The 230686-nt window shown below is 70.6% G+C and carries 204 protein-coding genes and 2 tRNA genes (1 of these 206 running past the window's edge); 116 read left to right on the plus strand and 90 right to left on the minus strand.

Features of this window, described 5'->3' with window-relative positions; genetic code table 11:
• Window positions 1–122: 122 nt before the first annotated feature.
• Complete coding sequence (locus MTES_RS13755) at window positions 123–785, minus strand: HAD family hydrolase (RefSeq protein ID WP_013585876.1); 663 nt, start codon at window positions 783–785, stop codon at window positions 123–125.
• Between the two features lie 103 nt (window positions 786–888).
• On the opposite strand from MTES_RS13755, the gene paaA reads away from it, so the two are divergent.
• The 7 genes from paaA (at window position 889) to MTES_RS13790 (ending at window position 6348) form a co-directional block, all read left to right on the plus strand.
• Entirely contained in the window at window positions 889–1848 is a 960-nt protein-coding gene (paaA, locus tag MTES_RS13760) for a 1,2-phenylacetyl-CoA epoxidase subunit PaaA (RefSeq protein WP_013585877.1), read from the plus strand.
• Entirely contained in the window at window positions 1848–2153 is a 306-nt protein-coding gene (gene paaB / locus MTES_RS13765; RefSeq protein WP_013585878.1) for a 1,2-phenylacetyl-CoA epoxidase subunit PaaB, read from the plus strand. The genes paaA and paaB overlap by 1 nt, the downstream gene beginning before the upstream one ends.
• Before the next feature lie 200 nt (window positions 2154–2353).
• The gene (gene paaC, locus MTES_RS13770) at window positions 2354–3190 is read left to right on the plus strand and encodes a 1,2-phenylacetyl-CoA epoxidase subunit PaaC (RefSeq protein WP_013585879.1); all 837 of its coding nucleotides are present in this window, start codon (window positions 2354–2356) and stop codon (window positions 3188–3190) included.
• Complete coding sequence (gene paaD / locus MTES_RS13775) at window positions 3184–3663, plus strand: 1,2-phenylacetyl-CoA epoxidase subunit PaaD (RefSeq protein ID WP_013585880.1); 480 nt, start codon at window positions 3184–3186, stop codon at window positions 3661–3663. The genes paaC and paaD overlap by 7 nt, the downstream gene beginning before the upstream one ends.
• Complete coding sequence (paaE, locus tag MTES_RS13780) at window positions 3663–4802, plus strand: 1,2-phenylacetyl-CoA epoxidase subunit PaaE (protein ID WP_013585881.1); 1140 nt, start codon at window positions 3663–3665, stop codon at window positions 4800–4802. Before paaD ends, paaE begins: the two co-directional genes overlap by 1 nt.
• 7 nt (window positions 4803–4809) lie before the next feature.
• Window positions 4810–5580: an enoyl-CoA hydratase/isomerase family protein gene (locus MTES_RS13785; protein ID WP_013585882.1), complete on the plus strand. Its 771-nt coding sequence runs from the start codon at window positions 4810–4812 to the stop codon at window positions 5578–5580.
• 33 nt (window positions 5581–5613) lie between these two features.
• Complete coding sequence (locus tag MTES_RS13790; protein WP_013585883.1) at window positions 5614–6348, plus strand: hypothetical protein; 735 nt, start codon at window positions 5614–5616, stop codon at window positions 6346–6348.
• A 56-nt stretch (window positions 6349–6404) separates the two neighbouring features.
• On the opposite strand, the gene MTES_RS13795 is transcribed toward MTES_RS13790, so the two are convergent.
• Window positions 6405–6689 carry a hypothetical protein gene (locus MTES_RS13795; protein ID WP_013585884.1) on the minus strand — a complete coding sequence of 95 codons (285 nt, stop codon included), beginning with the start codon at window positions 6687–6689 and terminating at the stop codon, window positions 6405–6407.
• 125 nt (window positions 6690–6814) lie between these two features.
• Window positions 6815–7666, minus strand: a complete 852-nt coding sequence (locus tag MTES_RS13800; protein ID WP_013585885.1) for a response regulator transcription factor — start codon at window positions 7664–7666, stop codon at window positions 6815–6817.
• 145 nt (window positions 7667–7811) lie between these two features.
• Here MTES_RS13800 and MTES_RS13805 point away from each other — a divergent pair, with 145 nt between their 5' ends.
• Both MTES_RS13805 and MTES_RS13810 read left to right on the plus strand, forming a co-directional pair.
• On the plus strand, window positions 7812–8165 hold the full coding sequence (locus MTES_RS13805) for a DUF485 domain-containing protein (RefSeq protein WP_013585886.1): 354 nt from the start codon (window positions 7812–7814) through the stop codon (window positions 8163–8165).
• A complete protein-coding gene (locus MTES_RS13810; protein ID WP_013585887.1) occupies window positions 8162–9778 on the plus strand; it encodes a cation acetate symporter in 1617 nt (538 codons plus the stop codon). The genes MTES_RS13805 and MTES_RS13810 overlap by 4 nt, the downstream gene beginning before the upstream one ends.
• 160 nt (window positions 9779–9938) lie before the next feature.
• On the opposite strand, the gene MTES_RS13815 is transcribed toward MTES_RS13810, so the two are convergent.
• A complete protein-coding gene (locus MTES_RS13815; protein ID WP_013585888.1) occupies window positions 9939–10472 on the minus strand; it encodes a methylated-DNA--[protein]-cysteine S-methyltransferase in 534 nt (177 codons plus the stop codon).
• Window positions 10473–10671: 199 nt separating this feature from the next.
• Between MTES_RS13815 and MTES_RS13820 the strand changes: the two genes are divergently transcribed.
• Both MTES_RS13820 and MTES_RS13825 read left to right on the plus strand, forming a co-directional pair.
• Window positions 10672–14379, plus strand: coding sequence for an ATP-binding protein (locus MTES_RS13820; protein WP_013585889.1), 3708 nt, complete (start codon window positions 10672–10674; stop codon window positions 14377–14379).
• 5 nt (window positions 14380–14384) lie between these two features.
• Complete coding sequence (locus MTES_RS13825) at window positions 14385–14630, plus strand: hypothetical protein (RefSeq protein ID WP_013585890.1); 246 nt, start codon at window positions 14385–14387, stop codon at window positions 14628–14630.
• Window positions 14631–14677: 47 nt separating this feature from the next.
• Here MTES_RS13825 and mscL read toward each other — a convergent pair whose 3' ends face one another.
• Genes mscL through MTES_RS13840 form a run of 3 tightly spaced genes read right to left on the minus strand, consistent with a single transcriptional unit; the run spans window position 14678 to window position 16033 of the window.
• A complete protein-coding gene (mscL, locus tag MTES_RS13830) occupies window positions 14678–15097 on the minus strand; it encodes a large conductance mechanosensitive channel protein MscL (protein WP_013585891.1) in 420 nt (139 codons plus the stop codon).
• A 31-nt stretch (window positions 15098–15128) separates the two neighbouring features.
• The gene (locus tag MTES_RS13835) at window positions 15129–15419 is read right to left on the minus strand and encodes an FmdB family zinc ribbon protein (protein WP_013585892.1); all 291 of its coding nucleotides are present in this window, start codon (window positions 15417–15419) and stop codon (window positions 15129–15131) included.
• Between the two features lie 17 nt (window positions 15420–15436).
• Window positions 15437–16033 (minus strand): 5-formyltetrahydrofolate cyclo-ligase, encoded by a 597-nt coding sequence (locus tag MTES_RS13840; RefSeq protein WP_013585893.1) that lies wholly within the window; start codon window positions 16031–16033, stop codon window positions 15437–15439.
• A 62-nt stretch (window positions 16034–16095) separates the two neighbouring features.
• Between MTES_RS13840 and galU the strand changes: the two genes are divergently transcribed.
• From galU to MTES_RS13870, 6 genes are all read left to right on the plus strand, one after another.
• Window positions 16096–16986: a UTP--glucose-1-phosphate uridylyltransferase GalU gene (gene galU, locus MTES_RS13845; RefSeq protein WP_043362987.1), complete on the plus strand. Its 891-nt coding sequence runs from the start codon at window positions 16096–16098 to the stop codon at window positions 16984–16986.
• 5 nt (window positions 16987–16991) lie between these two features.
• Entirely contained in the window at window positions 16992–17615 is a 624-nt protein-coding gene (locus MTES_RS13850; protein WP_013585895.1) for a GNAT family N-acetyltransferase, read from the plus strand.
• 66 nt (window positions 17616–17681) lie between these two features.
• Complete coding sequence (locus tag MTES_RS13855) at window positions 17682–18731, plus strand: hypothetical protein (protein WP_043361467.1); 1050 nt, start codon at window positions 17682–17684, stop codon at window positions 18729–18731.
• Window positions 18732–18823: 92 nt separating this feature from the next.
• Window positions 18824–18896, plus strand: a tRNA-Ala gene (locus MTES_RS13860).
• 128 nt (window positions 18897–19024) lie between these two features.
• On the plus strand, window positions 19025–19507 hold the full coding sequence (locus MTES_RS13865) for a hypothetical protein (RefSeq protein ID WP_013585897.1): 483 nt from the start codon (window positions 19025–19027) through the stop codon (window positions 19505–19507).
• A 43-nt stretch (window positions 19508–19550) separates the two neighbouring features.
• Window positions 19551–19865 carry a DUF4190 domain-containing protein gene (locus MTES_RS13870; protein ID WP_013585898.1) on the plus strand — a complete coding sequence of 105 codons (315 nt, stop codon included), beginning with the start codon at window positions 19551–19553 and terminating at the stop codon, window positions 19863–19865.
• On the opposite strand, the gene MTES_RS13875 is transcribed toward MTES_RS13870, so the two are convergent.
• A complete protein-coding gene (locus MTES_RS13875; RefSeq protein WP_013585899.1) occupies window positions 19850–20296 on the minus strand; it encodes a VOC family protein in 447 nt (148 codons plus the stop codon). The two genes, MTES_RS13870 and MTES_RS13875, sit on opposite strands and share 16 nt — an antisense overlap.
• Window positions 20297–20406: 110 nt before the next feature.
• Here MTES_RS13875 and aiiM point away from each other — a divergent pair, with 110 nt between their 5' ends.
• Together aiiM and MTES_RS13885 are read left to right on the plus strand one after the other, a co-directional pair.
• On the plus strand, window positions 20407–21162 hold the full coding sequence (gene aiiM, locus MTES_RS13880) for a quorum-quenching N-acyl homoserine lactonase AiiM (protein WP_013585900.1): 756 nt from the start codon (window positions 20407–20409) through the stop codon (window positions 21160–21162).
• A gap of 52 nt (window positions 21163–21214) precedes the next feature.
• Window positions 21215–23824: a hypothetical protein gene (locus MTES_RS13885; RefSeq protein WP_013585901.1), complete on the plus strand. Its 2610-nt coding sequence runs from the start codon at window positions 21215–21217 to the stop codon at window positions 23822–23824.
• Between the two features lie 89 nt (window positions 23825–23913).
• On the opposite strand, the gene MTES_RS13890 is transcribed toward MTES_RS13885, so the two are convergent.
• The 8 genes from MTES_RS13890 to MTES_RS13925 form a co-directional block, all read right to left on the minus strand.
• The gene (locus MTES_RS13890; RefSeq protein ID WP_013585902.1) at window positions 23914–25500 is read right to left on the minus strand and encodes a hypothetical protein; all 1587 of its coding nucleotides are present in this window, start codon (window positions 25498–25500) and stop codon (window positions 23914–23916) included.
• On the minus strand, window positions 25482–26225 hold the full coding sequence (locus MTES_RS13895; protein WP_043362991.1) for an ABC transporter ATP-binding protein: 744 nt from the start codon (window positions 26223–26225) through the stop codon (window positions 25482–25484). The genes MTES_RS13890 and MTES_RS13895 overlap by 19 nt, the downstream gene beginning before the upstream one ends.
• A gap of 171 nt (window positions 26226–26396) precedes the next feature.
• Entirely contained in the window at window positions 26397–27689 is a 1293-nt protein-coding gene (locus tag MTES_RS13900) for an ABC transporter permease (RefSeq protein ID WP_013585904.1), read from the minus strand.
• Window positions 27689–28486, minus strand: a complete 798-nt coding sequence (locus MTES_RS13905; RefSeq protein ID WP_013585905.1) for an ABC transporter ATP-binding protein — start codon at window positions 28484–28486, stop codon at window positions 27689–27691. The genes MTES_RS13900 and MTES_RS13905 overlap by 1 nt, the downstream gene beginning before the upstream one ends.
• Window positions 28483–29532: an efflux RND transporter periplasmic adaptor subunit gene (locus MTES_RS13910; RefSeq protein WP_013585906.1), complete on the minus strand. Its 1050-nt coding sequence runs from the start codon at window positions 29530–29532 to the stop codon at window positions 28483–28485. The genes MTES_RS13905 and MTES_RS13910 overlap by 4 nt, the downstream gene beginning before the upstream one ends.
• Before the next feature lie 83 nt (window positions 29533–29615).
• The gene (locus tag MTES_RS13915) at window positions 29616–30050 is read right to left on the minus strand and encodes a hypothetical protein (RefSeq protein WP_013585907.1); all 435 of its coding nucleotides are present in this window, start codon (window positions 30048–30050) and stop codon (window positions 29616–29618) included.
• A 98-nt stretch (window positions 30051–30148) separates the two neighbouring features.
• The gene (locus MTES_RS13920; protein WP_013585908.1) at window positions 30149–31972 is read right to left on the minus strand and encodes a hypothetical protein; all 1824 of its coding nucleotides are present in this window, start codon (window positions 31970–31972) and stop codon (window positions 30149–30151) included.
• Window positions 31973–32109: 137 nt separating this feature from the next.
• The gene (locus MTES_RS13925) at window positions 32110–33597 is read right to left on the minus strand and encodes an amino acid permease (RefSeq protein ID WP_013585909.1); all 1488 of its coding nucleotides are present in this window, start codon (window positions 33595–33597) and stop codon (window positions 32110–32112) included.
• A 159-nt stretch (window positions 33598–33756) separates the two neighbouring features.
• Between MTES_RS13925 and MTES_RS13930 the strand changes: the two genes are divergently transcribed.
• The 3 genes from MTES_RS13930 to MTES_RS13940 all read left to right on the plus strand — a co-directional run bounded on the left by MTES_RS13930 (window position 33757) and on the right by MTES_RS13940 (window position 35290).
• On the plus strand, window positions 33757–34104 hold the full coding sequence (locus MTES_RS13930; protein ID WP_013585910.1) for a histone-like nucleoid-structuring protein Lsr2: 348 nt from the start codon (window positions 33757–33759) through the stop codon (window positions 34102–34104).
• A 47-nt stretch (window positions 34105–34151) separates the two neighbouring features.
• On the plus strand, window positions 34152–34874 hold the full coding sequence (locus MTES_RS13935) for an acetolactate decarboxylase (protein WP_231848090.1): 723 nt from the start codon (window positions 34152–34154) through the stop codon (window positions 34872–34874).
• A gap of 77 nt (window positions 34875–34951) precedes the next feature.
• Window positions 34952–35290, plus strand: a complete 339-nt coding sequence (locus tag MTES_RS13940) for a histone-like nucleoid-structuring protein Lsr2 (RefSeq protein WP_013585912.1) — start codon at window positions 34952–34954, stop codon at window positions 35288–35290.
• Window positions 35291–35341: 51 nt separating this feature from the next.
• Here MTES_RS13940 and MTES_RS13945 read toward each other — a convergent pair whose 3' ends face one another.
• Window positions 35342–36415, minus strand: a complete 1074-nt coding sequence (locus MTES_RS13945; protein ID WP_043362994.1) for a Glu/Leu/Phe/Val dehydrogenase family protein — start codon at window positions 36413–36415, stop codon at window positions 35342–35344.
• A gap of 352 nt (window positions 36416–36767) precedes the next feature.
• On the opposite strand from MTES_RS13945, the gene MTES_RS13950 reads away from it, so the two are divergent.
• Window positions 36768–37244: a YbaK/EbsC family protein gene (locus tag MTES_RS13950; RefSeq protein WP_013585914.1), complete on the plus strand. Its 477-nt coding sequence runs from the start codon at window positions 36768–36770 to the stop codon at window positions 37242–37244.
• 226 nt (window positions 37245–37470) lie between these two features.
• Here the strand turns inward: MTES_RS13950 and MTES_RS13955 are convergent, their stop codons facing one another.
• From MTES_RS13955 to MTES_RS13970, 4 genes are read right to left on the minus strand one after another with little or no spacing between them, the layout of a single operon-like run.
• Complete coding sequence (locus MTES_RS13955) at window positions 37471–39417, minus strand: glycogen debranching N-terminal domain-containing protein (RefSeq protein ID WP_013585915.1); 1947 nt, start codon at window positions 39415–39417, stop codon at window positions 37471–37473.
• Window positions 39414–40328: a carbohydrate ABC transporter permease gene (locus MTES_RS13960; RefSeq protein WP_013585916.1), complete on the minus strand. Its 915-nt coding sequence runs from the start codon at window positions 40326–40328 to the stop codon at window positions 39414–39416. The genes MTES_RS13955 and MTES_RS13960 overlap by 4 nt, the downstream gene beginning before the upstream one ends.
• The gene (locus MTES_RS13965; RefSeq protein ID WP_013585917.1) at window positions 40325–41470 is read right to left on the minus strand and encodes a carbohydrate ABC transporter permease; all 1146 of its coding nucleotides are present in this window, start codon (window positions 41468–41470) and stop codon (window positions 40325–40327) included. The genes MTES_RS13960 and MTES_RS13965 overlap by 4 nt, the downstream gene beginning before the upstream one ends.
• Window positions 41471–41472: 2 nt before the next feature.
• Window positions 41473–42723, minus strand: coding sequence for a sugar ABC transporter substrate-binding protein (locus MTES_RS13970; protein WP_013585918.1), 1251 nt, complete (start codon window positions 42721–42723; stop codon window positions 41473–41475).
• A 186-nt stretch (window positions 42724–42909) separates the two neighbouring features.
• Here MTES_RS13970 and MTES_RS13975 point away from each other — a divergent pair, with 186 nt between their 5' ends.
• Window positions 42910–43908, plus strand: a complete 999-nt coding sequence (locus tag MTES_RS13975) for a LacI family DNA-binding transcriptional regulator (RefSeq protein ID WP_013585919.1) — start codon at window positions 42910–42912, stop codon at window positions 43906–43908.
• 175 nt (window positions 43909–44083) lie between these two features.
• Here MTES_RS13975 and MTES_RS13980 read toward each other — a convergent pair whose 3' ends face one another.
• Complete coding sequence (locus MTES_RS13980; protein ID WP_013585920.1) at window positions 44084–44857, minus strand: IclR family transcriptional regulator; 774 nt, start codon at window positions 44855–44857, stop codon at window positions 44084–44086.
• 61 nt (window positions 44858–44918) lie between these two features.
• Between MTES_RS13980 and hutH the strand changes: the two genes are divergently transcribed.
• Window positions 44919–46448: a histidine ammonia-lyase gene (gene hutH, locus MTES_RS13985; protein WP_013585921.1), complete on the plus strand. Its 1530-nt coding sequence runs from the start codon at window positions 44919–44921 to the stop codon at window positions 46446–46448.
• A 109-nt stretch (window positions 46449–46557) separates the two neighbouring features.
• On the opposite strand, the gene MTES_RS13990 is transcribed toward hutH, so the two are convergent.
• The 4 genes from MTES_RS13990 to MTES_RS14005 form a co-directional block, all read right to left on the minus strand.
• On the minus strand, window positions 46558–47022 hold the full coding sequence (locus tag MTES_RS13990) for a SixA phosphatase family protein (RefSeq protein ID WP_013585922.1): 465 nt from the start codon (window positions 47020–47022) through the stop codon (window positions 46558–46560).
• Between the two features lie 128 nt (window positions 47023–47150).
• The gene (locus MTES_RS13995; RefSeq protein ID WP_013585923.1) at window positions 47151–47501 is read right to left on the minus strand and encodes a gamma-glutamylcyclotransferase family protein; all 351 of its coding nucleotides are present in this window, start codon (window positions 47499–47501) and stop codon (window positions 47151–47153) included.
• 38 nt (window positions 47502–47539) lie between these two features.
• Entirely contained in the window at window positions 47540–48811 is a 1272-nt protein-coding gene (locus MTES_RS14000; protein ID WP_013585924.1) for a DUF445 domain-containing protein, read from the minus strand.
• Entirely contained in the window at window positions 48811–49974 is a 1164-nt protein-coding gene (locus MTES_RS14005; protein ID WP_013585925.1) for an acyl-CoA dehydrogenase family protein, read from the minus strand. Before MTES_RS14005 ends, MTES_RS14000 begins: the two co-directional genes overlap by 1 nt.
• A gap of 78 nt (window positions 49975–50052) precedes the next feature.
• On the opposite strand from MTES_RS14005, the gene MTES_RS14010 reads away from it, so the two are divergent.
• Complete coding sequence (locus tag MTES_RS14010) at window positions 50053–50457, plus strand: hypothetical protein (RefSeq protein ID WP_013585926.1); 405 nt, start codon at window positions 50053–50055, stop codon at window positions 50455–50457.
• A gap of 79 nt (window positions 50458–50536) precedes the next feature.
• Here the strand turns inward: MTES_RS14010 and MTES_RS14015 are convergent, their stop codons facing one another.
• The gene (locus MTES_RS14015; RefSeq protein WP_013585927.1) at window positions 50537–51742 is read right to left on the minus strand and encodes an MFS transporter; all 1206 of its coding nucleotides are present in this window, start codon (window positions 51740–51742) and stop codon (window positions 50537–50539) included.
• A 386-nt stretch (window positions 51743–52128) separates the two neighbouring features.
• On the opposite strand from MTES_RS14015, the gene nrdH reads away from it, so the two are divergent.
• Genes nrdH through nrdF form a run of 4 tightly spaced genes read left to right on the plus strand, consistent with a single transcriptional unit; the run spans window position 52129 to window position 55991 of the window.
• Window positions 52129–52362, plus strand: coding sequence for a glutaredoxin-like protein NrdH (gene nrdH, locus MTES_RS14020; RefSeq protein ID WP_013585928.1), 234 nt, complete (start codon window positions 52129–52131; stop codon window positions 52360–52362).
• Between the two features lie 28 nt (window positions 52363–52390).
• Complete coding sequence (gene nrdI, locus MTES_RS14025; protein WP_013585929.1) at window positions 52391–52831, plus strand: class Ib ribonucleoside-diphosphate reductase assembly flavoprotein NrdI; 441 nt, start codon at window positions 52391–52393, stop codon at window positions 52829–52831.
• Window positions 52813–54969 carry a class 1b ribonucleoside-diphosphate reductase subunit alpha gene (nrdE, locus tag MTES_RS14030; RefSeq protein WP_013585930.1) on the plus strand — a complete coding sequence of 719 codons (2157 nt, stop codon included), beginning with the start codon at window positions 52813–52815 and terminating at the stop codon, window positions 54967–54969. Before nrdI ends, nrdE begins: the two co-directional genes overlap by 19 nt.
• A 47-nt stretch (window positions 54970–55016) precedes the next feature.
• Window positions 55017–55991 (plus strand): class 1b ribonucleoside-diphosphate reductase subunit beta, encoded by a 975-nt coding sequence (nrdF, locus tag MTES_RS14035; RefSeq protein WP_013585931.1) that lies wholly within the window; start codon window positions 55017–55019, stop codon window positions 55989–55991.
• Between the two features lie 73 nt (window positions 55992–56064).
• Here the strand turns inward: nrdF and MTES_RS14040 are convergent, their stop codons facing one another.
• A complete protein-coding gene (locus MTES_RS14040; RefSeq protein ID WP_013585932.1) occupies window positions 56065–56604 on the minus strand; it encodes an SRPBCC family protein in 540 nt (179 codons plus the stop codon).
• A gap of 86 nt (window positions 56605–56690) precedes the next feature.
• On the opposite strand from MTES_RS14040, the gene MTES_RS14045 reads away from it, so the two are divergent.
• The 6 genes from MTES_RS14045 (at window position 56691) to MTES_RS14070 (ending at window position 65478) form a co-directional block, all read left to right on the plus strand.
• Window positions 56691–57743, plus strand: coding sequence for a LacI family DNA-binding transcriptional regulator (locus MTES_RS14045; RefSeq protein WP_013585933.1), 1053 nt, complete (start codon window positions 56691–56693; stop codon window positions 57741–57743).
• The gene (locus MTES_RS14050) at window positions 57740–59338 is read left to right on the plus strand and encodes an FAD-dependent oxidoreductase (protein ID WP_013585934.1); all 1599 of its coding nucleotides are present in this window, start codon (window positions 57740–57742) and stop codon (window positions 59336–59338) included. The genes MTES_RS14045 and MTES_RS14050 overlap by 4 nt, the downstream gene beginning before the upstream one ends.
• An 11-nt stretch (window positions 59339–59349) precedes the next feature.
• A complete protein-coding gene (locus MTES_RS14055) occupies window positions 59350–60636 on the plus strand; it encodes an ABC transporter substrate-binding protein (RefSeq protein WP_013585935.1) in 1287 nt (428 codons plus the stop codon).
• Window positions 60633–61604: a carbohydrate ABC transporter permease gene (locus tag MTES_RS14060; protein ID WP_013585936.1), complete on the plus strand. Its 972-nt coding sequence runs from the start codon at window positions 60633–60635 to the stop codon at window positions 61602–61604. The genes MTES_RS14055 and MTES_RS14060 overlap by 4 nt, the downstream gene beginning before the upstream one ends.
• On the plus strand, window positions 61594–62436 hold the full coding sequence (locus MTES_RS14065) for a carbohydrate ABC transporter permease (RefSeq protein WP_043361478.1): 843 nt from the start codon (window positions 61594–61596) through the stop codon (window positions 62434–62436). Before MTES_RS14060 ends, MTES_RS14065 begins: the two co-directional genes overlap by 11 nt.
• A gap of 186 nt (window positions 62437–62622) precedes the next feature.
• The gene (locus tag MTES_RS14070) at window positions 62623–65478 is read left to right on the plus strand and encodes a polysaccharide lyase family 8 super-sandwich domain-containing protein (RefSeq protein ID WP_013585938.1); all 2856 of its coding nucleotides are present in this window, start codon (window positions 62623–62625) and stop codon (window positions 65476–65478) included.
• 124 nt (window positions 65479–65602) lie between these two features.
• Here the strand turns inward: MTES_RS14070 and MTES_RS14075 are convergent, their stop codons facing one another.
• The 9 genes from MTES_RS14075 to MTES_RS14115 are packed head-to-tail and all read right to left on the minus strand — an operon-like array spanning window position 65603 to window position 78032.
• The gene (locus MTES_RS14075) at window positions 65603–66709 is read right to left on the minus strand and encodes a glycerate kinase (protein WP_013585939.1); all 1107 of its coding nucleotides are present in this window, start codon (window positions 66707–66709) and stop codon (window positions 65603–65605) included.
• Window positions 66706–67590: a sugar phosphate isomerase/epimerase family protein gene (locus MTES_RS14080; protein WP_013585940.1), complete on the minus strand. Its 885-nt coding sequence runs from the start codon at window positions 67588–67590 to the stop codon at window positions 66706–66708. The genes MTES_RS14075 and MTES_RS14080 overlap by 4 nt, the downstream gene beginning before the upstream one ends.
• Window positions 67587–68765, minus strand: coding sequence for a DUF993 family protein (locus tag MTES_RS14085; protein ID WP_013585941.1), 1179 nt, complete (start codon window positions 68763–68765; stop codon window positions 67587–67589). The genes MTES_RS14080 and MTES_RS14085 overlap by 4 nt, the downstream gene beginning before the upstream one ends.
• Complete coding sequence (locus MTES_RS14090) at window positions 68762–69958, minus strand: Gfo/Idh/MocA family protein (RefSeq protein ID WP_013585942.1); 1197 nt, start codon at window positions 69956–69958, stop codon at window positions 68762–68764. The genes MTES_RS14085 and MTES_RS14090 overlap by 4 nt, the downstream gene beginning before the upstream one ends.
• Complete coding sequence (locus tag MTES_RS14095) at window positions 69955–73002, minus strand: alpha-mannosidase (protein WP_013585943.1); 3048 nt, start codon at window positions 73000–73002, stop codon at window positions 69955–69957. The genes MTES_RS14090 and MTES_RS14095 overlap by 4 nt, the downstream gene beginning before the upstream one ends.
• Window positions 72999–74774 (minus strand): glycoside hydrolase family 3 protein, encoded by a 1776-nt coding sequence (locus tag MTES_RS14100; protein WP_013585944.1) that lies wholly within the window; start codon window positions 74772–74774, stop codon window positions 72999–73001. Before MTES_RS14100 ends, MTES_RS14095 begins: the two co-directional genes overlap by 4 nt.
• Before the next feature lie 2 nt (window positions 74775–74776).
• Window positions 74777–75697, minus strand: coding sequence for a carbohydrate ABC transporter permease (locus MTES_RS14105; RefSeq protein ID WP_013585945.1), 921 nt, complete (start codon window positions 75695–75697; stop codon window positions 74777–74779).
• A complete protein-coding gene (locus MTES_RS14110; protein WP_013585946.1) occupies window positions 75694–76653 on the minus strand; it encodes a carbohydrate ABC transporter permease in 960 nt (319 codons plus the stop codon). The genes MTES_RS14105 and MTES_RS14110 overlap by 4 nt, the downstream gene beginning before the upstream one ends.
• Entirely contained in the window at window positions 76653–78032 is a 1380-nt protein-coding gene (locus MTES_RS14115; RefSeq protein ID WP_013585947.1) for an ABC transporter substrate-binding protein, read from the minus strand. The genes MTES_RS14110 and MTES_RS14115 overlap by 1 nt, the downstream gene beginning before the upstream one ends.
• A gap of 193 nt (window positions 78033–78225) precedes the next feature.
• Here MTES_RS14115 and MTES_RS14120 point away from each other — a divergent pair, with 193 nt between their 5' ends.
• The gene (locus MTES_RS14120; protein WP_050901877.1) at window positions 78226–79263 is read left to right on the plus strand and encodes a hydroxyacid dehydrogenase; all 1038 of its coding nucleotides are present in this window, start codon (window positions 78226–78228) and stop codon (window positions 79261–79263) included.
• A gap of 46 nt (window positions 79264–79309) precedes the next feature.
• Here the strand turns inward: MTES_RS14120 and MTES_RS14125 are convergent, their stop codons facing one another.
• Window positions 79310–82153: a glycoside hydrolase family 9 protein gene (locus MTES_RS14125; RefSeq protein ID WP_013585949.1), complete on the minus strand. Its 2844-nt coding sequence runs from the start codon at window positions 82151–82153 to the stop codon at window positions 79310–79312.
• Window positions 82154–82331: 178 nt separating this feature from the next.
• Between MTES_RS14125 and MTES_RS14130 the strand changes: the two genes are divergently transcribed.
• Both MTES_RS14130 and MTES_RS14135 read left to right on the plus strand, forming a co-directional pair.
• Window positions 82332–83393, plus strand: coding sequence for a substrate-binding domain-containing protein (locus MTES_RS14130; protein ID WP_013585950.1), 1062 nt, complete (start codon window positions 82332–82334; stop codon window positions 83391–83393).
• Complete coding sequence (locus tag MTES_RS14135; protein ID WP_013585951.1) at window positions 83390–84049, plus strand: ThuA domain-containing protein; 660 nt, start codon at window positions 83390–83392, stop codon at window positions 84047–84049. The genes MTES_RS14130 and MTES_RS14135 overlap by 4 nt, the downstream gene beginning before the upstream one ends.
• A 25-nt stretch (window positions 84050–84074) precedes the next feature.
• Here the strand turns inward: MTES_RS14135 and MTES_RS14140 are convergent, their stop codons facing one another.
• Window positions 84075–85226 carry an ROK family transcriptional regulator gene (locus tag MTES_RS14140; protein ID WP_013585952.1) on the minus strand — a complete coding sequence of 384 codons (1152 nt, stop codon included), beginning with the start codon at window positions 85224–85226 and terminating at the stop codon, window positions 84075–84077.
• A 245-nt stretch (window positions 85227–85471) separates the two neighbouring features.
• Between MTES_RS14140 and MTES_RS14145 the strand changes: the two genes are divergently transcribed.
• The 8 genes from MTES_RS14145 to MTES_RS14180 are packed head-to-tail and all read left to right on the plus strand — an operon-like array spanning window position 85472 to window position 97752.
• The gene (locus tag MTES_RS14145) at window positions 85472–87163 is read left to right on the plus strand and encodes an ABC transporter substrate-binding protein (protein WP_013585954.1); all 1692 of its coding nucleotides are present in this window, start codon (window positions 85472–85474) and stop codon (window positions 87161–87163) included.
• 52 nt (window positions 87164–87215) lie between these two features.
• A complete protein-coding gene (locus MTES_RS14150) occupies window positions 87216–88205 on the plus strand; it encodes an ABC transporter permease (protein WP_013585955.1) in 990 nt (329 codons plus the stop codon).
• A 24-nt stretch (window positions 88206–88229) separates the two neighbouring features.
• A complete protein-coding gene (locus tag MTES_RS14155; protein WP_013585956.1) occupies window positions 88230–89261 on the plus strand; it encodes an ABC transporter permease in 1032 nt (343 codons plus the stop codon).
• On the plus strand, window positions 89258–90139 hold the full coding sequence (locus tag MTES_RS14160; RefSeq protein WP_013585957.1) for an ABC transporter ATP-binding protein: 882 nt from the start codon (window positions 89258–89260) through the stop codon (window positions 90137–90139). Before MTES_RS14155 ends, MTES_RS14160 begins: the two co-directional genes overlap by 4 nt.
• On the plus strand, window positions 90136–91047 hold the full coding sequence (locus MTES_RS14165; protein ID WP_013585958.1) for an ABC transporter ATP-binding protein: 912 nt from the start codon (window positions 90136–90138) through the stop codon (window positions 91045–91047). Before MTES_RS14160 ends, MTES_RS14165 begins: the two co-directional genes overlap by 4 nt.
• On the plus strand, window positions 91044–93068 hold the full coding sequence (locus MTES_RS14170) for a beta-galactosidase (protein WP_013585959.1): 2025 nt from the start codon (window positions 91044–91046) through the stop codon (window positions 93066–93068). The genes MTES_RS14165 and MTES_RS14170 overlap by 4 nt, the downstream gene beginning before the upstream one ends.
• 44 nt (window positions 93069–93112) lie before the next feature.
• Window positions 93113–95578: a glycoside hydrolase family 2 protein gene (locus MTES_RS14175; RefSeq protein ID WP_013585960.1), complete on the plus strand. Its 2466-nt coding sequence runs from the start codon at window positions 93113–93115 to the stop codon at window positions 95576–95578.
• Window positions 95575–97752 carry an alpha-galactosidase gene (locus tag MTES_RS14180; protein WP_013585961.1) on the plus strand — a complete coding sequence of 726 codons (2178 nt, stop codon included), beginning with the start codon at window positions 95575–95577 and terminating at the stop codon, window positions 97750–97752. The genes MTES_RS14175 and MTES_RS14180 overlap by 4 nt, the downstream gene beginning before the upstream one ends.
• Window positions 97753–97821: 69 nt before the next feature.
• Here the strand turns inward: MTES_RS14180 and MTES_RS14185 are convergent, their stop codons facing one another.
• Both MTES_RS14185 and MTES_RS14190 read right to left on the minus strand, forming a co-directional pair.
• A complete protein-coding gene (locus tag MTES_RS14185; RefSeq protein ID WP_013585962.1) occupies window positions 97822–98748 on the minus strand; it encodes a nucleoside hydrolase in 927 nt (308 codons plus the stop codon).
• Entirely contained in the window at window positions 98745–99599 is an 855-nt protein-coding gene (locus MTES_RS14190) for a ribokinase (RefSeq protein WP_013585963.1), read from the minus strand. The genes MTES_RS14185 and MTES_RS14190 overlap by 4 nt, the downstream gene beginning before the upstream one ends.
• A gap of 47 nt (window positions 99600–99646) precedes the next feature.
• Here MTES_RS14190 and MTES_RS14195 point away from each other — a divergent pair, with 47 nt between their 5' ends.
• A complete protein-coding gene (locus tag MTES_RS14195; protein ID WP_013585964.1) occupies window positions 99647–100039 on the plus strand; it encodes a YybH family protein in 393 nt (130 codons plus the stop codon).
• 20 nt (window positions 100040–100059) lie between these two features.
• Here the strand turns inward: MTES_RS14195 and MTES_RS14200 are convergent, their stop codons facing one another.
• Together MTES_RS14200 and MTES_RS14205 are read right to left on the minus strand one after the other, a co-directional pair.
• Window positions 100060–100545: a hypothetical protein gene (locus MTES_RS14200; RefSeq protein ID WP_013585965.1), complete on the minus strand. Its 486-nt coding sequence runs from the start codon at window positions 100543–100545 to the stop codon at window positions 100060–100062.
• A gap of 4 nt (window positions 100546–100549) precedes the next feature.
• Window positions 100550–101575 carry an FUSC family protein gene (locus tag MTES_RS14205; protein ID WP_013585966.1) on the minus strand — a complete coding sequence of 342 codons (1026 nt, stop codon included), beginning with the start codon at window positions 101573–101575 and terminating at the stop codon, window positions 100550–100552.
• A 490-nt stretch (window positions 101576–102065) separates the two neighbouring features.
• On the opposite strand from MTES_RS14205, the gene MTES_RS14210 reads away from it, so the two are divergent.
• A complete protein-coding gene (locus MTES_RS14210; protein ID WP_013585968.1) occupies window positions 102066–102530 on the plus strand; it encodes a DUF3817 domain-containing protein in 465 nt (154 codons plus the stop codon).
• A gap of 334 nt (window positions 102531–102864) precedes the next feature.
• Here MTES_RS14210 and MTES_RS14215 read toward each other — a convergent pair whose 3' ends face one another.
• The 7 genes from MTES_RS14215 to MTES_RS14240 form a co-directional block, all read right to left on the minus strand.
• Window positions 102865–103968 carry a class I SAM-dependent methyltransferase gene (locus MTES_RS14215; RefSeq protein WP_013585969.1) on the minus strand — a complete coding sequence of 368 codons (1104 nt, stop codon included), beginning with the start codon at window positions 103966–103968 and terminating at the stop codon, window positions 102865–102867.
• A 127-nt stretch (window positions 103969–104095) separates the two neighbouring features.
• Window positions 104096–105760, minus strand: a complete 1665-nt coding sequence (locus MTES_RS14220) for an alpha-keto acid decarboxylase family protein (RefSeq protein WP_013585970.1) — start codon at window positions 105758–105760, stop codon at window positions 104096–104098.
• Between the two features lie 16 nt (window positions 105761–105776).
• On the minus strand, window positions 105777–105926 hold the full coding sequence (locus MTES_RS19585) for a hypothetical protein (RefSeq protein ID WP_013585971.1): 150 nt from the start codon (window positions 105924–105926) through the stop codon (window positions 105777–105779).
• 24 nt (window positions 105927–105950) lie between these two features.
• Window positions 105951–106730 (minus strand): EI24 domain-containing protein, encoded by a 780-nt coding sequence (locus MTES_RS14225; protein WP_013585972.1) that lies wholly within the window; start codon window positions 106728–106730, stop codon window positions 105951–105953.
• Between the two features lie 40 nt (window positions 106731–106770).
• Window positions 106771–108117: an ABC transporter substrate-binding protein gene (locus MTES_RS14230; protein WP_013585973.1), complete on the minus strand. Its 1347-nt coding sequence runs from the start codon at window positions 108115–108117 to the stop codon at window positions 106771–106773.
• 26 nt (window positions 108118–108143) lie between these two features.
• Window positions 108144–109016, minus strand: a complete 873-nt coding sequence (locus tag MTES_RS14235) for a carbohydrate ABC transporter permease (protein WP_013585974.1) — start codon at window positions 109014–109016, stop codon at window positions 108144–108146.
• Window positions 109016–109960, minus strand: a complete 945-nt coding sequence (locus tag MTES_RS14240; protein ID WP_013585975.1) for a carbohydrate ABC transporter permease — start codon at window positions 109958–109960, stop codon at window positions 109016–109018. Before MTES_RS14240 ends, MTES_RS14235 begins: the two co-directional genes overlap by 1 nt.
• Window positions 109961–110122: 162 nt before the next feature.
• Between MTES_RS14240 and MTES_RS14245 the strand changes: the two genes are divergently transcribed.
• Entirely contained in the window at window positions 110123–110959 is an 837-nt protein-coding gene (locus MTES_RS14245) for an inositol monophosphatase family protein (protein WP_013585976.1), read from the plus strand.
• Window positions 110960–111007: 48 nt separating this feature from the next.
• On the opposite strand, the gene MTES_RS14250 is transcribed toward MTES_RS14245, so the two are convergent.
• Window positions 111008–111664: a 2'-5' RNA ligase family protein gene (locus MTES_RS14250; protein ID WP_013585977.1), complete on the minus strand. Its 657-nt coding sequence runs from the start codon at window positions 111662–111664 to the stop codon at window positions 111008–111010.
• Between the two features lie 108 nt (window positions 111665–111772).
• A complete protein-coding gene (locus tag MTES_RS14255; protein WP_013585978.1) occupies window positions 111773–112840 on the minus strand; it encodes a LacI family DNA-binding transcriptional regulator in 1068 nt (355 codons plus the stop codon).
• A gap of 82 nt (window positions 112841–112922) precedes the next feature.
• On the opposite strand from MTES_RS14255, the gene MTES_RS14260 reads away from it, so the two are divergent.
• The 6 genes from MTES_RS14260 to MTES_RS14285 all read left to right on the plus strand — a co-directional run bounded on the left by MTES_RS14260 (window position 112923) and on the right by MTES_RS14285 (window position 119654).
• Window positions 112923–113756 (plus strand): hypothetical protein, encoded by an 834-nt coding sequence (locus MTES_RS14260; protein WP_013585979.1) that lies wholly within the window; start codon window positions 112923–112925, stop codon window positions 113754–113756.
• Between the two features lie 66 nt (window positions 113757–113822).
• A complete protein-coding gene (locus MTES_RS14265) occupies window positions 113823–114371 on the plus strand; it encodes a haloacid dehalogenase (RefSeq protein ID WP_013585980.1) in 549 nt (182 codons plus the stop codon).
• 102 nt (window positions 114372–114473) lie between these two features.
• The gene (locus MTES_RS14270; protein WP_013585981.1) at window positions 114474–116993 is read left to right on the plus strand and encodes an ATP-dependent Clp protease ATP-binding subunit; all 2520 of its coding nucleotides are present in this window, start codon (window positions 114474–114476) and stop codon (window positions 116991–116993) included.
• A 224-nt stretch (window positions 116994–117217) separates the two neighbouring features.
• Window positions 117218–118099: an LLM class flavin-dependent oxidoreductase gene (locus MTES_RS14275; protein ID WP_013585982.1), complete on the plus strand. Its 882-nt coding sequence runs from the start codon at window positions 117218–117220 to the stop codon at window positions 118097–118099.
• Complete coding sequence (locus MTES_RS14280; protein WP_013585983.1) at window positions 118096–118872, plus strand: LLM class flavin-dependent oxidoreductase; 777 nt, start codon at window positions 118096–118098, stop codon at window positions 118870–118872. The genes MTES_RS14275 and MTES_RS14280 overlap by 4 nt, the downstream gene beginning before the upstream one ends.
• A 161-nt stretch (window positions 118873–119033) precedes the next feature.
• Window positions 119034–119654 carry a hypothetical protein gene (locus MTES_RS14285; protein ID WP_013585984.1) on the plus strand — a complete coding sequence of 207 codons (621 nt, stop codon included), beginning with the start codon at window positions 119034–119036 and terminating at the stop codon, window positions 119652–119654.
• Between the two features lie 87 nt (window positions 119655–119741).
• On the opposite strand, the gene MTES_RS18595 is transcribed toward MTES_RS14285, so the two are convergent.
• The gene (locus MTES_RS18595) at window positions 119742–120332 is read right to left on the minus strand and encodes a TetR/AcrR family transcriptional regulator (RefSeq protein WP_013585985.1); all 591 of its coding nucleotides are present in this window, start codon (window positions 120330–120332) and stop codon (window positions 119742–119744) included.
• Window positions 120333–120390: 58 nt separating this feature from the next.
• Between MTES_RS18595 and MTES_RS14295 the strand changes: the two genes are divergently transcribed.
• The 3 genes from MTES_RS14295 (at window position 120391) to MTES_RS14305 (ending at window position 122618) form a co-directional block, all read left to right on the plus strand.
• Window positions 120391–121539, plus strand: coding sequence for a DUF418 domain-containing protein (locus MTES_RS14295; protein WP_231848095.1), 1149 nt, complete (start codon window positions 120391–120393; stop codon window positions 121537–121539).
• Complete coding sequence (locus MTES_RS14300) at window positions 121536–122144, plus strand: DUF1349 domain-containing protein (RefSeq protein WP_013585987.1); 609 nt, start codon at window positions 121536–121538, stop codon at window positions 122142–122144. The genes MTES_RS14295 and MTES_RS14300 overlap by 4 nt, the downstream gene beginning before the upstream one ends.
• Window positions 122145–122210: 66 nt before the next feature.
• Window positions 122211–122618, plus strand: a complete 408-nt coding sequence (locus MTES_RS14305; RefSeq protein WP_013585988.1) for a membrane protein — start codon at window positions 122211–122213, stop codon at window positions 122616–122618.
• A 71-nt stretch (window positions 122619–122689) separates the two neighbouring features.
• Here the strand turns inward: MTES_RS14305 and MTES_RS14310 are convergent, their stop codons facing one another.
• Window positions 122690–124336: a RecQ family ATP-dependent DNA helicase gene (locus tag MTES_RS14310; RefSeq protein ID WP_013585989.1), complete on the minus strand. Its 1647-nt coding sequence runs from the start codon at window positions 124334–124336 to the stop codon at window positions 122690–122692.
• A gap of 193 nt (window positions 124337–124529) precedes the next feature.
• Here MTES_RS14310 and MTES_RS14315 point away from each other — a divergent pair, with 193 nt between their 5' ends.
• The gene (locus tag MTES_RS14315; RefSeq protein ID WP_013585990.1) at window positions 124530–126113 is read left to right on the plus strand and encodes an ATP-dependent DNA ligase; all 1584 of its coding nucleotides are present in this window, start codon (window positions 124530–124532) and stop codon (window positions 126111–126113) included.
• Complete coding sequence (locus MTES_RS14320; protein ID WP_013585991.1) at window positions 126110–126736, plus strand: hypothetical protein; 627 nt, start codon at window positions 126110–126112, stop codon at window positions 126734–126736. Before MTES_RS14315 ends, MTES_RS14320 begins: the two co-directional genes overlap by 4 nt.
• Window positions 126737–126867: 131 nt before the next feature.
• Here the strand turns inward: MTES_RS14320 and MTES_RS14325 are convergent, their stop codons facing one another.
• Together MTES_RS14325 and MTES_RS14330 are read right to left on the minus strand one after the other, a co-directional pair.
• On the minus strand, window positions 126868–127728 hold the full coding sequence (locus tag MTES_RS14325) for an NYN domain-containing protein (RefSeq protein ID WP_013585992.1): 861 nt from the start codon (window positions 127726–127728) through the stop codon (window positions 126868–126870).
• A gap of 237 nt (window positions 127729–127965) precedes the next feature.
• Entirely contained in the window at window positions 127966–128949 is a 984-nt protein-coding gene (locus MTES_RS14330; protein WP_043361482.1) for a Gfo/Idh/MocA family protein, read from the minus strand.
• Window positions 128950–129033: 84 nt separating this feature from the next.
• Here MTES_RS14330 and MTES_RS14335 point away from each other — a divergent pair, with 84 nt between their 5' ends.
• From MTES_RS14335 to MTES_RS14375, 9 genes are all read left to right on the plus strand, one after another.
• Window positions 129034–130356 (plus strand): M20/M25/M40 family metallo-hydrolase, encoded by a 1323-nt coding sequence (locus tag MTES_RS14335; protein WP_013585994.1) that lies wholly within the window; start codon window positions 129034–129036, stop codon window positions 130354–130356.
• Between the two features lie 93 nt (window positions 130357–130449).
• Window positions 130450–131475, plus strand: coding sequence for a LacI family DNA-binding transcriptional regulator (locus MTES_RS14340; protein WP_013585995.1), 1026 nt, complete (start codon window positions 130450–130452; stop codon window positions 131473–131475).
• Between the two features lie 292 nt (window positions 131476–131767).
• Complete coding sequence (gene chvE, locus MTES_RS14345) at window positions 131768–132871, plus strand: multiple monosaccharide ABC transporter substrate-binding protein (RefSeq protein WP_013585996.1); 1104 nt, start codon at window positions 131768–131770, stop codon at window positions 132869–132871.
• Between the two features lie 143 nt (window positions 132872–133014).
• Entirely contained in the window at window positions 133015–134541 is a 1527-nt protein-coding gene (gene mmsA, locus MTES_RS14350; protein WP_043363051.1) for a multiple monosaccharide ABC transporter ATP-binding protein, read from the plus strand.
• Window positions 134528–135793 carry a multiple monosaccharide ABC transporter permease gene (mmsB, locus tag MTES_RS14355; RefSeq protein ID WP_013585998.1) on the plus strand — a complete coding sequence of 422 codons (1266 nt, stop codon included), beginning with the start codon at window positions 134528–134530 and terminating at the stop codon, window positions 135791–135793. Before mmsA ends, mmsB begins: the two co-directional genes overlap by 14 nt.
• 74 nt (window positions 135794–135867) lie before the next feature.
• Complete coding sequence (locus tag MTES_RS14360) at window positions 135868–137130, plus strand: substrate-binding domain-containing protein (RefSeq protein WP_043361487.1); 1263 nt, start codon at window positions 135868–135870, stop codon at window positions 137128–137130.
• A 64-nt stretch (window positions 137131–137194) separates the two neighbouring features.
• Complete coding sequence (locus tag MTES_RS14365; protein ID WP_013586000.1) at window positions 137195–138553, plus strand: sensor histidine kinase; 1359 nt, start codon at window positions 137195–137197, stop codon at window positions 138551–138553.
• Complete coding sequence (locus tag MTES_RS14370) at window positions 138541–139206, plus strand: LuxR C-terminal-related transcriptional regulator (protein ID WP_013586001.1); 666 nt, start codon at window positions 138541–138543, stop codon at window positions 139204–139206. Before MTES_RS14365 ends, MTES_RS14370 begins: the two co-directional genes overlap by 13 nt.
• Window positions 139203–140051 carry a hypothetical protein gene (locus MTES_RS14375; RefSeq protein ID WP_013586002.1) on the plus strand — a complete coding sequence of 283 codons (849 nt, stop codon included), beginning with the start codon at window positions 139203–139205 and terminating at the stop codon, window positions 140049–140051. Before MTES_RS14370 ends, MTES_RS14375 begins: the two co-directional genes overlap by 4 nt.
• Here the strand turns inward: MTES_RS14375 and MTES_RS14380 are convergent.
• Window positions 140030–140956 (minus strand): DMT family transporter, encoded by a 927-nt coding sequence (locus tag MTES_RS14380; protein ID WP_148272890.1) that lies wholly within the window; start codon window positions 140954–140956, stop codon window positions 140030–140032. The two genes, MTES_RS14375 and MTES_RS14380, sit on opposite strands and share 22 nt — an antisense overlap.
• Window positions 140957–140996: 40 nt before the next feature.
• Between MTES_RS14380 and MTES_RS14385 the strand changes: the two genes are divergently transcribed.
• A complete protein-coding gene (locus tag MTES_RS14385; protein WP_013586004.1) occupies window positions 140997–141491 on the plus strand; it encodes a MarR family winged helix-turn-helix transcriptional regulator in 495 nt (164 codons plus the stop codon).
• Window positions 141492–141542: 51 nt separating this feature from the next.
• On the opposite strand, the gene MTES_RS19920 is transcribed toward MTES_RS14385, so the two are convergent.
• From MTES_RS19920 to MTES_RS14435, 10 genes are all read right to left on the minus strand, one after another.
• Window positions 141543–145904, minus strand: coding sequence for a DUF3418 domain-containing protein (locus MTES_RS19920; RefSeq protein WP_013586005.1), 4362 nt, complete (start codon window positions 145902–145904; stop codon window positions 141543–141545).
• A gap of 158 nt (window positions 145905–146062) precedes the next feature.
• On the minus strand, window positions 146063–147220 hold the full coding sequence (locus tag MTES_RS14395; RefSeq protein ID WP_013586006.1) for a glycoside hydrolase family 3 N-terminal domain-containing protein: 1158 nt from the start codon (window positions 147218–147220) through the stop codon (window positions 146063–146065).
• Window positions 147221–147273: 53 nt separating this feature from the next.
• Window positions 147274–148515, minus strand: coding sequence for an LCP family protein (locus MTES_RS14400; RefSeq protein ID WP_013586007.1), 1242 nt, complete (start codon window positions 148513–148515; stop codon window positions 147274–147276).
• A 90-nt stretch (window positions 148516–148605) separates the two neighbouring features.
• On the minus strand, window positions 148606–149778 hold the full coding sequence (locus MTES_RS14405) for an ABC transporter substrate-binding protein (RefSeq protein ID WP_013586008.1): 1173 nt from the start codon (window positions 149776–149778) through the stop codon (window positions 148606–148608).
• 72 nt (window positions 149779–149850) lie between these two features.
• The gene (locus tag MTES_RS14410; protein WP_013586009.1) at window positions 149851–150633 is read right to left on the minus strand and encodes an ABC transporter permease; all 783 of its coding nucleotides are present in this window, start codon (window positions 150631–150633) and stop codon (window positions 149851–149853) included.
• Complete coding sequence (locus MTES_RS14415; RefSeq protein ID WP_013586010.1) at window positions 150630–151433, minus strand: ABC transporter ATP-binding protein; 804 nt, start codon at window positions 151431–151433, stop codon at window positions 150630–150632. Before MTES_RS14415 ends, MTES_RS14410 begins: the two co-directional genes overlap by 4 nt.
• Window positions 151430–152383 (minus strand): ABC transporter permease, encoded by a 954-nt coding sequence (locus MTES_RS14420; RefSeq protein ID WP_013586011.1) that lies wholly within the window; start codon window positions 152381–152383, stop codon window positions 151430–151432. The genes MTES_RS14415 and MTES_RS14420 overlap by 4 nt, the downstream gene beginning before the upstream one ends.
• A gap of 7 nt (window positions 152384–152390) precedes the next feature.
• Window positions 152391–153458 carry a TIGR03842 family LLM class F420-dependent oxidoreductase gene (locus MTES_RS14425; protein WP_013586012.1) on the minus strand — a complete coding sequence of 356 codons (1068 nt, stop codon included), beginning with the start codon at window positions 153456–153458 and terminating at the stop codon, window positions 152391–152393.
• 11 nt (window positions 153459–153469) lie between these two features.
• The gene (hydA, locus tag MTES_RS14430) at window positions 153470–154912 is read right to left on the minus strand and encodes a dihydropyrimidinase (protein ID WP_013586013.1); all 1443 of its coding nucleotides are present in this window, start codon (window positions 154910–154912) and stop codon (window positions 153470–153472) included.
• Between the two features lie 2 nt (window positions 154913–154914).
• On the minus strand, window positions 154915–155763 hold the full coding sequence (locus MTES_RS14435) for a nitrilase-related carbon-nitrogen hydrolase (RefSeq protein ID WP_013586014.1): 849 nt from the start codon (window positions 155761–155763) through the stop codon (window positions 154915–154917).
• Window positions 155764–155880: 117 nt separating this feature from the next.
• On the opposite strand from MTES_RS14435, the gene MTES_RS14440 reads away from it, so the two are divergent.
• Genes MTES_RS14440 through MTES_RS14450 form a run of 3 tightly spaced genes read left to right on the plus strand, consistent with a single transcriptional unit; the run spans window position 155881 to window position 160072 of the window.
• Complete coding sequence (locus MTES_RS14440; protein WP_013586015.1) at window positions 155881–157350, plus strand: aminotransferase class I/II-fold pyridoxal phosphate-dependent enzyme; 1470 nt, start codon at window positions 155881–155883, stop codon at window positions 157348–157350.
• Between the two features lie 54 nt (window positions 157351–157404).
• A complete protein-coding gene (locus tag MTES_RS14445; RefSeq protein ID WP_013586016.1) occupies window positions 157405–158241 on the plus strand; it encodes an aldo/keto reductase in 837 nt (278 codons plus the stop codon).
• 13 nt (window positions 158242–158254) lie between these two features.
• The gene (locus MTES_RS14450; protein ID WP_013586017.1) at window positions 158255–160072 is read left to right on the plus strand and encodes a thioredoxin domain-containing protein; all 1818 of its coding nucleotides are present in this window, start codon (window positions 158255–158257) and stop codon (window positions 160070–160072) included.
• A gap of 205 nt (window positions 160073–160277) precedes the next feature.
• Here the strand turns inward: MTES_RS14450 and MTES_RS14455 are convergent, their stop codons facing one another.
• Both MTES_RS14455 and MTES_RS14460 read right to left on the minus strand, forming a co-directional pair.
• A complete protein-coding gene (locus MTES_RS14455) occupies window positions 160278–161039 on the minus strand; it encodes an AAA family ATPase (protein ID WP_013586018.1) in 762 nt (253 codons plus the stop codon).
• A gap of 4 nt (window positions 161040–161043) precedes the next feature.
• On the minus strand, window positions 161044–162615 hold the full coding sequence (locus tag MTES_RS14460) for a dolichyl-phosphate-mannose--protein mannosyltransferase (RefSeq protein WP_013586019.1): 1572 nt from the start codon (window positions 162613–162615) through the stop codon (window positions 161044–161046).
• A gap of 23 nt (window positions 162616–162638) precedes the next feature.
• On the opposite strand from MTES_RS14460, the gene rsmI reads away from it, so the two are divergent.
• Entirely contained in the window at window positions 162639–163457 is an 819-nt protein-coding gene (gene rsmI / locus MTES_RS14465; protein WP_013586020.1) for a 16S rRNA (cytidine(1402)-2'-O)-methyltransferase, read from the plus strand.
• A gap of 92 nt (window positions 163458–163549) precedes the next feature.
• Here the strand turns inward: rsmI and MTES_RS14470 are convergent, their stop codons facing one another.
• The 5 genes from MTES_RS14470 to MTES_RS14490 form a co-directional block, all read right to left on the minus strand.
• Window positions 163550–165724, minus strand: a complete 2175-nt coding sequence (locus MTES_RS14470; RefSeq protein ID WP_013586021.1) for a glycosyl hydrolase 53 family protein — start codon at window positions 165722–165724, stop codon at window positions 163550–163552.
• Window positions 165725–165761: 37 nt separating this feature from the next.
• Window positions 165762–166661, minus strand: a complete 900-nt coding sequence (locus tag MTES_RS14475; RefSeq protein ID WP_013586022.1) for a sugar ABC transporter permease — start codon at window positions 166659–166661, stop codon at window positions 165762–165764.
• The gene (locus MTES_RS14480) at window positions 166658–168280 is read right to left on the minus strand and encodes an ABC transporter permease subunit (protein ID WP_013586023.1); all 1623 of its coding nucleotides are present in this window, start codon (window positions 168278–168280) and stop codon (window positions 166658–166660) included. The genes MTES_RS14475 and MTES_RS14480 overlap by 4 nt, the downstream gene beginning before the upstream one ends.
• Before the next feature lie 68 nt (window positions 168281–168348).
• Window positions 168349–169584 carry a sugar ABC transporter substrate-binding protein gene (locus MTES_RS14485; RefSeq protein ID WP_013586024.1) on the minus strand — a complete coding sequence of 412 codons (1236 nt, stop codon included), beginning with the start codon at window positions 169582–169584 and terminating at the stop codon, window positions 168349–168351.
• Between the two features lie 153 nt (window positions 169585–169737).
• Window positions 169738–171762 (minus strand): beta-galactosidase, encoded by a 2025-nt coding sequence (locus MTES_RS14490; protein WP_013586025.1) that lies wholly within the window; start codon window positions 171760–171762, stop codon window positions 169738–169740.
• A 169-nt stretch (window positions 171763–171931) separates the two neighbouring features.
• Here MTES_RS14490 and MTES_RS14495 point away from each other — a divergent pair, with 169 nt between their 5' ends.
• The 3 genes from MTES_RS14495 (at window position 171932) to MTES_RS14505 (ending at window position 175561) form a co-directional block, all read left to right on the plus strand.
• Window positions 171932–172948 (plus strand): LacI family DNA-binding transcriptional regulator, encoded by a 1017-nt coding sequence (locus MTES_RS14495; protein WP_013586026.1) that lies wholly within the window; start codon window positions 171932–171934, stop codon window positions 172946–172948.
• A gap of 55 nt (window positions 172949–173003) precedes the next feature.
• A complete protein-coding gene (gene metG / locus MTES_RS14500; protein WP_013586027.1) occupies window positions 173004–174578 on the plus strand; it encodes a methionine--tRNA ligase in 1575 nt (524 codons plus the stop codon).
• 77 nt (window positions 174579–174655) lie between these two features.
• Window positions 174656–175561 carry a TatD family hydrolase gene (locus MTES_RS14505; RefSeq protein WP_043363062.1) on the plus strand — a complete coding sequence of 302 codons (906 nt, stop codon included), beginning with the start codon at window positions 174656–174658 and terminating at the stop codon, window positions 175559–175561.
• A gap of 292 nt (window positions 175562–175853) precedes the next feature.
• Here MTES_RS14505 and MTES_RS14510 read toward each other — a convergent pair whose 3' ends face one another.
• Entirely contained in the window at window positions 175854–177314 is a 1461-nt protein-coding gene (locus MTES_RS14510; protein WP_013586029.1) for a sugar porter family MFS transporter, read from the minus strand.
• 57 nt (window positions 177315–177371) lie between these two features.
• Here MTES_RS14510 and rsmA point away from each other — a divergent pair, with 57 nt between their 5' ends.
• A complete protein-coding gene (gene rsmA, locus MTES_RS14515; RefSeq protein ID WP_013586030.1) occupies window positions 177372–178211 on the plus strand; it encodes a 16S rRNA (adenine(1518)-N(6)/adenine(1519)-N(6))-dimethyltransferase RsmA in 840 nt (279 codons plus the stop codon).
• A gap of 184 nt (window positions 178212–178395) precedes the next feature.
• A complete protein-coding gene (locus MTES_RS14520; protein WP_013586031.1) occupies window positions 178396–179331 on the plus strand; it encodes a phosphodiesterase in 936 nt (311 codons plus the stop codon).
• Here MTES_RS14520 and MTES_RS14525 read toward each other — a convergent pair.
• Window positions 179282–180862 (minus strand): stealth family protein, encoded by a 1581-nt coding sequence (locus tag MTES_RS14525; protein WP_013586032.1) that lies wholly within the window; start codon window positions 180860–180862, stop codon window positions 179282–179284. The two genes, MTES_RS14520 and MTES_RS14525, sit on opposite strands and share 50 nt — an antisense overlap.
• A gap of 113 nt (window positions 180863–180975) precedes the next feature.
• On the opposite strand from MTES_RS14525, the gene mgrA reads away from it, so the two are divergent.
• The 8 genes from mgrA (at window position 180976) to MTES_RS14565 (ending at window position 188572) form a co-directional block, all read left to right on the plus strand.
• Window positions 180976–182043: an L-glyceraldehyde 3-phosphate reductase gene (mgrA, locus tag MTES_RS14530; protein WP_043361491.1), complete on the plus strand. Its 1068-nt coding sequence runs from the start codon at window positions 180976–180978 to the stop codon at window positions 182041–182043.
• On the plus strand, window positions 182040–182966 hold the full coding sequence (locus MTES_RS14535) for a 4-(cytidine 5'-diphospho)-2-C-methyl-D-erythritol kinase (protein ID WP_013586034.1): 927 nt from the start codon (window positions 182040–182042) through the stop codon (window positions 182964–182966). The genes mgrA and MTES_RS14535 overlap by 4 nt, the downstream gene beginning before the upstream one ends.
• A gap of 133 nt (window positions 182967–183099) precedes the next feature.
• On the plus strand, window positions 183100–183402 hold the full coding sequence (locus MTES_RS14540) for a DUF427 domain-containing protein (protein ID WP_013586035.1): 303 nt from the start codon (window positions 183100–183102) through the stop codon (window positions 183400–183402).
• 13 nt (window positions 183403–183415) lie between these two features.
• Window positions 183416–184240, plus strand: coding sequence for an ABC transporter ATP-binding protein (locus tag MTES_RS14545; protein WP_013586036.1), 825 nt, complete (start codon window positions 183416–183418; stop codon window positions 184238–184240).
• Window positions 184237–184917: an ABC transporter permease gene (locus MTES_RS14550; protein WP_013586037.1), complete on the plus strand. Its 681-nt coding sequence runs from the start codon at window positions 184237–184239 to the stop codon at window positions 184915–184917. The genes MTES_RS14545 and MTES_RS14550 overlap by 4 nt, the downstream gene beginning before the upstream one ends.
• On the plus strand, window positions 184914–185672 hold the full coding sequence (locus MTES_RS14555) for an ABC transporter permease (RefSeq protein WP_013586038.1): 759 nt from the start codon (window positions 184914–184916) through the stop codon (window positions 185670–185672). Before MTES_RS14550 ends, MTES_RS14555 begins: the two co-directional genes overlap by 4 nt.
• 38 nt (window positions 185673–185710) lie before the next feature.
• On the plus strand, window positions 185711–186628 hold the full coding sequence (locus MTES_RS14560) for an ABC transporter substrate-binding protein (RefSeq protein WP_013586039.1): 918 nt from the start codon (window positions 185711–185713) through the stop codon (window positions 186626–186628).
• Between the two features lie 114 nt (window positions 186629–186742).
• Window positions 186743–188572 (plus strand): ABC-F family ATP-binding cassette domain-containing protein, encoded by a 1830-nt coding sequence (locus MTES_RS14565; RefSeq protein WP_013586040.1) that lies wholly within the window; start codon window positions 186743–186745, stop codon window positions 188570–188572.
• A 22-nt stretch (window positions 188573–188594) separates the two neighbouring features.
• On the opposite strand, the gene MTES_RS14570 is transcribed toward MTES_RS14565, so the two are convergent.
• Both MTES_RS14570 and MTES_RS14575 read right to left on the minus strand, forming a co-directional pair.
• The gene (locus MTES_RS14570) at window positions 188595–189107 is read right to left on the minus strand and encodes a hypothetical protein (RefSeq protein ID WP_013586041.1); all 513 of its coding nucleotides are present in this window, start codon (window positions 189105–189107) and stop codon (window positions 188595–188597) included.
• Window positions 189104–189556 carry a MarR family winged helix-turn-helix transcriptional regulator gene (locus MTES_RS14575; protein WP_050901880.1) on the minus strand — a complete coding sequence of 151 codons (453 nt, stop codon included), beginning with the start codon at window positions 189554–189556 and terminating at the stop codon, window positions 189104–189106. Before MTES_RS14575 ends, MTES_RS14570 begins: the two co-directional genes overlap by 4 nt.
• A gap of 133 nt (window positions 189557–189689) precedes the next feature.
• Here MTES_RS14575 and MTES_RS14580 point away from each other — a divergent pair.
• The 7 genes from MTES_RS14580 (at window position 189690) to MTES_RS14610 (ending at window position 196638) form a co-directional block, all read left to right on the plus strand.
• Window positions 189690–189761 (plus strand) — tRNA-Gln (locus MTES_RS14580).
• Between the two features lies 1 nt (window position 189762).
• A complete protein-coding gene (glmU, locus tag MTES_RS14585) occupies window positions 189763–191211 on the plus strand; it encodes a bifunctional UDP-N-acetylglucosamine diphosphorylase/glucosamine-1-phosphate N-acetyltransferase GlmU (protein ID WP_013586043.1) in 1449 nt (482 codons plus the stop codon).
• Window positions 191201–192235: a ribose-phosphate diphosphokinase gene (locus tag MTES_RS14590; protein ID WP_013586044.1), complete on the plus strand. Its 1035-nt coding sequence runs from the start codon at window positions 191201–191203 to the stop codon at window positions 192233–192235. Before glmU ends, MTES_RS14590 begins: the two co-directional genes overlap by 11 nt.
• A gap of 346 nt (window positions 192236–192581) precedes the next feature.
• On the plus strand, window positions 192582–193079 hold the full coding sequence (locus MTES_RS14595) for an FMN-binding protein (RefSeq protein ID WP_013586046.1): 498 nt from the start codon (window positions 192582–192584) through the stop codon (window positions 193077–193079).
• A 4-nt stretch (window positions 193080–193083) separates the two neighbouring features.
• Window positions 193084–193962, plus strand: a complete 879-nt coding sequence (locus MTES_RS14600) for an FAD:protein FMN transferase (protein WP_013586047.1) — start codon at window positions 193084–193086, stop codon at window positions 193960–193962.
• A 31-nt stretch (window positions 193963–193993) separates the two neighbouring features.
• Window positions 193994–195547: an FAD-dependent oxidoreductase gene (locus MTES_RS14605; protein WP_013586048.1), complete on the plus strand. Its 1554-nt coding sequence runs from the start codon at window positions 193994–193996 to the stop codon at window positions 195545–195547.
• A gap of 77 nt (window positions 195548–195624) precedes the next feature.
• Window positions 195625–196638, plus strand: coding sequence for a YdcF family protein (locus MTES_RS14610; protein ID WP_013586049.1), 1014 nt, complete (start codon window positions 195625–195627; stop codon window positions 196636–196638).
• A 14-nt stretch (window positions 196639–196652) separates the two neighbouring features.
• On the opposite strand, the gene MTES_RS14615 is transcribed toward MTES_RS14610, so the two are convergent.
• From MTES_RS14615 to MTES_RS14640, 6 genes are all read right to left on the minus strand, one after another.
• Window positions 196653–198110, minus strand: coding sequence for a sensor histidine kinase (locus tag MTES_RS14615; RefSeq protein ID WP_080575433.1), 1458 nt, complete (start codon window positions 198108–198110; stop codon window positions 196653–196655).
• A 71-nt stretch (window positions 198111–198181) separates the two neighbouring features.
• On the minus strand, window positions 198182–198916 hold the full coding sequence (locus MTES_RS14620) for a response regulator transcription factor (protein ID WP_013586051.1): 735 nt from the start codon (window positions 198914–198916) through the stop codon (window positions 198182–198184).
• A 5-nt stretch (window positions 198917–198921) separates the two neighbouring features.
• Entirely contained in the window at window positions 198922–199389 is a 468-nt protein-coding gene (locus tag MTES_RS14625; protein ID WP_148272892.1) for a VanZ family protein, read from the minus strand.
• A 34-nt stretch (window positions 199390–199423) separates the two neighbouring features.
• On the minus strand, window positions 199424–201019 hold the full coding sequence (gndA, locus tag MTES_RS14630) for an NADP-dependent phosphogluconate dehydrogenase (protein ID WP_013586053.1): 1596 nt from the start codon (window positions 201017–201019) through the stop codon (window positions 199424–199426).
• Between the two features lie 86 nt (window positions 201020–201105).
• Window positions 201106–201624, minus strand: coding sequence for a gluconokinase (locus tag MTES_RS14635; protein ID WP_013586054.1), 519 nt, complete (start codon window positions 201622–201624; stop codon window positions 201106–201108).
• A gap of 26 nt (window positions 201625–201650) precedes the next feature.
• Complete coding sequence (locus tag MTES_RS14640; protein WP_013586055.1) at window positions 201651–202346, minus strand: FadR/GntR family transcriptional regulator; 696 nt, start codon at window positions 202344–202346, stop codon at window positions 201651–201653.
• A 133-nt stretch (window positions 202347–202479) separates the two neighbouring features.
• On the opposite strand from MTES_RS14640, the gene MTES_RS14645 reads away from it, so the two are divergent.
• The 3 genes from MTES_RS14645 to MTES_RS14655 are packed head-to-tail and all read left to right on the plus strand — an operon-like array spanning window position 202480 to window position 205664.
• A complete protein-coding gene (locus tag MTES_RS14645; protein WP_013586056.1) occupies window positions 202480–203868 on the plus strand; it encodes a GntP family permease in 1389 nt (462 codons plus the stop codon).
• On the plus strand, window positions 203865–204644 hold the full coding sequence (locus tag MTES_RS14650) for an SDR family oxidoreductase (RefSeq protein ID WP_013586057.1): 780 nt from the start codon (window positions 203865–203867) through the stop codon (window positions 204642–204644). The genes MTES_RS14645 and MTES_RS14650 overlap by 4 nt, the downstream gene beginning before the upstream one ends.
• 18 nt (window positions 204645–204662) lie before the next feature.
• Complete coding sequence (locus MTES_RS14655) at window positions 204663–205664, plus strand: zinc-binding dehydrogenase (protein ID WP_013586058.1); 1002 nt, start codon at window positions 204663–204665, stop codon at window positions 205662–205664.
• 52 nt (window positions 205665–205716) lie between these two features.
• Here MTES_RS14655 and MTES_RS14660 read toward each other — a convergent pair whose 3' ends face one another.
• The gene (locus MTES_RS14660) at window positions 205717–206628 is read right to left on the minus strand and encodes an NAD(P)-dependent oxidoreductase (protein ID WP_013586059.1); all 912 of its coding nucleotides are present in this window, start codon (window positions 206626–206628) and stop codon (window positions 205717–205719) included.
• A 111-nt stretch (window positions 206629–206739) separates the two neighbouring features.
• On the opposite strand from MTES_RS14660, the gene MTES_RS14665 reads away from it, so the two are divergent.
• The 4 genes from MTES_RS14665 to MTES_RS14680 all read left to right on the plus strand — a co-directional run bounded on the left by MTES_RS14665 (window position 206740) and on the right by MTES_RS14680 (window position 210914).
• Entirely contained in the window at window positions 206740–207795 is a 1056-nt protein-coding gene (locus MTES_RS14665; protein WP_013586060.1) for a D-2-hydroxyacid dehydrogenase, read from the plus strand.
• A gap of 42 nt (window positions 207796–207837) precedes the next feature.
• Window positions 207838–208629 carry an IclR family transcriptional regulator gene (locus MTES_RS14670; RefSeq protein ID WP_013586061.1) on the plus strand — a complete coding sequence of 264 codons (792 nt, stop codon included), beginning with the start codon at window positions 207838–207840 and terminating at the stop codon, window positions 208627–208629.
• A 135-nt stretch (window positions 208630–208764) separates the two neighbouring features.
• Window positions 208765–210180, plus strand: a complete 1416-nt coding sequence (locus MTES_RS14675) for an MFS transporter (RefSeq protein ID WP_043361495.1) — start codon at window positions 208765–208767, stop codon at window positions 210178–210180.
• Window positions 210177–210914, plus strand: coding sequence for a fumarylacetoacetate hydrolase family protein (locus MTES_RS14680; protein ID WP_013586063.1), 738 nt, complete (start codon window positions 210177–210179; stop codon window positions 210912–210914). Before MTES_RS14675 ends, MTES_RS14680 begins: the two co-directional genes overlap by 4 nt.
• Before the next feature lie 6 nt (window positions 210915–210920).
• On the opposite strand, the gene MTES_RS20005 is transcribed toward MTES_RS14680, so the two are convergent.
• Window positions 210921–211046 (minus strand): hypothetical protein, encoded by a 126-nt coding sequence (locus tag MTES_RS20005; protein WP_013586064.1) that lies wholly within the window; start codon window positions 211044–211046, stop codon window positions 210921–210923.
• Between the two features lie 277 nt (window positions 211047–211323).
• Here MTES_RS20005 and MTES_RS14685 point away from each other — a divergent pair, with 277 nt between their 5' ends.
• Both MTES_RS14685 and pth read left to right on the plus strand, forming a co-directional pair.
• A complete protein-coding gene (locus tag MTES_RS14685) occupies window positions 211324–211953 on the plus strand; it encodes a 50S ribosomal protein L25/general stress protein Ctc (RefSeq protein WP_013586065.1) in 630 nt (209 codons plus the stop codon).
• 94 nt (window positions 211954–212047) lie between these two features.
• A complete protein-coding gene (pth, locus tag MTES_RS14690) occupies window positions 212048–212632 on the plus strand; it encodes an aminoacyl-tRNA hydrolase (protein ID WP_013586066.1) in 585 nt (194 codons plus the stop codon).
• Between the two features lie 64 nt (window positions 212633–212696).
• On the opposite strand, the gene MTES_RS14695 is transcribed toward pth, so the two are convergent.
• Together MTES_RS14695 and MTES_RS14700 are read right to left on the minus strand one after the other, a co-directional pair.
• The gene (locus MTES_RS14695; protein ID WP_013586067.1) at window positions 212697–213221 is read right to left on the minus strand and encodes a hypothetical protein; all 525 of its coding nucleotides are present in this window, start codon (window positions 213219–213221) and stop codon (window positions 212697–212699) included.
• Between the two features lie 116 nt (window positions 213222–213337).
• Window positions 213338–213805: a hypothetical protein gene (locus MTES_RS14700; RefSeq protein WP_013586068.1), complete on the minus strand. Its 468-nt coding sequence runs from the start codon at window positions 213803–213805 to the stop codon at window positions 213338–213340.
• Between the two features lie 63 nt (window positions 213806–213868).
• On the opposite strand from MTES_RS14700, the gene mfd reads away from it, so the two are divergent.
• The 5 genes from mfd to MTES_RS14725 all read left to right on the plus strand — a co-directional run bounded on the left by mfd (window position 213869) and on the right by MTES_RS14725 (window position 219888).
• Window positions 213869–217456 carry a transcription-repair coupling factor gene (gene mfd / locus MTES_RS14705; RefSeq protein WP_013586069.1) on the plus strand — a complete coding sequence of 1196 codons (3588 nt, stop codon included), beginning with the start codon at window positions 213869–213871 and terminating at the stop codon, window positions 217454–217456.
• 13 nt (window positions 217457–217469) lie between these two features.
• A complete protein-coding gene (locus tag MTES_RS14710) occupies window positions 217470–217844 on the plus strand; it encodes an SdpI family protein (protein WP_013586070.1) in 375 nt (124 codons plus the stop codon).
• 109 nt (window positions 217845–217953) lie between these two features.
• Window positions 217954–218610 carry a trimeric intracellular cation channel family protein gene (locus tag MTES_RS14715; RefSeq protein WP_013586071.1) on the plus strand — a complete coding sequence of 219 codons (657 nt, stop codon included), beginning with the start codon at window positions 217954–217956 and terminating at the stop codon, window positions 218608–218610.
• Window positions 218607–219257 carry a trimeric intracellular cation channel family protein gene (locus MTES_RS14720; protein WP_013586072.1) on the plus strand — a complete coding sequence of 217 codons (651 nt, stop codon included), beginning with the start codon at window positions 218607–218609 and terminating at the stop codon, window positions 219255–219257. Before MTES_RS14715 ends, MTES_RS14720 begins: the two co-directional genes overlap by 4 nt.
• 31 nt (window positions 219258–219288) lie before the next feature.
• A complete protein-coding gene (locus MTES_RS14725) occupies window positions 219289–219888 on the plus strand; it encodes a gamma carbonic anhydrase family protein (protein WP_013586073.1) in 600 nt (199 codons plus the stop codon).
• A gap of 166 nt (window positions 219889–220054) precedes the next feature.
• Here MTES_RS14725 and MTES_RS14730 read toward each other — a convergent pair whose 3' ends face one another.
• A complete protein-coding gene (locus MTES_RS14730; protein WP_013586074.1) occupies window positions 220055–222727 on the minus strand; it encodes a phosphoenolpyruvate carboxylase in 2673 nt (890 codons plus the stop codon).
• A gap of 285 nt (window positions 222728–223012) precedes the next feature.
• On the opposite strand from MTES_RS14730, the gene MTES_RS14735 reads away from it, so the two are divergent.
• From MTES_RS14735 to MTES_RS18960, 4 genes are all read left to right on the plus strand, one after another.
• A complete protein-coding gene (locus MTES_RS14735; RefSeq protein ID WP_080575519.1) occupies window positions 223013–223630 on the plus strand; it encodes a MazG nucleotide pyrophosphohydrolase domain-containing protein in 618 nt (205 codons plus the stop codon).
• A gap of 142 nt (window positions 223631–223772) precedes the next feature.
• Window positions 223773–225020, plus strand: coding sequence for a histidine--tRNA ligase (gene hisS, locus MTES_RS14740; protein WP_043361498.1), 1248 nt, complete (start codon window positions 223773–223775; stop codon window positions 225018–225020).
• Between the two features lie 376 nt (window positions 225021–225396).
• Window positions 225397–225678, plus strand: a complete 282-nt coding sequence (locus MTES_RS14745) for a hypothetical protein (protein ID WP_043361501.1) — start codon at window positions 225397–225399, stop codon at window positions 225676–225678.
• A gap of 133 nt (window positions 225679–225811) precedes the next feature.
• A protein-coding gene (locus MTES_RS18960) for an IS5 family transposase (RefSeq protein WP_099046917.1) occupies window positions 225812–226706 on the plus strand; the annotation gives its coding sequence in 2 pieces (ribosomal slippage) (window positions 225812–226162 and window positions 226164–226706; 894 coding nt in all).
• Here MTES_RS18960 and MTES_RS14760 read toward each other — a convergent pair.
• Entirely contained in the window at window positions 226703–227560 is an 858-nt protein-coding gene (locus tag MTES_RS14760) for a helix-turn-helix transcriptional regulator (RefSeq protein WP_013586078.1), read from the minus strand. The two genes, MTES_RS18960 and MTES_RS14760, sit on opposite strands and share 4 nt — an antisense overlap.
• Window positions 227561–227687: 127 nt before the next feature.
• On the opposite strand from MTES_RS14760, the gene MTES_RS14765 reads away from it, so the two are divergent.
• The 3 genes from MTES_RS14765 to MTES_RS14775 form a co-directional block, all read left to right on the plus strand.
• Window positions 227688–229148, plus strand: coding sequence for an MFS transporter (locus MTES_RS14765; protein WP_013586079.1), 1461 nt, complete (start codon window positions 227688–227690; stop codon window positions 229146–229148).
• A 155-nt stretch (window positions 229149–229303) separates the two neighbouring features.
• Window positions 229304–230113: an SGNH/GDSL hydrolase family protein gene (locus tag MTES_RS14770; RefSeq protein ID WP_043361505.1), complete on the plus strand. Its 810-nt coding sequence runs from the start codon at window positions 229304–229306 to the stop codon at window positions 230111–230113.
• A gap of 88 nt (window positions 230114–230201) precedes the next feature.
• On the plus strand, window positions 230202–230686 hold the 5' portion of the coding sequence (locus MTES_RS14775; RefSeq protein ID WP_167539369.1) for a cytochrome c oxidase assembly protein. 307 nt of this gene lie beyond the right edge of the window; the window shows 485 of its 792 coding nt (coding positions 1–485); its start codon is at window positions 230202–230204; its stop codon lies beyond the right edge, outside the window.

Raw genomic sequence — 230686 nt, forward strand, 5'->3', positions numbered from 1 at the left:
CGCCGGCCCGCGCCGAGGACGCACTGCTTCGTCGAGACCGCACCCGTTCGATGCCGATCGGATGCGGTCTCGACGAACGCACACGGTCTCGGCGACGCGGCGGCCGCGGCGGCGGCGCGTCGTCAGGACCCCGCGCGCGCCAGCGGGGTGTCGTCGAGGCCGGCGATCAGGTCGCGGAGGCTGTCGAAGACCTCGACCGCCCCGGCATCCCGAAGCTCCTCCGGCGCGAAGCCGCCGGTGCGCACCGCGACCGTGGGGATGTGCGCCTTCGCCGCGGCGATGGCATCCCAGGGGGAGTCGCCGATCATGATCCCGCCGGAGCCGGGAACCCGGTCGAGCGCGGTCTGCACGAGATCGGGCGCGGGCTTGCTGGCCTCGACGTCGTCGGAGGTGGTCCACGCGTCGGCGAGATCGCGCGCGTCGACGAGGTCGAGGAAGTGCTCGACGTGGTCACTCTTGCCGGAGCTCGCGAGCACCACCTGGAAACCGCGCTCCTTCACCGCGACGAGCAGGTCGTGGGCGCCGTTGAAGGGGCGGACCTCGTCGATGAAGGGCTCGAACTCCTCGGTCCACGCGGCGCGCAGCGCCTCGCCGTGCGCGTTCTCGACGTCGTCGCTCGTGAGGGAGGGGACGAGCTGGTCGCCGCCCATGCCGATCGCCCGGTGGATACGCCAGATCGGCAGCACGATGTCGAACCGGAGGAACGAGCGGTACCACGCGAGGGCGTGCTGGTAGTTGGTGTCGACGAGGGTGCCGTCGACGTCGAAGATCGCGGTGTCGGCCATGACCCCACTTCATCCGCTTGCGCGAGAAGCCGCAGCACCGTTGCGGTGCCCTCCGCCCTCCGCTACAGTTTTACTGAACGATCGGTCTGTAAAGGAGTCGACGATGACGATGACCGCCCCCCTTCCCGACGCCGCTGAGGGCGAGGCGATGTTCGACGCCCTCATCGAGGCGGACGGTCGCATCGAGCCTCGGGACTGGATGCCGGAGGGCTACCGCCGCACGCTGATCCGTCAGATCTCCCAGCACGCGCACTCCGAGATCATCGGCATGCAGCCGGAGGGAGCCTGGATCACCCGGGCGCCCAGCCTCAAGCGCAAGTCGATCCTGCTGGCGAAGGTGCAGGATGAAGCGGGCCACGGCCTCTACCTCTACTCGGCCGCGCAGACGCTCGGCATCACGCGCGACGAGATGACGCAGCAGCTCGTCGACGGCAAGGCACGCTACTCGTCGATCTTCAACTACCCGACCCCGACGTGGGCCGACATGGGCGCGATCGGCTGGCTCGTCGACGGAGCCGCGATCTGCAACCAGGTGCCGCTGTGCCGCGCCTCCTACGGACCCTACGGGCGCGCGATGGTGCGCATCTGTAAAGAGGAGTCGTTCCACCAGCGCCAGGGGTTCGAGATCCTTCTCACCCTCATGCAGGGCACCGACGAGCAGCGTGAGATGGCTCAGGATGCCGTGAACCGCTGGTACTGGCCGAGTCTGATGATGTTCGGTCCTCCCGACGACGATTCGCCCAATTCGGCGCAGTCGACGGCGTGGAACATCAAGCGCTTCAGCAACGACGTGCTCCGTCAGCGTTTCGTCTCGATGCTCGTGCCGCAGGCGGCGGTGCTCGGGGTGACGCTGCCCGACCCCGACCTGCGCTTCAACGAGGAGACGGGCGAGTACGACATGGGCGAGATCGACTGGAGCGAGTTCCACGAGGTGCTCGCCGGCCGCGGACCGCTGAACACGATGCGCCGCCAGCACCGCCGCGACGCGCACGAAGAAGGTGCGTGGGTGCGCGAGGCCGCCGCGGCGTACGCCGCGAAGAAGAGCGCCAAGGTGGCCGCCTGATGGCGACCCCGGGCGGTAGCCCCGCCGAGACCTGGCCCCTGTGGGAGGTGTTCGTCCGTGCGAACCGCGGCCTCAGCCACGTGCACGTCGGTTCGCTCCACGCCCCCGACGCCGAGCTCGCCGTGCGCAATGCGCGCGACCTCTACACCCGTCGGGGCGAGGGCGTGTCGGTGTGGGTCGTGCCTTCGGACGCCGTGACCACGAGCGATCCGGGACAGAAGGGTGCCTTCTTCGAGTCGCCGGCGGGCAAGAACTACCGGCACGCGGTCTACTACACCGCGTCCGAGGGGGTGCCGCACCTGTGAGCACCTCGACCGAAAGCGGGTCCCGGTCCCTTCGACAGGCTCAGGGACCTGACGCGGCTGCGGTGGCTGAGCCTGTCGACGCCCCCCAGAGCGGGTCCCGGTCCCTTCGACAGGCTCAGGGACCTGACGGGCCTGCGGTGGCTGAGCCCGTCGAAGCCCCCGACGCGGGGGATCGGTCCCTTCGACCTGAAGCGGCTGCGGTGGCTGAGCCTGTCGACGCCCCCGACCCGCACGGTGACGTCTCGCTCGACGCCCGCGAACTCGGCGCCGAGCTCGCCGGGGGAGAGGATCGCACCACCGACCCCGACGTCGCCGCCTACGCGCTGCGCCTCGGCGACGACGCGCTGATCCTCGCGCAGAACCTCTGCGGCTGGATCGCCCGCGCCCCTGAGATCGAGGAAGACGTCGCCCTCGGCAACATCGCCCTCGACCTCCTCGGCCACGCCCGCTCGCTCCTGCGTTACGCCGGCAGCTACGACGGGCGCAGCGAAGACGACCTCGCCTACTGGCGCGACGAGCCGGACTTCCGCAGCGCCTGGCTCTTCGAGCTTCCCAACGGCGACTTCGCCCACACGATCGCGCGCCAGCTCCTGGCATCCACGTATCTTCTCGAGCTGTACCGCGACCTCACGGCATCCACCGATCCCGTGCTCGCCGCCGTCGCCGCGAAGGCCGAGAAAGAGGTCGACTACCACCGCGATCACGCCGTGCAGTGGACGCTGCGTCTCGCGGGCGGAACCGACGAATCGCGCCGCCGCTTCCTCGTCGCCCTCGACGACACCTGGCCGTACCTCGACGAGCTCTTCCGCGACGAGCCGCTGCACGAACGTCTGGACGGCATCGCGGTCCGGCCGTCGTCCCTGCGCACGCGGGCCGACGAGGTACTCGCCGCGGTTCTGGCGGAAGAAGACGTCCCCGTGCCGGCGATCCCCGCGTCGTCCGCCGGCGGACGCCGAGGCATCCATCACCCGTCGTTCGGCCCCCTGATCGCTGAGATGCAGGTGCTGGCCCGCCGGCACCCGGGGGCGACATGGTGAGCGTCGAACACGCCCGGGAGGTGGCCGCGGCCGTCGTCGATCCCGAGGTGCCGGTGCTCACGATCGACGACCTCGGTGTGCTCCGCGACGTGCGGGTCGACGGCGACACGGTGACCGTCACGATCACCCCCACCTACTCGGGATGCCCCGCGGTCGAGGCGATCCGCGACGACATCGTCCTCGCGCTCACCTCGGCGGGCTTCGACAACGCCGTGGTGAGAACCACCCTCACCCCCGCGTGGACCACCGACTGGATGAGCGACGAGGGCCGCCGCAAGCTCAGCGAGTACGGCATCGCCCCGCCGACGGGTCGCGCTCCGGCCGGTCCCATCCGTCTGACGCTCAGCGTCGTGTGTCCTCGCTGCGGGTCGCTCGACACCCGCGAGCTCTCGCGCTTTGGCTCCACCTCGTGCAAGTCGCTGTGGGAATGCCGCGCCTGCCTCGAACCCTTCGATCACTTCAAGGCCCTCTGATGACGATGACGGATGCCACGGCCGCCGGCCCCGCTGCGACGCCCGCCCCGCGCGCCCGCGCGCGCTTCCACACCCTGCGTGTCGCCGACGTGCGGCCCCTCACGCCGACCGCGATCGAGGTGACGTTCGCCGTCCCGGACGACATCGCGGATGCCTTCGACTACGCGCCTGGCCAGTACGTCGCCCTGCGCGCCACGGTCGACGGAGAGGAGCTCCGCCGCTCCTATTCCCTGTGCCGCCCGCCCGCTCGGGGAACGATCAGCGTCGGCATCAAGCGCGACCCCGACGGCCGATTCTCGAGCTGGGCACACGAGGGCCTGCGCCCCGGCGACGAGATCGACGTCATGAGCCCGCAGGGCACCTTCGTCTCGAGGGCGTCGACGTCGACCGGGCACGTGGTCGCGATCGCGGCGGGTTCGGGGATCACCCCGATCATGGCGCTCGCCGCCGATGTGCTCGAGCGCTCCGCCGACGCCCGCATGACGATCGTCTACGCCAATCGCTCCTCGACCGACGTCATGTTCGTCGACGAGCTCGCCGACCTCAAGGACCGTTACCCCTCGCGCTTGACGCTGCACCACGTGCTCTCGCGCGAGCAGCGCGCCGCTCCCGTGTTCTCGGGCCGGCTCGACGAGGAGCGCCTGCGCCTGATCCTGTCGCGGCTCATCGATCCGGCATCCGTCGACGAGTGGTTCCTCTGCGGTCCCTTCGCGCTCGTCGAGGTGTGCCGCGAGGCGCTCGCCGAGGCGGGTGTTCCCCGTGAGCGTGTGCGCTTCGAGCTCTTCACCGCCGGCGACGGCAACGCACCGGCGCAGACCGGGGGAGCGCGCCCCGTGCGCGTGCGCGCCGATGAGCCCGTCCGCTCGATCGAAATCACCCTCGACGGGCAGTCTGCCCACGTCGACAGCCCGGTGTCGGCGAACGAGACGATCCTCGCCGCGGCCCTCCGCGTGCGCCCCGACGTGCCGTTCGCGTGCGCCGGGGGAGTGTGCGGCACGTGCCGCGCCCGCGTGATCGAGGGGTCGGTGTCGATGACCGAGAACTACGCCCTCGAACCGGACGAGATCGAGCGCGGATACGTGCTCACCTGCCAATCGCACCCGACCTCCGACACCGTGCGCGTCGACTACGACGGATAGGGATGCCGTGATCGACTACTCCCACGCCGACGACCTCGCGATCATCACGCTGAACGCCCCCGCCCGTCGAAACGCGCTCGGCCTCGACGCCCTCGGGGCGCTCGCCGAGGCGTACGACCGAGCCGAGGCCGACGGCGCGCGCGCCGTGCTCCTCCGCGGGGAGGGGCCGTCGTTCTGCGCCGGCCGCGACATCGCGGGCGTGGACCCGGCCACCGACGACGTCGCCGGATACCTCGAGGCCACTCTCGCGCCGCTCCTCCGGCGCATGGCATCCTTCCCCGCTCCCACCTTCGCCGCCGCCCACGGGGCGTGCCTCGGCGTCGGCCTCGGGCTCCTCATCGCGACCGACGTCGTCTTCGTCGCCGATACCGCGAAGGTGGGCTCGCCGTTCGCCGCGCTCGGTGCGACCCTCGACTCGGGCGGCCACGCCCTGTTCGCCGAGCGTCTCGGCACCCACGCCACGCTCGACCTCATCTACACCGGTCGGATGCTGACGGGGGAGGAGGCCGTGCGCGCCGGACTGTTCTCGAGGGTGGTCCCGGCATCCGAGATTCAGGATGCCACCGAGCTCGCCGCCCGTCGGGCCGCGGCCGGTCCCACCGAGGCTTTCCGCGCGAGCAAGCGCATCGTGACGGCGATCCGCGACGAGCGGCTGGGCCTGTGGGAGGCGATGGCGCTCGAGAACCGGGCGCAGGCCGCTCTCGCGCGGACCGATGACTACCGCGAGGGCTTCGCCGCCTTCCAGGCCAAACGCACGCCGGAGTTCCGGGGGCGCTGACGCGTGAGCACCCGCTGCTGATTGAATCGGCTCATGTCGATCGACGAAGAAGACGAACTCGCTCAGCTGCGCCGCCGGGCGTACTCGCCTTCTGCCGACATCGCCTCGGATCCCGATGCCCTCCGGCGTCTGATCGAACTCGAGGCCCGCGCGAACGCGACCGAGCAGGCGCCCGCGTCGGCCCCCGCCGTGCCCGAGGAGCCGGTCGCCCCCGCCGAGAGCGAGATCCCGGATGCCACCCCCGCCCGGCCGCGGATCACACGGCCGCGCCTGCGCCGCTCGACGGTGATTCTGCTGGCCGCCGCCGCGCTCGTCGTCGCGACCCTGGCCACCGTGCTCGTGGTCGTGCAGCGGGTGCAGACCGATCCGCTCCAGGCCGGGGCGACGCAGATCGCCCGGCTGGCACCCGACCCGGACTTCGAGGTACCGAGCTCGCTCACGGTGGGGATCACGGGCAACGTCACGGCGTTCGAGGAGTTCGAAGGTTTCCGCGTGATCTCGCAGCCGTCGTACTACGACGCCGAGGGAGCAGCCCGCTGCATGACGGTGTGGCAGCCGGAATTGCTCGACACGGCGGGCGGGGGCGGGTTCTCGTACGACGGCGAGTTCTTCCTGAGCACGTGCGGCGCCGGATCATTTCCCGCGAACATGACGATGCTCCTGCGGGACGGCACCCCCGAGCGCGCGCAGACGGACTTCCCCGCGGGGACCGCCTTGCAGTTCGTCTACGACGCGGTGAACAACGAGATCGTCATCTTCCGCGGCTGACCCGCGAAACGACGATGCCCCGGCACACGGCCGGGGCATCGTCGACACAGTGCGCGTCAGGCGGCGGAGGTCACCGCGAACTGGACGGAGCCCTGCGGGTCGATCTGCGCGTCGAGGACGCGGTCATCGAGGACGGCGGCGGCGTCGGTGTCGAGGAACACCCGCGCGCCCGCGTGCTCGACGACGGCGTCCTGCGGCTGCGGGCCGTCGACGACCGACAGCGAGAACTGGGACTCGGGCGAACCCGCGCCCTCGATGCGCACCCCGCCCTGGGCGGCGTCGGGGTACTGCGCGGTGATGGTCTTGACGGCGGTCGTGGCCTCTTCGGTGAGCGTCAGCATTCGTGGCTCTCCTTCTTTGTCGACGACAGGAGCCAGCCACGATGCCGAGAATCCGCGCGGCCCTCAAGCTCTGGCATCCATTTCCAGGGGATTCTCACCGAGCGCACAGAGGGCGCGCACGCGGGTCAGGGAAGCAGACCCGCCCGACGGGCGCGTGCGACCGCGGCGTGCCGCGTCGAGGCGTCGAGCTTGGCCATCGCCGATGCCAGATACGACTTGACGGTGGTTTCACGGAGGTGGAGGGATGCCGCGATCTCACCGTTCGTCGACCCGACCGCGGCGCACGCCAGCACGTCGATCTCGCGGCGCGAAAGGTGGATGTCGGCGTCCTCGCCGGAGCGCGGGGCGTCCCCGGTGAGAGCGGCCAGACGGGCCTCGAGCTCTTCGAGACGCCGGCGCACGTCATCGTCGCCGACCGTGGCGGCGATGCTGCGCAACTGCGCGTAGCTCTCGCGGATCTCTTCGCGCACGCCCACGCTCAGTCCGTTGTCGCCCGACGGCATCGTGGAGAGGCGGCGATCCACCTCCTCGCGCACACGGAGCTCGGTGCCCAGCTCTCCCGCGACGTCGAACGCGGGGCGCGCCTCGATATCCCCGACCGGTGCCTGCGCCCAGGATCCGCAGTACAGGACGCCCCGCGCGTGGCCGCGCACGAGCACCGGAACGGCGAACAGCGTCGCGATGCCCTCGCCGAGGATGGCGCGGTCGTAGTCGTGCGTGATGGACCGCGCGGTGCGGTAGTCCAATGTCATCCGCGGGCGTCGCTCGACGAGGGCGCGTCCGCCGAGGCCGCGCTCGGCGCGGACGACGAGTCCCTCGATGCTGCGCGTGCGCGCTCCGACGATGGTCGTGACGTGGACGGCTCCGTTGTGCTCCAGGCCGCCGAACGCGAGGGGGAAATGGGTGCGGCGCGCGAGTTCGGCGACGGCGTGAGACACGAGTGTCGCGTCGTCGCGAAGAACGGTCGGTGCTCCCAAGAGAACTACCTACTTCCGGGGGTGACGGCTGCGTCGCCGCCTTTCGTAGCGTCGACCCTACCACCGGGAGCGCTTCCACCATCCCGGGTCATCATCCCCCCAATCGGTGCGATGTTGCACCGGTCCCATGAGGCAAGGAGGCCACATGACGGACAGAAGAATCGACCCCGCCCCGGGAGGCGGCGTCGACTACATCGCGGTCGAGGAGTCCGCACCGTTCCGCGATCTGAAGAAGCGGCAGCGCAGCTTCATCTTCCCGCTCGCGGTCGCATTCCTCGTCTGGTACTTCGTCTACGTGCTGCTGTCGTCGTTCGCGCCGGAGTTCATGGCGCAGCCGGTGTTCGGCGCCGTGACGGTCGGGCTCCTGTTCGGTCTGGGGCAGTTCGTCACGACGTTCGCGATCACGATGGGCTACGTCGCATATGCGAACCGTCGGCTCGACCCCCTCGCGGAGCAACTGCGCGATGAGCTCGAGCGCACCGAGCGGGGGACCGCATGAACGAGGTCTTCGGCACCGTCCACGCCGCCGTCCAGACGGTGGAGAACAACCCGGTCTTGAACATCTCGATCTTCGGCGCCTTCGTCGCCGTGACGCTGTTCATCGTCATCCGGGCCAGCCGTAACAGCAAGACCGCGGCCGACTACTACGCCGCGGGGCGCTCGTTCACGGGACCCCAGAACGGCTTCGCCATCGCGGGCGACTACCTTTCGGCGGCGTCGTTCCTCGGGATCGTCGGCGCGATCGCGATCAACGGATACGACGGCTTCCTCTACTCGATCGGCTTCCTCGTCGCCTGGCTGGTGGCGCTGCTGCTGGTGGCGGAGCTCATGCGCAACACCGGCAAGTTCACGATGGCCGATGTGCTCTCGTTCCGCCTCCGGGAACGCCCCGTCCGTATGGCGGCGGCGATCACGACGCTCGCGGTGTGCTTCTTCTACCTGCTCGCGCAGATGGCGGGTGCCGGTGGACTCGTCTCCCTCCTGCTCGGGATCACGGAGCGACTGGGGCAGTCGATCGTCGTCGCGGTGGTCGGCCTTCTCATGATCGTCTACGTGCTCATCGGCGGTATGAAGGGCACGACGTGGGTGCAGATCGTCAAGGCGTTCCTTCTCATCGGCGGCGCCGTCGTCATGACGATCTGGGTGCTCGCGATCAACGGCTTCAACCTCAACACCCTTCTCGAAGCGGCCGTCGCCGCCTCGCCGAAGGGGGAGGCGGTGCTCGCACCCGGTCTCCAGTACGGCAAGAACCCGTGGGACTTCATCTCCCTGGCGCTCGCCCTGGTGCTGGGCACGGCGGGCCTGCCCCACGTGCTCATGCGCTTCTACACGGTGCCCACGGCCAAAGAGGCCCGGCGGTCGGTGGTCTGGGCCATCTGGCTCATCGGCCTGTTCTACATCCTCACTCTCGTGCTCGGTTACGGTGCGGGCGCCCTCGTCGGACCGGATGCCATCCTGGCGGCGCCGGGAGGCGTCAACGCGGCGGCTCCTCTGCTGGCCCTCGCGCTCGGCGGCCCGATCCTGCTCGGGTTCATTTCGGCGGTGGCCTTCGCGACGATCCTCGCGGTCGTTGCCGGTCTGACCATCACCGCGGCCGCGTCGTTCGCGCACGACATCTACGCGAGCGTCGTGAAGAAGGGCAACGTCCCGCCGGACGGAGAGGTCAAGGTCGCCCGACGCACCGTCATCGTCATCGGTGTGCTCGCGATCATCGGCGGCATCGGGGTCCAGGGGCAGAACGTGGCGTTCCTCGTCGCGCTGGCCTTCGCCGTCGCGGCGTCGGCGAACCTCCCGACCATCCTGTACTCGCTCTTCTGGCGCCGTTTCACCACGCGCGGTGCCGTATGGAGCATGTACGGCGGTCTCGGCTCCGCCCTGGTGCTGATCTTCCTCTCGCCGGTCTTCTGGGGCACGCCCACCAGCGTGTTCGTCGACGCCGGCGTGGCGATCTGGCCGCTCAACAACCCGGGCATCGTGTCGATCCCCCTGGGCTTCCTGCTCGGCTGGCTCGGCTCGATCACCTCGCGCCGCGCCGAGGATGCCGGAAAGGCGGCGGAGATGGACGTGCGCTCGCTCACCGGCTTCGGTGCGGAGAAGGCGTCCACCCACTGAGAACCGCTCTGTGGAGCGGGGGCGCCCGGTCTCGTCGGCGACAGCCACGGGGCCGGGCGCTTCGCGTCGTGGGGGCCATCGCCGGCGCCCCCCGAGCCGGGGCATGCTCCGCGCTCGCACGCCCCTACGCCCCCACCGCCCCTCACCCGGCGCGGCGACCTCACCCCGTCCCGCGCAGCCCCTCCCCGAGCACCACGTCGTTCTCGAGCGACAGCAGGTACTCCTTCACCTCGGGGTGCCCGCCGTACTCGCCGATCGACCCGTCGGCACGCACGACGCGGTGCACGGGCACGACGATCGAGAACGGGCTCTTCGCGCACGCCGTCCCCACCGCGCGCGCGGCCCCCGGGGCTCCCGCGAGGATCGCCACCTCGCCGTATGACGCCATCTCGCCGTACGGGATGTCGATCGTGGCCTGCAGGGCGGTCCGCGTGAAGCCCTGCACGAGTCGCCAGTCGAGCGGCACCTCGAAGTGCCGCCGCGCGCCGTCGAAGTACTCGTCGAGCTGCTCGCGCAGGTCGACGGCACCGTCGGGGTCGGGCTCGGGCAGGACCCCGAGCCGCTGCGCGATCTCGGCCCGGGCGAGGTCGATGCCGTCGTGTGCGACGTCGAGCCGCACGAGGGCATCGTTCACGAACGTGAGGAGGATCGGGCCGATCGGGCTGTCGTATTCGGTGCTGGTGACGGTGTTCATACGCTCATCCTCGTGACCGGCGAGACCGCCCATCGGGCTTCTGCCCGGAACCGGGGACGACCTCGCGATTCGGCATCCTGGGGAGGAACAGCCGATCCGACGGCGTGTCGCGGATTCCCGCAAAACCCGCCCCGGCTACGCGCGATCCACAGATGCCCGGCTTAGTCTGGCAGGTGTGTGGCGAGCTGAGGATGACACCGTGAGCGGTGGCGACGGAGACGGGTCCTCGTCGACCGTCGATCCGGCCGAGCTGCGACTGTCGGAGCCCGGCATCGTGGTCCGCCACGTCGCCGACCCGGAGCGCGACCGCATCCGCGCGGAGGCCGCGGCCCTCGGCGGGCGCTCCACGCTCCTGCGGTTCGATGACGCGCTCGATGCCGGCATCGACATCACCAAGGCGCATCCCGGCTCCCTCCCGCAGTTCATCACCGGTCGCGCGACGCTCCTCTCGAACCTCTTCCGCGACGAGGTGGCGCTGCGCACGGCGCGACTCGCCGCCGAACGCATCACCGCGAAGAACGTCGAACTCCGCACCGCGCGCGGTCTCGAGCCCGTGCACCTCGCCGTGGGCCTCGCCGCGTGGAAGATCGGGGGAGTGGAGTGGTCGTCGCCCGTCCTCCTCCGGCCCCTCGCGATCCGTCGGCACAACGGCGACTTCGAGCTCAAGCTGCACGGCGCCTTCGTGATGAACCCCGAGCTGGCTCGCGCATTCCGCACCCATCTCGGCATCCACATCGACAGTGCCGCCCTCGCGGGCCTCGCGTACGACCAGGGCGTGTTCAAGCCGCAGCCGGTGATCGACCACATCCGTCGCCTGACCACGCACGTCCCCACCTTCGTGGTGCACCCGCGCCTGGTGATCTCGTCGTTCGCCGACGTGGGTTCCGGCATGGCGCGCGACACCCAGCACCTCGACGACACGCTGCTGAACGCCCTCGCCGGGCACCCCGACGACCGCGCTCGCATCACCGTGCGCCGCGAGGACCCCGTGATCGTCAGCCCCGACGAGCGCACGCCCGCGTCCGACACCCTCCTCCTCGACGCCGACGCCGAGCAGGAGCGCGTCCTCGCCCGCATCGTCGCGGGACACTCGCTCGCCGTCCACACCCTGCCCGGAACCGGCGGCACCCAGACCGTCATCAACGCGGTGGGGCAGCTCGTCCACGACGGTAAGCGCGTGCTCGTGGTCAGTGCACGGCGCTCGACCCTCGACGGCATCCGTCATCGCCTGGCCGGAGTCGGACTCACGGGACTGGCCGTCTCCCCGAACCACGTGCGACGCGATCTCATCCGGGCCATCGGCCGCAACGAGAAGGCCGAACAGCCCAAGGTCGCCGAGATCGACGATGCACTGCTGCGCCTCCGTACGGTCCTGCGCGATTACCGCTCGGCCGTCACCGAGCCGCATCTGGCGCTCGGGGTCTCCGCCCTCGACGTGCTCCGCGCGCTCACCGCTTTGGCATCCACCTCACCGCCGCCCTCCACCGCGGCGCGGTTCGACCTCGCGACGATGGAGCGGCTCGCCGGACGACGGGATGCCGCAGCGCGAGCGCTGGCGATGGCCGCGCGCCTGGGTGAGTTCCGCTTCGGGCCCGACGACTCACCGTGGTACGGCGTCAGCTTCACTCGCACCGAAGACGCGCGGGCCGCGCACGACCTGGCCGGCAAGCTGCACACGCACGACGTTCCGCGACTGCTCGAGCGCGGGTACGAGCTCATCGCGCAGACGCGCATGCGTCCGTTCCAGACGGTGTCCGAACTCGGCGCGTACCTCAAGCTGCTGCAGGGCATCCGCGAGTCGCTCGACCGGTTCAGCCCCAGCGTCTTCGAGCGTCCCCTCGGCGAGCTGATCGACGCGCACTCGCCGCGCCGCGACGCCTCGCCCATGAGTGGTCCCAACCGCCGTCGCCTGAAGCGCCTCTCGAAGGAGTACGTGCGCCCGGGCGTGCACGTCACCGACATGTACGAGGCGCTCGTGCGGATCCAGCAGCAGCGCACCGAATGGCAGCGCGTGGTCGACGTCGGAGTGACGCCGGAGGTGCCCCTGGGCCTCGCCGACGTGCACGTCGCCTGGCAGCGCGTCGACGCACTGCTCGGCGAGCTCGACCAGATCCTCGGTCGTCAGGGGTCGGAGCGCCTGGCGACGTTGCCGGTGCACGAGCTCGTGCGGACACTCGCGGGTCTCGCCGCCGAATCCACCTTCTTCGACAACCTCGTCGAGCGCGCGCAGCTGCGCTCCGAGCTCGCCCGTCTGGGGCTGGAGCCGCTCCTCGTCGAGCTGTCCGTCCGCCACGTTCCCGAAGAGCGCGTGGGCAACGAGCTCGAGTTCGCGTGGTGGCAGTCGGCCCTGGAGCATCTGCTCCGCACCGACCGCGCCCTCCTCGGAGCCAACACGGCCGTCGTCGACCGCCTCGAGCGCGACTTCCGGCTCGTCGACGAGGCGCATGCCGCGGCGGCGGGTCCGCTGCTCGCCGCGGAGCTCGCGAAGCAGTGGCGCATCGGCATCGTCGATCACCCTGACGAGGCCGCCGCGCTCAAGCGTTCGCTCAAGGACGGCCTCCACACGGCCACCGAGATCTCGGATGCCGCGCCCACCCTCCTGCGCACGCTCGCGCCCGTGTGGCTCGCGTCGCCCTACGAGGTCCCGGACGTGCCGACCGACCTCGCCTTCGACGTCGTCATCATCGCGGACGCCGCCGCCCTCTGCCTCGCGGAGGCGGCCCCGGCCCTGCGCCGTGCCCGCCAGGTCGTGCTGTTCGGCGACCCCGTGGTCCAGAAGCCCACCCCGTTCCGCGTCAGCGCCTCGATCGCGCCCGCGCCCGACGAGGCCGACGACGTGCCCTTCGACGAGGTCTCGGTCTTCGAGCGCATCGCCGAACTCCTCCCCGTCGAGACGCTGACCCGCAGCTACCGCGCCGGGGGCGAAGACCTCGCGCAGCTCGTCAACGACGCGTTCTACGGCGGCGAGATCGTCTCCCTCCCGTGGGCCGGTTCGTACCTCGGCCGCGGCAGCCTCAGTGTCGACTACGTCGAGAACGGCGTGGGCGCACCCCACCCCGTCAGCGGAGCCGTCGAGAGCCCGGATGCCGAGGTCGCCCGCGTCGTCAGCATCGTCATCGAGCACGCGGTCAACCGTGCGTCCGAGTCGCTCATGGTCGTCACCGCGAGCCGCACCCACGCGGAGCGCGTGCGTGCGTCCGTCGAGGCGGCGCTCGCGGGCCGTTCCGACGTCGCGGCCTTCGTGTCTCGGGATGCCGCCGAGCCCTTCGCCGTGCTCACCCTCGAAGAGTCGGTGGCCGAGAGCCGCGACCGCGTGGTGTTCTCGCTCGGCTTCGGTCTCACGCGCCACGGACGCGTCCTCAGCGACTTCGGCGACCTGTCGACCCCCGACGGAGAGCGTCTGCTCACGGTCGGCATGACCCGGGCCCGACGCTCGATGGTGATCGTCTCGTCGATCCGCCCCTCCGCGTTCGACGACGGCCGTCTCGAACACGGTGCCGCAACGCTCATGGGCATCCTCGGGTCGGTCGCGTCTCGCGGCCGCGAGAGCCGTCTCGAAGACCTCGCCGACCCCCTCACGCGGGCCCTCGCCCGCGAGTTGCGCGCCCTCGGTGTCGAGGTCGACCTCGACTACCGCGGCCTCCTCCCGCTCGTGGCCCGACACGGGGGCAAGGCCGTCGTGGCCGAGAGCGACCCCGAGACGATCGGGGAGTCGCTGCGCGAGACGCTGCGCCTTCGCCCGCAGATCCTGCGTCGCCTCGGCTGGCACTACGTGCGCGTGCACGCGTTCGACCTCTACAGCGACCCCGCGGGAGTGGCATCCCGGATCGCGGAACTGCTCGGCATCGCGCCCGACGACCCCACCGACTCGGGCACGACCACCGAGCCCCTCGACCTGCCCGGCTGATCCCGATGAGCACGATCCCGGATGCCACGGATGCCGCACGCGATCCGGACCCGGAGCTCGGGCGGGACGGTGCCGCACGGCAGCCCATCGTGCGCGTCCGCGGTGCGCGCCGCGCGCGCCTGATGCCGGCACCCGGCACGACGGCGGAGCCGGCACCCGCCGACGACCCGAACCGGGGAGCGGCGCCGGGGCCGGTGGCATCCGGACCCAACGACGACCGTATGCTGCGCGACGTTCCTCCGCACTATTGACGAACGGGCCCGCGCCGACAGCAGCGCGGGCCCGTTCGTCGAGGCGGTCAGGCCTTGTTCTGACGCTCCAACAGGTCGCGGATCTGCACGAGCAGCTCCTGCTCGGTGGGGAGCTTCGGCTCCTCGGATGCCGCATCGTTCACGCCGGCGCGGGCGGCGGCGCGTTCCTTCCAGCGGTTCATCGGGAAGACGAACACGAAGTACACGATCGCCGCGACGGCGAGGAAGTTGATCACGGCGACGAGGATCGAACCGAACTCGAACGTCGCGACGCCGCCGAAGAGCGTCGGGACCGAGACGTTCAGGTTCGTCAGGTCGCCGACCTGGAACACGAACCCGATCAGCGGGTTGATGAGGCCCTGGACGATCGCGTTCACGATCGCGGTGAAGGCCGCGCCGATGACGACGGCGACCGCGAGATCGATCACGTTGCCGCGGAGGATGAACTCTTTGAATCCCTTGATCACGGTGGTCTCCCGGGGGTGAAGGTGCGAGGTGTCAGGACGACGAGGAAGCCGTCGAAGTCGATGATGACGAGGTCGACGACGATCCGCCACCGCTTGCGCTGGTCGAGCCGGACGTGGAACCGCTCGACGACGACCCGCTCGACGAACCGCGGGAGTCGGTGCGGTAGAAGCCCGACCCGTTGAAGGTCACCCCGATCGAGCCGTACTGCTTGCGGAGGTCTCCGCCGCACTCGGGGCATTCGGTGAGGGCCGCGTCCGAGAAGGACTGCACGGCGTCGAAACGGTGTCCGCACTGCTTGCAGGCATACGAGTAGGTGGGCATGGTGCTTCTTTCGGGTGTCAGGCGGGGGAGTCGTCGATGAGCACCGTGCGCGTGGGGGTCACGACGCCCGAGACGGGCTGGTCGTGCACGTCGCGCGGGACGTCGTCGAGGAACTCGGAGTCGAAGATGACGGCGTAGACGGGAGGACACTTCTCCATCGAGCCGAGGGTCTTGTCGAAGTAGCCACGGCCCCAGCCGAGGCGCATGCCGTGCCGGTCGACGGCCGCGGCCGGGATCACGAGCAGGTCGACGTCGTTCACCGCGATCGGTCCGAGCACGTCGCCCACGGGTTCGGGCAGGCCGAACAGCCCCTCGGCGATGTCGGCGTCGGGAGTGGCGACCGCCCAGTCGAGCAGTCCGTCCTCGCGCGTGATCGGCAGCAGGACCCGGATGCCGCGGGCCACCGCATCGGCGACGAAGGCGTGGGTGCCGGGTTCGGTGGTGGTGGACAGGAAGCAGGAGATGCTGCGCGCGCCGAGACGCTCGACCAGCGCGTCGAGCTGCTCCTTGACGCCGCCCTCCGCGATTTCCCGCGCGTGCGCGGAGAGGATCTGTCGGCGTTCGCGAAGATCGGCGCGCAGTGCGCGCTTGGCCTGCTCGATGCTGTCGGGCATGGAGTAAGTGTAAGTGCGCGTCCCGGCGCGACGCCGTCACAGGAGACCAGTAGGGTATGCCCATGCCTCATAAGCCCTTCAAGGCCGTCATTCCGGCCGCAGGACTCGGTACGCGCTTCCTCCCGGCCACCAAGGCCATGCCGAAGGAGATGTTGCCGGTCGTCGACAAGCCGGCCATCCAGTACGTCGTCGAAGAGGCCACCGGCGCCGGGATCGACGATGTCCTCATCATCATCGGCCGCAACAAGAACAACATCGCCAACCACTTCGACTCGATGCCCGAGCTCGAGGCGAAGCTCCGCGAGAAGGGCGACAGCGACAAGCTCGCCAAGGTCGAGCACTCCTCCGACCTCGCCGACGTGCACATGGTGCGTCAGGGCGAGCCGAAGGGTCTCGGCCACGCCGTGCTCCGCGCGCGCAGCCACGTGGGCGACCACCCCTTCGCCGTCCTCCTCGGCGACGACCTCATCGACGAGCGCGACCCGCTGCTCACCAAGATGATGGAGGAGTACGACAAGCGCAATGCCACGGTCATCGCGCTGATGGAGGTCGACCCCGAGCACATCCACCTCTACGGGGTCGCGGCCGTCGAGCCCACCGACGAAGACGGCGTGGTCAAGGTCACGCAGCTCGTCGAGAAGCCCAAGGCCGAAGACGCGCCTTCCAACCTGGCCATCATCGGTCGGTACGTCCTCGGGCCCGACGTGTTCGGCATCCTGGAGCACACCGAGCCCGGCAAGGGGGGCGAGATCCAGCTGACCGACGCGCTCGAGGAGCTCGCCAACGGCGGCGGCGACGGTGGGGGAGTGTACGGCGTGGTCTTCCGCGGCCGTCGCTACGACACCGGCGACCGCGTCGACTACATCAAGGCGATCGTTCAGCTCGCCGCCGACCGTGACGACCTGGGCCCGGCGCTTCGTCCGTGGTTCAAGGAGTTCGCGGCGGGTCTCTGACCCCGATGGATCTCTCCGTCCCTCGACGGCACGGCGAGGTGTCGATCCGCCTCATCCGCAACCGCGACGCGCGCGTCCTGCAGCAGCAGCTGATCGACAACCGCTCGTGGTTGCGGCCGTGGGAGGCCACGAGCCCCGACGGACCGGTGTCGTTCGACATGCGTCTCGGCATACGCCGTCTCCTGCAGCAGTACCGCGACGGCCTCGGCGTCCCCTTCGTCATGGAGTGGGACGACGAGGTCGCCGGTCAGTTGAACGTGTGGGGCGTGTCCCGCGGTTCGCTCGCCTCGGCGACGATCGGCTACTGGGTCGCCGAGGAGTTCGCGGGGCGGAACATCACGACGATCAGCGTCGCGATGGCCACCGATGTCTGCTTCACCAGCCTGAACCTGCACCGCGTCGAGATCTGCATCCGTCCCGAGAACCACGCGAGTCTCCGCGTCGTCGAAAAGCTCGGGTTCCGGTACGAGGGGCTGCGGCGTCGCTACATCCACATCGACGGTGACTGGCGCGACCACTACGCGTTCGCGCTGGTGCGCGAAGAAGTGCCACACGGCGTGCTCGACCGCTATGAACGGGGTCAGGTGCCGCCGGACGCCGCGCGCATCCCCTCCTCCGACCAGCTCTGAGCATCTGCGGCGGCGACACGCGCGGGGATGCCGAGCTGTGACCGCCCCGTGACCTACCGTGTTCACATGGGTGGACAGGTTCTCGGTGGCGGGGTGATCGTGTTCGTCGCGGTCGCGCTGTGGCTCGTCTATCTTCTGCCGTCGTGGCAGAGCCGACACCGCTTCACCTCCGCCGAACGCAACGCCGTCCGCCTCAACCAGGCGCTCCGCGTGCTGGCCGAGACCGCCGAGACGCCCCGCGAGGTGCGACTCGAACTCACCGCCCGCACCGCGCACCAGCAGCAGAAGATCGCACGCCAGGTGCAGGCGCACAAGGCCGAGATCGAGCTCGCCGAGGCCAAGGCCCGGCTCGAGGTCGCCCGGCTCGAGAACGCGCGTGATCGCGACCTCGTGAAAGAGCAGCGCGCCGCCGCCCTCGAGCTCGCCCGCGCCGAACGCGCGGCTGCCGTGCACGTCGCGCGCGCCGAGCGTGCCGCCGCCCTGGAGAAGTCCCGCGCCGAACGCGCCGTCGCCGTCGAGCGCGCCCGCCTCGAGCGTGCCTCCGCGGTGGCGCAGCCCGAGGCGCGTCGGGCCCGTGCTCGCCGTCGCTTCCGCCTGGCCACCTCCGTCTTCGCCCTTGCCGGCCTGATCTCCGCTGTCGCCGGGACCGTCATGGTCGCGACCGGCGCCGGGCCGGTGCTGCTCATCGCGGGACTGACCGGGGTCGTGGCATCCGTTCTCCTCCTTCGCCGGCTGGCGCAGGTGGCCTCGCGGACGGCCGTGCGACCCGCGGTCGTGGCCGAAGCTCGTGTCGCGCCGGTGGTGCAGGACTTCGCTCCCGCGGCTCCCGCCCCGCGTCAGACGTGGACCCCTCGCGAGCTCCCGCGTCCGCTCGTCGCGTCGGCAGGCTCCCGTGCCGCCGCGGTGGTGGACGAGCAGCTCGCGCGCGAGGCCCTGCGCGCCGCCGCTCGCGAGGAGGCTGCGCGCGAGATCGCCGCGGCCCAGGCTCCGACGCCGATCGAGACCGCGCGCCCGGCGGCCGCTCCCTCGCCGTACGCGGCGATGGGGTACGTCGACGACACCGAGATCGAAGACCACGTCCGCCGGCTGCTCGAGCGGCGCGCTTCGGGGCAGTGAGCGTCCTCATGCCGTCGGCGGCATGACGCGCCCGGGCTCCCGGCCGGAGACGGGTTTGGCTCCCGCGGCGTGATAGTGTTGTCGAGTTGTCCGGGCCTGTGGCGCAGTTGGTAGCGCGCCTCGTTCGCATCGAGGAGGTCAGGGGTTCGAATCCCCTCAGGTCCACCGAACAGCCCTCGACGCCCCTCCCTCGGGAGGGGCGTCGTTTGTCTTTCCGGCGCGACGCGCTTGCCGATTTCCCGGGAGAATTCCAGGGCTCGCCCGCGCCCGATCGCGTCGATATGATCCTCGCCATGGCTACGTCCGAAACCGAGCTCCTCGCCCGCGTCGGGGAGTTGAACAGCCCCGAATCACCGTTCGTGTTCCGCGCCGAGAACGGCCGGATCGTCGGCTCGTGGGATATCGCCCACATCCGATACGTCGCTCCGCTGGGCGCGGGGCAGATCGACGAGGAGTACTCGATCGAGGTCACGCTCGACCCCGAAACGAGCACCTACGAGGTGCACGAGCAGCAGACCACGAGCGAGCTTAAGGGCGGCTTCACCGCCGGGGGCGGGTTCCACCTCAGCGGGGGCACCTCCACCTTCCGCGGTTCGCAGACCCGCCGCTCCGCCGGGTTCGTCGCCGGCACGCACGTCAGCACGCCGTCGGGCAGCGGCACCAGCGCCGAGTGGTCGTTCGACACCGATCGGATCAAGCAGCCGCTGTACGCCTTCCTCGACCAGAACGGCTGGACGAAGAAGAAGGGCTTCTTCGGGCGCCTCTTCGGCGGTTGAGCCGTTACCCGTTTCCTTCACCCTCGATCTCAGGAGACCACCCGTGACCACCTCGCAGCCCGCCCCCGCCGGAACGACCTACCCGGGCAAGACGCTCGGGATCATCGGCCTGATCGTCGCGTTCCCGTTCAACCTCATCGGGCTCATCCTGTCCATCATCGCGCTGGTGCAGTCCAAGCGCGCCGGCTACAAGAACACGCCCGCGGTCATCGGCATCATCGTCGGAGCCGTGCTCCTGGTCGGGTCCGTCATCGTGCTGATCGTCCTGATCGCCGTCTTCGGCAACCTGATCGCCCAGTGCGCGGATCTCGGTTCGGGCACGCACTACGTCAACGGTGTGACCTACACCTGCTCCTGATCGGCGTTGCCCTCGGCCCACCCACCCGGAGCCGCGATGTTGAACATCCAGGCGACACCCCAGGGATCCACGATCTCGCCGTAGAGGTCGCCCCAGACCTGCTTCTCGAGGGGCTGGGCGACCTGGGCGCCGCGCTCGACGAAGCGGTCGTAGAAGCCGCGGACGCGGTCGAGCTCATCGCTCATGAAGGCGGCGTGCACGCGGCTCTTGCCCCAGCCCTCGGCGGGCTCCTCGAAGCCGTCAGCGCCCATGACGGTGAAGCCGTCGGCGCGAAGCTCCGAGTGCATCACGCCGTCGGCGGGAGCGTCGGGGATGCCGAAGTCGGCGAAGGTGTTGATCGTCAGCTCGCCGCCGAACACCGAATGGTAGAAGGTCATCGCCTCGCGGGCGGCGCCGGCGAACGAGACGTACACAACGAGGGTGGTCGACATCGAGGCATCCTTCTCCGTGGGGGATCTGCCCTCACCCTAGACCGGCCCCATTCTCGGCGGGAAGACCCGGATATGCTCGGGCAAAGCCCGCTCGCCCCCAGGGAGATGTCATGATCCTCGCCCACGACGTGTCGGGCTCCGGCCCGCTGCTGGTCCTCCTGCACGGCATCACCGAAGACCGCCGCAGCTGGGATCCGGTCGATTTCACCGACGGCTTCACGGTCGTGCGGGTCGACCTGCGCGGGCACGGGGCATCAGCCGCCGAAGAACCGTACGACATCCCCACGCTCGCGACCGACGTGCACGACACCCTCGCGCAGCTCGCCGAGAACGACGTGATCCCCGGGGAACTGCCGGTGATCGTCGGCCACTCGATGGGCGGGATCGTCGCGACGGCGTACGGCGCGCTCTTCCCCGCGCGGGCGATCGTCAACGTGGACCAGCCTCTCCAGCTCGCGGGCATGCAGGGCCAGGTGCAGCAGGCGGAGGGGATGCTCCGCGGGGCGGACTTCCCGCTGTTCATCCACGGCATGTTCGCGCAGATGGCGGGCGGCCTGGATGCCGAGGAGCTGGCGCGGGTGAATGGCATCCGGTCTCCGAGGCAGGACGTCGTCCTCGGGATGTGGCGGCCGCTTCTCGAGGACTCACCCGAAGAACTGGCGGCGCTCGTGAGCGGTCTGACGAGGATCCCGGAGGACGTCCCGTACCTCGTGATCACGGGTCTCGATGCCGGGCCAGAGTACGCGGCGTGGCTGCAGCGGGAGATCCCGCAGGCCGTCCAGGAGGTCTGGCAGCCGCCGACCCACTACCCGCACCTCGTCGACCCGGCACGGTTCGTCGAGCGCGTCGAGGCTTTCGTCCGCTGAACGCACCGCGACCCGCTGAGGGTTCGGTGGGTCGGGACACGGGAGGGTCACCATGGACTTCGCCGGCGAGATCGAGAGAGCGCTCACCCTCATCGACGAGGGGGAGCAGGGCTCCGCGCGCGCTCTGCTGATGGGTCTGCTCGCCTCGGCGACACCCGCTCGGGATGCCGCGGAGGCGACCGCGATCGCCGAGGCGACGGCGGTCCTCGTGGAGCTGGATGTCGTCGTCGAACCCGACGCTCGGATCGACGAGCACCTCGAGCGGATGCGCCGGCTCACGGAGGGGTTCGACGACGAGACCACGAGCGAGGCACGCGCGAGAGCGGAACTCGGTCGCGTCGAGTTCGTGCACGGCCTCGACGACGTCGACCCCGTCGTGCACGTGCGGGTGCTCCAGCACGCGCTCGACCTCGACGAAGCCCATCAGCTGTCGCCCTACGCGGGCGTGCGCCGGGTGGGGGCGGAGGCGGCTCTCACCGCGCAGATGATCCGACGGTGGCTCGGACAGGATGCCGACTCGATCGCCTCCGCTCTGGACGCGCTGGCGTTCCGGCTCGGTGGAGAGAGCGACCCGCGATTGTCCGCGATCCGCATCGAGGCGATGGTCACGTCGTCGCGCCTGCGGATCGAGAACGGTCGCGACCTCACCGGCGTGGCCGAGATGCTGAGGATCGCCATCGACGAGTCCCTCCGGAGTCCGGAGGCGGACGGTTGGGGCCTCGACGCCGCGCTTCTCCGGGCGGATCTGGCGATCGCCGATGGAGAGAGCCCGCGTGAGGCCATCGCCGAAGCGCGACGGCTCCTCGCGGAAGACCCCTGGCCGCACACCCCCGCTCGCGCCGCTCGGGCGGCGCGGCACCTTCGCCGCCTTCTCGACCGCCTCGACCCGGACGACCGGGACGCGGTGGCGGCGGAGGAGTGGCCACGGTTGCTCGAGCGGTACAGGGAGGACACGGACGCAGAGACGCGCTCCGTCGCCCTGGCCGAGCTGCTGCGGGACGTCGGCTCCTCCCCGGAGGTCACGGCATCCGGACTCGCCCTCTTGCGGCAGGCGGATGCGACCTTCCGCGCGGACGGCGACCCCGCGTCCGCCCTCGCGCGGTTCGGCGTCGTCGCGAAGATCGCCGCTGCCCTCGGACATCCCGAAGGCTCAGGGTCGGTGCGTGATGCGGCGGAAGCGGTGCGGGTGTCGGTCGCCGCGGAAGAACGATTCGCCGCGCTGTGGGATGACCCCCAAACCGTGCCGGTCATGGCGTCTCTGGTCCTCGATCGGGCCCTGCGCCTCGCCGACCTCGGCCGCTCCGACGAGGCCCTGGACGCACTCGCGCGGGTCGTGGCGACGGCCCGTGCCGCCGGGAATGACACGGCGCGGCTCGAGCGGGCGCAGGCCGCGTACTGGACGGGGCGGTTGCTGCGGGAGACGGGCGACGTCGTGGCATCCCGTCGGTCTCTCGACGAGATCGTGCGCGAGTTCGGCGATGACCGGTCGGGAGATGTCCGCGTCTGGGCGGCGAACGCCCTGTGGTCGGCGTGGCGCTCCGACCGCGTCGATGCGGAGGAAGCGGGGAACCTCCGCCAGGTCTTCGCGGATCGTTTCGCGGACGATCCCGACGTGCGGATCCGACGCCTGCACGCCTCGGGGAAGCTCGGCGAAGCGGTCATCGTTCACGAGAGGGGCGACACCGCCCACGCGATCGCCCTGCTGAACGACATCGTCGCGCGATTCGGGGATGCCGATGACGCCGACATCCAGGACACGGTGCGCCGCGCCCGAGAGAACCTCCACATCCTCTCGCTGTCCTCGGCAGCGGCGGACGCGGACGACGAGGCCGCCGCCCGGTATCGGTCCGTGCGGGATCGGCTGTACGCGGCGGACGAGTTCGCGGAGCGCGGTCGGATCGCCGAGGCCGAGCAGCGGTGGAGGGCCGTCATCGACGAGACGGCGGGGACCGAGGACCTTGATCTTGCGATGCTGCGACTGGCCGCCCTCGACGCCTGGGCCGGGTGGGTCGAGGAAGCGGGCTCGTGGGAGCAGCTCGCCGCGCTCGCGCGCCAGGCGACGATCGTCCGCGCGGGCTCCGACGCGCGCGCCGAACGGGTGCGCGCCCGTGCGTATCTGCGCCTCGGAATCGCCCTCGGCAGGCTCGGCGATCCACGCGGCGCGATCCAGGCCTACGAGGCGCTCGACGCGCTCGCTGCCGGTTCGTCGGACGGGGAGATCGCGACGACGCGCCAGCGAGCGGTCTACAACCGCGCCGTGACGATCGACGACCTCGGTGACGGCCTCGCGGCGCTCGCCGCGTACGAGCACGCGGTCGCGGTCCACGGGCAGGCACTGGCGACGACGAGTGGACGGCTGCGGTGCGCGAAAGCCCTCCGCAACCAGGCGCTGATCTTCGCCGGGCTCGGCCGCGTCGCGGAGGCGGCGGGCGCTCACCGCCGTGTCCTCGACCTGGCGGCGGGCTCGACCGACCCGCAGCTTCTCGAGCGCGTGAGGAAGTCGACCTTCGATCTCGCGGCCGCATTCGCCACCCTTGGCGATCATGCCTCCGCGGCGAGCACGTACGCCTGGATACGGTCCGCACCGCACCTCGGGTTCTCCTCGGACGAGACCCGGACGGCCGCGCGCGCCGAGAAGCAGGCGCGCCGACTCTCGCGCTGAACAGTCCTGCCCAGGGACCGTACGGGCGGTCCGTCCGGGAGCGCTCGCCCCGGGCCGGATCCGGCGCCGGGGGAGCGGCATCCGTCCCTCTAGGCCCCCTGGAACGACCGCAACTGCGCGAGCAGGCTCGGCGCGTTCGCGTCGAAGCGCTTTCCGCCCAGCACCACGCCGACCGCGAGCACGAGGAGACCCAGAACGGGGCCCACCACGAAGGCGATCCATCCCGCCACGCTCGATCCGCCGAACGTCGCGATCGCCGCGGGGATCACCGCCGGGAGGCCGATCACCGCGACGAGAGCCCAGCACGCGAAGAACGTGAGGAACATCGAGAACGACGATCCCGGCACGCGCTTGAACGGCGAGTCACCCGGGGCCGGTGTGGGGACCACGAGGAACGCAGAGCTCACGGCACTGACGCCGAAGCCGATGAGCGTCAGCCCGAGGGACGCCCCGAGCACGGGCGGGAGCAGGTCCCAGCGGCCCGAGAGCCCGAGGGTGACGAGATCCACGATCACGATGAGCGGGATCGTGATGCTCGCGACGCCCAGCGTGCGTCCGAGCCGGTCGGCGCGACCCCGGATACCGGTCTGCATCACGGTCGCGAAAGCCGTGCCGTCGTACGAGATGTCCGAGTAGGGGAGCACTCCCGCGAAGAACCCGACCAGCAGGCCCGACAGAGCGAAGAACGGTCCGCTGACGTCCCACTGCGAATAGATGAGCACGAGGATCGGCGCGAAGGGGATGAGCAGCAACTGCCGGATGTAGCGCAGATCGCGGGTCCACGACGTGAGCGAGCGCGCCCAGGTGGCGCCGACGGGACTCGACGGCATGACGCCGAACCAGCCGAGCGAGCCCGTCTTGCGTTTCGCGGTCGACCGGGCGGGAGGGGCGATGACGGATGCCGAGAGGTTGCGGAACCACAGCACCCACAGCACGGCGAGGGTGGCGACGGCGATCAAGAACTTCAGGATCGCGGTCAACCACGACCCGGTCGCGAGGTCGCCGGGCACCGCCCAGGCGGCACCGACCGGTGTCCACGAGATGGCCCCCACGAGGGACTCGAGCTGCAGGCCCTGTTCGGTGGCGGACTCGACCGCGTTCAGGATGCCGATGAGCAGGGGACTGGCGAAGATGACCAGCGCGAACGCGAGCAGTCCGATGAGCTCCTTCGTGCGGCGGCCCCCACCGATTCCGGATGCCAGCGCGGCGACCGTGCGCGACGCGACGACGCAGATGAGCACCCCGATCGGCACGCACACGATCGCGGCGATCGCCGCCACCGGCTCGTGCGCCCACACGAGGAAGGTGAGCAGGCTCGCCACGACCGTCGCGATGCCGCCGACGCCGGTCAGCCCGCCCGCGGTGATCGCGATCATCATCTGCGTGGTGGTGAGCGGGAAGGGGGCGAGCTTGGCCGGGTCCAGGGTCGTGTCGACGCCGGTCGCGAAGATCGGCCCGAGCACCCAGCCGAGGATGAGTACGGCACCGGCCGCGGTGACCGCCGAACGGGCGACGTCGAAGTCGAGGGTCCCGACGAAGAACAGACCCACCCCGGCGAACAGCAGCATCCAGAGCGCACCGAGCACCCCGAAGATGAACCCGACGAGCTGCATCGGGCTGCGCGCGAGCGTGTTGCCGAGGACGCGGAAACGGATCCTCAGGACTGTCGCAACCACTGCGGCCCCTCCGCGTGGTGGCGTCCGCCGACGAGCTCGACGAAACGGTCCTGCAGGGTCTTTCCGGCGCGCACCTCATCGACGGTCCCGGATGCCAGCAGCCGGCCCTGCGCGATGACGGCGACGTGGTCGCACATGCGCTGCACGAGATCCATCGAGTGGCTCGACACGATGACCGTGCCCCCGGACGCGGTGTAGCCGCGGAGGATGTCCTCGATGTTCGCCGCCGAGACGGGGTCCACCGACTCGAAGGGCTCGTCGAGCACCAGCAGGCGCGGCGCGTGCACGAGGGCGCAGGCGAGCGCGACCTTCTTGGTCATGCCGGCGGAGTAGTCCACGACGGGAGTCCCCGCGGCCTCGGTGAGGTCCATGATCCGCAGCAGGTCGGCCGCGCGGGTGGCGACCTCGTCGCGCGAAAGACCGAACATCATGCCGGTGTAGGTGACGAGCTGCTCACCCGTGAGACGGTCGAACAGCCGGACGCCGTCGGCGAGGTTGCCGATGAGCTTCTTGGCCTCGACCGGCTGCGCCCACACGTCGACGCCGTGGATGCGCACCGTGCCAGCGTCGGGCCGGAGGAGCCCCGTGGCCATCGACAGGGTGGTCGTCTTCCCGGCGCCGTTGGGGCCGACCAGGCCGTAGAACGAGCCCGCGGGAACGCGCAGGTCGAGACCCGCGACGGCGGTCTTCTCGCCGAAGCGCTTCACGAGACCGGTGATGTCCATCGCGGGGAGGGAATCGGTCGGCGTCGGGGGAGCGACCCCGTCGGGCAGGGCGGAGGGCGGCGGCACGGCGCTCGGGGAGTCGGTCACGATCTGAACCTATCGGTCGGTCTGCCTCGGTGCGAGGTTCCTGCGCGGGACGGCCGAGGGTGTCCGGGCCGGCCGTGGAGCCCGTCAGTAGCGGATGGCATCGATGACCTTCACGCGCACCGCGACGAGCGCGGGCAGCAGGCCCGCCAGAGCCCCCACGGCCGTGGCCGCGATGAGGCCGGTGATCGCGGCATCCACCGGGAACGGGGGGAAGTCGCTCACCATGCCCTGCCCCACGAGATCGCGCATCGCGGGCGACTGCACGATGAGGATCGCGGCCACCACGCCCAGGGCGCCCGCGACCACGGTCGCCACCACGCTCTCCATCATCACCGCGAAGAACACGCGGCCCGCGGTCGCGCCGAAGCTGCGACGGATGCCGATCTCCCGCACGCGCTGCTTGACGGTGACGAGGGCGATGTTGACGAGGCCGAGGGCACCGAGCAGCAGCACGAGCACGGCGATGCCGATCACCACGAGCTTCGTCACGAGGAACGGGTCGTCGCCGTACTGCGCCCAGTCCTGGCGCGAGACGTTGACCTCGGTGCCGTCGCCGAGTGCCCCCTGCAGGTCCCGCGTGACGGCCGCCGTGAGCGCATCCGCCAGCTCGGGCGGCACCCACATCTCGTACTGGCTCTGGGGTGCCCCGCCGCCGCCGTAGGGATCCGCGGCCGCGACGGCGGACCCGCGCTCGCCGGCGGCGGCCTTCTGCATCGCCTCCGCGTGACGGGCGAGCATGATCATCGTCGGCTCGGTCTCCCAGGTGCTGGCGGGAGTCACCCCGATGATCACCGCGAGCGTTCCCCCGGCGGGGATTCCGGATGCCGCGCCCGGAACGCCGTCGCCGCCCAGGGCCACCACGGGGTGACTCTCGAGAGGAGGGCGTCCCATGCGGTCCCAGAACACCTCGTTCACGATGAGACGGGGCGCGAGCTGCTGCTCGTCGGTCGGGGAGAACCAGGATCCCTCGACGAGTCGCACGCGGTGCATCTCGCCGAAGGGCTGGTCGACAGCCTGCGTGCCGACCTGCACCGAGCCGGTCGCGAACGGGACGAGCTGGACGGTGTTCTGCACGCGCGACGCGTAGGAGATGTCGTACCGCTCGAGGGTCTTGCTCCACGCGGCATCCATGTCGGCCGGGTCGATCGTGCCGTTCAGCCGGAAGGCCGAGACGTACAGGGTGGCGGGGCGGCCGCCCTGCCGCTCGCTGAGCTCCTGATTGGCCTGCTGCACGATCGCGCCGAGGGCGACCACCGTCGTGAGCGAGCACACCGCGACCGCGACCCCGATGAGCGACAGCAGCACCCGTGTGCGGTGCACGCGCACCTCTTGCCAGGCCTCGAGCAGAGCGCCGACGAAGCCGGTGAGCCCGCGCATCAGGCGTCCTCTCCTTCGGCTTCGGCTTCGGCTTCGGGTTCTGCTTCGGGCTCTGCTTCCGTGGTCGGTGCCATCTCGCGCATCTCGCGCCGCGTGAGCGGTTCGAAGGCCGGGTCGTCGACGGGGGTCAGGATGCCGCGATCCAGGCGGAAGTGCCGCCGCGCGCGACGCGCGATCATCGGGTCGTGCGTGATGACGACCTGCGCGGCTCCGGTGCGCGCGGCGACGTCGTCGATGAGCTCCATGACGCTCTGACCGGTGTCGAGGTCGAGGGCGCCGGTGGGCTCGTCGGCGAGGATCAGGCGCGGGCCGCGCACAAGCGAACGGGCGATCGCGACGCGCTGCTGTTCTCCCCCGGACAGGCGGTCGGGCATGCTGCTCATCCGGTGACCGAGTCCGACGAGTTCGAGCATCTCGGCCGCGATCTTCTTGCGCCGCCAGAACGTGCGCCCCGACGAGTAGAGCAGCGGCATGGTGACGTTCTCGAGAGCGGTACGCCCCGCGAGGAGGTTGAACTGCTGGAAGACGAACCCGATCGAGGCGCCGCGCAGACGATCGCGCCGAGCGCCCGAGTAGCTCTTGATCGGACGGTCGTCGAAGCTGATGACCCCGCTGGTCGGCAGGTCGAGCAGCCCCAGCAGGTTCAGCAGCGTCGACTTGCCCGAGCCCGAACGTCCGACGATCGACACGTGGTCACCGGGCTCGATGGTGAGGTTCACCCCGGAGAGGATCGTGAGGGCGGGCTGGTCCGGAGGGATGACCGTGCGGGTGACGTCTTCGAGGTGCAGGAGGCTCACGACGCCGGTACCGGCTCGCAGAACATCGTGCCGTCGGGGTAGGTGGTGCAGTTGTCGCCCGCACCCGACCCCGCCATCGCACCCGGTGCGAACTCGAGCACCTCGTCGCCCTCGTTCAGCCCCTGCGTGATCTCGACCTGGGTTCCGTCCGTCAGCCCGAGGGCGACGGGGCGTTCCTCGGTCGCGCCGTCGGCCGTCGACACCCAGACGGTGCCGCTCTGCGCGGCCCCGCGGACGGCGGTCGTCGGGACGACGAGCACGTTCTCGGCTTTTCCACCGGCGATCGTCAGCTCCGCGGCGAGCCCGGCGAACACCGTGACGTCTCCGGGAACGGCGCACGTGACGGTCGTGCCGGCCCCGCCGGAGGACGGCGTGCCGCCGGCTCCCGCACCCGTCGAATCGCCGTCGCCGTTGCTCCCCGCGAGAGGCGTAAGTAGGCGCAGGTTCGTGCACGTGAAGGGAGCGGGGCCGCCGGTGATGGCGACGGATGCCTCACCCGGGCGGTTGAGAAGTCGGTACTGCTGCGCGGCCTCGAGCGTTCCCGTCACCGAGAAGCTCGGGGGAGCGACGTTGCCCGCGGCCATACCGACCGTGACGTCCTGGCCCTCGAGCACATCGAGCGCGCTGAGCGTTCCGCCCGCGGGAGCGGTGACGTCCTCGTAGCGGAAGATGGCCGGCTTGGGCTTGCCTTCGGCATCCACGCTGTCGGCGGGATCGCGTTCGATCGGCACCTTGACGTTGAAGATCACGTCGCCCTGATTCACCCCGGCACCCTGGGTGATGAAGATCTTGTTGACGACACCGCCGGCCGTGGACTTCACCGGGACCGCCGGGTCGGCCGCCACGGTCGCCGTGACGACCACGTCGTTGGTGATGGTTCCCCGGGCGGCCGCGATGCGCGGCTCGACGATCGCGCCGGTGGGCTCCGCCGGTGACGCGTCGACCTCCCGATCAGGAAAGAAGGCCAGCTTGATCAGAGCGGCCGCGACGAGCGCGACCAGAAGCAGACGCAGAATCGGAAAAACCCACGTGCGTGCGATCCCCATGAAACCCCCCGGAGCGGTGATCGTCGTTCAGACGATCCCCACCCTAGGGGGAGGGACATATCGCGCACGTATCGCGGACGATGTCAGAAGGTGCCGCCCGGATAGACACCCTCCGGCAGAGTGAAGCAGGGGGATGCCGAGGAGATGTCGATCGTGTCATCCGCCTTGTAACGCGAGATGATGTAGTTCTCACGCTCGTTGGAGGTCGCCAGCAGCTGGACCTCGTAGTCGCCGTCGATGTTGCGCCGGGTGCGAATGTCGAAGCGACCGTCGGTGAATCGCGTTTCGAGAGCGCGGACGACGTCCTCGGCGTGGACACCGGGAACAAGAGTGACCTTCGTGCCGCCGAGCCAGGCGTGCCCACCCTCGTTGCACGACAACAAGCTCCCCTCCGGAAGTTGGTCCACGGCAGCAACCTCCTCTGCGGGGATCAGCGAGACGATCTCCCGTTCTGTGGCCTGCGTCGAAGCTTTGGCCTCCTCCCACGTCAGGGGCGAAGGCGAGGGGGATTGCGTCACGGGCGTCTCCTCATGTCCGTTCGGGTCGCTCGGCGCACAGCCCGCCAGTCCGATGACTGCGGCCACCGCGCACGCGAGCCAGGCTGCTGATCGTGTTCTCACTGCTCCACCAGCCTCTTGAGATCGCCGAGCGCTTCGTCGTTGTCGCGATCTGTGCTCGCGATGAGATTGTGGTTGTCCGTCAAGACGCCCCACTCGTCACCGTCGACGAATCGCCCGTCGAGTTCGGCGTCGTCGGGGCCGACGTAGAGGGGACCGTGCTCGAACGCCCCGTTGCTGCGAGGGTTGTTCCCGTCCCACACCAGACCCTTCGACTGGAAGTGCAGAAGGATGTCGCGGTAGGAGAGATCGGTGTACGTCGTGTCGTCGTTCGGTCGCCAGTCGGGCAGCATCCCCGCGCCGGCGAGCGAGATCACCTTGTCGTACTCGGAGCCCGCCACCTCGGAACCGGTGAGGTTGGCGACCCCCCAGCTGTGGCCGATGCCGATCTGCTCGACGCCGCTGAGAGAGGGATCGGATCGCATCCCCGCCTGGAACTGCGCGAGCTGCTCACCGGCTTCCCGCGCGGTGTCTTGGTCGTTCGCCTCGCCGATGCGCAAGAAGCGCTTGAGGTCGGGCTCTTGCGCGTTGTTCTGCTCGCCCGGGAATTTCCCGTCCTTGTAGACGAACGCGACGGTCCCCGGTACTTGCGTCGTCAGATATTGCGCGATCTGCTGCACCCCGCCGGTGTAGAATGAGTTCATCCCCGTGAAGGTCCCGGGGACGTACGTGATCGCCCGGGTCGTATCCGGTCCCGGAGTGCCGATCATCTCGACGATGCGCGACGCGTCGCGGTCGTACAGATAGAGCTGGACGTCGCCGGTCTGAACGCTCTTCAGATAGGTGATCTCGTTGCGGATCATCTCCGCGCGCGACAGCTCGTCTTCGTCCTGACTGTTCTCGAGGCCCGCGAGCTCCCGCTCGGCAGCGCGCAGGAGTTCCGGTACGCGGTAGCGGTTCGCCTCCACGCGCACGAACGCGGGGAGCCCGTCGAGGCTGCCGAGGACGTTCGCCCATTGCCGCACGAAAGCGCTCGGATCGGCCGAAGGGCTCTGCGCGAGCATCGCCCACGCGACGGCCACCTGCTCGGTGGTGAGCGTCCCGCTCACGAGGAGGTCCTGCGTCGACTGCGGGAAGGTCGCCGACGTGGCGAGAGCGACGTCGAGGTCGCTGAGGGTCCCCGACCCCGCCCGGTCGAACGCGTCGGCGATGCCGCCGATCCACGTGGCATCCGTCGTGTTCTCGTCGAGCAGACGCTGCCACCCGTCGAGCAGGGTCGACCGGTCGATCGGGACCCAGGAACAGGATGCCGTGAACCCGGTCCACGCGGTGCGGACGGCGTTCATCTGCTCGCGGAGCGCGGCGTCCATCGGGCCCGTGGTCGACACGAAGAAGCGCAGTCGCTCCGGGTCCGCCGAGGTCTGGCCCCCGCCGATGCAGTCGGACACCGCGCGCGAGCGTTCACGGGCAGTGAACGCTGTCGAGATGTGGGGAGGCGAGACCGGGTAGTCGGCGGGGCGAGGGTCGTACCAGGTGGCGACCAGCGTGTTCGCCGGTGCGAGAGCGCCCTGCTCCTGACGGACGGCGTCGCGCGCCGTCCACGCCGCCAGCTCCGCGAGTCGCTCGCGTTCTTCAGCCGCCCGCCGCTGAGCCTCGCCGACCTGCACCGAGAGGTCGTCGAGCGCCCGCGCCAACAGGCCGCGGTCCTCCGCCTCCACCACGGAGCCGGCGGCGAAGGCGCGCGCGTATGCGCCCTCGAACTCGTCGAGCGTGTGCGACACGACCCCGTGGCGACCGTAGCCCTGACCACGAACGACGCCCGCGGCGGTGTCGGCGGCCGAGACCAGCGCCTGCGCCACCGCGTCGTCGAAGGGGATCGTCACGAGGAGGAAGCCTATTCACGGGCCGAATTCGCGTCGAGGCCTTGCGGTGAGGCCGCGCCGTGCGGCACCGCCCCCTCACGCACGGATGCCGGGACCCCGTCGTCTGAGAACGGCGGGGCCCCGGCATCCGGGGTCTGTCAGTCCTTCGGGGGCGCGACGATGCGCGGCGTGACGTCGAGCATTCCCACGCGCGCGTGCTGACGCGAATACGCGAAGTAGATCGCGAAGCCGAGGGCGAGCCAGATGAGGAAGCGCAGCCAGGTCTCGACGGAGAGGTTGAGCATCAGGTACGTGCAGATCACCGCCGAGAGGATCGGAAGGACGGGGCTGAACGGCACGCGGAAACCGCGCTTGAGGTCGGGGCGCTTGCGGCGGAGGACGACGACGCCGACCGACACGAGGACGAACGCCGACAGCGTGCCGATGTTCACCATCTCCTCGAGGATTCCGACCGGGGTGAGGCCGGCGACGATCGCCACTATCACCGTGACGATGATCGAAATGACCCACGGGGTGCGGAAGCGCGGGTGCACCTTCGCCAGCGCGCCCGGGAGGAGCCGGTCGCGCGACATCGCGAAGATGATGCGCGTGGCGCCGATGAGCAGCGTCAGCACGACCGTGGTCAGGCCGGCGACGGCACCCGCGGCGATGACGGTGGCCATCCACGTCTGACCGTGGAACGCGAACGCCTCGGCCAGCGCCGCCTTGGGGTTGAGCTGGTCGTAGGGCACCATGCCCGTCACGACGATCGCGACCGCGCAGTAGAGGATCGTGCAGATCACGAGCGAGGCGATGATGCCGATCGGCAGGTCGCGCTGGGGCTTCTTTGTCTCCTCGGCGGTGGTGGCGACGACATCGAAGCCGATGTACGCGAAGAAGACGAGGGCCGCACCCGCGAGGATTCCCCCGACACCGAAGGTCGCGGGCTCCAGGCCCGAGAGGAACTGCAGGAGCGGCTGGGTCAGGCCCGATGTCGACTCGGTCGGAACGGACGGAGGGACGAACGGGCTGTAGTTGGCGGGGGTGATGAACATGATGCCCGCGATGATCACGAAGAGGACGATGAACAGCTTCACCGCGACGAGGACGAGGTTCACGCGCAGCGATTCCTTGATGCCCACCGTCATCAGCCCGCCGAGGACCAGCACGAGAAGGATCGCGGGGATGTCGACGACGCCGCCCGAACTGATCGCCGCAGGGAGGGCGACGCCGAGTTGCTGCAGGAAGGCCGAGAGATAGGCGCTCCACCCCTGCGCCACGACGCTCGCCCCGAGGAACATCTCGAGGATCAGATCCCAGCCGATGATCCAGGCGAACAGTTCGCCCAGGGACGCGTACGAGAAGGTGTAGGCCGACCCCGAGACCGGCACCGTGGACGCGAACTCGGCGTAGCACATGGCCGCCAGACCGCAGGCGATGGCGGCGACGATGAAGCTGATCACGACGGCGGGGCCGGCGACGTCGTGGGCGGCACGCCCGGTCAGCGTGAAGATGCCGGCGCCGATGACGACGCCGACGCCGAAGACGGTGAGGTCGAGGGCGCTGAGGGACTTCTTCAGCCGGAACTCCGGCTCGTCGGTGTCGGCGATGGACTGCTCCACCGACTTCGTACGGAAAAGGCTCACGCGTAACTCCTCTCGCGGCGCTCTCGGAGCGGACGCCACCGAGGGAGGATAGCGCTTCTCGATGCCCGTGCCTATCGCCCCCGGACCGCGACTCGGAGGGTGTATCACATTCCAGAATGTCGATCCGAATTGCGTAAAAGGTGTAATGTTTTACGCATCATGGCAATCAAGCACATCACTCATCTTGTTGACGATCTCGACGGTTCCGTTCTCGAAGAGGGCGAAGGAAAGCAGATCACCTTCTCTGTAGAAGGCCGTGCCTATGAGATCGATTTGTCGAACCGCAATGCCGATAAGTTCTACGACGCGGTCGCCCCCTTCGTCGACGCCGCGCGATCGGTCTCCCGGACGACGACGACCTCGCGCCGCCCTCGTGCCGCGCGTCGCGACAATGACATCGATCTCGGTGCTGTGCGCGAGTGGGCGCGTGCGAATGGACACACCGTGAGCGACCGCGGCCGTGTTCCCGCCACGGTGCTCGAGGCGTATTCGGCCGCTCAGTCCTGATCGTGTCGGGGGACGCCCGCCCTGCCGCCGTCATCCACCCCGGAGTCGTGACGCAATTCGCCGTTCTCGACGCGCTCCTGGGCGGACAGTATTCGAGTTGTATCACCGTGCGCGACGCACGCGCTCTCGGCGATACCGGAATCGGGTGCTGCGAACGGTTCGGTGGGGAGGTCGTCATCCTCGACGGCGAGTTCTTCGCCTGTACCGCGGACGAACCCCCGCGGCTGATGGGCGATGACGAGAAGTTGCCGTTCGTCGACGTGTGCTCGTTCGGTGAGGCGGCGTCCCGCATGGTGAGCGATCTCGACGGGCCGGGGCTGGCCGCCGAGATCGACGGTCTCCTCGCGAGTCGCAACCTGTTCCACGCGATCCGTCTGGACGGCGTGATGGCGCGGGTGCGGACCCGCGTCACGAGGCGCGAGGAGCCGCCGTTCCGGCGCCTGGCCGAGGTCACCGCGGAGCAGATCGAGACGGTCAGTCACGACGTGCGCGGGACGATCGTGGGCTTCTGGATGCCGGGGCTCTACCAAGGTGTCACCGTCGCCGGTCCGCATCTGCATTTCCTCCACGACGACCGGAGCTTCGGAGGACATGTCCTGGAGATCTCGGTGCGAGAAGCGGTTCTGCGGGTGTCGGCATATGCACGATTCGAACTCCGCGTGCCCACGGACGACGAATTCCTCTCGCACGAACTCACGCACGAGGAAGATCGTCGAATCGGTGCGATCGAGGGGGGAGCCGCCGCTTCGGCGAGCAGCGTGATGCGGTGACCTCGGTGGGTTAATCGAGGGGTGAATTTCCTTTCTTTCGCGGCTTTCTCGAACAAGCCCGACCATAAGATCGCGGCATGGCCAAGAAACACATCACGCAGGTGATCGATGATCTCGACGGTTCCGTCCTCGAGAACGGAACGACGATCAATTTCTCCCTCGAGGGTCGCGCCTATGAGATCGACCTCTCCGAGAAGAATGCGAGAAAGCTTCGCGAGGCATTCGAACCGTTCACCGTTGCGGCACGCCCGATCGGCTCATCCGCTCCCGGTGTTCGCCGTTCTTCCGGCAGGCGCGCGGTTTCAAGCCGAGATCTCGCGGACGTTCGAGCCTGGGCGGAAAAGAACGGCCACTCCATCAATGCGCGCGGTCGCATCTCCTCGGCCGTTCTCGCGGCATACGACGCCGCACACTGACCGAAAAGAATCCGGATGCCGCGAGCTCGCGGCATCCGGATTCTTTTCGTCTCAGACCAGGGCGCCCGAGGCGGCTCCTTCGCGGAGGCGCTCCGCGGCCACGCCTTCCGCCGCGGCGAGCGGCGTCACCCCGCGCGACTCGGCCTCGTCGAAGATGCGGCGGAGGGTGTCGCCGATGCCGGCCACGCGGCCCATGATCTCGTCGCGCGTTCCGCGCTGCTTCGACTCGAGGTCGAGGTAGATCACGCCGCCGGCGTTCACGACGAAGTCGGGGGCGTAGAGGATCCCGCGCTGTGCCAGGCGGTCCGCGCCGGAACGATCGGCGAGCGGGTTGTTCGCGGGCCCGCAGACCGCCCGGACGTCGAGCGCGTCGATGACCTCGTCGGTCAGGACGCCGCCGATCCCCGCGGGGACGAAGACGTCCCCCGCCACCAGGTGTGCCTCGTGCGGCTCGACCCAGGCGGCGCCGAGCTCGGTCGCGAGGGCGCGCTTGGCGGGATTCACATCGGTGACGGTGAGCACGGCGCCCTCGGCGGCGAGGCGTTCGGCGAGGCGTCCGCCCACCTGTCCGAGACCGGCGATGGTGATGCGTCGCTGTGCGACGTCGCGCACACCCGCGCTGCGCTCGAGGGTGGCGATGAGCGACGAGTAGACGCCGAGGCTCGTGGGGCCGGCGGGCTCGCCGGATCCGCCGCCGGCTTCGGGCAGGCCCACGACGTGCGCGGTGCGCTCGCTGACCGTGAGCATGTCCTCGGTGGTCGACCCGACGTCTTCAGCGGTGCGGTACAGGCCGCCGAGGCTCTCGACCGCGTCGCCGAGGTCCAGGAAGGCGGCGCGACGACGGTCGGCGTCGAGCATGGTCCCGGGCGGGAGGCCGATCACGGACTTGCCGCCCCCGGCGTCGAGGCCGGCGGACGCGTTCTTCAGCGTCATCGCGGCCGAGAGGCGGAGGGCGTCGCCGAGCGCGTCGCTCCAGGCGGGGTAGGTCCACAGGCGGGCACCGCCGAGGGCGGAGCCGAGCACCGACGAGTGCAGGGCGACGGCGATGAAGAGGCCGCTGCGGCTCCCCGTCACCACCTCCACGCGTTCGTGGGTGAAATCGGGCAGGGGCAGGGCGTGGGTCATCGCGTGGGTCATCGCGTGGGTCATCGCGTTCCTTCTCGTCGGCCACCTTGTGGGCGGCACTTTCCGGAGCCGCGGCTTTGCGGCATCCGTCTTCTATTCTGACGCGGGCGGGCACGCGGCGCGAGCACCCGCCGAGATGACACGATCGGCGCGAGATCGCCTGGTACGCGATGTCTCGACGCCGTGTTCTCGCGCCGATCGTGTGATCTCGCGGTGGTCCCGGGCGGAACCGCCGCTGAGGGGCTCGTGACCGCGCGCATCGCTGCGGTCCGCATGCGGCTGCAGCCGAGCGCGCGCCGACGCATCGTCGGCGAACCGGATGCCGTGAGCGAGCTCGCTCTAGGCTGACGGCATGAACGACGCCCTTCCCACCCGCAGCCGTCTCGTCGCCGCCGCACTGGAGGCCGCGGGCGTCGGCGGACAGATCATCGTGCTTCCGGATGCCGCGTCGACGGCCGCCCTCGCCGCTGCGGCGCTCGACATCGAGGTGGGGGCGATCGCGAACAGCCTCGTGTTCTGGAGTGACGACGAGCCGCTCCTCGTGATGACCAGCGGAGCGCATCGCGTGGACACGAAGGGCCTGGCGGAGCGCCTCGGGCGCGGCGCGATCCGACGGGCGACGCCCGAGCAGGTGCTCGCCGCGACGGGTCAGCCGATCGGGGGCGTCGCGCCGACGGGGCACCCGGCTCCGCTCACGACGATCGTCGACGAGGCGCTGGCGGCGTTCCCCGAGATCTGGGCGGCGGGGGGCACCCCGCACACGGTGTTCCCGCTCACGTTCGACGAGCTCGTGCGGCTGACGGGCGGGACGGTCGCGCGCGTCGACTGACGTGGGTGGTGGCGGGTGCCGGTCCCTTCGACGGGCTCAGGGACCTCGGTGGGGCTCAGGGACCTCGGTTCGGGGGTGGGGGTGCCGGTCCCGTCGACGGGCTCAGGGACCTCGGTCGGGGCTCAGCGAACTCGGCGGGGGCTCAGGGACCCCGGTTCGGGGTCGGGGACCTCGGCGGCGGCGGAGGGGGCTGAGCGCGTCGAAGCCCCCGGACCGCACGACAGCCTCACGCGCCGGGCGCGAGCGCGCTCAGGCACACCACCGCAGCGGCCGCCGACCAGGCCTGCGGGCGGCAGGCCGCGGGGTACGGCGTCGGCACGGACGAATGGCTGCGCGGGTCGCCCGCGTGCAGCTCGGGGACGCGGTAGTCGAAGCCCTCGGCGGCGTCGAGCAGTCCGTCGACCACCGCACGGGCCTCGTCGCGAAGGCCCGCGCGCAGCATCCCGTGCGCGGCGATCGCGGTGTCGTGCACCCACACGCTGCCCCCGTGGTACGACAGCGGCCAGTAACCGGCGGCATCCGTTGACATCGTCCGGATGCCGTACCCGCTCGACATGCTCTCGCCGAGGAGCAGCCGCGCGACGTGCGCCTCTTCCTCGGCGGAGAGCAGACCGGTGCCGATCAGGTGGCCGATGTTGCTCGTGAGCGTGTCGACCGGCCGCTTGTCGCGGTCGAGCGCGACGGCGGGGTAACGGCCCTCAGGCGTCTCGACCCAGTAGGTGTCGGCGAAACGCGCCTTCAGGTCGGCCGCCCAGGCGCGCCAGAACGCCGCGTCGGCGGCATCCGTCCCCTCACCGAACTCTTCGAGAAGCTCGGCTCCGGCGAGAGCGGCCTCATACGCGTAGCCCTGCACCTCGCACAGGGCGATGGGGCCCTCGGCGAGGCGGCCGTCGCGCCACTGGATGGAGTCGCCCGAGTCCTTCCACCCCTGGTTCGACAGGCCCGTGCCGAGGCGGTCGATGTAGTCGAGGAAGCCGTCGCCGTCGCTGTCGCCACTGTCGCGGATCCACCCGAGCGCCGCCCGCAGCGCCGGGAGGAGCTCGCGCACCTCGGCCTCGGGCATGCCGGCGCGCCACGCGTCGGCGAGCAGGCAGATCCACAGCGGGGTGGAGTCGACGCTGCCGTAGTACTTCGGCGGGAGCACGATTCCCTCGCCCGGCATCTCGAGCGCGGACGCCCGCAGCTCGTGCAGGATCTTGCCCGGCTCCTGCGCGGTCTGCGCGTCGTCCTCGGTCGCCTGCAGGCGCGCGAGCACGCGAAGGGTGGATGCCGCGATCTCGCGGTCGAGAGGAAGGGCGAGGCGCGCGGCCCACAGGGAGTCGCGGCCGAAGAGGGTGAAGAACCACGGCGCGCCGGCGGCGAAGAACTCATCGTCGGGATGCTCGGGCAACACCAGGCGCAACGCGTCGAGGTCGTCGAGAGCCGTCCGCACCCACCGGCTGAGGCGCGGGTCGGGGGCGCTCGCGGCGACGGAGGCGGCATCCCATCGCGGGGGCGCCGTGGCCGCGCCCACGACGAGCGTGTCGTCGCGGAGGGTGAGCGTCCACGCGACCTCGGCGCTGCCGAACGCCGGAACCTCGACGTCCCACCGCACGGCGAGTCCGTCGGACCCGGATGCCACCTGCCCGCCCGGGGCGACGAGCTCGAGGCCCTGGGCGCCGGCGTCGACCGTCGCGCGCTCCCCGTCGATGTCGACGGCGGCATCGCGGTCGTGGGCGTGGCCGGATTTCACCTCGTGCAGCTGTGCGAACTCGGGGACGAGGGACAACCGCAGGGTCGTCGAGATCGGACGATCGACGCGGGACCGCAGCGTCCAGGTCTCGCTGACGTGCCCGTCGGCGACCCGCCGGTCGCGCAGCAGCCGCACCTTCGGGTCGGGGGTCGTGTCGTCGAGCCCGCGGAGCAGACCGCCGAGGACCAGGCGCGAGGCACCGTCGGGCGCGGTCGAGATCCACTCGACGGGGGAATCGTCGCACGTCAGGGTGAGAGCGCGGACGTGCCGCACGTCGCCGTGATAGACCCCGTGCACGGGAGCGCCGCCCATGCCGCCCGTGGTGTCGGACCAGACCTGCGTAGGGGCGCGCAGCACGATCACCGCGTCGTCGAGCAGGGGCTGCAGGGGAGGGGTCTCGGTGGTCGTCCCGGCCGGTGAGGTGGTGGGGGCGGTGGTCATTCTTTGACGGCTCCTTCGCTGGCGTTCATGATGCGGCGCTGGAAGATGAAGAACACCACGGCGACGGGGATCGTCATGATGGCCGCGGCCGCGAGCTTGAGGGGGAACTGGCTGCCCTGACTGAGTTGGCCGCTCGCGAGCGAGGCGACGCCCTTGGTCAGGGTGGTGAGTTCGGGGGACTGCGTCGAGATGACGAAGTGGCTGAGCTCGTTCCACGATCCCTGGAACGACAGGATGACGATGGTGATGAGCGCGGGGCGCGCCATCGGCAGCACCACCGACCAGAAGATGCGGAACGTGCCGGCACCGTCGATGCGCGCCTGCTCCTCGACGGACGGCGGGATCGACTCGAAGAAGTTCTTCATGATGAACACGCCCGCGGCATCCACGAGCAGGGGCAGGATCATGCCCGCGTACGAGTCGTAGATGCCGAGCTGGTTGATGACGAGGAACTTCGGGATGAGCAGCACGACCGTGGGGACCGCCATGACCGCGATGAGTCCCGCGAACACGATCCCGCGACCGCGAAACTGCAGGCGGGCGAGCGCGTAGCCGGCGAGGGAGTTGAAGAACACCCGGCCCGCGGTGACGAAGACGGTCACCACGACCGAGTTGCCGAACCACACGGGGAAGTCGGAGTTCAGGAAGAGGCGCTCGTAGGCCGCCCACGTGAAGGGTTGCGGCGCGAGCGAGATCGGATCGGCCGCGGCTGCGGCATCCGTCTTGAACGACGTCGCCACCTGCACGAGGAACGGATAGATGTAGATGAGAGCCAGCACGATGAGCAGGGCGTAGAGCCCGATCTGCCACCCGAGCGCTCTGCGCGACAGGCGGTGCTTCGCAGGACGCGTCGGTCGGTCGAGGCGTTGCTCGGCGAGGACGGTCGTCTGCGGGGATGCCGTGGCGGTCATCGCTGCGCTCCCTTCTTCGCGCGCGGGCGATCGGCGCCGGAGCCGGAGGCGGCCGCGGGCACCTCGTACTGCCGGAGGCGGCGCCGCGAGACCGGGCGGTCGCGCAGCACGAAGCGCTGCAGGATCGTGAGGGCGACGATGATGACGAAGAGCACGAAGGCGATCGCGGCGCCCTGGCCCCACTGCTGCGAGAGGAACGCCGCCGAGTAGCTGAGATACGCCGGCGTCAGTGTCGTCTTGCCGGGACCGCCCTGTGTGCCCGTGTAGATCTGGTCGAAGACCTGCCAGGTGCCGATGAGTCCGAGGGTGAGCACCGTGAAGAGCACGGGCTTGAGCTGGGGGAGGGTCACGCGCCAGAAGCGCTGCCAGCCGTTCGCGCCGTCCATCATCGCGGCCTCCTGTACGTCACCGCCGATGTTCTGCAGGCCCGCGATGAACAGGAGCATGAACGTGCCCGAGGTCGTGAACACCGCCATGAGGATGAACGCCGACATCGCCACCGAGGGGCCGGCGAGCCAGTCCCACCACGAGACGCCGAGCAGGGTGTTGCCGGTGAGGAAGGCCGGTCCGCTCGTGACGCCGACGGCGCCGAGCAGGTTGTGGACGACACCGGACGGGTCGCTGAACCAGTTCGGGCCGTTGACGCCGAGCCACGAGAGCACCTCGTTGATCGCGCCCGAGGACGAGAAGAGGAACAGCCAGAGCACGGTGATCGCGACGGAGCTGGTGACCGAGGGGAAGTAGAACGCGGTGCGGAAGAAGCCGCGCCCGCGCAGGATCGCGCGGTTGACGAGCACCGCGAGGAACAGGGAGAGGGCCGTCTGCAGCGGGACGACGAGCAGCACGTACCAGGCGTTGTTGCGCAGGGCCGTGCCGAAGTCGCGTTCGGCCAGACCGCCGCCCGTGGTGACCGCGGCGTAGTTGTCGAGACCCACGAAGCCGACGTTCGAGGAGAAGGGACTGCCGCGACCGGTCCAGTCCGAGAAGCTCACCCACAGCGCCATCAGCACGGGGACGAGCAGGAAGACGCCCAGGATGATCAGCACGGGGGCGGTGAAGAGCCAACCGGCGGCGGCCTCGCCGCGCCGGATCCCCGAGGAAGAGGATCCGGCGCGGCGACGCGCGGGGGAGAGAGCGCTCATGGCTACTTGGTGATGGCCTCGAGGTTCGACTGCGCCGTCTTCAGCAGCGCCTGCGGGTCGCCGGTCTTGAGCGACTCGAGCTGGGCGTTGAAGTCGGTGATGACGTCGGCGGCTCCGGCCATGTTCGGCGGGAACTGCGCGTACTCGGCGCCCGCGAGGAACGCGGTCTGGTCGGGGTTGGCGCTCGACCACGCATCGGCCGCGGACTGGATCGACGGCATCGGGCCGAAGGCCTTCGAGAAGGCCAGCTGCTGGTCGGTGCTCGTCAGGTACTGGACGAGATCGCGCGCCTGCTCCTGGTTGCCGCTGTCGGCGGCGAGACCCCAGCAGTTGGTGAACTGCAGAGTGCCCTTGCCCCCGGGGCCGGCGGGGAGCTCGGCGACCTTGTACTTCACGTCGGGGTAGTCGGCCTTCATGGCACCGGTGATCCAGTTGCCCTCGATCACCATCGCGGCTTTCTGCGTGCCGAGCGCCTCGCCGCCCCAGCCGGCGCCGACGTCCGAGGCGAAGGCGAAGCTGCCGTCGTTCAGGTGGGTCTTCACGTAGGTCAGCGCCTCGACGTTCGCGGAGCTGTCGGCCGTGGCCTTGCCGTCGGTCACGAGTCCGCCGCCGGCTTGCGCCATGAAGGCGCCGACGCGCTGGTACTCGGCCCCGAACGCCAGGCCCACGCGGCCGTCGGTCGTGAGCTTCTGGGCGACGGATGCCAACTGGTCCCACGTCGTGGGGATGTCGGCATCCGTGAGTCCCGCCGCCGACCACAGGTCGGTGTTGATGATGAGCGCGAGTGTCGAGAAGTCCTTCGGGGCGCAGAAGAATTTCCCGTCGACGGTGAAGTTGTCGACGAGCGAGGGGTAGAAGTCACTCTTGTTCGCGAGGTCGTCGCCGTAGGCGGCGATTGATCCGTTCGCCGCGTAGCCGGCGAGGGCTTCGGGTGCGAGGTAGAAGAGGTCGGGCGGGGAGCCCGCGGCGAAGCCCTGCGAGAGCTGCTGGGGGAGATCGTTGGCGGTCTGCACCTCCGCCGGGACGCCGGACTTCTCGCTCCACGCGGCGACGGCGTCGGTGACGGCCTTCGTCTCGGCGTCGCCGGAGGAGCCGATGAGGATGCTGAGCTTTCCGCTGCCGGAGGCCTGGCCCTCGCCGGGGGAGTCGTTGAAGCCCGAGCCGCAGGCGGTGAGGGCGAGGGCGCCGGTGGTGAGGAGCGCGCCGGCTGCGAGCCAGCCTCGCGCGCGGCGGATGGGAGTGTGCCGTGTCATGTGTCTCTCTCCTTCGATGAGGCATGCGACCCCTCCACATGTGATCGGAGGGCCAAAGTTTGAACGTTCAAACTCGGGTGCCACCACGGTACGAAACGGTGGTCGCGCCTGTCAAGCGGTTGTTCCGCCGCTTAGGCTGACGGTCTGGTGGCGCGTGCCACCGAGCCGACGAGCGAGGGAGGCCGCGTGGCGAAAGCGCCCACCGTCGACGATGTCGCCCGTGTCGCGGGCGTCTCGCGACAGACGGTCTCGAACGTCGTCAACACCCCGGACATCGTCAAGGAAGCGACGCGCCTGCGCGTCGAAGCGGCCATCGCCGAGCTCGGTTACCGCCCGCACGCGGCCGCGCGCCGCCTCCGCACCCGCCGCAGCTCGACCATCGGCATCCATCTCGATCCTTACGCGGGCGGCATTTCGGGGGTGGTCCTCGACCGCTTCGTGCACGCGCTCACCGAGCGCGCCGGCGAGCGCGACATGCGTGTGCTGCTCTACGCGGCCCGCACGCCCGAGGAGGAGATCGCCCGACTCGGCGACCTGCTCGAGGGCGGAGAAGTGGATGCCGTCGTCGTCACCGGGACGTTCCACGGCGACCCCCGCACCGGGTGGCTGACGGCGCGGAACCTGCCGTTCGTCTCGTTCGGGCGGCCCTGGGGCGAGGATGACGTCGAAGCCCCCGCGCACCTGTGGGTCGACGTCGACGGCGCCGCGGGGACCCGGGCGGCGACCGCGCACGCGCTCGCCCGCGGGGATGGGCGCGTGGCTTTCCTCGGGTGGCCCGGTGGATCGGGCACCGGTGACGAGCGCGAGCGCGGGTGGCGCGAGACGGCGCCCGACGGTCCGCGCTGGGTCGTGGAAGAGAACGTCGGGGCGGCCCGCGACGTCGTCGCCGCGGGGCTCGCGGCCGATCCCGGCGTCACGGGGATCGTCTGCGCGAGCGACTCCCTCGCGATCGGCGCGCACCTCGCGGTCACCCTCGCCGGCCGTCACGACGTCACGATCGTCGGTTTCGACAACACGCCCGCGGCCGAAGCGCTCGGACTCTCGAGCGTCGAGCAGTTGCCCGAGCGCGTGGCATCCGGGGCCCTCGACCTTCTGATGGGCGAGAACGGGACGGTGGTCGCCCCGCGTGCCGCGGTCGCCGGGGGAGCCCACGTGCTGGTGGAGCCGCGGCTCGTCGTGCGCTGAGGCGCCGCGGTTCTGCGGCTCGCGGGCGGGCTCGAAACGCCGTTGAGTGTCCAAGACACCCGGACGTTTCCGCGATTCGTCCGGGTGTTTTGGACACTCAAGGGGAGGACGCGGGGTCCGCTTGGCGCGGGGTCCGCTCTGCGCGGCCCCGCACCGCGCGGCCCCGCGCCCCGCGTCAGGCGTGCCGGCCGATACGGCGGGCGAGCTCGGCGGCGGTTCCGGAGGCCGCGGCCGCCAGCGCGACGGCATCGCGCGCGGATCCGTCGGCCGGCCAGGTGAGCGCGACCGCCGCGGCCGGCCAGCCGGCGTGGTCGAGCACGGGAGCGGCCACGGAGCGGAACCCCGGCGTCACCTCGCCGTCCTCGCTCGCGTAGCCCGCGGCGCGCACCTCGCGCAGCAGCTCGCGCAGGGCGCGGGGGGTCGTGGGGCCGAGTCCGGTGCGCTGCGTGAGGGCCGTGGCATCCGGGTACAGCGCCCGCACCTGCGGACGGGGGAGCGCGGACAGCATCGCCCGACCTGTCGCGGCGAGGTGCGCGGGGAGCCGCACGCCGACATCCGTGACGAGGGCGGGCCGCCGTGGTGCGCGCTCCTCGACGATGTACAGCACGTCGCGCCCCGCCAGCACGGCGAGGTGCGCGCTCTCGCCGACGCGGTCCGACAGTGCCGCGAGCAGGGGGCGCCCGAGGCGCGCGAGAGGCTGCTGCCGCGCATAGCCCCCGCCGAGCTCGAAGGCCGCGGTGCCCAGGCCCCACCGCCGGTCGCCGGGGAGGTGCACGACGTAGCCGTGTTGTTCGAGGGTGGCGAGCAGGTGATAGGTGCTCGAGCGGGGGATGCCGAGCGTGGTCGCGATCGTCTGCGCGGCGACCGGGCCGGGTTGCCGCGCGAGCAACGACAGGATGCGCAGCGTCTGATCGGCGGCGGGGACCTGCGGGCGCGGATTGTCTGACATGACAGACACAGGATGCCAGATCCCCGTCGTTCCGCGACGCCCGACGCGATGGAATCGGCGTATGAGCAGCAGCATCACCGTCGGAACACACCCCCTTCGCCCGGACGACGTCGTCGCCGTCGCCCGGCACGATGCCCGGGTCGAGGTGAGCGCCGACGCCCTGCGACGCGTCGCCGACACGCGCGCGCTCATCGAGGGCCTCGCGGACGACCCGCAGCCGCACTACGGCATCTCGACCGGCTTCGGGGCGCTCGCGACGACCTTCATCGCCGAGGACCGCCGCGCCCAACTGCAGGCGAGCCTCATCCGCTCGCACGCCGCCGGCACGGGGGCCGAGGTGGAGCGCGAGGTGGTCCGCGCCCTGATGCTCCTGCGTCTGCAGACCCTCGCGACGGGGCGGACGGGCGTGCGTCCGCTGGTCGTCGAGACATACGCGGCGCTCCTGAACGCCGGCGTCACCCCGATCGTCCGCGAGTACGGCTCGCTCGGCTGCTCGGGCGACCTCGCGCCCCTCTCGCACGTGGCCCTCGCGGTCATGGGCGAGGGCGAGGTCCGCGACGCCGAGGGGCGGGCGATGCCGGCGGGCGAAGCGCTCGCCGCGGCGGGCATCGAGCCGGTGCGCCTCCGCGAGAAGGAAGGGCTGGCCCTCATCAACGGCACCGACGGGATGCTCGGGATGCTGCTGCTCGCCCTGCACGACCTCGAGACGCTCCTGACCACCGCCGACGTCGCCGCCGCACTCTCCGTCGAGTCGCAGCTGGGGACGGATGCCGTGTTCGCCGCCGACCTCATGGCCCTGCGTCCGCAGCGCGGTCAGGCGGCGTCGGCGGCGAACCTGCGCGCGTTCCTCGCCGGCTCGCCGATCGTCGCGAGCCACCGGGGCCCTGCGTGCACGCGCGTCCAGGACGCCTACTCTCTGCGGTGCGCTCCCCAGGTGCACGGCGCGGCGCGCGACACTCTCGCCCACGCCGCGATGGTCGCTGAGCAGGAACTGGCCTCGGCGGTCGACAACCCCGTCGTCACGGTGGACGGCCGCGTCGAGTCGAACGGCAACTTCCACGGTGCGCCGGTGGCGTACGTGCTCGACTTCCTCGCGATCGCGGTGGCGGATGTGGCATCCATGTCGGAGCGGCGCACCGATCGCGCGCTCGACGTCGCCCGCAGCAACGGCCTGCCGCCCTTCCTCGCCGACGAGGTCGGGGTCGACAGCGGGCTGATGATCGCGCAGTACGCCGCCGCCGGCATCGTGTCGGAGCTCAAGCGCCTCGCCGCTCCCGCGTCGGTGGACTCGATCCCGTCCAGCGCGATGCAGGAGGACCACGTCTCGATGGGCTGGGCCGCGGCGCGCAAGCTCCGTCGGGCGCTCGACGGCCTCGCGCGTGTTCTCGCGATCGAGGTGATGACCGGATGCCGCGCCCTCGACCTGCGCGCCCCGCTGCAGCCCGCGGCGGCCACCGGAGCCGTGCGCGCTCTCGTGCGCACGCGCGTGGACGGCCCCGGCCCCGACCGGTTCGTGTCGCCCGAGATCGAGGCGGTGACCGACCTGGTGGCGTCCGGGGACGTGGCGCGGGTGGCGCTCGCGGCGGCGTGAGGGGGCGAGGCGCGGGTGGCGCTCGACGCGGTGCGAGAGGACGGGGCGCGGGTGGGGCTCGCGGCCTTGGGGCGGAGCCGGGCGCGATGTGGTGGAACCCGCCTCGAGGCTACGGCGTCAGCAGCTCGAACGCGTCGGGCGCCGTGGCATCCACGTCGTCCCACGTGCCGTCGTGCCACGTGAAGATCGCCACGGCGCACGTCACCATCCGCACGTCTCGATCGGCCAGGCGGGAGACGAGCTCGCTCATCCCGGGGTCGTGCGCGACGACCATCACCTCGTCGGCTCCGGCCTCGCGGGCGGCGGCCAGGAGCTGCGGAGGATCGGCGAGGTAGAGGTCGGCGCGCTGCGTGACCTCGACCTCGAACTCGGCCGCGAAGGCCTCGGCGGTCGTCGCGGCGCGCAGAGCCGTGCTGGACAGCAGCACCTCCGGGCGGACACCCCGACGACTCACCGCCCGCGCGACCTGCGGAGCATCGCGTCGGCCCCGCTCGTTGAGCGGTCGGTCGTGGTCGGCGAGACCTTCATCGGCCCAGTCGGATTTCGCGTGCCGCGCCAGCACCAGTTGGATCATCGTTCCTCCGCGTCACGCCGGTGCCGCGGGCTCGAGGCTCGCCCGCGTTCCACCGCCGACAACGATATCGTCGGCTCCCGACATCCGACCGGGGCTGGCGTGCGGGGGCTCTGACGTGCTGTGAGCTCTCAGACGCCCACGTAGACCCACGCTTCGCGACCGCTCGCCAGGACCGCCCGGGTCCGCCGATACAGCGAGACCTCGTACTCGTCGGCCGCGTCCAGCTCGTCGGCGGTGAGCTCGAGCACCCGCCCGAACACGCGATCGCGGGGATCGCCGGTGCGGCGCAGGATCGGATGCGCGTCCATCCCCGACAGCTGAGCCACGCGTTCGTCGTCGATGTCGGTCCACTCGAGGCGGTAGCCGGGCAGGACGTCTTCGTCGCTCGGCACGCGACGCCCGAAGGTGTCGAGCTGGACCTCGGGCAGCAGCAGCGTGCCATAGGAGAAGAGGAACTCCCGGCCCGGATCGTCGCTCACGCGCTCAGGCTATCCATCCCCGTGCGCGCCCGGGAAGGTCACCCCCAGAACAGGTGCGCGATCGTGAAGATCGCGAGACCCGCGAGGGCTCCGACGATCGTGCCGTTGAGGCGGATGTACTGCAGATCGCGGCCGACCATGAGCTCGATCTTCTCGGTGGTCTCCTCGGCATCCCATCGCTCGACGGTGTCCGTGATGATCGAGGCGATGTCGTGGCGGTACCGGCCGACGACGAAGACGGCGGCATCGATGACCCACCCGTCCACGCGGCGCTGCAGCGTCTCGTCGTTCTGCAGACGGACGCCCACCTCGGCGAGGGCCGCGGTCGCGCGCCGGCGCAGGGCGCTGTCGGGATCCGCGAGGGCGCTCAGCAGACCGGTCTTCGCGGTGTTCCACGCGTCGGCCGCGAGCTGCCGGACACGCGGGCTGTCGAAGACGGCGGCCTTGGCCTCTTCGAGGCGCACCATCGTGGAGGGATCGTGCTGCAGGTTGTCGGCGAGTCGGGCGAGATAGCCGTCGATCGCGCCGCGCGCCTGGTGGCGGGGGTCGGCGCGGACGGCGTCGACGAAGCTGACGGCCTCGCGGTAGATCGTGTCGTCGACCAGACGCAGGGCGAGGCTCGGCACCCACGCGGGAAGCCGCTGCGACACGAGGCCCTGGAACACCTCGCGATTGTTGCCGAGCCACACGGCGATGTTGTCGAACGCGAGGTCGATGGCCCCGTGGTGCGCCCCGGAACTCACGACGCGCTCGAGCCACCCGCCCACGGAGGGACCCCAATCGGGGGACAGGAGGTGCTCGCGCGCGAGGTCTTCGATGAGACCCTGCACGTCCTCGTCGCTCAGGGCGCGCAGCACGCTCGTCGCCAGCGTCGCCCCTTCGGCGGCCAGGCGCTCGGCGTGCGCGGGCTCGGCGAGCCACGCCCCCGCCCGCGCCGCGAGCGGCGTCGACTCGAGCTTGGTGCGCACCACGTCTGCCTCGAGGAAGTTCGTCTCGACGAACTCCCCGAGCTGCCGACCGATCTCGTCCTTGCGACGCGGGATGATCGCGGTGTGGGGGATGGGCAGACCGAGGGGATGCCGGAACAGAGCCGTCACCGCGAACCAGTCGGCGAGGGCACCGACCATGCCGCCCTCGGCCGCCGCGCGGACGTACTGCAGCCAGGTCACGTCGCGTTGGAAGGCGAACGCGACGGCGAAGATCACGGCCATCCCGATCAGCGCGCCGAGCGCGACCCCCTTCATGCGCGCGAGTGCGCGGCGGCGCTCCTGGTCGGCGGGGCTCAGCTGAGCCGTGGGGGTGCGGGCCATCACGACGACACCGGTCCCAGCCATGCCGTGGCCGCGGCGGAGTGCGCGGACTCGGGGTCGGAGGGGTGGAACATCCCTGCGAGCACGTCGCGGTAGAGCCGACTGAGCTCGCTGTGGGCGGAGTACGCCGACCCGCCTCCGACGAGGATCGCGTCGTCGACGACCGCTTTGGCCGTCGAGACGGCGCGGTGCTTGACCCCGGCGAGGAGCGAGAACCAGCGCCCGCCGTGGTCGGCGAGGGTGTCGACGTCGGTGCTGAGCGCGGCGAGCTGCGGCGGGAGAGCGTCGTAGGCGAGCGCCATGTCGGCGATCCGCCACCGGATGTCGGGGTCGTTCGCGTAGGTCGTGCCGCTCTTCTTCGAGCGCCGGGCGTGCGCCGTCTCGACCGCGAGGTCGAGAGCGCGGCGGGCGATCCCGGTGTAGACCGACGCCAGGAGGATCTCGAACACCGCGAAGATGCCGAACACGAGCGGGTCGGGCTGCGGTCCGGGCGCGAGGCGGCGGACGACCCGCTCGGCGGGGGCGGTGGCGCCGTGCAGTTCGGTCGTGCGGCTCTGCGTGCCCCGCATGCCCAGGGTGTCCCAGTCGTCGCGCGTGACCACGGCATCGCTGCGATCGAGGAACGCGAACACCATTCGTGGAGCGTCGGCGGACGTGGTGTCGAGCCCGTGCACGCCGAGGTGATCCCAGACCGGAGCGAGCGACGTGAAGATCTTCGTGCCGGTGAAGCGGTAGCCGCCGTCGCCCTCGGGGCGGGCGTCGGTGTCGCTGCCGAAGAGCACGAGGTCGTTGCCCGCCTCGCTGATGCCGAACGCGAAGACCTCGCCCGCCGCCGCTCCCCGCTGCACGAAGGCGAGGTCGTCGATCCCGCGGTCCTGCAGCACCTTCGCCACCCCCGTCCACACGAGGTGCATGTTGATGGCCAGGGCCGTCGCCGGCGCGGCGCCCGCGAGGCGCTGCTGCAGCACCGACGCCTCCGTCAGCGTGAGGCCCGCGCCCCCGCGATCGGTGGGGACCAGGATGCCGAGATAGCCCGCCGCCCGCAGCTCGTCGAGATCCTCGCGCGGGAACGTGTTGTCGCGGTCGTGCGTCACGGCCCGCTCGCGGACGCGCGCGAGCAGATCGTCGGGCAGGAACCGAGCGGGATCGAACGGGGTGGTCATGGCATCCATTCTGTCGCCGCCGGTGGGCTGCGGGGCGTTCCGGCCCGAGTGTCCCTGCCGCCCCGCAGAATGGATGCCATGATCTCGACCGAGATGGCCCTCGCCCTCCGCGAAGCCGGGCTGGTGTGGCATCCGCGATCCGGCGACCGCTTCCAACTCGACGAGCCCGAGTTCGACGCGGACGTCTTCACGGTCAGCGAGATGACGGTCGAGCCGCGGGACTATCCGACGGGTCGCATCCTCGCGTTCAACGGCACCACCGAGTGGGCGCTGGATTCCGTGGCCACCGAGGACGCGCTGTGGTTGCCGTCGGAGTCGCAGCTGCGCGAGATGCTGCGCAGCGCGTTCCGCTCCCTCCGGCGCCTGCCGGACACGTACGAGGTCGAGATCGCGGTGGGTGGGGCGAACGTGGTGTTCGAGCACCCCGAGCCCGCGGACGCGTACGCGCTCGCCGTGTTGGAACTGCTGCGTCGGATCCAGTGACGGGTGCGGGCGCCGGAGGCGGTCCCGAACCCGCGTGACTGCGGTGCCGGGGGGACGCCCCGGACCGCACGTGCCCGCCTCAGGTGATCGTCTCGACCGGTTCGGTGTCGGGGATCGGGCTCGAGTCGCGGTGGCGGAGGTCGGGGAAGCCCTTGACGAACACCGCGGCAACGGCGAACCCGACGAGGGCGAAGGCGGCGGCCGCGACGTAGGCGCCCTGCGGGCCGATGCCGTCGACGAGGAAGCCGGCGACGGCGGATCCCGCGGCCGCGCCGATGAGCTGGCCGGTGCTGATCCAGCCGTAGGCTTCGGCCGTCTCGCTGAAGCGGACGCTCGCCGACGTCATCGCGAACATCACGGCGAGGGCCGGGGCGATGCCCGCTCCGGCGATGAGGAGGGTCGCCCCCAGCCACCAGGCGTTCAGCGACACGATGGTGAGCGAGAGGCCGAGCGCGACGATCGCGAGGCGGCGGGCCATGGCCCAGGGACCGATCGGGATGTGGCCGAAGGACAAGCCCCCGGCGAGGCTGCCGACCGCGAAGACCGCGAGGATCAGGCCGGCCTCGAGGCCGCCGTGGTCGAAGGTCGCGACGACGCCGGCTTCGACGGCGGCGCACGCGCCGATCAACAGGAAGCCCGTGGCGGTCGCGAGCAGCACCGGGGCCTTGCCGAGCACGCGGCCCAGTCGCCGGCGGCTGCGGGGGATGCGCACGCGTCCGACCTCGGGGCTCAGGATGAACCACGCGCCGCCGCCGAGCAGGATGACCACGACGAGAAGGAGGCCCGGGACGGTGCCGACCTGCGTGGCGACGAGGGTGATCAGCACGGGCGCGAGCACCCAGATGATCTCTTGCAGCGACGCGTCGAGGGAGAACAGGGGAGTGAGCTGCTTCGAGTTGACCATCTTGGGGTAGATGGTGCGCACGGCCGACTGGATCGGGGGCGTCGACAGCCCGGCGATCAAGCCCAGGACCATGTAGAGGGGGAGCGGCATCTCGATGAGCGCGAGGGTCGCGATGGCGGCCGCGCACACGAGGAGTGTCACGCTGAGCACGCGACGCATGCCCCAGATGCCCATCCACCGACTCGTGATCGGACCCGAGATCGCCTGCCCGACGCTCGTGGCGGCGAGCACGAGACCCGCGGCGCCGTACGAGCCGGTGACGTGCTCGATGTGCAGCAGGACGGCCAGGCTCGTCATGCCGTTGGGGAAGCGTGCGGTCAGCTGGGCGGCGATGATACGCCCAACGCCCGGGGTCTGGAGAAGTTCGCGGTAGCCGGCCACGCCATAACGCTATCTCCCCCCTCCGACATCGATGTCGGAGGTGCGGGCGACGCTCGCCTGCGACACGCCGCGACACGCCGGAGACCCGAATCCACCGCCTGTGCAATGTCGGAACCCCCCTCTAGCGTGCGAGCTGTGGATGGATGCCGGGTCTCCCGGCGAGATCCGCGGAATGGCGGGCCTCGCGCGGCACCGAAGAGGGGCACGACCTGTGGATGAAATCGTGGACAACCTGTGTTGTATATGGGGAGAGCGGTGGAAAATCACACTCGTGTAACTACTACCCCTTGTGGTTCCACCTGATGTCCGTCCCCATATGTAGTATTGAGGTCCCGGCGAGCCCCGCTCGTTCGGAAGATGAGTTTCTAGGGGAGAAAGAGAACAGAATGGCGATCACGGTCTACACCAAGCCGTCGTGCGTTCAGTGCACGGCCACCTACCGCGCGCTCGACTCGAAGGGCATCGAGTACAACGTGCTCGACCTGTCGGAAGACGCTTCCGCGCTCGAGCAGGTCAAGTCGCTCGGCTACCTTCAGGCCCCCGTCGTCGTCACCGACGAGGACCACTGGTCGGGCTTCCGTCCCGACAAGATCGACGAGCTCGCGTCGCGCCTGGCGTGACCCCGCGACAGGCTCACCGACCCCCGTCATGAGCGCTGTCCTGTCGGCGACCACGGCTCCGCTGCTCGTCTACTTCTCGAGCGTGTCGGGAAACACCGCACGTTTCATCGAGAAGCTCGGCATGCGGGCCCAGCGCATCCCCCTTCGGCCGACCGATTCGCCCCTCGTCATCGACGAACCCTTCGTGCTGGTCACCCCCACTTACGGTGGGGGTGCCGGCCGGGGCGTCGAGAAGGGCGCGGTCCCCAAGCAGGTCATCCGCTTCCTCAACGAGGAACGGAACCGACGACACATCCGCGGAGTCATCTCCGCGGGCAACACGAACTTCGGCGACGCGTTCTGCCTCGCCGGCGACATCATCAGCCGCAAGTGCAACGTGCCGCACCTGTACCGGCTGGAAGTATTCGGCACGCCCGACGACGTCGAGCGGGTCACCGAGGGATTGGAACGATGGTGGAAGTTGAGCTGACCGACGTGGACTTCAAGACCGAAGCGCGGTTCGAGGGCCTGGATTACCACGCCCTGAACGCGATGCTGAACCTGTACGACGCCGACGGCAAGATCCAGTTCGACGCCGACAAGCGCGCGGCGCGGGAGTACTTCCTGCAGCACGTGAACCAGAACACGGTGTTCTTCCACTCGCTCAAGGAGCGGCTCGACTACCTCGTCGAGAAGGAGTACTACGAGCCGACCGTGCTCGAGAAGTACTCGATGGAGTTCATCCAGGAGCTGAACGACCGCGCGTACGGTGCCAAGTTCCGCTTCGAGACGTTCCTCGGCGCGTTCAAGTACTACACGAGCTACACGCTCAAGACCTTCGACGGCAAGCGCTACCTCGAGCGCTTCGAGGACCGCGTCGTCATGACCGCCCTCGCGCTCGCCGACGGCGACCAGCGTCTCGCGGTGCAGCTCGTCGATGAGATCATCTCGGGCCGCTTCCAGCCCGCGACCCCGACGTTCCTCAACGCGGGCAAGGCCCAGCGCGGCGAGCTCGTGTCGTGCTTCCTGCTCCGCATCGAAGACAACATGGAGTCGATCGCGCGCGGCATCAACTCCGCTCTGCAGCTGTCGAAGCGCGGCGGCGGCGTGGCCCTGCTGCTGTCGAACATCCGCGAGGCGGGTGCGCCGATCAAGCAGATCGAGAACCAGTCCTCGGGCATCATCCCCGTCATGAAGCTCCTCGAAGACAGCTTCAGCTACGCCAACCAGCTGGGCGCCCGCCAGGGTGCCGGTGCGGTGTACCTCAACGCCCACCACCCCGACATCCTGCGGTTCCTCGACACCAAGCGCGAGAACGCCGACGAGAAGATCCGCATCAAGACCCTGTCGCTGGGTGTCGTCATCCCCGACGTCACGTTCGAGCTCGCCAAGAACGGCGAGGACATGTACCTCTTCTCGCCCTACGACGTCGAGAAGGTCTACGGCAAGCCGTTCGGCGACATCTCGGTCACCGAGAAGTACCGCGAGATGGTCGACGACCCGCGCATCAAGAAGACCAAGATCAATGCGCGCGAGTTCTTCCAGACCCTCGCCGAGATCCAGTTCGAGTCGGGCTACCCGTACATCATGTTCGAGGACACGGTGAACAAGGCCAACCCGATCGCCGGTCGCATCAACATGTCGAACCTCTGCTCGGAGATCCTGCAGGTCAACACGCCGACCACGTACAACGAGGACCTCTCGTACGACACCATCGGCAAGGACATCTCCTGCAACCTCGGCTCGATGAACATCGCGCTCGCGATGGACGGGGGCGACCTCGGCCTCACGGTCGAGACCGCGATCCGCGCCCTCACCGCGGTCAGCGTGCAGAGCCACATCGCCTCGGTGCGTTCGATCGAAGACGGCAACGACCGCTCGCACGCCATCGGCCTCGGCCAGATGAACCTGCACGGGTACCTCGCTCGCGAGCACGTCTACTACGGCTCCGAAGAGGGCATCGACTTCACGAACATCTACTTCTACACGGTGCTCTTCCACGCGCTGCGTGCCTCGAACCGTCTCGCGATTGAGCGCGGCACGGCCTTCGACGGCTTCGAGAACTCCACCTACGCCTCGGGCGAGTTCTTCGACAAGTACACCGACCAGGTGTGGGAGCCGCAGACGGCCAAGGCGAAGGAGCTCTTCGCCGGTGTTCAGATCCCCACGCAGGACGACTGGCGCGAGCTGAAGGCCTCGGTCCAGGCGCACGGCATCTACAACCAGAACCTGCAGGCCGTGCCGCCGACCGGCTCGATCTCGTACATCAACAACTCCACGAGCTCGATCCACCCGATCGCGTCGAAGATCGAGATCCGCAAGGAAGGCAAGCTCGGTCGCGTCTACTACCCGGCGCCGTTCATGACGAACGAGAACCTGGAGTACTACCAGGACGCGTACGAGATCGGCTACGAGAAGGTCATCGACACGTACGCCGCGGCGACGCAGCACGTCGACCAGGGCCTGTCGCTGACGCTGTTCTTCAAGGACACCGTCACCACGCGCGACATCAACAAGGCGCAGATCTACGCGTGGCGCAAGGGCATCAAGACCATCTACTACATCCGTCTGCGTCAGCTGGCGCTCGAGGGCACCGACATGACCGAGTGCGTCTCGTGCATGCTCTGAGCCGCTGACCACCCGACTGACACACCGATAGAGGACGCAGGAACGCCATGGCTGAGAAGCTGCAGCTGCTGAACCACGTGCAGGCCATCAATTGGAACCGCATCCAGGACGACAAGGACCTCGAGGTCTGGAACCGTCTCGTGAACAACTTCTGGCTCCCCGAGAAGGTGCCGCTGTCGAACGACATCCAGTCGTGGAACACGCTCACCCCCGAGGAGCAGACCCTCACGATGCGCGTGTTCACGGGACTCACGCTCCTCGACACGATCCAGGGCACGGTGGGCGCCGTCTCGCTGATCCCCGACGCGATCACCCCGCACGAGGAGGCCGTCTACACGAACATCGCGTTCATGGAGTCGGTGCACGCGAAGAGCTACTCGTCGATCTTCTCGACGCTGTGCTCGACGAAGGAGATCGACGAGGCGTTCCGCTGGTCGACCGAGAACGAGTTCCTTCAGAAGAAGGCGCGCATCGTCATGGACTATTACCGTGGCGACGACCCCCTCAAGCGCAAGGTCGCCTCGACCCTGCTCGAGTCGTTCCTCTTCTACTCGGGCTTCTACCTGCCGATGCACTGGTCGAGCCGCGCCAAGCTCACCAACACGGCAGACCTGATCCGCCTCATCATCCGCGACGAGGCCGTGCACGGGTACTACATCGGGTACAAGTTCCAGCGCGGCCTCGAGACGGTCGACCAGGCCCGTCGCGACGACATCAAGGACTACACGTTCTCGCTGCTGTATGAGCTGTACGACAACGAGGTGGGCTACACCCAGAGCCTGTACGACGCGGTCGGCCTCAGTGAAGACGTGAAGAAGTTCCTGCACTACAACGCCAACAAGGCGCTGATGAACCTCGGCTACGAGGCGATGTTCCCGTCGTCCGTGACGAACGTGAACCCGGCGATCCTGTCGGCCCTCTCGCCGAACGCGGACGAGAACCACGACTTCTTCTCGGGGTCGGGCTCGTCGTACGTCATCGGCAAGGCCGAGGCGACGGAGGACGACGACTGGGACTTCTGAGTTCGAGTGCGTCTCGGCATCTTCCGGCCCGACTCCGACGCCTCCGGGCGTGAGCCGTTTGGTCCGGGGGAGATCATGACACGCAGATGCGCGACCCCCGCTGAGCTGACCGTTGAACGGTCAGGTCAGCGGGGGTCGTTTCTTTTTTCGCGTTCGAGAGGCGCGGCGGCGACGGGGCCGCGGCCCGCCGGCCGGTGCGCTCCGGGATGCTCGGCCGAGTAGCGCCGCGCTGACGGACGATGCGACGCGCGTCACCTGACGCTTCGACGCCGGCCGCCCACCCGCCCGCGGTGACGGACTCCGTCACCGCATCCCACTCTGCGTGGCGTCGAGGATCCGAGATCAGGGCCCAGGTGGCATCCGGAGTCGCCGGCACGAACGCGGTGGGGGACCGGTGGAGCGGGTCGTCGCTCGGTGCCGTCGGAGTGGATGCCGGGAGGGTGACCGCCTGGGTGAGGAGCTCGCCGATGATCTCCGGGGCCGTATCGAGCGAGTGGAGCACCGCGGTGACGAAGCCGCTCGGCTCGTCGTACTTCTTGTGGACGGCTTGGTGCGAGACGCCGAGGGCGTCGGCGACGTTCTGCCGCGTGAGCCCCGCCTCGACCTGACGCAAAAACTTGCGTGAGAGCGATAATGCGTATTACTGTGGCATCCATCACCTGATAATCCGCATAATCAGGGTCGCGTCAAGGAGGACGCATGTCGCGTACCGAGTCACGTCGTGTCACCCAGCGTCAGATCGCCCAGCTCGCCGGGGTGAGTCAGGCGACCGTTTCTCTCGTCCTCAACAACCGGACCGGCGGAGACATCCGCATCCCGGACGAAACACGCGAGCGCGTGCTCCGCGTGATCGAGGAGACCAAGTACGTCGCGGATCCGTCCGCCCGCCGCCTCGCCGGGGTCGACAATCGCATCCTCGGCGTCTTCACGTACGAGCCGGCCTTCCCGACGCGGAGCCTGGACTTCTACACGCCGCTGCTGAACGGTATCGAGGCCGGCGCGGAGGAGCTCGGAAGCGACCTGCTGCTCTTCACCAGCACTCCCGTGGTCGACGGGCGGCGTCGGCTTTTCCACGAGCGCAATCGCCTTCGTCTCGCCGACGGCGTTCTCCTGCTCGGTGTCGAAATGGATCCGAACGAGCTGGCGCGCCTCGTCATCGAGGGCTTCCGAGTGGTCGCCGTGGGTCGTCGCGACACTCCGGCCATCCCGTACGTCGGTATCGACTACACCGCGGCGACAGCCGAGGTGGTCAGGCGGGCGTTGGCGCTCGGGCACCGGCGAGTCCTGTACCTCCGGCTGGACAGCGACGGCGAGTCGGTACGTGATCGCTATCAGGGAGTCCTCGACGCCACGGCGGCGGCCGACGTGGTTCTCGCGGATCGCCTCAGCGACGGGTCCGACCTCGAAGCGGACTGGCGCGAGATCACGACCTTCGCCCCGACGCTCGTGATCGCCGAGTCGCCCGAGGTCGCGCAGAGCCTGCACGATCGTGCGCTGCACGAGGGCTACGGAGTACCGCGCGACCTGAGCATCATCGCACTCGGCTCTTCGCCGCGCGTGAGCCCCGACGATGTCAGCTTCACGCGACTGAACCCGCCGCGCACCGAACTCGGACAGCGCGCGGTCCACCTTCTCGCGCGCCTGCTCTCGGACGACGACTACCCGTCGGCCGACGAGCTGCGGACCCTTCTCCCGTGTCCCATCATCGACGGCGCGACGCTGAGCGCGCCCACCCTGGAGGCTCGCCCATGAGCGCACTGCACACCGAAGTCCTGGTCGTCGGCGGGGGGATGGGCGGCGTCGCGGCCGCACTCGCCGCGGCGCGACAAGGACGCCAGGTCGTCCTCACCGAGGAATACGAGTGGCTCGGCGGCCAGCTGACGAGCCAAGCGGTCCCGCCGGATGAGCACACCTGGATCGAGCAGTTCGGCGCCACCGCCAGCTATCGCGAACTCCGCGACGGCATCCGCGATCACTATCGACTGTGGTATCCGCTCACGTCCGCCGCCCGGAAAGAGGTCGCGCTCAACCCGGGCGCCGGTCTCGTCAGCCGCCTCTGCGCCGAGCCCCGTGCCGGAGTCGCCGTGATCGAGGGGCTGCTCGCCCCCCACCTGTCCGCCGGGCGTCTTCGCATCCTGCGGGGTGTGCGACCGACCGCCGCGTTCCGGGAGGGCGACCGCATCGATGCCGTCGAGGTCACGGCGGAGGACGGGACACGGACCCGCATCACCGCCGACTACGTTCTGGATGCCACCGAGCTCGGCGATCTCCTCCCGCTCGCGGAAGTGGAGCACGTCACCGGCTTCGAATCGCGCGCTCAGACCGGCGAGCCCAGCGCGCCCGAAGAAGCCCAGCCGGAGAACCAGCAGGCGTTCAGCTGGTGCTTCGTCATCGATCATGTCGAGGGCGACCACACCATCGACAAGCCGGACGACTACGACGAGTGGCGGGCGCGCCAGCCCGAGTTCTGGGGCGCGCCGATGATCTCGCTCACCGGCCCGCACCCGCGCACCCTTGAGACCTTCACGCGGACCTTCACCCCCACGATCGACGGGGATCCTCTGGCGATGCTCGCCGATCAGCGGGCCGGGGGAGGCGACGAGGAGCTCTGGACCTTCCGGCGCATCCTGGCCAAAGGTCTCTTCGACCCGGGCGCCTTCGACAGCGACATCGTCCTGGTCAATTGGCCGATGATCGACTACCTCGACGGGACCTTGACCGGTCCCGACCCGGAAGCCCACCGTCAGGCCGCGAAGCGGCAGTCGCTCGCGATGTTCTACTGGCTGCAGACCGAGGCCCCGCGCCCGGACGGCGGCCGGGGGTGGCCCGGCCTCCGCTTGCGCGGCGACGTCACGGGCACGGCGGACGGCTTCGCCCAGGCTCCCTACATCCGGGAGTCGAGGCGCATCGTGGCCGAGTACACCGTCGTCGAACAGGACCTCTCCATCGAGCTGCGCGGCCACGCCCGACCCGCGCAGTACCCCGACACGGTCGGTGTCGGGATGTACCGCATCGACCTTCATCCCACGACAGGCGGCGACAACTATCTCGACGTCGCCTCCGTTCCCTACGAGATCCCGCTCGGGGCCATGATCCCCGTGCGAGTGGACAACCTGCTACCCGCGGGCAAGAACCTCGGCACCACGCACATCACCAACGGCGCTTTCCGCCTTCACCCCGTGGAGTGGAACGTCGGCGAAGTGGCAGGCACGCTCGCCGCGTTCTGCCTCGAGCACTCGGTCTCCCCGCGTGAGGTTCGCGCACAGAGCGATCTTCTCTCCACCTTCCAGAACCGCCTGACCCAGCAGGGCGTCGAGCTGCACTGGCCCGACGTCACGGGCTACTAAGGAGCATTCACATGAAATCAGCAAAGATGCTGAGCGCCGCGGCCGTCATCGCCGCTGCCTCACTCGTTTTCAGCGGCTGCAGCGGCTCCGGCCCCAGCGCCGACGAGCCGGTCGCACTCCGCATGACCGTCTGGACCTCGAATGAGGCGCAGCTCGCCCTCTTCAACGAGATCGCGGACGCCTACATCGCCGATCATCCCGAGGTGTCGAGCATCACGTTCGACCCGCTCGACTTCGACAGCTACACGACGACGCTGACCACCCAGTTGGCGGGCGGGAATCCGCCGGACATGGCGTGGCTCCTCGAGAACTCCGCTCCCGATTTCGTCTCGTCCGGAGCCTTGGTTCCGCTCAACGACACTCTGTCGTCGACGGAGGGCTACGAGCTCGACGACCTGTCCGAACCCGCGACTCAGCTCTGGCGCACGGAGGACGGCGATCTCGCCGCCTACCCGTTCTCCACCTCGCCGTTCGTCGTGTTCGCGAACGACGATCTTCTCGCCGCCGCAGGGCAGCCCACGGCTGCGGAGCTCCAGGCATCGGGCCAGTGGAACTGGAACACGCTGTCGGACATCGGCGCCAAAGTGAATGCCGCGACGGGGAAGGCCGGCTTCGTCGTCCGGGACTTCGAATACACGCAGTGGGACTACCTGTCCACCGTGTGGAACGGCTGGGGGGCGTCGCCGTGGTCCGCTGACGGCAAGACGTGCTCCTTCGATGCACCCGAGATGGTCGATGCCTTCACCTTCCTGCACGACGCGGCCTTCACGAAGAAGTCCATGCCCGGACCGGGGACGACCGCGGACTTCTTCGCCGGAGACGCCGCGTTCACGGTGACGCAGATCTCGCGCGCGTCGCTCCTCAAGGAGTCCGGAATCACGTCGTGGGAGTTGCTTCCCCTTCCGGCAGGACCCGACGGTGAGTACTCGGTGATCGGCCAGGCGGGGCTGGGGGCTCTGGCTCAGGGCAAGCACCCCGAGCAGGCCGCTGACTTCATCGCCTACTTCACGAACCCGGAGAACTCAGAGAAGCTGGCGGCCTACTTCCCGCCGGCGCGCACGTCGCAGCTGACGGCGGCGACCCTCAGCGCGGCCAACCCCGTGTTGACCGAAGCCCAGCTCGCCGACGTCGTCGTCCCGGCGATCACCTCCGGCACCGTGCGGCCCTCGCACACCGGCGCCGCCGAGATCCAGCAGGAAGTGCGGTCGGGGCTCGACGGCCTGTGGGTCGCCGACGCTGACATCGCCGGCACGCTGCGCGGCGTCTGCGACACCATCGGCCCCCTCCTCGAGCAATGAGCGGAGTCCTCGACGAGGCCCCCGTGGTCCTGGCCGCCGGCGCGTCACCGCGCGCCGGGGCCGGGCGCCCGGCGGAGAAGCGGCGTCGTAGCCGCCTCTCCCGCGGTGACACGCTGATCGGCTATCTCTTCGTCGCTCCGCAGGTCATCGGCATCCTGGCTTTCGTGATCCTGCCGCTGGCTCTGATCCTCTACTACAACTTCCACGAGTGGAACGTGCTCGCGAACACGTTCCGGTTCGTCGGCACGGAGAATGTCGAGCGGCTTTTCTCCGACCCGAAGGTCGCACCGGTCCTCGGAGCGACGGCGGTGTTCAGCATCGGTCTCGTGATCGGAAACCTCGGCCTCGCACTGCTTCTCGCGGTGCTGCTCAACCGCAAGGTCCGCGGTATCACGTTCTTCCGGACCCTGTTCTTCTCGCCCGTCGTCGTCTCGCTGGTCGCATGGACGATCGTGTGGGGGTTCCTGCTCCAGGACGACGGTGGTATCAACGGTCTGCTCGCGATGATCGGCGTCGACGGGCCGAACTGGCTCCGCGAGGGCCCCACGGCGATGATCAGCGTGATCGTCGTCCAGGTCTTCAAGAACGTGGGCCTGAACATGATCCTGTTCCTGTCGGCACTCCAGGGTGTCCCCAAAGAGGTGACCGAGGCGGCATCCATCGACGGCGCCGGCAAGGCGGCGATCTTCGGGCGCATCACGCTTCCGCTGATCTCTCCGACGATCCTGCTGACGACCATCATCACGATCGTGGGGTCGCTGCAGGTGTTCGCGCAGATCGCCGTGTTGACGCAGGGCGGACCGGGGATCTCCACGACCGTGCTCGTCTACTACCTCTTCCAGCAGGCGTTCGAGTTCCACCGGTTCGGCTACGGCTCGACTCTCGCGCTCGTCTTGTTCGTCATCGTCCTGCTCCTGACCATCGTGCAGTGGCAGCTCCGCAAGAGATGGGTCTTCTATGAGAACTGAGCGGCGACCCGCCGTGCGGGTCCTCTTCTACATCGGGATGTCGCTGCTCGCGATCCCGTTCGTCTTCCCGACCTGGTGGATGATCACCTCGTCCTTCAAACCGATCGGCGAGATCTTCGCCTTCCCGCCGACCCTGTGGCCACAGAACCCGACGATCCAGCCGTACATCGACGCCCTCACCGAACAGCCGTTCCTGCTGCAGTACTGGAACAGCATGTACATCGCGGTCGTGGTGACGGTGGCGACGATGGTGTTCTCCGCCATGGCGGGATACGCCTTTGCGCGGATCCGATTCCCCGGGGTGAACTTCCTCTTCGTCATCGTCCTCGTGGGACTGCTCGTGCCCTCCGAGGTGACCATCGTTCCGCTGTTCCAGATGTTCAATCAGCTCGGGCTGGTCAACACGCACTGGCCGCTCCTGCTGGTGTCGACCTTCGGGGCTCCGAGCGTGCTGGCGACGTTCATCATGCGTCAGTTCTTCGTGACGTTGCCGGTCGAGCTGGAGGAAGCCGCCCGTCTCGACGGCCTGCACCGCGCGGCGATCTGGTGGAGGATCGCGATGCCGCTCGCGAAGGCGTCGCTGGGAGCGGTGGCCATCTTCACGTTCCTTCACACGTGGAATCTGTACCTGGAGCCGACGGTCTACCTCCAGAGTCCCGACCTCTTCACGCTGCCCCAAGCGCTCACCCGGTACACGGACGCGTACGGCGGCCAGATGTGGAACGTCCAGCTGGCGGCAGCGACCATGACGGCGGTGCCGGTGCTGATCGTGTTCATCTTCGCGCAGCGGCAGTTCGTCGAGGGCCTTGCCCAGACGGGCTTGAAGGGCTGACCGGCGCAGGCGAGCCGGACACCGCGGGGCCCATCCGCCGTGTCCGGCTCGCCTCCCGGCGCGAACTCCGCCCGGAGGCTCCGACAGGCTCGGCCGCCGGGTTCGCGACGACGGTTCGCCGAGCCTGTCCACGTAACAGAAACACGCACGACCCCCAACCGAATACTCGTGATGAAAAGGACAACGATGTTCACCATTTCGATGAAACGAGCGACGACGGCGACCGTCGCGCTCGCGATGATCACAGGAGCGCTTGTGGCCTTCCCCTCCGACGCGCGCGCGAGCGCCACGCCCACGACGACGGTCGTCGGGGCGACGGCCTCCGTCGACACGGCGGCGGAGTTCGCCACCCTGCGCGAGAAGTACGCGACCATGCTGACCGGCGGAGCGATCTTCGACACCACCGCCCCCGACATCTCGGCGCGGATCGCCGCGATCACGGCATCCGGTCAGCAGTCCTGGGACTCGATGAAGAAGAACGCGGACCGCAACCGCCTCTGGGACGACTCGCCGTTGGGCACCGACTCCGCGGGCGTGACCCGGACCTACGAACACCTCCGGTCGATGGCGCTCGCGTACGCGACCCACGGCTCGACGTTGGAGGGGAACGCGCAGCTCGAAGCCGACCTCATCGACGGCCTGGACTGGATGAACACGAACGCCTACTACGCTCACGGCCCGTCGTACCAGAACTGGTGGCACTGGCAGATCGGCGCACCGCTCGCGCTGAACGACATCGTGGCGCTCGTCTACGACGACCTCACCAGCACGCAGATCTCGAACTACATGGCGGCGGTCAGCTTCTACCAACCCTCCGTGACGATGACCGGGGCGAACCGTCTGTGGGAGAGCCAGGTCATCGCCATCTCGGGGATCCTCGCCCAAGACGCCACGCGCGTCGCGGCGGGCCGCGACGGCCTCAGCGCGCTCTTCCCGTACGTCACCTCCGGCGACGGGTTCACGCGGGACGGGTCGTTCGTCCAGCACGACTTCTACGCCTACAACGGCGGCTACGGCACCTCGCTGCTCTCCGGCATCGCCGACCTGCTGTACCTGCTCAACGGGTCCACGTGGGACGTCACCGACCCCCAGCGATCGAACGTGAGCGAGTGGATCTACAACGCCTTCGAGCCGTTCCTGTATCAGGGGAACATGATGGACATGGTCCGCGGACGGGAGATAAGCCGCTACGGCGTGCAGGACGACGATGCCGCGGTGCCGGTCGTGGCATCCATCCTCCGTCTCTCTCAGGTGTCGTCCGCCCCGGATGCCGCCGCCTTCAAGAGCATGATCAAGGCCTGGCTGGCGGTGGATGCGGACAAGACCTTCCTGAGCCAGGTCTCGGTGGACCTCATCGCGAGGGCCAAGGCGATCCAGGACGACTCCTCCGTTCCACTGCGAGACGAGCTCGTCTTCAACCGGCAGTTCACCGGCATGGACCGCACCGTGCACGCGCGACCGGGATACCGCTTCGGGATCAGCATGGCGTCGAGCCGCATCGCCGCGTACGAGGCGATCAATGCGGAGAACGCGAAGGGATGGCACACCGGCGACGGGATGACCTACCTCTACAACGGTGACCTCGGTCAGTACAACGACGATTTCTGGCCGACCGTCGACAGCTACCGGCTGCCCGGAACGACGGTCCTGAAGAATACGCCGCAGAAGGCGCGCACCCGCACGGACAGATCGTGGGTCGGCGGTGCGAGCGTCCTGGGTCAGTACGGCGTCACCGGGATGGACCTGCACACGATCGATCGGACGCTGGAGGCCAAGAAGTCGTGGTTCATGTTCGATGACGAGATCGTGGCCCTGGGGGCGGGAATCACCAGCACCGACGGAATCGGCACCGAGACGATCGTCGAGAACCGCAAGCTCAACGCGGCGGGCGACAACGCCCTGACCGTGGACGGCGCGACCGAGCCCGCCACCCTCGGCTGGTCGGACACCCTGGCGGGGGTCGACCGTGTGCACCTGGCGGGGAGCGTCGCCGGTTCCGACATCGGCTACTACTTCCCCGGGGGTGCGACCGTGAGCGGCCTCCGCGAGCAGCGCACGGGGAACTGGAAGCAGCTCAACTCGTCGTCGCAGTGGGGGAACTCCACCCCCATCACGCGGAACTACCTCTCGCTTTCGCTCGACCACGGTAGCAACCCCACCGATGGCGCCTATTCGTACGTGCTGCTGCCGAACAAGACGAGCGCGCAGGTCGACAGTTACGCCTCGAACCCCGACATCACCATCCTCGAGAACTCCCCCTCCGCCCAGGCCGTGCGCGAGAACGGTCTGAACGTCACGGGCATCAACTTCTGGAAGGACGAGGTCACGACCGCCGGAGGCGTCACCTCCGACCGGAAGGCCTCGGTCATGGTGAGCAAGACCGCGGGGACCCTCGACGTCTCGGTGGCCGATCCGACGCAGAAGAACGTCGGTCAGCTCTACCTCTCGCTCGACACCCCGGCCACCGGCGTGATCTCCCACGATCCGGAGGTGACCGTCCTGCAGTACACGCCGACGGTAAAGCTCAAGGTGAACGTCAACAAGGCGGGTGGCAAGGACTTCCACGTCGCGTTGTCGCTCGACGGCACGCAGCAGCCCAACCCGGCGCCGATCGCGATTCCGAGCACCTACGAGGCCGAGACCCTCCCGGTCAACGCGCTGACGAAGTCCCTCTCCGTCGCCACCGTCGCGAACGCGAGCGGCGGGAAGAGGATCCAGGTCCACAACTCCGTCGTGGGCGACTACATCGAGTTCGACCTCGACGTTCCGCAGGCCGGCACGTACGACGTCGTCGCACGGGCTCTCAAGGTGAGCGACAACGGGATCTACCAGTTATCGGTCGACGGGACGAACGTGGGAGCCCCGCAGGACTTCTTCTGGAGCACGAATGTCGCGCAGCGCGATCAGACGTTCGGCTCCTACACATTCACGAAGCCGGGTAGCTACCTCGTACGGCTGACGACGACGGGAAAGAATGCGAGCGCCTCGGGGATGAAACTGGCGCTCGACTATCTGAAGCTGGTGCCGACCGCGGGCGGCTAGCGAGGGTGGCGACCCGCCCGCGCGCTGTCGGTGCGGGCGGGGCGCCGGGTGGGTCGCCGCTCGGGTCGCCCGGCGGGCGACCGCTCGCTCAGCGGTCACGCGGGCGGGTCGCCGGGAATCGGGGTCAGGGGCGCAGGCGCTCGGCCAGCACCCGTCCGGCCCGGCGCAGCCAGCGCGTCGGGTCGCGTCGGGCGTCGACGCCCGAGCCGGCGAGATCGGTCAGGGACACGACCTGCGCGAAGCCGGACGTATCGGCGTCCATCGACACCTGACCGGCGACGACGGCCACGGGCACTCCGGCCTCGGCGGCGGCGTCTCGGACGAACTGCGCGACCTTGCCGCGTGCGGACTGCCCGTCGAAGCGCCCCTCGCCGGTCACGACGAGGTCCGCGTCGGCGAGCGCCGCCACGAGTCCCACGCGGTCGGCCACCGCGGCCGCTCCCGATTGCATCACGCCGCCCCACGCGGAGAGCGCGAAACCGGCTCCTCCCGCGGCACCGGCCCCCGGCGCGTTCGGCCGGGCGGCGGGAAGCGCGCGCGAGATCAGCGTCGCGACCATACGAAGATCCGCGTCGACGCGCCGACACTCGGCGTCGGTGAAGCCTTTCTGCGGCCCGAACACCCGAGCGGCGCCTGCTTCTCCCACGAGAGGACTCTGCACGTCGCAGAGCACGCTCACTCCTCCTACCGGAAGCTCACGCAGCCTCGAGACGTCGATCGCGGCCACGGAGCGGAGCCCGCGCGCTCCCGGGGCGGCCGGCCGACCTTCCGCGGTGAGGAATCGCGCCCCGAGCGCGGTCAACAGCCCCGTTCCGGCATCCGTGCTCGCCGACGACCCGATGCCCACGAGGAGTCGCTCGACACCCTGGTCGAGGGCGGCGGCGATGGCCTGCCCCACGCCGATCGTGTGGGCGTCCCACGGGCGGAGCGATCCGGCGAGAAGCTCGATGCCGCTGACCGCGGCCAACTCGACGACGCCGGTCCGATCGGGGAGCTCCACCCAGGAGGCCCGAGCGGGGCCGGCGGGTCCGTCGACGACGAGCCGATGCCGGACGGCGCCGGCCGTGGCGGTGAGGAAGGCCGCGAGCGTGCCCTCGCCGCCGTCCGCCATCGGGCGCGCCACCGTCTCGATCGAGCGATCGGCGCGCCGAAGTCCCGCGGCGAGCGCGTGAACCACCTCGTCCGCCGTCGCGGAACCCTTGAAGCTGTCAGGGGCGAGGACGACCCTCACGCGGTGGTCCCGCGGCGGTCGGCCGGAACCGGAGCGCGGAGCAGATGCGGGGCGACGACCTCCTCGAACGCGCGTGCGGTCTCGGCCAGGACGACCCGCGGGTGCCGCGCCCAGATGTCGGCGTGGAAGATCTCGACCTCGATGTCGCGGTCGTACCCCGTCGCCTCGACGGCGCGCGTGAGGGCGGCGAAGTCGATCACGCCGTCGCCGGGGTAGTGGCGGCTCAGGAGCACGTCGGAGGCGAGCGGGGTCTTCCAATCGCACACCTGGTACGTGGCGATGCGCCCCTCGCGTCCCGCCCGCTCGATCGCGGCGATCGCTCCCGGATCCCAGAACACGTGGAAGGTGTCGACCGTCACACCCACCTCGTCCGCCGCGAACGGGCTCGCGAGATCGAGCGCCTGATCGAGGGTCGACACGACGCATCGGTCGGTCGCGTACAGGGGATGCAGCGGTTCGATCGCGAGCGTGACGCCGGCCTCGCGGGCATGCGGGACGAGCTCGCCGATCGCCTCGCGCACGCGCTCGCGAGCCCCGGCGAGGTCGCGAGACCCTGACGGCAGCCCGCCGGCCACGATGACGAGCGTCGGTGTGGAACCCGGAGCTCCGGACGCCGCCAGTGCCGCGGTCTCGTCGATGGCCCGGCGGTTGTCGTCGAATGACCCCGCCCCGGTGAAGAACCCGGCGCGACACGATGTCGTGAAGCGCAGTCCCGAGTCCCTCAGCATCGCGCATGCGGTCGCGAGGCCGACCTCGGCCACCGGTTCGCGCCACAGTCCGATCGCCTCGTAACCCGCGGCGACCGTCAGCTCCAGCGCAGTGCGGAGGTCCGCGTGCTTGATGGTCGCCTGGTTGATCGACAGACGCGGGTGAGTGCTCACGCGTCCGCTCCGTTCACGCGCAGAAGGGCGTGCCAGCGGGATGCCGCCCGCTCGGGGTGCTCGAGGACGTTCGCCGTGTTCGCCAGCTCGACGATCCGCGAAAGGTGGGGAAGGCTCCGCGCGGAGTGCAGGCCACCGACCATCTGGAAAGCCGGCTGGTGCCCGTTGAGCCACGAGAGGAAAGCCACCCCCGTCTTGTAGAAGTGGGTCGGGGCCGCGAACAGGTGCCGGCTCAGCGGCGTGGTGGGATCCAGCACGGCCCGGTATGTCGCGTGGTCGCCGGCGTCGAGAGCTTGGATCGCCGCGGAGGCGGCGGGGGCGATGGCGGCGAACGCTCCGAGGAGGGCATCGGAATGGGTGCGAATGCTCCCTGGCGCCGGCTCGGCGTCGTCGAGCAGGTCGACGTAGTGGAAGTCGTCGCCTGTGAACATGCGGACGCCCTCCGGCAATCGCGCGCGGACCCACCGCTCCGCGTCGGCGTCGAGCAGGCTCATCTTGACCCCGCCCACGCGATCGACGCTCTCCTCGATGATCTCGAGCAGCGTGGAAGCCGCGTCCTCCCAGCGTGCTGAGCCGAAGTACCCCGCCAGCTCCTGATCGAACGCCTCCCCGAGCCAGTGCAGCACGACGGGACGTGACGCACGGCTCAGGACCTCGCGGTACACGCGGCGGTAGTCGTGCGCCGAGGTAGCGGTGCGCGCAAGGTGACGGGATGCCATGAGCACGGCATCCGCTCCCTGTTCCTCCGCGAACTCGAGCTGCTGGACGTAGGCGTCGACGATTCGCGAGAGGGGAGCACTCGTGGCATCGAGATGATCGGTGTTGACCCCCACGACCAGCGAGCCGCCTTCCTCGCGCGCGACCCCCGCGGACCGAGCGATCAGCTCGCGGGTCGCGGCGGAGTCGAGCCCCATGTTGCGTTGCGCGGTGTCCATCGCATCGGCGACCCCGAGACCCCACGAGTAGAGAAAGCGCCGGAAGTCGAGCGTCGCGTCCCAATCGATGCGCGCGGGCGCGCCGGGGGTGTTGTCCGCCCACGCGACGGGCACGACGTGCGCGGCCGCGTACACGACCCTGCTCTCCAGCGGCGAGGTCGGCAGCTGCCAGGGCGGCGCAGGATTCAGCTCGGTCCGGGTGACCCGGCCCTCCGGCTGGAGCAGTCGAAGTCCGGTCATCGGGCGACGCTCCCGGACACCGTCGTCAGGGTCTCCAGCGCGACCTTCCGCCCCTCGCGGCTCGAACGAAGGCCCGCCTCGGCCAGCTGCACGCCGCGCGCGCCGGCGAGGAGGTCGAACGCGTACGGCGTCTCCTGGACGTACGAGACGAGGAAGTCCTGCCACTGCTGGCGGAAACCGTTGAGGAAGACGTCGTTGTCGGGCAGGCGTTGCCAGTCGGCGGCGTAGTCGTGCGTGTCCTCGAGGTCGGGGTTCCACACGGGCTTGGGTGTGGCGTTGCGTGGCTGGATCTCGGCGCCGAACAGGCCGACGACGGCGGAGCCGTGCGTTCCGTCGACGTGGAACTCGACCAGTTCGTCGCGATGGACGCGGACGGTCCACGAGGAGTTGATCTGCGCGATGATCCCGCCCTCGAGCTCAAAGATGCCGTAGGCCGCATCCTCGGCGGTAGCCGTGTAGTGCGCCCCCGACTCGTCCCAGCGGTCCGGGATGTGCGTGGCGGCTTCCGCGTACACGCTCCGCACGGGGCCGAACAGGTTCTCCAGCACGTAGTTCCAGTGCGGGAACATGTCGACGATGATGCCGCCACCGTCCTCGGCACGGTAGTTCCAGCTCGGGCGCTGGGCGCGCTGCCAGTCGCCCTCGAAGACCCAGTAGCCGAACTCGCCGCGGACCGACAGGATGCGTCCGAAGAACCCGGAGTCGATCAGGCGCTTCAGCTTCTGCAGCCCCGGCAGATAGAGCTTGTCGTGCACGACGCCGGTCTTGACCCCGGCGTCCGCCGCGAGACGGGCGAGCTCCAGGGCTTCGTCCAGGCTCTCCGCGGTGGGCTTCTCGGTGTAGATGGTCTTGCCCGCTGCGATCGCCTTGCGCAGCGCCGTCGCGCGCGCTTTCGTCACGAGGAAGTCGGCGTAGATCTCCCAGCGGGGGTCCGCGAGAGCGGCATCCAGATCCGTGGTGAAGTCCTCGATGTCGTGTCGGGCAGCGAGCTCGGCGAGGGTCTCGCGGTTGCGGCCGACGAGCAGCGGCTTCACCGTCGCCCGGGACCCGTCGGGGAGGTCGATTCCGCCGGCGTCGCGAATCGCGAGGATCGAGCGCACGAGGTGCTGGCGGTAGCCCATGCGTCCTGTGGCGCCGTTCAGGATGACGCCGATCTCGCGGGTACGGACGGTCGTGTCGGTGGGAAGGGTCATGTCTGCCTCTCTGCCGGCCGTCGGGGGCCGGGGTCGGTGGTGCGCGCCGGTCGGCAGCGCAGCGTCAGGATCTGGAAGGGGCGGAGGGTCAGGTCCACGGCATCCGTGTCGGCGCGGTGGAGGGCGGCGTCGAGAGGGCGTTCGAGCAGATCGACCTCGTCGATCGTCGCGAGCGGGATGCCGAAGGTCAGCCGTCCGTCCTGCCGGCCGCCCGTCGCCTCGTGCAGGCGGACGACGAGGTCGCCGGAGCCGTCCTCGGCGAGCTTGACCGTCGTGACGCGGATGCCGTCGCTCGAGCAGGAGACCAGGGGACGGACCTCCTCTCCGCCGAGGACCACGCGCTGAGCCCGATCCAGCCGGTGCCCTTCCTCCGCGGCATCCGTCAACGTCGCTTCCGGTCGAATGCGGAAGCGCATCTCATGCCGGCCCTGGTCGGCGTGCGGATCGGGGAAGGTCGGGGCGCGGAGGATCGACAGCCCCACCGTCGTCACGACGGCGCCGCTCTCGGAGAGGCTCCTCTCCACGGAATGGCCGTAGGTGGAGTCGTTGGCAATCGCGACGCCGTACCCGGATTCCGCGACGTGGATCCACCGCTGCGCCACGACCTCGAACCGCGCTTCGTCCCAGGAGGTGTTCGTGTGCGTGGGACGCGTGACGTGTCCGAACTGGATCTCGGCGCGGGTCTGCTCCGCGTGGATCTCCAGGGGCACGATCATCCGGAGGAGGCGGTGCGTCTCGTGCCAGTCGATCTGGACCTCGATGTCGATCCCCGCCGCGTCGGCGGCGAGGCGCAGCGTCTGGGTCAGGGTGCTCGCCCCTACGGAGCGCGTGGCCGAGACCACTCCGGCTCCGTCCTCGCCCACGAACGCCACGATGGTCTCCGCGCCGTCGAGGTCGATCGCTCGAGCGCGGTCGTGGGCGTCGACGTCCCACGCGTCCCATTTGTCGGGATAGTCGGGGTGCAGGCGCAGGAGAGCGGCGCGAGCCCCATCGGGAAGGGCATTGCGCCCCGAGGGACCGGACAGCTCGACGAGCAAGCCGTCGGCGTCCACGACGGCACGGACGACGCCGTTGGACAGCACCCACCCGCGCTCGGCGGTCGCGGTGAGGCGGGTGGCGGCCCGCGGTGGGGGAGAGGGAGCGATCGCACCGGCCGAGACGCCGCCGAGGGGCAGCGGGGCGGAGTTCGCCGTCAACGCGCGACGACCGGGACCGGCCAGGACCGTGAGGCTCGCGCCGATCGCCTCCTCGAGCTCGACGGCGAGGGCGGCGTACGCCTCCTCCGCTTCGCGGTGCACCCACCCGATCGAGCTCCCGGGCAGGATGTCGTGGAACTGCAGGAGGAGTGTCTGGCGCCACGCGCGGCGCAGCAGCTCGTTCGGGTAGGGCGCACCGCGGTAAAGGGCGGCGGTCGCTGCCCACAGCTCGGTCTCGTGCAGCAGCCGCTCGGTGCGGCGGTTGCCCTGCTTGGTCTTCACTTGGCTGGTGAGTGTGCCGCGATGGAGCTCCAGGTACATCTCACCCGTCCACACCGGCAGTGTGGGGTTCTCGTGGCGGGCGCGCTCATAGAAGTCGCGCGGAGCGCCGAGGGCGACCCGGGGTGATCCCTCCAGATCGGCCTGGCGGTACGCCCGTTCCACCATCTCGCGGGTCGGCCCGCCGCCCCCGTCGCCCCAGCCGAACGGCGCCAGCGACACCGTGCCGGTTGCATGATCGGTGTAGGTCCGTTCGGCATGGGCGAGTTCGGCGGGGGAGAGCTCGGCGTTGTAGGTCTCGATGGGCGGGAAGTGGGTGAACACCCTCGTCCCGTCGATGCCCTCCCACCAGAAGGTGTGGTGCGGCATCCGGTTCGTCTGGTTCCACGAGATCTTCTGCGTCATGAACCAGTCGGCGCCGGCGAGACGGATGAGCTGGGGGAGGGATGCCGAGTACCCGAACGTGTCGGGAAGCCAGACCTCCGAGGTGTCGACGCCGAACTTCTCGAGGAACCACCTCTTGCCCACCACGAGCTGGCGCGCCGTCGCCTCGGAACCGGGCAGGTTCGTGTCGGGCTCCACCCACTGCCCGCCCACCGGGACGAACCGCCCGGCGCGCACCTGGTCCGCGATGCGGGCGAAGACGGCGGGGTAGTGCTCTTCCATCCACGCCAGCTGTTGGGCGGAGGAGCAAGCGAAGCGGAGATCCGGATGCCGCTCGAGCAGATCGAGCACATTCGAGAACGTGCGCGCGCACTTGCGGATCGTCTCGCGGATCGGCCAGAGCCACGCGGAGTCGATGTGGGCGTGACCCGTGGCCAGAACGGTGTGCGCGCTGGCTGCGGCCGGAGAGGACAGGACCGGCGCGAGGATCGCGCGCGCACGGTCGACCGAGCCGCGGACGTCGTCGGGGTCGATGGCGTCGAGCATCGTCGACAGGCTCGAGCCGATGCGGGCGGCGCGGGGAGAGCCGGGCGGGAGCTGCTCCGCGAGACCGGCGAGCACCTCGATGTCGAGCAGCAGCTGCTCGATCCTCACGTCGATGCGGACGATCTCGAGCCGTCGCAGCGTGTAGAGCGCAGCGGCCTCCGGTAGCGGACCGTCGCCGAGGTGCGTCGAACGCCAGTGGGATTCGGGCGGGATCGTGGGATTCGCGGCGAGCTCGAGGTACAGGTCCACGCCGCCCTCCACGGGGACCCACGCGTTGCGGGGCGACACGGCCTTGGCGATCGAGCCGTCCGGGCGGAAGGCGAGGGCCTCGGCCTGGAAGCCCGGTGACTGCTCGTTGAAGCCGAGATCGACGAGCAGCTCGGTGCGGTGGTGCTCCGAGTCGCCCCAGTCTTCCGGGACGACGCCGGTGACGTGCAGCCAGAGCGTGCTCCACGGCGTTCCCCATGGCTCGCCGACGCGGAAGGGACGGAACTCGCGGCCTGGGACCTCGGAAAAGGGCACGGGTTCGCCCGGCACGGGCCACGCGGTGAGGTCGACCGGAGCGGACGTCTCTACCCTGAGGGGACGCAGGGTCTCGTGGACGAAGCGGTCGAGACGGCCGGCGACGGGAAGACTCATCGGGCGGACACCGCGAGTCGGTGGCCGGCGGGGAACAGCGGATCCACCGTGCCGTTGGGCACGTCCTCCGGGGAGTCCTCGACGGCGGTCATGGACCGGGGAATCTCGAAGGGGAGGCGACCGCGGGGGGCGACACGGCCGGAGAGCGCCGCGACCAATGCCTCGTCACTCACGCCGCACGTCCCGACAAGGGTGTCGGCGATCTCGACGAGCGGCGTCAGGATCGCCGGGCGTTCGAGGTTCGCATCGACGATGAGGCGCGTCACCCTCGCGAGGGAGGCCAGGCGTGCCAGCAGACCCGGGCGGTAGTTCAGCGAGCCCTGATGGAAGAGGGACTCGAACAGGAGGTCGTCGCGCGGATCGTAGGGTGCGGGCAGTCGGACGACCGCGACGTCGGCGTCTTCGGGACGGGCGACGACGGTTCCCCAGGCGCGGGCGGCCTCGGCCGCGATCCCCTCGACGTACACGCGCCGGTCGGGCGCGGAGGCGAGGGGCAGGAGCCCGTCGTCCGTGAGGACGGTGACCGAAGCCGCCTGGACGCGGAACCCCGCTTCCCGGTGCGCGGCGCACCCGACGAGCTCGGCCGCGGCGTCCTCGTCGACGAAGGGGTCGTCGAACAGGCCGAGCCGGAACTTCAGCTCGAGCAGGCGGAACGCGGATCGGTCGATCCGCTCCTCGCCGACCCGCCCGGTGCGGACGAGGTCGAGCAGCAGATCGGTGCATTCCTCGCCGCCGAACTGATCGCACCCGGCGTCGAGCACCTTGACCATGCGTTCGGCGGGTGACAGATGTTCCACCCCCCACGCCTTGGCCGGGAGGACCTGCCCCTGCGCCACGTTGTCGTGGATCAGCTCCCAGTCGGTCACGACGATTCCGTCGAAGCCGAGGGACTCCCGCAGGAGCCGGGTCACGATGCGGCGGTTGAACGCGAACCCGACCTCTTCGACCTGTTCCCCGTCGAGCTCGAGGCCCACCGGCATGCCGTAGTACGGCATCATTCCGGCCGTCCCGGCAGCGATCGCGGCGGCGAACGGCGCGAGATGCTCGGCGAAGCGTCCTCCCCGGTAGGCCTGTTCGCGGCCGTAGGGGAAGTGCGCATCCTCCCCGCCCTGCTGGGGGCCCGCTCCGGGGAAGTGCTTGGTCACGCACGCCACGGACGTCGGACCGAGCTCGTCCCCCTGGAACCCGCGCAGGTAGGTCAGCATCGCGCGGGTGGTGCGCTCGGCATCCGCTCCGAAGGTCTGGAACTGTCGGCCCCAGCGGGCATCGCTCGCGAGATCGACCTGGGGGTGCAGGGCCATCCGGATGCCGACGGCGAGATACTCCGCCCGGGCGATCCGGGCGTGTTCGAGGATGTCGGCGTCGTCGAGTGCGGCAAGGCCCAGGGGTTCCGGCCACTGCGAGAACCCGCGAGCGGCGAACGATGCGCCGGCGTTCTCGGTGAACGCGTGGCGCGGATCGGTACTGATGGTGACGGGGATGCCGTGTTCGGTGCGCGCGGCCAGAGCCTGCAGTGCGTTGGCCCACCGCGCGGCGTCGCGCGGCGACCCCAGACCGTGCACGTTGAAGTGGTTCATCCGCTTGTCGAGGACGACGGTGCTCGTGGGCGACTTGCTGAGTGCACCGGTCGTCTCGACGAGCGAGCCGTCCGCGCCGGACTCGATGACCGTGTGGAACATCAAGCCGACCTTCTCTTCGAGGGACAGACGCGGCAGCAGGTCGGCCGTGCGTTCTCCCGGGGAGAGGCGGGGGTTGCGATAGTCGGGGGTCACTCTCAGCCTTTCAGACCGGTGAAGCCGATCCCCTTGACGATGGAACGCTGGAAGATCAGGAAGATGAGGATGGGAGGGATGCTGGCGATCAACAGACCCGCGATGAGATACGCCGGGTCGGTCGCTTGCGCGAGGCGGGGGAGGGCGACGGCGAGCGGCTGGGTCTCGGGGTCGGTCAGCACGATGAGCGGCCAGAGGAACTCCTTCCAGGCCGTCATGATCGACAGCAGGGAGACGACCGCGAGGATCGGCCGCGACATCGGCAGGACGATCCGCCAGAAGATGGTGAACCACCCCGCGCCGTCCAGCTGAGCGGCCTCGAAGAGATCGCGCGGGATGTCCTCGAAGAACTGCTTCACCAGCAGGATCGTGAAGGCATTCGCTCCCGCGGGCAGCCACACGGCCCAGGGCGTGTCGGTGAGGCTGAGGTGCAGCAGCGGCAGGTCGAGCACCGTGAGGTACAGCGCGATCAGGGTGACCGTGCCGGGGACGAACAGCGTGAGCAGGATGGCCCCGTAGACGATTCGTCCGTACCAGGGCCGGATCACCGCCAGCGCGAACCCGGCGGTCGCCGAGACGACGAGCTGGACGATCCACGACCCGCCCACGAGCACCACCGTGTTGCCGAGATACTGCCCGATCGACAGCAGATTCCATGCGTCGGGGATGTTCTCCCACTTCGCGGGGCTGGGGATCAGGCTGAGGGGATGCTGCAGAAGATCCGTCGTGGACGAGATCGCCGCGCGCAGCATCCAGAGCAGCGGGACCGCCCCGAGGGCCACGAGCCCGATCAACAGGACGATGTGCATCGCGCGCCACCCGACGAAGATGCGCGGACGGCGCCAGTCGAAGCTGGACAGGATGCCGCGTTCGCGCGGCTGCGCGGCGGCTCGCGGGCGGCGGACGTCGGTCGTCGCGGTCATCGGGTGCTCCAGGAACGGGTGAGCCGCAGGTAGACCGCGGACACGATGATGAGGACGACGGCGAGGAGGAGGCTCAGCGCCGTCGCGACGCCGTAGTTGCCGAAGAGGAACGCGTAGCGGTAGATCATCAGAAGGATCGTCACGGTGGCGTTGGCCGGTCCTCCGTCGGTCATCACGTACGGCTCGGTGAAGACCTGGATCGCCCCGATGATCTGCAGGAGGAGCAGGACGAGGATCACTCCGCGCATCTGCGGGAGAGTGATGTGCACGATGCGTTTCCAGACCGAGGCGCCGTCGAGTTCGGCCGCCTCGTAGAGCTCGGTGCTCACGCCGGTCAACGCGGCCAGGTAGATGAGGATGGCGGTGCCGGCACCCGACCAGGTCGCGACGATGACCAGGCTCGGCATCGCGGTGCCGGGGGACTGGAGCCAGGGCAGGGGGTCGATGCCGACGAGTCCGAGGAGGCTGTTGACGACCCCCGATTCGCCCGGGTTGAAGAACGCCTTCCAGAGCAGGACCGAGACCACGGGAGGGATCACGACGGGCAGGTAGGCGAGGACGCGCGCGAGGGTGCCGCCGCGGCGCAGCTCGGAGATGAGCACCGCGCACACGAGCGGGACGGGGAGTCCGATCGCCAGGGAGAGGACGGTGAACCACAGGGTGTTCGCGGCGGCTCGAGGCAGGAGCGGATCCGAGAAGAGCACCTCGAAGTTGTTCCACCCGACCCACTCCGGGGCGGTGACCAGGTCGGTCTGCTGGAAGGCGAGGGCCGCGCTCTGGATGATCGGCCACCAGGCGAAGTAGCCGAAGACGACGAACGTGGGCAGAAGGAAGACGAGCCCCGCGATCGCCGATCGCCGGCGCATCAGCGAACGCCGACGCGGTGGGGTGGGGAGCGCCGCCTGCGCGGCACGAACGGGTGTCGTGCCGCGCAGGCGCTCGGTGGTGACGGTCATCACTTGTGCTGGGCCAGGATCTGGTTGACCCGCTGCTCCGCGTCGTTCAGCAGCGAATCGATGTCGGCGTTCTCGTCCGTGAGGACGGATTGGACGACCGGATCGAGAGCCGCGTAGATCTCCTGCGAGGCGACGGCCGGTTCGGGGACGTACTCGAGCTTGTCGAGCGAGGCGGTGTAGGGCGCGAAGTTCTCCACCGGGACGTTGACGTAGTCGGCGATCGCGTCGCGGTAGGCGGCGTAGGCCTCAGCGGTGAAGATCGGGGCGACGGGGACGCCGACCGGCAGACCGTCGGCGGCCGACGCCTTCGCGGTCTCGGCGGCGACCTCGAGGTCGTAGTTGGGTCGTAGAGCGCGCCAGTCGATCCACTTGACCGCGGCCTCCTTCTCGGCTTCGGTCGCCGTCGCGTTGACCATGAGGACGGTGGCGCCGGCCAGCGTGGCGTTCGCTCCGCCCTGGGGCATGGGGCCAGCCCCGAAGGCCTCGGGCTTGCCGCCCGCCGCGATGTAGTTGGGGTACACGTCCGGCGGCGCGGTCACCCACATGCCGACGTTCCCCGCCGTGAACTCCGCGACGAGGTCCTCCTGTTTTCCGAGGACATTGTCGCCGAGCGAGTCGTCCTCCCAGCGCATGTCCTTCCACATCTGCAGCACCTCGCGGGAAGCGTCGTCGTTGAACGCCGCCGTCCAGGTGCCGTCCGCGGCCTGGTCGATCATCTTGCCGCCGTAGGTGTAGTCGTAGCCGGTCAGGTGCCACCCGCCGCTGTTGTTCGTCGAGATCTCTCCGAAACCTGTCTTGCCCGTGACGTCGGAGATCTTCTTCGCCGCTGTCCGGACTTCATCCCACGTCTGCGGGGGAGAGTCGGGGTCCAGACCCGCCTGCGTGAAGAGGTCGCGGTTGTACACGAGTCCGAAGGCGTAGCTCTTCTCCGGGATGCCGTAGACGGCATCGCCCTGCTCGAGGAACTGCATGACGCGCGGGTTGAGGTCGGCGAAGCTGTCCAGCTTCGAGGCGACGGAGGCGATGTCGGCGACCTGGCCGCGTTCGATGAGGGCCGGGGGCTCGGTCAGCGGCACGCGCAGGAGCGTGGGGGCGCTGCCGCCTGCGAGGCGGGTGGCGAAGGTCTTGGCATCCCAGGGGACATCGGATGCCTCGATGGTGATGTTCGGGTTCGCGGCTTCGAATTCCGTCACTTGACGTTCGAAGAGCTCAACGGCGGCCGTGTTGGTCGCCGCGGGCTTGCCCATGACGGTGATCGTGACCTTTCCGTCTCCGCTGTCGGCGTCGCCGGCTCCATTGCCTCCGCTGCAACCGGCCATGACCGCCAAGGCGGGCACGACGACGGCGGCTGCGAGGACGCGACGTGTGCGCTGTTGCATGATTCCTCCGTTCGGGGGCGGCCGGGTGACCGCCGCGCGCATGCCCGACGAAGAACAGGTGGTGCGCCACCTCGTCGTGCACGTGGGCCCAGTATGAACACAGCCGTGTTCAGTTCGCAAGAAATATTTTCAACTCATAAACACAAAGGTTTAAGACTTGTGCACTTGTGAGAGGTGTGGTTGCCTCATGCTCATGGCTGACACCGTCGACGGCGACACCCCGGGCGAGCGCCCGCAGGCGCTCCTCGTCATGGCCCCCCGTACTTACGCCGATCTCTTCGACGAGACCCGGTGGGCGCGTCTGCGATCGCTCGTGTCGCTCGGCGACCCGGCGTGCGTCGACGACTTCGACCGCCGCGCGCTCGAACGGCTCGCGCGGGTGGAGTATCTGATCACCGGGTGGGGAGCTCCGCACCTCGGGCCGGAGGTCCTCCGCGCGGCTCCGCGCCTCCGCGGCATCCTGCACACCGGCGGTTCGGTGAAGAACCTCATCTCGGAGGACGTCTGGGAGCGGGGCATCGTCGTGACGAGCGCGGCGGAGGCCAACGCGATCCCCGTCGCGGAGTTCACCCTCGCGATGATCCTGCTGGAGGCCAAGCGCGTGCCCGCCTACATCGCCGGGTACGCCTCGACCCGCGACGTCGCCGGGGGCTGGCGCGACGGGATCCCCCCGTCGGCGACCTTCGGCGGTGTCGTCGGCATCGTCGGCTTCTCCCGCGTCGGACGGCGCGTCGCGGCGCTCCTCGCCCCCTTCGGCTTCGAGGTCCTCGTGGCCGACCCCCACGCCGCGGTGGACGAGGTGCACACGGCGGGCGCAGCTCTGGTGGAACTCGACGCCCTGATGGCCCGGAGCGACATCGTGTCGATCCATGCCCCGGAGCTCCCGTCCACTCGGCGTCTGCTGGACGCGCGCCGGATCGCCTCCATGCGCCCGAACGCGGTGTTGATCAACACCGCCCGCGGATCACTCGTCGACACCGAGGCTCTGCTCGAGCGCTGCCGGAGCGGGCTGTTGCGCGCGGTCCTGGACGTCACGGACCCCGAGCCGCTCCCGCCCGACTCGCCGCTCTTCGGGGCGCCGGGTGTGGTGCTGACGCCGCACATCGCCGGGGCGATGCACGCCGAGACCCTGCGGCTCACCGACTCCGCCCTGGACGCCCTGCAGACCCTCGTCCGGGGCGAAGCGCCGGCGAGCAGGGTCGATCGCTCCCTGCTCGGGCTCTCCGCCTGACGCATGACGAAGCAGGGGTGAGCCGGAGCCCACCCCTGCTTCGTCATCACTGGACGAGGATGCCCGTCGTCGTCGCCGAGGTCACCACGGCCGATGTGGTGTCGGTGGTGCGCACGGAGTAGCTGTGCACGCCCTTCACCCATCGGCTGGTGACCGCGTAGACCGCGCCATCGGTCACGACCGTGTCGGACGGATCCACCGGTGCCATGTCGTGCACCACCCCGTCCAGCACGAGCTCGACCTTGTGCGGCGCCTGCCCGTCGGCATCCGTGTACGTCGCCTGCACGGTCACGTCGTCGTCGGCGGTGAGCGGCCCGCCGGTGTGCGAGATCGCCGTGAGCGTCGGCGCAGTGCCTGTCGCCTGGTTGGTGAAGCTCACGTCGTCGACGAACAACTCCCCGTCGGTGTCAGCCGTCTGCTGCAGCCAGAAGACGATCTTCGCCTGCGACCGATCGAGGCCGGGGAAGGCCGCGAGGTCGAACGAGTACGTGTTCCACGTGTTCGACACGGCGATGGGCGCATTACCCGTGACGCGGTGGTTCGAGTCCGCGTCGGAGACCTCGATGCGCAAGCGCAGGTTGGGCGAGGGCGAGCGCATCGTGACGCTCAGGTAGCGGTAACCGCTGGCGTCCGCGGCGTGGTGCCACGGCTGGAACTTCGCCTGGGATGCCGCGGTCGCGGGGTTCTGGAAGAACCTTCCGACCGTGCGCCCGTCGATCGTCGTGTTGGTCACGGAACCCACACCGGCGTGGTTGTTGTACCAGTTGGCCCATGTGTAGCCCTGGACGCCGAACAGGCCGTCCTTGCCGAACCCGTCGTACAGCAGGGGGCTCTGCGGCGTCGGCAGGGGAGGGGCCACGGTGTAGTGCGTCGACGAGTACACCTGTGCCCCGTCGGTTTGCGTGCCGCGCACGTCCACCCGTGCATTCGTGAACGGGGCGGCGCTGTCGACGTTGAAGACGCCGGTCGCGACGCCGCCCGCCACCGTCATGGGCGACCAATTCGGTCCGAGGGCGGGAGAACCGAGATCGCTCTCGGCGAAGACGGTGACGTCTCCCGTGACCTCGTCGCCGATCCGGGGCGAGGTGACGTTCAGCGCGGCCGGGGCGGTTCCCCCGGACCACGGCGCATCGCCGACGGCGGTGAGGCCGAACAACGCCGAGAACAGCCCCGCCTCGATGCTGACGCTGTACTCGTTGTAGCGCCACTGCTGCCCGCTGTCCTGCCACACCGGGCGGTCGACGTACCACGGGCTGGCGCTGCGGACGTCGAGCGGGTCTCGGGCGTTCGGGCCGCTGACCAGCGCGCCCGGTACGACGACTCCCGTGCCCGCCTGATTCTGGGCATCCTCGTCGAGGCGCGTGTGCAGGAACTTCACGCTCTTCTCGCCCACGCCGGACACCCAACTCGTGCCCCAGGGGTTGTTCCCGAACACCCAGTACAGCCCTCGCTGGACGGCGCGGAGGGCGCGCTCGTCGCCGAACAGCTCGTAGTAGCGCAGGGCGTCGGCCACGTAGGAGACGTGCGGTTCGTTGACCCCGAAGTTCTTGAACTGGTTCATGACGCCGTAGGGCGTGTCGTCGGTGCTCGACAGGAAGTAGTCCAGCTGCTTCTCGAGGTACGCGTGGATCTGCCCCTGGGCCGTGGGTGTCGCCACGGGGTAGAGCTCGGCCATCGAGAGAGGCGCAAGGTCCCAGTAGTTCGTGTTCGACAGGATGGTGAAGTCCGTGGCCGCGATGGTGCTCTCCGCGGCATCCCGATACGAGGTGTCGCCGGTCAGCAGGTGCAGCTCGACCTCGGCGAACAGCAGCGAGTTGTCGATCCCGCCGCGTGTGGTCGAGTACCCGCCGAGCGGGTCCGTCCGGTGCGCATCGGCATAGGTGTAGAAGCCTTCCGCGCCGGTGCGTGCCTGCGCCGAGAACGCCTGCCACTCGGCGACGTCGGCGGACGGGATCGCACCGTCGGCAAGGGCCTTGTCCACCGCGCGGGCCGTTGCGGCGAGGGTGCCCGCGGCCTTCGCGGAGCCGCCGACCCCGTAGCCGGAGATCCGCCTGTCGTCCTTTGTTCCGACGATGCCATCGGTGTGCTTGTCGGGATGCTGGAAGCCGCCGCTGCCCTTGACGTCCCAGAACGCCCCGTCGAAGGCATCCCACATCCGAAGGAGGTACTCGCTGCCGAAACGCGCCTCGTCCACGAGGTCGGGCACGCCGTTGGCGTCGTTGTCGAAGGCGACCGCCGGGGTGTCGCCGTAACGGAGGTAGCTGATGGCGATGTTCCCCCCGACCCACTGGTTGCCGCCGTAGATGCCGTAGTCGCCGGCGTCGTACCACCCGCCCGTGAGGTCGTAGTGGACAGTACCGTCCTCGGACGCGGCGTCGTCGAGATGGCCCGGGCCGTGGAAGATCTTGGCCGACGGCGCGATGCTGCTGTAGCCGTCCGGGTAGACGTCGGCGGTGGCGACGCCCGAGCGCTGCAAGCGATAGAACGCCGTCATCTCGTCGAGGTACCCCGACCAGACGTTGTCACGGATCGCGAAGCGGGGGGATGCGGTGCCGTCGACCTCCAGCACGTAGTCCTCGCCGAGCGTCGCGAGGCCGGAGAAGTCGACCGTGTACACGTGGTCGCCCCACACCGTTCCGGCGTCTGCGAGCGTGCACGCGGGCACCACAGCCGTCGTCCCCTGAAGGATGCGGCAGGACGCGCCGGGGTCGAGGTCGCCGTCCACGACGACGGAACCCACTTTGAGGCCTGATGCGCTGTAGCCGGCCTGGCTCACCGCCACCTGTTTCACGGTCGCCGCGAGAGCGGGTGTCGCGGCGATCACCCCTCCCGCAGCGAGGGCGACGGTCGTCGCACCGCCGATCCAGAGTGTCGTTCGTCGTCGAATCATGACGTCTCCTTCGAGTCATCGCGGCGTCGTTGCCAGCGACCCGTCAGTATGGTCACGGATGGAAAGATATGGCAAGGAAAAGAAACATAAAGAAAATGCAGAAGCCTTAGTTATCATGCTGAAACAAAACGAATCAACTGATTAGGATGAGATTGACGGACAGGCAAAGGAGGCCTCGATGCTCGCTGCGGAACGACGCGCGCGGATTCTGAGTCGCGCGCAACAGGACGGAGCGGTCAGCATCACGTCGCTCGTCAGTGATCTGGGTGTCTCCCACGTGACGGTGCGTCGCGACCTCGACTCTCTGGTCGCCGAGCGGGTTCTGGACAAGGTCCGCGGCGGTGCCGTTCTGCGTTCCGAGTCCACGGTGGGCACCGACGCCGCGTTCACGGGCACGGTCGGTGTGGTCGTGCCGACGTCCTACTACTACCGCTACGTCGTCGAAGGGGTGAACGACGTCCTCGCGTCGGGCGGCGACATGCGGCTCGCGATCTCCGAGTACGACCTCGAAGAGGAGTACCGCCTCATCGACGAGCTCGTGGCGAGCGGGGTCTCGGGGCTGCTGTGGGTCCCCACGGTCTCGGAGCGGCAGGCGCCCCCCGGATTCCTCGAGAAGCTCGAGAGCCTGAGCGTCCCCGTGGTGTTCGTCGAACGGGAGCTTCCGGGTGGGGGCCTCGGAACGGTGTCGTCGGTGCGCACCGCACACGAGCGCGGCGCGCTGTCCGCCGTGCGCCACCTCACCTCCCTCGGTCATCGCCGCGTCCTCATGGTCAGCCGCGGCAGCTCGCAGAGCTCGGAGTTCGTCCGTCTCGGCTGGAGGGATGCGCTCGAGCGGCTGGGGATCGCGGAAGGAAGCGGCATCCTGGGTCCCGCCGAGCTCGGAGCCGGACCCCGCTGGGAGCGCGGGGGTGCGGATGTCGTGATGGATGCCGTGGAGCGCACCGGCGCGACGGCGCTGTTCTGCCACGGCGACGAGAACTCCCTTTTCGGCCTTCTCCAGAACGCCCGGGCGCGGGGCATCAGCGTGCCGCAGCAGCTGTCGATCGTCGCCTACGACGACGACGTCTCCGCTCACGCGGACCCGCCGATCGCCGCGGTGGCACCGGATCGGCGTCGTGTCGGTGCGCTCGCCGCGCGGATGCTCATCGACCTCGTCTCCGACCCGAGCGCGGAGCCGCCGCTACAGCTGCACGTGGAGCCGCGCCTGATCCTGCGCGGGTCCACGGCGGCGCCCGCATGAGTCGCGTCGTCCTGTTCTCCGGCGGTGGGGACTACGTCGACCCGTGGCATCCGTTCCTCGAGACCAGCGCGGTGGTCGCCGACCTTCTTCGGGCCGAGGGGTTCTCGGTGGACACCGTGCTGGGCGTCGACGAGCTCCCGGACCGGTTGAGCGGGGCGGATCTTCTCGTCGTCAACGCCGGCGGTGGGCCGCAGGCGCATCCGCGTGACGCCGATCTTCGCGCGGCGGTCGCCGGGCACACCGGGGGACTGGTCGCGCTGCACGTGGCGGCGACACTCCTGCCTGAGGACGACTTCTGGGAGGGGCGACTCGGCGGCCGGTGGGTGCGTGGCCATTCGATGCACCCGGAGCGCGGGCCGTTGCGGCTCGTCCGTGCGGGGGAGGCCTCGACGGCGGATCTGCCCCCCGTCATCGACACCGTGGACGAGGCCTACTCGTGGCTCCGGGTCGCGGACGAGACGCGGGTGCTGTATCGCCAGAATCACGCGGGTGAGCCGCACCCGGTGGTCTGGCTCTGTGAGCGTGACACGCAGCGGTCCGCGTACTCGGCGCTGGGCCACGACGTCGAGGCATATGACAGCGCCGCTGTGCGGTCCCTGGTCGCGGACCTGGCGCACTGGGCGAGCGCTCCGCTCCTGGCCGCGGGCGCGCGCTGAGCGATCGACGCGGGCCGTCGGCCCGTCAGAACTGCAGCATCCGCCGAATCGCCACGACCGCGCCGCCGCGGGCCCACTCGGTGAACTCGACGGGCTCGACCACGAGGGGGACCGGATCGTCGTCGGGGAGGCGCACCGCCGCGATCGCGTCCATGACGCGCTCCGGGGAGAACTCCATCACCGCGAGGCCGTCGCCGGTGAGCACGATCTTCTCGGGGTCGAGGGCGTTGGCGACGGTGCCGATGATGACGCCGAGGGCCCGGGCGGCGTCGTCGAAGGCACCCTGCGCCCGCGCGTCGCCGGCTCGCGCGGCGGACACCGCCGCCGCGTAGTCGCCGCTCCCGGCCGCGTGGGCGATGCGCTCGCTCGGGAGGTAGACGCTCGCGCATCCCCGGTGTCCCCGGCCGCAGGGCGGTCCCGTCGGGTCGACGGGCAGGTGGCCCAGCTGGCCGGCGCGGCCGCCGTGGCCGGCGACGACCTTGCCGTCGATGACCAGGCCGAACCCGATGCCGGCGCCGACGGTGACGACCGCGAGCGAATCGCATCCTGCCCCGGCGCCGTACCAGTGCTCCGCCGCGGTGAGACCGCGGACGTCGTTGTCGACGAACACGGGGATGTCGAGGCGCCGGGCCAGCAGGTCGGCGAGGGCGACGTCCGTCCAGCCGAGGAAGTAGGACTCGATCACGACCTGCCGGCCGCCGACGGTCGCCAGGTCACCGGCGAGGCATACGCCGACCGCATGGATGTCGGCGTACTCCCGCGTGAAGCGAGCGTGGATGTCGGCGATCTGGGCGATCGTGTCGTCGACGGCCCTCGACCGGAGCTCTTCCTCCACCGACGCGACGATGCGCGCGCGCAGATCGGTCACAACGGCGAACACCGCGTCGCCGGTGAGCTTCACGCCGAGGAAGTGGTGGTGATCCTCGCGGACGGCGAGCATCTCGCTCGGTCGCCCCATGGCTCCCCGGAGCGCGACCTCGCGCTCGGCGATGAAGGCGTGTTCCATGAGCAGTCGCGTCGCGCGGGTCAGGCTCGCTCGCGACACGCTGAGGCGGCGCGCGATCTCGGCGCGGGGAAGGGCCCCGTGGATCAGCAGCTCGCGCAGGGTGCTGCGCTCGACTCCCGCGAGGTAGGGCCAGGCCTGGCTCGACGACTCCTCGACGGCGGTACCGGTCATGGGCGTGCAGCCCGTGGCATCCGGGATGCGGACATGGTCGACATCGGCAACAAAGTATCACTCGGCTTCCTCGTGCGGCTCCTTCGCGCGCTCGATGAGAGTAGCAAGCGGGGGAGCGGGTCGAGCGGACTGCTTGACGTACTTAGTTTACTCAAGTAACAATGAGTCCGGGGACGCGGCTCTCGCTCTCCACACAGCCGGCACCGTCGCCCTCCGCGGCGCGCGTGCCTCGGAAAGGATCAAAGATGCTCCTCAGCACGAAGCGCCGCCGAGCGCGTGCCTGGACCGCCGCGGCATCCCTCATCGCCGCCTCATCCCTGGCACTGGCGGGCTGCACCGCGTCGGGTGCCCCAGGAGGGTCGGATGCCACGACCCTGGTCGCCTACACCGGTCAAGCGGGCGACTACCAGATCAACTTCAACCCCTACTCGCCGTCGCAGATCGGCGGCATCGGCACGATCTTCGAGTCGCTCTTCTTCGTCACCAACGTCAACACGAACGACTACAAGCCGCTGCTCGGCACGGAGTACACCTGGAACGACGCGGGCACCGAGCTCACCGTCGCCCTGCGCGACGACGTGACCTGGTCGGACGGCGAACCGTTCACCGCCGAGGACGTCGTCTTCACCTTCGACATGCTGCTGAAGACCCCCTCGATCAACAACTCCGGCTTCGACGGCACGGTCGAGGCGACCGGCGACCACGAGGTCGTCTTCCGCTTCGACTATCCCGCGTTCGTGAACGACCCCGCGATCCTCGGACGCACGCCCATCGTCCCCGTGCACCTGTGGAAGGACATCGACCCGACGACCAACGTCATCGCCGAGCCGGTCGGCACGGGGCCCTACACGCTCGGCGACTTCAAGGCGCAGGCCTTCACCCTGGCGGCGAACCCGGGCTACTGGGGAGGCGAGCCCGCGGTGAAGACCGTGCGCTACCTGTCCCTGTCGGGCAACACCGCGGGAGCGGACGCGCTCGCCGCGGGCACGATCGACTGGCAGACCGGTCCGGTCCCGAACATCCAGAAGGTGTCGGAGACCTACCCCGGCTACAGCGGGATCACGATCGCCGCGAACCAGATCACCCTCATCACCTGCTCGAACGCGGACCTCGGCTGCGTCGGCCCGCAGACCGACCCCGCCGTCCGCCGCGCGATCTACGCCGCCCTGAACCGCGACCAGCTCAACTCGCTGGCGTTCCAGGGGACGGCGAGCGAGATATCCCCGACGCTGGCCCTGCCGACGACCCAGACCGACTGGATCTCATCGTCGATCGCCGAACCCATCGCGCCGAACGGCCCGGATGTCGCCGCCGCCACGTCCGAGCTCGAGGCGGCCGGCTGGACGCGCGGCGCCGACGGGATCTACGCCAAGAACGGCGAGCCCCTCGCCGTCACGGTCGAGGTCGTCACCGGCTGGACCGACTACATCACCGCCGTCGACACGATGTCGCAGCAGCTGAAGGAGGCCGGGATCGAGCTCCGCGTCGCGCAGTCGTCGTGGAACGAGTGGACCGACAAGCAGACCAAGGGCACCTTCCAGCTCTCGATCAACTCGCTCGGTCAGGGCGCCGTGTCCGACCCGTACTACCTCTACGACAAGTACCTCAACACCGCCTTCACCGGGCCGGTCGGCGAGGTCGCCTCGCAGAACGTCGCGCGGTTCAGCAACTCGGAGGTGGATGCCGCCCTCGCGGCGCTGAAGGTCACCGACCGCAAGGATGCCGCCGCGCGTCAGCCGCAGTTCGACGTCATCCAATCGATCATCGCGGAGGACATGCCCTACATCCCCGTGCTCACGGGCGGCACGTCGAGCCAGATCCACACGGACAAGTTCGAGGGCTGGCCGACGCAGGACGACCTCTACGCGTTCCCCGCGGTGTGGGCCTCGCCGGACAACGCCGAGGTCTTCAAAGCGCTGAAGCCCCGGGGGGAGTGAGCGTGGTCGCCACCGAGAGAGGGTCCGCAGCCGTGACGGAAGGGGGCCGGGCGTGAACTACTTCGTCCGGAAGATCGGGTTCTACATCGTCGCCCTGTGGGCGGCGCTGACCCTCAACTTCCTCATCCCGCGCCTGCTGCCGGGGAACCCCGTCGACATCCTGCTCGCGAAGCTCCAGCAGCGCGGCGGGATCGTCACCCCGGAGACGCGCAGCGCCTACGAACTCCTCCTCGGTGGCGACTCCTCCGAGCCGCTCATCGCGCAGTACTTCAACTACCTCGTCAACGTGTTCCGCGGTGACCTCGGCATCTCGGTCACCTACTTCCCGACGCCGGTGAACGAGGTGATCGGCACCTCGCTGCCGTGGACGATCGTCCTCGTCGGGATCGCGACCGTGCTCGCCACCGTGATCGGGGTGGCCCTCGGGGCGATCGTGGGGTGGAAGCCGGGCACCTGGCTCGACTCCCTCGTTCCGGCGACCACCCTGCTCGCCGCGGTCCCGTACTTCTGGCTCGCGCTGATCCTGGTGTACGTCTTCGCCACGACCCTGCACCTCTTCCCCTCGCAGGGCGGCTACAACGTCGCCCTGGACCCGGGATTCTCGGGGGAGTTCATCGGCTCGGCGATCCAGTACGGATTCCTTCCCGCGCTCACGATCGTGCTCGCCTCGGTCGGCGGGTGGTTGCTCGGGATGCGCAACATGATGGTGTCCACGCTCTCCGAGGACTACATCCTCACCGCGCAGGCCAAGGGACTCACCCCGGGGCGGATCCTCCGCAACTATGCCGCGCGAAACGCCGTCCTGCCCTCGATCGCGGGCTTCGCGATCTCGCTGGGCTTCGTCGTCTCCGGATCGATCGTGACCGAGCAGGTGTTCTCGTACCCCGGCATCGGCTCGAAGCTGCTGTCGGCGGTGACCAACAACGACTACGCCCTCATGCAGGGGCTGTTCCTGTTCATCACCCTGGCCGTGCTCGGGGCGAATCTCATCGTCGATCTGTTCTACGGACTCATCGACCCTCGTACCCGTGCGCACTCCTGACGCTCGCCGACAAGGACTCTCGCGATGACCAATCTCTCCCCGCGGACGGAACAGACCGTCCCGGATGCCACGATGGCGCTGGCGACCGCTGCCGCCGAGCGACACCAGCGCCCCCGTTCCGCCTGGCGCATGATGCTCCCCACCATGACGCCCTGGCTCGCGCTCGGGCTCATCCTCATCGGCGCGATCGCCCTGTTCGGCGGGATCGCCCCGTTCTTCGTGCAGGACCCGAGCGTCATCCGTGACATCGGTCTGCAGCCCCCGAGCGCCGAGCACATCCTCGGGACGACCCAGACCGGGCAGGACGTCTTCGCCCAGCTCGCCTACGCCACGCGCGGATCGCTGCAGATCGGTCTCATCGTGGGGGTGCTCGCGACGGCGCTCTCGGCCTTCTTCGGCATCCTCGGCGCCTACATCGGCGGCTTCGCCGACGAGGCCTTCTCGCTCTTCTCGAACGTCTTCCTCGTGATTCCGGGCCTCCCGCTCGTGATCGTGATCTCGGGCTTCGTGCCGCAGGAGCAGCGCGGTCTCTGGACGATCGCCGTCGTCCTCGCGATCACCGGGTGGGCGGCATCCAGTCGGGTCCTCCGCGCGCAGACCCTCTCGATCCGCAACCGCGACTACGTGGCGGCATCGCGGGTGTCCGGGGAGCGCGCTCCGCGCGTGATCGCGGTCGAGATCCTGCCGAACCTGCTGCCCGTGCTGGCCTCGCAGTTCGTCTTCGCGGTCATCTCGGCGATCCTCGCCGAGGCCGGGCTGTCGTTCCTCGGCCTCGGGGCGTCCAACTCGTCGACGCTCGGCACGATGCTCTTCTACGCGCAGAACGGGTTCGCCCTCCCCCTGGGGGCGTGGTGGTGGTTCGTCCCGCCGGGGTTGATCATCGCCCTCTTCGGGATGGGGCTCTCGCTGGTCAACTTCTCGATCGACGAGATCATCAACCCCAAGCTCAAGAACGTGCGCCTGCACCGCAAGCGGGCCCGCATCGCGGCCCGCCTCGAGAAGGCCGCGACCGCGCGTGCCGTCCGCACCGCCCGCGCGAACGGAGACCCCGCATGAGCCCCACGACCGCGGCCGCCCGCCGCTCCGCCGTCATCACGGTCGACGACCTCTCGGTCGTGTACGAGGTCGATCCGCCGGTCGCGGCGGTGAAGAACGCCACGTTCTCGCTCGCGCCGGGCGAGATCCTCGGTCTCGCCGGCGAGTCGGGGTGCGGCAAGACGACCCTCGCGTACGCCATCAACCGGCTGCACAAGCCGCCGGCGCGCATCGCCTCCGGGAGCATCACGTTCCACGGCCGCGACGGAAAGGACCTCGACCTGCTGGCTCTCGACGAGCACGCCCTGCGGGCGTTCCGATGGAGCGAGCTGTCGATGGTGTTCCAGGGCGCGATGAACGCCCTGAACCCCGTCACCACGGTCCGGGCGCAGTTGTGCGACGTGCTCTCGACGCACACCCCGCACCTGTCGAGAAAGGAGCGCACGGCGCGAGCCGGAGACGTGCTCGAACGCGTCGGCGTCTCGCGGGACCGGCTTCGGTCCTACCCGCACGAGCTGTCGGGCGGGATGCGGCAGCGCGTGATGATCGCGATGGCGATGCTCCTCGAGCCGCAGGTCATGATCATGGACGAACCGACCACCGCCCTCGACGTGGTGGTGCAGCGCGACATCCTGCGGGAGATCGTGCGCCTGCGCGACGAGCTCGACTTCGCGGTCATCTTCATCACGCACGACCTCCCGCTGCTGCTCGAGATCAGCGACCGTATCGCGATCATGCTGCGCGGCGAGATCATCGAGATCGGCCCCGCCGACCGCATCTACCGCGAACCCGAACACGACTACACCCGCCAGCTGCTCTCGTCGTTTCCGAGCCTCAGCGGCTCGCGGGGAGCGTTCATCCGCACCGGCGAGGACGACGAACAGGAGCAGACGCGATGACGAGCATGCGCGTGTCCGGACTGACCAAGGACTTCACGATCCGCGAGGGCATCGGACGCACCGCCTTCCGCGCGGTGGACGACGTGTCGTTCGATCTGCTGCCCGGGCGCACGGTCGCCCTGGTGGGGGAGTCGGGGTCGGGCAAGTCGACGATCGCCCGCATGCTCTCGCGGCTCGAGAAGCCGACGTCGGGCGAGATCTCGGTGCTGACGGATCAGGGCGCCGTGATTCCGCGCGGCAGCTATCGCCGGCACGTGCAGATGGTGTTCCAGGACCCGTTCGCCTCGCTCAACCCGTTCCACACGATCGAGCACCACATCGCGCGCCCTCTTCGCCTGCACCGCCGTGCGTCCGGCACCGCCGAGGTGCACGCGAAGGTGCTCAGCATGCTCGAGCGGGTGAACCTCACGCCCGCCGAGAACATGGCCGCGCGCCGACCGCACGAGCTCTCCGGCGGTCAGCGGCAGCGCGTGGCGATCGCGCGCGCCCTCGCTCCGGGGGCCGAGGTCGTCATCGCCGATGAGCCCGTCTCGATGCTCGACGTGTCGATCCGTCTCGGCGTGCTGAACCTGCTCGGCCGGCTCCAGCGCGAGGACGACCTCGCGCTGCTGTACATCACGCACGACCTCGCCACGGCCCGGCACTTCTCCGACGAGATCCTCGTGCTCTACCGCGGGCGCATCGTCGAACGGGGACCGGCGGATGACGTCATCCTCGACCCGCACCACGACTACACGCGCCTGCTGGCCCTCGCCGCCCCCGACCCCGGGAAGGTCGGCAAGGTCGTGTCGGACGAGGCCGCGCCCGACCGGGCGTCGCTCGACAACACGATCTGCTACAACCACTACACCCGGGCGTGGGAGTCGGCCCAGGACCGCCGCACGCCCGCGAAGGAGCGCACCCGATGACCCGCAGCGAGACCACCGCACCGTGGCCCACCGAGGGGCTGTCGTTCGGGGGCGACTACAGCCCCGAGCAGTGGTCGTGGGACGTCGTGCTCGAGGACATGGAGCTCATGCGGCGGGCGGGGGTGAACCTGGTCACCCTCGGTGTCTTCTCGTGGGTCGTCCACGAGCCGCGGGACGGCGAGTTCGATTTCTCCTGGCTCGACCGGATGCTCGACCTGCTGCACGAGAACGGCATCCGCGTCGACCTCGCCACCCCGACGGCCGCGGTGCCGATGTGGCTGCACGAGGCGCACCCCGAGATCCTCCCGCACGACATCCACGGTCATCCGCTCGCCCCCGGCGGACGTCTGGGCTGGTGCGCGTCGTCGCCGGTGTTCCGCTCGTACGCGCTGCGCATCGTCGAGCGGCTCGCCGAGCACGTCGCCGGCCACCCGGCGGTGCGCCTCTGGCACGTGAGCAACGAGCTCGGCGGCGGCAACGCGCGCTGCCACTGCGCCGTCTCGAACGCACGGTTCCGCGAATGGGTCGCCGCGAAGTACGGCGACGTCCAGACGCTCAATGCCGCGTGGGGGATGGCGTTCTGGGGAAACTCCTATTCCTCCTTCGACGAGGTCACGACCCCCTGGGGCATCACCGCGCACAACCCGGGCCAGCTCCTGGACTACGAGCGCTTCTCGTCCGACGAACTCCTCGCGCACTACCGCGCCGAGAGGGAAGTCCTGCAGCGCGTCACCCCGGACGTGCCGATCACCACGAACTTCATGGTCGGGATCGGCACCGACATCGTCGACTACACGCGGTGGGCCGACGAGATGGACATCGTCGCGAACGACCACTACACGGTGGGTCCCGACCCGCTCAAACACGAGGACATCGCCTTCAGCGGGGATCGCATGCGCGGGATGAGCAAGGGCGCCCCCTGGATGCTGATGGAACATGCCGCGGGCGCGGGGAGCTGGCATCCGGTGAACCAGCCCAAGACGCCCGACGAGATCATCCGGCACGCCCTCGCGCACGTCGCGCGCGGGTCGGACAGCGTCCTGTTCTTCCAGTGGCGGGCGTCGATCTCGGGGACCGAGCAGTTCCACTCCGCGATGGTTCCCCACGCCGGCGCCGACAGCGTCGTCTACCGCACGATCGTCGACCTCGGCGCGAAGCTGACCGCGCTCGCCGAGGTGCAGGGGAGCCGGGTCGAGCCCGCGCGCGTCGCCCTGCTGCACGACAACGAGGCCGGCTGGGCCTTGCGCAGCGGCCTGAAGCCGCAGAATCCGCAGCGCTACGCCGACACGGCCCGTGCGTTGCACAACGCCCTCTTCCAGCGCGCGGTGACGGTCGACGTGATCGGGCCCTGGACCGCGCTCGACGGCTACGCGCTCGTTGTCGTCCCGGGGCTCTTCCTCCTGTCCGACGAGAACGCACGGGCGATCGAGGAGTTCGTCGAGAGCGGGGGCACGACGATCGTGACGTGGTTCTCGGGCATCGTCGACGAGAACAACACCGTCCGCCCCGGCGGGTATCCCGGCATCCTGCGATCGGTCGTCGGCACCTCGAGCGAGGAGTTCTTCCCCCTGGATGCCGAGCAGTCGGTCGCCCTGAGCAACGGATGGACCGGTCGCCGGTGGATGGAGCGCATGCGCCCCGTCGACTCGCCCGAGGGCGCCGAGAGCGTCGCGGACTACGCCGAGGGCGGCTACCGCGGGGGACCGGCGGTCGTCCGTCGCCGCCTCGGCGCGGGCGTCGCCTGGTACCTGTCGACGGACCTCGACACCGCGAGCCTCGACGACCTGATGGGCCGGGTGCTCTCCGAGACGGGGGTGCGTCCGGCCGCGGAGGTCGCTCCCGGTGTGGAGGCCGTGCGGCGCACGGCGCCCGACGCGGACTACCTGTTCCTCCTCAACCACACCGGCGAGACCGGGTGGGCGCGCACCCGCGGCGTCGACCTGCTGACCGGTCGCGAGCACGCGGACCGGGTCGTGCTCGATCCCGGAGCGGTGGCCGTCATCCGCGAAGAACGCCCATGACCGCCGCGACGCCCGACACCCTTCCCCCATCGAAAAGGACCCCCATGCACCGCCTGTCTCTCGACGGACCCTGGACGCTCTCCGCCGTCGCCGGACCTGTTCCCGACGCTCTCGAGGGCGTCGACGTTCCGGCCGTCGTCCCCGGCTGCGTCCACACCGACCTCTTGCGCGCCGGGCTCATCCCCGACCCGTTCGACGGCGACAACGAGAGCGCCCTCGCCTGGATCGGGCGCACCGATTGGGCGTACGAGCGCACCTTCGACGCCGGCGACCTCGACCGCGACGACCGCTGGGACCTCGTCGCCGAGGGCCTCGACACGTTCGCGACCATCTGGCTCAACGGCCACCTCGTCGGACACACGCAGAACCAGTTCCGCTCGTACCGCTTCGACGTCGTGCCGTACCTCCGCGCGACCGGCAATCACCTGCGGATCGCGTTCTCGGCTCCTGTCGTGCGCGCCGAGTCGCTCGCCCGGGTGCACGGCGAGCTGCCGCACGTGAACCACCACCCCTACAACACCGTGCGCAAGTCCGCCGCGAACTTCGGGTGGGACTGGGGCATCGACGTCGCCACGAGCGGGATCTGGAAGAGCATCGGCCTCGAATCGTGGTCCGGCGTCCGCGTGAGCGACGTGCGCCCGCTCGTCGAGCTCGACGGGTCCGCCGGCATCCTCGACGTGCACGTCGGCGTGGAGTGGGACGGCATCCCGGCCACCGCCGAGATCGACGTCGACCTGCGCGATCCCGACGGGGAGGTGTGCGCCCGCGCGACCGTGATCGCGGGGGAGGGCGTGGCATCCGTCCGCCTGCGCGTCGACGACGTGCAGCGGTGGTGGCCGCGCGGCTACGGCGCGCAGCCGCTGTACGCGGTGTCGGTTCGGCCGCGGGGGTCCGAGCAGCGATGGAACGGGCGCGTCGGCTTCCGCACGGTCGAGCTGCAGACGCCGCCGGACAGGGCGGGCACCGCCTTCCGTCTCGTCGTCAACGGCGAGCGCGTCTTCGTGAAGGGCGCGAACTGGATCCCCGACCACGCCTTCGTCACCGAGATGGATGCCGACCGCTACCGCCGCCGCATCGTCGACGCCACGGACGCCCACATGAACCTCCTGCGCGTCTGGGGCGGCGGGATCTACGAGTCGGACGATTTCTACGACCTCTGCGACGAGATGGGGGTGCTCGTGTGGCAGGACTTCCTGTTCGCCTGCGCGGCGTACCCCGAGGACGACGCCTTCGCGGTCGAGGTCGAGGCGGAGGCCCGCGAGGCCGTGACCCGGCTCAGCCCGCACCCCTCGCTCGTGGTGTGGAACGGCAACAACGAGAACATCGTCGCGTTCGCCGAGTGGCCGGCGTGGCGTCCGCTGCTGCGCGGTCGCGCGTGGGGCAACCTCTACTACCGCGAGCTCCTCCCGCGCATCGTCGCGGAGCTCGACGGCACGCGTCCCTACTCTCCGGGGAGCCCCTACTCGTACGACGACTACCTCAGCCCGAACGACGCCGCGCACGGCACGATGCACATCTGGGACGTGTGGAACGTCCTCGACTACCGGGACTACACCCTGCACCGGCCCCGCTTCGTGTCGGAGTTCGGGTTCCAGGGACCGCCCGCGTGGAGCACGCTGACGCGTGTCGTGCACGACGCCCCGCTCGATCCGTTCGGGCAGCAGATGCTCGTGCACCAGAAGGCCGACCAGGGCAACCTGAAGCTCGAGCGCGGCATGGCGGGGCACCTCGCGGCGCCGACGAACATCGACGACTGGCACTGGGCCACCCAGCTCAATCAGGCGATGGCGATCCGCTTCGGCATCGAGTACTTCCGGACGCTGGGCGATCACCTGACCGGCTCGATCGTGTGGCAGCTCAACGACAACTGGCCCGTCGTCTCGTGGGCCGCGGTCGACTTCGACGAGCACCGCAAGCCGGTGTGGCACGCGCTGAAGCACGTCTACCAGCCGCGTCTGCTGATCGCCCGGGGCGGGACGGATGCCGTGACCCTCTCGCTCTCCAACGACGACCCGGACGGCTGGGCCGGAGTCGTGACCGTCACGCGCTCGAGCTTCGCGGGGGAGGAGCGGGCGCGCGCGGAGGTGTCCGCGGAGGTCGGTGCGCGCTCCCACACCGAGGTGGCGGTTCCCGACGAGGTCCTCCGGGACTGGGACGTCGCGCGCGAGGTGCTCGTGATCGATGCCCCCGGGTTCGGGCGCGCGGTCCACCACGGCGCCGAGGTCGTGGATCAGATGCTGGATGCCGACCCCCTCGACGTCGAGGTCCATCGCTCCGCCGAGGGCTGGACCGTCGTCGTCACCGCCCGCTCCCTCGTGCGCGACGTCACCCTCCTCGTCGATCGGGCGCACCCCTCTCTCGCGGTGGACGCCGGGCTGCAGACGCTCCTCGCCGGGGAATCGACGGAGTTCGCCGTCCGCGGGGACGCCGGCGAGGTGGCATCCCTCTCCTCCCCGCTCGTCGTCCGTCACGCGAACTCCTTCGCCGCCGCGAACGCGCCGCGCGCATGACGGAGCGTGCGCTCGTCCACCTCACGGCGGGAGGGGTCTCTCTTCTGCTCGACCTCGGCGCGGGGCGGCTCCCCGCCGTGCTGCACTGGGGCGCCGAACTCGGTGACATCGACGAGACGGATGCCGCGGCCCTCGCCGTCGGAGCGGTGGAGCCCGTGGTCCCCAACGCGATCGACGTGCCGGTGCGGCTGGCGATCCTGCCCGAGCCGTGGACAGGCTGGATGGGCAAGCCCGGCCTGGAGGGGCACCGATCCGGGGCCGGATGGTCGCCGCACTTCGTCGCGGGTGGTGCGACCCTGGACGCCGTACCGCTCTCGTCCGGATTCACCGCGGCGGGCCCGGGGCTCGTCGCGATCGAGGCCCACGACCCGGAGGCGGGACTCGACCTTCACCTCTCGATCGAGCTCACCCCCTCCGGCGTCGTCCGGCTCGGCGGCGAGGTGCGCAACGCCGGCGCGGGGGCGTACGACGTCAGCGGGCTCCAGCTCGCGCTCCCCGTCCCGCCGATCGCGCGCGAGGTCCTCGACTTCTCGGGGCGATGGGGCAAGGAGCGCATCCCGCAGCGGCGACCGCTGGTCGTCGGGATCGAGGAACGCGAGGGCCGGCGCGGACGCACCGGGGCCGACGCCGCGACACTCCTCTCGCTCGGTGTCCCCGGCTTCGGATTCGGCGGCGGCGAGGTCTGGGGCGTGCACGTCGGCTTCAGCGGCAACCACCGGCACTACGCCGAACGGCTCTCCTCCGGCGTGCAGGTGATCGGCGGCGGCGAGCTGCTCCTGCCCGGCGAGATCCGACTCGCCCCGGGGGAGGGATACCGGATGCCACCCCTCTACGCCGTGTACGGTGACGGCCTCGACGACCAGGCGCGTCGGCTGCACACGTTGCTGAGGGCGCGACCGCACCATCCCGCCCGACCGCGACCGGTGACCCTCAACGTGTGGGAGGCCGTGTACTTCGACCACGACATGCCCCGGCTGCTCGATCTCGCCGAACGGGCCGCGGAGCTCGGGGTGGAACGCTTCGTGCTCGACGACGGCTGGTTCCGCGGCCGCCGCGACGACACCGCCGGGCTGGGCGACTGGTTCGTCGACGAGACCGTGTGGAGCGCCGGTCTCCGGCCGCTGGCGGACCGCGTCCGAGCCCTCGGCATGGAGTTCGGACTGTGGTTTGAGCCCGAGATGGTGAACCCCGATTCCGACCTCGCGCGCGAGCACCCCGAGTGGATCCTCTCCACCGGGCCGCGGCTGCCGGTCCTCGCGCGCCATCAGCTGGTGCTCGACCTCGTCCACCCGGACGCCTACGCCTATCTGCTCGAGCGCCTGACCGCGGTCGTGGCCGACGGCGATGTGGCGTACGTGAAGTGGGACCACAACCGCGACCTGGTCGACGCGGGTACGGGGGAGCGCCGCGTGGCGGGCGTCCACCGGCAGACCCTCGCGGCCTACCGGCTCATGGACGAGCTCCGACAGCGATTCCCGGGCCTCGAGATCGAGTCGTGCTCCTCGGGTGGGGCGCGCGTGGATCTCGGCATCCTGGAACACACCGATCGAGTGTGGGTGTCGGACTGCATCGATCCCCTCGAGCGGCAGGACATGAACCGGTGGACGATGCAGCTGCTCCCGCCCGAGCTGCTCGGCTCGCACATCGCGTCGGGCGGGTCCCACACGACGGGGCGCCGGCACACGCTGTCGTTCCGCGCGGCGACCGCGCTGATCGCGCACCTCGGCATCGAGTGGGATCTCGCGCAGGCGTCCACGGAGGAACTCGCGGAACTGGGGGAGTGGGTCGCGTTCCACAAGGCGCACCGCGAGCTGTTCCACACCGGTGACATGGTCCGCGTCGACACCTCCGACCCGACGCTGCGTCTGTCGGGCACGGTATCGGCGGATCGCACGCGGGCGCTGTTCGTCCTCGCCACGGTGGGCCGCTCCGAGGTGTCGCCGCGCGGCAGATTCGTCTTCCGCGGTCTCGACGAGGGGCGTCGCTACACGGTGGTCCCGGTGCACCCCGGTGGACGCCCCCGCGGCTTCACGCCGGCACCGTGGTTCGGCGCCGAAACCGACGACGGGTACGCGGGTGTCGTGCTCTCCGGCCGAGCCCTCATGACGGCGGGCCTGCACACCCCGGCGATGTTCCCGGAGTCGGCGGTGGTGTTCGCGGTGACGGCGGTGTGAGGGGGCCCGCTCGGGATGTCACACGGATCGAACATGGCCGCAATGTTCGATCCGTGTGACATCACGCGCTCAGCCCGGCCACTCCCGCCGCTCGAGCGTGCCCAGCAGCAGCTCGACCGCGGAGCCCTCCATGCCGCGCACCCAACGCTGCGTCTCGGACGCGTGCGACGACACCGTGCGTCCGCGCTCGCCGCGTTCGAGGCGCACGTCGATCCGTCCCCGGGCGACGCTGACTCCGCGCAGCGCTCCCGCGGCGACCATCGCGGCGAGCGGGTCGTGCAGCGCGCAGCGGCGATCGGGGAAGACCCGGCCCTGGTAGAAGTCGAGGTACGCCGGGAGCATCGCGGCCAACGCGCGGGGCAACGCACCGGGGATCGCCTCGAGGCGCACGAGGTCGGCGGCATCCAGGGTTTGGGTCATCGTCACATCGAGCGGAACGGCGGTGATGTCCCAGTCCTGTGCGAACACGATCGCCGCGGCCTCGGGGTCGTTGTGGATGTTGGCCTCGGCCCACGCGGTGACGTTGCCCGAGTGCGCGAAGGCGCCGCCCATGACGATGAGTCGGTCGAACGGGGTCGCCCCGGCGGTCTCGGCGTACGCGGCCAGGTTGGTGAGCGGACCGAGGGCGAGCACGCTGAGATCCGGATGCCGCTGAGCCAGGTGATCGATGAGCTCGACGGCCGCACGGGCGTCGTGGGCGCGCGCGGCCGCCGTCAGTGCGATGCCGCCGACCCCGTCCTCCCCGTGGACGTGCGGCGCGCCACCGGCGTACTCGCGCCCGCGGAAGTCGTGGGCGCCGATCGCGACGGGGATGTCGTCGACCCCGGCGAGCTCGAACAGCGAGAGGGTGTTCGCGGCCGCGCGGGCGGCATCCGTGTTCCCGGACACCGTGGTGACGCCGACGATCTCGACGGTCGGCTCGGCGAGCAGATACGCCAGGGCGAGGGCGTCGTCGATGCCGGTGTCGCAGTCGACGAGGATCGGGCGGCGGGTCATGCGGGGACTCCGTACGCGTCGAGGGGTTCCAGGGCGGGTTGCGAGGCGTCGTCGGCGACGGCCGCGGCTCCCACCGCGCAGGCGCGCGCGAGGGCGTCGGCCTCGTCGTCGCCGCGCAGCAGCCCGCACACGAGAGCGGCGCAGAACGCGTCGCCGGCCCCGACGGTGTTGCGGACGGTCGTCGCGACCCCGGCGGCCGAGGCGACGAGTTGGCCGTGTCGGTAGAGGCGGGCACCTTCGGCGCCGAGCGTCACGCACAGGAGCGGGGCATCGTGCACCTCGGGGAGCTGCGCGTACTCGGTCTCGTTCACGATGACGAGGTCGCAACGCTCGAGGACCCCCGCGGGCAGCGGCCGCGCCGGGGCGGCGTTCAGCGCGAGATAGCCCGCGGCTTCCGCGGCGGCCGCGACGACGGCATCCGAGACCTCCAACTGCATCAGCACCGCGGCCCCGGGCTCGATACCGAGCGCATCCGGGTCGATCGCCGCGTTCGCGCCCGCGCACACGACGATCGAGTTCTCGCCGGTCGCGTCGACGACGATGAGCGCGGTTCCCGTCGCGGCATCCGCCGTCTGCACGCCGGACGCGTCGATGCCCACCGCGGCCAGCTGCTCGCGGATCCCACGCCCGTCGAGGTCGTCTCCCACGGCACCGACCAGTCGTACCTCGGCGCCGAGTCGCGCGGCCGCGACCGCCTGATTCGCGCCCTTCCCCCCGGGCCCGCGCTGCAGGACGCCGTCGGCGACGGTCTCCCCGGCGGCGGGGGCGCGCTCGACGCGCGCGGTCAGGTCGACGTTGATCGCGCCGACGACGGTCAGGCGAGGTGCGGGGGAGTGGGGGCTCACGGTCATCCAGCCTGTCACGCCCCACCGACAGCCGAGTGCGCGACGATGTCCTCATGACGTTCGACGATGCTCTCCTCGACCTCGCGCGGGCCCTGGATGCCATGGGTCACGGCGACCCTCGACCCTTCGCGTCGCTGTGGACCCGCACCGACGACGCCACCCTGATGGGCGGATTCGGCACGCACGCGACGACCGCCGCCGACGTGCAGGCGACGCTCGAGGTCGTGGCCCAGCGCTTCCGCGGCGGAACCCTCGTGCCGGAGTACGACCGCGTGCTCGTCGGCGACGACTGGGCGATGACCGCGGGACGCGAGAGCGGCGTGCTGTCGGTGGACGGCGCCGAGCCCCGCGCGTTCGTCGTCCGCGTCACCCACGTCTGGCGCCGGGAGGACGGCGTCTGGCGCATCGTGCACCGGCACGGAGACCACACGACCGCGCCGGTCTGACGCCGACACCGCCACCGCGGTCAGTGCAGGAGCAGCTTCGCCACGATCAGCAGCCCCGCGATGACCGCGGCGCCGATCGCGGTGAGGATCACGACGATCGGGGAGTACCCGCGCAGCCGCGCGCCGATGGTCGCGACGGCGACGAGGTACGCCATCGCCACGCCGACTCCCCAGAGCAGCGCGGTCGGCAGGTCGACGCCCGTCGCGACGAGCACCACGACGACGAGGAGCGGGAGGAACGTGACCGACACCATCGGCGCGCTCACCGCGAGGTGGTGCCGCACGATCGGCCACGGGTGCTTCGACGACGTATCGCCGAGCGAGTACGCGAAGACGTGGGTCGCGAAGTACACGAGATTCGTCAGCGCGACCACGGCGATCACGTCGGCGAGGTCGGCGTCGCCGAGACCGATGAGAGTGGATGCCGACACCAGCGCGCCGTAGCATCCGGCACTGATCCGCTCGGCGGCGTCGGTTCCGAGACGGCGGGCGTTTTCGGCATCCATGGGGTCAGTTTGTCGGGGAACGGCGTCGAAGTCCCGCCGACACGATCGCCACGACGGTTCCGACCGCGACGCCGATGATCGTCTCGAGCACCCGGTCACGCAGGAGCAGCTCGGGCCCGGCGGGTGACGCCAGCGAGATCATGAGCAGCGCGAGCGGGGTGATGAAGATCATCGCGATGCCGTAGTTGCGCCCGACGAACATCTCGGCCCCGGCCTGCAGGGCGACCGCGATCACGATCACGAGCACCGGCGGCAGGTCGAGGGCGAGGAGCCCCGCCGCGATGAGCACACCCAGCAGCGTCCCGACCAGGCGCTGCACGCCGCGGATGAGACGCGCGTTCACGTGCGCGCCCCCGACCGCGGCGACCGCCCCGACCATGGCCCAGTACCAGTGCGTGCCGATCAGCAGGGCGCCTGCGATGCCGGCGAGCAGCGCCGCGGCGCCGACGGTCGCCGTCATCTCCCACGCGACCGCGCCGATCGGCGGGCGCGTGCGCGGCGGGCGCCGCCACGAGGCGCGCCGGCTGAGCGCGAAGACCGTCGTGACGACGAGGCTCCACACCACGCTCGCACCGCCCACGAGGAGCACGAGGGCGAACGTCGCTCCCGTCGCGGGGAAGCTCGCGGTCGCCCCGGCGGCGAACACCGCGAAAAGCGCACCGGGCGGATGCCAGCGCTTGCGGTAGGCGAAGAGGGTCACCGCCGCGGCGAGCACGGCGATGACGGCGACGCGGAGCAGCGCCGGCGCCGCGAGGAACGACAGCGTCGTGCCCACGAGCATCGACGCGACGAGGACGCCGCCGGCGGTCGCCTGCATCCGGACGCGCGTGCGCGCGACGTCGGCGCGACCGTAGAGGGCGGCGAACGCCCCGAAGCTCGCGTAGACGCTGAGATCCAGACGGTCGATCAGGAGCAGCACCAGCAGGGGAGCGCCGACGCTGATGACGGCCCGCAGGGCGACGCGGTGATCCCCCTGCCGGGGCCCCACCCGGATGACCCCGGTCCACACGCGCCCCCGGGATTCCGCCATCCCTCCAGCCTACGCGCGCTCCGCCCCCGACCCGGTGCGACGTTGGGCTGCGCGCGGCCGGGCCGTCGGGGCGGGTGCGACGTCTGGCTGCGGGCCGCCGGGCGGTCGGTGCCGCGGGCGGAACTCCTGAAGAAGCCGCACGTCTCGCGCCCGTCGAGGCCAGGGAGGGGCGCGCGACGCGACTTCTCAGGAGTTTCGCCCGCCGCCGCAGCCCATCCGCCCGGCCCGACCCGCCGTGCGGCGTCAACCCCTGGCATCCGTCGGCCGATCTGATGGGGTGGAGGAATGGATGCCGAGCGAGAGAAGCGCCCGATAGACCCCGGCCCCGAGCCCGACACGTCGACCGCCGCCCAGGCCGAGAAGTCGGACCCCTCGCTGGACAAGGACGACCAGCCCATCGAGTGAGCGTCGTTCGACGTCGAGGAGACCCCGGATGCCGCGGCGGCGGGTTCCGTAGGGTGGGAAGCCCCGACCCCGGACGAGGAGAGACGTGTTCCGCACGCCCCTGACCCTGTTTCGCACGCTCGCGATCGCCGAAGCGATCTCGTGGACCCTCCTGATCGCCGGGCTCATCCTGCGCGCCACGGCCGATCTCCCGATCGCGGTGTCGATCGGCGGTGGCATCCACGGCTTCGTGTTCCTCGCCTATGGCGCGACGGCGGTGCTCGTCGCGCTGAACCAGCGCTGGGGAGCGGTGCCCGCGGCGGTCGCGATCGTCAGCGCCGTCATCCCATACGCGACGATTCCGACCGAGATCTGGCTGCAGCGCTCGGGCCGCTTGCGCGGGGCGTGGCGCCTCGAGGACAGCGGTGACCCGCGCGACCGTCGCCCGATCGACCGCGCGCTGCGGTTCTTCCTGCGGCGGCCGTGGGCGCTGGGCCTCGTGCTCGTCGCGGTGGTCGCGGTGGTGTTCGTGGTGCTGCTGATCGTCGGCCCGCCCGGCGGCAAGGGCTGACGCGGCGGAGGTGGCCGAGCGTGCCCGAGCTTCCGGTCCCTCTGCGCCGAGGCGGCTGAGCGTGTCGAAGCCTCCGGTCCCTTCGACGGGCTCAGGGACCTGGGTTGCGGCGGAGGTGGCTGAGCGTGTCGAAGCCTCCGGTCCCTTCGACGGGCTCAGGGACCTGGGGTGCGGCGGAGGTGGCTGAGCGTGTCGAAGCCTCCGGTCCCTTCGACGGGCTCAGCGACCTGGGGTGCGGCGGAGGTGGCTGAGCGTGTCGAAGCCCCCGGTCCCTTCGACGGGCTCAGGAACCTCCGCCGGGTTCAGAGGCCCCGACGGGCTCAGGGGCCTCGCGTCAGCGCTTCGTCGACACCGTCACCGTGAACTTGCGGTCGCGCGCGACCTGGCGCGTCGGGCCGACCAGGCGCTCGAGAGCGGGGCGGTACTGCAGCGCCGAGTTCCACACCGTCCACAGCTCGCCGCCCGGGCGCAGCGCGCGCGCCGCGTCGGCGAACATGCGCGGGGCGATGCCGTCGGTGACCGCCGCGCCCGAGTGGAACGGCGGGTTCAACGCGATGAACGCCGCGCTGTCGTCCGCGTGCGACCCCAGCATGTCGTCGCGCACCACGGTGACCCGGTCCGCGACCCCGTTGGCTTCGGCGGTGGCGCGCGCCGAGGCGACGGCGATCGCCGACTGATCGCACGCGAGCACGCGGAGGGACGGATGCCGCGTCGCCAGGGTCGCCGCGACGATCCCGGTTCCGCACGCGAGGTCGATCGCCTCGTCACCGGCCGGCGCCGGCAGGTGCGCGAGGAGCATCCGGGTGCCGATGTCGAGGGACGCCCCCGCGAACGCGCCGCCGAACGAGCGGATCTCGAGCCCGTCGATCCGTGCCCGCTCGGGCTCCGGATCGGCGCCGTCGTGGGGACCACGCGCGATCAGCACGCGGGACTTCTGCCGGGCGTGCGAGACGTCGACGCGGTCGAACCGTTCGCGCAGCACGTCGTTCATCGTCACGGTCATGTGCTTCAGCCGTCCGCCCGCGAAGACCACGACGTCGGGATGCGCGTGCCGCGCGATGAGCCCTGCCACGTCGTGCAGCTCCCGCAACGACCTCGGCAGACGCAGCAGCACCACCCGCGCGCCGGCGAGCAGGGCGGCATCCCGTTCCCGGGAGGTGAAGGTGCCGGTGAGCCCGGTCGTTTCGGCGTTCGCCGCGAGGGCGCGCTCGCCCGTCAGCTCGTCCTGGTGCACTCGGATGCCGCGCGCTCCGGCATCCGCCGAGGCCAACGTGAGCGCGCCGTAGGTGTCGCCGATCACGACGAGCTCTCCGTCGCCGAGACCTGCGCGCGCCCCGGCCGACTCGTCGAGGATCAGCCGGTCGGCCGCATCGACGGCGAACAGCTCGGGTGCCTCCAGGTCGGGCCAGCGGCGGAGGGCATCGAACGAGAACGGCACCCCGCTACGGTACCGGGCGGCGCGGCACCAGCGCGCCGCTCAGGAGCGCCGGCGGTGCGACGGACGTGGACCAGGCGCAGCGCTCAGGAGCGCCGGCGGTGCGACGGACGTGGACCAGGCGCAGCGCTCAGGAGCGCCGGTTCGCGGCGGCGGCCGCGGCCGCGAGGTCGGCGAGCACCGGGGGCACGTCGTCCTGCGGAACCACGGCCTGGATGAGCGTGAGTCCGTCCGCCGCCCGCGCGTCGGACAGGGCCGCGGTCAGCTCGCCGACGCTGTCGACCCGCACACCCACGCTCGACTCGGTGGGGTCCATCGACGCGAGCAGCGCCGTCCAGTCCCACGCGGCGATGTCGTTGTACTCCTCGTGGAGACCGTGGATCACACGCTCTACCGTGTATCCGGCATTGTCGACGACGACGATGACCGCCGGGATGCCGTGGCGCACGAGGGTGCCGAGCTCGGCGCTGGTCAGCTGCGCCGCGCCGTCGCCGATGAGCAGCACCGGACGCCGTTCCGGTCGCGCGAGGGCGGCTCCGAGGATCGCCGGCAGGGTGAAGCCGATCGCGGCCCACAGCGGTTGCCCGCCGAAGACCACGCCGCGCGGGAGGCGCTCCCCGGCCATGCCGTAGAAGGACGTGCCCTGGTCGGCGAGCACCGTGTCGCCGTCGCGGAGGAAGCCCGCGACGGCGTGCCAGAGCGCCTCCTGGGAGAGCGCGGCGCCGGGATCGGCCGGGACGCGGGGCATGACCACGGGCGCCTCGGACGCGACCGCGAAGCGACCGGGGAGAGCCTCGAGCTCCTCCGCCACGGCATCGAGGGCGTCGCGCATCGCGAGCGGGCGGAAGTCATCGTCGCCGATGCGGGCGTGCTCCCCGCGGATCTCGATGGTGCGCGCCGGGTCGATGTGCTGCGAGAAGAATCCGCTCGTCAGGTCGGTGAACTGCACGCCGGCCATCACGAGCACGTCGGCGTCCTCGATCCCCGCGCGGACGGCGGGCGCGCTGGCCGCACCGAGATAGGGACCGAGGTACCCGGATGCCGACTCGTCGACGACGCGACGGCCCCACAGCAGCGAGGCGTGCGGCACCCCGCTGGCGAGCATGCGGTGCAGGTGGTTCTCGGCGTCGAGGCGCGCGACGAGGATGTCGGCGAGCACGGCCGCGGAGTCGGCGACCGCGAGCCGCGCGGCGACGGCGTCGCGGAACCGGGTGAGCACCGCGGGGTCGGTGACGGCGTCGGGCGAGGGGAGGGGCTGCGTGGGCGGTGACGAGGGGGCTTCGCCCACGTCGGCGGGGATGAGGAGGTAGCCCGGCAGACGCCGGTGGCGCACGTCCGTGAGGAGGCGGTCGATCTGGGCCGTGGCATCCGTCGCCGTCAGGATCTCCTGCGCGGCGGTGACCTCGGCGGTCATGCGGGCGAAGTGCCCGAAGTCGCCGTCGCCGAGGGAGTGGTGGCTCGCACGCCCGGCCGCCTGGACGCCGGTGGTGGGAGCGCCGACGACGTGCAGGACGGGGACGTGCTCGGCGTAGCTGCCGGCCACCGCGCTGATCGCGGAGAGTTCGCCGACGCCGAAGGTCGTGCTCAGCGCGCCGAGACCGTGCAGACGCGCGTAGCCGTCGGCCGCGTAGCCCGCGCCCAGCTCGTTCGCGCAGCCCACCCACTCGATGAGCGGGTGCCGCTCGACATGGTCGAGGAACGCGAGCGTGAAGTCACCGGGGACGCCGAAGAAGTGCCGGACTCCCGCTTCGGCGAGCCGATCGAGGAGGTAGTCGGCCACGGTATAGGTCGTCATGGCCGGGGTCTGCGCCTTACCGGGTGCCGAAGTGGAAGGGCAGCGCGAGAGACGCCGAAACCAGGATGATGCCGAGGGCGAAGAACAGCGCGGGAGCCGCGAGCGAGAACGAGAGGCCGGTGAGCAGCATGCCCCCGACGAACAGGATGAGCGAGACGATGAACATGAGGATCCCTTCGGTCGCTCCAGGCTACCGTGCCGGGTCGACGCGTCGCGCCTCGGGCTCGACCCGCCCGCGGGTGGGCGTCTCACCGAGAGCAGCGTGCGCCCAGAGGGTGCTGCCGGCGACGGCCGCCGGCATGATCGCGACCGCACCGAGCGGCACCAGGAAGCAGACCTGGGTCGCCACCCCGAAGCCGAGGGCCCGCGCGCGGTGCTCGCGCAGGAGCGCACGGCGGGCGCGGCGATCGAGGCCCCGCGCGGAGAGGGCGCGCGAGGTCAGCTCGTCCGCGAGGAGCCACCCCGTGAGGAGCAGACCCACCACCCCGCCGAGAACACCGCCGACGAGGGGGATGAGCCCGAGCAGCCAGGCGAGAAGGGCGACCAGGATGCCGCGCAGCACCAGCCGCACGCTGTCGCCGACCCCGCGCCAGAAGCCGTACTCGGTGTCAGGGACCGTCCCGAGGGCCGAGCGCTCGGTCGCGCGCCAGATGCGGTCGTAGATCGGCTCGCCGACCGTGAGGGTGACCGCGGTGAAGGACACGGCGAACAGGAAGAGGACGGCGCCGAACGAGGCGACCCCGATCGCCACGCGGAGTGCTCCGGTCCAGAACGGCTGCCAGCCGTCGGCGAACGGCGTCCAGTCGTCGACGAGGGAGGGGAGCCAGAAGCCCCATCCCACCAGGGCGGCACCGAACACCAGCCCGACGATGGCACCCGGGATGAGCCCGAGTGCCATCGCCCCGGGGGTGCGGCGCCACTGGCCGAGTCCACGGAGAAGGAGGCCGGCGCCGGCGAGGAATTCGCGCATGCCGACGAGTCTGGCAGACGCGTCCGACACCGGCCGGAGCTCAGCCGGCCGCCTGGTTGTACGCGGCGATCTGCTGCGCCGCCTGGTTCTCGGCATCCCTCATCGTGTCGGCGACGTCCGCTCCCTCGACCACCTTCGTGAAGGCGGCGATGACGGTGGGGCGAAGGGCGGGGAGTGCCCCGGTCCGGCATCCCGCGCTCGCCGTGGTGGCGGGCGTGTTCGCGAGCTGATCGGCCATGGCCTTCGAGTTGGGGTCGGCGAGCATCTGCGCTCCGGTCGACGTGGAGCCGGCGTCGGTGTTCGACGCCAGGTACCCGGTCGCGCTCGCCCAGGCGGCCTGCACCTCGGCCGAGTGGAGGAAGGTGACGAACGTGTAGGCCGCCTCCTGCTGCGCGGTCGAGTGACCGTCGCCCGAGATCCACAGGGCGTTGCCGCCGATGACGACGCCGGCGTCCGCGCTGTTCGAGGTGCGCGGGAACGCGGCGACCTTCGACGCGGTCTTCTGCGGGTCGGCGGTCGTGTACGCGCCGCTCGAGGTCAGCATGAGCCCGACCTTGCCGGTCGCGAAGGCCGAGACCATGGCGCTGTTGTCGGTTCCGGGATTCAGCGCCGTGCCGTCGAGGAAGAGCTTCTGCAGGGTCTTCATGAAGCCCACCTGCGTCGGGGAGGTCAGCTGCAGGCCGGTCGCGCGATCCGACCCGCGGCCGTTGTCGGGGGTGCAGAACAGCTCGCCGCCCGAGGCGGACATCTCTTCCAGCATCCAGGAGTCCGCCATGTTCATCGACAGTCCGTATGCGCCCGTCACCGCGTGGATCTTCTCGGCCCACGACGCGACGTCCGCGAGGGTCGTCGGCGGGGTGTCGGGGTTCAGGCCCGCTTGCGTCGCGAGAGCGCGGTCGACGTAGAGGACGGGCTGAGAGACCGAGAACGGCATCGCGGCGAGGCCCCCGGACCCGTCGTTGTAGTAGCTGCGGACGATCGGGGGGAAGCTGTCGGCCGAGAACGACTCGTCGCCGTCGGTGAACGACGACAGCGGGACCGTCTTCTTCGAGTCGACGAGGAACCCCGTCGAGGTGTCGTTCATCATGAGCACGTCGGGCGTGCTGCCCGACTGCACCGCGGCGGTGTACTTCGTCTGGGCGTCGGCGTAGGAGCCCTGGTAGGAGGCCTCGACGGTGATCGCGCCGGCCTCGCGCTCGTTGAACTGCGAGACCAGGGCGTCGAGCTCGGTCGCGGCGGGTCCGGTCATCTCGTGCCAGAAGGTGAGAGTGACGGGTCCGGATGCCGCGGACGGCTGCGTGTCTCCGGGTGCGGCGCACGCGGACAGGGACAGGACGAGGGTCGCGGCGGCCGTGACGGCCAGGCACGCGCGGGTGCGGAGGGACATGGGTCGGGTTCCTTTGTTTCGGGTGACTACTTGAGGGCGCCGGCGGTGAGGCCGCCGGCGAGGAATCGCTGGGCGAGCAGGACGACGAGGAGGACGGGGAGGGTGACGAGGGCGGCGCCGGCCAGGACGACGCCGACATCGGTCGCCTCGACGTTGGAGAGCTGGGCGATACCGACCTGGACGGTTCTGTTCTCGGGGGAGTTGGTGACCAGGAGCGGCCAGAAGAACCCGTTCCAGGCCGCCGTCGCGCTCACGAGCGTCACCGAGATGAGGGTCGGGCGAACGACGGGGAGCAGCATCGACCGGATGAACCGCAGGTGCCCCGCCCCGTCGAGGAGGGCCGCGTCGCGCAGCTCGCCGGGGAAGCTGAGGAACGCCTGCCGGAAGAGGAAGATGCTGAGTGCTGACGCCGCGAAGGGCAGGAAGACGGCGGGCAGGGTGTCGATGAGGTGCCACGACGACACCGTGAGGTAGTTCGCGATCAGGGTCGTCTCGGCGGGGACCATGATGCTCGACAGCAGTACGAGGAAGAGCGCGCGCGTGTGCCTCAGCCCGCAGAACACCAGGGCATAGGCCGAGGCGATGCCGATCGTGACCTGCAGGAACGTCTGGCAGAGGGTGACGACCACGCTGTTCGCGAACTGCTGGCCGAGAGGGATGACCTGGGTCGCGCGGATGATGTTGTCGAGCGTGAGGTGCACGGGCACGAGACCGGCGAGGCCCTGGTTGAGCCACTCGGTCGGTGTCAGGGCTCCCTCGAGGATGTAGTACAGCGGGAAGCAGACGACGACGACCGCGGCGACGAGCCAGGCGGCGAGCAGGGCCGAGCGCACGCGACGGCCGAGGCTCGTCCGGCGGCGGGTCGCGGGGGGTGTGCGGGAGGCGGGAACAGTGGTCATCAGTAGTTCACCCGCTTCTCGAGCAGTCCGAACTGCACCAGCGACAGCCCGAGGACGAGGACGAACAGCACGATCCCCGTGGCCGCGGCCATGCCGAAGTTCGCGCCGCCCGCCCCGAAAGCCGAGGTGTAGATCGTGTAGACGAGGGTGGACGTCGAGTTGGCCGGGCCGCCGCCGGTCAGGATCTGGATCTGCCCGAACGTGGTGAGGGCTTCGACCGCGCCGGTGACGACGATGAAGAACAGGGTCGGAGTGACCAGGGGGAGCGAGATCGACCACAGCGTGCGGGCCGGCCCCGCGCCGTCGAGGTGCGCCGCCTCGATCACGTCGCGGTCGATCGCTCCGAAGGCCCCGAGCAGGAGGAGCACCGTGAAGCCGAGCGAGCCCCAGACGGTGACGGCGATCACGCTCGGGAAGGCCCACTGGGTGCTCGTCAGCCAGGGCACGGCGGTGCCGCCGAATCCGGTGATCACCGAGTTCACGAAGCCGTTGGCCGGAGAGAGCATGGCGGCGAAGGCGACGGATGCCGCGGACACCGACACCACGAGCGGTGAGGTGAGCAGGGCGCGGAAGATCGGCATCCCGCGCAGTGTCATCGTGAGGGGGATGGTGACGGCGAGTCCCACGACGACCCTTCCCGCCACGACGGCGACGCAGAACACCGCGGTGCGCAGCAGCGTTTCGCCGAAGTGCGGGTCGCTGAAGAGCGTGACGAAGTTCTTGGCGCCGACGAAGCCGGCGGCCTGACCGAAGATGTCGGTGCCCTGGGTGCTCAGCCAGATGACCTTGCCGAGCGGGTAGAACACGAACACGGCGAAGACCGCGAACGCCGGGACGAGGAGCGCGACGCCGAGACGGCGGTCGACGCGTCGCCACGACGAGGTGGAACGCGCGGAGCGGGCCGCGCCGACGGGGCGGTGGAGGGGGAGGATCGAAGCCGACATCCGGACCTTTCCGTTCATAGGGAACGTTCCCGTTTCTGAGGACGGCACTACTCTGCGGCACGGGTTCCGGAGGGTCAATCGTTCCCGGCGAGCGGTCCCCGAGCGTTCACGCGGTGTTCAGGGAGACCTGGCTCAATCCCAGGGACCCCGAACGGAGAACCCATGACCACGCCCCTTTCCGACGACCCGAACGCGCTGTGCCTGCTCGCCGCCGGCGCTGCGCGCGCCGCCGCGCCCGCGCTCCTCGAGGCCTTCCGCTCCGATATGAGCGTGTCGTTCAAGCGCGACCCGCACGACGTCGTGACCGTGCACGACAAGAACGCCGAACACGTGATCAGCGCCGAGCTGCAGCGGGGTGCCCCCGGCTCCGAGATCCTCGGCGAGGAGACCGGCAGCTCGGGCGATGCGCGCCTGCGCTGGATCATCGACCCGATCGACGGCACCGCGAATTTCGCCCGCGGACTGGCGTACTGGTGCATCTCGATCGCCGCCGAACTCGACGGCGAGGTGGTCGCGGGCGTGATCCTCGACCCCGTCGCCAACAACCTGTTCGCTGCGGGGGAGGGACCGGCGACCCTCAACGGCGCGCCCATGCGGTCGGCCTCGGCCCGAGATGATCGCTCCACCCTGCTGACGAGCTTCCCCGGGTCGCACGACGTCGACCTGCTGGGCGAGGAGGCGTTCGCGCTTCTCGCCCAGATCACGCGGGACTACCAGCACCACCACAGCACCGGCAGTGGTGCCCTGAATCTCGCGCACGTGGCGGCGGGCTGGTCGGACGCGACCATGGGATTCGACACGAACCCCTGGGACGTGGCGGCCGGGGCGCACATCCTCCGTCGCGCCGGCGGTGCCTTCGCGGGGTTCCGTGCGGGCGAGGAGGAGCCGCGCCCGCAGGCCGCCCTCGACTACGTCGCGTGGGGTGCCGGCGGCGACCACCGCGCCCTGCGCGAGCGGGTGCGGGAGCTGTCGGCCCCGTGGGGGCGCGCGGAGCACTGAAGGAAGGGATGCCACGCGGGGGCGTGGCATCCCTCCCCGTGGTTCGGATCAGTCGAGGGGGAGCTTCCAGGTGCGCAGGTGCTCCCAGGTCAGGGTCTGCCACCACCGGCCCGACCAGTCCGCGCTCGAGGTGCGGTAGAGCACGACCGTGTCACCGGCGAAACCGGTGGGGACGGGCACGTCGAGGCCGCGGATGAAGTCGGCGACCTCGTCGCGGAGGTCGGGGCGGACGTAGAGGTCGTGCGAGGCGAGTGAGAGGTGGGCGCGGAAGGACTCGGGGCGGAAGTCGTTGTTCTCGGGGTTGTGCACGGGGCGTCGGAACGGGGCGATCGCCCGGTCGACATCGCGAGCGAGAGCGACGAACGCGGTGTTGACGCTGCCGTCCGCGTTCTCGCTGACGTCGTACACGAACCCCTGACCTTGGCCGCGCACGCCGGCGTTGTGGACGGGGAACGCGGGGCGGTCGGCGAGCAGCGTCGACAGGGCGTCGATGACGTCCTGCTCGGCGAACCCGAAGGGCTGGCTGCCGACGAGCGTCGCGTGCGGGGGGAAGGCGCCCGCCGAGATGAGACCGTACTGGGCGCGGAGCTGGTCGGTGACGACGGTCACCGCTCGGCAGGTCTGGGGGTCGGGGCGGAGGTAGATGCCGTAGCGGAAGGGGTCGCTGTCGTCGCGCGGCCGGGTGCGGTCGGAATCCTTGGTCATTCGAGCTCGTTTCGCGAAGGGGAAAGGGAACGTTCCCTATCCTCATCCGCGTGGGTCGCGTCGCAAGAGACGAACCGTCGTCCAGCGGGTGAACGACGGGTGACGCGGTCAGGCGCGGGCAGCGGTGCGTCCCACGATGAGCTCGCCGTCGATCGCTCGGTGCTGGGTGCCCGTGGCGTCGCCGTCGATCTGGTCCACGACGTCGTCGACCGAGAGGCGGCCGATCCGGCCCAGTGGCTGGCGCCAGGAGGTGATCGCGAGGAGCGAGGTCGTGAAGGGCGACACCCCGTCGTACCCCGTGACCGAGAGGTCGCCGGGGGCCGAGAGTCCCCGGTCGCGGAGGCATTCGAGAGCGGCGATGGCCCACGCGTCGCTCGGTGTCATGAACGCGCTGACCCCGGCGTCGAGCACGGCGTGAACGATCGGAGCGATGCTGTCGGCCCGCGGCCCGGCGTCGTTGCCCGGGACGGGGACCACGTCGACGCCGAGCTCCCGCAGACGCGCGACCATCGCCTCGGTGCGCCGGGCCTGGGTGATGGAGTCCTTCGGGGACAGCGTCATCACCGCGACCCGGCGATGGCGGAGGTGAGCGACGTGATCGGCCAGCCCGCGCCCGCCCGCGACCTCGTCGCAATACACGCTGCTCACGGACGGGTCCTGCTCGGGTCGGCCCGCGACCACGGTCGGGATCCGTGCGGCGAACGGGATCACGTCCTCGACCGGCAGGGCGCCGCTGCACACGATCAGTCCTTCGACGCGCAGGGCGACGAGGGTCTCCAGGGCGCGTCGTTCGTCGGCGATCGAGAACGATCCCGCCCCGGTGGCGGTCACGGCGCGGTAGCCGCGCTCGGCGGCACGCTCCTGGAAGGCGGTGAGCAGGTGCCCGTAGAACGGCGTCGCGGCATCCCGGACGAAGACGCCGAGCGTGTGCGTCCGGTGCGCGGACATGCCGCGGGCGTGCGCGTTGGGGACGTAGCCCAGGCTCGCGGCGGCATCCCGTACGCGGCTGACCGTCCGTTCGGCGACGCCGGACGCCCCCGAGAGCGCCCGCGAGACGACCGACTTCGATACGCCCGCGGCGGCGGCGACGTCGTGGATCGTCGGGGCGGGACCGCCCCGGCGCGCGTGCGCGGGACGGGCGATCGGGTCGCCGTCGTCGGGCGTCAGGGCTGCCACGCCTTCACGCTAGCGCCCCGGGTCACGTGATGCCCGCGCGACCCGGCGGGGCGGTGTCGGTGGTCGATGCCAGGATGTCGGCATGCGCCTGCGCACGACGTCGACCCAACGCACCTACCGCTACGTGCGCCTGTCGATCGTCGGGGCGACGCTGGTCCTCGCGGTGTCGATCGGGCTCGAGGTCGCCGGCCGGGGCGCGCTGTCCTCCCTGAGCGCGGCGTTCTACACGCCCGCGGGGCACCTGTTCGTCGGGAGCCTCTGCGCCATCGCGCTGGCGCTGCTCGTGCTCTCGGGGCGCAGCGTCGAACAGGGGCTGCTCGATCTCGCGGCCGTGTTCGCGCTCGTCGTCGCGCTGGTCCCCACCCCGATCACCGACGCCTCGTGCGAAGGCGGCGCCGTGTGCGTGCCCGCCGCCGCGATCCCCGGGGTGGTCAACAGCGGCATCTCCGTGGCATCCCTCTCCCTCGTCGTCCTGGTCGCCGCAGCCGTCCTCGCGCGCACGCAGGGCTCCGCCGGGTGGGGGACCGTCGTGACGCTGGTCGCGATCGCGCTGACGGTCGCGGGGTTCGTGACGTGGGCCCTCGTCGACTTCCCGACGTTCCTGCGCGGTGCGCACAACGTCGCGGCGGTCGGCTTCTTCTCGGTGATCGGCGTGGTGGCCGCCGTCTCGGCGTGGCGTCCGCAGCGCGCTCCGCGTCGCTTCCGGGTGCTCTACGCCGTGGTGGCGGTCGGCATCCTGGGGGCGCTGTGCGCGCTCGTCGCGGTGCTGGTCGCCGGGGGTGCGGCGACGGTCACCGTCGCGGGCGTGCCTGCGGTGTTCCTCGGCGAATCGGTCGTGGTGACGCTGTTCGCGGTGTTCTGGCTCGTGCAGACGGTGGAGCTCTGGAACGCCCCCGATCCGACCCTCCGCGCGTGACTTCGCGTCTCGGAGCCCGCCGAAACCCCTATCGACCGTCGGGGGCGGCGGTGCGACGCTGACGCCATGTCCTCGCTCCGCTTCCGTCTCGTTCCCCTCTTCGTGCTCGCGGCCGTCCTGAGCGGGTGCGCGTCGACGTCCGGCACCCCGGCTCCGGATGCCGCGAGCGAGGCGCCCGTGACGGACTCGGGTGTCACCACCGATGACGGTGTCGCCATCACCGTGCGCGCGGGGTTCGGGTGCACCGACGAGATGCTCGCGTACCTGGCGTCCAACGGCTTCGGGGACGTCCCACCCGTGGACCCCGGGGAGTTCGCGTTCCCCGAGGGCGTCGACATCGCCGCGACTCCGACGTGCTTCGTCTCCGAGGACGACGGGCAGGGCGCGTCGCGCGAATCGGCCCTGTTCTTCGACGACCCGGACGGCGCGATCACGCAGGCCGATGCCGCCTTCCACGCGGCGGGATGGCAGGGCGAGGCCAGCGATTCGCTCGCGGGCAAGACGGGCGTCTGGTGGAGCGATGGAACGGATGCGATGACGGCCCGTCACTCGGTCGGCGGCGGCGTGTTGGAGGTGAACGGAAGCACCGCGGCGTGGTTCACCTGGGCGTCGTGAGATTGCCGGGAATAACCTCGGAACGTCGTCGTTGAAGTTGATACCTCGCCGCTCAAGTCTCAAACTTGAGTGAGCTCGACTCATGTATCACAGGAGACGTTCGTGCCCGAAGACTTCACCCCCGGCGCCGGGGAAAACGGCGCCCAGTCGTTCGACGAGTTCCTCGCCCGCTACCTCGCGGGGGAGCGCGCTCGCGCCGAACGGTCCATCGATCTCAGCCGCTTCCTCAGCGCCCGCACGCAGGAGGCTCTCCAGGCCGCGGGCCGGTTCGCGCTCGGCCGCGGTCAGCGCGAGCTCGATGCCCTGCACGTGCTGCACGTCCTCGTGGGGCAGTCGCCCGCCCGCGAGGCCGTCGCGCGCCTCGGCGCCGACCCCGCCGCGATCGCGCGTGCGGCGGAGAGCCGCCTTCCCGCCGCGGGCGAGGCGGCCGATGTGGACGGTGCGGTCGTTGCCGGGTCGGTGCAGCGCGCGCTGTTCCACGCGTTCCAGGTCGCCCGGGCCGCGGGTTCCACCTACGTCGACCCCGACCACCTCTTCTTCGCCCTCGTGCTCGCGCAGGACGCGCCCGCCGGGCAGATCCTCGCGCAGGCCGGCGTCACGGCCGAGGCCCTGACCCAGGGTGTGCGCGAGACCGTCGTCGGCGGGACCGAGACCGCGGCGCCGAGCGAAGCGGCATCCGCCACCCCGAACCTCGACCGGTTCGGCACCGACCTGACCGCCCTCGCGACGGCGGGCCGGCTCGACCCCGTCATCGGTCGGTCCGACGAGATCGAGCAGACGATCGAGATCCTCAGCCGCCGCACGAAGAACAACCCCGTGCTGATCGGTGAGGCCGGCGTCGGCAAGACGGCGATCGTCGAGGGACTCGCGCGGGCGATCGTCGCCGACGAGGTCCCCGAGCAGCTGCGCGGAACGCGCGTGGTGTCGATCGACCTGGCCGCGATGCTCGCGGGCGCCCGGTACCGCGGCGACTTCGAGGAGCGTCTCACTCAGACGATGGAGGAGATCGCGGCATCCCAGAAGCTCGTCGTCTTCATCGACGAGGTGCACACGCTCGTCGGTGCCGGCGGCAGTGGCGACGGGTCGATGGACGCGGGCAACATCCTCAAGCCGCGCCTGGCGCGCGGCGACGTGCGTCTCATCGGCGCGACGACGCTGCGGGAGTACCGCACGATCGAGAAGGACCCCGCTCTCGAACGGCGCCTGCAGCCGGTGCGCGTCGGCGAGCCGTCGCTGGCGGATGCCGTGGAGATCCTCCGCGGTCTCCGTTCGGCGTACGAGGAGCACCACGCCGTGACGTACACCGAGGACGCGCTGCGCGCCGCGGTCGAGCTGAGCGACCGGTACCTGCCCGACCGCGTGCTGCCCGATAAGGCGATCGACCTCGTCGACCAGGCTGGGGCGCGGCTGCGGCTGCGGCTCGGCGTCTCGGTCGACACGTCCTCGCTGCTCGAGCGGCTCGCGACGCTCGAGGCGGAGAAGAACGCCGCCGTCTCCGCGGAGCACTACGAGGAGGCCTCGCGCCTTCGCGACGAGATGGCCGCCGTGCAGGCGCAGCTCGACGAGGCCACCCGCGCCCCGCGCGCCGCGGCCGTCGTCGACGAGCCCGAGATCGCCGCGGTGATCAGCCGTGCCACCGGGATCCCGGTCGCCCGCCTGACCGCGACCGAGCGCGGCCGCCTCTCGCAGCTGGAGGACGAGCTGCACGCCCGGGTCATCGGGCAGGACGACGCGGTGACCGCGGTCGCCAAGGCCGTGCGCCGCAACCGCACGGGCATGGGGGATGAGAACCGACCCGTCGGTTCGTTCCTCTTCCTCGGGCCCACCGGTGTCGGAAAGACCGAGCTCGCGAAGGCTCTCGCCGGATCGCTCTTCGACGACGACGGCGCGGTGATCCGCTTCGACATGAGCGAGTTCGGCGAGCGGCACACCGTGTCGCGTCTCGTCGGTGCTCCTCCCGGATACGTCGGTTACGACGAGGCCGGTCAGCTCACCGAGCGCGTGCGTCGCAACCCGTACGCGGTCGTGCTGTTCGACGAGATCGAGAAGGCGCACCCCGACGTGTTCACCCTGCTGCTGCAGGTACTCGACGACGGGCGCCTGACCGACGGCCAGGGCCGCACGGTCGACTTCCGCAACACGGTCATCGTGATGACCTCCAACCTGGGCGCCGAGATCCTGGCATCCCGTTCCGGGGCGATCGGCTTCACGACGGGCGCGTTCGCGGCCGAGGACGTGCGCGAGCGGGTCCTGGGCAAGCTGCGCGAGGCGATGCGGCCCGAGTTCCTCAACCGCATCGACGACATCGTGCTGTTCCAGAAGCTCGAGAAGGCGCAGCTGCGCGAGATCGTCCGGCTGCTGCTCGGCGCCTCCTCGCGGCGGCTTTCGGCGCGGAACGTCACCCTCGACGTGACGGAGGCCGCGGTGGATCGCCTCGCCGAGGTCGGCTACGAGCCCGAATACGGTGCGCGGCCGTTGCGCCGGGTCATCCAGCGCGAGGTCGACGATCGCATCGCCGACCTGTTCGTCTCGGGCGAGCTGGTCGACGGGGGAGCGGTGACGGTGGATGCCGACGCCTCGGGCTTCGTGGTCCGCGCCGCCGCGGGGGCGCTCGCGGCCTGACACCCTCTCGAAGGCCCTCGGTGCTGCGGCGCCGGGGGCCTTCGGCGTGGGTGGGCGGCGGGTGGCTGTGGCTGCGCTCGTGCCGGTGCTCTCGCTCGTTCAGTGTCCAAAACACCCGGACGGTCTGAAAAAACGTCCGGGTGTTTTGGACACTCAGGCCCGGGGGGCGCGGCGGGGTGCGGGGCGATCGCCCGGATGTCGGAGGTTCGGGGCAGAGTAGAGGCATGAGTCGTATCGGCACGATCTTCAGCCCGTACCCCCACCCGCCCGAAGAGCTGCGCGACGCCGCGCGTGCGGCGGAGGACGCCGGCATCGAGGAGCTGTGGCTCTGGGAGGACTGCTTCCGCTCCTCGGCCTGGGCCGCCGCAGCCGCCGCCCTCGCGGTCACCGACCACCTGCGCATCGGCGTCGGCATCGCGCCGTTCCCGCTCCGCAGCGTCGCCGCCTCGGCGATGGAGGTCGCGACCATCGAGCGCATGTTCCCGGGGCGACTCCTCCCCGGGTTCGGACACGGCGTGCAGGACTGGATGCGGCAGATCGGGGCGAAGGCCGCGTCGCCGCTCACGCTCATGCACGAGCAGCTCCCCGCTCTCCGTTCGTTGCTCGCCGGCGACACCGTGAGCGCCGAGGGACGGTACGTCCGTCTGCGCGACGTGTCGCTCGATTGGCCTCCCGTCGAGGCGCCGCTCGTGTACGCGGCCGCCGAGGGGCCGAAGACCCTGGCTCTCGCCGGCGCCGTCGCCGATGGGGTCATCCTCGACAGCCGGCACACGGTCGACGAGATCGCGGAGTCGGTGCGCACGGTTCAGGCGGGACGCGTGGATGCCGGTCGCGACGGCCGCGCCGACGTCGTCGCCTACGTGCTCACGGCCTTCGGGCCGGACGCGCACGAACGCGCGATCGCCGCGGCGGGGGATCGGCCCGACGCCGCAGAACGCGTTCTCGCCGGCTCGGTGTCCGAGGTGGCCGAGAGTGTCGCGCGCTTCCAGGCGGTCGGCGTCGACGACGTCGTGCTCCTGCCCACCGATGAGGTCGACCTCGCGGCGTTCTTCTCGGCGGTCGGTCAGGTCGCCCTCGAACTGCCGAACGCGGCGGGTGTCTCGTGACCCGCGGTGTGGTGTCGCTGGGGTTGGCCGGCGCGCTCGGCCCCGAGGCGGTCGCGAGAATCGCTCCCGAGGTCGAGAGAGCCGGGTTCCACGCGCTCTGGATCAACGACACCCCCGACGGCGACGCCCTCGCGGCGCTTGCTGCGGCGGCGAGGGTGACCGAACGCCTGCATCTCGCGACGGGGGTCGTACCCGTCGATCGTCGACCCGGTGACGAGATCGCCGCCGAGGTGGCATCCCTCGGTCTTCCGCTCGACCGCCTGACGCTGGGGATCGGCTCGGGCATCGCGAAAGAGGGGGCGCTGGCACGCGTCCGCGACGCGATCGAGGTGCTGCACGGCGCCGGAATGCCGCGTGTGCTCGTCGGTGCGCTCGGTCCGAGAATGCGCCGGACCGGCGTCGAGCGCGCCGAGGGGGTGCTGCTGAACTGGGTGCCACCCGTCGAGGCGCGCGCGCAGACCGAGAGCCTTCACGAGGTCTCACCGGCCGCCCACATCGCCGTCTACGTGCGGACGGCGATCGTGCCGGCCGCTCGCGAGAGGCTCGACGTCGAAACGGCTCGGTACGCGTCCTTCCCGAATTACGCCGCGAATTTCGAACGGATGGGGGTGGATGCCGCCGACACGACGATCCGCGATGTCACCGAGCTCGGCGATGCCCTTGAGGCGTACACCGCGGCGACCGACGAGGTCGTCCTGCGCGCGATCGTGCCGGAAGACACGGTGGAGGCGTACGTCGACTTCGTCCGGCGGACGGCACCCTCCCCGAGCTGACGGGAGGGGCGGGCCACGCCGATCCGTGTTCGCGCGGGCCGGCGGCGATGGTCGTCGCGTGGCTCCCGCACGGGCCGATCCGCCCCCGCCGGGCTGCCACGGCGGTCGCTGTAGAGCCCCCGCGCGGATGTTCGCCACGACGAGAGCCCTAGCATGGGCCCATGCGGCGACTTCCGGTGACCCTCGTGACGATCGCCGCCGCTGCGGCGCTGCTCTCCGGCTGCACCGCGGCCTCGGCCGCCGGCGACGCGCCCTCGGAGAATGCGGCGCGGGCCTCGGTCGGCCCGCCGCCCGCCTCGGAACCGTCCCTCGGTTCGGAGGCGACGCCGACTCCCGCGTCGACTCCGGACGCCGCCTCGATCGCTCAAGCCGATGCGTGGCTCGGCGCGATCGCGCTCCCCGAGGGGGCGGTGCGCACGGACGACAACACCCGGTTGTACACATCGTTCGCCGGGTGGATCTGCGCCCCCATCGCGGGGCGCCACGCGGAGTGGCTCGTCCCGAACGCCGGCGTGGACGACACGATCGACTGGATCCGCGAGAACCCGCCCGCCGGTCTGACGGCCACGACCGGGGGCGGCTCATTCGGCGATGCCCCGCCGCCGACCACCGCGACCGTCGCCTTCACCCCGGAGGACCTCTCCCAGCAGGGCGTCCTTTTCCGGGTGGACCGGAGAGGGTCCAGCGTCACCGTGCGAGCAGACGTCGTGGCGCTCGGCTCGACCTCCGTGTGCCCGACGCCCGACCCCGGCACTCGTTTCGGACTACCCGGCCAAGGCTGATCCGGCCCGTACGATCCCGCCGCGGCGGGCGAGTGTCGCGATGTCTCCGCGAAAGAAACAAGGCGGCGACGATCAGCCGGCGCTCACTCAGCCCCGAGCCGCGAACGTCGACAGAAGCGCCGCAATGAGACGGCGCCCGCGTTCCGGTGGCATCCGTCCCAGCCCTTCCGCCCCGCGCGCGACCGCGATGCCGTCGAGCAGGGCGAGGAGGGCGCCCGCGTCGTCTGCGGTGATGCGGGCGTTCGGATAGGCGTCCGTCAGGAGCGCGTGGATCGCCTCTTCGGTGCGTCGCCATTCGCGCTCGTGGATCGCGCGCACGTCGGCGTCCGTGCCCGCGCGCGAGGCGAAGGCCGTCCACACGATCGCGTCGCGTCGGCCCGCGTCGCCGAGGGCGGCCAGCTCTTCGCAGAACACGCGAAGGCGTTCTCCCGCGGAGTCGGCGTCTGCGAGTGCGACACCGATGCGGTCACGGAAGTGCGCCGTCACGGCATCCATCGCCCCGATGATCAACGCCGCGCGCGTCGGGAAATGGTGCTGGACGGCCCCGACCGACACACCTGCCTCCGCCGCGACCTTGCGCACGCTGAGATCGTCCGGCCCCCGTGTGGAGAGCACGCGCAGCACTGCTTCGGCGATGTTCTCCCGGCTGCCGCGCGGGGAAGAGGCGTGCGAGTCCACCGTCGTAGGCTACGGTGATTCCGTGACCAATACGAACGTATTGCCTGCACGTAAGCGTGTGGACAGCCTCGACATCGTGCGCGGGGTGGCGATCATCGGCACGCTCGCGACCAACATCTGGGTGTTCTCGCACCCGTGGGGTCTGATCGGCATGCTGAGTGCGCCGACCTTGCCGGGCGAGTCGGCATCGGCGGCCCAGCTCGTGCTCATGGCGCTCGCGCAGGGGAAATTCCTCGCCCTGCTCTCGCTGACCTTCGGGGTCGGACTCGCCTTCCAGCATCGGTCCGCGGTGCGCCACCACCGACGCTGGCCGGGGCGATACCTCTGGCGGGCCGCGTTGCTGTTCCTCGACGGTGCCGTGAACTACATCCTCATCGCGGAGTTCGATGTCCTGATGGGCTACGCGGTCACCGCCGCCGTCGTGTCGTTCCTCCTCCTCACCCGGCCGCGGGCGCAACGCGCGATGATCCTCGTCTTCGGTGGCATCCACGTCGCTCTGATCTCTCTCATCGTCCTGGCGTTGACGACGATGCCCGGGGCCAACGCCGACGGAACGCTCCCGGACGGGTCGAGCCCATACGCGGACTCCTCGTTCCTCGGTCTCGTCGGATTCCGCCTCGACAACGCCGTGATCTTCCGCGCCGAGCCGGTCCTGATCGGCTTCCTCTCGCTCGCGATGTTCCTCACCGGCGCCGCCCTGCTCCGCGCCGGCGTCTTCGCGGAGGAGGGCGCCCGTCTGCGGCGTCGACTGATGATCGCCGGTGCGTGTGCGGCACCGGTCGATCTGGTCCTCGGTCTGACGTCCACCCCGGCGGGGTTGCTGCTCGAACGCTACGTCGCCGCGCCCATCGTGGGTCTCGGCTTGCTCGGACTCCTCATCGAGCTCTGCCACCGTCGGGGGACGAACGGGTGGTGGGCACGCCGCGCTCGAGAGATCGGACGGGTCGCCCTGAGCGCCTACCTCCTGCAGAACCTCCTCGGCGGGGCGCTCTTCTACGGCTGGGGTCTCGGGTGGGCGGAGACGTTCGCCGCGTGGCGCGCCCCGGTCACGGTGACGGCGTTCGTGGTGATCACGGTCGTCGTGGCGACGGCTGCGTACCTGTGGCTCCGCCGATTCTCGACCGGACCCATCGAATGGCTGTGGAGGGCCGCCGCCGACCTCGGCTCGCGCCGGACGTCGGCGGCAGTCGATAGTGTGCCGTCATGACTCTCTCGCTGCCCGGACTCCCGCCGCTGCACTGGACGGGCGTCGATGGTGACGCCGCTCTCGACGAGCTCACCGGTGCCCTCACCCTGCGCGCGGCGGGCGGCGTCGACTGGACGAACGATGCCACGGGCGGCCCCGCGCAGCATGCCGCGACCGCCCTGGCGTTCCCCACTCCGGAGGGAGACTTCGTCCTCTCCGCGCGCGTGCGGGTGCTCGGCCCGCGCTCGACCTTCGATGCGGGGGCGCTCGCGCTCTGGTCGAGTCCGGACCGCTGGGCGAAGCTCTGCAACGAATACTCGCCGCAGGGGGAAGCCATGGTCGTCAGCGTCGTGACGAACGACTTCTCGGACGACGCGAACGGACCGCTCATCCCCGGGGACGCGGTGTTCCTCCGTGTGGCCCGTACGGGTCCCGCGTACGCGTTCCATTTCTCGCTCGACGCCGAGTCGTGGCACTTCGTGCGCCTTCTCCGCGTGGACGCCGCTTCCTCGACCGTCTCGGTGGGGTTCCTCGCGCAGGCACCCCTGGGCGACGGCGCGACCGTGGTGTTCGACGAGATCGCCTACGCCCGCCGCTCGCTCGCCGATCTGCGCGACCTGAGCTGACGGGACGGCGCGGGAGACTCGATCGCACCGGCCCCGGCATCCCCACCACGGTGAAAGACTGACCGGATGCCACGCCCTCGACGTATCACCCTCCGTTCCGTCGCACGCGGCGCCCTGGCCCTGCTGCTGGTCGGTGCCGGCGTCAGCCACCTCACCTGGGGGCGTCGCGGATACCGCATCGTCGTGCCGGAGTGGGCGACGCGGATGCTCCACACCGACAAGGACGCCATCGTCGTGGCATCCGGGGCCGTCGAGATGCTGCTCGGCACCGCGCTGATCGCCCTCCCGCGGGAACGCGGGCGCATCGGCGCGGCGATCGCGACGTTCTTCGTCGCGGTGTTCCCGGGCAATGTGCACCAGTGGCGCACGGGACGCTCGGCTCCCGGGCTGAACACCGATCGCGCGCGGTTCGTCCGGCTGTTCCTGCAGGTCCCGCTCGTCGCGTGGGCCTGGTGGGCGACGCGACGGCCCTGACGCCGCGCCGACCGCAGCTCGTGACCCGTACCGAGGCGTGACCGCCGCGTCCGGCCGGGATGCGTGATCGCCTACGCCGCTTCGCCGAGCTCCAGGATGCCGTTCTCGAACGCCGCGCGTGCGAGGACCTTGTAGCCGTGCTCGGGGAAGAAGACCGTGAGTCGGTCGTCTTCGATCCCCATGACCGTGCCCGGTCCGAACTCCGCATGCGCGACGAGCGAGTCGATGCGGATCCCGCCGTCGTCGACCGCTTCCTCGGCTGCGACCGGCGCGACCGCCCCGGCGTCGCATCGATCGCAGGACCCGCAGGATGCCGGGCTCTCGACGCCGAAGTACTCCAGCAGCGCGCGTCGACGGCAGTGGGTGGTCTCGGCGTACCCGCGCATGATCTCGATGCGCGAGGCGCGGATCCGCTCCTCGGCCTCGTCTCGCTCGCGCACGGCGGAGACGGCGTCGCCGGCGGAGACCTTCTTCTGCACCGAGACGCCCTCGGCGCCCGACACAGCGAGACCGCACGCGACGAGCTGGTTGAGCACGCGCCCGATGGCTCGGGCCGGCCGACCGCTCTTCTCGGCGACGTCCTTCGCGCGGAGCGGCTTCTTCGCCCGTCGCAGTTCGTCCCAGACGCCCGCGATGTCGGCGCGCTTCGTGTGGCCGCCGGCGAAGAACGATCGCAGCGAGAAGTCCTCGGCCCGGTAGTGCAGGATCGCCCGGGCCGGCTGTCCGTCGCGCGCCGCGCGGCCGATCTCCTGCGCGTAGGCGTCCAGCGACTCGGTGACATCGGCGTGCACCACCAGGCGCACGTCGCTCTTGTCGACCCCCATGCCGAAGGCCGAGGTCGCCACGACCACGTCGAGCTCTCCCGCGCTCCACGCGGAGTGGACCTCGTCGCGCCGCTTCTGTGCCATCGCACCGTGGTACGCGGCGGCCCGGAGACCGAGGTCCCGCAGCTCGTCGGCGTACAGCTCGGTGGCTTTGCGCGTGGCGACGTACAGCAACGCGGGGCCGTCGGCATCCTGAACATCGGCGAGGACGGCGCGGCGCTTGTCGACGTCGTGCTCGTGGCGGCGGACGGCCATGTGGATCTCGGGGCGATCCATGCCGCGCACCTCGAGGTGCGGATCGCGCATACCGAGGCTCGCGACGATGTCGTCGCGCACGGGAGCGGATGCCGTGGCCGTGAGCGCCAGGACGGGCGGATGCCCGAGGGCCTCGACGGCGTCGCCGATGCGGGCATAGTCGGGGCGGAAGTCGTGGCCCCAGGCCGACACGCAGTGCGCCTCGTCGACGACGACGAGCCGCACGTCGGCGTGCGCGAGGCGGTCGAAGACCTCGGGGTTGGCGAGCTGCTCGGGGGCGAGGAACGCGTAGACGGCGTCGTCGCCCTCGATAGCCGCCCACGCAGCCTGACGTGCCGAGGCGCTCGTCCGGGAGTTGAGGGCGACCGCGGCGGGCGCGTCGGGAGCGGCGTCGATCGAGTCGATCTGGTCGCGCTGCAGCGCCAGCAGCGGCGAGATCACCACCGTCGTTCCGCCCAGCTCGCATCCCGCGATCTGGTACACCGCCGACTTGCCCGCGCCCGTCGGGAACACCACGAGCGTGTCACGCCCGCTCACGACCGCGTCGATCGCCTCGGCCTGGCCGGGCAGCAGGTCGTCCCAGCCGAACACCTCGCGGGCGGTACGGGCGGACTGTTCGAGGGTGGCGGGTGCGTTCACGGTGCCTCATTCCTGGGGGAGGGTCCCAGCACACCCTGAACCTCCGACATCGCGACGGGGGTTGCGGGCACGCGGGGGGTGTGGTCCACGTTCCCGAGCGGGAAATCGCTCGCGGCCCCGGCATCCGTGGCACGCTCGGCCGCGACAGCGCAAGCGTCGGAGCGATGTCGGAGGGGGATGCCAGGATGCCGACATGCTCTTCGGCGACATCGAAACGGCCCTCGCGGCGGTGACGAGCACGCGCTCACGTCTGGCCAAAGTCGATGCGCTCGCGGCGCTCCTCCGCGAACTCGAGCCGGACGAGATCGGACCGGCGGTCGGACTGCTGACCGCGGCGCCCCGTCAGGGCCGTCTGGGTGTGGGGTGGCGCACCCTCGCGTCGCGTGGCGGAGCCCACGTCCCCGCGCCCGCGCTGACCATCGGCGAGATCGACGAGGCCTTCTCCCGCCTGGTCGAGGTCGGGGGAACGGGCTCGGCCGCGGTCCGCACGGCCCTCCTCGACGAGCTGGCCTCGAGGGCGACCGCGAGCGAGTGGCAGCTCCTCATCCGGATCATGACGGGCGAGCTGCGCACCGGTGCCCTCGAGGGAGTCCTCCTGGATGCCATCGCCCGGGCCGCCGACCGCGACGGCGCCGCGGTGCGCCGTGCGGCCATGCTCTCGGGCGACCTGGGCGAGACCGCCGTCCTCGCCCTGACCGGTACGATCGACGACCTCACCGCCGTCGGACTCGTGGTCGGCCGCGGCGTGCAGCCCATGCTGGCCTCCACCGCCGCGACGGTCGCCGAGGCCCTGGATGCCGCGGGCCGCGCCTCCGTCGAGTACAAGCTCGACGGCGCGCGCGTCCAGGTGCACCGACACGGTGACGAGGTCCGCGTGTTCACCCGCACCCTCGCCGACGTCACGCATCGCGTCCCGGAGATCGTCGAGGTGGCGCGCTCGCTCCCGGTCGACGACGTGATCCTCGACGGAGAGACGCTCTCGCTCGACGAGGACGGTGCCCCTCGCCCGTTCCAAGAAACGATGGCGCGGTTCGGAGCCGAGACGGCCCGCGAGATCGCGCTGCGGCCGTGGTTCTTCGACATCCTGCACGTCGACGGTCGCGACCTCATCGACGAGCCTCTCGCGGCACGACTCGACGAGCTCGAGCGCGTCGCGGGGGAGTACCGCATCCCCGCGCTGATGACCGACGACCCCGAGGCCGCGGACGCCTTCGCCCGAGCGGCTCTGCAAGCCGGGCACGAGGGGGTCATGGTGAAGGGACTCGACGCGGCGTACTCCGCCGGCCGGCGCGGGAAGAGCTGGCTCAAGGTCAAGCCCGTGCACACCTTCGACCTGGTGGTGCTCGGCGTCGAGCGGGGATCGGGACGCCGCGCCGACTGGCTCTCGAATCTGCATCTCGGCGCGCGCGATCCCGACGGCGTGTTCGGGGAGCCCGGCGGTTTCGTGATGGTGGGGAAGACGTTCAAGGGACTCACCGACGAACTTCTCCGGTGGCAGACGGCGCACTTCGCGGAGCGGGCGACGGGAGAGGTGCCCGGTGGCATCCGCGTCGTCCCGGACACGGTGGTCGAGATCGCGATCGACGGGGTGCAGCGCTCGGTGCGGTACCCCGGCGGTGTCGCCCTGCGCTTCGCCCGCGTCAAGGCCTACCGCTCCGACAAGCCGGCGAGCGAGGCGGACACGATCGCGACCCTGCGGGCGATGCTGCCGGGCGGTGGCGTCGGCGCCGCGGCCGACGATCCGTCGGGTGGTCTCGACGAAAGGACGATCTCATGAGTCTCGCCCCGTGGCTCGACGGTGAACTCGGGTACCGCAGTTTCGGCGCCCCGGGCGCGCCGCGTGCGGTCTTCGTCCTGCGCACCGGCGATGTGTCGACCACCGATCCCGACGCGCGCGTGACCTCCGCGTACGACGTGCGGATCATCGCCGTCGGGCTGGATGCCCCCGAGCTCGAGGATCCTCCGGTGTTCGGCGGGCAGACCCCGGCGGGCTTGACGGTCGACGCGTTGCGCGAACTCCTCGAACGCGAAGCCCCCGGAACGACGGTCGGGCTGGTCGGAGAGCGGGCGGCGGGCCCGATCGCGATCTACCTCGCCGCAGCGATGGGCCCGGTGGTCGACCGTCTCGCGATCGTGGGCGTCGCGAGTCCGTCCGACCCGCTGAGTCGCGACCTGCGCACCCCGCTGCTCGACCATCTCGACGCCGAGGCGCTGGTGATCGTCGGGGGCGAGGGCCCCGCGGCGATCACCGACGCCGAGTGGTACGTGGGGCGTATGCGGTCCGCCGAGATGCAGGTCGTGCCCGACGACGAGATCGGCTCGGTCAACGGCGAGGTCACCCTCACGTCGGTGTGGGACCGCGTCCTGGCTCACGTCGCCCCGGGCACCGAGCGGCGCTGACTCACCGACCTCGGCGTGTGGCAGGCGCCGCGGCGCGCTGACCTGCCGCGCGGGGGTGCGTGCCTCGCATCGGTGCGGACCTCCCGCTCCGAGCGCTCGGCGGAGGCGCGCCGCTTCCCGCCCCGCGGGCCTCAGCCCCGGGCGACCGCCTTCACCTGCACGACGTTCGACTCCTCGTCGACCTCGACGTGCTCGGTCTGCGCCTTGAGGAAGTCCGAGAAGCTGCGGAAGCCGAGCGCCTTCTCGCTGAACGAGGGGTCAAGGCGCTTCATGAGGTCCTTCACCGCGGAGGCGTGCAGCCACTCGCCGTCGGCGCGCTCGCCCTCGAGCTGCATCGCCCGGTCGAGGAGGTCCACCGCCGGGTCTTTCGAGCGCTTGCGGGCCCGGGGCCGTGACGGCGCGGCATCCTTCTTGGTCTCCGCCAGATTCGGGATGCCGGGGAGGGAGTCGTACGAGTCGAAGCGGTCGCACGCGGCGGCGAGGGACTTCGCGGTCGAGCCGGCCACGCCGACGCCCACCACGTACCGGCCGAGTCGCTTGCAGCGCTGGGCGAGGGGAACGTAGTCGCTGTCGCCCGCCACGATGACGACGTGCGTCAGATCTGGGAGGCGGAACATGTCCTCCACGGCATCCACCGCCAGCCGGATGTCGGCGCCGTTCTTCGCGTACGCCGCCGCGGGGAAGAGCTGCACGAGGTCGACCGCGCGAGCGACGAGTTGCGAGCGATACTCGGCGTTCACCGGTGCCGACCAGTCGGCGTAGGCGCGCGTGAGCACGAGCGTGCCGAACGACGCCGCGTAATCGATCACGGCACCGACGTCGATCGTGGCCTTGGTGAGACGTTCGGCGATCTCGGGGTCCATCGGGTTCTCGGCGATCTTCTGCCGGTCGCGCGAGTAGGCGTTGCGCCCGTGCACCCGGTCGTACCAGGACATGACGATGTTGTCGAAATCGAGATAGACGGCGACGCGGGGGCTCAGCGTATCGGGCATGGCATCCAGTCTCACCCGTCCGGCCGGTCAGGGCCAGTCCGCCGTGCCGTCGCGGCGGCGCGGGGTCTCGCCCGGTGCGCCGTCGCGCGGAGTCGAGGTTCGACCCGCCGGTTCCGGCACGGCGGCGGCGGCGCGGCGGCGCCGAACTCCGCCGGACGGCGCGACGGCGCGCACGCGGTGCCGACGAACTCCGCAAGACGGTGCGCGCCCGCCCGCCCCGCGGCCGTCACCTCCGGGTCAGCGCTCCCCGGGGTAGACCACGCCGATCTGCCGGCGCACCTCGTCGAGCACGCCCATGATGGCGACGGTCTCGTCGATCGGCAGGACGTCGCTCGAGGTCGCACCGGCCGCGACGAAGCGTTCCGCGGCCTCGGCCTGGAACTGCATCCCGCGTCCCTCGATCGAGGTCGTGAACTCCTCGACCACGTCGCCGTCGGGCGTCACCACGCGGAACGACGTCGGGGTGTACCAGACCCGGTCGATCTCGATGCGGGCCTCGGTGCCGACGATCTGCGCGGTGTTCGCGCCAGCGGCACGCGACGACGACACCGTGGTCGAGAGGGCGCCGTCGCGATGGACGAACACCGTGGCGACCTCGGCGTCGCTGCCGGCGTCGGAGAGGCGGGCCACCGCCGAGACGCTCTCGGGCAGGCCGAGCACGTCGACCGCGAACGAGATCGGGTAGATGCCGAGGTCGAGCAGGGCACCGCCCCCGAGTTCCAGCGCGTTGAGGCGGTGCGTGGGGTCGGTCGAGATCTTCTGCGTGTGGTCGGCCGAGACGACGCGGATCTCGCCGAGGGTCCCCGCGGCGATGATTTCGCGGATGCGCACCATGTGCGGCAGGTAGCGCGTCCACATCGCCTCCATGGCGAGCAGGCCCTTCTCGGCGGCGCGGTCGCGGATGATCGCGGCCTCGGTCTCGTTGAGGGTGAACGGCTTCTCGACGAGGACGTGCTTGCCGTGGTCGAGGGCGAGCAGCGCATTGTCGACGTGGCCGGGGTGCGGGGTGGCGATGTAGACGATGTCCACCGTCGGGTCGCTCACCAGCTCTTCGTAAGAGCCGTGCGCGTGCGGGATGTCGTACTGCGCGGCGAACTCGCGCGCGCTCTCGATGCGGCGCGAGCCGACGGCGGCGACGTCGAGGCCCGCCGTGCGGAGGTCGGAGGTGAAGGCGTGGGCGATGCCCCCCGTGGCGAGGATGCCCCAATGCAGTCCGGTCATGCCCCCAACCGTATCGGCGGCATCCGCCATGGCGGGTCCCGTCTGCGCGGGGAGTCCCGGATGCCGCGGGCTTAGGCTCGCTTCATGACGCCCGTCGAGCGCTTCCGCGAGCTGTTGCGCATCCCCACCGTCTCCCGCGTCGACCTCGCCGAGGTCGACACCGCCCGGTTCGACGAGTTCCACGCGGCGCTCGAACGGCTCTACCCCCTCACCCACGCGCGCCTCGAGCGCGAGGTCGTCGCCGGCCATTCCCTCCTGTACCGGTGGGTCGGCGCATCGCCCGAGTCGCCGCTGGTCCTCCTCGCGCACCAGGACGTCGTCCCGGTCGACGGGCAGCCCTGGCGGCATCCGCCCTTCGACGCCGTCGTCGAGGGGGAGGGCGCCGAGACGGCGATATATGCCCGCGGCGCCATAGACGACAAAGGAGCACTGGTGGCGATCCTCGAGGCGGTCGAGGAGGCGCTCCGCGACGGCGTCGAGCCGCGCACCGACGTCTGGCTGGCGTTCGGCCACGACGAGGAGACCCGCGGCACCGGCGCTCAGGCGATGGCCGCGCTGCTCGAGGAGCGCGGCGTCCGCCCCGCGCTCGTGGTCGACGAGGGCGGCGCCGTGGTCGAGGGCGCGCTCCCCGGCGTCGCCGCCCCGACCGCGATGATCGGGGTGGCCGAGCGCGGGGTCGCCAGCTTCGACCTCGTGACCCGCGAAGCCGGCGGCCACGCCTCGACCCCGCCGCGGCTGCCCGCGACGGCCCGGCTCGCTCGGGCGATCGACCGCGTGCACCGCCGCCCGTTCCCGCTCCGGCTCGCGGGCCCCGTCCGCGCGATGCTCGGCACCGCCGCGGCTCACAGCCGAGAACCCTTCCGCACCCTCTTCCGACGGACCGCGGTCTCCGCCCCGCTCGTCACGGCCGCGTTCTCCCGCCTCGGTCCCGAGACGAACGCCCTCGTGCGCACGACCGCCGTCGTCACCCGACTCGAGGGTGCGGCGGGCGAAAACGTCCTCGCCACCACCGCCCGCGCGACCGTGAACGTGCGCCTCCTCACCGGCGACACGCTCTCCGACGTCGCCGTCCACCTGCGTCGCGCGGTCGCGGATCCGCTGGTCGACATCGAACTGCGCAGAGGGGGAGACCCCTCTCCGGTGTCTCCGTGGCAGGGCGAGGCGTGGCGTCGTTTGGCGACCGCCGTCGTCACGACGCTGGGCGATGACGTCGTCCCCCTGCCGTATCTGCAGCTCGGGGCGAGCGACAGCCGCTTCTACACCGGTCTCACCCCGCACGTGTATCGCTTCGCCCCGTTCCACCTCACCCGCCCGGAGCGGGACGCGCTGCACGCGCCGGACGAGCGCATCCGCGTGGACTCCTGGCTCCGCGGCATCCGGTTCTATCGGGCTCTCCTCGAATCCTGACCGCGCGGATGGCCGCGACACGCACCGGGCGAAGCGCCGGGTTATCCTCGTGTGACCGGTCACGCAGGGACCGTTGACGCAAAGAGGCGAACCATGAGCGAGACCGACCTTCCGGATGCCACGGGCCGGGCCCCCAGCATCCGCGACGTCGCGCGTCTCGCCGGGGTGTCGTACCAGACGGTCTCGCGCGTCATCAACAACAGCCCCCAGCTGCGTCCCGAGACGGCCGCGCGGGTGCGTTCCGCGATCGCCGAGCTGAAGTTCGTGCCGAACCAGGCCGCTCGCGCCCTGGCCACGAGTCGCTCGCGATTGATCGGGGTGCTCGGGCCCCGCGCGACGACGTTCGGCGTGGCCACGATGATCCAGGCGGTCGAATCCGCCGCGCGCGCCGCCGGCTACCGCCTCACCGTGACGAGCCTCGTGACGAGTGCGCCGGACGACGTCCGGGCCTCGATCGACCACCTCATGCAGCAGTCCGTCGAGGGGCTCATCGCCGTGGCCCCGCAGACCCGGGTCGTCCCGATCCTGGACGAGCTGCAGCTTCCGGTCCCGGTGCAGATCGTCTCGTCGACCGGCTCGACGGCGTCGTTCAACGATCAGATCGCGGGGGCCCGCGCGGCGGTGCGCCACCTCATCGACCTCGGGCACAATCGCATCCTGCACATCGCGGGTCCGCGCGACTGGATCGAAGCCGACCACCGGATGCGGGGTTATCTCGCCGAGATGGATGCCAACGACCTCTCGCCGCGTCCCCCCGTCCTCGGCGACTGGACGGCGCAGTTCGGCTACGAGGCGGGTCTGGAGCTCTTGCGCACCGAGGATGCGACGGCGGTGTTCGCGGGCAACGACCATATGGCGCTCGGGTTCATGCATGCCGTGCGGGACATCGGTCGGTCCGTGCCGGACGACATCGCGGTGGTGGGCTTCGACGACGTGCCCGAGTCGGCGCACCTCTGGCCGCCGCTCACGACCGTCCGTCAGGACTTCTTCGGGATCGGGCGACGCGCCGTGTGGGATCTGCTGCGTGCGGTGGGGGAGACCGGGGGCGAGGAGGTCGCGCCCGAGCCCGACCACCTGCGCCTCATCGTGCGGTCGTCCACCGCACCGCCGAGTCGCTGATTCGTCACATTTCGGCAACGGCTGGACACCGAGCGAACGAACACTTGACACCGAGGTCCGGCGGAGGGGTAGCATCACACACACAATGTGAACGGTCACATGACCGGTCACACGGCCGACGGGACTCGCTGCGGAGCGGATCCGTCGAGACGAAGATGTTTCGACCGTCTTTCGTTTCGCCCCGTCGAATCGTGCGTCCGGCGTGACCTCGTCCGCAGAGACCGCGGTGGGCTCCGTGTGGAGAGACCGCGACACAAACCCAATGGAGGGAACCAGAGTGAAGAAGCACAGCATGCTCAAGACCATCGCCGGGGTGGGCGTCCTCGCGCTCGGCATCGGCCTGGCCGGTTGCGCGGGAGACCGCACGGGCAACAGCGGCGGCGGCGAGCAGGAGGCCGGCGGCACGATCGGTGTCGCCATGCCGACCCAGCAGTCGGAGCGGTGGATCGCCGACGGCAACAACGTCAAGTCGCAGCTCGAGGAGCTCGGCTACCAGGTCGACCTGCAGTACGCGAACGACGACATCCCCACGCAGGTCTCCCAGATCGAGAACATGATCACCACGGGCGCCAAGGCCCTGATCATCGCCTCGATCGACGGCACCACGCTCACCGACGTCCTGCAGCAGGCCAAGGACGCGAACATCCCCGTCATCGCGTACGACCGCCTCATCAACGGCACCGAGAACGTCGACTACTACACGACCTTCGACAACTACAAGGTCGGCGTGCAGCAGGCGACCTCGCTCCTCACGGGCCTGGGTGTCCTCGACGCCTCGGGCAAGGAGACGGGCGCCACCGGTCCCTTCAACATCGAGCTGTTCGCCGGTAGCCCCGACGACAACAACGCCACGTTCTTCTGGAACGGCGCAATGGACACGCTGAAGCCCTACATGGACAAGGGCGTGCTCGTGGTCCCCTCGGGCCAGACCGAGTTCGGCCAGGCGGCCATCCTCCGCTGGCTGCCGGAGACGGCGCAGAAGCGCATGGAGAACATCCTCACCGTCATCGGCGGCACCAAGCTCAACGGTGTCCTGTCGCCTTACGACGGCCTGTCGATCGGCATCATCTCCGCCCTCACCTCGGGCGGCTACTCGGCCGACGCGCTCCCCGTCATCACGGGCCAGGACGCCGAGGCCGGCTCGATCAAGTCGATCATCGCCGGTGAGCAGTACTCGACGATCTTCAAGGACACGCGCGAGCTCGCCAAGCAGGCCGTGACCATGGTCGACGACATCCGCAAGGGCGAGACCCCCGAGACGAACGACACCACGACGTACGACAACGGCAAGAAGGTCGTCCCCTCGTACCTCCTGCAGTCGACGATCGTCACCAAGGACAACTACAAGGAAGTCCTCGTCGACAGCGGTTACTACACCGAGGCCGACCTCAAGTAATCCCCGCGGGCGGGCTTCGTCCCGTCCCGCACCGCCTCCGCCGCGATCGATCCGTTCGGTCGCGGCGGAGGCGACCCACGTCTCTCATCCCCACCGGCCACGGCCGGCCCTGCAAGGAGGACCTCGTGAGCACCATCCTCGAGATGCGCTCGATCACCAAGGAGTTCCCCGGCGTCATCGCGCTCGCCGACGTGTCGTTGACCGTCGAGCGCGGAACGGTCCACGCCATCTGTGGCGAGAACGGCGCCGGCAAGTCCACTCTCATGAAGGTGCTCAGCGGTGTGTACCCCGCGGGCGACTACCGCGGCGAGATCGTCTTCGACGGCAACACCGTCGAGTTCAAAGACATCCGCGACAGCGAGTCGGCCGGCATCGTCATCATCCACCAGGAGCTCGCGCTGAGCCCCTACCTCTCGATCGCCGAGAACATCTTCCTGGGCAACGAGATCACCCACCGTGGACTCATCGACTGGGATGCCACGAACCGCGAAGCCGCGAAGCTTCTCGCGCGCGTGGGCCTCGGCGACAGCCCCGACGTGCCCGTCAACGAGATCGGCGTCGGCAAGCAGCAGCTCGTCGAGATCGCGAAGGCCCTCTCGAAGGACGTCAAGCTCCTCATCCTCGACGAGCCGACCGCGGCCCTGAACGACGACGACTCGGAGCACCTGCTCGACCTGATCCGCCACCTCAAGGGCCAGGGGATCACCTGCATCATCATCAGCCACAAGCTCAACGAGATCCGCGCCATCGCCGACGAGGTCACGATCATCCGTGACGGTCGCACGATCGAGACGCTCGACGTCGCCACGGGCGGCACGAGCGAGGACCGCATCATCCGCGGGATGGTCGGACGCGAGCTCGAGAACCGCTACCCCGATCGTGATGTCGAGATCGGCGAAGAGGTCCTGCGCATCGAGGACTGGAACGTCAGCCACCCCACGGATGCCAGCCGCACCGTCATCCACAACGCGAACCTCACGGTGCGCGCCGGTGAAGTCGTCGGCATCGCCGGCCTCATGGGCGCCGGTCGTACCGAGCTCGCGATGAGCGTGTTCGGCAAGAGCTTCGGCTCGCGCATCTCCGGCAACGTCTACGTGCGCGGACAGAAGGTCGACACCTCGACCGTTCCCGCCGCCATCCGCAGCGGACTGGCGTACGTGACCGAGGACCGCAAGGGCGCCGGTCTCAACCTCATCGACACGATCAAGCGCAACATCTCGATCGCCGGGATGCGCAAGCTCGTCAAGGGCGGGTTCGTCGACGGTGACGAGGAGTACCTCGTCGCCAACCGCTACCGCAAGTCGATGAACATCAAGGCGCCGAGCGTCGACGTGGTCGTCGGGAAGCTCTCCGGCGGCAACCAGCAGAAGGTCGTGCTGTCGCAGTGGCTCTTCTCCGACCCCGAGGTGCTCATCCTCGACGAGCCCACCCGCGGCATCGACGTCGGCGCGAAGTACGAGATCTACACGATCATCAACTCCCTCGCGGCGCAGGGGAAGGGCGTGCTGGTGATCTCCTCGGAGCTCCCCGAGCTGCTCGGCATCTGCGACCGCATCTACACCCTCAGCGAAGGCCACATCACCGGCCAGCTGCCCATCGAAGAGGCCACTCCCGAGGCACTCATGGTGCTCATGACGAAGGAAAAGGAAGCCGACCATGTCAGCGCTTGACAACACCGTGACCCCGCAGGGTCCCGCGACGCCGAAGGGTCCCGTCGGCGGCGGAGCCGGCGGCGGTGCCGGCAGCATTCTGCAGTTCTTCACGTCGCGACTGCGTGAGATCGGCATCTTCATCGCCCTGATCGTCATCGTCCTGCTCTTCCAGGCGCTGACCGGCGGGCGTCTGCTCACCGCGGGCAACGTGTCGAACATCATCGTCCAGAACAGCTACATCCTGATCCTCGCGATCGGCATGGTGATGATCATCATCGCCGGCCACATCGACCTGTCGGTCGGTTCGGTCGCCGCCTTCGTCGGTGCGGTCTCGGGCGTGCTGATCGTGCAGTGGGGCCTGCCCTGGTGGCTCGGCATCCTGCTCTCGCTCCTCCTCGGTGCGGTGGTCGGCATGTGGCAGGGCTTCTGGGTGGCGTACATCGGCATCCCGGCCTTCATCGTGACCCTCGCGGGCATGCTGCTCTTCCGCGGTCTGACGCAGATGACCCTGGGCAACACCCAGATCACGCCGTTCCCCACCGAGTACCGCGCCCTCGGCGGCGGGTACCTCTTCCCCGACCTGTTCCCGGCCGCGAGCTCGCCGGCCGAGTGGATCACCGTCGGACTCGGCGTGCTGACCCTCGTGCTGTTCGTCGTGTCGCAGGTGCGTCAGCGGGCGAAGCGCGCCGCCCTCGAGCTGCAGAACGAGCCGCAGGTCGCCTTCCTCGTGAAGCTCATCGGTGGCGGTGCCCTCATCGCGTACCTCACCTACCTGCTCGGCGTCGCTCCCGGTTCGCGCGGAACGCCCATCGTGCTCGTCGTGCTCGGCGTGCTGATCATCGGCTACTCCACGGTGATGAGCCGCAGCGTCTTCGGTCGCCACATCTACGCGATCGGTGGAAACCGCACCGCCGCGAAGCTCTCGGGTATCAACACCCGTCGCGTCGACTTCCTGCTGTTCGTCAACATGGGTGTCCTCGCGGCCCTCGCCGGCATCGTGTTCACGGGCCGTCTGAACTCCGCCGGGCCCGGCGCCGGTAACCTCTTCGAGCTGGATGCCATCGCCGCCTCCTTCATCGGTGGAGCGGCCGTCCAGGGCGGTGTCGGCCGCGTGGTCGGCGCGATCGCCGGTGGTCTGGTCATGGGTGTGCTCAACAACGGCATGTCGCTCATGGGCATCTCGACCGACGTGCAGCAGTTCATCAAGGGCCTCGTGCTCCTGCTGGCCGTGGCCTTCGACGTGTGGAACAAGAACCGCACCCGCGGGTGATCCACGCCCCCTTCGAGACGCCCCGACGCCCTGTGCGCCGGGGCGTCTCGCCGTTGCTGGGGCAGGATGGAGCGGTGACCCCCCGCACGCCCTTCCGCCGCGCCGCCGCTCTCCTCGCGGTCCTCGCGCTCGGTCTCGCGGGCTGCACGTCGACGACCGCGCGGGAAACGGGCTCCAGCGACGGGGCGGGGGTGATCGGTGTCGCGCTGCCGGCGACCGAGGACGCCGCGTGGGAGCAGGCGGGTGACGCGGTGGCATCCGAACTCCGCGATCGCGGTTACCGCGTCGACGTCCAGTACGCCGCCGACGACGCGCGCACGCAGGCCTCGCAGGTGCAGAACATGCTCACGAAGGGGATGGATGCCGTGATCGTGGCGCCCCTGTCGGCCGACGAGCTCGAGGGACCCGCCGACGTCGCGCGGGAGGACGGCGTCCCGGTCCTGGTGCTCGGCCGCGGCCTCCCGGTCGCCGGGGCCGGATACGCGGCGGTCGTCGAGCCGGAGGAGCTCGGCCGTGCCGAGGCCCGGGCTCTGCTGGACGCTCTGGACGCGGGGGAGCGGACGGATGCCGCGGACCCGACGATCTCGCCGGACGCCGGCACCCTCGATCCCGGCACCGGCGCCCCCGACACGTCCGAGCCCGAGACCGCGGATCCCGATCCCGGCGGATCTGTGTCGACCACGCCGTCCGGGCCCGCCGAGGTCATCGTCCTCGGCGGTGACGAGAACGATGGCTGGGAGCAACGCCGCTACGACACGGCCATCGACACGCTCGCGCCCGCGGTCGCCGAGGGGCGGATCCTGATCACGTCGGGCGCGACCTGGGCCGATGCCACGGTCGCCGAGGCGCCGCTCGATGTCGCCGCAGCCGCCGAGGAGCGCGTGCGCGACGCCCTGCCTGGCACCGGTGTGGTCGAGGATCCCGCCGTCGCCATCCTCGCCCTCGGCGACGCCGTCACCCGCGGTGTGGTCACGGCGCTCACGACCGACCCGCCGGTGTCCGAGACCGCGTCCCCGACGCCGACCCCCTCGGCGACCGGCGACCGCGCGGTGCCCGTCGTCGTGGGTTCGGGCGCCGACCTCGCCACGGTCCAGGCCCTCGACGGCGGCGTGCTCGCCGCGACGGTCTTCGTCGACACCCGCGAGCTGGCGATCCCGATTGCGGATGCCGTGGAGGCCGTTCTCGATGACAGCGAACCCGCGGGGGACGGGACGGAGATCGCCGGGCTCAGCGGCATCCCGGCCCTCGCGATCGGTGCGCAGACCCTCCGCGCCGACGACATCGCGTCGGCCCTCGTCGAGACGGGATGGCTGACCCCCGAGGAGCTTTCGGGATAACCCGAACGCGGGCGGGGGCTGCCCGGGCGGTGCCGGAGCGGGACCCACCCCTACCGTGGAACACATGACCACGGCATCCGTCCTCCCGCCTCCTCCGCCCAACCCGGCCGGCCGCGACGACTCCGCGACCGACACGGCGGCCACCCTTCCCCTGCCGCCCTCCGCTCCGGTCGCCACCGCGCCGTCGCGCGTGCGGATCGCGACCCCCGGCCGCATCGCCGGGGCGGCGGCGCAGCTGGCCGCCCTCGGCCTCGTCGGGCCGATCGTGTTCAGCGCCCTCTTCGGTATGCTCGGCGGCGGTCTCGGGCTGCTCGTCGCGATGCTCGTCGGGGTCGTCGTCCTCGTGGGCCTCGTCTACGCCCTCTTCGCCGTGGCGTGGTTCGAACGGGCGCGCGTCGACGGTCTGTACGGCTTCGGACTCCCGCCGCTGCGTCCGCGCCGGAGCACCCGCCCCGGCTTCGTCGGCTTCCTGCACACGATCTGGCTGCAGGCGATCGACCCGGGGCAGTGGCGTGCCGTGGCCTCGTTCGCGATCGGCACCCTCCTTGGATTGGTGGTGCTGACCGCGGCCGGCCTCTCGGCGTGGGGTCTCGCTCTCGCCGTCGCCCCGATCTTCGGGTGGCCCGACACGCGTTTCCTCGGGATCTTCCCGCTCGAGGGCTTCGCCGCCCCGATCGTCGGCATCCTCGCCCTCGTCGGCTCGCTCGCCGCCATCGTCGGTGTCGCCGTGCTGCACGGCGTGATCGTCCGCGCGATCTTCGTGCCCTCGCGCGAGGCGGAGCTCGAGGAGCGCGCCCGGACGTCCGACACCCGGCGCGCCGGAGCGGTCCGCGCCGCCGAGGTGGAGCGCACCCGCATCGAACGCGACCTGCACGACGGCGTCCAGCCGCGGCTCGTCTCGATCGGCATGACCCTGGGGCTCGCCCAGACCAAGATCGACGACGATCCCGAAACGGCGAAAGCCCTCGTGGCCGAAGCCCATGCCTCGACCAAGTCGGCGATCACCGAACTGCGGCAGCTCGCCCGCGGCATCCACGCCTCGGTGCTGGATGATCGGGGACTGGATGCCGCCCTCTCGGCGCTCGCGTCTCGTTCGCACATCCCGGTGACGCTCGACGTGCGCCTGCCGCGTCGGTGCAGTCGTCCGGCCGAGGCCGCGGTGTACTTCTCGATCGCCGAGGCCCTGACCAATGCCGCCAAGCACTCCCGCGCGACAGCGTGCCGCGTGCACGTGCGCCTCCGCGAGGACGGGACCCTGTGGGCCCGTGTCGAGGACGACGGCCTGGGCGGCGCGCGCGTCGTGCCCGGCGGTGGACTGGACGGCATCGTCAACCGCGTGACCGCGGCCGGCGGCACCGCCCGTATCGACAGCCCCCAGGGCGGACCCACGACGGTGGAGGTGAGCGTCCCGTGCGCATCCTGATCTGCGAAGACTCCGTGCTGCTGCGCGAGGGACTCGTCCGCCTTCTCGCCGACGACGGCCACGAGGTCGTCTCCGCTCTCCCCGACGCCGAAGGATTGGATGCCGCGGTCGCCGAGACGGCGCCCGAGCTCTGCATCCTCGACGTGCGGCTCCCGCCGACCTGGACCGATGAGGGCATCCGCGCCGCGATCGCGCTGAGGTCCCGGCATCCGGGACTGGCCGTCCTCGTCCTCTCGCAGTACGTCGAGGAGCAGTACGCCAGCGATCTGATCGCCGACGGACAGGGCTCGCTCGGCTACCTGCTGAAGGACCGGGTCGCCGACGTCCGGGACTTCCTCGACGCCGTCGCCCGCATCAGCGGGGGAGCGACCGTGCTCGACCCCGAGGTCGTCGGGCAGTTGCTCGCCCGTCGCCGTCGCGACGAGCGGCTGCAGAGCCTGACCGAGCGCGAGCGCAGCGTGCTGGCCCTCATCGCGGAAGGCCGCTCGAACCAGGCCATCGCGCAGGCGCTCTTCGTCTCCGAGGCCAGCGTCGAGAAGTACATCACCGCCATCTTCACCAAACTCGGCCTGGAGCAGGACGAGACCGGCAACCGCCGCGTCATCGCCGCCCTCGTGCACCTGGGCCACGACCACACCGGAGCATCGTCATGACCACGCAGACCCCCCTCGAGCCGACCCCTCTCGAGCCGACGCCCCCGCAGGCGCCGTCCTCGCGCCGCGGAACCGTCCTCGCCGTGTCGATCGTCACGATCGTCGTGGGCGCGTGCGCTCTGATCGGCACGGTCGGCGGGACCGCGATCACGGCGGCCGCCACGCTCTCCGACTCGCGATCCGGGGTCAACGCCGGTTCCGTCTCGGCTCGCGACCTGAGCGACCTCGCGGTCGACGTCGCGGGCGGCTCCCTGACGATCGAGTACGGCGACGTGGCGGACGCGACCCTGGATGCCGGTGGGGCGCGCCGCGGCGGATGGACGTTCGAGCGCACGGGGGACACCCTGCGCGTGTCGTCGCCGCGCGGAGCGTTCATCGACTGGGATCGGAGCCCGGGCGCGACGCTCACCCTGCCGCGGAGCCTGAAGGACACGCCGCTCGACGCGCGCATCGACGTCACGGGCGGAACACTCGACCTGGACGCCGAGATGCGGGGGCTGACCGTGAACCTCGCCGGTGGGGCGGTCGACCTGTCGGGAAGCGCCGAGACCCTCGAGGTCACCGTGGCCGGTGGCGCCGCCACGGCCGCGGTGAAGGGCGTCGACACGGCGTCGTTCGAGGTCGCCGGCGGCGAGCTGACGGCCGGCCTGAGCGGTGCGACACCCAGCCGCACCACGGTCACCGTCACGGCCGGTTCGGCGGACATCACCCTGCCCGACGACGAATACCGGGTCGTGAACAACGACGGCATCGGCTCCGTCGACAACAGCCTGCGCACCTCGTCGTCGGCGAAGGCCGTCGTCGACGTCGAAGCCGCTCTGGGTCAGGTGTCGCTCTCGTCCTGACCGTCGCGCCCCCGAGGGGCCTTTTCCCGTCGTCGATCGGCGGGGAGGGGCCCCTCTCCCGTGCGGCGGGGGCGGGCGATCACCAGCGAGAGCAGGACGAGCGCGATGCCGACCGCCTGCAGCACCGCGAGGGACTCCCCGCCGACGAGCACCCCGAGCACCACGCCGGTCACGGGGTTGAGGAGCCCGATGATCCCCACGGTCCCCGCGGGGAGGTGCCGGAGCCCGGTGAACCAGCACACGAAGGCGAGGGCGGTGGCCACCACCGCGATCCCGGCGTAGGCGGCGACTCCGGCGGCATCCACGCGCGGCGGCGGCCCCTCCACGATCCCGGCCGCGACGATGAGCGCGATCCCGCCCGCGGTGAGCTGCCACGCGGTCGTGGCCAGCAGGGGAGTGTCGTCGCGCCACCGGGTGGTGAGGATCGCCCCGAGTGACGACGCGAGAACGGCGATGACGGATGCCGCGACCCCGGCCGGTGACACGGATCCCGTCCCGAGGCCGACGACCAGCAGGACACCGACGATCCCGAGGGCTGCGCCCGCTGCCCACCGCGCGGTCGGCCTCTGGGCGAGGAGCGGCCATGCGATCCCCGCGAGCGCGAGCGGGGCGAGGGCCATGATCGACGCGGCGATCGAGGAGGGCAGCAGCTGGGCGGCCAGGTAGACGAGCACGAAGAACGCGCCGAAGTTCAGCAGCCCCAGCGCGGGGGCCTTCCACCACCACGCGCCGCGCGGTCGCCGACGGGCCAGCGCCCACAGCAGGAGTCCGGCGGGCAGGGCGCGCAGCGCGGCGCCCCACAGCGGGGCGTCGGCCGGAAGCAGGTGCCGTGTCACGACGTAGGTCGCTCCCCACGCGATCGGGGCGACCGCGGTGACGGCGATGACACGCAATTTATCTTCCATGGAAGACAGTATAGTTTCCACGGAAGGTAATGTGGATGCCATGACCCACCCCGACCACGTCGATGACCTCGTCGCGCAGTGGGCGATCGAGCGTCCCGACGTCGACGCGTCGCCGATGCAGATCATCGGCCGCATGAGCCGGATCGTCGCCCACCTCGACGCCGAACTGCTCGCCGTCTTCCGCCGCTTCGGCCTCGGCGAGGGGGAGTTCGACATCCTCGCGGCCCTCCGCCGTCTCGGGGAGCCCTACGCCTGCGCGCCGGGCGAGCTCGCGCGCCACACGATGGTGACCACCGGCGCGGTGACGAAGCGGGTCGACCGGCTCGTGGCATCCGGTCTCGTGTCGAGGAGCGCGAGCGACGACGACGGCCGCGGGCGGGTGATCTCGCTCACACCGGAGGGGCGGCGGGTGATCGACGAGGCGCTGGTCGCGCACGTCGCGAACGAGGAGAGGCTGCTGTCGGCGCTGACTCCGGGCGATCGTCGCACGCTGGAGGGGCTCTTGCGCGCCTGGGGCCGTTCCCTCGGCGCATGAGAGGTCACGTTCTGTCGCCGCGGCTCGCGTCGCGCAACGGAAAGCGACCCCTCACCCGCCTTTGAGCGCCTTCGCGATGCGCTGAGGCGACACCGGCTCGGCGGTGCCGAGGCGCTGGGCGAAGAGGCTGACGCGCAGTTCCTCCAGCAACCACCGCGTCTGCACGAGGTTCGCGGGAGCGTCGGCGGGGAGCGGCACCGTGCCGCCGGCCTCGACGAAGCCCGCGGCGGCGCGCTCGTACTCGGTCATGCGCTGGCGGTCGCGGCCCGGGTTGTCGGACAGCGTCTTCACCCGCTCGAGCGCTCCGGCGAGGTAGCGAGGGTAGTGCTGCAGGCGCGGCAGGCCCGTGCGCGAGAGGAAGCCGGGGAACAGCAGGCCCTTCACCTGGCCCCTCACGTCGTTGAGGGCTCCGAGAAGGGTGATGGAGGCGGCATCCTTCATCGCCCTCTCGACCTCGCGCTGCGCCAGCAGGATCTTCGCGGCCAGCGACACCGTCTGGAACGTGCGGTCGACCGAGGCGGCCGAGAATGCGTCGCGCACCCGCTCGAAGTCGGCCCTGGTGCGCACGACACCGGTCGGGCTCTCGCGCCCGAGGATGTCGTCGGCCAGGGCCACGCGCGCATCCTCGATCAGCGCTTTCGCGTTCTGGTACGGGGATGCCGCGAGCGCAAGCTTCTCGTTCGCGGTGAGGTGGTCGAGAACGTAGCTGGCGGGGGAGGCGACGGCGAGCAGCATCAGGCGACGGATGCCGGCGCGGGTGTGCCTCTCGGCGTCCTCGGGCGTCGCCTCGACGCGCAGGGCCACGCTGTCGCCCTCGTCGACGAGCGCCGGGTACCCACGCACGACGCCGCCGGCGACGGGCGTGTCGACGACCTCGGTGAGCTCGTCGAGGTCCCAGGTCGTGAGCTTCGCGCGCGAGGCGAACGCGGGGGAGGCCTCGGCGACCTTCGCGGCTCGCTGCGCCGGGCGAGCGATCGTGGACTCGACGCTCGAGCGGGCCCTGTCCGCCAACCGTCGCTGCAGAGCCGCGAGGTCGCGATCGCTGCCGATCGCGCGGCCCCGGCCGTCGACCGCGCGGAAGGAGGGCAGCAGGTGCGCGGGCACCCGTTCGAGCTCGAAGTCGGCGGCGCTCACCCGCTGGTTCGCCACGCGCTGCACGAGGGCCGCGAGGGCGTCGACGAGTGTCGTCTTCGGCAGACCGTTCGCGTGCTCGGGGCCCTTCTCGGCGAGCTCGGCCGAGAATTTCTCGGCCCAGTCGGCCGCGGGCACGACGTTGCGGCGGATGGTCTTCGGCAGCGCGCGCAACAGGGCCGTGACCAGCTCGTCGCGCATGCCGGGCACCTGCCAGTCGAAGCCGTCGGGGCGCAGCTGCGCGAGCAGCGGCAGCGGGACGACCACCGTGACGCCGTCGTCAGGCGCTCCGGGCTCGAAGCGGTAGGCGAGGTTCAGCGTCTGGTCGCCCTGGCGCCACCGTGCGGGGAAGGCGCGGTCATCGCCCTGCGCGCGGTCGCCGGTGAGGTCGGACTCGCGCAGGTCGAGCAGGTGCGGCGTGCGGTTCGAGGCATCCTTCCACCACGTCTCGAACGAGCGCACGTCGGTGACGTCGGCCGGGATGCGGGCGTTGTAGAACGCGAACACCGCTTCGTCGCCGATGAGGATGTCGCGGCGGCGCTCGCGCTCCTCGATCTTCTCCAGCAGGCGGCGCTGCTCCTGGTTGCGGCGGAGGAACGCGGTGAGCCGCTTGTCGAGCACCGAGGGGTCCCACTCGCCTTCGACGAGCGCGTGCCGCACGAACATCTCCCGCGCGAGAGGGCGGTCGAAGCGCGCGAGCTGCACGCGTCGCCGCCCGACGAGCTCGACCCCGAAGAGCGTGACCTTCTCGTAGGCGGCGGCGGAGCCGGCATCCTTCGACCAGTGGGGCTCGCTCAGCGAGTGCTTGACGAGGTCGGGGGCGAGCTCTTCGGCCCACGCCGGGTCGACGGCGGCGACCGTGCGGGCGAACAGGCGCGAGGTCTCGACGAGCTCGGCCGCCATGACCGCCGAGGGCCGCTTCTTCTTCAGCCCCGACCCGGGGAAGATCGCGAACCGCGCGCCGCGCGCGCCGGTGTACTCGCCCTTGATCGGGCGGGCATCGCCCGGCGCCTTGCGGTCCTTGGTCTGCGCCATCGTGCGTTGATCCAGGATGCCGATGTGCGACAGGAGCCCGGACAGGATGGCTCGGTGGATCGCGTCGCCGGCGGCGTGGCCCTCGGGGGCGGTGGCGGCAGACCCTGGTCCCACTTCTGACGGTGCATGTCCCGAAAAGTGTCGCTGCGAGGGGTCCGAACCGGCCATATGTGGGACATGGTTTCTCGCGCCACGACCGGCCGCGCGGGCGTCGCCGCGCCCGCCGCCGCGCCCGCCGCCGCCGCGCCGGGCACCCGCGCCGTCGCCGCGCCCGCCGCGCTCGCCGGAGCCGCGCGCTCCGCCGTCGCCCGACCCGCGCTCGCCGCCGCCGAGGGACCGCAGCTGCCGGTGCACGTCCACCCACTCGCGCACGCGCACGTAGTTGAGGTGCTCGCTGCGGCACAGACGCCGGAACGCGCTCGAGCCGAGCTCGGCCTGCTTCTCCTGCAGGTACTCCCACAGGTTCAGCAGCGAGAGGAAATCGCTGGTCGGATCGGTGAACCGCGCGTGGAAGCGGTCGGCTTCCTCGCGGCGCTCCTCGGGACGCTCCCGCACGTCTTGGATCGACATGCCCGACACGATCGCGAGAACCTCGGCCTGCACGTCGTTCCGGCGGGCCTCGATGAGCATGCGCGCGAAGCGCGGGTCGATCGGCAGCCGGGCGATCTCGCGGCCGACCTCGGTGAGGCGGGGGCCGTCCTCGTCGCGTCGCCCGCGGCGCTGCCGCGACGGGTCGCCCTCGTCGCGCCCGCCCGGCTGGCGCGACGGGTCACCGTCCTCGCGCACATCGCGGTCGCGCGCGGCAGGGGCGCGCGACCCCGGCGCCGGCAGCTTCACCGCGCCGAGCTCGACGAGCAGGTCGAACGCCGCTTTCACACCGCGCGAGTCGGGCGGGGTGAGGAACGGGAAAGCCTGGATGTCGCCGAACCCGAGCGACAGCATCTGCAGGATCACGGATGCCAACGACGTGCGCAGGATCTCCGGTTCGGTGTATTCCGGTCGGCGCAGGAAGTCGTCCTCGGAGTACAGCCGGATCGCGATGCCCGGCGACGTGCGTCCCGCACGCCCCGAGCGTTGCTGCGCCGACGCCTGGGACACGGCCTCGATCGGCAGCCGCTGGATCTTCGAGCGGTTGCTGTACCGCGAGATGCGGGCGGTTCCGGTGTCGATGACGTACCGGATGCCGGGGACCGTGAGACTCGTCTCGGCGACGTTCGTGGCGAGGATGACGCGGCGGCGGACGCCCGCGACGCTCGAGCGCTCGAAGACGCGGTGCTGTTCCGCGGCGGACAGGCGGCCGTACAACGGCAGCACCTCGGTCGGCGCGGCATTCTTCGGATACGCCCCGCGGATGGCATCCGCCGCATCGCGGATCTCGGCCTCGCCGGGGAAGAAGACGAGCACGTCGCCCGCGGGCTCGCGGTCGAGCTCGCGGAGGGCCGCGACGACGGCCCCGACCTCGTCCACGTCGTCGTCAGTGCCGCCGGGCTTGCCGACAGCGCGTGCGGAACTCCGGACTTTCTGCGGCCCCGACCCCGCGCGGCCGCGGGATGACGGGACGGCCGGGTCGTCGGCATCCGCATCCTCAGGAGTTTCGCCCGCGCCGTCCGCGTCCTCCGCGCCGCCCGGCGGCCGGTACCGGATCTCCACCGGATACGTGCGGCCCGACACCTCGATCACCGGCGCCGGCACCGGCTCGCCGCCGGGCTCGGTGGGAGCCGCGGCGAAGTGGCGCGCGAAGCTCTCGGGGTCGATCGTCGCCGAGGTGACGATGACCTTGAGGTCGGGGCGTTTCGGCAGAATGCGGCGCAGGTAGCCGAGCAGGAAGTCGATGTTCAGGGAGCGCTCGTGCGCCTCATCGACGATGATCGTGTCGTAGCGGCGCAGGAGCCGGTCGCGGTGGATCTCGTTGAGCAGGATGCCGTCGGTCACCAGCGCCACGCGCGTGTCGGCGGACACCTTGTCGGTGAAGCGGACCTTGTACCCGACGGTCGAGCCGAGGGGGACCTGCATCTCCTCGGCGATGCGCTCGGCGATCGTGCGCGCGGCGATGCGGCGAGGCTGCGTGTGCGCGATCGAGGTGCGGCCGAGCTCGAGGCAGATCTTGGGCAGCTGCGTGGTCTTGCCCGAGCCGGTCGCACCGGCGACGATCACGACCTGGTGGTCGCGGATGGCGCGCGCGATCTCGTCCCGCGCGGCGCTGACGGGCAGCTCGGGCGGGTAGACGATGACGGGTTCGACAGACACAGCCTTTCAGCCTATCGCGGGCCGACGCCGCGAGCTCGATCCCCCGGCGTCGCGTTCTGGCCCGCCGAGGGCGCCCCCCTACCGAGAAACGCCGTTCCTTCCGAAACACGCCGTGCCGCGGCGTGTCTCGGGAGGAACGGCGTTTCTCGCGGAGGGGCTCAGGGCATCGACGCCTTCGCCGACAGGATGCGGGTCGCCGCGGCATCCACCTTCGCGGCGAAGGCGCTGTCGCTCTGCGCGCGCGAGCGGACCGCGTCGCGCATCTCGGGGTACACCGACGAATCCGCCGACACCAGGAGCAGGTCGATCCCCGCCTCGATGGCGAGGGTGGCGCGATCGGCCGGCGACCAGGCCTGCACCTGCTGCGCGGCGGAGAGGTCGTCCGTGGTCACGACGCCGTCGAAGCCGACCGTGTTCCGCAGAACCCCGACGACCGTGGGTGAGAAGGCCGCGGGCGCCGAGGGATCGATCTTGGCGTAGATCGCCGTCGACAGCATGACCACCGCCGGCCCCTCCGGCAGCACCGTCGAGTACACGCCCACGTCGGCGCCGTCGGCCGTGACGAAGTCGTCGGTCACCCCGGCGGTCGTGTCGGTGTTGTCGCCGACGTGCCCGAGGCCGGGGAAGTGCTTGAAGGTCGGGAGCACCCCACCGTCGCGCATTCCGGCGGCGAATGCCCCCGCCTTGGCGGCCACGGTCGCTCCGTCGTAGCCGTACTGGCGGTCGAGCTGGCCGATCGGCGGGTTGCTCTGCGCCGTCTCGGGGCTCGTGACGACGTCGGCCACGGGAGCGAGGTTCATGTTGACGCCGGCCTGGGCGAGTTGCCCGCCCCAGGTCGCCGCGTTGCCGCGGAGGGTCGCGTCGTCCTGCTGCCCCTGGTCGACGGCGGAGGGGATCTCATCGAACCCCGGGCCGCTCAGCACCTGCACCTCGCCGCCCTCCTGATCGGTGGACACCCAGAGCAGCGGCTGCCCCGTCGCCTGCGCCGAGGTGAACGTCGACACGAGTCCCGCGGTCGCCTGAGCCCCGGCATCCGATCGTCCGTGCAGGAAGATCCCGCCGATGTGGTCGTCGGTGACCGCCGCCAGGGTCGTCGGGTCGGCCCCGTCGACCGAGGTCCCCACCATGAACAGCTGTCCCACCCTGTCGTCGAGGCTCATCCCCGCCAGAGGATCCGGGGTGGGTGTCGGGGTGGGAGTCGGTGAGGGGGACGGGGATGCCGTCGGGCTCGGGGTCGGAGCGGGCTCGGGGACGCACCCGGTGAGCGTCAGGGCGGCGAGCACGAGCAGGGCGGAGGTCCGCGCGGCGGTCTTCACGCTTCGATGCTCTCGCACCGAGCGGCGGGAACGCGGACCCTTGCGCGCCGGCCTCAGCCGCGTCCCACCGAACAGGTCGCCTGATCGGCCTTGCTCCCGCTGACGTTCGACGGAAGATCCACGACCTCGGGGCCGGGGGTGGCATCCGTCGCTCCGGGCGTCGGGGACTCGGGGGTGGTGGGATCCGCCGTGGGAGCCGAGGGGTCCAGCGTCACGCCTTCGTTCGCCCCGAGTTCGCCGGTGAGCGCGATCGGCGCGTTCCGGGCGAGGGCGTCCCACAGCACGGCGGCCGCGTCGGTGTCGGGCACGACCTTGTTGTCGTCGTCCGGGTCGGTCAGCACGGGGTACTGCACGAAGGTGGTGTCGCTGAGCGGGACGTCCTTGAGCGTGTACGCCAGCTGCGCGATGCGCACGGGGTCGGCGAGGCTCTCGCTCGGCGTGACGTTGTTGGCGGCGGTGTTCGCGAGCCCCAGCAGTGTCCCGGGGTTGGTGAGCACCTCGTCGCTGCGCATCTTGTTCAACAGGCGCGACATGTACTGCTGCTGGTTGCCGATGCGGGCGAGGTCGCTGCCGTCGCCGATGCCCTTGCGCGTTCGCAGGAACGCGAGGGCGTCGTAGCCCTGTACGACCCGGGGGCCGGGCTCCCAGGTGATGCCGGCGTCGTAGTCGTCGATGCCGTCGCCGCCGATGCATACCTCGACGCCGCCCACGGCGTCGGTGATGTTCACGACGTTGCCGAAACTGACCTTCGCGGCGAACGGGATCTGCTGACCCGTGAGGTTCGAGACGGTGCTGGCGACGCACGCGAGACCGCCGGCTTCGTACGCCGTGTTGATGGACGCCTTCCACGACCCGGACGACACGGAACCGTCCTCGTTCGTGCACTCGGGGATCTCGAGCTGCAGGTCGCGCGGGAACGACACCACGGTCGCGCGGCGGGGCGCGTCCGACACGTGCACGAGAAGGTTGACGTCGTTGCGGTCGCCCTCGGCGCCCGGGTCGCTGCAGCGCTCGCCGAAGGCCTCCTTCACCTGGTCGTCGCATTCGTCGGTCCCCACGATGAGCACGTCGAACGCGCCCGCGTACTCGCTCAGCGACGGGGCCTGAGACGGAGCATCGGGGAGCGGCACCGCGGCCTCCTTCAACCGCTGCGAGAGCGACCAGGCGTAGAAGCCGCCGACGGCGACCGCGGCCACGACGGCCACCGTGAGACTGATCGCGAGGACCTTCAGTCCTCGGCGCCAGCCCGAGACGGGGCGGCGGCGAGCGTGGGCGGCGGGAGGTTCGGGGGACACGGCGTCAGTAAACCACGCCTGACGGCGAGAACCCCGAACGCGCGCAACGGGGCGGCCGTCGGCATCCGGCCGCCCCGTGCGGTGTGCTCCTTACTGTCCGCCCTCGGTGAGCGTCACGTCGATGGGCGTGTACGTGCCGTCGACGGTGACGCCTTCGTCCTTCAGCTCCGCGAGTGCCTTCTCGATGTATTCGTTCGAGTGCGCCGACTCGGCAGGTTCGGTGGTGATGAGGTTGAGGCCGTCCTGGTTCACGGCCTTCAGCGCACCCTGGACCGTCTTGTCCCACGCCGCGGAGTCGATCGTGCCGAAGTCGCCGCCGGTCCAGATCAGTTTGTTGACCTCGTTCATCTGCCACAACTGGTGCACCGGGCCGACGGGGAAGGCGTTGACGCCGGGAGCGGTCGCGGCCTTGTAGGTGATGTCCGCGGCCTCGGTGGGGTTGTCGCGCGCGAAGACCCACCCCTTCGTGACGGCCTTGAGGAATCGCGTGGCGGCGTCGGCGTACGCGGGGTCGTCGGACAGCCGTTTCGTGTCGGCCCAGATGGCGTCCTGCAGCATGGCGCCGGCGGTGTCCTCGTACGAGATGACGTTGATGTCGTCCATCGTGTAGAGCTTCCCGGTGGCCGGGTTCTTCGTCTCGAGCAGCTGGGCGAGCTCGTTGTAGGTCATCGCTTGCGCGGCATCCACGTCCTTGTCGAGGAGGGCGTTCATCGAGAAGTCCTGCGTGGTGATCTTCACGGTCGAGGCGTCGAGACCCTTGTCGGCCATCGCCGCGAAGATCTCCCACTCGTTGCCGAAGCCCCACGAGCCGATCCGCTTGCCCTCGAAGTCGTCGACGCTCGTGATGTTCGAGTCCTTCCACGACACCTGGGTCGTGCCGGACTTCTGGAACACCTGGGCGATGTCGGTCAGCTCGACGCCCTGGTTCTCGAGCGTGCCGAGCACCTTGGGTACCCAGGCGACGGCGAAGTCGACGTCGCCGGCGACGAGCGCGTCCTGCGGGACGATGTCACCGCCCGAGGGGAGCACCTGGACGTCGTCGAACCCCTCCTCCTGGAAGTAGCCCTTGTCGAGAGCGACGTAGTAGCCGGCGAACTGCGCCTGCGGCAACCACTGCAGCTGCAGCTTCACCGAGGTGAGCGGGGTGAAGTCGGCGTCGGATGCCGCGGGTGCGGAGCTGCCGCCGGAGCAGGCGGAGAGCGCGAGGGCGGCGACGCTGACGCCGGCGATCGCGCCGAGCGTGCGTCGGGTGCTGTGTCTCATGGAAGGTCCTTCCGGTTCGGGTGGAGCATGTGTCGGGTGGTGCAGGCTCTTTCGTCGGAGGGCGGATGCCGTTCAGCTCGGCGGACGGCCCGCGCCGAGGCGCCGCGTGACGAGGCGTTCGAGGAGCGACGTGACGAGGAAGAAGACGAGGCCGATCACGACGCCCCCGCCCACGAACGCCCACGCGAGAGAGGCGCGTCCGGATTTGGCGTAGGTGGCGATCGCGGTGCCGATGCCGTCGGCCGGTCCGCCGAAGTACTCGGCGACGAGGGCGGAGATGACGGCGAGGGATGCCGCGACCCGCACGCCCGTGACGAGATAGGGCAGGGCCGTGGGGAGCGTGAGGCGCAGGAACGTCTGGTTCCCGGTCGCGGCGGTGGCCCGGAAGAAGTCGCGTTGCACGGGACGGGTCTGGCGGAGGCCGCGGAGCGTGTTGACGAACACCGGAACGAAGGCGGCGATGCCGGCGACCGCCTGGCGTCCGAACTGGCTCGATGCACCGAACATCGTGTTGAAGATCGGGGTGAGCGCGACGATGGGCACGACGGCGAGCGCGGCGACCAGGGGAGCCGTCATTCCGTCGACGGGGCGCCAGGTGGCGGCGAGGGCGGCGAGGAGGATCGCGAGAAGGCTGCCGGCGACGAGACCGACGAGCGCGTTGGTTCCCGTGATTCCCGCCGCCTCGGCGATGAGGCCGAAGCGCTCGACGAACTCGGTCGCCACCGCGAACGGGTCCGGGAGCATGCGCGGGGCGCTGCCCGAGGCGACGAACGCGTACCAGGCGGCGAGCCCCGCGACACCGACGACGACCGGCGCGAGCAGCCGCACCCACCCGGGGAGCCGGACGGCCGTCATCGCTCGTTCGCCCGGTGGAGCGGCGAGCCGTGGAGCGCTTCGCGCACCGCGGTGACGCGGGAGAAGTACTCGGGCGACTCGCGGAGGAGATCGTCGCGGGCGCGACCCGGGCGCGTGTCGATGACGTCCGTGATGCGGCCGGGGCGCGGACTCATCACGACGACGCGGTCGGAGAGGAACACCGCCTCGGGGATCGAGTGGGTGACGAAGACGACCGTCGCCCCGGTCTCGGCGGCGATGCGGGCGAGCTCGAACTGCAGGCGCTCGCGGGTCATCTCGTCGAGCGCGCCGAACGGCTCGTCCATCAGCAGCAGCTTCGGTGAGGCGGCGAGGGCGCGGGCGATGGCGACGCGCTGCTGCATGCCGCCGGAGAGCTGGTCGGGGTAGCGCCCGACGAAGTCGGTGAGACCCACGAGCTCGGCGAGTTCGGCGACGCGGGCGTCGCGGCGGGCACGCGTCCAGCGGTGCAGCTCGAGGGGGAGGGCGATGTTCGCCGCGACCGTGCGCCAGGGCAGCAGCCCCGCCTGCTGGAACGCGATGCCGTAGTCCTGGTCGAGTCGCGCCTGCCGTGCGGTCTTCCCGGCGAGGGCGAGCTCTCCGCTGGTGGCCGTGTCGAGGTCGGCGATGAGCCGGAGCAGCGTCGACTTGCCGCAGCCCGAAGGGCCGATGAGCGAGACGAACTCCCCGGCGGCGATGTCGAGGTCGACGTCGGTCAGGGCGACGACCTCGCCGCCGGCGCTGGGGAACACCTTGCCGAGCCCGCGGGCGCGGACGGCGGTGAGAGCGGTGTCGGTGGTCATGCGGTGTCCTCCCCGCGACGGAAACGATGAAGGGCGACGCCGACCAGGGCGACGCCACCGGCGGCGACGAGTCCCATCACGACGGTGCCGAAGGTCGGCGCCCAGGGGGCGGCGGGGTCGGACGACGCCTGTCCTGCGAGCTGGATGAGCATGCGGCCGATCCCGCCGCGCAGCCCGATCGACACCTCGGCGACGACGGCTCCGACGACAGCGGATGCCGCGGCCAGACGCAGTGCGGGGAGCAGATGCGGCACGGCGGCGGGCAGGCGCAGGTGCACGAGCGTTTGCCACCATCCGGCCGAGCTGGATCGCATGAGGTCGAGGTGAAGGGCGTCCGGGGCGTCGAGGCCGCGCAGCATGCCGACCGCGACGGGGAAGAACGCGAGGTACGACGCGATGAGCGCGACCGAGAACCACTGCGGCCACGGGAACCCCGAGCGGTCGATCTGCGTCCCGAGCGCGTTGACGACGGGGGCGAATGCGATCAGCGGCACGATCTGGCTGACGACGATCCAGGGGAGCAGGCCGGCCTCGACCAGACGCCAACGCTGCATCGCGATGCCCAGCAGAGAGCCGACGACGACGCCGATCAGCCATCCGAGGGCGGCGAGCCCGAGCGTCGTTCCGGCGGCCTGCGCCACCGAGAGGATCAGGGGTGGGGTGTCACCACCGCTGGTCGGGGCGGACATCCGCGCGATCATGTCCCACACGTGCGGCATGGCCCGGTCGTGGGTGCGGGGGAGCAGGATGACACCCGACCCCGCCGATCCGTCCCCGCCCACGGTCACGCCGTCCGCCGGTCCGAGGAACTTGTACAGCTCCCAGAGCACGATGACCGCAGCCACCCCCGCGACGCCCCAGCCGATGCGGGCGGTCGCGGCGCGTCCCCTCCGCGAGGGGGCTCTGCCGACGACCTCGGTCGCGCCGGGAGTCAGGACCTGATCGGTCACGGCGTGCTCACCGCTTCGCCGTGAGGTGCTCGGACAGCGCGGGGATCACGGTCTCGCCGTAGACCCGCATCGTCTCCTCCTTGTTGTCGTGCTGGAGGTACCCGGCGAACTGCGTGACCCCCAGGGCGCGCAGTTTCTCGAGCTTGGCGATGTGCTCCTCCGCCGTGCCGAGGAGGCAGAAGCGCTCCACGATCTCGTCGGGCACGAAGTCGACGTGGTCGTTGTCGCTCTTGCCGTGCGAGTTGTAGTCGTACCCGGTGCGCCCCGCGATGTAGTCGGTGAGAGCCGCCGGGACCTTCTCGGCGGTCCCTGAGCCTGTCGATGGGGTCCCTGAGCCTGTCGAAGGGCCGTACTTCGCCACGATGTCGGCCACGTGGTTGCCCACCATCCCGCCGAACCACCGGCACTGCTCACGCATGTGCGCGCGCGAGTCCGGGGTGTCCTCCCCGATGTACATCGGGGCGGCGACGCAGAACGCGATCTCGTCGGGGTCGCGCCCGACGTTCTCGGCGGCTTGACGGACCGTTTTGATCATCCACTCGGCGATGTCGAGGTCGGCCAGCTGCAGGATGAAGCCGTCCCCGACCTCGCCCGTGAGCTTGAGCGCGAGGGGGCCGTAGGCGGCGACCCACACGTCGAGCTTCGAGCCGTGGCTCCACGGGAACTGCAGGGTCGCGCCGTTGTACTCGACCGCGCGAGAGTTCCCCAGCTCGCGGATGACGTGGATCGACTCGCGCAGCGCCTTCAGGGTCGTGGGGCGCCCGTTCGTCACGCGCACCGCCGAGTCGCCGCGGCCGATCCCGCAGATCGTGCGGTTGCCGTACATCTCGTTGAGGGTGGCGAACGTGGATGCCGTGACCGTCCAGTCGCGGGTCGCCGGGTTCGTCACGAACGGGCCGACGGTGACCCGGCGCGTGGCCGCGAGGATCGCCGAGTGCACGACGTAGGGCTCCTCCCACAGCAGGTGCGAGTCGAAGGTCCAGACGTGGCTGAAGCCGTGCGCCTCGGCCAGCTGCGAGAGCTGGATCGTGCGGGCGGCGGGCGGGTTGGTCTGCAGGACGACGCCGAAATCCATGGCTGTTCCTCTCACACCAGGTACTGGCTGAGGCCGCGGGCGATGTACTGGCCGTGGCCCTTGGACCCGACGTAGCCGGAGCCGTCCACCACCACCCGGCCGCGCGACAGCACGGTGTCGACGCGCCCGTCGATCTCGTAGCCCTGCCAGGCGGAGTAATCCATGTTCATGTGGTGCGAGCGCCCCTCGCCGATGCCGATGGAGGTGTGCCCGTTCGGGTCGTACACGACGACGTCGCCGTCGGCACCCGGCTGGATCACGCCCTTCTTCCCGTACATCCCGAACATGCGTGCGGGTGTCGTGCTGGTGAGCTCGACCCAGCGCGGCAGGGTGATCTGCCCGGTGACGACGCCCTGGTACATGAGGTCCATGCGGTGCTCGACCGAGCCGATGCCGTTCGGGATCCGGGAGAAGTCCCCGATGCCCATGTCCTTCTGGCCCTTCATGCAGAAGGGGCAGTGGTCGGTGGACACCATCTGGATGTCGTTCGTCCGCAGGGACTGCCACATGTGATGCTGATGGCCCTCGTGCTTCGAGCGCAGCGGAGTGGAGCACACCCACTTGGCGCCTTCGAAGTCGCCCCACTCCTCGCTCGATGCGCCGAGCTGGTCCTCGAGCGAGAGGTAGAGGTACTGCGGGCACGTCTCGCCGAAGACGTTCATGCCCCGATCGCGGGCCTCGGCGATCTGCTCGACCGCCTGCTTCGCGCTGACGTGGACGACGTAGAGGGGCGCGCCGGTGATGTCGGCGATCATGATCGCGCGGTGGGTGGCCTCCTCCTCCGCCTGCCACGGGCGGGTGGTGCCGTGGAAGTACGGGCTCGTCTCGCCGCGCGCGAGGGCCTGCTGCACGAGGACGTCGATGATCGCGCCGTTCTCGGCGTGCATCATCATCATCGCGCCGGTGTCGGCGCCCTTCTGGAACGCACGGAGGATCTGCCCGTCGTCCGAGAGGAAGACGCCCTTGTACGCCATGAACAGTTTGAAGCTCGTCACGCCCTCGGCGATGAGCTCGTCCATCGCGGTCAGGGAGCTGTCCTGCACGTCCGAGAGGATCTGGTGGAAGCCGTAGTCGATCGCGCACTCGCCCGCCGCCTTCTCCTGCCACGCGTGGTACCGGTCGAGGATGTTCTCCTCGGGGTACTGGACGACGAAGTCGACGATGCTCGTCGTCCCCCCGATCGCTGCGGCGCGCGTGCCGGTTTCGAAGGTGTCGGATGCCTCGGTCCCCCCGAACGGCATCTGCATGTGCGTGTGCGCGTCGATGCCCCCGGGAATGACGTACTTGCCCGTGGCATCCACGACGGTGTCGACGGATGCCGCGAGGTCGTGCCCGAGCAGGGTGGAGCCGGGCTGCAGCACGGCGACGATCGTCTCGCCGTCGATGAGCACGTCGGCTGCTCCCGTGCCGGTCGCGTTGACGACGGTTCCGCCGGAGATGAGGGTGGTGCCCATGCTCACGCCTCCACGATCTCGCCGTAGGTGTCCGGCCGGCGGTCGCGGTAGAACTGCCAGTCGTCGCGCATCTGCTGCACGAGGTCCATGTCGAGATCGCGGATGAGCACCTCCTCGTGCTCCGACGATCCGATCGCGCCGACGTGGTTGCCGCGCGGGTCGATCACCTGGCTGCTGCCGTAGAACGACACGGCTTCGTCTCCGTATTCGTTGTCCTCGCGGCCCACGCGGTTGGGCTGCAGCACGAAGTACCCGTTCGCCACGGCGGCGCAGGGGCCTTCGACCTCCCACAGACGGTTCGAGAGGCCGGGCTTGGTCGCGTTCGGGTTGAACACCATGTGCGCCCCGTTCAGGCCCAGCTCGCGCCAGCCCTCGGGGAAGTGGCGGTCGTAGCAGATGTACATGCCGACCTTGCCGACCGCGGTGTCGAAGACGGGGTAGCCGAGGTTGCCCGGGCGGAAGTAGAACTTCTCCCAGAACTTCTCGAGGTGCGGGATGTGGTTCTTGCGGTAGCTGCCGAGGACCGTGCCGTCGGCGTCGACGAGCACCGAGGTGTTGTAATACACGCCGGTCTGCGCCTCTTCGTAGATCGGCAGGACCGACACGAGCCCGAGCTCCTTCGCGAGGGCGGCGAAGCGCTGCACGATCGGACCGTCGACCGGCTCGGCGTAGCGGTAGTACTTCTGGTCCTGCGTGATCCCGAAGTAGGGACCGTAGAACAGCTCCTGGAAGCACACGACCTGCGCCCCCGCCGCGGCGGCATCCCGCGCGAACTGCTCGTGCTTGTCGAGCATCGATTCCTTGTCACCGGTCCACGTGGTCTGCGTGATGGCCGCTCGCACCGTCGTCATCGGGGTCTCCTCGCTCTCGACCGTCCGTCTGTCCGGTCGTGTCGTGTTCTGTTACTGTCGCGCCTGAACATTTCCCGACGATTTCCACGAGTGACACCCCCGTTAATTGGAGGCCCCATGCTGGCGCCCGACACCCTCGTCGAACGCACCGCCGCGGGACTCGCCGCTGAGATCGCGCGTTTGGTGAGCGAGGGTACGCTCCCGCCGGGCGACCGGCTACCGACCGTTCGTCAGGTCGCGGCCGCGCTCGAGGTGTCGACCGGGACGGTCGCCACCGCGTGGCGCGCGCTCGCCGATGCCGGCGTCGTCACGTCCCGCGGGCGCGCGGGAACGTTCGTCCGCACCGAGAGGCGCGAGTGGTTGAGTCCGCGCGTGAGGGGACTTTCGGCTCCCGCCGTGGGGACGGGGGTCGCCGTGCCGCCCGGACTCGGCGACGGTCGCGGGGGTGCGGCATCCGTCGCTCTCGACCTCTCCCTCGGCACGCCTGATCCGGCGATGCTGCCCTCTCTCGAGCGCGCTCTCGCGCTCGCGCGGCCCCGCGCCGACACAGGTCGGTACCACGACCTGCCGGTGCTGCCCGAGCTGCACGACCTGCTGCGCGAGCAGTGGCCGGTGCGCGGCGTCGAGGCGATCACCGTGGTGGACGGGGCGTTCGACGGGATCTCGCGCACGGTCGAGCAGGTCGTCCGCTTCGGCGATCGGGTGGCCGTCGAGTCTCCCGGATTCCCCTACATCTTCGACCTCGTCGAGGCGGCGGGCGGGGTGCCCCTGCCCCTGCAGAGCGACCGTGACGGCATCCTTCCCGGGTCCCTCGCCCGCGCGCTCGCCCAGCGTCCATCCACGCTCGTGCTGCAGCCGCGCGCCCAGAACCCGACCGGGGCGTCGATGTCGATCGATCGCGCGCGCCGCCTCGCCGACGTCCTGCTCACGGTGCCCGGGGGCACGCGGGTCACGGTCATCGAGGACGACCACTCGGCGCTGATCGCCTCGGCGCCGCCGGTCACGCTCGCACTCTGGATCCCGGGACAGGTGGTGCATGTGCGCGGCTTCTCGAAGTCGCACGGGCCCGACCTGCGGATCGCCGCGCTCGGCGGTCCGTCCGAGATCGTCGAACGCATCATCCGCCGTCGCATGCTGGGCCCGGGGTGGACGTCCCGACTCCTCCAGGCGATCCTGCTCGAGCTCCTGACCGACCCCCGCTCGATCGCCCCCGTACGCACCGCGCGGCTGATCTACCGCGATCGGCTCGACCGGCTCGCCGCCGGGCTGCGGCGCCTCGGGGTCGAGGTCGGGGAGCCCGACGGCATCAACCTGTGGATGCCGGTGCGCGACGAACGCGCGGCCCTCGTGCATCTCGCGGCCGAGGGGATCGCGGTGGCCGCGGGCACTCCGTTCGTCGTGGATGCGCCGGGCACGGGGGCGGCAGGCTTCGCGGAAGCCGGTGATCCGGACGCGCCCTCCGCCGCCGCCGACTCCCCGGACGCGGGCGGCTGGGTCCGCGTCACCGGCGGAGCGGTCACCGAGAACGTGCGGCTGGTCGCGGAAGCGCTCGCGCGGGCCGCCGACGCCGCCCCTCCGTCGTGGTGACCGTCTCGTCAACCCCGAGCCCGCTTTCGAATCGATTCGCCTACGCTCGAAGACATGACCGTTCCTTCAGTTCAGCTCAACGACGGAAACTCCATCCCCCAGCTCGGCTACGGGGTGTTCCTCGTGCCCGCCGATGACGCCGAGCGCGCCGTGTCCGAGGCCCTCGAGGTCGGCTACCGCCACATCGACACCGCCGCCATCTACAAGAACGAAGAGGGTGTCGGCCGCGCGATCGCCGCCAGCGGCATCCCGCGCGACGAGCTCTTCGTCACGACCAAGCTCTGGAACGACCGCCACGAGGGCGACGAGCCGCTCGCCGCGATCGACGAGAGCCTGCAGAAGCTCCAGCTCGACGCCGTCGACCTCTACCTCATCCACTGGCCCACGCCGAAGAACGACAACTACGTCCACGCGTGGCAGAAGATGATCGAGATCCGCGAGTCCGGCAAGGCCCGCTCGATCGGCGTCTCGAACTTCCTCGTCCCGCACCTCGACCGCATCGTCGCCGAGACCGGCGTGACCCCCGTCGTGGACCAGATCGAGCTGCACCCCGCCCTCAGCCAGCGCGAGATCGCGGCCTGGGGCCAGGAGCACGACATGCACATCGAGTCGTGGGGTCCGCTCGGCCAGGGCAAGTACGACCTGTTCGAGATCCCCGCGGTGAAGGATGCCGCCGAGGCCCACGGCAAGAGCCCCGCTCAGGCGGTGCTGCGCTGGCACATCCAGCACGGCTTCATCGTGTTCCCGAAGTCGGTGCGCCGCGAGCGCCTCGAGGAGAACTTCGACCTGTTCGACTTCGAGCTGACCGCCGACGAGATGGCCGCGATCGACGCCGTCGACCCGGGCGACGGCTCGGGTCGCGTGGGCACGCACCCCGACGACCTCAACTGACGCCGGGCGAGATGTGAACCGCCTCGCGAACGCCTCGAGCCCCTACCTGCGGCTCCACGCCGACAACCCCGTCGCGTGGTTCCCCTGGGGGCCCGAGGCGTTCGCGCTCGCGGCCGAGAGAGACGTCCCCGTGATGATCTCGATCGGCTACAGCACCTGCCACTGGTGCCACGTCATGGCGCGCGAGTCGTTCCAGGATGCCGAGACCGCCGCTGCGCTGAACGACGGCTTCGTGTCGATCAAGGTCGACCGCGAGGAGCATCCCTATGTGGATGCCACCTATCTCGACGCGGCCTCCGCCTTCACACCGCACCTCGGGTGGCCGCTGACGGTCTTCGCGAGCCCCGCGGGCCGCGTCTTCTACGCCGGCACGTACTTCCCGCCCGTACCCCGCCCGCCGCAGCCCTCGTTCCGCCAGGTGCTCGCCGCGGTCCGTGAGGCGTGGACCGAGCGACGCGACCAGGTGGATGCCACCGGCTCCGCGCTCCGCGAGGCCCTCGCCGCGGCGGCTGTCGCCCCTGCCGATGCCCCGCCGTCCCTGGACCGGCTCGCCGCCGCCGCGCGGGCCGTCGCCGCGCGCGAGGACCGCGAGTACTTCGGGTTCGCCGCGGGCCCCGCGTTCGAGACCCCGAAGTTCCCGAACACCCCGGTGCTCCGGTTCCTGCAGCACCCCGCGCTGGCGTCGGAGGTTCCGGATGCCGCGGGCGTGGCATCCCGTGCCCTGTCCGCGATGGCCGGCTCCGAGTTGCACGACACCGTCGAGGGCGGATTCTTCCGCTACGCCACGCGCCGCGACTGGAGCGTGCCGCACTACGAGCGCATGCTCACCGACAACGCCGGTCTCGTCGAGGTCGCTCTCGCCGCCGGTGAGGAGGCCACCGCGACCGACGCGGCCCGCTTCCTCGTGGACGTGCTGCAACTGCCGTCGGGAGGGATCGCCGCGGCGCAGGACTCGGAGTCGATCATCGACGGCGTCCGCAACGAAGGCGGGTACTACCGCGTTGCCGACCGTTCGGGGCTGCAGCCGCCGGCCCTCGACGCGAAGGTCGTCACCGGGTGGAACGGCCACGCGATCGCCGCCCTCGCCGCCGCCGGGGCCCGCACCGACCCGCGCTTTCTCGAGGCTGCCCGATGGGCGGCCGACGCCGTGCTCGAGAGCAACGTCGCCGACGACGGGACGTTGCGCCGCGCGTCGCTCGACGAGATCCGTTCCACAGCCCCCGCGACGCTCGAGGACTACGGCGGACTCGCCCGCGGCCTCCTCGCCCTCGCGACGGCGACCGGTGAGGTGGCGTACGCCGTGCGGGCGCGGGCCTTGGTCGACCTGTGCCTCGGGCCGGATGGCATCCATCCGCCCGGCGGCGGCGATCCCGTGCTGGTCGCTCAGGGAATGCAATCGCACGGCGTGCCGAGTGACGGCGCGTCGCCCTCGGGGCCGTCGGTGTTCGCCGCGGCCGCGCTCGACCTGTGGCGCCTCGGCGCGGGGGAGAGGTACCGCACCGCCGCAGAGACTCTCGTGCGGGCTGCGGCGGAGGCGGCGCTGGCGGCGCCCCTCGCGCACGGCGCGATTCTCGAGGTCGCTCTGGGATTGGCATCCGCCCCGCGCCAGGTGGTCGTGGTCGGAGAATCGGATGCCGCGATCGCCGACGCCGCGCGCCGGGTCGCCGCCGACGTGGTCGCGGTGGTGTCACCCGCCCAGGCGCAGGCGTTCGCCGACGAGGGCTTCGAGCTGTTCGCGGGCAAGGAGGCCTTGGGTGGCGAGGCGACGGCCTACGACTGCCGGGCCTTCGCGTGTGCCTTGCCGACGACGGATGCCGCGCGCCTGGTGTGAGGCACGCGGCGGCGCGGCCCCGCGGCTCATGCGCGGGCCTCGGGGCGGGGCGCGTCGCGTCGTCGCTGTCCGGGTGTCGCCGCCTCGGCTCCGGCGTGGCAGACCTCGCAGTTTCGCGCGTACCTCGCAGATTTCGCGGTGATCCTTCCGAGATTCCGCCGGATGTGCGAGATTCCCGGCGCCGCACCCCCGGGGAACGCGCCCATCACTCCAGCAGATGCCGCAGATACCTTCCCGGCGCCTCCAGAAACCCCCGGTGCAGCCGCACCAGATCCAGATCCTCCCACGCGCTCTCGCGGATGCCCCACTCGCCGAGCTCGAGGATCGTCGCGCCGGGGAGCGCCGCCAGCACGGGGGAGTGAGTCGCGCAGATCACCTGGGTGCCGCGCGAGCGCATGCGATCGAGGGATGCCAGCCAGCGCAGCGTGGATGAGAACGACAGGGCCGCCTCAGGCTCGTCGAGGCACGCCAGGCCCGCGACGTAGCGCTCGTGGTCGAGCACCTCGTCGAGCAGGCTGTTGAAGGACTCACCGTGGCTCATCTCGTGCAGGCTGGGCGCCGGGCCGCCGAGATCGTCGCGCCACGAGTAGTAGCTGTGCATCGTCTCGGCCCGCAGGAAGAAGCCCCACCGCGGCGCGCGGGGACTCCGCTCGATGCGCAGCCATTCTCCGAGCGGGCTCTCGGTGCGCCGTGTCTCGCCGCCGCCGTTCGTCGACCCGCCCTCGGCGGGCAATCCTGCGGCCTCGGCGATGCCCTCGATGAGCGTGGACTTGCCCGAACCGTTCTCCCCGACGAGGAACGTCACCCCGGGGCCGAACTCCCAGCCGTCGTCGGCCGCGACCTCGAGGAACTGCGCCACAGCGGGGACCGTCGCCGGCCACGCGGCGCGGTCGACCGGCGCATCGCGGAAGACCTTGACCCGCTGCACCGGCCGCGGATCGTGCAGCCACTCGTCGCCGTGGGGCACGTCGTCAGATCCAGGTCGTCAGCCAGTTGTGCAGGCGCCAGAACTCGTACGGCACCGGCAGCCCGGCCCACACCGGATACCAGAAGGCCGACAGCAGCACGCACACGACGAGGAACACCGCCACGATGCCCTGCCCGCTCGCGCGGGACATCCCGCGGATTCCGCGCGACACGTCGCGCAGCGCGAACGCCAGCGCGAGGACGAGGAACGGCAGCATCGCGACCGTGTAGAACTGGAAGATCGTGCGTTCGGGGTACAGCAGCCACGGCACGTAGGTCGCGGCGAGGCCCGTCAGCACGATCGCGTAGCGCCAGTCCCGGACGAGCACGAAGCGCACGAGGAGATACACGGATGCCGCGATCCCGGCCCACCAGATGAGCGGGTTCGCGATGCTCGAGATCGCTTCGGTGCAGCCGCTCGGCAGACCGCACCCGTTGATGCCGAAGTCGTCCTGATGCCAGTACATCGACGTCGGGCGGACGAGGAACGGCCACTGCCACGCGGGGCTCGCGTAGGCGTGCGGCGTCACCAAGCCGACGTGGAACCGGTACATCGCCTCGTGGTACGCCCACAGGCTCTGCAGGGGCGCGGGCACCCACGACCAGAACCCGGGCGATGCCACGGGAGTGGAGCGCATGTACCCGCCGTCGGTGAACAGCCACCCCGACCAGCTCGCCAGGTAGACGACGGCGGCGACCGGCACGAGCAGTACGAACGAGACGAGGCCCTGGCGCACGGCATCCATCGGCCACTGACCGATGTCGGCGCGTCGACGGGCGAGGGCGTCGGTGACAACGGCGTAGATGCCGACGGCGGCGAGCACGTACAGACCCGACCACTTCACGGCGGTGGCGGCTCCCGCGGCGGCCCCGGCGGCGATCAGCCACGGGCGGTTCCATAGGATCGGGCCCCACATCGGGGCCTCCCCCTCGCGGGCGACCCACAGCGCCGCCCACCGCTCGCCCGTGCGCTGATGGTCGAGGGCGACGAACCAGAACGTCAGGACGATGAAGAAGGTGAGGAAGATGTCGAGCAGCGCGATGCGGCTCAGGACGATCCCGAGGCCGTCGATCGCGAAGAGACCGGATGCCACGGTCGCCAGCGGTATCGACCGGGTGAGCGTGCGCGCGACGAGGTAGATCAGCAGAACGGTCGCGGTACCGAAGACGGCGGCGGCGATGCGCCACCCGGTTGCGGAATCCGCCCCGAAGACGGCCATACCGGCGCCGATGAGGATGCGTCCGAGAGGGGGGTGCACGACGTAGCTGCCGATGCCGGTGAAGATGTCGGTGTCGCCCGCGGCGAAGCTCGCGTCGGCACCTTCGGGCCAGGTCGAGGGGTAGCCGAGGACCCACTGGCTCCACGCGTCCTTGACGTAGTACGTCTCGTCGAACACCAGCTGGTGCGGGTTGCCGATGTCGATCAAGCGGAGCACCGCCGCGACGAGCGTGACGAGGGCGGGCGCCAGCCACCGCCACAGCCGGAGACCCCGGGGGTCGGCGAGCAGCGCGTCACGCCACCGGTCGAGGCGTGTGCGCTCGACCGGGGGGAGCAGAGGGGACAGGTCGGTGCTCACGCGCCCCAGCCTAAGGTGGAACGGTGATCATCCTCGCGGCGACCCCGATCGGCAACCTGGGTGACGCCTCGCGCCGCCTCATCGAGGCGCTCGAGAACGCCACCGTCGTCGCCGCGGAGGACACGCGAACGACGCAGCGACTTCTCGCGGGCCTCGGCGTCGAGAACCGCCCGCGGCTGATCGCTCTGCACGACCACAACGAGAAGGAGCGGGCCGCCGAGCTCGTCGAGCTCGCGCGCGAGGACGACCTCCTCGTGCTCAGCGACGCCGGGATGCCCACCGTCAGCGACCCCGGTTTCGGGCTCGTCGCCGCGGCCGCCGCGGCCGGGGTGACGGTCACCGCTCTTCCCGGGCCCAGTGCCGTGGTCACCGCTCTCGCCGTCGCGGGGCTCCCCACTGACCGCTTCGCGTTCGAGGGCTTCCCGCGCCGCAAGCCGGGAGAGCGTCGCCGCGCCTTCGCGCAGCTCGCGTCGGAGGAGCGCACGCTGGTGTTCTTCGAATCGCCGTCGCGGTTGGCATCCACCCTGGACGACCTCGCCGCAACCTTCGGCGCCGATCGTCCCGCCGCCGTCTGCCGCGAACTGACGAAGCTCTATGAAGAGGTCAAGCGCGGCACGCTCGCCGAGCTCGCGGCGTGGGCCGCCGAGGGCGTGCGCGGCGAGATCGCGATCGTCGTCGGCGGCGCCAGGGCGCGCGAGGTGGCGTTCCCGGATGCCGTGACCCAGGTGCTCGAACTCGTCCGCGGCGGCACGCGGCTCAAAGAGGCGGCGGCCGAGGTTGCGTCGCTGACCGGTCACTCGTCGCGCGAGCTCTATCAGGCCGGTCTCGCCGTCAAGCGCTGAGCGCGCGCCGCGGGCCGGCAGGCTGCGAGGGCGCCAGGCGGCGATGCCGCGAGGGCGCGGGACGGACCGGACGGTCCGCCCCGCGCGGGGTCTCACCGGCGGCGGTGACGCAGGATGAGGCCGGCTCCGGCGGCGAGGGCGAGCAGGCCCGCCGCGGCGAGTCCGAACGGCACGCTCGTGCCCGTCGCCGCCAGGCCGCCGGGCGCGGTCTGCGTCGGCGAAGGGGTGGCAGACGGCGTGGGAGCACCGGGGGTCGGGGCGGGCGCGGTCGGTGTCGGCTCGCTCGGCGTCGGTCCCGGCGTGGGTTCTCCGGGTGCCGGCTCCTCGGGAGCCGGTGCCGCATCGCCCACCCGCTCCAGCGCGAGGTCGTCGATCGTGCCCCAGGCACCCGCCGGGAGGTCGGCGCTCACCCGCACGGTGAGGCTCTCGCCCATGGCGATCTCGATCTCGTCGGTGCGCGGCTCCGACCACACCCGCCACCCGCCCGCCGCGAACGGAGCGGCAGCGGTGTCGGCATCCGAAATCAGCTCGATCGTGGCCGTCCCGTCGCCGAACGCGCCGCCCTGCAGGGCCCCGGCGGCGACGTACCGGCCGGCCGGAAGGTCGTCGACGCGCTGCTCGAGGGTGAACGACATCGCCTCGGCGGCGAAGAAGTGAGCCGAGCGCTCGCCCGTGCGGGGGTCGTCGGTCGCGCGCAGCGACACCGGACCCTCCACGGCCCACATCGAGACGTCGGCATCCTCGAACCCGGGGTTGCGCAGCAGGTTCTCGGCCGAGACCGTCACCACCGCCAGCGCCGCGTACCCGTCGGCGGTCGTGCCGGCGATCTCGTAGGCGCCGGGCTGTGAGAGGTCGGGAGCGGCTTCCCAGATCACGGCGCTCTCCTCGCTCGTGCCGTCGCTGAAGCGCACGGTCACCCGCTCGGGGAGGGTGAGCTCGTCGCCCGCGGTCACCGCGATGCGCACGGTGTCGACGCCGGTGACCTCCCGGGGTGCGACCGCGCCGGTGCGGACGTAGGCGAACGTGCGCAGCGACTCGAGAGGCGTGCCGTCGACGTCGAAGAGCGACTGGTTGTCCCACGCCGACCCGCCGAAGTACTCGCCGGCATCCTCCGGGTCGTACTCGCCCGCGAAGCTCGTGGCCCAGCCGGAGCCGTCGCGTTCCCAGAGCACCCGGTTCTGCGCGAGCCGGTCGGGCGAGCCGACGGGCAGCCACGCGGGCTCCCAGTAGTACGCGCCGATGCCCGCGTCGCCCACGTCGGCGACGGCCTGGATGACGTCGCGGAGCGCGGTCGCCTGACCCTGGACACTGATGGGGTAGGCCTCGGCGTCCTCGGCGCTGTCGATCACGTCGGGGTGACCGTCGGCGTCATCGAGCGTGCGGACCCACGACGTCTCGGCGACCATGACCTTCTTGTCGTACGTGTCGGCGACCTGGCGCAGCACCGTCGTGAGGTTCTCGGTGGTGCCGTGCCAGAACGGGTAGTACGACGACGCGAACACGTCGTAGTCGACGTCGTTCGCCGCGAGCTCCGCGGCGTACGCGGCGTAGTGTCCGGGGCGCTCGGGGTTCGTGACGTGCACGGCGACGAGGGCGTCGGGGATGACCTCCCGCACGGCGGCGGATCCGGCGGAGAACACGGCTGCCATCTCGGGCCAGCCGGTGACCCCGGCGACGCCGCCATTGGTCTCGTTGCCCACCTGGACGAGCTTCACGTCGACACCGGCGTCGACGAACTTCGTCAGCGCGTCGCGGGTGAAGTCCCCGACCGCGGCGGCGGTCTCGGTGGCATCCATTCCCGCCCATGCCTTCGGCGCCTTCTGCTTCGCCGGGTCGGCCCAGAAGTCGGAGTAATGGAAGTCGACGGCGACGCCGAGACCCGCGGCGGTCGCGCGCTCGCCGATCTCGACGGCCCGCTCCACACCGACGTTGCCGCCGCCGTACCCGCGGCCTTCGGCGTCGAACGGGTCGTTCCACACCCGCACGCGCACGTCGGTCACGCCGTGGTCGGCGAGCACGGTGAACAGGTCGGCGGGGGCGCCGTCGTCGTCACGGAAGACGACTCCCGACTCCTCGAGCGACAGCACCGACGACACGTCGACACCGAGGGCGAAGTCGGATGCCAGGCCCTCGACGCGCGGGACGGTGATCCCCGCCTCGACCGGCTCGTCGGCGGGCGCGGCCTGAGCCGCCGTGAGGGGCGCCGCCGCGAGGGCGACGCCGAGGGTCAGGGCCGCGAGGGCCGTGGGACGGGGGTGTTTCGGCATCCGGATCTCCATCGATCGGGGGCGGGGCGGTCGGGCATCAGCCCTTGACCGACCCCTGGGTCAGGCCGCCGACGATGTAGCGCTGCAGCGACAGGAACAGGGCGAGGACCGGGATCGACGCGAGCACCGAGCCCGCGGCGAACAGGCCCCACCGCGAGGTGAGCTGGTTCGAGACCCACTGGTACATGCCGACCGCGAGGGTCCAGTTGTCCTCGGACACGAGGATGATGCGCGCCAGGATGTAGTCGCCGAAGGCGGCGATGAAGGCGAGCAGCGCCACGACGGCGAGGATCGGCGTCACGAGCGGCATGATCAGGCGCCAGAAGATCTGCGCGTGCGTGGCGCCGTCGATCTTGGCGGACTCGTCGATCTCGATGGGGATCGTGTTGAAGAAGCCGTACATGAGGAACGTGTTGGCCCCGAGGGCGCCGCCGAGGTACACGCAGATGAGCGCGAGCTTCGAGTTGATGCCGAGCGCGGGCACGACCTCGCCGATGGTCAGGAGCATGAGGAAGATCGCGACGAAGGCCAGCGCCTGCGGGAACATCTGCACGATGAGCAGGCCGGTGAGGCTCGCGCGCCGTCCCGAGAAGCGGAAGCGTGAGAACGCGTAGGCGCCGGCCGCGCCCATGAGGACCGCGCCCACCGAGGCGACGCCGCCGATGAAGAGGGTGTTGCCGACCCACGTCCAGTAGCTCGTGCCCGCCAGGGCGGCGTAGTTCGAGATGTCGACCGCCGAGAACAGCGCGTTCGACGACGCGAGGCTGCCGCGCGGGTTGAGCGAGGCCGAGAGGACGTAGACGAGCGGGAAGAGCGCGTAGAAGGCGATGAGCGCGGCGACGGGGTACTTCCAGCCGACCTCGGCGAGCCAGCGGCGCTTCTTCGCGGGGGTGGTGCGGGCGGCGTCGCGCCCGGTGCCGCGTGCGGTGACGGTCATGCGAACTCCTCCAGCTTGCGGGTCTGACGGAAGGCCAGCGCCGAGATGGCGCCGACGACGACGAACACGACGATCGACAGCGCACTCGCGAGGCCGTAATCGGCGGCTCCGCCCGAGACGCCGGAGATGTCGTAGATGGCCGAGATGAGGATGTCGGTCGAGCCCAGTGCGTAAGGCGCTCCGGGTATCGCGGGCCCGCCGTTGTTGAACATGTAGATGACGGTGAAGTTGTTGAAGCTGAAGGCGAACGACGAGATCGCCAGCGGCGCGGTCGAGACGAGCAGCAGGGGCAGCACGATCGACCGGAAGGAGCGCCACCGGCCGGCGCCGTCGAGCTGTGCGGCCTCGAGGGTGTCGGAGGGGAGGGCCTGCAGAGCACCCGTGCACACGAGGAACCAGTACGGGTAGCTGAGCCACACGTTCACCCACAGCACGGCGAGCTTCGCGAGCACCGGATCGCCGAGCCAGTTGATCGGCAGGCCGAAGAAGAACACGTCGTTGATGACGCCGAACTCGGAGTTGAACATGCCGCGGAACAGCAGCGCCGACATGAACGCCGGGAACGCGTACGGGAGGATGAACAGGGTCCGCAGGAACTTGCGGGCCCGCACGCGCGGGTCGTTGAAGATCATCGCGAACAGCAAGCCGAGCCCGAAGCTGATCACCACCGACAGGATCGCGAACGCGAACGTCCACCCCGTGACCGACAGCAGCGGTTGCAGGAGGGCGCCGTCGGTGAACACGCGCAGGAAGTTCTCGAACCCGACGTTGACGTACCAGCCGGTGGGCAGGCTCTGCCCGTCCGCGGAGGTGAAGGTGCCGCGGTCGGTCGCGGTGTAGACCGTGCCGGTCGTGGTGTCGGTGATGGTCTGCGCCTGCTCGTCCCACACGAGGGTCGAGGTGTACACCGTCGCGGTCGAGCCGTCGCGGGTGCGCAGCGCGCCGTCGTTCGGGTCGTCGGACAGGGGGACCCGGAGGGCCGCGGCGGCCTGCTGCACCGCGGGATCGGTGAGCACCTCGGCACGCGGCACGACGGTCCAGCCCGACACCTCGGTGGGGGCGCCGCTTGCGCCGATCTCGCCGTCGACCGTGGTCAGGGGCTCGTCGGGGGTGCCCACGCGCACGACGTCGTCGTCGGCGATCGCGAGGCCGTACGTGCCGAGGCGTTCCACGACGGCCATCGGGTAGGTCGCGGAGTCGTCGACCCGGCGTTCGCCCTGGATCAGGGTGGCATCCACCGCCTGCGATTGCGATCCCGCGTGGCCCGTGCCGTAGTTCGTGAAGGCGATGTAGGCGGTGTAGCCGAAGATGAAGACCTGGAACGCGAAGAGGAAGATCAGCCCCGGCAGCAGGTACTTCAGTGGCAGCGCGCGGCGGGTGAAGTAGACGATGTCGGCGACGATCAGCAGCACGGCGGTGATCGAAGCCAGCAGCCAGGAGTCGGCGCCGACGGCGGTGAGGATCGTCAGGATGCCGAAGGCGTTGACGACCGCCATGATGACGAGCTTCACGAGGAAGCCGACGCCGATGCCGCGCCAGGCGCGGGCGTGCGACTCGCGCAGACGCGCGGGGGCGGTGGGGGCCGCGCCCGGGGGCGCGACGGGAGGGGTGACCGACATGGGTGCTCCGGATTCGTCGGGGTGGTACCGCGGGCGGGCGCGCGTGATCGCGCCCGCCCGCGGAGTCGTCAGCCGGCCAGCGTGCTTTGCAGGTCGGTGATCATCTGGTTCCACGTCGAGACGGGCTCGGCGCCGGAGATGATCTGAGCCTCAGCGGCGTTCCACAGGTCCCACACCGACCCCATCTCGGGGATCGAGGGCATCGGCACGCCGTTCTGAGCCGAGGCGAGGAAGCCGGCGATGATCGGGTCGGATGCCACCTCCTGGCCGAGCGAGGTGTACGCGGGGATGCGCGGGTCGGCCTCGTACAGGGCGCGCTGCGCGTCCTCGGTGCCGAGGTAGTTCACGAGGAACTCCGTCGCGAGCAGCGCGTTCTTGCTCTGGGCGCTGAGGTAGAAGCCCTGCACGCCCACGAAGGGGGCCGCGGTCTCGCCGCCGGCGCTGGGGATCGGGTTCACCGCGACATCGATGCCCTCGAACGAGCTGATCGCCCACGGACCCTGCACGGTGTACGGCGCCTTGCCGCTCGCGAAGAGCTCATTGTTGATGTCGTAGTCGATCGTGGTCGAGAGGTAGCCCGCCTGGCCGTTGGTCGACAGCCACTGCGCGAAGCGCTCGCCCGCGGCTCCGCCCATGCCGACCTCGGACGTGTACGAACCGCTGGCGTCCTGCACGAACACCGGGGCGCCGAACGAGGTCTGCAGGCCGTACATCGTGTAGCCGTCGCCGGTCTCGCCCGCGGTGTTGATGACGAACGGACGCTCGGCTCCGGATGCCAGACCCCGCTGGATCATGTCGTCCCAGGTCGCGGGCGCCTCGGTTCCCACCAGCGCGGTGTTCTGGACGAGGGCGACGGTCTCGAGCGAGTACGGCAGCGCGTAGAGCTGCCCGTCGTATGTCATCGCTTCGAGGGCGACGGGCTCGAAGTTCGACGCGGTGTCGCCGAGATCGATCGTGTCGACGACACCGGCGGCGACGAGCGCGCCGAGCCAGTCGTGCGCGCCGACGGTGATGTCGGGGCCCTCGCCGGTGGGCACCTGGGCGATGAAGTCGTTGCGGAGGTCTTCGAAGTTCTTCTGCACGAGGCGCACGGTCGCGCCCGTCTCCTCCTCGAACGCCTTGGCGGCGTCGCCGATGGCCTGCTCGCGCTCGGCGTCGGTCCAGACCACGATCTCGGGGCCGTCGCCGCCCTGGGCGGCGTCGTCGGTCGATCCGCCGCCGGAGCAGCCGGTGAGGGCGAGGGCGGAGACGGCGAGGATCGCCGCCGAGCCGAGGAGTGCGCGTCGGGGTGCTGTCATGCGCATGAGGAGTCCCTTTCTGTGCGACCGCAGCCGTTGCGGTCGGTTCGGGCGACCGCGGTGGTCGCGGTCGGGTCGTACGGGGTCGCGGTCTTCGCGGCCCGCTCACCCGGCCGCGTCGGTGCGGCCGGGTGTCGTCTGGGGTGAGATGCCGGCCCGTCAGGCCCGGCCGGCCTCCTCACGTGCGGTGCGGACGACGGCGACGCCGCCCGCGGGAACCGTCAGCGACCCGTCGATGGACGCGCCGGTGAGGAGCTCGGTGCCGTCGAGGGAGAGGTCGACGGCGTCGTCGCGGTGGTTGACGACGAACGTGAAGTCGTGGGCGTCGGAGCGTCGCACGACCACCTCGCATCCGGCCGGGACGGCGGATGCCGAGACCCCCGCGTCGGCGTAGGCGGCGGCCATCACGTGCGCGAGGCTGTCGGCATCCAGGCTCGTCGAGACGTACCACCCGGTGCCGGCGCCGTACGCGTGACGGGTCAGCGCCGCGCGCCCGGCGGCCGGACCGTCGACGTAACGGGCGACGGTCTCGGCCCCGTCGACGAGGAGGTCCTCGGCCCACGCGCGGGCGGTCAGGGTGGTGCCGTCGGCGTTCTCGAGCGTCGTCGTCTCGCCCTCGCGCAGCGGCAGGAACTCCTCCACGCGCACGCCGAGCACGTCGGCGAGGGGAGCCAGGTAGCCGCCCGGGTGGACGGCGTCGTTCTCATCGACGATGCCCGAGAAGAACGACACCACCAGCGTGCCGCCCCCGTGCACGTAGGCGGCGAGGTTGTCGGCATCCGCTCGCGAGAGCAGGTACTGCGCGGGGACGACGACGAGGCGGTAGCCCGACAGATCGTGCCCGGGCAGCGCGAAGTCGGCGGTGATGCCGTCGCGCCAGAGCTGCTCGTAGTACGCGCGCACCTGCGCCTGGTGGGTGACGTCGACCGAGGGACGCCACTCGAGGTCCTGCGCCCAGAACGACTCGAAGTCCCACAGCACCGCGGCCTCGGCCTGCACGCGCGCCCCGCGCACCTCGCCCAGACGGCCGAGCGCGTCGCCGAGGTCGACGACCTCGCGCCAGACACGGGAGTCGGTGCCCGCGTGGGGGAGCATCGCCGAGTGGAACTTCTCGGCGCCCGAGCGCGAGGCGCGCCACTGGAAGAAGAGGATCGCGTCGGCGCCGCGGGCGAGGTGGGTGAGCGAGTTGCGGGCCATCTCGCCGGGGCGCTTGGCGACGTTGCGCGGCTGCCAGTTCACGGCCGACGTGGAGTGCTCCATGAGGATCCACGGCGCGCCCCCGCCGACCGAGCGCGACAGGTCGGCGGCGATCGCGAGACCGACGTGCCCGTCGGGGTCGGCGGCCCAGAGGTAGTGGTCGTCGGAGACGATGTCGACCTCCCGGCCCCACGCCCACAGGTCGGTGGTCCAGCTCTGGTTCGCCATGAAATTCGTCGTGATGGGCTGGGTGGCGTGGGCGCGGATGGCATCCCGCTCGATGCGGAAGCACGCGCGCAGCTGGTGGTCGGTGAACCGCGCGAAGTCGAGGCGCTGCGCGGGGTTGACGACGCTCGGGGCGTCGGCGGGTGCGCCCACGTGCTCCCAGTCGCCGTAGTGCTGGCCCCAGAAGGCGGTGCCCCACGCCGCGTTGAGGCCGTCGAGCGAGCCGTACCGCTCGCGCAGCCAGTCGCGGAAGGCGGCGACCGAGGCGGGGGAGTAGTCCTCGCCGACGGGAACGCCGTACTCGTTGTGCACGTGCCACATCACGACCGCGGGGTGTGCGGCGTAGCGCGCGGCGAGGGCGTCGGCGATGCGCGCGACGGCGGTGCGGTAGGCGGGGGAGGAGGGGGATGCCATCCCCCGGGAGCCGAAGCCCATCGTGCGGCCGTCGCGGGTCACGACGCGCGCCTCGGGGTGGGCGTGGAGGAACCACGCGGGCGGGGAGGCGGTGGGCGTGCCCAGGTCGACGGCGATGCCGTGGGCGTGCAGGAGGTCGAGGAGGTCGTCGAGCCAGGCGAAGTCGAAGACGCCCTCACTGCGCTCGATCAGGGCCCACGAGAAGATCCCGACGCTCACGAGGTTGACGCCGGCCTCGCGCATGAGCCGCACGTCCTCGTCCCAGACCTCGCGGGGCCACTGCTCGGGGTTGTAGTCACCGCCGTACGCGATGCCGTCGAGAGCGGGCCAGGGGGTAACGCGGGTCATGACACTCCATCGGATCTTCGAGCGGCCCTGACTGGGACCGGTCACAGCCTCCGTTGCGGTGGCCGCGTGACGCAACATCGACCTGCCCTTCGTTACCGAACTGTGACCGGTCCCAGTCCGGACGCGCCGCAGAAGCGGAGCGGCGCCCGCGGGCAGATAGCATTCCGGCATGGAACAGACCCCGACCGCTCGTCGTAAGCCGACGATCCGCGATGTCGCCGCCGCCGCCGGGGTCTCGCGCGGCACCGTGTCACGGGTCATCAACGGCGGGCACTGGGTGTCTCCCGACGCGCGCGTCGCCGTCGAAGAGGCGATCGAGCGCACCGGGTACACGGCCAACCACGCCGCGCGGAGTCTCGCGACGGGGCGGTCCGGATCGCTCGCCTTCCTCATGACCGAGCCGCAGCACCTGCTCTTCGACGACCCCACCTTCGCGCTCCTGCTGCGCGGTGCGGCCGCGGCCCTGTCGGAGCGGGGGATGACCCTCGTCCTGCTCATCGCGGGAACGCCCGCCGAACGCGCCACCGTCGAGCACTACGTCCGCGCGGGCCACGTCGACGGTGTCCTGCTCATCTCGTCGCACGAGGCCGACCCGCTGCTGGACTCGCTGCTCGAAGCCGGCATCCCCACCGTCTCGTGCGGCGTCCCGCTCGGCCACCGCGCCGAGGTGTTGAGCGTCTCGGTCGACGAGAGCGGATCCGCGCGAGAGATGACGGCGTACCTGCGCTCCCGCGGGCACCGCCGCATCGCCATGATCGCCGGCCCCGACGACACCCCCGGCGGACGCTTCCGTCTGGTGGGCTTCCGCGACGAGATGGGCGCCGACTTCGACCCCGCCCTCGTCGAGACGGGCGACTACTCGCTGGAGTCCGGAGCCGCCGCCATGGCCCGCCTGCTCGAGAGAGCCCCCGACATCGACGCCGTGTTCGCCGCGTCCGACTCGATGGCCGCCGGGGCGGTGCAGACGCTCCGCCGCGCGGGACGGCGCGTTCCCGACGACGTCGCGGTCGCGGGCTTCGACGACTCGGGCCTCGCGGCCACCCACGAGCCCGCGCTCACCACCATGCGTCAGCCCTGGGAGCAGCTGAGCGAGCGCATGGTGACTCTGCTCCTGGATGCCATCGCCGGACGCCCCGTCGCCCCGGTCGTGCTCGAGACCACCCTCGTGGCGCGCGACTCCGCCTGAGTGCTCGGTCGTCACGCGACCGCCGGGGTCGGGCGCGCCCCCGTAGAATCCTGGGGTGACTTCCGGCCGATCTTTCTACATCACGACGCCGATCTACTATCCGAGCGACGTTCCCCACATCGGCCACGGCTATACGACCGTGGCCGTCGACACGCTCGCGCGCTGGCACCGCCAGGCCGGTGACGACACCTGGATGCTGACCGGCACCGACGAGCACGGCCAGAAGATGATGCGTGCGGCCGCCGCGAACGGCGCGACGCCGCAGGAGTGGGTCGACAAGCTCGTGGGCGAGTCGTGGTTCCCCCTGCTGAAGACGCTCGACGTCGCCAACGACGACTTCATCCGCACCAGCCAGCCGCGCCACGAGGAGCGCGTCGCGAAGTTCGTGCAGGCGCTCTACGACCGGGGCTACATCTATGCCGGAGAGTTCGAGGCGCTGTACTGCGTCGGCTGCGAGGAGTTCAAGACCGAGGCTGAGATCGTCGACGGCGAGGGACCCTTCGAGGGACTCAAGGTCTGCGCGATCCACTCGAAGCCGCTCGAACTGCTGCAGGAGAAGAACTACTTCTTCAAGCTCAGCGAGTTCCAGGAGCCCCTGCTCGAGCTGTACAAGACGGTCCCCGACTTCGTGCGCCCCGAGTCGGCGCGCAACGAGGTCGTCTCCTTCGTCAAGAACGGTCTGAAAGACCTGTCGATCTCGCGGTCGACCTTCGACTGGGGCATCCAGGTGCCGTGGGACGAGGCGCACGTCATCTACGTGTGGGTCGACGCCCTGCTGAACTACGCCACCGCGATCGGCTACGGCACCGACCCCGAGGAGTTCGCGCGCCGCTGGCCCGCGTACCACGTGGTCGGCAAGGACATCCTGCGCTTCCACGCCGTGATCTGGCCCGCGATGCTCATGGCCGCGGGCCTCGAGGTGCCGCGCGGAGTGTTCGCGCACGGCTGGCTGCTCGTCGGCGGCGAGAAGATGTCGAAGTCGAAGCTCACCGGCATCGCCCCGACCGAGATCACCGACGTCTTCGGCTCCGACGCGTACCGCTTCTACTTCCTCTCCGCGATCGCGTTCGGGCAGGACGGCTCGTTCTCGTGGGAAGACCTCTCGGCCCGCTACCAGGCCGAGCTCGCGAACGGCTTCGGCAACCTGGCATCCCGCACGATCGCCATGATCGAGCGGTACTTCGAGGGGATCGTCCCGCCCTCGGGTGAGCTCACCGAGATCGACCTCGCGATCCAGCGAACGGTGGCGGATGCCGCGACGAACGCCGACGCGGCCATCGAGAAGTTCCGCATCGACGAGGCGATCGCCGCGATCTGGACCATCGTCGACGCGCTCAACGGCTACATCACCGACAACGAGCCGTGGGCCCTGGCGAAGGGTCCCGAAAAGCGCGAGCGCCTGGGTACGGTGCTCTACACCGCCGCCGAGGGACTCCGCGCGCTCGCCGTGCTGCTGTCACCGGTCATGCCGATCGCGACCGAGAAGCTCTGGATCGCGCTCGGGGCGGCCGAGAGCATCGGCAGGTTGCACGACCAGCCGCTGCGCGAGGCCGGGGAGTGGGGCGCGCTGCGTCCCGGCTCGTCGGTCAACGGCCTGTCGCCGCTCTTCCCGCGCGTCGAGCAGGCGTGAGCACGCCAACCCCCGACCCCCGCGCGGTCCCTGAGCCTGTCGAAGGGTCCACCCCCGTCGAACGCCCCCGCGGCACCATCGACGGCGGCGACCCGAGCCAGTACGTCCGCGAACGCTCCACCGACGGCCGGCGCGACGTCAGCTATCCGCCCGCGCCCGAGCCCCTCGGCATCCCCGTCTACGACAACCACACGCACCTCGAGATCGAAGACGGCCCTTCGACGGGCTCAGGGACCGTGGGCGGGCTGTCCCTCGACGAGCAGCTCGAGCGCGCCCTCGCCGTCGGCGTCCACGGCGTCGTCCAGGCCGGCGGCGACGTCGACTCGTCGCGGTGGTCGGCGTGGGCCGCCGACACGCACCCGCGGGTGCTCGCCGCCGTGGCCATCCACCCCAACGAAGCTCCCGTCTACGAGCGGGCGGGGGAGCTGGATGCCGCCATCGCGGTCATCGACGAGCTCGCGGCCGCTCCCCGGGTGCGGGCGATCGGCGAGACGGGCCTCGACTTCTTCCGCACGGAGGCCGATGGCATCCCGGCTCAGCTCCGGTCCTTCGAAGCGCACATCGCCCTGGCGAAGAAGCACGGGATCGCGATGCAGATCCACGACCGCGACGCCCACGACGCCGTGCTCGAGACGCTCGAGCGCGTCGGCGCCCCCGACAAGACGGTGTTCCACTGCTTCTCGGGCGACGCCGACATGGCGCGGATCGCCGCCGACCGCGGCTACTACCTCTCGTTCGCCGGGAACGTCACGTTCAAGAACGCGCAGAACCTCCGCGACGCCCTCGCCGTGACGCCGCTCGAACGCATCCTCGTCGAGACCGACGCGCCGTTCCTCACCCCCGCGCCGTACCGCGGACGCCCGAATGCCCCGTACCTGATCCCCGTCACCCTGCGCTTCCTCGCGGCGGAGCGGGGGATGGATGCCGATGAGCTCGCCGCCCAGGTCGCGGCGAACACGATCGAGGTCTACGGGGAGTTCTGACCCCGCTCGCGAGGCACGAACTCCGCGATGTGCATATCGTCCGTCGGGTGGGGGCGGATGCCGCTGAGGTTGCGCACATCACGGAGGTCGTGTGCGCGTCCCGTCGGCGCGGGAACGACGAAGGTCGGCACCCCGGTGGATGCCGACCTTCGTGGACGGTCGCTCAGCGCTTCTCGTCGTCGAGTCGGGCTTCCTCGGCGCGGTCGAGGCGATCCTTCTCCTTCTGAGCGGCTTCGCGCTCTTCTCGGATCTCTTCGTGGGACTTCGAGTTGTTGGTCATGAGCGTGTCCTTTCAGGCCTTCTTCTCTTTGGGTTTGCGGACGAACAACGTCTCGGTCTGCTCGAGCTCCATGCCCTTGGTCTCGGGGATCTTCCACAGGACGAAGACGAAGGAGAGGGCGGCGAAGAAGGCGTACCCGCCGTACGTGACCGCGAGCGACCAGTCGGCGAGCTGCGGGAAGCTCCACGACACGAGGAAGTTCGCGAGCCACTGCGCACCGGCGGCGACGCCGAGCGCCTTGCCGCGGATGCGGCTGGGGAAGATCTCGCCGAGGAGCACCCACACCAGCGGACCCCACGAGGCACCGAAGCCGACGACGAAGAGGTTCGCCGCGACCAGAGCGACCGGCGCCCAGATGCCCGGGAGCGAGACGTCCTGGCCCGAACCGGTGGCGAACGAGAACGCCAGGGCCATCGCGCCGAGCGACAGCGCCATCAGCGCCGAACCGACGAGCAGCAGGGGCTTGCGGCCGACCCGGTCGACGAGCCAGATCGCGATGAGCGTCACGAGCACGTTGGTCACCGACGTGATGACGCCGATGAGCAGCGAGTCGCTCTCGTCGAAGCCGACCGCGCGCCAGAGGCTCGTGGAGTAGTAGAAGATCACGTTGATGCCGACGAACTGCTGGAACACCGACAGGATGATGCCGATCCAGACGATCGGCTGAAGGCCGAGAGCCTTGCCGGCGAGAGAGGCACCCTTGTTCTTGCGGTCCGTCTCGATCGCGTTCGTGAGGTCTTTCAGCGTCTTGTCGAGGTCGGCGGGCGGGACGAGGCGCGCGAAGATCGCCCGGGCTTCGTCGGCGCGGCCGCGCGCGAGGAGGAAGCGCGGCGACTCCGGCATCGTGAACGCCAGAAGACCGTAGACCGCGGCGGGGACGACACCGACGAGGAACATCCAGCGCCAGGCCTCCAGGCCCCACCACAGCTGGTTGTCGGCCGTGCCGCCCGCGGCCCCCACGAGGAGGGCGTTGCTCAGCAGGGCCGCGAAGATGCCGAGGGTGATCGCGAGCTGCTGGAGCGAGGCGAGGCTGCCACGGATCTGGCGGGGCGCCACCTCCGCGATGTACGCCGGGGCGACCACCGAGGCGATGCCGATGCCGAGACCGCCGACCACGCGCCAGATCGTCAGGTCGAGCACGCTGAAGGTCAGGGCGGCGCCGATCGACGAGGCGAAGAAGAGCACGGCGCCGACCATCATGACCTTGAGCCGGCCGAAGCGGTCCGACAGCGCACCCGCGGCGATCGCGCCGATCGCGCAGCCGATGAGGGCGATCGCGACGACGAAGCCGGTGAGGGTCGGGACCTTCGTGTACTCGGTCTCGATCGACTGGACGGCACCGTTGATGACGGAGGAGTCGAAACCGAACAGGAACCCGCCGACCGCCGCCGCGACCGAGAGCACGATGGCTCTTCGCCCGAACGGGCTCCGCAGGGTGAAAGCGTTCGCGGGGATCGACTGCGTCTGACTCACCCGCTCAACGTACTCCTCTCATGCGGCGGGTGGCGGAAGGCTGACTACAGTGGAACAATGCCCGTTTCCCTCCTCGGTGCCGCCGAGATCCGCCGGCTCGCGACCGAGCTCGACGTCACTCCCACCAAGAAGCTCGGGCAGAACTTCGTGGTCGACGCGAACACGGTGCGCAAGATCGTCCAGGTCGCCGGGGTCTCGGCATCCGATCGTGTCGTCGAGATCGGACCGGGTCTCGGTTCGCTCACCCTGGCGATCCTCGAGACGGGAGCCTCGGTCGTCGCGGTCGAGATCGACCACCGCCTCGCCGCACGCTTGCCCGAGACCGCCGCGGCCCACGAGGTTCCCGCCGAGCGGCTGATGGTCATCGACGCCGACGCGCTGCGGGTCGACGAGCTCCCGGGAGAGCCGAGCGTGCTGGTCGCGAACCTGCCGTACAACGTCTCGGTTCCGGTGCTGCTGCACTTCCTCGAGACGTTCCCGTACCTCCGCAGCGGCGTCGTCATGGTGCAGGCCGAGGTGGGCGAGCGCCTCGCGGCCCCTCCGGGGTCGAAGGTCTACGGGGCGCCGAGCGTGAAGGCCGCCTGGTACGGCTCGTGGCGGCTCGCGGGCACGGTGTCGCGACAGGTGTTCTGGCCCGTCCCGAACGTCGACAGCGTGCTCGTCGCCTTCGATCGGGATGCCGAACCCCGCGGCACCGAGGAGCACCGGCGTCGCACCTTCCAGATCGTGGATGCCGCTTTCCAGCAGCGCCGCAAGATGCTCCGCCAGGCGCTGTCCGGCGTGCTCGGCGGCACGGCGGCCGAGGCCTCGGCGCGGCTCGAGCGGGCCGGCGTCGACCCGACGCTGCGCGGCGAGCAGCTCACCGTCGACGATTACGCCCGTATCGCCGCCCTCTGACGCTTCGCCCCGGGGAGGCCGGGGCACCGGTGTCTTCCGCGTGCCGGCGGAGCGCGCACGACGCGATCAGGCGAATTCGTGTGGCGTTCATCCCACGTTCCCGAAACATGCCGGTAACATTTCAGCCCAACCGGGAGCATCGCGCCGGTCACGAGGTCGTACCCGACGACCCGAGAGGAACGAGATGCGTTACGCCGAGTACCCCAGAGCCGAGAGGGTGCTGCTGCACCTGAGTGACACCCACCTGCGCGCCGGCGGAGCCCCGCTCTACGACCGGGTCGATTCCGAGGCCTACCTGGCCCGTGCGGTCGCCGCGATCGAGGCATCCGGGGTCCGTCCCGACGCCCTCGTGTTCACGGGCGACCTGGCCGACTTCGGCGAGGGGGATGCGTACGACCGCGTCCGCTCGCTCGTGGAGCCGCTCGCCGAGCGCCTCGAGACGCGCGTCGTCTGGGTCATGGGGAACCACGACGACCGTGCCACGTTCCGCTCGCACCTGCTCCCCGGCGACGCCGCCGACCCGACCGCCCCGGTGGACCGCGTCGACGAGTTCGACGGCCTCCGCATCGTCACGCTCGACACCTCGGTCCCCGGGTTCCACCACGGCGAGGTGACGCCCGAGCAGCTCGCGTGGCTCGCGGACGTCCTCGCGACGCCCGCGCCGCTCGGCACGATCCTCGCGCTGCACCACCCTCCGGTGCCGAGCGTGCTCGATCTGGCCGCGTCGGTCGAACTGCGCGACCAGCGAAGCCTCGCGGCCGTCCTGCGGGGTACCGACGTGCGGGCGATCCTCGCCGGGCACCTGCACTACTCGACGTTCGCGACGTTCGCCGGCATCCCCGTGTCGGTGGCCTCCGCCACCTGCTACACGCAGGACCTCATGGTGCCGGTCGGCGGCACCCGCCCGCAGGACGGCGCGCAGGGCTTCAACCTCGTGCACGTCTACGACGAGACGATCGTCCACTCGGTCGTGCCGCTCGGCGCCGCCGAGGAACTGCAGTACGTCGACGCCGCCGAGTCGCGGGAACGTCTGCGCGCGGCGGGCATCGAGGTCCCGGCGAACCGTGGGCTCAGCGGACCGGTGTCGCCGCCGACGACGCCGCTGCCGGTTCTGCGCTGACGGAGGTCTTCTCCCACGGCGCGGCCACGGGGAAGTAGCGCTCGAGACAGGCCCGGAGCGCGGGCACCCGCACCTCCTCGGGGATCTCGGGCACGCTGCCGTCGTTCAGGCAGAACATGTCGGTGTCGCGACGCGAGACGAGGCGCTCCATGGTGCGCAGCGAGTCCAGCTGCGTCGTCTGCACGTACCGCGTGCGCGGCTCCGTCGTGACGACCGCACGGCCCGTGGCCAGCGCGTAGTAGTGGTACAGGCTGTTCGTGACCGAGATGTCGGTCGCGGACCGGAACCGGCTCGCGGCCGTGCGGGCGTAGTCCTCGGCGAACTCCCGCTCGAGCTCGAACGCCACCGAGCGGCGCAGCGGCGTCGCGCAGTGCTCGAGGTCGAGCGTGATCACGCGGCCGAAACGCTCCTTGAGGAGGGCCCGGTTCACACGCAGGCCGTTGTCGTGACCCGAACGGTCGACGTGGGCCGCTCCGCTGCCGATCCGGATGCCGCTCTCGACGAAGCGGCTCACTCCGCCGCCGCTGAAGAACAGCTCCGGCGTCACCGGGCGACCGAAGAACATGTCGTCGTTGCTGTAGAGGAAGTGCTCGGCGAGCCCCGGGATCCGGTGCAGCTGAGCCTCGACGGCGTGGGAGTTGTGCGTGGGCAGCACGGAGGGATCGGCGAAGAACTCCTCGCTGCGCACGATCGTCACCTTCGGGTGATCCGCGAGCCACTCGGGGGTGGGGGAGTCGGTCGCGATGAAGATCCGTCGCACCCACGGCGCGTACATGTGCACGCTGCGCAGGGCGTACCGCAGCTCGTCGACCTGGCGATAGCGCGCGGCGTTGTCGTCGCCGTCGCCCACGACGTAGCCCTGCATGCGCGCGGCGCGCTGACGCTGGAACTCGCTCGACGACCCGTCGACCCACGAGAACACCATGTCGATGTCGTCGATGAACTCCTTCGGGTGCGGGTCGAACATGCCCGCGACCGTCTGCCAGCGCCGGCCGTAGCGCTCGACCTCGACGAGGTCGAGATCGGCGCGGGCGAAGCGACGGCGGGTCAGGGCGCTGGGCCGCGGAGCCTCGACCGTCTTCTCGCCGAAGCGCCAGAACTCCAGGCGCGGAGCGAGCGCCGCCCCGTAGCGGTACGAGCCCTCGGTCGAGGTGCGCGGACGGAAGACGGCGTACGCCTCGACCGAGCCGGGGGAGGGGGCGACGCTGTGGGCGGGGACGGGGTCCTCGCCGCGCGCCTTGAGATACACCGGGCCGAGCTCGGGATCGCGGAGGGCCGCGAGCGCCGTCGCCGCGTGGACCGTGTCGACGACGAGCTTCGGCCGGCGGTTGGCGTCGCGCACGAGCATCACGGAGACGCCGGCGCCCTCGATGGCCTCGGCGACGGTCAGCAGGTCGGTGCGCTCGGCATCCGACGGGGTGGAGGAGTCGTCGACGACGTGCAGGATGCCGTCCAGCATCCGGATATCGGACCGGGAGAGGAGTGCCCGCCAGGGATCGGTGTCGATCGGAAGGGGAACGATCGAGCGCATATGCGGCCTCCTCAGGGGTCGATGGTGGATCCGTACACCGTAGATACTCGGCGTTACGGGAGCGTTTCGGCGCCGGGGCCGAAGCAGGGGGGTGGGCGCGCTACTGTCGAAGAGTGACTGATCCCGCTCGATTCGGCCCGGACGTACCCGACCTTCACCGGCCCTACAGCGCGCGGGATGCGCGACATTCCAGTGTCGCATACCGTCAGGTGGGTCGGAGCGGCCTGTACCTCCCGCCGATCTCGCTCGGGCTGTGGTGGAACTTCGGCGACAACGTGCCGTTCGACCGTCAGCGCGAGGTGCTGCGCCACGCGTTCGACCGGGGCATCACGCACTTCGACCTCGCGAACAACTACGGCCCGCCGTACGGTTCGGCCGAGACGAACTTCGGTCGCATGATGCGGGAGGACTTCGGCCGGTACCGCGACGAGCTCATCATCTCGTCGAAGGCGGGCTACGACATGTGGCCCGGGCCCTACGGCAACTGGGGTTCGCGCAAGTACCTCCTGGCCAGCGCCGAGCAGTCGCTGCAGCGCATGAGCCTCGACTACGTCGACATCTTCTACTCGCACCGCGTCGACCCGGTGACGCCGATCGAAGAGACGATCGGCGCCCTCGACACGCTCGTGCGCCAGGGCAAGGCGCTCTACGTCGGCATCTCGTCGTACAGCGCCGAACGCACGGCCGAGGCCGCCGCCGTCGCGCGTTCGCTCGGCACGCCGCTCGTCATCCATCAGCCGTCGTACTCGATCCTCAACCGCTGGGTCGAGGACGGCCTGACCGAGACGCTCCGCCAGGAGGGGATGGGCGCGATCGCCTTCACCCCGCTCGCGCAGGGACTCCTCACCGACAAGTACCTCGGCGACGGCCAGGCCGACCGTTCGCAGAAGCGCTCGTCGCTTCCCGACCGGATGCTGACGGATGCCGCCCTCTCGGCACTGCGCAGCCTGAACGTCATCGCGAAGGAGCGGGGGCAGACGCTGGCCCAGATGGCGCTGCAGTGGGTCCTTCGCGACGAGACCGTGGCATCCGCCCTCATCGGCGCCTCGCGGACGCAGCAGCTCGACGAGAACCTCGCGGCCCTGGACGGCCCGGCGTTCGACACCGAGGAGCTCGAGCGCATCGACGCGCTGTCCGAGGCCGCCGACGTCGACCTCTGGCGGACGTCGTCGACATCATGAGCTCCCCCGAATCGGTCCGCGTCCGGGCGCCGGGGAAGATCAACGTCTTCCTCGAGGTCGGCGACGTCAAGGATGACGGGTACCACGATGTGGCCACCGCGTACCAGGCCGTCTCGCTGTACGAGGAGATGACGGCGACGGCCGCCGACGACATCACGATCGAGGTCGTCGCGCGCGGCCCCGTCGACGTCGAGGGCGTGCCCACCGACGCCCGCAACCTCGCGGTACGGGCGGCTCGCCTGCTGGCCGAGACCGCGGGGATCGACCGCGGCGCCCACCTGTCGATCGTGAAGGCGGTACCCGTGGCCGGCGGCATGGGCGGCGGTTCGGCCGACGCCGCCGCCGCGCTCGTGGCCTGCGACGCGCTGTGGGGTCTCGGGATGCCGACGTCGGAACTCGTGCGGCTCGCGGCACAGCTCGGAGCCGACGTTCCGTTCGCGCTCCTCGGGGGCACGGCCGTCGGGACCGGGCGTGGCGACGAGCTCAACCCCGCGCTGGCCCGCGGGCGCTTCGACTGGGTGCTGGTGCCGAACGAGATCGGGATGTCGACGCCCGTCGTGTACGGCGAACTCGACGCGCATCGCGAACGCCACGCCGTCGACATCGGTCCGGCGCCGCGCGTCCCGGCGGTGGCTCCCGAGGTGCTTCACGCCCTGCGGCAGGGCGACGCCGAGATGCTCGCCGCCTCGCTCCGCAACGACCTGCAGGCTCCCGCCCTCCACTTGCGGCCCGATCTTGCGCGGGTGCTCGAGCGCGGAGAGAGCTCGGGGGCCCTCGCGGGCCTCGTCTCCGGGTCGGGCCCGACGCTGGCGTTTCTCGCGGCCGACGAGGAGTCGGCGATCGACCTGCAGGTCACGCTGAGTGCCGCCGGACTCGTCGCTCTGCACGTCCACGGACCCGTCGGCGGCGCCCGCGTTCTCTGAGGATCCCGCACCCTAGACCAGCCCGTCACACGGGGCAATGTTCGATTCGCGCAGCATCCGCCCGGTTAGCCTCTCGGGAGGTGGTCGATCACCGCTGGGTGCCGTGCCCGCGGGGCCACGAAGGGGGTTCGCCATGAAGGCAGTGCTCGATGGCGTCGTGATCGCCGAAGCCGACCGCGACGACGTGGTGTCGATCGAGGGCAACTGGTACTTCCCGCCGCGCGCGGTGCGCGAGGGTGCCCTGAACGAGAGCCCCACCCCCTACACCTGCCCGTGGAAGGGCGAGGTCCAGTACTGGAACGTCTCGCTCGATGGCGCGGAGCTCGCCGACGGCGCCTGGTCGTACCCGGACCTGCGCCCCGGTGCGGTGGAGCGCGTGGGCACGGACTTCGCGGGATACGTGGCCTTCGACCGCAAGGTCGTGGTCTCCGACTGAGGTCGGGCACAGCATGATCGAGTTCTCGACCGTTTCGAAGGTCTTCCCCGACGGCACGCGGGCCGTCGACGAGTTCAGCCTCGTCATCCCCTCGCGCAAGACGACCGTGTTCGTGGGATCCTCCGGCTGCGGGAAGACCACTCTCCTGCGGATGATCAACCGGATGGTCGAGCCCTCCGCGGGCACCATCTCGATCGACGGCGACGACATCGGCGGCAAGGCTGCGGTGCAGCTGCGTCGCAGCATCGGCTACGTCATGCAGAACTCAGGCCTCCTGCCGCACTTCACCGTGGCGGACAACATCGCCACCGTCCCCGTGCTGCAGGGCCAGAACCGCAAGGCCGCCCGCACCCGGGCGCTCGAGCTCATGGAGACCGTCGGTCTCGACACGGCGATGGCCGACCGGTACCCGAGCCAGCTGTCGGGGGGACAGCAGCAGCGCGTCGGCGTGGCCCGCGGACTCGCGGCCGACCCCAACATCCTCCTCATGGACGAGCCGTTCGGTGCCGTCGACCCGATCGTGCGCGACGAGCTGCAGCAGGAGCTCTTGCGCCTCCAGAGCGAGATCGGCAAGACCATCGTCTTCGTCACGCACGACATCGACGAGGCGTTCCTCCTCGGCGATCAGGTCGTGATCCTCGAGAAGGGTGCGCACATCGCGCAGGTCGGCTCTCCGAGCGAGATCGTCGAGAACCCGGCATCCGATTTCGTGGCGAGCTTCATCGGCGCGGTGAAGGGCAAGCGGGCCCTCCACCTCAAGCAGACCCCGAACGGCACCGTCGTCGTGGACGCCGAGGGACGCACGCAGGGCGCTCTCGTGGAGGACTCCCGCCCGTGAACTGGGTAGGCAACAATCTCGAGCTGATCGGGGAGCTGGCCCTGGTGCACCTGCGTCAGAGCCTCATCGCCCTGGTCGCCGGCTTCATCCTGAGCATCCCGATCGGATGGGTGGCGTGGCGGTACCGCCTGGTGCGGAGCAGCGTCATCACGATCACCGGGCTGCTCTACACGATCCCCTCGCTCGCGCTCCTGATCCTCGTCCCCGTCATCACGGGCTGGTACAGCATCATCAGCGAGAACAACCTCATCGTGGCGCTCGCCATCTACGCGGTGGCGATCCTCGTGCGCGCGGTGGCCGACGGGCTGGATTCGGTGGATGCCGGAGTGCGCCAGGCCTCCACGGCGATCGGCTACGGCTCGTTCCGGCGCTTCTGGGCGGTCGAGTTCCCGCTCGCGGGTCCCGTGGTGCTCGCGGGGCTCCGCGTCACCTCGGCCAGCACGATCGCCCTCGCGACGGTCGGCATCCTCGTCGGCATCCAGAATCTCGGATACCTGTTCACCAACGGCCTGCAGCGGCGGATCATCCCCGAAGTGTTCGCTGGGGTCATCGCCGTCGTCGTCCTCGCCCTCGTCATCGACCTGCTGCTGGTGTTCGCCGGACGACTGCTCATGCCGTGGACGCGTGGCACCCGGACCGTGTCCCGCATCTCGAATCGGACGTTGGTGAAGGCGTGAATCTCGTCGGCGACGCGTTCGCGTGGATCTTCTCGGGCGACCAGAGCCCGTTCGACCCCCTCGGCCGGGCGTTGGGCGTGCAGCTGCTGTACACGGTCATCTCCGTCGTCGTCGCGGGAGCCATCGCCATTCCGCTCGGCTGGTTCATCGGCCACACCGGAAAAGGGCGCGAGACAGCGGTCGCGATCTCCGGCGCGGCGCGCGCCATCCCGTCGTTCGGCCTGCTGATCCTTCTGACGCTGCTCCTCGGGGTGCTGCACAAGCCCGAGGCGGCGGTGATCTCGTTCGTCATCCTCGCGATTCCGTCGCTCCTCGCCGGCGCGTACACCGGCCTCGAAGCGATCGACCGCCGCGTGATCGACGCGGGACGCTCGATGGGTATGACCGAGATGCAGATCTTCTGGCGCATCGAGGTCCCGCTCGGGCTTCCGCTGCTGATCGGCGGCATTCGCGCGGCGACCCTGCAGGTGCTCGCGACCGTGACGATCGCGGCCTACATCGGCCTCGGCGGGCTCGGGCAGTACATCATCGCGGCCATTCCGCTCCGCCGCTTCGACATGCTGATCGGCGGCGCCATCCTCGTCGCGGTGCTCGCCCTCGTCACCGACGGGCTCTTCGCCATCCTCCAGCACCTGGTCGTGCCCCGTGGCATCCGTGTCGCCGGTTCCGCCCAGCCGCAGCGGCGCTCCGCCCGTCGGCGGCGCGCCGAGGCCCTCGCCGTGGGAGCGCCCGCCGCGCCCGCTGCGTCCCCCTGACCCACCCGATTCCCGAATCACCAGAAAAGAGAGCACCCATGTTCACAGCACGAACCCGGAAGGGCCTCGGCCTCTTCGCCGGCCTCGCGGTCGCCTCGCTCGCCCTCGCCGGTTGCGGCGGCGGATCCAGCGATCCCCTCAGCAACGGCGGCGGAGACGCCTCGGCCTCGTCCGACACCATCGTCGTCGGCTCGCAGGCGTACTACTCGAACGAGATCATCGCCGAGATCTACGCGCAGGCGCTCGAGGGCGCCGGCAAGACCGTCACCCGTCAGTTCCAGATCGGTCAGCGCGACGCGTACATCCCGCTGCTCGAGGACGGCACCGTCTCGGTCTTCCCCGAGTACACCGGCAACCTCCTGCAGTTCTTCGAGGCGGACACCACCGCCCGTAGCTCGGATGACGTCTACAAGGCCCTGCCCGCGGCTCTTCCCGAGGGTCTCGAGGTCCTCGACCAGTCGCCCGCGACCGACCAGGACTCGATCACCGTCACCAAGGCCTTCGCCGACGCGAACGGCCTCACCTCGATCGCCGACCTCGCGAAGGTGACCTCGGGTCTGACCCTCGGCGGGAACTCCGAGCTCGCCGATCGCCCCTACGGCCCGAAGGGTCTGCAGTCGACCTACGGCGTGAGCGTGCAGTTCTCGGCCACGGGTGAGACCACGGTCGACGACCTCATCGCCGGCACGATCCAGGTCGCGAACGTCTACACGGCCGACCCCCGCGTCAAGACCGACAACCTCGTCAACCTGACCGACCCCAAGGACCTGTTCCTCGCGTCGAACGTCGTGCCGGTCGTGAACGCGAACGTCGCCTCGGACGTGTCCGACGTGCTGAACAAGGTCAGCGCGAAGCTCACGACGGAGGGCCTCATCCAGATGAACGTCGAGTCGACGGTCGACCAGAAGTCGTCCGCCGACATCGCCAAGGAATGGCTCTCGGCCAACGGCCTCTGAGTCCCTTCCTCGCTGACGGGGTCGTCCGGTTCGCCGGGCGGCCCCGTCCTCGTTTCCGGATGCCACAGCCCGGGCGCGCTGCCGACCCCGGGCACCGCGTAGCCTGGGACGGATATGGCACATCTGCTCGGGGGCGAAGCCCTGCACCTGGAATACCCGACCAAGGTCGTCTTCGACTCCGTCTCGCTCGGCGTGAACGAGGGCGATCGCATCGGCATCGTCGGTCGTAACGGCGACGGCAAGTCGAGTCTGCTCGGCATGCTCGCCGGCCTCCGCGAGCCCGACGGCGGGCGCGTGACCGTGCGCGGCGGGGTCACCGTCGGCGTGCTGGATCAGCAGGACACCCTCGACGACGACGACACGATCGGCCACGCGGTGGTCGGCGACCGGCCCGAGCACGAGTGGGCGGGAGATGCGCGCACGCGCGACGTGATCGCGGGCCTTCTCGGCGACCTGCCGTGGGACGCGCGCCTCGGCGATCTCTCCGGTGGTCAGCGTCGCCGCGTCGCGCTGGCGAAGCTGCTCTCGGGCGACTGGGACGTGCTGTTCCTCGACGAGCCGACGAACCACCTCGACGTCGAGGCCATCACCTGGCTCGCCGGACATCTCAAGAAGCGCTGGGCCCCCAGCGCCGGGGGCCTGCTCGTCGTGACCCACGACCGGTGGTTCCTCGACGAGATCTGCACCATGACGTGGGAGGTGCACGACCGCCTCGTCGAGCCCTTCGAGGGCGGCTACGCGGCGTACATCCTGCAGCGCGTCGAGCGCGATCGTCAGGCGGCATCGATCGAACAGCGCCGACAGAACCTCGCGCGCAAAGAGCTCGCGTGGCTGCGCCGCGGGGCGCCCGCCCGCACGTCGAAGCCGAAGTTCCGCATCGACGCCGCGAACGAGCTCATCGCGGATGTCCCGGAGATCCGCGACAAGGTGGCGCTGCAGTCGCTCGCGGTCGCGCGCCTGGGCAAGGACGTGGTCGATCTGCTCGACGCGGGCGTGACCTTCCCTTCGACAGGCTCAGGGACCGGCTCGGCTCCCGCCGAGCCCCGGGTCGTGCTGAAAGACGTGGAGTGGCGCATCGCGCCGGGGGAGCGCACCGGCATCCTGGGCGTCAACGGCGCGGGGAAGTCGACGCTGCTGAACCTCGTGACCGGGTCGCTCGAGCCCACGTCCGGGCGGGTCAAGCGCGGCAAGACCGTCAAGGTGGCCACCCTCACCCAACGCCTCGACGAGCTCGACCAGCACCTGAACGACCCGGTGCGCGTGGTGATCTCGAACCTGCGCACCACGTACGCCTTCGGGACCGGATCGAAGGCGCAGGAGCTGACCCCGGGACAGCTGCTGGAGCGTCTCGGGTTCTCCAGCGCCCAGCTCTCGACGCCGGTGAAAGACCTCTCGGGCGGTCAGAAGCGGCGGCTGCAGCTGCTGCTCGTGATCCTCGACCAGCCGAACGTGCTGATCCTCGACGAGCCCACCAACGACCTCGACACCGACATGCTCGCGGCGATGGAAGACCTCCTCGACTCGTGGTCGGGCACCCTCATCGTCGTCTCGCACGACCGCTACTTCCTCGAGCGCGTCACCGACCAGCAGTACGCGATCCTCGACGCCAAGCTCCGTCACCTCCCCGGGGGCGTCGACGAGTACCTGCGCCTGCGGGCGCTTCAGGATGCCGAGCCCTCGAGGCCGGCGGCATCCGGAACCGCGTCCGCAGCCCCCGGCCTGCAGGGCGCGGAACTGCGGGCGGCCCAGAAGGAGGCCTCGGCCGCCGAGCGGAAGATCGAGAAGCTGCAGCAGCAGATCGACAGAGCGAAGGCCGCTCTCGCCGACCACGACCAGGCGGACTACGTGGGACTGGGCAAGGAGATGCAGCGCATCTCGACGCTCGAGGCCGAGCGCGACGAGCTCGAGATGCGGTGGTTCGAGCTCACGGAGTCGATCGGCTGACCCGCGGTGCGGAGGGCGCGCGTCAGTGCACGAGCGTCTCGAGCACGATGATGAACACCCCGAGCACGGCGGTCGACAGAGCGCCCAGAAGACGGGCGGCGAGCCGGGACCCGCGGCGACGGTAGGCGTTGTACCCGAGCAGAGCCAGGACGCCCATCGTGACGTACGCCGTCCAATCCGAGGCGTCATCGATCGTGGCGTTCGTGATCCCGCCGTAGACCAGGCACAGGGCGGCGGGGACGGACGCGTAAAGCATGCCCGCGCCGTGGCGCATCGCCTCGCGGGTGGCTCGCCGCAGTCCGTGCGTGCCGTGTTCGGTCAGCGTGTGCGCGAAGACGTGGGCGATGAAGAAGACGAGGAGGGGGAAGACCGAGGACGCGAGGAGGTCCCACGGCGAGTCGGCGTGGTCCTCGGCGATCGTGACGAAGGACGCGTACACGATGATGCCGTAGATGGCGGCGGGGGAGCGGAATCGGACGTCGAACCACGCCCGCACCCGCGTCCAGGCCGACGGGGCCTCTACCGTCTCGCTCACGCGTCGAATCCCATGCTCAGCTTGCGCAGCAGGGTGGCGAGGCGGTCGCGGTCGCTCCGCGACAGCCCGTCGAGCAGCAGGGCCTCGGCGTCCACCAGGCGGGTGATGGCGGCGTCGACGCGCACGCGGCCGTCGTCGGTGAGGGTCACGAGAATGCTCCGTCCATCGCCGGGGTCGGATTCGCGTCGCACGAACCGGCGGGCGACGAGCCGGTCGATGCGGTTGGTCATCGTGCCGCTGGAGACGAGGGTCTGCTGCAGCAGTTGCTTCGGGCTCAGCTGGTACGGCTCGCCGGCTCGACGAAGGGCCGAGAGCACGTCCCACTCCCACGACTCGATGTCGCTGCGGCGGAACGCCTCTTTGCGGGCGATGTCGAGGTGGCGCGAGAGTCGGGCCACGCGCGAGAGCACCTCGAGGGGGGAGAAGTCCAGATCGGGGCGCTGGCGCATCCACGCGTCGACGATGCGGTCGACCTCGTCGCTGTCCCCGTGTGTGCTCACGGTCTCATTATGGCGAGAGCGGGCGACCCGCCGACGCGCGGGTGGCGGGTCTGGCAGACTTGACCGGTGCCCGCGGGCACGATCCGCCGTGGTGTAACGGCAGCACGACAGCCTTTGGAGCTGTTAGGTCCAGGTTCGAATCCTGGCGGCGGAGCATGACCTCAACGACCGAGCTCGCCGTCGTCGTCCTGGCCGCGGGCCAGGGAACCCGTATGCGTTCGCGCATCCCGAAGGTGCTGCACCCCGTGGGCGGGCGGCCCCTCGTCGGGCATGTGCTCGACACCGCGGCATCCCTCGATCCCGCCCGGATCGTCGTCGTCGTGCGCCACGAGCGCGAGAGGGTCGCCGAGACCGTCGCCGAACTCGCGCCCGGTGTCGTGGTCGTCGACCAGGACGAGGTTCCCGGCACGGGGCGCGCGGTCGAGGCCGCCCTCGACGCGCTCGACGGGTTCGACGGCGACGTGCTCGTGCTGAGCGCCGACGTCCCGCTGCTCGAGACCGGCACGCTCACCGAGCTGCTCGCCACGCACCGCTCGGGCGGCACGGCCGTGACGCTCCTGAGCGCGCGCGTCGACCAGCCGTTCGGCTACGGTCGCATCCTGCGCGACGAGACGGACGGCGTCCGCCGGATCGTGGAGCAGAAGGATGCCACGGCCGACGAGGCCGCGGTCACCGAGATCAACGTCGGCGTGTACGTCTTCCGAGCCGTCCCGCTGCGTGCCCAGCTCGCGCTCGTCGGTACCGACAACGCCCAGGGCGAGAAGTACCTCACCGACGTGGTCGGCCTTCTCCGTGACGCGCAGCTCGGGGTCGCGGCATCCGTCACCTCCGACGCCGCGGCGGCGCTGGGGGTGAACGACCGCGTTCAGCTCTCGGAGGCGGGGCGGACGCTCAACGCGCGCACCGTGCGCCGCTGGCAGCTGGAGGGCGTCACCGTCGTGGATCCGGCGACCACCTGGATCGACGTCACCGCGACCCTCGCTCCCGACGTCACGATCCTGCCCAACACGCACGTGCGCGGCGCGACGGTCATCGCCTCGGGAGCCACGATCGGCCCCGACACCACGCTCACCGACTGCGAGGTGGGGGAGGACGCCACGATCACCCGCACGGACGGGACCCTCGCCGTCATCGAGGCCGGCGCCACCGTCGGCCCCTTCGCCTACCTGCGCGCGAACGCCCGGGTCGGCGTGAACGGCAAGGTCGGGACCTTCGTCGAGGTGAAGAATTCCTCCATCGGCGAGGGGAGCAAGGTGCCGCACCTGTCGTACATCGGCGACACCGACATCGGTCGCGGGGTCAACCTGGGTGCCGGCGCGATCACCGCGAACTACGACGATCTCACCAAGCACCGCACCGTGATCGGCGACGAGGTGCACAGCGGCTCGCACAACGTCTTCGTCGCGCCGGTTACGATTGGAGACGGCGCCAAGACGGGCGCCGGCGCGGTCATCCGCAAGGACGTCCCGGCCGGCGCACTGGCGCTCAGCGTGTCACCCCAGCGCAACATCGAGGGGTGGGTCGAGAAGAACCGACCGGGCACCGCAGCGGCCGACGTGGCTGCGCGGGCTCGGGCTGAACAGGAAGCGGCCGATGGCTCGTAAGAAGAATCGTGTAGACCTCGACCGCGACAACGGCATCGCCCCCGGGCTCGTCGCCAAGACCAAGAAGCGGCTCGTCGTCGCCTCGGGCCGCTCGCACCCCGACTTGGCGAAGCAGGTCGCCGAGCACCTCGGCACCGAGCTGGCCCCCACCGAGCACCGCACGTTCGCCTCGGGTGAGATCTACACCCGCTTCGAGGTGTCGATCCGCGGGTGCGACGTGTTCGTCGTCCAGTCGTTCGGGCCGCCGGTCAACGAGTGGCTGATGGAACTTCTCATCATGCTCGACGCGCTCAAGCGCGCCTCGGCCAAGCGCATCACGGTCGTCGCGCCGTACTTCCCGTATTCGCGGCAGGACAAGAAGGGCCGCGGGCGCGAGCCGATCAGCGCCCGCCTCGTCGCCGATCTGCTGAAGACCGCCGGTGCCGACCGCATCATGAGCGTCGACCTGCACGCGGCGCAGATCCAAGGCTTCTTCGACGGCCCCGTCGACCACCTCTTCGCCAAGCCCGTGCTCCTCGAGCACTTCGAGCAGGGGCTCACCGGAGAAGACCGCGAGACCCTCACGGTCGTCTCGCCCGACATGGGTCGCGTGCGCGTGGCCGACACGTGGTCCGACAGCCTGGGGGCGCCGCTGGCGATCATCCACAAGCGTCGCGACCCGAAGGTCGCCAACCAGGTCTCGGTGCACGAGATCGTCGGTGACGTGAAGGGCCGCACCTGTCTGCTCGTCGACGACATGATCGACACCGGCGGGACGATCCAGAAGGCCGCGCAGGCGCTCAAGGCCTCGGGTGCCCGCAAGGTCATCGTCGCCGCCACGCACGCGATCTTCAGCGACCCGGCCACCGAGCGCCTGCAGGACCCGGCGATCGACGAGGTCGTCGTCACCGACACCGTGCCGCTGCCCGCCGAGCGCCGGTTCGACCGTCTCACCGTCCTGCCGATCGCGCCGCTGCTCGCGCGCGCGATCCACGAGGTCTTCGAGGACGGCTCGGTCACGAGCATGTTCGGCGGCGACGCGTAAGCATCCTTCGCCCCTCAGCCGTCTCCTTCCGGGAGGCGGCTGAGTTCGTTTCGCGGGTGGGTGCGCTGAGCGTCATGGCGGAGGTGGCTGAGCGCGTCGAAGCCGCCGGTCCCTTCGACGGGCTCAGGGACCTGGGTTGCGGATCCGGGACCTGGGCTGCGGGTCAGGGACCTGGCATGGCGGAGGTGGCTGAGCGCGTCGAAGCCGCCGGTTCCTTCGGCGGGCTCAGGGGCCTGTCCACCGTTCGTTCATAGCTCGCACAAAAGAATGAACCGGGGAGCGTCCAAGGTCGTGTCCCTACCGTGAGTACGCACGCGCCGCGAGGCACGACCGAAGGAGGACCCTCATGATCCGCACCACCGCCGTACCCCGTCCCGTCCGCATCGGCACCGCCCTGCTGGGCGTCGCCGGCATCGTCACCCTGGCCGGATGCTCGGGTGGCACGACCACCGACGCCGCTGCTCCCGCCGAGACGGCGCCCGCGGCGACCTCGGCCCCCACCTCGAGCGCGACGACCGACAGCTCGACGACCTCGAGCACGTCGGGCACCTACAAGGACGGCACCTACGAGGCCACGGGCCAGTACGCGACCCCCGAGAGCGTCGAGACCGTCGACGTCACCCTCACCCTGGCCGGTGACACCATCACCGACGTGACCGTCACGGGCGACCCCCAGGCGGCGGAGTCCAAGGAGTACCAGAGCAAGTTCATCGGCGGAATCAAGAGCGAGGTCGTGGGCAAGAAGCTCGACGAGATCTCGGTGAGCAAGGTCGCGGGCTCCTCGCTCACCAGCGGGGGCTTCAACAAGGCCGTCGACACCATCAAGACCGAGGCCAAGGCCTGACGTCATGACCACTCCGACCGCGACGGGTTCGACCTGGACCTTCGACGCGATCGGCACGTCGTGGGCGATCGAGACGGCATCCCCCCTGCCCTCGATCGCCCGCGACGCGGTGTCGGCCGTGATCGAGCGCTTCGACCGGGAGTGGTCGCGGTTCCGCGACGACTCCCTCGTCTCCGCGCTCGCGGACGGACGCGCGGCATCCGTTCCCGCCCCCGGTGATGCGGATGCCATGCTCTCGCTGTACGACGAGCTCGACACCGCGACGGCCGGTGCCGTCAATCCGCTCGTCGGCGACGCCCTGGCGCGCCTGGGCTACGACGCCCGGCTCACGCTTGCGCCGTGGGGAGACCCCGAGCCGGCACCGGCCTGGCGCGACACCCTCTCGTTCCGAGACGGGCGACTCTCCGTGACGCGTCCCGCGACGATCGACGTGGGGGCGCTCGGTAAGGGCCGTCTCGTCGACCTCGTCCTCGGCACCGTGCGCGAGCATGTCGACGGCGACCTCGTCGTCGATGCCTCGGGCGACCTGGCGGCACGCGGGGAGCCGCTCCGCGTCGCGCTGGAACACCCCTACGACACCACCCGCGCGATCGGCGTCGCCACCGTGACGGACGCCGCGCTGTGCGCCTCGGCCATCAACCGTCGAGCGTGGGGGGACAACCTCCACCACGTCCTCGACGCCCGCACGGGCGCGCCGGTCCGGGCGTTCGCCGCGACGTGGGCGCTGGCGGACACCGCGATGCGGGCCGACGCTCTCGCGACCGCCCTGTTCTTCGACGGGGGGCCCGAGCTCGCGGCATCCTGGAACGCGCACTGGGTGCGCATGCACACCGACGGCCGCGTGGAGTGGTCGCCGGGCTTCGACGGGGAGATCTTCGCGTGATCCCCGCGCCTCAGCTTTCGAAGGGAACCTCATGAGCGCCACACTCACCGCGGGCTCGACCCGCGTGCTCGGTCTGATCGGCCGGGTCTCGATGTACCGCCTGGTGATGTCGTCCCTGGGCCTGCTGGCCCTCTACGCCCTCGTGCTCTCGTTCGCGGGGCAGATCGGGCCGCAGCCGCTCGAGATCGTCGCGAGCGCCGTCGTCCTCGCCGTCGCGTGCGGGGCGACCGACCTCATCGCGCAGAGCCTGCTCCGGATGCCACGACGCCTGGAATCGTCCCTGATCACCGCGGCGATCCTGCTGTTCGTCCTGCGCCCGACGGTGGAGCCCCTCGGCCTGGCGGGGCTCGCCCTCGCCGGGGTCGCGGCATCCGCGTCGAAGTACCTGCTCGCGTGGCGCGGGCGCCACATCTTCAACCCGGCCGCCACGGGCGCGGCGGTCGTGACGATCGTCAGCATCTGGGCCCCGGATCTCGGGGGGTCGGCCTGGTGGGTGGGCTCGCCGTGGATGGCGGGGCCGGTGCTCGTCCTCGGCGTGCTGCTGCTCCTGCGCACGGACAAGCTCCCGATCGTGGTGACGTTCTGGCTCGTGGGGATGGCCGTCGCCTTCCTGCGCACGACGATCCAGTTCCAGTCGGCGGGCTTCCCGGTCGACGTGCCCGCGGTGCTCCTGCAGGTCGCCTTCTCGTCGCCGTTCCTCTTCCTCGGCGCGTTCATGCTGTCGGAGCCGCTGACCCTTCCCCCGCGTCGCGTGCAGCAGTACGCCGTCGCGGTCGTGGTGGGCGTCCTGGCGGGATGGCCGATCGCGGTGGGGGCGATCACCCTCGGCCAGGAGCGCGCGCTGCTGATCGGCAACCTCGTCGCGTTCCTCTTCTGCCTGCGTGCGGCCGTCCGGCTGCGCGTCGAGGGACGTCGCGACCTCACGCCGACCGTGCGCGAGCTGACGTTCCACGCGGCCCGTCCGTTCGCGTTCTCGCCCGGGCAGTATCTCGAGCTCGACGTGCCGCACCGTCGCCCCGACGCGCGCGGAACGCGACGGGAGTTCTCGATCGTCTCGGCCCCCGAAGACCTTCCCGAGGTGCGGATCGCCTTCAAGGACGGCTCGCAGTCCTCGTACAAGAAGGCGCTCGCGGCCGTGGAGCCCGGCTCGACCCTTGCGGTGACGGGCGTGTGGGGAGACTTCATCCTGCCCGCGCGTCCGACCGCCCCCGTGCTGCTGGTCGCCGCGGGCATCGGCGTGACGCCGTTCGTCTCGCAGCTGCGCCACCTCATGGCCACGGGACAGCGTCGCGACGCGGTGCTCGTCTACGTCGTGTCGGAGCCGGGGGAGCTCGCCTTCCGCGACGAGATCGCCGCCAGCGGCATCCCGGTCATCGTCTTCTCGCGCGACGAGCCCCGCGATCTGCCCGAGGGGTGGACGTGGGCCGGTCCCGACCGCGTGGATGCCGAGGGCTTGCTCCGCGCGGTCCCCGACATCGCGCAGCGCGCGGCCTACGTCTCGGGTCCGCCGCGGCTGATCTCGGCGTTGGCCCCCGCGCTGGCCAAGGCGAAGTCGCTCACCACGGACGCGTTCGCCGGGTACTGACACGCTGACGGACGCACACGCCGGGCGCGGCGGCAAGCGACCGCGAGGGGCGTCCTCGGCGCGATAGCGTCGCGGATATGCTCCTCCTGGCTTTCGCCGCGCTGCTGCTCGTCGTCTTCGCGGTCGCGCGGGCGCGTCAGCGCGCGCAGCTGCGCGAGGGCACCCTGCTCGTCGCCGCGGTCGTCTTCGCCGCGCTGGGGGTCCTTCAGCTGCTCGTGCAGTCGGATCCGGATGCCGCGGCGACGACCGTCCGCGTCGTCGCGGTCGCGACCCCCGTGATCGTGCTGGTGCTGGCGGTGTTCCTCATCACCAACGGCATCACGATGCTCCGGCTCGAGGGGCGGAGCCTCGCGAACCTCCTGTCGTTGATCGCGGGCGTCGGGTTGCTCGTGTTCCCCCTCCTCCTGCTCGCCCTGCTCGCGTGGGGCGGATTCGGCGGCTTCGTCGTGGCCGCCGGCGTCGTCCTGGTGGCGGGCTATGCGGCAGCGGCGTTCGTGGCGTTCCTCGTCTCATCGCTCCTGTATGCCGCGCTCCCGGCGCCGCGGCGCCCGCGTGCGATCGTCGTCCTCGGCTCGGGCCTCATCCGAGGCGAGGTCCCCCCTCTGCTCCGAGGGCGCCTGGATCGGGCGATCGCCGCGTGGCGGCGGGCGGTGCGAGCCGGGGGAGCGGCTCCCGTCCTCGTCCCCTCCGGCGGGCAGGGACCCGACGAACCGCGGCCCGAGGGGGAGGCGATGGCGGAGTACCTGCGCGACCAGGGGATCCCCGGCGACCTCATCCGCCCCGAGACGCGGTCGCTGAACACGCGGGAGAACCTCGAGTTCTCGCGCGTGATCGTCGACGGGATCGACGGCGGCGGACCGGTGCTGATCGTCACGAGCGACTACCACATGCTGCGCGCGGGACTCCTGGCGCGCCGGAGAATTCCGCGTGCCCGCGTGGTGGGCGCCCGCACGGCGGCCTACTTCGTGCCCAGCGCGTTCCTGCGCGAGTACGTGGCCCTGCTCGCTCGCCAGCGGTGGATGCACGTCGTGTTCGCCCTCGTCTTCGGGGCGACGCTGGTGAGCGTGTACGCGGCGATCTTCCTCGTCTGAGCGGTCCGCCGTCCTCAGTCCGCCGCGGCCTCGCCGGGGTCGAGCGGCTTCGCAGGCAGGCGCACCTCGAAGGTGGTGTCACCGGGGGTGCTCCGGACGCTGATCGAGCCGCGGTGCGCTTCGACGATCGCGCGGGCGATCGACAGACCGAGGCCGGTACCCCCGGTCTTGCGGTCGCGCGAGCGGTCGGCCCGGGCGAAGCGCTCGAACAGCTGCGCGGCCACCGCCGGGTCGACCCCGGGGCCGTCGTCGTGGACCCGGAGCACCGCGTCATCGCCCTCGCGCCGGACCGAGACGCACACTTCGCTTCCCGCCGGCGTGTGGGTGCGGGCGTTGGCGAGGAGGTTCGCCACGACCTGGTGCAGCCGCGCGGCATCGCCCGCGAGCTCGACGGGGTGGTCGTCGACGTCGATCTTCCACACGTGGTCGGGGCCGGCGGGCCGCGCGTCGCCGACGGCCTCGACCGCGAGACGGGTGAGGTCGACCGTGCCGTAGACGAGCTCCTGGCCCTCGTCCAGACGCGCGAGCAGCAGCAGGTCTTCCACGAGCGTGGTCATGCGGATCGACTGGGCCTGGATCCGCTCGAGCGACTGCTCGGTCGTCTCGACCGCCATCGCTGTGCGCTGGCGGGACTCGTCGTCGTGGGCCTGCCGCATGGCGCGCAGCGAGAGCTCGGAGAACCCGCGGATGGATGCCAGGGGCGTGCGCAGCTCGTGACTGGCATCCGCGACGAATCGGCGCATGAGCTCTTCGTTGCGCTGACGGGCGGACAGGGACGCGTCGACCCGGTCCAGGAGGGTGTTCAGCGCCGCGCCGACCTGACCGATCTCGGTGTGGTCGTCGACCTGATCGGCGGGGACGCGTTCGGTGATGGAGACATCGCCCTGGTCCATGCGGATGGATGCCACGCGCGTCGCGGTCTCGGACACCGCCTTGAGGGGCCGGAGGCCCAGGCGGATCACGAGCGCGATCACGGCGGCGAGGAGCAGCAGGCCGCCGGTGGTCACGAGGGCGACCGTGGTGAGGATGGCGCCGATCGTGCCGGTGACCTGCGACAGGGGGAGACCCACGAGCAGCACCTCGTCGCTGCCGGCCGACCCGTAGGGGCGCACGAGGTACTCGCCGAGGTTCGGCAGTTCCACCGTGCGGGCGTTGGGGCTCGACGAGGCGAGGCTCTCCACGATCTGCGCGAGCTCGTCGGAGGTGAGGGCCCGTGAGTTCCCTTCGTCGACGACGGCCCCCGTGGTTCCGCCCAGACGCGTCTTCATGACCATGAGGGTGCCGTTGTCGAACGGACCCGAATCGAGGACGTCCTCGGCCGTGCTCTGCAGGGAGATGCGGGGCTGGGCGAGCGAGGCGACGTCGGTGACCTCTGCCTCGAGGTTGTTGAGCAGCACCCCGCTCAGGATCGCGCTCGTGGAGACGCCGATCATGATGAGGATGAAGGCCACCATGCCGATGACCGCGGTCATCAGGCGCGCTTGGAGGCTCCACGGCCGACCGCGGCGCCACCAGCGCGCGGGTTCGGGGGGTGGAGGGGTCGTCACTGGGGCGCTTTGATCATGTAGCCGACGCCGCGGACCGTGTGGATGAGCGGGTCGTGGCCGGCGTCGATCTTCTTGCGCAGGTACGAGATGTAGAGCTCGACCACGCTCGAGCGGCCGCCGAAGTCGTAGTTCCACACGCGGTCGAGGATCTGGGCCTTCGACACGACGCGGCGCTGGTTGCGCATGAGGAAGCGCAGCAGTTCGAACTCGGTCGCCGTCAGCTCGATCTCGTGGCCCCCGCGCACGACCTCGTGGCTGTCCTCGTTCAGCGACAGGTCGCCCACGCGCAGAATCGGCTCGGAATCGCGCGTGAGAGCCGTTCCGGCGCGGCGCATCAGCCCCCGCAGACGCGCCACCACCTCTTCCAGGCTGAAGGGCTTGGTGACGTAGTCGTCCCCGCCCGCCGTGAGACCCGCGACGCGGTCAGCGACGGCGTCCTTGGCGGTGAGGAAGAGCACGGGCACGTCGTTGCCCGAGTGCCGCAGCCGCTGCAGCACCGCCATGCCGTCGAGGTCCGGCATCATGATGTCGAGCACCATGGCATCCGGAGCGAAGTCGCGCGCGGCCTGCAGGGCGTCGAAGCCGGAGCCCGCGGTGCGGACGTCCCAGCCCTCCATGCGCAGAGCCATCGAGAGAAGATCGGTGAGCATCTGCTCGTCGTCGACGACGAGGACGCGCAGAGCGCTCCCGTCGGGGCGGGTGAAGGCGGGGGCGGCGGCGGTCGCGGTCATGAAACTCATTGTGCGCGCTTATCTATGAGCTTTCTATGGCGTGGGTTATGGGAATCCTGAGAGCGAGCTGCGTGCCGGCCCAGAAACGCCGCGATTCCGACGCCGAGCGCCGCCCCGAGCGTGTTGGCGACGACGTCGCGCACGTCGGCGACGCGGGTCGGGAGGAACAGCAGTTGAATCGTCTCGATCGCCGCGCTGAGCAGCATGCCGGTCAGGATGCCGTGCCACCACCGTCCGCCCCACGCGGGGACGAGGATGCCGAGCGGGACGAACAGCGCCACGTTCGCGGTGAACTCCACCACATCGAAGGTGATCCACGCGGTGGGCGGCCAGGAGTGAAGGACGTGCAGGACCGTGTGCAGGAGGCTGCCGACCCCGGCGTCGTAGATCGTGGGCCGCAGCGTCATCCACCACACGCCGAACGCGTACGACGCCGAAGCGGCGACGAGCATCGCCCGCCGCCGCCTCGTCACGTCTCGACCCCTGGCCGGACGACGGTCTCGACCGTCAGTGGGTGTCCTCGGCCTCGATCTCAGTGCGGTCGCCCGACCAGAGGGTGTGGAACGTGCCCTCCTTGTCGATGCGGCGGTAGGTGTGCGCACCGAAGAAGTCGCGCTGGCCCTGGATGAGGGCCGCGGGCAGGCGCTCGGCGCGCAGGCCGTCGTAGTACGCGAGCGACGAGCTGAACGCGGGGGCGGGGATGCCGCTGGCCGCCGAGAGCGAGACGATGTCGCGCCAGGCGTCCTGGGCGCGGCCCAGCGCCTCCACGAAGTACGGAGCGGTCAGCAGGACGGGCAGCGAAGCCTCGGCGTCGTACGCCTCCGCGATGCGGTTGAGGAACTGCGCGCGGATGATGCAGCCGCCGCGCCAGATCTTGGACACCGCCCCGAGGTCGATGTTCCAGCCGTACTGGGCGGCACCCGCGCGGATCTCGTCGAAGCCCTGGCTGTAGGCCACGATCTTCGAGGCGTAGAGCGCCAGGCGCACCTTCTCGATGAAGGCGTCGGCATCCGCGCCCGCGAGGAGCTCGGTCCCGGAGGGGCCGGGGAGCTCGCGCGAGACCTCGCGCTGCTCGGGGTGGCTCGACAGCGAACGCGCGAAGGTGGCCTCGGCGATGCCCGAGACGGGGACGCCCAGGTCGAGCGCCGTCTGCACCGTCCAGGCGCCGGTGCCCTTGGCGCCGGCCTGGTCGAGGATCACGTCGACCAGCGGCTTGCCGGTCTCGGCGTCGTTCTGGCGGAGCACCTCGGCGGTGATCTCGATGAGGTAGGACTCGAGCTCGCCGCGGTTCCACTCGGCGAAGACGTCGGCGATCTCGGCGGGGGTCTTGCCCGTCGCCTGACGGATGAGGTCGTAGGCCTCGGCGATGAGCTGCATGTCGGCGTACTCGATGCCGTTGTGCACCATCTTCACGAAGTGGCCCGCGCCATCGTGGCCGACGTGCGTCACGCACGGCTCGCCCTCGGCGACGGCCGCGATGGACTTCAGGATCGGTCCGAGCGTGATCCACGATTCGTCGGAGCCGCCGGGCATGAGCGAGGGGCCGAGCAGAGCGCCCTCCTCACCGCCCGAGACGCCCATGCCGACGTAGTTGATGCCGGTCTCGCGGACGGCCTTCTCGCGACGGATCGTGTCGGTGAAGAGGGCGTTGCCGCCGTCGACGATGATGTCGCCGGGCTCGAAGACCTTCACGAGCTCGTCGATGACGAAGTCGGTGGGGCGGCCCGCCTTGACCATGATGATCGCGGTGCGCGGGGTGGTCAGGGAGGCGGCGAAGTCCTCGTACGAGAACGAGGGGACGAAATTCGCCTCGGGGTGCGCCTCGACGAGGTGCTCGGTCTTGTCGGCGCTGCGGTTGAACACCGCGACCGTGTTGCCCTCGCGGCTCGCGAGGTTGCGCGCGAGGTTCGAGCCCATGACCGCGAGGCCGACGACGCCGATGTTCGCGTGCGCCGGACCCTCGCCCTCGGGGCGGGAGTCGGCCTCAGCGGTGGGACGCGCGACCTCTTCGGGGCCGGGTGCACCCTCGTGCACCTGTGCGGCCTCGTGCGGGGCCTGGTCCTGGTCGGTCGAGGGTCCGGTCGGGGAGGGGGTGGACGTCATTCGTTGCTCCGTATTCAGGTGCGAGGAAGGGTGGGCGATTCACGCGGGCCGCCTCCGTCACTGTATCGGCTCGGCCGTGGCGTGTTTCAGGGAGTGTCGGTGTCGAGGCCGAGGCGGTCGACGACGTCCTGCACCTGCTGGGCGGGGGTCAGGTCGAGGTCGACGCGGATCGCCCGCTCGTCGGCATCCGGGATCTCGAGGGTCTCGAACTGCGAGGTGAGCAGCGACGGGGGCATGTAGTGCCCCTGGCGGCGCAGGAGGCGTTCGAGCACGAGAGCAGGGTCGCCCATGAGCAGGACGAAGGTCACGTTGTCGCGGCGCAGCACGTCGCGGTAGCTGCGCTTGAGGGCGGAGCACGTGATGATCCCGGGACGTCCGGCGGCGGCCTGGCCGTCGATCCACGCCGCGACCCGGTCGAGCCACGGCCAGCGGTCGTCGTCGTTCAGTGCGTGGCCGGCGGCCATCTTGGCGACGTTGGCCTCGGGGTGCAGGTCGTCGCCCTCTTGGAAGTCCCAGCCGAGGCGCCCGGCGAGCATCCCCGCGACGGTGGATTTGCCGGTCCCGGCGGGACCCATGAACACGAGGACGGGGGGTGTGGCGACCATGAGCTCTCTCTTCGTCGATCGGTCGGTCAGATGGTGCGGCGGACTTCGGTGAGCACGGCCGCGACGTAGCGGCGCGTGTGCTCCTCGGCGGCGTCGGCGTCGGCGCGGCCGATCGCCGCGGCGGTCTCGACGTGGTTGTCGAGGGCGTCGGGATTCGGGATGCCGGGGGTCAGCCCGTGCAGCGCGCGGCCCTCGATCGCGGCGGCGATCGGCGCGCGGGCAGCCGCCAGCATGAGGTTGCCGCTGGAGACGAGGATCAGGTCGTGGAAGGCGATGTCGGCGGCGAGGTACTCGGGGGAGTTGCCGAGGCCGGCGGCGCCGAGGCGCGCGAGTTCGTCGGCCAGGCGGAGGAGCTCGCCGCGCTGGAGATCGGTCGCGCGGCGAGCGCTCAGGCGGGCGGCCACGGGCTCGATCGCCGCCCGTAGCTCGGTCGTGTTGGCGATGAGCTGGTCGCGGCGGCGTCCGGCGAGCTGCCAGCCGATCAGCCGGGTGTCCAGGGCGCTCCAGTCGTCGGCGGGGCGCACCGTGATCCCGACGCGGCGGCGCTGCGCGAGCATGCCCATCGCCTCGAGCACCCGCACGGCCTCGCGGACGACGGTACGGGAGACGGCGTACTCGGTCTCGAGGGCGGCGAGGGTCAGCACACGACCGGCGGGAAGGTCTCCATCGACGATGCGCATCCCGATGGCATCCACCAACGAGCCGTGCGACGCTCGCGCCATGTGCCCCTCCTTGGGTCCTTAGGTACGACCATATCTTGTCAAAAATATGATCATTGTGTGAGGATTCTGCGAACACTCTTCACGCGCGGCGTCGATCGGACTCCGCGCATCCCCCCGTATCAATGGAGATCCCTTGGAAGACTGGACGCAAACACTCGGCACCACGCCGTTGCTCCTCATCGCGGCGGGCGCGATCGCGCTCATCCTCGTGCTCATCATCTGGATGAAGGTGCACGCGTTCCTCGCGCTCATCATCGTCTCGCTCGTCACGGCGTTCGCCGCCGGCATCCCGGTCTCGGCCGTGGTGAAGACGTTGACGGACGGGTTCGGCGGAACGCTCGGCACCGTCGCGCTCCTCGTCGCTCTCGGCGCGATGCTCGGCAGGCTCATCGAGCACTCCGGGGGCGCGCAGGCCCTCGCCGACACCTTCGTCCGCTTCTTCGGCGAGAAGAGGGCGCCGTTCGCCCTCGGTATCGCGTCGCTCGTCCTCGGGTTCCCGATGTTCTTCGACGCCGGCCTCGTCATGATGCTGCCGATCATCTTCGCGATCGCCCGCCGCGTCTCGGGCAACAACGTGCTCCTGTTCGGCCTCCCCGCCGCCGCCGCGTTCTCGGTCATGCACGTGTTCCTGCCGCCGCACCCGGGTCCCGTCAGCGCGAGCGAGCTCTACGGTGCGAACCTCGGCATCGTCCTCATCGTGGGTCTGCTCATCGCCTTCCCGATCTGGTACCTCTCCGGCTACCTCTGGGGCAAGTTCATGGCGAAGCGGATCGTGCTTCCCGTGCCGGCGCTCTTCGGCGACGTCGACGCCGATCAGCCGGCGAACCCGCCGAAGCCCGGCACCGTCATCGCCGTGCTGCTGCTGCCGATGCTCCTCATCTTCCTCAACACCGGTCTCACCACCCTCGGTTCCGCCGGAGTGGTCGACACCGACAACACGTTCCTGCAGGTGCTCATCCTGCTCGGCAACTCGCCCGTCGCGCTGCTCATCACCGTGCTGGTCGCGACCGTGGTCTTCGGCTTCCGCCGCGGCGAGAACGGCACGGCGCTCGAGAAGGTCGTCGATTCGGCGCTCGGGCCCGTGGCATCCGTCATCCTCATCACCGGAGCCGGTGGAATGTTCGGTGGCGTCCTGCGCGCCTCCGGCATCGGCGATGCTCTCGCCGACAGCCTGAGCGACCTGGGGCTCCCGGTCATCGTGGCGGCGTACATCATCGCCGTCATCCTGCGCCTCGCGCAGGGCTCGGCGACGGTCGCCCTCGTCACCGCCGCGGGCCTCGCCGCCCCGGCCGTCATGGCGGGAGGGTTCTCCCCGCTGCAGGTGGCCGCGATCACGCTGGCCACCGCCGCCGGCTCGGTCTTCGCCGGTCACGTGAACGACTCGGGCTTCTGGCTCGTCGGCCGCCTGATGGGCATGGACGTCAAGACCACCCTGAAGACGTGGACCGTGCAGCAGACCATCGAGTCGGTGCTCGGCTTCGTCGCCGCCCTCGCCGTCTTCGGGATCGGAGCGCTCCTGTGACCCCCTCGAACGCCGACCTGTTCGCCGTCTCGGACCGCCTGGCTCTCGTCACCGGTTCCTCCCGTGGCCTCGGCCGCGCGCTGGCCCTCACCCTCGCCCGCGGCGGAGCCCGGCTCATCGTGCACGGAAGGGACGCGGATGCCGTGGAGCGCACGCGTGCCGAAGCCGAGGAGCTGTCGGGCCGGCCCGCGCACGCAGTGACCTTCGACGTCACCGATGCCGGGGCGGTGGAGAGCGCTGTCGCGCGGGTGCTCGAGGACATCGGCGTGCCCGACATCCTCGTCAACAACGCGGGCGTGCAGCGCCGCGCGCCCATCCACGAGTTCCCCGTCGCCGACTGGGACGACATCGTCGCGGCGAACCTCTCGGGCGTGTTCTACGTCTCGCGGTTCGTGACGCCCGCGATGGTCGCCCGCGGCTCGGGGAAGGTGGTCAACGTCGCCTCGGTGCAGTCGCGTCTCGCGCGCCAGACGATCGCACCGTACTCGGCGACGAAGGGCGGCGTCGCCCAGCTCACCGCCGGGATGGCCGCCGACCTCGCCCGTCACGGCATCCAGGTCAACGCGTTGAGCCCCGGCTATTTCGCGACCGAGATGAACCGCGACCTCGTCGACGACCCCGAGTTCACGCGCTGGCTGACCCAGCGCACGCCCGCGGCCCGCTGGGGCGACTTCGACGAGCTGCGCGGGGCGCTGCTGTTCCTCGCGTCCGACGCGTCGAGCTTCGTCTCGGGGCAGAACATCTTCGTCGACGGCGGGATGACGGCGGTCGTCTGACCGCGGAAAGGTCTGGCAATGAAATCGCTGCTGATCGAGAAGGCGCTGGCCGCCGCCGTGCACGATGTCGAGGTCCCCGAACCGCGCGAGGGGCAGGTCCGCCTGCGCGTGGAGTACGTGGGCATCTGCGGCTCGGATCTGCACTACTACTTCGAGGGCGCCAACGGCGCGTTCGTCGTGCGGGAGCCGCTCGTCCCCGGGCACGAGCTCTCGGGGCGGGTCGACCTCGACCCCTCCGGCGCTCTCGCTCCCGGAACGCCGGTCACCGTGCACCCCGCGCGCTTCGGCACGCCGCGCGAGGGCATCGAGGATGACCCGCACCTGTGGCCCGGGGGGTCCTACCTCGGCAGTGCGTCGACCTGGCCGCACACCCAGGGTGCGGCATCCGAATACCTGGTCGTCGAGGCCGACATGGTGCGGGTCCTTCCGGACGACCTGCCGGTGCGCCGGGCCGTCCTCGCCGAGCCGCTCGCCGTCGCCCTCCACGCGCTCGGCAAGGCCGGTCCGGTCGAGGGGCTCGAGGTCCTCGTGACCGGGTCGGGGCCGATCGGTCTCATGGCCGTCGCCGCGGCGGTCGCCGCGGGGGCTCGCGTCACGGCGACCGACGTGCTGTCAGGGCCGCTCGATCGGGCCGCGTCCCTCGGGGCTTCGGCGACCATCGACGTCTCCGTCGATGCGGTCGAGCCGAATGCCTACGCGGTCGTTCTGGAGTGCTCGGGCGTTCCGGTGTCGATCTCGACCGCGCTGAAGGCGGTCCGCCCCGGCGGCACCGTCGTGCAGGTCGGCATGCTCCCCGACGATCCGCGCCCGGTGAACCTCGCCCCCTTCATCTCGAAGGAGGCGCGCTACCTCGGGGCCTTCCGCTTCCGCGACGAGATCGATCAGGCGGTCGCGCTGCTCGCGGCGAACCCGGGGATCGAGAGCGCCCTCACGCACGAGTTTGCGGTGACGGATGCCGCCGATGCCTTCGCCACGGCGCGGGACTCGCAGCGCTCCGGCAAGGTCGTCTTCGCCCTCTGACCGACGAGAACGCCCCGGTGGTCGCGGCCACTGGGGCGTTCTCGGGCGTGCGTCAGTCGTCGCTGCGGACCGCCGTGAAGCGGCGCGTGACAGCGATGTCGCGCTCGCCGAGGCCGCGGTCGACGATCTCGTCGAAGGCTTTGCGCAGGGCCGGGAGCAGTGCCGGTCGCGTGTCGGTGGCGGAGGCGATGTCGGCGGCGAAGCGCAGGTCCTTCACCATGTAGCCGGCGATGCCGCTGGGGGAGTCGTCGCCGCTCACGAGCTTCTCGCGTCGGCTGTTCAGCAGGTTCGATCCCGCGTACCCGCCGCCGAGGAGTTCCCACAGCGCGGCGGGGTCGACCTCGGAGCGCGCGGCGAGCTCGGTCGCCTCGCCGAGCGCGAGGATGGTCGCGGCCACGACCATCTGATTGCACGCCTTCGCGACCTCTCCCGCGCCGAGCGGGCCGAGGCGCACGGGGGTGCCGCAGGGAGCGAGAAGGGCCGCGGCGAGATCGGTGTCGTCGCTCTCGCCGCCGAGCATGATCGACAGGGTCCCGGCCTTCGCTCCGTCCTCGCCGCCCGAGACCGGACAGTCGACGACCCGGATGCCGTCGGGCAGCCGTTCCGCCAGCTCGCGCACGCCGACGGGGGAGGACGTCGACCCGATCATCACGAGGAAGGGGCGCCCCTCGACGCCCGCGAGCAGTCCGTCCGGACCGTCGAGGTTCTCCTCGAGCTGCGGGAGATCGGGGAGCATCACGAGGATCGCGTCCGTGGCGGCGGCGAGCTCCCGCGCGGTCGACGCCCAGTCGGCCCCCGCCTCGATCAGCGCGGGGCGCTCGCGGCGAGCGTGGACGACGAGGGCTCCGCGCGCCGACAGCAGGTGCTGCGCCATCGGCTCGCCCATCGCGCCCAGGCCCCAGACGCCGAGGCGCACCTCGGAAGCGGGCGGGAACGGGCCGGTCTCTTCGTCGAGCGTGGTCATGTCGGCATCCTATCGGCTGGACAACGGGTTGAACAGGGTTCAGTATGGTGAACGACGATTCGGTGAGATCGCGGCTGATGACCAGTTCCGCGGCGAGAGGAGACGACGACGATGTCGACACGGGAAAGCCTACGCGCGGTGGTGGCGGTGCCCCTGAAGGAAGAGCACTGCCGGCTCATCGAGCGCCTCGAGCCGCGCATCGAGCTCATCCGGGACGCCTCTCTGACGCGCCCGATGCGCGGACCGGCCGACTGGTCCGGAGACCCCGACCACCGGCGTTCCGCCGACGAGCAGCGCGCGTTCGACGAGATGGTCGACTCGGCCGAGGCGCTCTTCGGCATCCCGGACGTCGACCCGGCCGCCCTCGCCCGAACCGTCGCGGCCAACCCGGACCTGACGTGGGTGATGACGACCGCCGCCGGGGGAGGGGGCCAGGTCAAGGCCGCCGACCTCGACCGGGCCGCTCTCGATCGCATCGTCTTCACCACCAGCGCGGGAGTGCACGGGGGACCGCTCGCCGAGTTCGCGGTGTTCGGCGTCCTCGCCGGAGCCAAGGATCTGCCGCGCCTCGCGCAGCAGCAGACCGAGCATCGCTGGACCGACCGCTGGGAGATGCGCCAGGTCGACGAGCTGACCGTTCTCGTGGTGGGACTCGGCGGCATCGGCGCCGAGTGCGCACGCCGCTTCCACGCCCTCGGTGCGGAGGTCTGGGGGACGACGCGCTCGGGCACCCCGGTCGAGGGGGTCGACCGTCTCGTCCCGCTCGACGAACTGGCGAGCGCGGTGGCGGAGGTGGATGCCATCGTCGTCACGCTTCCCGGGACGGATCAGACGCACCACCTCATCGGCGCCGAGGTGCTCGCCGCGGTGAAGCCGGGGGTGATCCTCGCGAGCGTCGGCCGCGGGACCGTGATCGACGAGGAGGCGCTCCTGGCGGCCCTCGACGACGGTCGCGTCTCGTTCGCCGCCCTCGACGTCTTCGAGGTGGAGCCGCTCCCGAGGGAGTCGCCGCTCTGGCGGCATCCGAAAGTCCTCGTGAGCCCGCACACCGCGGCCCTGAACGGCAAGGAGGAGGAGCGCATCGCGCGACGCTTCGCCGAGAACGCCACGCGCCTGCTCGACGGCGAGCCGATGCGCGCGGTTGTCGATACGGTCGAGTTCTATTGACCTGTCGCGGCCCTCGCGACGCCGGCACGACGGGAGGTCGCCGTGAGCGATGACGAAGCGAGCGCGATCGCGCGCGACCCGGCGCCCGCCGTCGGCCGCAGTATCCGCCTCCTGGGTCTCCTTGCCGAGGCGGGACGCGCGCTGACGCTCACCGAGCTCGCCGCGGGCCTAGGACTGGCGAAGTCGTCGACCGCGAACCTCTGCCTGTCGCTCGAGGCGGGTCGCATGATCGAGCGCGTGCCGCTCGGGTACCGCCTCGGCATCCGCACGGCCGAGCTCGGCGGGGCCTTCGCCGCGCAGTTCAACCAGGTGCGTGAGTTCTACGCCGTGTGCGAGACCTCTCCGGCGCTGGCGTCCGAGCTCGTGCAGGTCGCGGTGCTCGACGACGCCGATGCCCTCTACCTCGCGCGCTACGAGGGGTCCCGATCGGTGCGCCTGGGAACGCCGCTGGGCTCGCGCCTGCCCGCCGCTCTGTCGGCGACCGGGCGTGCGCTGTTGATGACGCGCAGCGACGACGACGTCCGTGCTCTCTTGATGCGCGGTCCACTGCCCCGGCTCACCGAGCACAGCACGGTCGACGTCGACGCCGTGATCGCCAAGCTCGCCGCCGCGCGCGAGCGCGGGTGGTCGGTCGACGAGGAGGAGTCGTTCCGCGGCATCGTCGGCGTCGCCGTCCCGCTCGAGGGCTGGGCGCCGGGCGATCCACAGCTCGCTCTCGGTGTCGGCATCCCGGTCGCGGATGCCACGCCCGAACGCGTCGCCCGTGTCGGCACCGCGCTGCGCGAGGCCGCCCGCGCGCTCACGAATCCGTTCAGCGCGTCGCGCTCGGCCTGACGCGCGCCCCGTTCGCCTCGGAGGGGGCGGTGTTCGTGCTGCCCTGACGGTGTCGGAAACAGATTCTTCAGTTCAACATGTTGAACTGTGTCCACTCCGTTGGTACAGTCGCACCACCCCAGCCGATCGAAGGAGATGGCCGTGACCACTGCATCCACACCGACGCCGCAGCCGACGGATGATCCCGAATACGCCGCGAATCTGCGCCGCGCAACGCTCGCCTCGAGCATCGGCAGCGCGCTGGAGTACTTCGACTTCGCGCTCTACGGCCTGTCGACGGCCCTGATCTTCAACGTCCTGTTCTTCTCTCAGGACAACCCCGCCCTCGCCACGGTCGCCGCCTTCGCGACCTACGGCGTCGGCTTCCTCGCCCGCCCCTTCGGTGGGCTGTTCTTCGGTGTCCTGGGCGACAAGCTCGGCCGCAAGTGGGTCCTGGTCATCACGATCCTCCTGATGGGCGGGGCCTCCACGGCCATCGGCCTCCTGCCCACCTACGAGGCCGTCGGCATCCTCGCGCCGATCCTGCTCGTGGTCATGCGCCTGCTCCAGGGTTTCGGCGCCGGTGCCGAGCAGGCGGGGGCCACCGTGCTCATGGCGGAGTACGCCCCGGTCAAGCGCCGCGGATTCTTCTCGGCGCTGCCCTTCATCGGCATCCAGGCCGGCACCCTGCTGGCGGCCGTGGTCTTCAGCCTCATCTCCCTGCTCCCCGAGGACCAGCTCCTCAGCTGGGGCTGGCGCGTGCCGTTCCTCGCCTCGTTCGTGCTCATCCTGCTCGCGCTGTTCATCCGCATGCGTCTGCGCGAGACCCCGACCTTCATCGAGCTCGAGAAGAGCGAGCAGATCGCCGAGCATCCGGTCCGCGACATCTTCACGCGCGGTCTGCCGGGCATCATCGTCGGCATCGGCCTGCGCATGGCCGAAAACGGCGGCTCGTACATGTTCAACACCCTCGCGCTGACGTTCTTCGTCGCCTCGGTGGGCGGTCAGGCCGACCGGAGCCTCCTCACGTGGGGTGTCACGCTCGGATCGCTCATCGGCATCTTCTCGGTGCCGCTGACCGGCGCCCTCTCCGACCGCATGGGCCGTCGCACCGTCTACCGCGCCGGCGCGCTCTTCATGCTCGTCTTCACGTTCCCGGCCTGGTGGCTCATCTCGCTCGGCAGCTACCCGATCACCATCGCGGTCATCGCGATCGGTATCGGCGTCGCGGTCAACTCGATGCTCGGACCCCAGTGCGCCATGCTCCCCGAGCTGTTCGGCAACCGCCACCGCTACCTCGGTGTCGCGATGGCACGTGAGATCTCGGCGGTCCTCGCCGGCGGCCTCGCGGGCGTCCTGGGCGCGTACATCATCGCCGTGAGCGGGGCGAACTGGCTCCTGCTCGCGATCTACATGGCCACCCTCGCGCTCATCACGACCGCATCGACGTTCCTCGTCCCCGAGACCCTCCGTCGCGACCTCACGCGCACCGACGACGCGATCAAGGTGTCGCGCGACGAGGCCGGCGAGGGCGTGGATGCCACGACCGTGACCGTCCGGACCATCCGATGACCCGCATCGCCCGCGTGCAGACGCCCGACGGCGTGCGCGTCGTCCGGGTGGACGGCGACCGGTTCATCCCGATCCACGACCCCTACGTCGCGTTCGCGAAGGGGGAGGACGTGACGGATGCCGGGACCCCGGTCACCGGCACGCTCCTCGCCCCGTGCGCGCCGACGGTCGTGGTGGGGATCGCCCAGAACGGACCGGACCACGCCTCGCCCGTGCAGGCGTGGCTGAAGAGTCCCCGCACCGTCACGGGACCGGATCAGGCGGTGACCCTGCGCCGCGACGCCGGCACGACGGTCGCCGAGGCGGAGGTCGCGGTCGTGATCGGTCGCGACACGACGGGGCTGACGAGCGAGAACGCGCACGAGTACGTGCTCGGCGTCACGGCCGTGAACGACCTCTCGAGCCCGGATCGCTCGGTCCTCGACCCGCGTAATTTCGAGGCGAAGTCGGGAGAGGGGTACACCCCGCTCGGTCCGTTCATCGACACCGGCATCGGTCTCGAGGACGACGTGTCGCTGAGCCTCGTGGTCGACGGGGAGCCGGTCTGCGAGACGTCGGCGGGGCGCTACCCGATGTCGCTGCGGGCGTGCCTCGCGTACGTCGCGGGATGGACGACGCTGGGCCCCGGGGACGTGATCATGATGGGTGCGCCGTTCTCGGCATCCCCCATCCGACCCGGAGTCGCGGTCGAGGTCGTCGTGGGCGAGCTGCGGCTGCGAACCCCGACGGCCTGACGCGCGTCAGTGCTTCTTGTAGCCGGCGTTGCGACCCATCGAGAAGAGGGCGCCGATCGCGCCGATGCCGCCGAGCAGAGCGACACCGCCGATGACCCAGAGCACGACGTGGGAGAAGAAGCCGCTGTCCATGATGATCCTTCGGGTCGGTGGGACTCGATTCTACCGGCGCGCTCCGGTGCTCCTCGACACGCGCGGGTCGTGCGGCAGCGATCGCACTGGTAGACTTCCCGGGTACTTCGGCGAGGGACTGTCGCACACCGGCTGGTGAACGTGGCATCCGTGATCGACGCGGTGATGCAGGCCCCCGGCTTTCCTCACGCGCTCGCGTTCGAGTCGAATCCAGACCACCGGTGCGGGCCGTGTTCCGCCCCTGAGCTGCGGGCCGCACGCCCGCGAGGAGAACATCATGTCGGAAGACAACAAGGTCGTCGCGGAGCTCCGCGAGAACTTCGGCAAGGGCTTCGCCCGTCGCCTCCGCGCCGCGGGCAAGATCCCGGCCGTCATCTACGGTCACGGCACCGAGCCCCAGCACGTCGCGCTGCCCGGTCACCAGACCGCGCTGCTCATCCGTCGCGCCAACGCTCTGCTCGACCTCGACATCGCGGGCAAGAGCCAGCTCGTCCTGGTCAAGGACGTGCAGAAGGACCCCGTGCGTCAGATCATCGAGCACATCGACCTCATCGTCGTGAAGAAGGGCGAGAAGGTCCAGGTCGACGTCCCCGTGGTCGTCGTCGGCGAGCCCTTCTCCGGCACCATCGCGATGCTCGACGCCACCACCGTGTCGCTCGAGGTCGAGGCCACCCACATCCCGCAGAACGTCGAGGTCGACGTCGAGGGCGCCGAGGACGGCACGCAGATCACCGCCGCCGACCTGAAGCTCCCCGCCGGTGCGAGCCTCGTGACCGAGCCCGAGACCCTCATCGTGGGCGTCTCGGTGCCGCTCGACACGCTGGCCGCTGAGGAAGAGATCGCCGAGGCTGACGCCGAGGTCGCCGAGGAGCAGTCCGAAGAGGCCGAGGCCGCCGACAACAACTGACACCGGACGGCTGCGACTCGCAGTTCGTCGACGAGGGGGCGCGTTCTTCGCGCCCCCTCGTTTCGTTTCCGGCTGACCCGGAAGAATGGATGCCATGGCAGACACGTGGGTGATCGTGGGACTCGGCAACCCGGGTCCGCGTTACGAGGCGACCCGGCACAACATCGGCCAGATGGTCGTCGACGAGCTCGCGGCGCGGCGGAGCGAGGCCTTCCGCGCGCACAAGGCGAATGCCCGCGTCGCGGAGACGTGGCTGCGACCGGGCGGCCCCAAGCTCGTCCTCGCGAAGCCCAACAGCTTCATGAACGTCTCCGGGGGCCCCGCCGCGGGCCTCGCGCGCTTCTACGACGTCGACCCGGAGCGCGTCGTCGTCGTGCACGACGAGCTCGACATCCCGTTCGACACCGTGAAGCTCAAGACCGGCGGAGGCCACGGCGGCCACAACGGCGTGCGCGATGTCGCCAAGGCGCTGGGCACCCCGGAGTTCCCGCGCGTCCGGGTGGGCATCGGGCGGCCCGTCGGTCGGCAGGATCCCGCGGACTGGGTCCTCGACCCGTTCGGGGCGACCGAGCGTCAGACGCTGCCGATCCTGATTTCGGATGCCGCGGACGCCGTCGAGATGCTCGTCGAGGAGGGGCTGGTCGCCGCGCAGCAGCGCTTCCACGCCCCGCGCGCCTGAAGCCCGCCCCCGTCACGACGGAAGCCCCGGCCGTTCGGCCGGGGCTTCCGCGTCGCTGAGGGACTCAGCCGATGGTGTTGGCGTACGGAGCCGCTCCCGCGGCCGCGCCGGCGCCGAAGATCACGGCGACCACGATGCCGCCGAGGACGGCGAGGACGATCGCCGCGATACCGAATCCACGGCCCCGGTTCTTCACGGCGGCGATGATGCCCTGGATGAAGCCCCAGAGCCCGAGGGCACCGAAGACGAGGAAGCCGGCGACCGCGAGCAGACCCGCCGTGGCCGCGGACTGCTGCTCGCTCGCGGAGAGGTTCGACGGGTCGATCTGCGGGGTGCCGTCGGGGCCGGTCGTGGCGTACTGCACGAGAGCGCCGCTCTGCATACCGCCGATGAACGCGAGGATCGAGCCGATCACGATGGCGGCGAGGGCCACCACGAAGGCGATCAGACCGAGGCGGTTCGAGGGCTTCTGCGGAGCCGCAGCGGGGGGCTGGTGGGCCGGGGCCGCGGGGTAGCCGGCCTGGGCGGCGTCCGCGCGCGTCGCGGGGGGAGGGTTGTACGGCTCGGGGGGCGGCGGCGTGCTGCTCACGGGGGTGCTCCTTCGATCGTGGGATGGGATCATCCCGTGGCCGCGAGTATAGGGAAGGCCTTCCGTTTCTGAGAACGAGCTGGACGCGCGTCGCGAAACACGGTAACAACGACGACTCAGGTGAGGCTGCCGCCCGAATCGGCGAGGGTTCCCGCGCCGGCGGCGAGCGCGAGGGCGACGAACGCGGCGAAGATGACGGGGCCGAGGGCGGCGAGGACGATCGCGACGATGCCCATCGGGCGCCCGCTGTCGCGCGCGGTGGCGATGATCCCCACCACGAGTGCGGCGATGCCGAGGACCGTTCCCGTCCAGAACGCCACCTCGACGACGAGCACGAGATCGCGCACGGGGCTCAGCACCCGCAGATCGATGTTCTGCCCACCCTGGGCGACGATCTGGGCACCGGCGCCGCGTGCGACCCGGAAGGCGGCGAAGCCCGCCACGGCGGGGGCGACGACCATGCTCAGGATGCCGGCGACGAGCGCGAAGGCCCCGAGCGGGCGCCGCTTCTTCGACGACGGCGGGGGAGCCAGGAGCGTCCCGGTCGCGGGGGCGACGTACGGGGCGGCGAAGGGCGACGACATGCCAGCACTCTACGAGACGCGCGCGCCGACCCGGTGTCGGTACCCCCGCGTAGACTTTCCCGAGTGACAGTTCCCGGGATCGTGCGCGCCCTCGAGCAGGCTGAGTCGTATCGTGAGGCCGCATCCGCGGCATCCGTCGACCTGTCTCTCTCCCTCGTCGACGGGCTCGATGCCCCCGTCATCGCGGGCCTCGTCGAGCGTCGCCGTGCCGCGGGTGACCCGGGCGCCGTTCTGGTGATCGCCCCGACCGGTCGACGGGCCGAGTCGCTGGGGCCGGCCCTGGATGCCGTGCTCCCCGGCGCTCAGGTGCTGCACTTCCCCGCGTGGGAGACGCTGCCGCACGAGCGCCTCAGCCCGAGTCCTGAGACGGTCGGCCGTCGCCTCGACGTGCTGCGCCGCATCGCGGCCTGGAACGGCGAGGCGCCGCTGGTCGTCACGGCATCCGTCCGCAGCGCCCTCCAGCCCCTCGCGCCCGGTCTCGGCGACGTCGCCCCGGTCGAGCTCACGGTCGGGGGCCGCGGTCACGAGCTCGAGGCGGTGACCACGCGGCTCGTCGAACTGGCGTACCACCGGGTCGACATGGTCTCGCGGCGCGGGGAGTTCGCGGTGCGCGGCGGCATCCTGGACGTCTTCCCGCCGGTGGCCGATCACCCCTACCGCGTCGAGTTCTTCGGCGACGAGGTCGACCAGATCCGCGCCTTCTCGGTCGCCGACCAGCGCTCGCTCCCGGGCGAGGTCACCACCGTGACGCTCGTCCCCAGCCGAGAGCTTCTGCTCACCCCCGCGGTGCGGGCGCGCGCCGCCGCGCTCCGCGACGCGTACCCGGGCCTGCGTCAGCTGCTCGAGAAGATGGCCGAGGGCATCCCCGCCGAGGGCATGGAGTCGCTGATCCCGGTGCTGATCGACGACCTCACCACCCTGGTCGACTACCTCCCTGGCGGCAGCGCCGTCGCCCTCGTCGATCCCGAGCGCTCGCTCGCCCGCGCGACCACGCTCGGTGACACCAACCGCGAGTTCCTCGAGGCCGCCTGGTCGGCGGCCACCGCGGGGGCCGACACCCCGGTCGACCTCGACTCCGGCGACTTCGTGACGCTCGACGACCTGCACGAGCGCGCGAGCGGTCGCGGGGGAGTGTGGTGGCAGTTCAGCGCCTTCGATTCGGGAGCGGCGGATGCCGAGGACGAGGGCCTCACGGTCGGCGACGACTCCGCGCACCGGATCAAGGCCGACGCCGTCCCCTCGTTCCAGGGCAATGTCGAGGGGGCCACGGCGCACGTCGGGGAGCTCCTCGCCGACGGCTGGGCGGTGATCGTCACGGCATCCGGTCCGGGAATGGTCGATCGCGCGCGCGACGTGCTCGCGGAGCGCGGGATCGCGGCGAGGCGCGTCGATGACGTCCTCACCCCGCCCGAGCCCGGCGTGGCGCACGTGGTGTGCGCTCCGCTCGAGCGCGGCTTCGAGCTCACCGAGGCGCGGTTCGCCGTCATCACCGAGACCGAGTTCTACGGCCGCTCGGTCAGCGGCGACAACCGGGGTGTCAAGAAGCTGGCGTCGCGGCGGCGGAACGTCGTCGACCCGCTGCAGCTCAAGCCCGGCGACGTGGTGGTGCACGCCACGCACGGCATCGGGAAGTTCCTCGAGCTGACCCAGCGCGAGGTCTCCAGCGGCGGCCGCAACGCGGTGAAGACGACGAAGGAGTACCTCGTCCTCGAGTACGCGCCCGCCAAGCGCGGCTACCCGGGCGACAAGCTGTTCGTGCCCACCGACCAGCTCGACCTGCTGTCGAAGTACGTCGGCGGCGAGGCTCCGACCCTCTCGAAGATGGGCGGCAGCGACTGGGCCGCGGCGAAGGGACGCGCGCGCAAGGCCGTCCGCGACATCGCGGTCGAGCTGGTGAAGCTGTACTCGGCGCGCATGGCGTCCAAGGGCTACGCCTTCGGTCCCGACACGCCCTGGCAGCGGGAGCTCGAGGAGGCCTTCCCGTTCGCCGAGACGCAGGACCAGCTGCAGACGATCGACGAGATCAAGGCCGACATGGAGAAGCCGATCCCGATGGATCGCCTTCTTTCCGGCGACGTCGGCTTCGGCAAGACCGAGGTCGCCGTGCGCGCCGCGTTCAAAGCGATCCAGGACGGCAAGCAGGTCGCGATGCTCGTGCCGACGACCCTGCTCGTCAAGCAGCACCTCGAGACCTTCGCCGAGCGTTTCGCCGGATTCCCTGTCACGGTACGCCCGCTTTCGCGCTTCCAGACCGACAAAGAGGCGAAGGCGACTCTCGCGGGTCTCACCGACGGCACGGTCGACATGGTCATCGGGACCCACCGCATCCTCACCGAGAAGGTGATCTTCAAAGACCTGGGACTCATGATCATCGACGAGGAGCAGCGCTTCGGTGTCGAGCACAAAGACCAGCTGAAGAAGCTCAAGACCAACGTCGACATCCTCGCCATGAGCGCCACGCCCATCCCGCGCACGCTCGAGATGGCCGTCACCGGGATCCGCGAGATGTCGACCCTGGCGACTCCTCCGGAGGATCGGCATCCGATCCTCTCCTACGTCGGGCCGCGCAACGACAAGCAGATCGCGGCGGCCATCCGTCGCGAGCTGCTGCGCGAGGGCCAGGTGTTCTACGTGCACAACCGCGTGTCGTCGATCCAGCGCGTCGCCGCCCACCTCGCCGAGCTCGTCCCCGAGGCGCGGATCGTCGTCGCGCACGGCCAGATGGGCGAACACGCGCTCGAGCAGGTCGTCGACGACTTCTGGGAGCGTCGGGCCGACGTGCTCGTGTCGACCACCATCATCGAGACCGGCCTCGACATCTCGAACGCGAACACGATCATCATCGACCGCGCCGACAAGTACGGCCTCTCGCAGCTGCACCAGCTGCGCGGGCGCGTCGGGCGCGGCCGCGACCGCGCGTACGCCTACTTCCTGTACGACGAGATGAAGCCGCTGTCCGAGACCGCGGCCGACCGCCTCGAGACGATCGCCGTGAACAACGACCTCGGCTCGGGCATGCAGGTCGCGCTCAAAGACCTCGAGCTGCGCGGCGCGGGAAACCTCCTCGGCGCCGAACAGGCCGGCCACATCGCCGGCGTCGGGTTCGATCTCTACCTGCGCATGATCGGCGAGGCCGTGTCGACCTTCCGCGGCGAAGACGTGGACGGTCCGACCGAGCTGCGGCTCGAGCTGCCGGTCGATGCGCGCCTGCCCGAGTTCTATATCGACAGCGAGCGCCTGCGCCTCGAGGCGTACCAGAAGCTGTCGGCCGCGGCATCCGCCACCGCCAAGGACGACGCGATCGACCTCGTGGTCGAAGAACTGCGCGACCGCTACGGCGAGCCTCCCGCCGAGGTCGAGGGTCTCGTCGCGATCGCACGCCTGCGCCGCCGGGCCGCGCAGGCGGGTCTCGCGGATGTCGTGGCGATGGGATCGAACCTGCGCATCGCGCCGGCGAACCTCGCGGACTCGATGCGCGTGCGCCTGCAGCGGCTGTACCCGAAGGCGAAGCTCGTCGCCGGTGGGGATGCCATGGTCGTGCCGCTCCCACAGGACGCCGACGACGCGAACCTCATCGCGTGGGTGCGTCAGCTGCTCGACGCGCTGTGGCCGCTCCCCGCGGAGAAGACCGCCGAGACGGCCTCGGTCTGAAAGGACGGATGCCGTGACCGTCGGACTCGTCGTCGTGAGCGTGATGATGCTCGCGACAGCCGCGCTCATCCTGTGGATGGCTCGGCGAGCCGCGGCGGGCACCCTCCCACGCAACGACTTCGCCGGCATCCGGACTGCGGCCACCCGCTCCTCCGACGAGGCGTGGATCGCCGCGCACCGGGCGGGAGCCGCCGACCTGCGGCGTTCGGTGGTCGGCGCGGCCATCGCCGGTACGGTGCCATGGGTCTCACTCGCCCTGCCCGAGTCGGCGCGCGAGCCCGTCGCGGCCGCCGGCATCCTCGCCGGAGCCGCCGTTCTCGTCGCCTTCTCGGTACGTGCGGCGATCGTGGGCCAGCGCGCGGCGCTCGCGGTGATCGATCGGCGCTGATGAGCGGGAGCCGGTTGCGTGCCGCCTTCGTGCGGCGGGGGCAGCGGAGCCTCGTCCGCCTTCCCGTGGCGTGAACTCGGCCGCTCCCGTGCGCTGCCAGAATGACCCCATGACCGACGTCGCGTCCGCAACTCGGGGCTCCTCCCGTCCCTCGATCGGAGCGCGCGCCTTCGACGCGCTCGACATCGCTGCGACGGCGTTGTTCGGCCTCGAGGGGGCGGCGGCCGCGGCGCACGCGGGCTTCGACCTGCTGGGCGTGGTCGCGGTCGGCCTCATCGTCGCGCTCGCGGGCGGAGTGCTCCGCGACGTGCTCCTGGGCGATCTGCCTCCCGCCGCTCTGCGCACCCCGAGCCGCATCATCGCGGGTCTCGCGGCCGCCCTCGTGGCGTTCGTCTTCATCGAGGGCGTCGACGCGTTCCCGGTCTTCCCCCTGCAGATCATGGATGCCATCGGCCTCGCCCTCTTCGCCGTCACCGGTGCCCAGAAGGCCTCGGCCTCCGGCGCGAACCTCTGGGTCGTGACGATCCTTGGGACCCTCGCGGCGACCGGCGGCGGCGTGATCCGCGACGTGCTGCTGGCGCGGACCCCCTACGTGCTGTCGGAGAGCATCTACGGCACCGCCGCGGCCGCGGGCGCCGTGGTGACCGGCATCCTGCTCGCCGCGACGGGCCGTCCACGGCTCGCCCTCGGGGTCGGCTTCGCCGTGGCCCTCGCACTCCGACTCGGTGCCGTGATCTGGGGCTGGTCGCTGCCGAGGATCGCGTGACGCTCACGGTCCGCGCGTCCGGCACGGCAGCTCGTGCCGTCCCGGGACGTCCCTCGCTCGGAGCCCGCGCGTTCGCCGCCCTCGACATCGTCGCCACCGCGGTCCGCGGCGTCGAGGGGGCCGCGCTCGCCGCACACGCGGGGTTCGATCTGCTCGGGGTGCTCGTGGTCGGCTTCGTCGCCGCCGTCGTCGGCGGGATGCTGCGCGACGTCCTCCTGGGCGACCTGCCCCCGGCGGCTTTGCGTTCGTCTAGCCGCATCATCGTCGCCTTCGCCGCCTCGGGCGCAACGTTCGTGCTGCTCAAGCTCGTCGACGAGGTGCCCACCACGGTGCTGCTCACCCTCGACGGCGTGGGTCTCGCCCTGTTCGCGGTGATCGGTGCGCAGAAGGCTTCGGCGCACGGCGCGAGCCTGTGGGTGGTCGTGGTGGTCGGAGTGGTCGCCGCGACGGGCGGGGGCGTCGTGCGCGACGTGCTGCTCGGGCACACTCCCGTGCTGTTGACCCAGAGCGTCTACGGCGGGGCCGCCGCGGTCGGGGCTCTGGCCACCGGCATCCTGCTCGTCACGACCCGCCGCGCGCACCTGTCGATCGTGGTCGGCTTCGTGCTCGCCTTCGCGCTCCGCGAGACGGTTCTTCTGCTCGGCTGACGCCGGCGACCGGCGGGTCTACGCTGACCGCATGCTGTTCGCTCACCTCGGGGCCGAGCCCCGCATCCATCCCGACGCGGTGGTCGCGCCGACGGCCGTGATCAGCGGCGACGTCACGATCGGCGCCGGGTGCCAGATCCTCCACGGTGCCGTCCTCACGTCGGAGGGCAGTCCCATCGTGCTGGGCGAGAACGTCCTCGTGATGGAGAACGCCCTCGTGCGCGCCAGTTCGACCCACCCCGTGCACGTCGGGGCGCACACCCTCGTCGGGCCGATGGCCAGCGTCGCCGGGGCGGACGTGGGTGAGGAGGTCTTCCTCGCGACGGGGACGCGCATCTTCAACGGCGCCGAGATCGGCGACCGCAGCGAGGTCCGGATCAACGCCGTGGTCCACCTGCGGACGATCCTCCCCGCCGAGACCGTCGTGCCGATCCGATGGGTCGCCGTCGGCGACCCGCTGCAGCTGCTCTCGCCGGACCGCCACGACGAGATCTGGGCGGCGCAGAAGGAACTCGACTTCCCCGGGTACGTCTTCGGCCTCGACCGGGAGACTCCCGATCTGATGGTCCAACTGACCGAGCGGTACGGCCGCAGCCTCGCGCGCCACGCCGCCGACCGCCCGCTCGGCTGAGGTTCCGCGCCCCCGCCCCGACGGCGGTCCGTCACGGCGCGCCCCACCGGTTGCGGGTTTCGGCGTATCGGGCCTCGCGTCCGCGGGACGGCTCGACGCCCACTGCACGCAGCGGCGCGCCGACCCCGCGAGGGAGCCGGCGCGCCGAGGATCGGATGGATGCCGCTCAGCCGGTGTTCTGCAGACCCGCCGCCACACCGCTCACCGACAGCAGCAGCAAGCGCTGGTGCTCGGCATCCGGGGTCTCGGACTCGGTGGACGCGTCGCGCAACGCGCGGAGCGCCCGCAGCTGCAGGAGAGAGAGGGCGTCGACGTAGGGGCTGCGCATCTTCACCGCGCGCTGCAGCACGGGCTTGTTGCCGAGCAGGCCGCCGCCAGTGATCCGCTCGACCCACGAGCGGGTGAGCAGCATCTCGTCCATCACGAGCTGAGCGAGGTCGTCGCGGTCGCCGAGCGCCAGGTAGCGGCGGGCGATGCGCTCGTCGGCCTTCGCGAGGCTCATCGCGACGTTGTCGATCATCGTGCGGAACAGCGGCCACTGCTCGTACGCGTCGCGCAGGCGCTGCTCGTCGCCGACCGCGTCGAGGGCGGTGCCCAGGCCGAACCAGCCGGCGAGGTTGATGCGCGCCTGCGTCCACGAGAACACCCACGGGATCGCGCGGAGGTCCTCGAGCGACTCGACCGAGAGACCGCGACGCGCCGGGCGCGAGCCCAGGGCGAGATGCCCGAGCTCCTCCATCGGGGTGACCGTGGCGAACCACGGCGCGAAGCCCGGCGCTTTCACGAGCGCGAAGAACCGCTCGCGTGAGGCGACGTCCATGGTCTTCGCGACGTCGGCGAACGCCTCGGCGGCCCCGCGGTTGCGGCGCTCGATCGAGGGGGAGGATGCCGTGAGCACGGCCGCCGCGACCTGGTCGATGTGGCGCATCGCGATGTCGGCGTCGCCGTAGCGGGCGAAGATGACCTCGCCCTGCTCGGTGAGCTTGAACCGGCCGTCGACGGAGTGCGGGGGCTGCGCGAGGATCGCCGAGTTCGCCGGTCCGCCACCGCGGCCGAGCGCGCCGCCGCGTCCGTGGAAGAGCGTGAGCTCGATGCCTTCGGCCTCGGCCCACGTCGAGATCTTCGCCTGCGCCTCGTACAGCGCGAGGTTGGCCGCGACGGGGCCGACGTCCTTCGACGAGTCGGAGTAGCCGAGCATGACCTCGAGGCGGCGGCCGGTGGCATCCAGTCGGCTGACGAACGAGGGGTGCGAGACGATCTCAGCGAGGATGCCGGGGGCCGCCTGCAGGTCGGCGAAGGTCTCGAACAGCGGGATCACGTCGAGGACGGGGAGGGTCTCGCCCGGGCCCATCGCGTACGACGCGAGCTCGTGGACGTTCGCGAGGTCTTCGGCCGACTGCGTGAACGAGACGATGTAGCGGCCGGCGGCGCGGGGGCCGAAACGCTCCTGCACGTAGGCGATCGAGCGGAAGACCTCGAGCACCTCGTCGGTCTGCTCGCTGCGGGCGCCGCCCGCGCGGAGCTCGTCGAGCACCTTGCGGTGCACGGCGGAGTGCTGGCGCACCTCGAGCTCGGTGAGGTGGAAGCCGTACGTCTCGACCTGCCACACGAGCCGCTGCAGCGCGCCGTACGCCTGGCGGGCCGCGCCGGCGGCGACGAGGGAGTCCTGCACCGTGCGCAGGTCGGCGAGCAGGTGCTCGGGGTCGCGGTAGGCGAGGTCGGCGTCGCGCGTGCGGGTCGCGGCGATCTTGCGCGCGAGCAGCAGCAGGATGCGCCGGTGCGGCTCGTCGGGGGAGCGCTCGGCGATCTCGGCCGCCGCGTCCTCGTCGGCCGCGCGCAGGCGGTGCCACAGCGCGACCAGGGCATCGCTGGGCGGGGTGGTCTCGGCATCCAGGGTCAATCCGCGACCCACGCGCTGGGTCGTGCGCTCGAGACCCAGGAGCACATGCTCGCTGGCGATCGCGGCGGCCTTGCGGGTGACGGATGCCGTGACGAAGGGGTTGCCGTCGCGGTCGCCGCCGACCCACGAGCCGACGCGGACGAACGGCTTCACGATCGGGGCGCGGGAGCCGGCGTGCTCGCCCTGGAGGATGTCGTCGATGCGGCGATACACGCGGGGGACCGCGGTGTAGAGCGTCTCGTCGAACACCGACATGACCGAGCGGACCTCGTCGACCGGCGACGGCTTCTCGCGCCGCAGGGGGGCGGTGCGCCACAGCGTGTCGATCTCCTCGAGCATGCGGCGCTCGGCGCGCCGGCTCTCGGTGCCGCCGTCGGGCGCGTCGTCGTGCTCCGAGAGCAGCTCCGACAGTCGACGGATGCTGGTGGAGATCGCGCGGCGGCGGGCCTCGGTGGGGTGCGCGGTGAAGACGGGGTGGAAGCGCAGGGCCTGCAGGCGCGCGAGGGCCGTCTCTTCACCGACCTCGCTCGAGAGGCGCTCGAACGCCGTCGCGATCGTGTCAGGGGTGCCGCTGCGCGAGGGGCGGTCGCCGCGCTCGCGGAGGATGCGCACGCGCTGGTGCTCCTCGACGAGGTTGACGAGGTGGAAGTACGCCGTGAAAGCCCGGGCCACCTCGTCGGCCCTCTCGATCGAGAAGCCGTCGGCGATCGCCGCGGCCCGCTCGAACGCCTCGGGCGTCTCGTCGGTGTAGGCCTGGATCGTCGCCGTCCGCAGCCGCTCGACGTCGTCGTACAGTCCGGGGGAGCCGCTCTCCTGAAGGACGCGGCCGAGGAGCGATCCGAGCAGGCGCACGTCGGCGCGCATCTGTTCGGGGAGCTCCTGGCCGGCTTCGAAGCGGCCCACGAGGTCGATGGCCTCGGTCGGGGTCAGTTCTCGCACACGCCCCAGATTATCGGCGTCCCGTGTCGGACAGATGACGCGACGGGGCAGTGGTACGCGCTCGGCACCGCGTCGTGGTCCGAACTCCGGACTTTTCGTCGCTGGGGGCGCGATTGCCACGGATTCTTGCGGTCGCTGCCGCGTGGCATCCGAGATCTTCCGGAGTTCGGCCCGTCTCCGACCCGTCGTGGGCGCGCGCGGGGGATACTCGGGGCAGCGGCGCCACCGTCGCCGGGGGAGGGACACGCCGTGACCGATGACGCGCTGCGACAGGCTGCCGACACCATGCGAACGGTCCGGGAGCGCTGCGCCTGGACGCAGACCATCGACCACCGCGACCTCGTCCCCTACCTCGTGGAGGAGAGCGCCGAGGTCATCGACGCGGTCGAGGCGGGCACGCGCGCCGACCTGCGCGAGGAGCTCGGCGACCTGCTCTGGCAGGTGCTCTTCCACGCCGAGATCGCTGCGGGTGACCCCGATGACCCCTTCGACATCGACGATGTCGCGCGAGGCTTGACCGAGAAGATGGTGCGGCGGCATCCGCACGTGTTCGCGGACGCCGTGGCATCCACGCCCGACGAGGTCCTCGTGCACTGGAACGCGGCGAAAGCCGCCGAGAAGCACGACCGCACGAGCGTGTTGGACGGCGTCAGCGACCACATGCCGTCGCTCGCCCTGGCGCAGAAGGTGGTCGGCAAGGCGGCGCAGGTCGGGGTCTCGGCTCCGCACCACCGGCTCGCCGACCCCGCCTCCGAGGCCGAGCTGGGCGATGCCCTGCTGGCGCTGGTGCAGCTCGGCCGTGAGCGCGGATGGGATGCCGAGCGCGCCCTGCGCGAGCGCCTGCGGACCCTGCGCGCGGAGGTGCGGGCGGCGGAGGCGGGCGCCGAAACCGCATCCGATTGACGAAACCGTACGCGGTGGGCGCCCATCGCCTACGGTCTCGTCAATCCCGTACGGTCTCGGCGCGAAGCGCGGTTTCCCGACGCGGGGAGCCGCGGGAGCCTGGAACAATGGAACCGTGGCATCCGTGAACCCGCCGCGCGGAATGCGCGACTTCCTCCCCGCTGACAAGGCCCGTCGTGAGCGCGTGCTCGCCGTCATCCGCGAGCGCTACCGCGCGCACGGCTTCGACGAGATCGAGACCCCCGTCATGGAGGACTACGACCGCCTGCACGCGGGCATCGGCGGCGACAACGAGAAGCTCTCCTTCAGCATCCTCAAGCGGGGGATGGATGCCGAGGCCATCCGCGCCGCGGCCGACGATCCCGCCGCACTGGCCGACCTGGGCCTCCGTTACGACCTCACCGTCCCGCTGGCTCGCTTCTACGCGACGAACCGCGCGCAGCTCCCGGCGGTGTTCCGCTCGATCCAGATGGCACCGGTCTGGCGGGCCGAGCGCCCGCAGAAGGGGCGCTACCGCCAGTTCCTCCAGTGCGACATCGACATCATCGGCGACGCCTCGGCGCGCGCCGAGGCGGAGCTGATGATCGCGAGCCTCGACGTGCTCGACGAGCTCGGGCTCGAGGGCGGATCGATCCGCGTCAACGACCGCCGCGTGCTCGACGCGATGCTCGACGTCTTCGGCTTCGTCCCCGACGATCGGCCCGGCGTGCTCATCACGATCGACAAGCTCGACAAGGTCGGCTCCTCGGGTGTCGTCGCCGAACTCCGGGACCGCGGCGCCGCCGCCGAGGCCGTCGATGCTCTCGCGGCCTACCTCGACCGGCCCGCGGCACCCCCGTCCTTCGACGACGCCGGGATCCGTGCGGCCTTGCCCGCCGGCATCCCGGACGAGGTCATCACCCACCTCGTGACGCTCGGCGAGACGGTCGCCGCCGCCCGCGGGGCGGACGCGCCGCTCGTCTTCGACCCGTTCCTCGTGCGTGGCATGGGGTACTACACCGGCACGATCTTCGAGCTCGCCCACCCGAGCGTCGACTACTCGCTCGGCGGCGGGGGCCGGTACGACGGGATGATCGGTCGCTTCCTCGGGCAGCAGGTGCCGGCCGTGGGCTTCTCGATCGGGTTCGAGCGGATCGTCGACCTGCTTCCCGACACCGATGCCGCCGGAGACCGCTCCGTCGTGCTCGTGCACGATCGCGACGTGCCGCTCGCCCAGCTCCTTGCGCTCAAGACGCACCTCGTCGCCGGTGGGGCGCGCGTGCGCGTCGAGCAGCGGCCGAAGAACATGAAAGCGCTGCTCGAGCGCTCCGCGGCCGACGGATACTCCTCGTTCGCCCCCGTCGGGGTCGACACGACGGTCGAGTCCCTGGAGCTGCGGCCGCTGAGCTGAGACAGCTGCGCGCGTGAACGGCTCGAGGCGCGGCTCGCGGCGGCCGATCGTGAGGTTCCTGATTCTGTCGAAGGGATCGGCCGTGTGAGGGGTTGTGGCGACGTGCATGTCGGCAGGGTGAGCAGCTGACCGCGGGCAGACGATCACGCGTACCAATCTGCGATGAGCGAGCGGGCCGTCGTGCCCACCGACACCGCAGCTCGAGCCCCGGACGGCCTCGAGGCGGAGAACGCCGGTTCTACCGTGTCTGCGGAACGGGGACCACGTGGTCTGCGTCTGTCACCGAACTCAGGGGAACCATGTTCGACATTCATTTCGTCCGCCAAGAACGTCTGCGCGCCTGGATATGCGTTTCGCTCAGCGTGGCCTGCACGCGATGAACATGGAGGCCTTCGCGGCGTTGTGGCCACGCATCGCCTACTGGGTGCTCTGGGCATCGATCCTCGCGATCTTGGCGACCGGGATGATCCTGCTAGCTGTCGGGCAGACGGTGGAATGGATACCGAACGCCGGAAATCCCAACGTGTACCAAGCTCAGACCGTGAGCCTCGTGCCCGCAGGGGGCGCGCTGAGCGGAATCGGGGGTCTCGCGGTGATTGCGACTCTCATGCTCGAAGCGTTCGTCGGACCTTTGCATCGACGTCGATCACAGCACTAGTCCCGGTCGGCCGTATCTGGGACAGGGCGGTGGTCGATGGTGATGACCACCGCCCTCGCCGAGTTCGGTTCCCTCGTTCACGGCTAGGGCGTGTCTTGTAATTGGTCGGTGTGTTGGCTGAGATGCTGGCAGGGTGTCGCGTTTCGTGTTGCTCTCGGATGATCAGTTCGTGTTGATCGCTGATCTTCTCCCTGGGCCTACGGGTAGGAAGGGGCGTCCGTTCGCGGACGCGCGGACGATGGTCGAGGGCATCGTTTACCGGTACCGGACCGGGATAGCCTGGCGGGATCTGCCGCGGACGTTCGGGCCGTGGCAGACGGTGTGGGCTTGGCATCGCCGTCTCGCGGCCGATGGCACCTGGGACGTCGTGCTCGACCGACTGGTCAGCGCTGCGGACACCGCTGGCGCGGTGGACTGGTCGGTGTCAGTGGACTCCACGATTGCGCGCGCCCACCAGCACGCGACGAACATCTCCCGGGTTACGGGGGGCTTCGTCGAATTACACGAATCCGCGACTCGAGCCGCCTGACCACGGCTTCGGTCGCTCCCGCGGAGGCCTGTCCACGAAGATTCACCAGCTCGTCGACGGTCATGGACTGCCCTTGGTGACATTGGTCACCCCCGGACAAGCGGGCGACTCGCCGATGCTGCTGCCCCTGCTGGCCGAACTCCGCGTCACCCGGCCGGTCGGACGCCCGCGCACCCGACCCGATCGAGTGCGCGGCGACAAGGCGTACTCATCCCGAGCGATCCGCGCCCACCTTCGCAGCCGTGGCATCGAAGCAGTGATCCCGGAGCCCCGCGACCAGCAAGGCCACCGGAAACGGCGCGGATCCCGAGGCGGACGCCCCGTCTCCTACAACCCGGTCGACTACCGCAACCGCAACGTCATCGAACGCGGCTTCTGCCGAGTCAAACAATGGCGAGGCCTCGCTACCCGCTACGACAAGCTGGCAATCGTCTACCGCGCCGCGGTCGTCCTCAACGCCGTCATCGCCTGGCTACGCCATTTACAAGACACGCCCTAGGCGACCGCGCTGATCAGCGCCTCGTCCGGACTCTCCGCCGCGAGCCGCTCCAGGCGGGCCGCGGTCGCGTCGTCGCGCGGCGCGAACCAGACGACGCGCGAGCCCAGTCCCTCGTCGATCCACAGGCTCGACATCTCGAGGTGCAGCTCGCCGACGCGGGGGTGCACGAGGTTCTTGGGAGCGTTGCGCTCCCCGCCGACGTCGCCCAGTCGCCACAGCTCCGCGAAGCGCGGCGAGGTGGCTTCGAGCTCGGCGACGAAACGCTGCCAGGCCGGTTCTTCGTGGTGCCGACCGTAGGCGGCGCGCAGGCGCGCGGCGATCCGTCGCTGCGCGTGATCCAGGTCGACGTGGGCGCGCTGCCACGCGGTGTCGGTGAACAGCAGCACGGCGCAGTTGCGGCGTTCGACGGGCAGCTCGTCGAGGTCGTCGAAGAGGTAGCGGTACGAGCGGTTGTACGCGCGGATGTCGAAACGCGAGGTCTGCACCGCCGCCGGGTAGGGCAACAGCTTCTCGAGGAGGTCGAGGTGCGTCTGCCCGACGCACTGCCGCGCCTCGCGATCGGGCAGGGGGAGGTCGGCGAGGGCGAACAGGTGGTCGCGTTCGTCGTCGCTCAGCAGCAGCGCTCGGGCGATCGCGGCCACCACCTGCGCGGACGCGGCGATCGGGCGCCCCTGCTCGAGCCAGGTGTACCAGGTGAGTCCGACACCGGCGAGCTGCGCGACCTCCTCGCGCCGCAGGCCCGCGACGCGACGGCGCGCCCCGTCGGGAAGGCCGACGTCGGCGGGACGCAGGCGCGCGCGGCGGCTGCGCAGGAACCCCGCGAACTCGGCGCGGGCGTCGTCGGACCGACTCATGGCATCCCTCCCTCTCCGGTGATCCTAGGACCGCCCTCCGACACGTCCTCGCGCGGTGGGGAGTGCTCTCAGTACCAGGATGAAGGCACTCCTGGTACCAGGATGCCAAGGTCTCCATGCTGTCACCATGACCACCTCCGCACATCCCGCCACCGGCAGCGCTCCCGTGCCGATCCGCCCGGGCCTGCCCGATCCCGGCACGGCCGAGGGCGTGCCGACATGGCGCTATCTCGGCTTCCTCCTCGGCCCCGGCGTGGGGACGTTCGCCTTCAACGCGGTCACGGTGATCCTGCCGACGCTGCGCGAACGCTTCGGTGCGGGCGACGTGGCTCTCGAACTCGTCATCGCGGGGTACGGCATCCCGTTCGCCGTCCTGCTGATCCTGGGCGGGCGCCTCGGCGACCGCTTCGGGCGCCACCGTCTCTACGCGATCGGCATGGGGCTCTTCCTCGTCTCCGCGATCGCGTGCGCCCTCGCCCCCTCGATCGAGACGTTGATCGCCGCCCGCGTGGTGCAGGGCGTCGGTGCGGCGTTGTGCACCCCGCAGGTGCTCGGGACCATCCAGGCGACCTCGCGAGGGGCGGCTCGCACCCGGGCGATCGCCGCGTTCGGCGCGAGCGGCGGGATCGGGGCCGCGGTCGGGCAGGTCGCCGGCGGGGCTCTCGCGGCGGTGTCGTTCGGCCCCGTCGAGGGGTGGCGCGCGGTGTTCGTCGTGGTCGCGCTCATCGCGGTGGCCGCGATCGTCCTCGCTCCGCTGGCGCCGAGGTCTCGGGCGCACGAGGTGGTCGCTATCGACCTCGTCGGAACCGCGGCGCTGGCCCTCGGCATCCTGGCCGCCTCCGTCGCGCTGACGTTCGGCCCGGCGTGGAACTGGTCGTGGCCGGTCGCCGTCGCCCTCCTGGTCGCCGCCCTGGCGCTGTGGGGCATGTGGAGGCACCAGGATGCCATCGAGTGCTCCGGCCGCGTCCCGCTGCTGCCTCCGAGCGTCTTGCGCCTGCGCCCCCTGCAACTCGGCCTGATCGCGGCGGGGCTGTTCTTCGCCGGGTATTCCGCCCTGCTGTACGTCTTCCCGCGCGCGGTCGAGGCCGGAGGCCTGACCTCGCTCCAGGCCGGCATGGCGCTGCTGCCGTTCGCGGTCGTGTTCGCCGGGATGTCCCTGGCCGTCGCTCGCATCCAGAGCCGTCTGGGTGACGCGACGCTCATCCTCGGCGTCTCCCTGCAGATCGTGGCGCTCCTCGCGATGGGCGGCACCCTCGCGGTGGCGTGGGGGAGCGACATCGGTCTGTGGCTGCAGCCCGCGCTCGTGATCCTCGGCGCGGGTCAGGCGCTCATCTTCTCCCCGCTGACCCAGCTCGTCGTGCGCGAGGTGCCGGTCGAGGCGGCGGGTCTGTCGGGCGGGATGTTCAGCACCGCCCAGCAGCTCGCACTGTCGTTCGGGGTGATCGTGATCGGGGGACTCGTGAGCCTCACCGGCGCGGCCGGCCGCGACGAGCTCCTCGCCGGGCTCGCCCTCGACATCGCGCTCGCCGTGGCGGTGCTGATCGTCGCCGTCGCCCTCCGCTCCCGCGCGCGCCGCCCCTCCCGCTGACGCGCGGGCGGGGACGCGCCGACGCGGACGTGCCGGCGGGGTCGTGCGGGCGGGGACGCGCCGACGGGAAAGACACCGGATGCCGCGGCCCCGGCGTCGCCCCACCGTCACGGGGCGTCCACCGGGCGTTCACCGCGGGCGGGTGTCATCGGAGGATGCGCGTGCGTCGTCCGGTGACCCTGACCGCCGCCTCCTCGGTGGCCGTGCTCGGCGCGACCGCCGTGGCGATGCGGACGCTCATCTCCCGGCAGGCCGCGATCGCACGCCGCCGCATCGGCAAGCCGCTGGGGGAGCAGGCTCTCGACGCCGACCGGGTCTGGCGGCGCAAGAAGCATCCGGGAGAACCGGTCGAATTGCTGCTCCTCGGCGACTCGATCGCCGCGGGGCTCGGTGCAGGGCACCGCCGGGACACGCTGGGTGCCCGGCTCGCCAAGGGCATCGCGCGCGAGGCGGTTCGTCCCGTGCGCCTCCGCACCGCCGCGGTCGTGGGGTCCGAGACCTCGGCGCTCGCCCTCCAACTCGCCGAGCTCCCTCCCGACTACCGCGCCGACGTCGCCGTCATCGTCGTGGGCGGGAACGACGTCACCCACAGGGTGCCCGCGAACCGCGCCGCCGCGCAGCTCGAGGAGGCCATCGGCATCCTGAGAGAGCGGGGGATGCCGGTGGTCGTCGGCACGTGCCCCGATCTCGGCACCCTGCGGGCCGTGCCGCAGCCGCTGCGCACCCTGGCGTCGCGCTCGTCGCGACAGCTGGCCGCGGCCCAGGCGCGTGCCGCCCACCGGGCGGGGGCGCGCGTGGTCGGGCTCGCGCGGGCGGTGGGGCCGGTGTTCGCCGAACGCCCCGATGAGATGTTCAGCATCGATCGGTTCCACCCCAGCGCCCTCGGCTACCGCCGCACCGCCGACGCGCTGCTGCCGGCGGTGCTCGCCACGCTGCCGACCGCTCCTTCCTCGGCCAACCCATAGCCCGCCGCCGTACTCTTCCGGCACGCCTCCCATCGATGTCTTCCTCAGCACCTGGCGCGCCGATCCGATCACCCTCGGCGTGCTCTTCGTGGCATCCGTCACCTACTTCCTCGGCGTGCGCGCGGCGCGACGTCGCGGCGAGAACTGGCCCGTTCGACGCACGATCGGCTTCTTCGCGCTCGGTCTGCTGCCCTACGCGGTCATCGAGCTCGGCTTCCTCGGCGTGTACTCGTCCGAGTTGCGCTGGGCGTTCTCGACCCGCATCGCGCTGCTGATCTTCGCCATCCCCGCCGGGATCGCCGCCGGTCGTCCGCTCGATCTGGTCCCCACCGGGGTGCGCGAGCGGATCCTCGCCTCCCGCATCACCCGCATCTTCGGCAACGCGATGGTCGCCACCGTCGTCATCGCCGCGGTGTTCTGCCTGTTCCTCACGCCCCTGGCCGGCATCCTGCGCGTGAATCCCGTGGTCGAGGCCTCGCTCGGGATTGTCGTCCCCCTCGTCGGACTCGCGATGGTGCTGCCGATGATGGCTCTCGGCGCCGTTCACACCGGCACCTTCATCGCGATCGAGTT

This window comes from Microbacterium testaceum StLB037, assembly GCF_000202635.1.
Taxonomy (GTDB): Bacteria; Actinomycetota; Actinomycetes; order Actinomycetales; family Microbacteriaceae; genus Microbacterium; species Microbacterium testaceum_F.

Excerpts from the sequence above, each read along its gene's own strand:
- MTES_RS14050 (WP_013585934.1), top strand. The coding sequence starts at position 57,740 with ATGAGCGCACTGCACACCGAAGTCCTGGTCGTCGGCGGGGGGATGGGC.
- MTES_RS13850 (WP_013585895.1), top strand. The coding sequence starts at position 16,992 with ATGGATCTCTCCGTCCCTCGACGGCACGGCGAGGTGTCGATCCGCCTC.
- MTES_RS13855 (WP_043361467.1), top strand. The coding sequence starts at position 17,682 with ATGGGTGGACAGGTTCTCGGTGGCGGGGTGATCGTGTTCGTCGCGGTC.
- MTES_RS13795 (WP_013585884.1), bottom strand. The coding sequence starts at position 6,689 with ATGCTGACGCTCACCGAAGAGGCCACGACCGCCGTCAAGACCATCACC.
- MTES_RS14180 (WP_013585961.1), top strand. The coding sequence starts at position 95,575 with ATGACGGAGCGTGCGCTCGTCCACCTCACGGCGGGAGGGGTCTCTCTT.
- MTES_RS14440 (WP_013586015.1), top strand. The coding sequence starts at position 155,881 with ATGCTGGCGCCCGACACCCTCGTCGAACGCACCGCCGCGGGACTCGCC.
- MTES_RS14765 (WP_013586079.1), top strand. The coding sequence starts at position 227,688 with ATGACCACCTCCGCACATCCCGCCACCGGCAGCGCTCCCGTGCCGATC.
- MTES_RS13945 (WP_043362994.1), bottom strand. The coding sequence starts at position 36,415 with ATGACCCACGCCCTGCCCCTGCCCGATTTCACCCACGAACGCGTGGAG.
- MTES_RS14285 (WP_013585984.1), top strand. The coding sequence starts at position 119,034 with ATGCGGCGACTTCCGGTGACCCTCGTGACGATCGCCGCCGCTGCGGCG.
- MTES_RS14520 (WP_013586031.1), top strand. The coding sequence starts at position 178,396 with ATGCGTTACGCCGAGTACCCCAGAGCCGAGAGGGTGCTGCTGCACCTG.
- MTES_RS14565 (WP_013586040.1), top strand. The coding sequence starts at position 186,743 with ATGGCACATCTGCTCGGGGGCGAAGCCCTGCACCTGGAATACCCGACC.
- MTES_RS14160 (WP_013585957.1), top strand. The coding sequence starts at position 89,258 with ATGAGCCCCACGACCGCGGCCGCCCGCCGCTCCGCCGTCATCACGGTC.
- MTES_RS14640 (WP_013586055.1), bottom strand. The coding sequence starts at position 202,346 with ATGGCGCGAGCGTCGCACGGCTCGTTGGTGGATGCCATCGGGATGCGC.
- MTES_RS14470 (WP_013586021.1), bottom strand. The coding sequence starts at position 165,724 with ATGCCGAAACACCCCCGTCCCACGGCCCTCGCGGCCCTGACCCTCGGC.
- MTES_RS13950 (WP_013585914.1), top strand. The coding sequence starts at position 36,768 with ATGAACGACGCCCTTCCCACCCGCAGCCGTCTCGTCGCCGCCGCACTG.
- MTES_RS14445 (WP_013586016.1), top strand. The coding sequence starts at position 157,405 with ATGACCGTTCCTTCAGTTCAGCTCAACGACGGAAACTCCATCCCCCAG.
- MTES_RS14680 (WP_013586063.1), top strand. The coding sequence starts at position 210,177 with ATGACCCGCATCGCCCGCGTGCAGACGCCCGACGGCGTGCGCGTCGTC.
- MTES_RS13875 (WP_013585899.1), bottom strand. The coding sequence starts at position 20,296 with ATGTCGACCACCCTCGTTGTGTACGTCTCGTTCGCCGGCGCCGCCCGC.
- MTES_RS14685 (WP_013586065.1), top strand. The coding sequence starts at position 211,324 with ATGTCGGAAGACAACAAGGTCGTCGCGGAGCTCCGCGAGAACTTCGGC.
- MTES_RS14000 (WP_013585924.1), bottom strand. The coding sequence starts at position 48,811 with ATGGCCCGCACCCCCACGGCTCAGCTGAGCCCCGCCGACCAGGAGCGC.
- MTES_RS14115 (WP_013585947.1), bottom strand. The coding sequence starts at position 78,032 with ATGCAACAGCGCACACGTCGCGTCCTCGCAGCCGCCGTCGTCGTGCCC.
- MTES_RS14660 (WP_013586059.1), bottom strand. The coding sequence starts at position 206,628 with ATGACCACGCTCGACGAAGAGACCGGCCCGTTCCCGCCCGCTTCCGAG.
- gndA (WP_013586053.1), bottom strand. The coding sequence starts at position 201,019 with ATGACGTCCACCCCCTCCCCGACCGGACCCTCGACCGACCAGGACCAG.
- chvE (WP_013585996.1), top strand. The coding sequence starts at position 131,768 with ATGCTCAAGACCATCGCCGGGGTGGGCGTCCTCGCGCTCGGCATCGGC.
- MTES_RS14735 (WP_080575519.1), top strand. The coding sequence starts at position 223,013 with ATGCGAACGGTCCGGGAGCGCTGCGCCTGGACGCAGACCATCGACCAC.
- MTES_RS14045 (WP_013585933.1), top strand. The coding sequence starts at position 56,691 with ATGTCGCGTACCGAGTCACGTCGTGTCACCCAGCGTCAGATCGCCCAG.
- MTES_RS14125 (WP_013585949.1), bottom strand. The coding sequence starts at position 82,153 with ATGATTCGACGACGAACGACACTCTGGATCGGCGGTGCGACGACCGTC.
- MTES_RS14620 (WP_013586051.1), bottom strand. The coding sequence starts at position 198,916 with ATGACCGCGACCGCCGCCGCCCCCGCCTTCACCCGCCCCGACGGGAGC.
- MTES_RS13900 (WP_013585904.1), bottom strand. The coding sequence starts at position 27,689 with ATGCGCGGGCTCACCGGCTTCGTCGGCGCTCTGCTCGAGGCCTGGCAA.
- MTES_RS14185 (WP_013585962.1), bottom strand. The coding sequence starts at position 98,748 with ATGACCCGCCGCCCGATCCTCGTCGACTGCGACACCGGCATCGACGAC.
- MTES_RS13815 (WP_013585888.1), bottom strand. The coding sequence starts at position 10,472 with ATGAACACCGTCACCAGCACCGAATACGACAGCCCGATCGGCCCGATC.
- MTES_RS14090 (WP_013585942.1), bottom strand. The coding sequence starts at position 69,958 with ATGACCCTTCCCACCGACACGACCGTCCGTACCCGCGAGATCGGCGTC.
- MTES_RS14155 (WP_013585956.1), top strand. The coding sequence starts at position 88,230 with ATGACCAATCTCTCCCCGCGGACGGAACAGACCGTCCCGGATGCCACG.
- MTES_RS14165 (WP_013585958.1), top strand. The coding sequence starts at position 90,136 with ATGACGAGCATGCGCGTGTCCGGACTGACCAAGGACTTCACGATCCGC.
- MTES_RS14330 (WP_043361482.1), bottom strand. The coding sequence starts at position 128,949 with ATGACCGGACTGCATTGGGGCATCCTCGCCACGGGGGGCATCGCCCAC.
- MTES_RS14085 (WP_013585941.1), bottom strand. The coding sequence starts at position 68,765 with ATGACCGGACTTCGACTGCTCCAGCCGGAGGGCCGGGTCACCCGGACC.
- MTES_RS13885 (WP_013585901.1), top strand. The coding sequence starts at position 21,215 with ATGGACTTCGCCGGCGAGATCGAGAGAGCGCTCACCCTCATCGACGAG.
- MTES_RS14120 (WP_050901877.1), top strand. The coding sequence starts at position 78,226 with ATGGCTGACACCGTCGACGGCGACACCCCGGGCGAGCGCCCGCAGGCG.
- MTES_RS14140 (WP_013585952.1), bottom strand. The coding sequence starts at position 85,226 with ATGACCGGTACCGCCGTCGAGGAGTCGTCGAGCCAGGCCTGGCCCTAC.
- MTES_RS14240 (WP_013585975.1), bottom strand. The coding sequence starts at position 109,960 with ATGTCGGCTTCGATCCTCCCCCTCCACCGCCCCGTCGGCGCGGCCCGC.
- MTES_RS14595 (WP_013586046.1), top strand. The coding sequence starts at position 192,582 with ATGATCCGCACCACCGCCGTACCCCGTCCCGTCCGCATCGGCACCGCC.
- MTES_RS14540 (WP_013586035.1), top strand. The coding sequence starts at position 183,100 with ATGAAGGCAGTGCTCGATGGCGTCGTGATCGCCGAAGCCGACCGCGAC.
- MTES_RS13755 (WP_013585876.1), bottom strand. The coding sequence starts at position 785 with ATGGCCGACACCGCGATCTTCGACGTCGACGGCACCCTCGTCGACACC.
- MTES_RS14610 (WP_013586049.1), top strand. The coding sequence starts at position 195,625 with ATGCTCCTCCTGGCTTTCGCCGCGCTGCTGCTCGTCGTCTTCGCGGTC.
- MTES_RS14005 (WP_013585925.1), bottom strand. The coding sequence starts at position 49,974 with ATGACCACCCCGTTCGATCCCGCTCGGTTCCTGCCCGACGATCTGCTC.
- MTES_RS14135 (WP_013585951.1), top strand. The coding sequence starts at position 83,390 with ATGAGTCGCGTCGTCCTGTTCTCCGGCGGTGGGGACTACGTCGACCCG.
- nrdH (WP_013585928.1), top strand. The coding sequence starts at position 52,129 with ATGGCGATCACGGTCTACACCAAGCCGTCGTGCGTTCAGTGCACGGCC.
- MTES_RS14260 (WP_013585979.1), top strand. The coding sequence starts at position 112,923 with ATGCGCCTGCGCACGACGTCGACCCAACGCACCTACCGCTACGTGCGC.
- MTES_RS14545 (WP_013586036.1), top strand. The coding sequence starts at position 183,416 with ATGATCGAGTTCTCGACCGTTTCGAAGGTCTTCCCCGACGGCACGCGG.
- MTES_RS13825 (WP_013585890.1), top strand. The coding sequence starts at position 14,385 with ATGAGCACGATCCCGGATGCCACGGATGCCGCACGCGATCCGGACCCG.
- MTES_RS14615 (WP_080575433.1), bottom strand. The coding sequence starts at position 198,110 with ATGACCGCGGTCATCGGCATGGTGGCCTTCATCCTCATCATGATCGGC.
- MTES_RS14725 (WP_013586073.1), top strand. The coding sequence starts at position 219,289 with ATGCTGTTCGCTCACCTCGGGGCCGAGCCCCGCATCCATCCCGACGCG.
- MTES_RS14055 (WP_013585935.1), top strand. The coding sequence starts at position 59,350 with ATGAAATCAGCAAAGATGCTGAGCGCCGCGGCCGTCATCGCCGCTGCC.
- MTES_RS14230 (WP_013585973.1), bottom strand. The coding sequence starts at position 108,117 with ATGTCCCTCCGCACCCGCGCGTGCCTGGCCGTCACGGCCGCCGCGACC.
- MTES_RS14315 (WP_013585990.1), top strand. The coding sequence starts at position 124,530 with ATGCTCTTCGGCGACATCGAAACGGCCCTCGCGGCGGTGACGAGCACG.
- glmU (WP_013586043.1), top strand. The coding sequence starts at position 189,763 with ATGACCTCAACGACCGAGCTCGCCGTCGTCGTCCTGGCCGCGGGCCAG.
- MTES_RS14675 (WP_043361495.1), top strand. The coding sequence starts at position 208,765 with ATGGCCGTGACCACTGCATCCACACCGACGCCGCAGCCGACGGATGAT.
- MTES_RS13955 (WP_013585915.1), bottom strand. The coding sequence starts at position 39,417 with ATGACCACCGCCCCCACCACCTCACCGGCCGGGACGACCACCGAGACC.
- MTES_RS14305 (WP_013585988.1), top strand. The coding sequence starts at position 122,211 with ATGCCACGCCCTCGACGTATCACCCTCCGTTCCGTCGCACGCGGCGCC.
- MTES_RS14475 (WP_013586022.1), bottom strand. The coding sequence starts at position 166,661 with ATGACCGTCACCGCACGCGGCACCGGGCGCGACGCCGCCCGCACCACC.
- MTES_RS14435 (WP_013586014.1), bottom strand. The coding sequence starts at position 155,763 with ATGACGACGGTGCGAGCGGCCATCACGCAGACCACGTGGACCGGTGAC.
- rsmA (WP_013586030.1), top strand. The coding sequence starts at position 177,372 with ATGCCCGTTTCCCTCCTCGGTGCCGCCGAGATCCGCCGGCTCGCGACC.
- MTES_RS13840 (WP_013585893.1), bottom strand. The coding sequence starts at position 16,033 with ATGCCCGACAGCATCGAGCAGGCCAAGCGCGCACTGCGCGCCGATCTT.
- MTES_RS14235 (WP_013585974.1), bottom strand. The coding sequence starts at position 109,016 with ATGACCACTGTTCCCGCCTCCCGCACACCCCCCGCGACCCGCCGCCGG.
- MTES_RS13810 (WP_013585887.1), top strand. The coding sequence starts at position 8,162 with ATGAACGAGGTCTTCGGCACCGTCCACGCCGCCGTCCAGACGGTGGAG.
- mmsB (WP_013585998.1), top strand. The coding sequence starts at position 134,528 with ATGTCAGCGCTTGACAACACCGTGACCCCGCAGGGTCCCGCGACGCCG.
- MTES_RS14325 (WP_013585992.1), bottom strand. The coding sequence starts at position 127,728 with ATGCCCGATACGCTGAGCCCCCGCGTCGCCGTCTATCTCGATTTCGAC.
- MTES_RS14275 (WP_013585982.1), top strand. The coding sequence starts at position 117,218 with ATGAGTCGTATCGGCACGATCTTCAGCCCGTACCCCCACCCGCCCGAA.
- MTES_RS14265 (WP_013585980.1), top strand. The coding sequence starts at position 113,823 with ATGTCCTCGCTCCGCTTCCGTCTCGTTCCCCTCTTCGTGCTCGCGGCC.
- MTES_RS13910 (WP_013585906.1), bottom strand. The coding sequence starts at position 29,532 with ATGGGGATCGCACGCACGTGGGTTTTTCCGATTCTGCGTCTGCTTCTG.
- MTES_RS14375 (WP_013586002.1), top strand. The coding sequence starts at position 139,203 with ATGACCACGCAGACCCCCCTCGAGCCGACCCCTCTCGAGCCGACGCCC.
- MTES_RS14590 (WP_013586044.1), top strand. The coding sequence starts at position 191,201 with ATGGCTCGTAAGAAGAATCGTGTAGACCTCGACCGCGACAACGGCATC.
- MTES_RS20005 (WP_013586064.1), bottom strand. The coding sequence starts at position 211,046 with ATGGACAGCGGCTTCTTCTCCCACGTCGTGCTCTGGGTCATCGGCGGT.
- MTES_RS14410 (WP_013586009.1), bottom strand. The coding sequence starts at position 150,633 with ATGACGGCCGTCCGGCTCCCCGGGTGGGTGCGGCTGCTCGCGCCGGTC.
- MTES_RS14560 (WP_013586039.1), top strand. The coding sequence starts at position 185,711 with ATGTTCACAGCACGAACCCGGAAGGGCCTCGGCCTCTTCGCCGGCCTC.
- MTES_RS14175 (WP_013585960.1), top strand. The coding sequence starts at position 93,113 with ATGCACCGCCTGTCTCTCGACGGACCCTGGACGCTCTCCGCCGTCGCC.
- paaA (WP_013585877.1), top strand. The coding sequence starts at position 889 with ATGACGATGACCGCCCCCCTTCCCGACGCCGCTGAGGGCGAGGCGATG.
- nrdI (WP_013585929.1), top strand. The coding sequence starts at position 52,391 with ATGAGCGCTGTCCTGTCGGCGACCACGGCTCCGCTGCTCGTCTACTTC.
- MTES_RS13980 (WP_013585920.1), bottom strand. The coding sequence starts at position 44,857 with ATGTCAGACAATCCGCGCCCGCAGGTCCCCGCCGCCGATCAGACGCTG.
- MTES_RS14385 (WP_013586004.1), top strand. The coding sequence starts at position 140,997 with ATGACCCACCCCGACCACGTCGATGACCTCGTCGCGCAGTGGGCGATC.
- MTES_RS19585 (WP_013585971.1), bottom strand. The coding sequence starts at position 105,926 with ATGTTCATCGTCTCGCTCATCCTGTTCGTCGGGGGCATGCTGCTCACC.
- MTES_RS14225 (WP_013585972.1), bottom strand. The coding sequence starts at position 106,730 with ATGCGCGAATTCCTCGCCGGCGCCGGCCTCCTTCTCCGTGGACTCGGC.
- MTES_RS14335 (WP_013585994.1), top strand. The coding sequence starts at position 129,034 with ATGACGCCCGTCGAGCGCTTCCGCGAGCTGTTGCGCATCCCCACCGTC.
- paaD (WP_013585880.1), top strand. The coding sequence starts at position 3,184 with ATGGTGAGCGTCGAACACGCCCGGGAGGTGGCCGCGGCCGTCGTCGAT.
- MTES_RS14105 (WP_013585945.1), bottom strand. The coding sequence starts at position 75,697 with ATGACCGCGACGACCGACGTCCGCCGCCCGCGAGCCGCCGCGCAGCCG.
- MTES_RS13970 (WP_013585918.1), bottom strand. The coding sequence starts at position 42,723 with ATGACACGGCACACTCCCATCCGCCGCGCGCGAGGCTGGCTCGCAGCC.
- MTES_RS14220 (WP_013585970.1), bottom strand. The coding sequence starts at position 105,760 with ATGACGACCTATACCGTGGCCGACTACCTCCTCGATCGGCTCGCCGAA.
- MTES_RS14320 (WP_013585991.1), top strand. The coding sequence starts at position 126,110 with ATGAGTCTCGCCCCGTGGCTCGACGGTGAACTCGGGTACCGCAGTTTC.
- galU (WP_043362987.1), top strand. The coding sequence starts at position 16,096 with ATGCCTCATAAGCCCTTCAAGGCCGTCATTCCGGCCGCAGGACTCGGT.
- MTES_RS13835 (WP_013585892.1), bottom strand. The coding sequence starts at position 15,419 with ATGCCCACCTACTCGTATGCCTGCAAGCAGTGCGGACACCGTTTCGAC.
- nrdE (WP_013585930.1), top strand. The coding sequence starts at position 52,813 with ATGGTGGAAGTTGAGCTGACCGACGTGGACTTCAAGACCGAAGCGCGG.
- paaE (WP_013585881.1), top strand. The coding sequence starts at position 3,663 with ATGACGATGACGGATGCCACGGCCGCCGGCCCCGCTGCGACGCCCGCC.
- MTES_RS14715 (WP_013586071.1), top strand. The coding sequence starts at position 217,954 with ATGACCGACGTCGCGTCCGCAACTCGGGGCTCCTCCCGTCCCTCGATC.
- MTES_RS14635 (WP_013586054.1), bottom strand. The coding sequence starts at position 201,624 with ATGGTCGCCACACCCCCCGTCCTCGTGTTCATGGGTCCCGCCGGGACC.
- MTES_RS14380 (WP_148272890.1), bottom strand. The coding sequence starts at position 140,956 with ATGGAAGATAAATTGCGTGTCATCGCCGTCACCGCGGTCGCCCCGATC.
- MTES_RS14170 (WP_013585959.1), top strand. The coding sequence starts at position 91,044 with ATGACCCGCAGCGAGACCACCGCACCGTGGCCCACCGAGGGGCTGTCG.
- MTES_RS14250 (WP_013585977.1), bottom strand. The coding sequence starts at position 111,664 with ATGACCAAGGATTCCGACCGCACCCGGCCGCGCGACGACAGCGACCCC.
- MTES_RS14495 (WP_013586026.1), top strand. The coding sequence starts at position 171,932 with ATGGAACAGACCCCGACCGCTCGTCGTAAGCCGACGATCCGCGATGTC.
- MTES_RS14195 (WP_013585964.1), top strand. The coding sequence starts at position 99,647 with ATGACGTTCGACGATGCTCTCCTCGACCTCGCGCGGGCCCTGGATGCC.
- hutH (WP_013585921.1), top strand. The coding sequence starts at position 44,919 with ATGAGCAGCAGCATCACCGTCGGAACACACCCCCTTCGCCCGGACGAC.
- MTES_RS14535 (WP_013586034.1), top strand. The coding sequence starts at position 182,040 with ATGAGCTCCCCCGAATCGGTCCGCGTCCGGGCGCCGGGGAAGATCAAC.
- MTES_RS14190 (WP_013585963.1), bottom strand. The coding sequence starts at position 99,599 with ATGACCGTGAGCCCCCACTCCCCCGCACCTCGCCTGACCGTCGTCGGC.
- MTES_RS14575 (WP_050901880.1), bottom strand. The coding sequence starts at position 189,556 with ATGCGCCAGCGCCCCGATCTGGACTTCTCCCCCCTCGAGGTGCTCTCG.
- MTES_RS13960 (WP_013585916.1), bottom strand. The coding sequence starts at position 40,328 with ATGACCGCCACGGCATCCCCGCAGACGACCGTCCTCGCCGAGCAACGC.
- pth (WP_013586066.1), top strand. The coding sequence starts at position 212,048 with ATGGCAGACACGTGGGTGATCGTGGGACTCGGCAACCCGGGTCCGCGT.
- nrdF (WP_013585931.1), top strand. The coding sequence starts at position 55,017 with ATGGCTGAGAAGCTGCAGCTGCTGAACCACGTGCAGGCCATCAATTGG.
- MTES_RS14700 (WP_013586068.1), bottom strand. The coding sequence starts at position 213,805 with ATGTCGTCGCCCTTCGCCGCCCCGTACGTCGCCCCCGCGACCGGGACG.
- MTES_RS14300 (WP_013585987.1), top strand. The coding sequence starts at position 121,536 with ATGACTCTCTCGCTGCCCGGACTCCCGCCGCTGCACTGGACGGGCGTC.
- MTES_RS13895 (WP_043362991.1), bottom strand. The coding sequence starts at position 26,225 with ATGGACATCACCGGTCTCGTGAAGCGCTTCGGCGAGAAGACCGCCGTC.
- mmsA (WP_043363051.1), top strand. The coding sequence starts at position 133,015 with ATGCGCTCGATCACCAAGGAGTTCCCCGGCGTCATCGCGCTCGCCGAC.
- MTES_RS13990 (WP_013585922.1), bottom strand. The coding sequence starts at position 47,022 with ATGATCCAACTGGTGCTGGCGCGGCACGCGAAATCCGACTGGGCCGAT.
- hydA (WP_013586013.1), bottom strand. The coding sequence starts at position 154,912 with ATGGGCACCACCCTCATCTCCGGCGGAACCGTCGTCAACGCGACCGGC.
- MTES_RS14200 (WP_013585965.1), bottom strand. The coding sequence starts at position 100,545 with ATGGATGCCGAAAACGCCCGCCGTCTCGGAACCGACGCCGCCGAGCGG.
- MTES_RS14655 (WP_013586058.1), top strand. The coding sequence starts at position 204,663 with ATGAAATCGCTGCTGATCGAGAAGGCGCTGGCCGCCGCCGTGCACGAT.
- hisS (WP_043361498.1), top strand. The coding sequence starts at position 223,773 with ATGCGCGACTTCCTCCCCGCTGACAAGGCCCGTCGTGAGCGCGTGCTC.
- MTES_RS14110 (WP_013585946.1), bottom strand. The coding sequence starts at position 76,653 with ATGACCGTCACCACCGAGCGCCTGCGCGGCACGACACCCGTTCGTGCC.
- MTES_RS14425 (WP_013586012.1), bottom strand. The coding sequence starts at position 153,458 with ATGGATTTCGGCGTCGTCCTGCAGACCAACCCGCCCGCCGCCCGCACG.
- MTES_RS14145 (WP_013585954.1), top strand. The coding sequence starts at position 85,472 with ATGCTCCTCAGCACGAAGCGCCGCCGAGCGCGTGCCTGGACCGCCGCG.
- MTES_RS14405 (WP_013586008.1), bottom strand. The coding sequence starts at position 149,778 with ATGAGACACAGCACCCGACGCACGCTCGGCGCGATCGCCGGCGTCAGC.
- MTES_RS13790 (WP_013585883.1), top strand. The coding sequence starts at position 5,614 with ATGTCGATCGACGAAGAAGACGAACTCGCTCAGCTGCGCCGCCGGGCG.
- MTES_RS14060 (WP_013585936.1), top strand. The coding sequence starts at position 60,633 with ATGAGCGGAGTCCTCGACGAGGCCCCCGTGGTCCTGGCCGCCGGCGCG.
- MTES_RS13930 (WP_013585910.1), top strand. The coding sequence starts at position 33,757 with ATGGCAATCAAGCACATCACTCATCTTGTTGACGATCTCGACGGTTCC.
- MTES_RS14205 (WP_013585966.1), bottom strand. The coding sequence starts at position 101,575 with ATGGCGGAATCCCGGGGGCGCGTGTGGACCGGGGTCATCCGGGTGGGG.
- MTES_RS13965 (WP_013585917.1), bottom strand. The coding sequence starts at position 41,470 with ATGAGCGCTCTCTCCCCCGCGCGTCGCCGCGCCGGATCCTCTTCCTCG.
- MTES_RS14070 (WP_013585938.1), top strand. The coding sequence starts at position 62,623 with ATGTTCACCATTTCGATGAAACGAGCGACGACGGCGACCGTCGCGCTC.
- paaB (WP_013585878.1), top strand. The coding sequence starts at position 1,848 with ATGGCGACCCCGGGCGGTAGCCCCGCCGAGACCTGGCCCCTGTGGGAG.
- MTES_RS14485 (WP_013586024.1), bottom strand. The coding sequence starts at position 169,584 with ATGCGCATGACAGCACCCCGACGCGCACTCCTCGGCTCGGCGGCGATC.
- MTES_RS14490 (WP_013586025.1), bottom strand. The coding sequence starts at position 171,762 with ATGACCCGCGTTACCCCCTGGCCCGCTCTCGACGGCATCGCGTACGGC.
- MTES_RS14480 (WP_013586023.1), bottom strand. The coding sequence starts at position 168,280 with ATGTCGGTCACCCCTCCCGTCGCGCCCCCGGGCGCGGCCCCCACCGCC.
- MTES_RS14665 (WP_013586060.1), top strand. The coding sequence starts at position 206,740 with ATGTCGACACGGGAAAGCCTACGCGCGGTGGTGGCGGTGCCCCTGAAG.
- MTES_RS14340 (WP_013585995.1), top strand. The coding sequence starts at position 130,450 with ATGAGCGAGACCGACCTTCCGGATGCCACGGGCCGGGCCCCCAGCATC.
- MTES_RS14605 (WP_013586048.1), top strand. The coding sequence starts at position 193,994 with ATGAGCGCCACACTCACCGCGGGCTCGACCCGCGTGCTCGGTCTGATC.
- MTES_RS13805 (WP_013585886.1), top strand. The coding sequence starts at position 7,812 with ATGACGGACAGAAGAATCGACCCCGCCCCGGGAGGCGGCGTCGACTAC.
- MTES_RS14365 (WP_013586000.1), top strand. The coding sequence starts at position 137,195 with ATGACCACGGCATCCGTCCTCCCGCCTCCTCCGCCCAACCCGGCCGGC.
- MTES_RS14525 (WP_013586032.1), bottom strand. The coding sequence starts at position 180,862 with ATGCGCTCGATCGTTCCCCTTCCGATCGACACCGATCCCTGGCGGGCA.
- MTES_RS14010 (WP_013585926.1), top strand. The coding sequence starts at position 50,053 with ATGATCTCGACCGAGATGGCCCTCGCCCTCCGCGAAGCCGGGCTGGTG.
- MTES_RS14415 (WP_013586010.1), bottom strand. The coding sequence starts at position 151,433 with ATGACCACCGACACCGCTCTCACCGCCGTCCGCGCCCGCGGGCTCGGC.
- MTES_RS14095 (WP_013585943.1), bottom strand. The coding sequence starts at position 73,002 with ATGAGTCTTCCCGTCGCCGGCCGTCTCGACCGCTTCGTCCACGAGACC.
- MTES_RS14130 (WP_013585950.1), top strand. The coding sequence starts at position 82,332 with ATGCTCGCTGCGGAACGACGCGCGCGGATTCTGAGTCGCGCGCAACAG.
- MTES_RS13865 (WP_013585897.1), top strand. The coding sequence starts at position 19,025 with ATGGCTACGTCCGAAACCGAGCTCCTCGCCCGCGTCGGGGAGTTGAAC.
- MTES_RS14760 (WP_013586078.1), bottom strand. The coding sequence starts at position 227,560 with ATGAGTCGGTCCGACGACGCCCGCGCCGAGTTCGCGGGGTTCCTGCGC.
- aiiM (WP_013585900.1), top strand. The coding sequence starts at position 20,407 with ATGATCCTCGCCCACGACGTGTCGGGCTCCGGCCCGCTGCTGGTCCTC.
- MTES_RS14065 (WP_043361478.1), top strand. The coding sequence starts at position 61,594 with ATGAGAACTGAGCGGCGACCCGCCGTGCGGGTCCTCTTCTACATCGGG.
- MTES_RS14745 (WP_043361501.1), top strand. The coding sequence starts at position 225,397 with ATGAACATGGAGGCCTTCGCGGCGTTGTGGCCACGCATCGCCTACTGG.
- MTES_RS14770 (WP_043361505.1), top strand. The coding sequence starts at position 229,304 with ATGCGCGTGCGTCGTCCGGTGACCCTGACCGCCGCCTCCTCGGTGGCC.
- MTES_RS13940 (WP_013585912.1), top strand. The coding sequence starts at position 34,952 with ATGGCCAAGAAACACATCACGCAGGTGATCGATGATCTCGACGGTTCC.
- MTES_RS14245 (WP_013585976.1), top strand. The coding sequence starts at position 110,123 with ATGACCACGCCCCTTTCCGACGACCCGAACGCGCTGTGCCTGCTCGCC.
- MTES_RS14600 (WP_013586047.1), top strand. The coding sequence starts at position 193,084 with ATGACCACTCCGACCGCGACGGGTTCGACCTGGACCTTCGACGCGATC.